The sequence below is a fragment of the Nonomuraea maritima genome (assembly GCF_900100395.1).
In the GTDB taxonomy this organism is placed as follows: domain Bacteria; phylum Actinomycetota; class Actinomycetes; order Streptosporangiales; family Streptosporangiaceae; genus Nonomuraea; species Nonomuraea maritima.
This window is the reverse complement of record NZ_FNFB01000002.1, coordinates 247,074-468,992: the sequence shown is the minus strand read 5'-3', so window position 1 is coordinate 468,992 and position 221,919 is coordinate 247,074. Positions and strand designations below refer to the sequence as shown.

The following is a 221,919-nucleotide window of genomic DNA, read 5'->3' as shown; positions in this document are numbered from 1 at the left end:
AGCGCAACGCCGAGCGCTACCGGTTCCTGCGCTGGGCGAAGTCGTCGTTGCGCAACGTCCACATCGTGCCGCCCGGCAAGGGGATCATGCACCAGGTCAACCTGGAGCACCTCGCGCGCGTGGTGGTGGCCGACGCCGGCTGGGCCTACCCCGACCTGTGCGTCGGCACCGACTCCCACACCACGATGATCAACGGCATCGGCGTCCTCGGCTGGGGCGTCGGCGGCATCGAGGCCGAGGCGGCGATGCTCGGTGAGTCGCTCAACATGCCGGTGCCGCCGGTGGTCGGCGTACGGCTCACCGGCGCGCTGCCCCGGACGGCCACCGCCACCGACCTGGTCCTCACGATCACCGAGGTGCTGCGCGCGCGCGGCGTCGTCGGGAAGTTCGTGGAGTTCCACGGTGAGGGGGTGCGGGCGCTGTCGCTGCCCGACCGGGCGACGATCGCGAACATGAGCCCCGAGTTCGGCTCCACGTGCGCGTACTTCCCGGTGGACGAAGAGACGATCCGCTACCTGCGCTTCACCGGGCGCACGCCCGAGCACGTGGCGCTCGTCGAGGCGTACGCCAAGGCCCAGCGGCTCTGGCACCGGCCGGACGACGTGGCCGACTACACCGAGACCGTCGAACTCAACCTCGGCGCCGTCGAGCCGTCGGTCGCCGGCCCGCACCGCCCCCAGGACCGGGTCCCGCTGTCGAAGGTCGGGCAGCGGTTCCGGGCGGAGGCGGGCGACAGCTCGCCGCCCGTCCCTGAGCAGCCCGTCCGTGAGCATTCCGTCCCTGAGCCGGCGGGCGGGTTGCGGCACGGGGTCGTGGGCATCGCTGCGATCACCTCCTGCACGAACACCTCCAACCCCACGGCGATGGTGACCGCCGCGCTGCTCGCCCGCAACGCGGCGCGGCGTGGGCTCCGGAGCAGGCCGTGGGTCAAGACCACCCTGTCGCCGGGCTCGCGGGTGGTGACGGCTTACCTGGAGGCCGCCGGGCTCACGCCGTACCTGGAGCAGTTGGGGTTCCATCTGGCCGGGTACGGCTGCATGACGTGCATAGGCGCGTCCGGCCCGCTGGTGCCGCAGGTGCAGGAGGCGGCCCGCGACGGGCTCACGGTCGCCGCCGTGCTCTCCGGCAACCGGAACTTCGCCGGACGCATCAACCCCGACGTACGGCAGAACTACCTGGCCTCCCCGCCGCTCGTCGTCGCGTACGCGCTGGCCGGCACCGTGGACACCGACCTGACGTCCGAGCCGCTCGGCCATGCGCCCGACGGGAGCCCCGTGCGGCTCGCCGACGTGTGGCCCTCGCCGGAGGAGGTCGCGCGGGTCGTGGAGACCGTGATCACGCCGCGCATGTTCGCCGAGGCGTACGAGGACGTCCTCGTGGGAGACGTCCGGTGGGAGAACCTCGAACAGCAGAGGGCCGACCGGTTCCGCTGGGACCCCGGCAGCGACTACCTGCGGCGCCCGACGTTCTTCGACGGGATGTCGCCGGAGCCGTGGCCCGTGGCCGACATCGAGGGCGCGCGCGTCCTCGTGATGCTGGGCGACACCACGACCACGGACCACATCTCGCCCGCCGGCGCGATCCCGGCCGACTCCCCGGCGGGCCGCTACCTGAGCGGACGCGGGGTGGCGCGGCGCGACTTCAACACCTACGCCTCGCGGCGGGGCAACCACGAGGTGATGGTCAGGGGCACCTTTGCCAACGTACGGCTGCGCAACCAGCTCGCGCCAGGGGTCGAGGGCGGGTGCACGGCGAGCTTCGCCGAGGGCGGCCGGCTGCGCACGGTGTACGACGCCGCCATGGCCTACCGCGAGGCGGGCACCCCGCTCGTCGTCCTCGGGGGCGCGCTCTACGGCTCCGGCTCGTCGCGCGACTGGGCCGCGAAGGGCCCGGCGCTGCTGGGCGTGCGGGCGGTCCTCGCGGAGTCGTACGAACGGATCCACCGCTCGAACCTGATCGGGATGGGCGTGCTGCCCCTGCAGTACCGGCCGGGCGAGAGCGCGCGGACCCTCGGGCTGAGCGGTCACGAGGTGTTCGACATCCGGGGGCTGACCGGCCTGGACGGCTCGGCGACGAGCGTGACGGTGAGCGCGGACGGCAAGGAGTTCGACGCGATCGTCCGGCTCGACACCGACAGGGAACGGGAGATCTACCGCCACGGCGGGATCATGCGACTGGTCCTCCGTACCTTGATGCCGTAGGTTATAGCCTGTATCGGCCCAGCCGCCGAGCGGATACCGGCGCCGCCTCGCCGGGTACGGCGTCGGCACCCGGTTCGACCGGCAGGCTCAGCGACGAACGGGACCCCTGACATGTACTCCACCAAGGGCGACTTCGCCTACGAAGCGCTGCGCAACCGCATCCTCTCCCACGAGTACGGCCCCGGCACGGTGCTCAACCAGGCGATGCTGGCCCGCGACCTCGGCATCAGCACCACCCCGCTGCGCGAGGCGCTGCGCCGGCTCAAGTCGGAGGGGCTCGTCGAGCTCGACGCCCACCGCGACGCGCGGGTGACGGACCTGTCGGCCGAGGAGGCCCGCGACCTGCTGGAGATGCGCCGCGCGCTCGACCCGATCGCCGCCTCGCTGGCCGCCGAGCGGCGCGCCACCGCCGACATCGCCGCCATGCGTGCCGCGTTCGCCGAACTGGAGCCGCTGTCCGACCGGCCCGAGGTGGTCGACCTGGTGACGCACCGCAGGTTCCATCGCGCGATCTACCTGGCCTCGCACAACGAGTTGCTGATCGGGACTCTCGACGGGCTCTGGGACAAGGCCGACCGCTACCGCCTGGTCGGCCTGAAGGAGCGGCGCGACCAGGCGCAGCGCGACGAGACGGCTGCCGAGCACGAGGCGATCCTGGACGCGGTCGTCGCCGGAGACGGCGCCTTGGCCGCCGAGGTCATGAGCCGGCACATCCGCAGCAGCCTCGGCGCGAAGGCGCTCACCCGCCTGTCGAACCGGCCGCGATAGTGCCGGCCCCCGCGCCCGCCACCGGCCCCGCTCTCGTGTCCGTCCCCATGCCCGGTGCTGCGCCTGTGGGCGACGTGATGCTGTTCGGCGACAGCATGCTGGCCAGGTTCACCAAGAACCGCATCCGGCAGCTGGAGAGCGAGCTGGGCCCGACGGCGACGGTGTACAACTGCGCGGCGGGCGGCTGGGACAGCTCCGACGGCGTGCGCCGGGCCCCGCTGCTGGCCCGAGCCGGCTGGGACACCGTCGTGCTGTCGTTCGGCGCCAACGACTGCGCGCCGTGGAAGCGCGTACCGATCGAGCAGTTCGCCGAGAACGTCGCCGCCGTCGCCAGGACCTTCAGCGGCGCCCGCCTGGCGGCGTTCCTCCCGCCCCGGATCGAGGAGACCGGCCCGCCCGGCCACCCGCCGCGCACCAACCGGGAACTCGACGCCTACCGTGAGGCGCTGCGGGCCGTCGTCGGCGCCGACGCCTGCCTCGACACCGCCCGCCTGCTCACCGGAGGGCTGGAGGCCGACGGGCTGCACCTCACCACGGGCTCCTACACTGCGCTGATACCGGAGCTCGCCCGCGTCATCGCGCACGGCACGCCGTCATAGAAAGGCCCGAGCATGACCCAGTTCGCCATCGCAAGCCCGCACCACCTGGCGACGCAGGCCGGGCAGGACGCGTTCCGCGCCGGAGGGACCGCGGTCGACGCCGCCATCGCTGCCGCCGCGGTGCTGACCGTCGTCTACCCGAACAACGTGGCGCTCGGCGGCGACCTGGTGGCGCTCGTCCGCACGCCCGACGGCGCCGTCCGCTGCGTCAACGCGACCGGCCCCGCACCGGCGCGGCAGTCGCTGGAGCGCCTGCGCCGCGTCCACGGGGAGGAACTGCCGCTGCGCCACATCGACACGGTGTCGGTGCCGGGCGGCGTACGCGGCTGGGCGTCGCTCAGGACGTTCGGCGCCCGCCTGGAATGGGCGGACCTCTTCACCGCCGCCGTCCGCCTCGCCGAAGAGGGCGTGCCGGTCGCCCGCTCCGTCGGGGCGTCGATCGCGGAGAAGCGCGACGTGCTGGCCGCCGACCCAGGCTGCGCGGAGGTGTTCCTGCCCGGCGGCACCCCGCTCGCCACCGGCGACCTCCTCGTGCAACCGGCGCTCGCCCGGTCGCTGGCCGAGCTCAGGGACGGAGGGCCCGACGCCTTCTACACCGGCCCCCTGGGACGGCGCCTGGTGGAAGGCCTCGCCAGGCTCGGCTCCCTCATGACCCCCGACGACCTCGCGACGTTCGAGCCCGAGATCACCGAGCCGCTCTCCGGCGCGTTCCGCGACCACACGGTGCTCACCAGCCCGCCCAACACGCAGGGTTTCTCCCTGCTGCGGGCGCTCGACCGGGTGCGGCGCCTCGGCGACCCCGGCGACATCCTCGCGGCGGGCGCGGGCCGGCTCGCCGCCGTCTTCGAGGAGTCGAACGCCGTACGCGACCTTTCGCTCGCCGACCCCAGGTTCGCCAAGGTGGACGCCGACGAGCTGATCAGCCGTGACCTCGACCCCGGGGAGCGCCCGCCGGGGCCCGCGCGGGCCGGCGGCGACACGGTGGGCATCTCCGCGATCGACTCCGACGGGTACGCGGTCTCCCTCATCCAGAGCGTCTTCAACTCCTTCGGCGCGGCCGTGCTGGAGCCCTCTACCGGGATCCTCATGCAGAACCGCGGACGGTCGTTCTCGCTCACCCCCGACGACCCGAACGTCTTCGAACCGGGCAAGCGCCCCCGCCACACGCTCATGCCGGTGCTCGTCACCAAGGACGGCGAGGTCGCGTGGGTGAGCTCGACGATGGGCGGGCACGGCCAGCCGCAGATCCACGCCCAGCTGCTGCTGCGCTCGATGGCCGGCGAGCCGCCCGCCCAGGCCGTCGACGCCCCGCGGTGGATCGTCGGCGTGCAGGAGAGCGGCGACACCGCCAGGACCGTCTACCTGGAGGGCGACGTGCCGGACGAGGCCGCCCGGTCGCTGGCGGAGCACGGGTTCGTCGCCAAGCCGGTGCCGCCGCACGACGAATGGCTGGGCCACGCGAACCTCATCGCCGTCGCCCCCGACGGCGCTTTCACCGCCGCCTCCGACCCCCGCGCGGACGGCTCAGCCGCGATCGGCCGCACCTGACCCGCCGGGCATTGCTCACACCAGGCGTTCGTCCACGCCGACGGCGCCGACGCCGCTGGTGAAGATGCCGCCGCAGTAGCCCTGCGACTCGCCGTACGCGCCGGGTTGCAGGGTCACCCACTCGCCGACCACGTCGGGCGCCAGCCCGCAGACGACCACCGCGCGGAACCTCCACGTCTGGCCGGTGGGGTTGGTGCATGAGGCGATGCCGAGATCGTTGTCCTGGGCGTGGACGAAGGTGTCGCACCGCAGGTGGGTGGCCGCCGCCGCGGGCTGCGCCGACAGCCCGGCCGACAGCAGCGCGAACGACCCGGCCGCGGCGGCGACGCGCATCGCCTTGAACATGAGCCCTCCAGGAGATCGTCATTCACTCTGCGTAGCCGATCGTACGCACAGTGCGACGACACGCCCAGTGCGGTGAGGGCTTCGTGGCCGCGCGGTCAGGGCTCCTGGAGGCGGCGGATCATCGCCTGCTTGGCCGCCGTGAACTCGTCGTCGGTCAGCACACCGGAACGGTGCAGCGCGCCCAGCTCGGCCAGGCGGCGCAGCACCGCGTCGTGCACGTCGTCGGAGACCGGCGGCGGCGCGGGCGGCAGCTCAGGAACCTCACGAGGCAGACGGGCGAGCACGGCGGCGGCCACCAGCGCGGTCGCGCCGCCGTACCGCTGGATGCCCCAGGAGACGCAGTGGACGTCCTTGTCCGGCGACAGCGCGGGGCCCTCGCCCTTGACCCGGAAGCGCAGGTTGCCGTACGCCATGCCGGACTGCGGCTTCCACTCGACGCCCACGAGGTCGCGCAGCGATAACTCCTGCGGCCCGGCCGTCTCCTTCACCGTGCTCGCGAACGCCGACCACTCCAGCCGGACGCGCTCGCCGTCGAAGAAGACCGTGCCGTCGCCCGCCGTGGCCGAGATCGGCACCTCGGGCGGGGGCACGAGGTAGTCCTCGCACGGCCCGCTCGGCGTCTGGTAGACGAGCAGCATGTCGCGAACCTCGTCGGCGAAGTACTCGGCGGCGCCCACCCGGGGCTTCGGCACCGCCAGCCGGTACGGGTCGGCGGGCGCGTGCAGGGCTCCCGCCACCACGTCGTGCAGCGCGTCGGCCCCCTTGCGCAGCCGCAGCCTCAGGTGGCCGCCCTTGCGCGAGGGTTCGAACGTGGCGCCCGCGATCGCCTCCAGCGGCACCCGCACCTCACCGAGCGTCTTCCGCAAATCGTGGACGTCCCGCCCGCTGCCGGGCACGATGTGCAGCACTTCCCCGGAGAACGTCCAGGACCCGTCCGGTACGGCGAGCTCGGCCATAGGCTCAGCCTAGGGGACGCCAGGGGACGATCACAGGTGCGAGCGACGACGAGGAGCGGAATGCGGACCTTCACGAGTTGGCCGTCCTGGGCGCACGCCGAGGAGCCTCTGGCGCGGGCGCTCCCGGCGTCCACCGTCGACGACCTGCGCCGGGCCGTCGCGTTCGCGGCGCGCCGGCACGGCGCGCAGCAGCGGCCCACCGGGCGCCCCTACCTGGAGCACCTGCTGGAGGCGCTGCAGGTGGCGGTGACGGGAGCGGAGCTGCGTGAGCGTGACGTCCTGGTCTCCATCGTGCTGCACGACGTCCTGGAGGACACCTCGTGCACGGAGGGCGAGGTGGCGCGGGCGTTCGGCGCCGAGGTGGCGGCGTTCGTCCGGTGGGTGACCAGGCCGGACGGCACCGCGAAGGCCGACCACCTGGCCGCGCTCGCCAGGGCGCCGCGGCCGGCCGTGCTGGTGAAGCTGGCCGACCGGGCGAGCAACGTGCAGGAGCTGGAGCGGATGCCGTGGCGGTTCCAGCGGCGCTACTACCTGGAGACCGTCGCGTACGTGCTGCCGCTCGCGGGCGTCCACCCGTGGTTCGCGGAGTGGTTCGCGCAGTGGCGGGAGCGCTGGCGCCGGGTGGAACGCTGGCCGGCATGACCCGCCCGTCCAGGAAGCGCCGTGCTGGGCGGGATCGCGCGTCCCATGGCGGAGGCGGCGGGTCGGGCCTACGCTGCTCTGCATGCGCAATCGGGTGATCGACGGCCGCTTCGAACTCCTGGAGCGGCTCGGCGGCGGGGGCATGGGCCTGGTGTGGCGGGCCCGTGATGTCGCCCTTGAGCGCGATGTCGCCCTGAAAGAGGTGCGTCCGCCCGACCCGTCCATGCACGAGCACAACCCAGCGGGCGCAGCCGAGCTGCGCGCCCGGGTGCTGCGCGAGGCCCGCGCGCTGGCCCGGCTGAACCACCCGCACGTGGCCACCATCCACCACATCGTCGACCCGGGCGAGCACGGCTACCCGTGGATCGTCATGGAGCTGGTGACCGGCGGCTCGCTGCAGGACCGCCTGGAACGCGGCCCGATGCCGCCCGCCGACGCCGCCCGCCTGGGCCGCGAGGTGCTGTCGGCCCTGCGGGCCGCCCACGCGGTCGGCATCCTCCACCGCGACATCAAGCCGGCGAACGTCCTGCTGCGCGAGGACGGCCGTTCGGTGCTGACCGACTTCGGCATCGCGGCCGTACGCGAGTCGACGAGCCTGACGGCCACGGGCGCGTTCATCGGCTCGCCCGAGTACATGGCGCCAGAGCGCATCAACGGCGTCGAGGGCGACCCGGCCTCCGACCTGTGGTCGCTCGGCATGATGCTGTACGTCGCCGTCGAGGGGCGGCACCCGCTGCGCCGGTCGAGCACGCTCGCGACGCTGGCGGCCGTGCTCAACCAGGACGTGCCGCCGCCGGAGCGCGCCGGGCCGCTCGGCCCGGTCCTGAAGGCGCTGTTGATCCGCGACACGGCGGCCAGGCCCGACATCGAGACCCTCGATCTCATGCTGGCCGCCGCGGCCGACCCCGGAGCGTCCGAGCCGCCGGGCCGGCAGCCGATCGGCGCGCCGCCCGCCTGGCAGCCGAACCCGTCGCAGGCCTCCTGGCGGCCGACCGGCCCTTCGCACCCGTCCTCGCCGCCCCCGATGGCGTCGCAGCCCGGCGGCGCGACGCCCGTGCCGGGGCAGCCCAACGGCTCGCGGCCTCCGGTCGGCCGGCCCCATGGGACCGTCCCGCCGGCCCAGCAGGGGCCGTGGGAGCCGACCAGGCCGCCCGCCCGGCGCCGTGGCGGCACGGGAGCGGCGGTGGCGGTGTCGCTGTCGGCGGTCGTGGTCGCCGGCGTGCTGGTCTGGCAGCTGATCCCCGCGCCCGACGTGGGCCGCACCCCGGCGGCCGCCCGGGTGACGCCGACCTCCGGTCCGGCCGCGTCGTCCTCGCCTCCGGCGTCCACTCCCGCTCCGGTCAACCTGCTGACCCCCGCGGGCATCCGCGACATGATCGCCAAGCTGAAGCCCGTCATCGGCGGCAGCAAGGTCGTCGAGATGGTGGTCTACCCGACGTACGCCTCCATCGACGTGCCGCTGAAGGACGACCCCGAACTGTACGACACGTACGTCTACCGCGACGGCGGGGTCGCCCGCGCGGGTCACGGCGGCAAGGTGGAAGCGCCGCTGGTCGACCTGGCGGGCTTCGACTGGGACACCGTCCCGCGCCTGCTCAAGCGAGCGGACAACGACCTGGGCGTGCCCAGGCCGACCAGGCGCTACCTCATCGTCGACCCCGACTACGCCTTCGCCTCGACGCGGCAGGTGCTGCTGGTGTACGTGTCCGACGACTACCGCTCGGGCTACCTCGTGGCCAACCCCAAGGGCAAGGTGCTGAAGCTCTACCCCGACGACTAGCAGATCTTGCGGTAGCCGCTCTCCGGGATCAGGCGGCTCCACTCGGCCTTGCTCAGCGGGCCGCCCGCGCGGGCGCACACCTCCTGCGCGGCCAGCGCCGGATCGACCGCGGTCTCGCGTACGGCGCCGTCGAGCGTCACGCCGCGCAGCCGCCTGCCGTCCTGGCTGAAGGCCAGGCCGCCCGCCCACGCGCCGACCTGTCCTGTCTCGCGCAGCGTGCGGGTGTCCCACAGCGACGTGCGCGTCGCGTCGACCGCGAGGAGGTCGCCCGCGGGGGAGAAGCGCAGCTCGTCGACCTGGGACGGGCCCGTCTCGATGGTGCCGAGCGACCGGCGGGTGCGGACGTCCCAGAGCAGCACCCGGCCGTTGCGCAGCCCGAACGCCAGCCGGCGGCCGTCGGACGAGAACGCGAGCGCGGTCGTCTCCCCTTGGGCGCCGGCCCTGGCGGCCCGTTCCAGCGGGGTGACCTGTCCCGTCCGCAGGTCGACCAGCCGCGCCCCGGCGGCCAGCGTCGTGCCGTCGGGGCTGAAGGCGAGGGCGGGATCGCCCGCCCCTTCGTACGCGGCGATCCGGTGTCCGGTGCGGACGTCCCAGGTCTCCAGGACGGAGCCGCGCGCGGTCGCGAGCGTGCGGCCGTCGGGGGAGAGCGCCACCGCGAGGACGGCGCCGCCCGCCGCGACGGAGGCCACCCGCCGGCCGTCGGCCACCTGCCACACGGTCACCGGGTCGCCCGCGACGGCCAGCAGCCGGCCCGTCGCGTCGAAGGCCAGGTCGCCGGAGGCGTCGATGCGGCCGAGCGCCCTTCGCGACACGGCGTCGGTGAGCTCGATCGCGTTGCCGACCTCCTGAGCCGCGACGCGGCCGTCGCCGGAGAACGCGGCCACGTGGTCGTCGCCGGAGGGCGACGGCAGGCCGGAGACGTCGAGGGAGACGACCGAGCCGGTGGCGGTGAGGTAGCGCAGCACGCGGCCGTCGGAGGAGAACGCGAGACCGCCGGCCTGGCCCCTGAGCGGGTACGCGCCGGTCAGGTGATGGTCGGCGACGTTCCATACCTGCACCTCGCCGTCGCCGGGCAGGGCGAGCAGGCGGCCGTCGGGGCTGAACGCGAGCCACCCGGCGGATGCGCCGGGCACGGTCTCGACGCCGTCCAGCATCTCGACGCCCCAGCCCGTGGCCTCCTGCTTCTGCACGACCGGTTCCCTGGGCGGGCTCTTCCCGGCGGCAGGGGCGGGGGTCAGCCGGGTGACGTGGAACTCGTGGAGCTCGTGCGGCTCGCCGTCCGCGGCCTTGGCATGCTGCACGCTCGCGGGCACCGCACCCGACGGCTCCATCGGCCTGGTCCTGACCGACGCGGGCTGGGGCGGCTGCGAGGACGCGGCCGGGCGCGGCGACGGCGTCTCCACGAGCGTGACGCCGTCGCGCCCGGCGACGGCGAGCGTGCCGCCGGACGGGCTGAAGGCCAGCGCGGGGGCCGCCGCGTCGGCCCCCGTGAGCGGCTCGACGCGGACGACGCCCGCCCGCGCCCGCTCGGGCGTGACCTCCCACAGCTCGACCTGGCCGTCCAGCGCGGACATGGCGACCGTGGACCCGCCGGGGGCGACCGCGACCCTGCGGTCGGTCACGTCGAACAGCACGCGCGTGCCGTCGTAGACGGTCGTCCTGTTGCCCTTGCTGATCGCGAAGACGGTCGCGCCGGGGGCCCGCCCGGTGGCCACCTCGAACGGCTTCCCGTCGGCCCCCTCGGCGAAGCGCCCGTCGTCGCTCACGGCCCTCGTCCCCGGCGGCAACGGGTACGACGCCGCCCGCCGCCCGCCCGCGACGTCCCACACGGTGACCGCGCCGGCGTCCCATCTGAGGAGGTCGTCGCCGTGCAGCCGATGGGTGCCGCCGGTGCCAGGGGCGGTGAAGACGGCGAGCTCCGGCTGCACCAGCGACGCCTGCAGCGCGACCCGCGCCTCCAGCTCGGGCGACAACCGCCACGCGGCCACGCTCAGCCGCATCGCGGTACGCGGGTCGGACGACCGCAGCGCCTCGGCCCGCGCCGCCACGGCCCGGGCGTCGGCCTCCAGGAGCCGGCCGCGCAGGTCGTTCTGCCCCTGCACCGACACCACGAACATGGTCACGGCCACCGCGAGCAGCGCCCCCATCGCCGCGAGCGACGGCGCGAGGAGCCTCCTGCGCTGCCTGGACATCGCCAGGCTGTCGGCGATGAAGTCGCGTTCGAGCTGGTTGAGCCGTACGTGGCGGCGCTTCGTCGCGGCCCAGCCGAGCGCGGCGTCGAGCTCACGGCCGCGCAGCAGCCGGCCGCGTCCGCGCCGGTGGTCGGACCAGCGGCGGGCGGCCTCGCGGATGCGGCGGTGCGCCGCCAGGCCGTCGCGTTCGTCGGCGACCCACCGGCGCAGCCGGGGCCAGGCCCGGTAGAGCGCGGCGCTGACGGGGGACACCCGGTCGTCGCTGACGGCGACCAGCTTGCCCACGGGCGTCTCTGCGGGCGGCACGCGGACGCTGCGGCGGACGACGAGGCCGCCCTCCATGAGGGGGCGCAGCACGTCGCCCTCGTCGTGCGGGCTGTCGCCGTCGAGCAGGCGCAGCAGCAGGCTCGGCACCTCCTGCTGCTGCGTGGGCGAGAGCGACAGGTAGACCAGCTCGGCCCGCTCGCCCAGTGACGGCGCCCGTACGTGACCGTCGGGCATGGACAGCTCGGTCGCGCTCTCGACGAGCAGTTCGGACGCCGCGGGCCGGTCGGCGGGGTCCTTGGCCAGCGCCCGTCCGACCAGCTCGCACAGGGACGCGGGCAGGCCGCTCGGGTCGGGATCGACGGCGAGCAGCTGGTGCATGACGCCGCCCAGACTGTCGCCGTGGAACGGGTCACGGCCCGTGGCCGCGAACATGACGACGGCGCCCCACGCGAACACGTCGGCCGCCGCGTCCGGCTCCTGCCCGGTCACGACCTCGGGAGCCAGGTACGTGTACGACCCGGCGAGGCTCGTCTCGGCCTCCAGCCCCAGCTCGATCAGCTTCGGACCGCCGGAGGCCAGCAGCACGCTGCACGGGTCGAGCCCTCGATGCGTCAGCCCTGCCTCGTGCAGCGCGCGCAGCGCCGAGGCTAGGGCGGCGGCCAGCGCCACCAGCTCGTCGCCCGTGTACGGGCCGTGCAGTTCGACGGCCCGCCGCAGATCGGGGCCGTCGACGAACTCGCTCACGAGGTAGGGGACGCCCGCGTCGGCGCCGGCGGCGACCACGCGCGCCAGGTGGCGGCAGGTCAGCTGGGCGAACCGGTGGGCCTCACGGGTAGGGGCGCGCGGGACGGTGACGGCGAACCGGCGGCCTTCGTCGTCGTAGGCGTCGTAGACGACGCCGCGCGCGCCGGCACCCAGCCTGGCGGCCAGCCAGAAGCCGCCAAGCCTTTCTGGATCACCGGGCACCAAGCGCATCGTCACTGCAGCTTAGATGCACGACACCACCCATTGGTTGGCAAAAACGACGTCACGGTGTCCCCCGCGCGCCTCGGGGGACCCGTGCGTCATGATCATTATGCCAGCACTCCCGATCTTGCCTGCCACTCGGGGCGGAGGATCGCCATGAGCACCGAGTCGTGCCAGGCGCCGTCCCACAGCAGGGAATCGCGTTCGACGCCCTCCACCACGAAGCCCGCCTTCTCGTAGACGTGCCGGGCCCGGTCGTTGAAGTCGAACACGTCGAGCCTGATGCGGTGCAGCGGCGTGGTGCCGAACGCGTGGTCGAGGACGAGGGAGATGGCCTCGCTGCCGTAGCCCTTGCCGAAGGCGCGCGGCCCGATCAGGGCGATGCGCAGGTTGCAGGACAGGTTGGCGGCGTCGAGCTCGTTGAGCACGACCTCGCCGACGTACTCGCCGCCGGCCATGATGGCGAGGTCGAGCCGGTCGCGCTGGTCGGCGCGGGTGGCGTACCACTGGCGGGCCGCCTCGTGGCTGATCTCGCCGTGCGAGCCGGTCAGCCGGGTGACCTCGGGGTCGGAGATGAGCTCGATCAGGCCGTCGACGTGCTCCGGGCCGGCCGGGACAAGGGTGACGCGCTCTCCGGTGAGCGTGGGTTTCGCAGCGAACACCCCCGTGGACTATCAGGTGTGCTCGCCTTCGGGCAAACCCATTTCGCGCAGCACGGCGTCGCGCACCTGCTCGGGGCGGAGCACACTGACGTCGCAGACCAGGTCCGCCACCTCGCGGAAGTACGGCTCGCGCCGGGCCCGCAGCTGCTTCGGGCGGAAGTGGGGACGGTGGTCGCCGGAGCGCATCCGCCTGGCCAGCACCTCGTCGGGGGCGTCGACCCAGACCACGAACGCCTTGCGCAGCGCCGCCCGCACATGAGGGTCCTCGACCGTGCCGGCCGCCGCCGCGATCACCTTCGGCTCGCCGTCCAGCGCGAGCAGGAGGTGCTCGGCCTCGTACCGGTGCAGCGCGTCGGCCCCTTCGCGGTCGGCGATCTGCGCGGCGGTGCCTTTGTGGGTGGATCTCAGGTACGGGTCGCTGTCGCTCAGCGGCAGCCCGAGCGCGTCCGCGATCAGGCGTCCGGCGGTCGTCTTCCCCGAACCCATCAGCCCGATTACCACGATTGGTTTGTTTTTCGTCATGGGGATAGAGGTTCCTTCGTGTCAAGGAGGTAAAGCTGATGACCATCGCCGGAGGCATCATCCTCATCATGCTCGGCGCGATTCTCACCTGGGCCGTCGAGTTCGACCTCGCCGGCCTCGACATCAACGTGGTCGGTGTCGTCCTCATGCTCGGCGGGCTGGTCGGACTCCTGTTCGGCCTCTACCGGATCAGCGTGGCGCGCAGGGCCGTCGGTCCCATCGACGAGCCCGTACGCCGCCACGAGATCCACGAGGAGCCCGAGGCCCGCCGGACGACCGTGTACGAGGAGCGGCGCCGCTACGACGAACCACCGCTGTAGGAGGTGAACCGGGATGCCAGGCGTCGAGGAACTGCCGTCGACGATCCGGCGTTCGCCGAAGAAGGCGCAACGGACGTGGATCAAGGCGCACGACTCCGCCGTGAAGGAGTACGGGGAGGGGCGGCGTGCCCACATGACGGCCTTCGCCGCGCTCAAGCACTCCTTCGAGAAGGTGGGCGACCACTGGGAGCCGAAGGGGAAGAAGGGGCCCTCGGACAAGGGCGCGACGGACCGGTCGGGGCGGACCGACGAGGGCGTCGACGCCAACGCCGGCAAGGGGCACCTGCGGAACCTGGCCGCCAGGCTGGGCATCAAGGGGCGGACGAAGATGAAGAAGCAGGAGCTGGTGGACGCCATCAAGAAGGCGAACCGCAGGCAGACCGCCAAGTCCCGCTGACCGCCCCGCCGGGCGGGCCCGTGTTTCCCCGAAGGCCCGACCGCCGACAGAGAGGGCGACGGCCCGAAGCCGTCGCCCTCTCTGCTGCCCGTAACGGGCCGGTGCCGGCACGGGCGCTCCTGCCTTGAGCGGTTTGCCGTGGGCGTGGTCCTCCACCTCGGTCGCGCCGGCGCCCTTGCGGGTCCTGGCCAGGATGACGGTCGGACGCCCGCGCGTGGCGCGGGCGTCGTCCAGCGCGTCGTCGATCCGGCGGAGGTCGTGCCCGTCCACCTCGATCGTGTGCCACCCGAACGCCCCGAACTTGCGCGCGTAGCAGTCCCTGGCCGAGCGAGCCGGTGGCGACGTCGACCCAGAGCAGCCGGGGCGTGGGGTGCCCCTCCAGGCGGCTGCCCCGGCGCCGGAACGTCAGCAGCTCCGCGTCGGAGATCGCTCCCGCCGCCTTTTCCGGCTCCGCCTGCCCGCGCCTGGTGCGCCTGACGTGACGCCGGGGGAGCGGGGGGAACCGGCTCAGGAGCGCCTGGCGCGCAGGGCGGCGAGGCCGGCCGCGGCCGCGCCGCCGGCGAGGGTGAGGAGCACCGGACGGCGGTGCCGGGAGAGCCAGAGCTGGGGGCTGCTCCCGTGCGAGCGGTGGTCGAACGTGCCGTGGGCGCCGTAGTCGGTGGACTCGTCGGCGGGCTCCCACAGGTTCGCCACCCCGGTCGGCTCCTTCTCGTCGGTCTGCTGGGACTTCGCGCCGGTCCTGGCCAGGTAGCGGTCCACCAGGGCCGGGACGGCCCGCTGGGCGAGGAGGGTGGCGACCGTGCTGGCGCCGACCCAGTACTCCTTGCGCTCGGGGTGCTCGGCCGCGTGCACGATCGCGCGCGCCGCGACCTCCGGCTGGTAGATCGGGGGTACGGGTTGCGGGTGGCCGCGGAGCTTGGACAGCACCCACTCGAACTGCGGCGTGTTGACCGCGGGGAGCTGCACGAGCGTGACGTGGATGCCGCTGTCGTCGGCCATCAGCTCGGTGCGGAGCGATTCGGTGAACCCCTTGATGGCGTGCTTGGCCCCGCAGTACGCCGACTGCAGGGGGATGCCGCGGTAGGACAGGGCCGACCCGGTCTGGACGATCGCGCCGGCGTTGCGCGGGCGCATCAGGTCGAGCGCGATCCTGGTGCCCCAGACGTAGCCGAGGTAGGTGACCGCGGTCGTACGTTCGTACTCCTCGGGCGTGATGTCCTGAAATTTGGCGAAAACCGAGGAGAAAGCGGTGTTGATCCATACGGAGATCGGTCCCATCTCCGCCTCGACGCTCTCGGCCGCGCTGCGCAGTTGCTCGTAGTCGGCGACGTCGGCCTCGTACACCCGTGCCGTGCCGCCCTGCACGCCGACGTCGACCGCCGCCGCGCCGAGGCCCGCCACCCCCCGGGCGATCAGGGCGACCCTGGCCCCCCGCGCGCCGAGTTCCCGCACGACGGCCCGCCCCACACCACCGCTCGCGCCCGTCACCACCACGACCCGCCCTCGAAGTGATGTCATGCCGCCGTCAGCCCGCCTCTCCGTCGCCGCGTCGCTTCTGCCGGCGTACCGCCAGCGCGATGTCGATGATCGTGACCACGGCCGCGGCGACCGCGATGCCGGCCATCACCGGCGCCCGCGCGATGATGCCCAGCACCGTGAACGCGAACAGGAAGACCAGCAGGAACGAACCCACCCTGATGTGCATCACGTCGCGGGGCGTCGCGGGCACCATGGCGTGGCCGCGCGCGTCCCGGTCCTCGTGCCACTTTCCGTTGTCATGCATGCGGCCCACCTGCCCGCGCCGTTTGCCGTTTAACGTCTCGGGTAGCCGCGCCAGGTGGCCGAACGAACTCCCCTTTACCCCGGCGACGACATCGACCTGCACGTCAGCGAGCAGAACGAGCCGGGCATCACCCGGCAGCGGCGTGGCCGCGGGTTCAGCTACGTCGGCCCGTTGGGGCAGCCGGTGCGCGACCGCGCGACGCTGGAGCGGATCAAGGCTCTGGCCATCCCGCCGGCCTGGAAGGACGTGTGGATCTGCGTGTCGCCCCACGGCCACCTCCAGGCGGTGGGGACCGACAGCGCCGGGCGGCGGCAGTACCGCTACCACGACGTCTGGCGCGAGCAGCAGGACAGGGCGAAGTTCGACCGGGTGCTGGAGGTGGCCGAGCGGCTGCCCGCGTTCCGCAAGGCCGTCGACGACCAGCTGAAGGGCCGCGGCCTGACCCGGCAGCGAGTCCTCGCCGCCGCGGCGCGGCTGCTCGACATCGGCTTCTTCCGCATCGGCGGCGAGAACTACGACACCTACGGCCTCGCCACGCTCAGGATGGAGCACGTCACGTGCTCGGGCGGCACCGCCGTCTGCGCCTACCAGGCCAAGGGGGACGCCCCGCGCGAGGTCGAGGTGTCCGACCCTGCCGTGTGCAAGGTGCTGCGCTCGCTGAAGGCGCTGCGCGTGGACGGCGAGCTGCTGCGCTACCGGTACGAGGGTGGCTGGCGGGACATCCGCAGCGAGGACATCAACGAGTACCTGCGCGACACCATCGGGTACGAGGTCACCGCCAAGGACTTCCGCACCTGGCACGCCACCGTGCTCGCGGCCGTGGGCCTCGCGGTGTCCAGGCCGGCGGGCCGGGCGGGGCAGGGCAGCAAGAAACGGGCGATCACCCGCGTGATGCGGGAGGTCTCCACGTACCTCGGCAACACGCCGACCGTGGCGCGGGCGTCGTACGTGGATCCGCGCGTGGTGGAGGCGTACGAGCGGGACAGGACGATCGCGCCCGCGCTCACCGAGCTCGGGGCGGACGTGGACGCCGGGCAGCTCGCCACGGCGGGCCCGGTCGAACGTGCGGTCATACAACTCATACGCGCTGTTTGAAGTCGTTTGATGTGCCCGCTCGGGGGCATGCGGCGACAGAAGAGGGAGGCGAGCGATGGAAGCTCCGCAGTACGTCGCGGCCCGCGTCCAGCAGGCGCTGGCCGAGGACGGACGCACGCACGAGCTCGGCATTCGCGTCGACATACGAGGCGACCAGCTGTTCCTGCGCGGCCAGGTCAGCGGGCCCGAGCAGCGCGAGCGGCTGGGGCTGGTGGCGCACGAGGCCGCGCCCGAGCTGCACGTGCACAACGAGATCAACGTCGTCGAAGCCACCGAGCCGGGGGAGGATGAGCATCTTGACTGACCTGCGCATAGCGGCTGTGGGCGACATCCACCTGGGAGAGGACGTCAGAGGGCACTACCGGAGAAGCCTGGCGGGCATCGAGGACCGCGCCGACGTGTTCCTGATCGCGGGCGACCTGACCCGGCACGGCACCCTCCAGGAGGGCAAGCTCGTGGCGGCCGAGCTGCGCGGACTGCCGATCCCCACCGTCGCGGTGCTCGGCAACCACGACTACCACTCCGACCTGGAGCAGGAGATCGCCGACGAGTTGCGGGACGCGGGCGTGATCGTCCTCGACGACGACGGCGTGGTGATCCAGGCCGGCGGGCGGAAGCTGGGCGTCGTCGGCGGCAAGGGCTTCGGCGGCGGGTTCGCGGGCAAGTGCGCCAGCGAGTTCGGCGAGCGGGAGATCAAGAACTTCGTCTCGCACACCAGGAGCATCGCCGAGGCGTGGCAGGCGGCGCTCAAGGAGATCGAGGCCGACCACCGCGTGGTGCTCTCCCACTACTCCCCGATCAAGGAGACGCTGGAGGGCGAGCCGCACGAGATCTATCCCTTCCTCGGCAGCTACCTGCTGGCCGAGGCGGTGGACACCGCCGGGGCCGACCTCATCCTGCACGGTCACGCGCACAAGGGCAGCGAGAAGGGCATGACGCCGGGCGGCATCCGGGTCCGCAACGTGGCGCTGCCGGTGCTCGGCAGGGCGTACGCGGTCTACTGCCTGACCTGCGCCGACGCCTAGGAGCTCACAGCACCCGTACGCACATCACGCAGACGTCGTCCTCGGCCGTCTCGGCCCCGAGCTTGCGCAGCAGGCAGTCGATCAGCTTCTCGAGGTTCTCGCATTCGTCGTGCTCGCAGAGGCCGGCCGCCTGGATGAGGGCGTCAAGGCCGGAGCCGAGGTCCCTGCCGCGCCGTTCGACGACCCCGTCGGTGTAGAACACCAGGAGGTCGTCGGGCTGCAGCTGGAGGCTGGACATGCCGTACTCGGTGGCGTCGAACGCGCCGAGCATGATGCCGGTCCTGCTCTCGACCAGCTCGGCCACGCCGTCCCTGACGAGGATGGGCGGGGGGTGCCCGGCGTTCGTCCAGGAGAATATCCGGTTGCCGGGGTCGAAGTGGCCGATGATGGCGGTGCTGGTGACCGTCACGCCCGATGAGTTGACGACGAGGTCGTTCAGCCAGGTGGCCAGCCGGCTGGGCGGCGCTCCCGTGTACGCCAGACCAGCGAGGCCCGCGCGCGTCTGGAGCATGACGCTCGCCGCGGTCAGCCCGTGTCCCATGGCGTCGCCGATGGCGATGAGCACCCTGCCGTCGGGGATGGTGCGGGCCTTGAACCAGTCGCCGCCCAGCCGCCACAGGTCCTCGCCCGGCAGGTAGCGCACCGCGACGGTGAGCCCCGGCAGGTCGGCGACGCCGCTGCGCACCGGCAGGATCGTGTTCTGCAGCTGGATGGTGATCCGGTGCTCCTCCTCGGCCCGCCGGCGCTGCCGCAGGGCCTGCTCGTGCGCCACGGCCAGGGCGCGTTCCCTGCGCCGGTTGTGCGTGACGTCCTGTGCCAGGCAGCGCACCTTGACCGGTACGCCGTTCGCGTCGAGGATCGGCTCGCTCAGCATGCTCAGGTGCCGTACGCCGTGGCGGTGCAGGATGCGGTACTCGGTCTCGACGGCCTCACGGAACTCCAGCAGCGAGCGCAGTTGCTCCTCGACGATCGGGAGGTCCTCCGGCACCACCGAGCAGGGCAGGTCCTCCAGCGGCATCGGGCCCTCGGAGCGGTCGCGGCCGAACATCTCGTACATCTGGGGGGTCCACAGCGCGCGGTCGGAGGCCAGGTTCCATTCGCCCCAGCCCAGCTCGGCCAGCCGCTGGGCGCGTTCCCATCCGGAGACGAGCAGCTCCTCCTCGTCCAGCAGCCGCCAGGCGGCGAGGACGCCGTCGTCGATCCGGGCCGCGCGTACGCTGAGCGTGGCGGGCCAGAGCACGTAGTCCCTGACCTCGACGTAGTCCATCGGCTCGCGCTGGAACGGCTCGCCGGTCTCGTAGACCGCGAAGTACTCCTCCAGCAGGCCCGAGCTCGCCGCGCCGGGGCTGATCGCGAGCAGGCGGCGTCCGACCAGGTCGGGTCCCATCCGGCCGGTCACCGTGGTGGCGCGGTCGTTGGCGGCGAAGACGCGGAAGTCCACGACGCGGCCGGACGCGCCGCGGATCGGCGTGAGGTAGACGACGGACGAGTGGACGACCTCCAGGGTGCCGCGCAGCCAGTTGGGCACCTCGGTCGGCTTCTTGACCTGGTCGGGCGGGCGCTCCACGCCCCGCGCGACCTCGACGAGTTCCATCCCGCTGTGCCGGGCCGACCGGGCGAGGTCCTCCGCGGCCTCGCTCGGACGGACGTTCAGCTTGATGGCCAGCCGGGCGGTCGCCTCGGCGAGGATCGCCTCGCTGCGCATGTGCTGCCGCAACCGTGCGAGCTGGTCGCGCACCCTTGCGGATGCGGCGCCGGTTTCGTAACGGATGAACGGCGCATATTCCGACACATGCGTCTATTGCCCTTGGCAGGGGAAATAAGAGGCTTACGTGCTGATATTTCAGTCAAAGGTGGTCAGCGTCGCTGGGCCGTTCTCGTGGACCGGCCCAGCGACGCCGGTCATGGGTGACGGAAAAACCGTGGCGACGTCCCTAGACATTGAAGATGCTGACACCACCGGGCCCGACGAGGAGCCCGAGGACGATCAGCACGATCCCCCAGAGGATGTCGCGCCTGGCCAGGATCACGTAGATCCCGGCGATGACGAGAATGACGGCGATGATCCAGAGCAAAGTAACCATGAGCTGCCACTGCCCTCAGCATCAGCGGCTTAACATGTTTCTCATCCCTTGCCAGGAACTGCCGCCTTTCTATGGCCTTCGGTTATTTCCTCGTCTCGGGCGTACAGGCGCTGTCGCGGACATCAGCAAGCCTTGAACTCGCCCTTGGTTAGTCGCCTCGGTGGCTGGACAGCGTATTCGTTGCATTCGCCCGCTGAAGGGATACCGGAATGAGGAAGCGCTGCACGCCCGCCACGTGCCTGCGGACCGCGGGGCTCTCGACGCTCCGCGCGGCACTCGCGCTCAACCTGGTGTGGATCGGACGGCTCAAGTTCGAGGACTACGAGGTCGAGAACATCCGCGCCCTGGTCACCTCGCATCCGATGTTCGCGCCACTCGTCACCAAGCTGGGCGAGCAGCGGCTCGCCAGGCTCATCGGCGTGGCCGAGATCGCGCTCGGCACGCTGATCGCGGCCAAGCCGCTCGCCCCTCGCGCCTCGGCGCTCGGCAGCCTCGGTGCCGCCGGGATGTTCGCCACCACGCTCAGCTTCCTGGCCACGACCCCCGGGGTCTGGCAGGAGAACCACAAGGCCCCGAAACTGTCCATCGTGGGGCAGTTCCTGATCAAGGACACCGTGCTGCTCGGCGCCGCTCTGGTGACTCTCGCCGACGCCCTGGAGGACGCCCGGTGCTGACGGCCGCCCGGGTTACCCGGAAGACCTCACGTTCAACGCCTACTTGACCATAGTTTGGGTAGCCCGACCGCATGAGCAGCCACGGGCACGCTGTCACCGATGCGATCTTGGACACGCTCAAGCGCGCCAGCTCCGGGCTGAAGGACCACGGAGTGAAGTTCGCGCTGGCGGGAGGCTGCGCCGCGTACGCCAGAGGCGCGGCGCCGTCGCTGCACGACGTCGACTTCGTCCTCACCGAGCACGACGTGCCCGCCGCCCTCGAAGCGTTGCGCGCCATCGGCTTCCAGACGGCCAAACCGCCCGAGGACTGGCTGGTCAAGGCGTACGACGAAGGCCGGCTGGTCGATCTGATCTACCGCGTGTCCGACCTGCCGATCACCGACGAGCTGCTCGACCGCGCCGAGCCGCTCAAGGCGTCGGCCGTGATCGTGCCCGTGCTGCAGGCCACCGACCTCGTCATCTCGTGGCTGCTGCCGCTGTCGGAGCACGCCTGCGACTACGGCGCGCTGCTGGCGCAGGTGCGCGCGCTGCGCGAGCAGGTCGACTGGCCGCGCGTGGCCGCGGTGACGGCCGACTCGCCGTACGCGACCACGTTCATCACCCTGCTGGAGCGGCTGGGCGTGCTCGACGGGCCCGTAAAGCCGTCGGGCGACCCCAAATGGCCGTGAGGCGGATCAGCCGCGCCTGGTCGCCGCCGACACCCGCTTCAGGATGCGGTCCCACTCGGTGCCGAACGGGTTGTCCTGCACCAGGTACGTCCACGTCGCCGTAGGCCGCCGCAGGTCGGGCTCGGCCGCCTCGAACGACTCGACGGAGCGCCGCTCGACCTCGGCCTGCAGCGACTTGTACTCGGCCACCGCCTCCCGCTGGAACTCGTCGACCGGGCTCATCCGGCCGAGAGCCCGCAGGTGGATGCCCTCGCGAAGGTCGGTCAGGAACGCCAGGTGGGCGGTCCAGCAGTTGTCGATGGCGTGCAGCACGATCTGGCGGGCGGTCTCGTCGCGGGTGTCCTCGGGCATGGACGCCCAGCGTTCTGGAGCGGCCGTCGCCAGTGCCCTGGAGGCGGCGTCGCCGTGCAGGACCTTGTCGCGCCACTCCAGGATCAGCTCCCGCTGCTGCTCCAGCAGCCGGGTGTAGCGCCAGGTGTTGCGGTGAATCTCCAGGTTGACGCCCTCGGCCACGCGCTGCGCGTGCCCGACGAGGTACGCGCCGCGCCGGTGGCGGACGACGCCGTCGGCGTCGGCGGCCGGCGGACGCTCGTCGGGGACGAACTGGATGATCAGGTCGTCCTGCATACTGACGAAGAACACCGAGCCGCCCGGGTCGCCCTGGCGGCCCGCGCGCCCGCGCAGCTGGTCGTCGAGGCGGCTGCTCGCGTGCCGGCCGGAACCGATCACGTACAGGCCGCCGAGTTCGGCCACGCCCTCGCCGAGGCGGATGTCGGTGCCGCGGCCGGCCATCTGCGTGGAGACCGTGATCGCGCCGCGCTCGCCCGCCCTGGCGATGATCGAGGCCTCCTCGGCGTCGTTCTTGGCGTTGAGCACGACCGGCTCCAGGCCGCGCCGCTGCAGCAGCCTCGCGAGGTTCTCCGACTCGGCCACGTCGAGCGTGCCGATGAGGATCGGCCGGCCCGTCTCGTGGACCTCCTGGATCTCCTCCACCAGGGCCGCGTCCTTGTCGGGCACGGTCGGGTAGATGCGGTCGGGCTCGTCGACCCGCACGCACGGCCGGTTGGGCGGGATCACCGCGACCTTGAGCCCGTAGAACTCGCCGAGCTGCTCGCTGACCGCCACCGCGGTGCCGGTCATGCCGCAGATCTGCGGGTAGCGGCGGATCAGGCCCTGGATGGTGATGGAGTCGAGGATCTCGCCCTTCTCGCTCGGCGGCAGCGCCTCCTTGGCCTCCACCGCCGCCTGCAGGCCGTCGGGCCAGCGCTGCAGCAGCGCCACCCGGCCGCGCGAGGCGTTGATGAGCTGCACCTTGCCGTCGCGGACGATGTAGTCGACGTCGCGGGCCAGCAGGGCGTGGGCGTGCAGGGCCAGGTTGAGCTCGATCAGGGTGCCGGGCTCGTTCTCGTCGTAGAGCTGGACGCCGAGGAGGTTCTCGACGCTGTCGGCGCCCTTCGTGGTGAGGTAGACGTTGCGGGACTGCTCGTCGATCTCGTAGTGGTAGCCGCGTACGAGCTGCCGGACGAGGGCCGCCATCTCGGGCACCGCGTTGCCCGGGTCGGTGGAGCCGGCCATGACGAGCGGCACGCGGGCCTCGTCGACGAGCACCGAGTCGGCCTCGTCGACCAGAGCGACCTCGGGCGCGGGGACGACGATCTGCTGCGCGTCGGTGTGCAGCCGGTCGCGCAGCACGTCGAACCCGATCTCGCTGACGGGCCCGTACGTCACGTCGCCGGCGTAGGCGGCGCGCCGCTCCTCCGGCGTGGAGTTCTGGTCGACCCAGCCCACGCTGACGCCGAGCGCCTCGTAGAACGGGGCCATCCATTCGGCGTCGCGGCGGGCCAGGTAGTCGTTGACCGAGATCACGTGCACCCGCTTGCCCTGCAGCGCGTACCCGGCCGCGGCCATGGCCCCGGAGAGGGTCTTGCCCTCGCCGGTGGCCATCTCGGCGACCTTGCCGTCGAGCAGGGCGAGCGTGCCCAGCAGCTGTACGTCGTAGGGGCGCAGCCCCAGGGTGCGGTCGGCCGCCTCACGGGCGACGGCGCAGAACTCCGCCAGGTCGGTCATGTCGGGAGCCGTCAGCTCGCCGAGCGCGCGGACGCGCTCGGCCCGGGCGTCCGCCGCCTTGACGATCTTCTGGTAGGGAGCCAGCGGGACGCCTCCCGGCCGGTCCAGGAGGTTCCGCACTATTCCCTTGAATGAGGCCACAGTTCCTCCAACGCACGCTTCGCCGACACCGTTCCCTCTGTTCCCTCGCCAAGGGTCTGCCGTCAAAGGAGCGGAGCGACGATACGGCCAGCGTCGCCGTACCGGACCTTAACCCATCCGCCGGCGCATCCGGTGGTGCCGGCCGTCACATCACGCCGCGTCGGACCGTACGGCGAGCACCGTGACCGCGGCGAGCAGCAGCGCGCATCCGGCCCAGGCCAGGGGCGTGAGCCGCTCGCCGAGCAGCGCGACGCCGAGCACCGCCGCGCCCACCGCCTCACCGAGCGAGATCACCGATGCCGTGGTGGCGGGCAGGACCCTCAGCGCGCGGAAGAACAGCGCGTACGCCAGGGCGGTCGGCACCGCCCCCAGGTAGACGAGCAGCGCCGCCGACGTCCACGAGACCTCGGGCACCACGCCTTCCAACAGCGCGAACGGCGCCAGGCAGAGCGCCCCGACGACGAACCCGCCGATGGCCGCGGCCTGCGGGTCGTCGTCCTTGTGGCGGCGGGAGTACAGGGTCACCCCGGCGTACCCGGCGGCCGAGGCCAGGGCGTACCCGATGCCGGTGACGGAGGACGTACGGGCCTGCAGGGCCTGCTCACCCGTGAGCAGGAGCAGCCCGGCGACGGCGGCGGCCATGGCGCCGAGCGCCACCCCGCCGAGCCGCTCGCGCAACAGGAACCGGCTGCCGAGCGCGGTGAGTACGGTGGTGGCGCCCATGGTCACCACCGTCGCGAGGGCGACCCCGGAGTGGGCGATCGAGGCGAAGTACGCCGCCTGGTAGACGGCCATCCCGAGCCCGACCAGCACCGTACGGGCCTCGATGCGTCCGGCCGGGAGGCGTGGGCGGGTGACGGCGAGGAGGAGGGCGGCGCCGACGAGGTAGCGCCAGAGGGAGACGGCGACCGGACCGAGGTGGGCGGTGTCGAGGAGCAGGGTGCCGGCGGCGCCGCCGGTGCCCCAGGCGGCCGCGGACACGGACATGTAGAGGGCGCCCCGCCGGGCGGAGACGTGGGTCATGACAGGAGTTCTCCGGAAGGAGTGGTGGAAAAGGGCCCGGTGTGCGGGCAGCAACCACTCCCGGATCGGTCAGACCCGGAACGTCAGCACAAGCCGCCCGCTAAAGGGCCGGCGGCGGGGAGCAGATGAGAAATCGCGCCATGTGCGCACCCTAGCGTGCCCGGCCGATGTGCTTGCGACCCGTTTACCGGAGCGCTCTCGGGTAGAGAGGGTTTTGCCCGAACAAGACGGAAGAGAGAGGGAGAGAGCCCGATGGAGCTCTGGAACTATCGTCCTGACGTCTACGACCGCGGTCAGGCGCTGGATCTCGTGGGGTACCACGTCCAGGCGACCGACGGCAGGATCGGGTCCGTCGACGAGGCGACGTACGAGGTCGGCGAGAGCTACGTGATCGTCGACACCGGCCCGTGGATCTTCGGCAAGAAGGTCCTGCTCCCGGCCCGGATGATCACGAACATCGATCCGCAGGAGCGGAACGTGTACGTGGCGCGTACCAAGGCCGAGATCAAGGCCGCGCCCGAGTTCGACGAGGGCACGTTCAAGGAGCCCGAGTACCGCGAGCGGTTGGGCGACTACTACAGCCGCTTTCCCGGGTGATCCGGTGCCGTGAGGGAAAGGGCCGCGTCTCTGGCGCGGCCCTTTCCGCGTTCCCCACGCACCTTCCGCGTACCTTCGGCGTACCTGACAGAAGATGGCAGGTATGGCTGCGAGCCTGGTCCGCATGACGACGAAAGCACGGCTTCTTGCCACCACCATCGACTGTGCCGACCCCAAGGCCCTGGCCGGCTTCTACCACGAGGTCACCGGAATGGAGATCACCTACGCCGACGAGAACTACGCCGCTCTCAGCGACGGCGTCACCAGCATCTACTTCGGCCGCGTCGCCGACCGCACGCCGGTCGAGTGGCCGAGCCCCGACAAGCAGTTCCACCTCGACTTCCGCGTCCCGGACGTGGAGCAGGCGGTGGAGGACTACCTGAAGCTGGGGGCCGTGAAGCCCGAGTTCCAGCCGGGGATCACCGAGGAGGGCGTGGGCTGGGTCGTCCTGCGCGACCCCGAGGGACACGTTTTCTGCGTCTGCCCCGAGAAGTCCTGACGGTCACCGGAAACCCCGAGGTTTCCGCAGGATCAGGGACCTTTCGTGAGGGACTTAACTCGGTTTATCGATCGAAAGGATGATTCTCGACCCCCGCCGACCTCATAAGCTGGGTCAATGCTCCTGGAAGGATCCCTGCTCCCACACGGGCCACGATGATCTGGGCCGGCATGCTGATCGCCCTGGTCGGGGCGCTCGGCTACGCGCTCGGCGCGGCGCTGCAGCAGTTCGAGGCCGTGGCCGAGGGCGCCTCGCTCAAGCTGGTCCGGCGCCCGCGCTGGTGGGTCGGCGGCATCATCAGCTTCACCGGCGCGTGCCTGCACGCCGTGGCGCTGAGCGTCGCCCCGCTGGTCGTCGTCCAGCCGATCAGTGTGGCCACGCTGGTGTTCGCCGTGCCGCTGGCCGCGTTCATGTACGGACGCAGGCCGTACCGAGCGGAGATCCTCGGCTCGCTCGCGGTCGCCGTGGGCCTGCTCTGGCTCATGCTGCTGGTGCCGGCGCACAACGTCACGCCGCGGCTCAGCGACGGCGCGGGGGTCACGTTCATCGGTGTGATCGCGGTGATCACGCTGGTGACGCAGGTGTTCGCGCGACGCGCCCGCGGCGCGAGCAAGGCGATCCTGCTGTCGGTGGGGGCCGGAGTGGCGACCGCGAGCGTGTCCACGTTCGTCCGCGTGGTCGGCGGCGGGCTGGAGGGAGATCTCGGGCGGCTGCTCCACTGGTTCACCCTGGCCATCCCGGTGCTGCTGGTCTGCGCGGTGGTGCTGTTGCAGCGCTCGTACGCCGTGGGCTACTTCGGCATCGCCTACGCCGGCGTCCAGGTCGTCGACCCCATCACCTCCGTGCTCGCCGGGGCGATCCTGCTCGGCGAGCCGCTGCCGACGAGCCCGTCGAGCGCCGTGCCCGCCGTGCTGGCCGGCGCGCTGACCATCGCCGGCACGATCACGCTGGGCCGGCTCGCCCCCGACCACCACGCGGAACCCGTCGCGCCCAAGGGAGAGCCCTCGGTGGTCACCGTGCGCGAGCCGGTGGACGCCGGCTCGGCGCCTCGGTCGTCGTCCACGGCGTCCGACCTGGCCTGAGCTCTACGCCAGGGTGACCTCGCCGTGCCGCCCGCGCAGCACGGCGGTCAGCCCAGGGTTGGGGCCCTCGTCCAGGTCGAGCCGCACGTCGAGGGCCGCCAGGTCGCGGCGCACCGCCTCGGGGTCGGGGTGGCTGCCCCGCAGCGACACCAGGTCGACCACCTCAGGCCCGCTCTCCGTGGGGTGCCGCATCCCGGCCCAGTCGATGAGGAACGGCACCAGCCCGTCGTGTCCCGCCCGCTGCGGCGGCGTCAGCCGCCAGCTGAGCAGCCCGCCGTCGGGCGTGCGGCGGGACATCTCCTCGGGGTCGCCCGGGTCGTAGCCGTGCTCGCGCGCGTGCGCCACCGCCGCGTCGATGTCGTCGACGGCCACCGCCCAGCCCACCAGCCGCGGCGACCCCAGCGTGTCGATCAGGAACGGCCGCGGCCCGGCCGGCGCCTCCTGCTCCGGGTCGGGCCCGATGATCTCCAGGTAGCTGCGCCCGCCCAGCCCGACGAGCCGGTTGCGGGTGCCGAAGCCGGGGTGCCGGCCGCCGGGCGCGGCACGCACGCCCAGCAGCTCTTCCAGCTCGGTCGTGGTCGTCTCCAGGTCGGGCGTGGCGTAGACGAGATGATCCAGGCTCATCCCCGCATTCTGCCGCGCGGTCAGTGGCCGTCGCCGGAGGCGACCGGCGGGCGTGCCCGCAGCCGGGCGCGGTGCTCGGGCCACTCGTCGTCGAGGATGCCGAAGCAGACGGTGTCGCGCCAGGTGCCGTCCGGCCGCCTGCGGTGGCGGCGCAGGGTGCCTTCGTGCACGCCGCCGATGCGCCTGATCGCGTTCTGCGAGCGGAGGTTGAGCACGTCCGTCTTCAGCAGGACGCGGTTGTGGTGGCCGGACGCGAAGGCGTGGTCGATGAGCAGCACCTTGCAGGCCGTGTTCACGGCCGTGCGCCAGACCGACCGGCCGTACCAGGTCCAGCCGATCTCGACGCTCGCGTCGAAGCCGGGCATGTCGGCGTAGGTGGTCCAGCCGACGGCCCGCCCGGTCTCCTTCGTGACGACGGCGAAGGGCACGTGCACGTCGTCGTCCATCAGGAGCCGGGCGATCTTGCCCAGTTCGGCCTCGGTGCGGGGCGTGGCGACCGGCATCCAGCGCCAGACCTCGTCGTCGCCGCCCCCGGCGGAGAACAGGTCGGGGACGTGGTCGGGGGAGAGCGGCTCCAGGCGCACGACGTCGTCCTGGAGCACCGCGGGCGCGGGCAGCTGCGTGGTCATGAGGCGACCCTAGGGAACGGGCCCCGGCGCAGGGATGGCCACCTGTGGTCATTTGCGGAGAACCACCTGTCGACATGCATACCGGCCGGTCGGTAGGCTCACCGCATGGACTTCGCCCTGGACAGCGTCACCGAGGCCCTGCGCGAGCGACTACTCCGCTTCATGGACGAATGCGTCTATCCCGCCGAGGCCGCGTTCGAGGAACAGGCGGCCACCAGCGGCTGGAGCCCGCCCCCGCTGCTCGACGACCTCAAGGACGAGGCGCGCAAGCGCGGCCTGTGGAACCTCTTCCTGCCCGGCGAGCACGGCGCCGGGCTCACCAACCTGCAGTACGCCCCGCTCGCCGAGATCATGGGCCGGAGCCCCTCCATCGCGCCCGCCGCCACCAACTGCGCCGCCCCCGACACGGGCAACATGGAGCTGCTGGCCGCGTTCGGCAGCGAATGGCAGCGCAAGGAGTGGCTGCAGCCGCTGCTCGACGGCGAGATCCGGTCGGCGTTCGCGATGACCGAGCCCGACGTGGCCTCCTCCGACGCCACCAACATCGCCACCTCCATCGTCCGTGACGGCGACGAGTACGTCATCAACGGCCGCAAGTGGTTCATCTCGGGCGCGATGAACCCCAACTGCAAGATCCTCATCGTCATGGGCAAGACCAACCCGGACGCGCCCAAGCACCGGCAGCAGAGCATGATCCTGGTGCCGCGTGACACGCCGGGCGTCCAGGTCAAGCGGGGCATGCACGTCTTCGGCTACACCGACGCCGACCACGGCGGCCACGCCGAGGTCGTCTTCGAGGACGTCCGCGTGCCGGCCGAGAACCTGATCGGCGAGGAGGGCGGCGGTTTCGCCATCGCCCAGGCCCGCCTCGGCCCCGGCCGCATCCACCACTGCATGCGCCTGATCGGCATGGCCGAGCGCGCGCTCGAACTCATGTGCCGGCGCGCCCTGGCCCGCACCACGTTCGGCAAGCCCGTCGCGCAGCAGGGCGTCGTCCAGGACTGGATCGCCGAGTCGCGCATCAGGATCGAGCAGTCCAGGCTGCTCGTGCTCAAGACCGCCTGGCTCATGGACACGGTCGGCAACCAGGGCGCCCATGCCGAGATCCAGGCCATCAAGATCTCCACGCCGATCACCGTCGAGTGGATCCTCGACAAGGCCGTCCAACTGCACGGCGCGGGCGGCGTCTCCCAGGACTTCCCCGTGGCCCGCCTGTGGGCGGCCGCCCGGTCCCTGCGCCTCGCCGACGGCCCGGACGAGGTGCACAAACGATCGCTGGCCTACCGCGAGATCAAGAGGTACGCGTGAACGAATCGGACATCAAACGGCGGGTGGCGGCGCTCCTGGCGGACCACGATCCGGCCGGAGACCAGCTCGAGTTCCTGCGGGCGAGGTTCGACGCCGGGCTGGCCTGGGTGTGGTTCCCCGAGGGGCAGGGCGGCCTCGGCGCGCCCCGCGAGCTCCAGCAGGTCGTGGAGCGCGAGCTGGCCGGCACCCCGCGCCAGCTCAACGCCGGGATGCTGGCGATCGGCCTCGGCATGGCGGCGCCCACGATCCTCACGTTCGGCACCGACGAGCAGAAGCGCAGGTTCCTTCGCCCGCTGTGGACCGGCGAGGAGGTCTGGTGCCAGCTCTTCAGCGAGCCCGGCGCCGGCTCCGACCTGGCCACCCTGGCGACCAGGGCCGTCCGCGACGGTGACGAGTGGATCGTCGACGGGCAGAAGGTGTGGACGTCCGGCGCCCACCACGCGCGGTGGGCCATCCTCGTCGCCCGTACCGACCCGGACGTGCCCAAGCACCGCGGCCTGTCGTACTTCGTCTGCGACATGCACGCACCCGGCGTCGAGGTGCGGCCGCTGCGGCAGATCACCGGCGAGGCCGAGTTCAACGAGGTGTTCCTGACCGGTGTACGGCTCCCCGACGACCTGCGGCTCGGCGCGGTCGGCGACGGCTGGCGGGTCGCGCAGACCACGCTGATGAACGAGCGCGTCGCCATCGGCGGCGCCCCGACCCGGCGCGGCGGCGGCATGATCGCCTCCGCCGTCGAGGCCTGGAGCGAGCAGCCCGAGCTGCGCACCCACGAGCTGCACCAGCGGCTGCTGGCCCTGTGGGTGGAGAACGAGGTCACCCGCCTGTCAGGGGCGCGCCTGCGCGAGCAGCTCGCGGCCGGGCAGCCGGGCCCCGAGGGTTCGGGCATGAAGCTGTCGTTCGCCAAGCTCAACCAGGCGCTGACCGGGTTCGAGCTGGAGTTCCGGCGCGACCTGGGCTACGACGACTGGTCGTTCCGCCGCTCCGAGAACGTCGACTTCTTCGGGCGCGGCCCCGGCTACCGCTACCTGCGGGCCAAGGGCAACTCCATCGAGGGCGGCACGTCGGAGATCCTGCGCAACATCGTCTCCGAGCGCGTCCTCGGCCTGCCCTCGGAGCCCCGCGTCGACAAGGACGTGCCCTGGAAGGACCTCCCGCGATGAGCGGCACGAGAAGTGGTGAAGAGCCGATGACGCTGCTGTACTCGGAGATCGAGGAGGAGCTCAGGTCCGCCGTGCGCGGCCTGCTCGCCGACCGCTGCCCGCCCGCCGTTGTGCTGCGGCGGATCGAGCCGGGGACGGACCCGGCGGACTCCGTCTACGACCTCGACCTGTGGAAGACGCTCGCCGGTGAGATCGGCGTGGCGGGGCTGCTCGTGCCCGAGGAGTTCGGCGGCGCCGGGGCCGGGGCGAGCGAGGTGGCCGTGGTGCTGGAGGAGCTGGGCAGGGGCGTGGCGCCGGTGCCGTTCTTCACCAGCTCGGTGCTGGCCACCCGGGCGCTGCTGCCGACCGGGGACGCCCTGCTCGGCGAGCTGGCGGAAGGGACTGAAACCGCCGCGCTGGCCGTGTCGTTCGCGGCCTCGCCGTACGCGCCCTCGCGCGGCGCGTCGGTGACCGTGGCGGACGGCCGGCTGTCGGGCACGGTCACCGGCGTGGCCGGAGCCGAGGTGGCCGACGTGCTGCTGGTGCCGGTGGCCGGCGAGCTGTACGCGGTCGACGGCGCACAGGTCACCGTGGCACCCTCGCTCGACCTGACCAGGCCGGTTGCCACCGTCACGCTCGACCGGGCCCCGGCGCGCCTGGTGGGCGCGTGCGACGTGGCGGAGGTGCTGCGGTTCGGGGCCGGGCTGCTCGCCTCCGAGCAGCTGGGGGTCGCCGAGTGGTGCCTCGACACGACGCTGGCCTACGTCAGGGAACGCCACCAGTTCGCCCGGCCGATCGGCTCGTTCCAGTCGATCAAGCACCGGCTGGCCGACCTGTGGCTCGACGTCGTACGGGCCAGGGCCGCGGCGCGGAACGCGGCGGGCGACCCGTCGCCGATCTCGGTGGCGGTGGCCCAGTCGTGGAACGCGGGTGTGGCGCTGCACGCTGCCGAGGAGGCGCTCCAGCTGCACGGCGGCATCGGGATGACGTGGGAGCATCCCGTCCACCTGTATCTCAAGCGGGCGAAGGCCACCGAGATCGCGCTGGGCACGCCAGGCGACCACCGGCAGGCGCTGGCCTCACTCGTCGGGGTCCCCGGCCCCGAGTGAGGTGAGGAGCAGGTCGGCGAAGTGCTGCCCCACCTGGGAGCCGGTCAGCGGGCCTTCGGCGTGGAACCAGGAGCCCAGGTGGTGCACCGAGCCGAAGAAGTAGTCGACGACGATCTCGGCCGGGACGCGGTCGCTGAAGACGCCGGTGCGCTGCCCCTCGGCCACGAGCGCGCGGAAGCGCTCGTGGTAGCGGCGGCGCTCGGCGCGCACGGTCTTCTGCGTCTCGGGGGCCAGCAGGTGGATCGACCGGAAGAAGATCTTGGAGTCGTCGAGGTTGGCGACCGTCGTCTCGACGACGTCGGCCGCCGCCCGGTGCAGGCGCTCCTTCAGCGTGCCCGGCCCGTCGGCGATGCGCGCCAGGCGGTCCATCTGCATGCGCAGGACCCGGGCGTAGATCTCGTGGAGCAGGTCGTCCTTGGAGTCGAAGTAGTGGTACATGGCGCCCTTGGTGACGCCCGCGGACGCCACGATCTCCTGCACCGACGTGCTCTCGAAACCACGCTGTGCGAACAGGCGGGTCGCCTCGGCGAGGATCCGCTGTCGTACCGGTTCGTCTTTCACATGCGCCCCCTCGGTCATCCGCCCTAGCATACCGACTAGTCGGTTGATGGCCTTGCGGGTACTAATTCACTCACCTTAGGCTCACCTTGGTTGGTGGTGGGTATCACATGACCGGCGAGGGATCTTCGGTGTGGCAGATCCTGCAACTTTCTAGTGCTTCGGGGAGTTTGCCGTGCCCGGTGGCTCGATCTACGTGCAGCCCAACGAGAAGTACACAGGATCGTCCCCGCAATGGTGGTACGAGAAGTTCTGGCGCGAGGACGCCCCCAACCGGCGTAAGGCCCGCTACGTCAAGGCGGCCGTCGGGCTCGTGCTCGGCGTCGCGCTCGGCCTCAGGTTCGGGCTCACGGCCGGCGCCGCGCTGACCGGCCTCCTCGGCGCGGGACTCGTGGCGTTAGGCGACTGGTACCTCGACTGGCGCGCCTTCCACGCCACAGCGGTGTGGCGCGGCGCGCGGCGCGGCGAGGTGATCACCGGACGCATCCTGCGCCGGTCGCTGCGCCGGCACGGCTACCACGTGCTCGACGGGCGCGCGATCCGCGGTCAGGCGTCCATCGACCACCTGGTGATCGGCCCAGGCGGGGTGTGGATCATCGACAACGAGTCGTGGAGCCCCGACACCGAGATCGCCTGCTACGTCGGGCGGCTGTTCCTCGGCGAGAAGTACGGCTCCAAGGTCGCCAAGCCCCTGGTCGACCAGGCCGACGCGTTCGCCGAGCTGCTGGCGAAGGAGACCGGCGTCCCGGTGTCGATCACCCCGATGCTGGCCGTCCACTGCGGCGTGCTGCCCCGGCACGGCGGCGGGGTGGTGCGGGCCGAGGGCCTCACGCTGCTGCGGCCCCGCACGGCCGCCCGGCTCATCAAGGCCTCCGGCCGCGACATGTTCACCACCGAGCAGATCGAGCTGATCGCCCGTACCGCCGCCCGCGAGCTGCAGCGCGTCTGAGGCTCACGCCAGCGTCTCGATGAACGCGGTCAGCTGGGCGACGTTGCGGCACTCGTGCATCGGCACCACCGTCGCGTAGTCGCTCGCGACCGAGTCGCCGGTGTCCCACTGCGCGCGCGGCTCCGGGTTCAGCCAGTACGCGTGCCTGCACCCCGACACCAGCGACTTGAGCACGTCGAGCGCGGGCGGCTGGTAGTTCGAGCGGGCGTCCCCGAGGATGAGCAGCGACGTCCTCGGGCCGAGGGCGTCGCCGTGGCGTTCGGCGAAGCGCTCCAGCGCGTGCCCGTAGTTGGTGCGCCCGAACCGCACCATGTCGGCCTCGTTCGCCAGCCGGGTCATGGCCTCCACGACGTCGGCCCCCGGCTGGAAGAACCGGGTGATCTCGTCCACCGTGTCGACGAACCCGAACGCCCTGACCTTCGTGAACTGCTCGCGCAGCGCGTACGTCAGCAGCAGCGTGAAGTGCGCGAACGACGAGACAGAGTCGCTGGTGTCGCACAGGATGACCAGCTCGGGCCGGTGCGGGCGCGGCGGACGGAAGTGGGTCGTCAGCGGCACGCCGCCGCTCTGCAGCGAGGCCCGCACCGTCTTGCGGAAGTCGAGCCGGCCGCGCCTGCCCTTGCGCTGCCGGATGGTCAGGCGGGCGGCCAGGCGCCGCGCCAGCGGATGCACCTCCCGGCGCAGCCGGGCCAGGTCGTCCCTGGTCACGCGGAGGAAGTCGATCTGGTCGAGCGGCGGGCGGACGGCCGAGCGGGCGATGCGTTCGATGCCGGAGTCCTCGGCGATGCGGCGCCGCACGTCGGTGGCGACGGCCTCCTCGAACCTGCGCGTGTTGTCCTGGACGCGCCGGCGCACCGTCTTCTCGGCCAGCCCGCCGCGTTCGCGGCCCTGGAGGACCTCGCGCAGGATGGTCGCCATGAGCGTCTCGGGCGACAGCGCCCGCATGACGCTGTAGGAGAACCAGTTCTGCCGTCCTGGCCCGGAGTCCTGGCGGCCGAAGCGCTCCACCATGGCCTGGGCGAACGCGCGCAGCTCCAGGTCGGTCGAGTCGGCCAGCAGCCTCGCCAGGTGGGCGCGCAGCTCGGCGACCGGAGCCGTACGCGGGTCGAGGTCCTCGGGTGCGCGCTCGGCTGCGAGCCCTGTCGTCGAGGACGGGAACCACAGGTCGAACAGGACGTCGAAGCCCGGCCGGTAGGCCGGCTTCTTGACCAGCGTGGCCGCGTAGGCGGCGCGCAGCGACTCGCGGTCGGACAGCTCGATCACGCGCAGGGCGTTCGCGGCGTCCAGCCCCTCGGCGAGCGACACCGGCACCCCGGCCTCGCGCAGCGCGTGCACGAAGCCGATGTGCCGGTCGACCAGCGAGCCCGGCTCACGCATGCGGGAGCCCCAGCTGCTTGATCGCCCGTTCGTGGTCGGAGGAGTGCTTCAGCACCACGCCGAGCGTGCCGGCGACGGTGGCCTCGTCGAGGTCGTCGCGCCCGAGGGCCAGCAGCGTGTTGGCCCAGTCGACGGTCTCCGCCACCGACGGGGCCTTCTTCAGCTCCAGCGCGCGCAGCGTCGCGACCGTACGGGCCAGCTGCTCGGCGAGGTCGGCGCGGATGGTCGGGACCTGGGCGAGCACGATGTCGCGCTCCCGCTCGGGCGTCGGGTACTCGATGTGCAGGTAGAGACAGCGCCGCTTGAGCGCCTCCGACAGCTCGCGGGTGGCGTTCGAGGTCAGCACCACGTACGGACGGCGGGTGGCGGCGATCGTTCCGAGCTCCGGGATCGTCACCTGGAAGTCGGACAGCAGCTCCAGCAGCAGGCCCTCGACCTCGACGTCGGCCTTGTCCATCTCGTCGATGAGCAGCACGGTCGGCTTGTCGGACCTGATCGCCTTGAGCAGCGGGCGCTCCAGCAGGAACTCCTCGGTGAAGATGTCGTCGTCGGCGCTGGTGGCCTGGATGCGCAGCAGCTGCTTCTTGTAGTTCCACTCGTACAGCGCCCTGGCCTCGTCGAGGCCTTCGTAGCACTGGAGCCGTACGAGGTCGGCGGCCGTGGCCTGGGCCACGGCCTTGGCGAGCTGCGTCTTGCCGACTCCCGCCGGGCCTTCGACCAGCAGCGGCTTGCCCAGCGCGGCGGCGAGGTACACGGAGGTGGAGATGGCGTCGTCGGAGAGATAGTCGACGGCGGCGAGCCGCTCCGTCACGTCGGAGGGGGAGTCGAACATCAACGCTCCTGTCGTTCGGGCCGAACTTTATTCTAGCGGGCATCGTCCCCCGGATTCCGATTCGACCAGGATGGGGATCACCGGTATATTTCTTCCTGCCGGCGCGCCGCTAGCTCAGTTGGTTAGAGCAGCTGACTCTTAATCAGCGGGTCCGGGGTTCGAGTCCCTGGCGGCGCACCTGAGAGAAGCCCCAGCTCGGATACATCCGAGCTGGGGCTTCTCTGTTATGTGACGCTGTTCGGCCGACCGGACGTCATGATCGCGTTGTGGTGTCATGGGCCTGAGACCCAGCCCGGGAAGCGCACTTTCGCACCACCGAGAAATCTGCGCGAAACGACAAGTTCGCTCTATGGCAGTTGGTAACTTCTGGTGACTGTCCAATGGCTCTTGGTGGAGATGGATGCGTGAGTTGTTCGCCTTCGAACTGGAGCCAGAAGTCCGCGAATGGCTCAACGCGCTCAGCGACAGCGACTACAAGCGTGTCGATGAGGTGGCAGGTCTGCTCGCCGGGAAAGGGCCCGAACTCGGTGGCCCGTGGTCGGACCATCTGGAGGGCCCGGTGTGGGAACTGCGAGTCCGGCTTGGTCATGTGGCGACACGGGTAACCTACTGGTGTCGGCCGGATCGGACTATCGTGATGCTCACGGTGTTCCGTAAGGTCAAGCAGCACGATCAGCGGCAGATCAACAGGGCGGTCTTGGCTCAGAAACTCTGCGACCGTGACCACCGTGACCTGGCGCATGACCTCTTTGAGAGGCAGGTGTGATGTCTGGTTACCACACCCGCTGGGTGCCTTCCCGCGTTCAGTCCGACGACCCAGAGCGGATCGCCATCCGCGAGGCCTTGGCCTTCGGCAAGGCCGTTCATGATCGGCGCACGGCGTTGGGGCTCACCCTCACGGAGTTGGCCGGGCGCCTGGGCATGACTGACGATGACATCGAATGCATCGAAGAGGGCGGCACCACACCCACCGTCACCCTGCTACGCCGGCTGGCCGCAGCTCTCGACGCCGACGTTCGACTAAGACCCGATGACGATCTCAACTCAGTCCGCTTCGAAACCCACGCGGCATGACTGTTGCTCCGTCATTATCGCCCCGGCTCGTCCAAGAATGTGGTTCGATGGCGAGTTTCCATCAGCGGGTCCGTGGTTCGAGTGCCTGGCGGCGCACATCTCGTCGGTGTCGACTCGCAATTTCACGGGACGGCTGCTGCGCGTCGGGCGCCGCACGGTCGCCTGGGCGGCTACGGGATCGACTTCTTCGGCGCTACCACGCTGAAAGGCGCTCTGCTCGACGCCGTCGCCAGTGAGGCGTCGATGCTGCGCAGGCAGTTCGGCGCGGGGAGCACCCTGCCGCCCGCGACACCGGAAGGAAGCTGACGTCATGGAGATCGTCAAGAGGCCGGAACCGCCGACCGGACTGCGCCGCAGACTGTGGCGTCTGCCCATCCCGCTCTACCGGATGGGCCTGGGCGCTCTACTGGGCCGCCGGGTCATGCTGCTCACCCACACCGGCCGGGTCTCCGGGCTGCCCCGCCAGGCCGTCATCGAGGTCGTCGATCACGACGGGCACGGCTACCTGGCCGCTTCCGGGTTCGGCGTCAGGGCCGACTGGTATCGGAACGTCGTGGCCTCGCCCGAGGTGACCGTCCAGGTCGGTGGGCACGTGCACCAGGTGACGGCTGTCCCGCTGCCCGCCGAGGCGGGGGCCGACCTCATGGCTCGGTACGCGTCCCGGCACCCGGCCGCTGCCCGGCGGTTGTGCCGGATCATGGGGTACGCGGTTGACGGAAGCCAGGAGGACTACCGCGAAGTGGGGAGGCATGTCCCGTTCGTCAGGTTTGTCCCGCGCGAAAGCCGGAGATGAGCGGTATGGCGGGACATGCCATGGGGTTCACTGTTCGCAGCGGCGGTCTTTGCCGGTCCGACCGGAGTCACCGGCCGTCGCCAGGGGCGCGACGGGTGACGGCCCCAGGGGAACTGGGCGTCGGCGCCGCTCCTCGGGCAGCGGCGCCGTACGTCGTCAGTGGCGGTGGTGGTTGTCGGGCTGGGTGGGGTCGCCGGGGTGTTCCAGGCCGGGTGACAGGCGGAGGCGGTGGGCGCGGGCGTGGTCGAGCCAGCGAACGAAGGCCACCCGGCGGGCGGCGGCCAGGAGCCGCTGGTCGTGGTGGTGTCCCTCCCGTGTGGGCTCTCGGGTGTCCAGCCAGGCGAACGTGCGGTCGTCCACGGTGACGGTCGCGCCCGGCCCTGCCTCCGTCAGCGCGTTCGACAGGCGTTCCGGCAGCGTGGCGGGGGCCGCCCAGAAGTCGCCGTCCGTGGTGGACAGCAGCCACTCCTCGATGGCGGGCGGGTCGCCGACCGCCTCCGCGTAGGCGGCCACCTCGTGCGGCGGTACGGTCACGTCGGCGGTGACCGCCTCGTACACCGCCCGTACGGCGGCGTTGCCCTCGAACGCGGCCGCCGTGATGGAGCCCAGTTCGACGGCGGCCCGCTGGTCGAGGTGGACCGGTGGCGTCGTGCCCGGGTCGAGGCCGCGGTCTGCCGCCTCCGCCTCGCACAGCAGCTCTGTCAGCATGACCTGGGCCACCCAGCGGGCGAGCTGCCGGTCCTCGGCGCTGCCCGGCTCCGGCAGCGCCGACGACCGCGGACCATGGCGGAGGGCGTCCAGCCGCGCGTCGAGGCCCGCCCGCGACAGCGGCCGCCCGTCCAGCCACCCGAGCACGGGCGCGTCGGCCGGCAGCACCGCCCCGTCGGGGGCGTGGTGATGGGCCGCCCCACCCCGCGCGTCGGGGTGGGCGTGGGATGGCCGGGTCATGGGGACACGACCAGTTCGACGGTGGGGGCGTACTGGCAGCGGCCGAACCACATGACCTTGGCGAGGGCCCAGTACGCGCCCGGGTCGGCGTCGCGGGGGGCGGTGATCTCGAAGGACACGGTGTCCTCCGTGCCTGCGGCGAGGGTGAAGCCGCGTACCGGGGTGGTGACCGCGTCCCATGTGCCCCAGGGGGAGACCAACTGGAGCTCGCCGCGGATCTCGCCGCGCGTACGGTTCGCGAGGGTGACGCCGAGGTCGGCCCGGCCGCCCGGGCGGACGTGGACGGACGTGGAGACGACCCCGACCGACAGGCCGGTGTCGCGGCCGGTGCCGGCGGTGGTGCCCTGCGCGGCCGCCCAGTCCTCCGGGATCTCGCCGGGCACCGGCAGCACGGAGGGCAGGTCGCCGACCGCGATCGTGGTGACGTCCTCGACGCTCTGGCCGTCGTGCTCGATCCTGGCCGCGAGGAAGTACAGGCCGGGCTCGGTTCCGGCGGGCGGGGTCACCGTCACCGGGAACCGTACGTGGCCGTCGGGCTCCAGCCGGTACGGGCGGCGGGCCGGGGTGACGCTCCAGCCGTCGGGCGCGATCAGCACGGCGTCGCCCTCGACGGCGGCGTCCCCGAGCTGGGAGCTGATCACCACGGACGCCTCCACCGGCTCGCCGCCGTCGGCACGCAGCAGCCCCGGGGTCACCGCCACCGAGACGGGCAGGTAGCCCATCGGGGCCGGGCCCCGGTTGTGCAGCCAGTAACGGGCGTGCACCGGCTGAGCGACCTCGGCCGAGGGCCCCAGCGGGGCATCGCCGCCGGACGCGCCGGCCGCGCTCCCGACGCGACCAGCGGCCACGGCGGCGGAAGAACCAGCGGCAGCGGAGGAACCCGGGGACACGGTGGCGATCACCGTGGCCACCTCGGCGCCGGTCAGCTCCACCGGGCTGTCGATCGGAGCGCCCCGGCGTTCCAGGAGGTCGGCGGCGTGCAGGGTGGTGAGGTCCAGGGCGCCGGTGACGCGGGCGGACCTGCCCAGGCCGGTGGCCTCCACGAGGCGCAGCGTGACGCCGCGCGCGGGGTCGAGGGGCTGCGCGGACCCGCGGGCGATCGGGTCGCCGGTCGGCTTCACCGTGCCGAGGAGCACCTCGCGGGCGGGCTCCACCCGTACGTACGACGCCGTCGCGGGCAGCGGACCCGGGTGCGAGCCCGGCAGTACCGCGTACAGCGGGTGGTTGAACTCCTGCCCGAGGGCGGGCAGCGTGAGCGCGCGCCAGTCGCCGTCGCCGGAGACGAGCGCGTACGCGAAGTCGTGCGTCCAGTGCTGCAGCTGGAAGGACGAGCCGTCGGGCGCGGTGCGCTTCGGCGGGTCGATCCACACCCCGGACGGCCAGCCGGTGCACGACCGCATGAGCGAGAGGTGCATCGCCCCCGTCGGGTCGACCGCGAAGCCCGGCAGTCCGTACGTGAGCAGCGCCACCGTGTGGTCGGTCAGGAGCTCCGAGGCTGGAAGGGGCTGCGGGCAGACCGCGGACACCCGCGCGTCGGCGAGGTCGGCGGCCAGAGCGGCGGGGTCGGTCACCACGAGCGCCGGCAGGGCGCGCAGGTCGCGCAGGTCGGCGTTGGGCTGCCACACCTCGGTCAGCGGCTTGCCCGCGGGCACCCACACCCGGCCGTGCTCGGCCAGCGTCGCGGCGTACTCGTCGCCCGCCGCCTCGAACAGGTCGCGCGTCGCCGCGTTGGTGTCGGGGCCGCCGATCAGGACGCGGAAGTCGGGCAGGTTGGAGTCGACGTCCAGCCAGCCGTAGCGGGACCAGTCGGCGCTCGCGGTGGTCGCGGTGACGCCGGCGCGGGCCAGGGCGACGACGAGGTCGCGGGCGCCGGCGGCGTCGTCCAGCGTCGGCACGACGACCTCGGCGACGCCGAGCGCCCGGTCGCCGAGCGGCTCGCCGCCGGGGCCGGTGAGCGAGACGCGGGCGGTCGAGCCGAGCCCGAACCAGGTGTTGGCGGGGTTGTCCAGGGTCCACGGTGACTCGGCGGCGTCGACGTCGGGCAGCGCGAAGCCGCGTCCGACGACGGCGCCGGCGACCTCGCTGACCGGCAGCGCGCCCGGCAGGTCGACGGGGAAGCGGACGCGCAGCAGCCGGTCGGCGCCCGCGTAGTCGACGACCTTGGTGCCGAATGCGACCCGGTCGACGCCGTGCCAGAGGGTGACGGTCTGGCGGTAGCGCAGGCCGTCGACGGTGCCGGCGATGACCAGGCGGGAGCCGAGCGGGCTCGTCTCGGCCAGCACCTCGGCCGGGGCGTCCGCCGAACCCACCACGGGGCCGCGCGGGACGAGGTGCCACGGGCCCTCGCCGAAGTCGGGGTGGGCCGGGTACTCCTCGTACACCCGCAGCTCGTTGCCGACGTGGCCGTCGCGGATCAGCTCGCGTCCGGTGACCTTGTCGAGGACGCTGCGCAGGCCGCCGCCCTTCGCCGGGTCGGCGGTGACGACGTAGCGCCCGTTCTCGATGACGACGCCGCCCGCGGGCGTCCAGGCCGGCTCGGCCGTGGACGTCCCTGGCAGCAGCCGCCAGGTGCGCCAGCCCATGGCGGGCACGTCCTGCGCGTGGAAGCGCAGCGTGCCCCGGTCGACGACGGACGCGACCTCGGCGCCCGTGTCGTCGACCACCCGCCCGCCGTCCGTGCCTTCAGGCAGCCGTACGGCGACCAGCCAGGAACGGTCGAACGAGAGCGTGTTGGCGACCAGCACCGCGACGCCGTCGCCGGTGGTGTCGACCTGGGCGGCGAGGGCGTCGAGGGCGGTGTCGCGCACGGCGGCGGCGAGGTCGTGGGCCTCCCGCCAGCCGGACAGCAGGTCGATGTACACCTGGTCGGACTCGGAGCCGGTGATCGCGTCGTGGTGCGCGCCGTAGGCGAGCTGCCGCCACACCTTGTCCAGCGCCGCGCCCGGATAGCCGCCGAGGCCGTGCAGCGCGGCCAGCGTGGCGAGCTTCTCGGCGTCCACGGCGGCGACCTCGCCCGCCCGCTGCGCCTGCTTCGTGTCGATGTACGACACGTCCTTGCCGGTATAGATCGGGTTCATGTCGCGCGTCTGGGGGCTCGGCCGGCGGCCCGTCGCCGCGAGCTCGGCCCGGACGGCGTCCAGGAAGTCGCGTGGGGTGCCGCAGACGAACCGGGGCCAGACGTACTTGGCGGCCCACGAGCGGTGGATCTCGGTGACCCACTTGTTCGGCGGGGTGTAGTCGGTGCCGACCGGCAGCAGCAGGTTCTTCGTCGCGCCCACCGGCTTGAGCCTCGCGTACAGCTCGTAGACGGCTTGCTCGGCGCTCTCGAGGTCGGGGGAGGAGTCCATCCACCAGCCCGCGGAGTAGTGGTGCGGCATGAAGTGGGTGAGGACGCCGCGGCCCGACGGCGAGATCCACTCGAACTCGCTCGGGAACTGCATGACCCGGGCGTCCGACTTGGCCTCCCTGAAGTTCTTCTGGATCGGCCCCCACTGGTGGAACGGCCCGCGCGCCCACGCCGAGCCGGTCAGGCCCGCCGCGTCGAGGTAGCCGGGGAACTGCGGGTCGTGCCCGAACACGTCGAGCTGCCAGGCCGTACGGGGGTCGCCGCCGAGGATGTCACGCTGGTAGCCGACGCCGTACACGATGTTGCGGATCGTGGTCTCGGCGCCGGTGAGGTTGGTGTTGGGCTCGTTGTACGTGCCGCCGACCAGCTCGACCTGGCCGCGCTCCATGAGCAGCCGCAGCTGCGCGCGGCGTTCGGGATGCAGGTCGAAGTACGGCTTCAGGTAGTCGATCTCGGCGAGCACGAACTTGTAGACCGGGTCGCGCAGCGCCAGGTCGAGGTGGGCGTCCACGAGCGCGAACCCGTTGCGCTCCCACAGGGGACGCGTGGTGGCGTCGCCGGACAGCAGCTCCCACGGCGAGGTGTAGGCCGCCTGGGTGTTCCACCAGACGGGGTCGTAGTGGAAGTGCGAGACGAGGAACATCGTCCAGCCGGGCTCGGCCACCGTGACCACGGCCTCGGCGCTCGCCTCCCCGGCCGTGACGGTCACCGGCAGTTCCGCGCCGGGCCTCGGATCGGCGATGTCGAGCGGCACTTCGACCACTCCCGTGCCGGTAGCCTCACCGGACACGCCGGGCCCGGACACGGTGACCCGTGTGGGCGGGCCGTCGAGGGTCACCCGCAGCACCTGTCGGGGCGCCTCCTCGGTGCCGACGAACAGGTCGGTGGGCTCAACGGTGGTGATGGTGACCGGCACGGGTCGGTTCCTTTCTGTCTGCGGGCCGCCGTCCCATGAAGAACGGGGACGGCGGCCCGCCCGGGCGGCGCGTCAGGCGCCCCAGACCTCGAATTCGTTGATCCGGGCGGCCGGATCGCTCGTCTGCGACGGGGTGGTGACGGTCAGGCGGACGTGGCGCCCGGTGAGCGTCACCGGGTGGGTGGTCGTCCCGGCCGTGTTGCCGGTGACCGTGACGGCCGTGGTCCACTCGTCCGACGCCGAGTCACGCACCTGGATGGTGAAGTCGCGGGTGTTGTACGTCGCGGGCTCACCGCCCGACTCGGCGTGCTTGACGACGAACCGGTTGATGGTCTTCACCGACCCGAGGTCGACTTCCATCCACTTGTCGGCGGTCAGGGCGCACCACTTGTCGGCGGTGCTGCCGTTGACGGCCTTGTCGGGGCCCTCGCTCGCGGCGCACTGGCTCGAGGCGGTGGCCGGCTGTTCGAACGCCAGGTTGATTTCCGAGGGTACCTCGTTCGACCAGGCCACGGACGTGCGGGCGGCGGGGGAGCGGCCGTACTCGGTGGAGACGGCCTCGACCTCGATCGTGGTGGACATCTCGGTGCTGACGCGCTCCAGGCGCGGCACGTAGTACACGGTGTTCGGGGTGGCGCCGAGGTAGGTGCGGGTGCCGTCGGGGTTGCGGCGGTACACGTCGTAGTGGTGCACCGCTCCATGCTTGGCCGCCGTCCACGACAGGCGCAGCGTCTTCCTGGTGGGGGTGACGTCGGTCGTGCCCTCGACGACCGGCTTGACCGGCGGGGCCGGGCGCTCCACGACGCCGTCGTAGACCGCGAGCTGGCCGATCCTGGCGTCGTACGACTCGACGGTGGCCGGGGCGGCGGCCCGCAGGCCGATCTGGGCGATCGTCCTGCCCTGGAAGCGGGACAGGTCGAGCGTCTTGCGCTCCCAGCCGGTGCCGCGGGTCTTGCCGAGGTCGAGCGTCGTCCACTTCGTGGGCGCGTCGGTGAACGCGACGGCCGCCTTGAGGTGCGTCGCCCCGGCCTTAGGGGTCTTCACCACGACGGACAGCTTCGTGTCCGCGGCCACGGGCAGCCGGCTCTCGTACAGCCGGACGGTGTTGGGCGCGTCGAGCGTGCCGGTGAGGCGCAGCGACGAGCCGCCCTCGTAGGCGTCGTCGAAGTCGAGCGACGGGGTCAGCTTGCTGCCGCTCGACGACACCAGCCACCGGTAGGTGGGCAGGACGTCCTGCAGCGACAGGTTGTTCCAGCCGCCGGTGCGCACGCGCGTGCCGGCCACGTTGTAGAAGTCGCCGTGCCCGGTGTTGAAGCCGGTCACGAACGGCTTCGTGGTCACCGGCGTCGACTCGGCGATGTAGCTGGACAGGCCCTTCCAGCTCGACGTGGTCGTCGTGTCGGAGGGGTCGCCGTTCGCGCCGATCCAGTAGCGCGCGTCCTTGGCGTAGAAGTCGTCGCGGCCGGTGGACGACTTCCAGGTCCACTCGGGCCGGTACAGGCCGAGGGAGGTGACGTGCGGCTGTCCCGGCGGGAACAGCGCGTCCCAGGAGACGTTGGTGTTGTAGCCGTTCGACTCGGTGTCGATGCCCGAGTACAGGTCGTACTCGCTGCGGCCGAGCGCCTTCGCGGCCGAGCGGGAGGCGTCGAGACCGGCGGCCGACCACCAGAAGTTGAGGAACATCGAGTTCGACACCGGGTCGGGGTCGCTCAGGAAGGCGTCGTTGGCCGGGGTGAGAGCGTTCTGCCAGGAGACCTGGCCGTTCTCCGTCATCGCGTCGTACCACATGAAGTCGACGTCGGGGCCCTTGGCGCGGGCGTACTTGACGAGGTCGCGCATGGACGTGGCCAGCGCCGCGTCACCGCCCTCGGTCTCCTGGTTGATGAACCAGCCGTCGAACCCGTAGTACTTCGCCACCTCGACGAGCTTGTCGGCGACGGGGAAGCTCTCGCCCGACTTCTGCACGAAGTCGTTCACCCACTTGAGCTCGCCCCCGTAGACGCCGGGCGGGAAGAAGACGGTGCCGTACACCTTGACGCCGTTGCGGTGCGCGGCGTCGATGACCGTGGCGTTGGGCGCGAGGATCAGCCCCTCGCCCGCCGAACCACCCCAGAACACCAGCTTGTCGACGTACTGCCAGTAGCCGAAGGCGTAGTAGTTGGGGTCGAGGGCGCCCTGCGAGGGGTTGCCGGACGTCGGGGCGAACGAGACGAGCGAGGCGACGCGGCCCTCACCGGCGCGGGCGCCGGCGTTGGCCTTGAGCGCCGGGTCGGAGACGCGCGGCTGCAGCGGCGTCGTGGACCGGTTGAACCGCGCGTCGGGGTCGGTGGCCGGATTCCAGTTCAGGATGGTGTCGGGATACCAGTACGACGCGTACGGCTGGCTCCCGGTCGCGGCGGCCTCGGCGCTCTTGCCCGGCAGGGCGTGGGCGGGCGGGGCGGTGAGCGCCGTGGCGGTGAGCGCTGTGGCCAGCGCTAAGAGCACGTTCCTTCGCATGTGGCTCCTTGACGTTGGGGGGTGGGACCGGCGCGGCGGCGCCGGTCAGGCGGGGTGGAGGACGGTGGTGATGCCGCGGGCGGCGAGATACGCGGAATCGGCGGCGCGGTCGGCGCTGACGATGGCGACCGGTCCCGACTCGCGCAGCCGCACCCACGCGCGGTGGAACGCGCTGCCGGGGGCCACCTCGGCCCGCCGTTCCGGCTGGGTCCGCGGGTCGACGTCGCAGACCAGCGCCGGACGCTCCGGCGCCGCCCGCCGGTCGGCGCGCAGCTCGACGATGATCTTCGCGAGCTCCTGCGTCTCCGGCTTGATCTCGTGGTCGACGGTGAACAGGCCGAGGTCGTACTCGCGTTCGGGGAAGTCGGCCAGAGCGCGGTCGAGGTCGTGCGAGCACCACCAGGTCACGCCCCACAGGGCCGGGTTGGCCGTCACCGCCTCCAGCATCCCGCGGACGAACGCGGGCGCGTCCTCCGCGCCGATGTCCGGCCGGGGCGCGCCGACCTCCTGCAGCCAGACCGGCCTGGCCGGGTCGGGCGAGGCGGCCGCGGCCAGCTCCACCAGGTAGTCGGCGTGCGTGACGGTGGCCGGGCCGAGCGGCCCGTCCAGCGCGGAGACGCCGTTGAACACCCAGGAGTGGACGGTGGTCAGCGAGCCGAGATCGGTGGCGTCGGCCGGCACGAACGGGTGGGCGGGGTCGTACCAGGTGGCGTCGTACAGGGAGTGCAGGGTGAGCAGGTGCGGCGCGGCGGAACGGGCGACCTCGACCAGTTCGGCGGCCCACCGCGTGGACGCCTCGGGGGTGGTGGGGTTGGCCGGCCACAGGTTGTTCACCTCGTTGCCGAGGGTCACCGCGAACACGTTCTCGCGGGTCGCCACCTCGCGGGTCAGCCGGTCGACGTACGCGGCGATGCCGTCGCGTACGGCCGCGTCCTCGAAGACGCTGCGCCGGTGCCAGGTGAGCACCCAGGAGGGCAGGAAGTCGAAGCTCGACAGGTGGCCCTGCAGCAGGTCGACCGAGACGGCGAGGTCGAACTCGGCGGCGACGTCGATGAGGCCGAGCAGGTCGTCGATGCCCTTCTGGCGGATCAGCGTCCGGTTGGGCTGGATCCACGGCCAGATCGGGAACACGCGGACGTGGTCGAGCCCGATGCCGGCGAGGTCGGCGAAGTCGCGGCGGACCGCGTCGGCGGAGTGGTCGAGCCAGCTGTAGAACCACCCGGCCGACGGCACGTAGTTCGCTCCGAAGCGGAGCCGGTCTCGGCTGGATGATGGCGGTGTCACGCGTCCTCCGGCGGCGAAAGGGCGCGGGGGACGTCCCCCGCGCGCTCGGGCCACCGAAGCCTAAACCGCTTTAGCTGGGTCTGCCAAGGGTCGGCGGCGAGGTGCTCTCGCGGACGGTGAGCCGCGGGGTCGGCGTCTTGCGGTTCAGCCGCAGGCCGGGCTCGGCGATCACGGCGAGCACGGCCTCGGCGACCTCGCAGCCCAGCGCGAAGGTGTCGCGCGACATCGCGGTGAGTGAGGGGTGCACGATGCGGGTGAGCACCGAGTCGTCGAAGGCCACGATGGACACCTCGCCAGGGACGGCCACCCCCATCTCGGCGGCCACCCCGAGGCCCGCGACGGCCATGAGGTCGTTGTCGTACACGATCGCGGTGGGCCGCTCGGGGCGCGACAGCAGCGTGCGGGTGACGGCGGCGCCCTCCGCGTCGCTGAAGTCGGTGGGCAGGGACGTGATGCCGGTCAGGCCGAGCCGGCGGGCCGCGTCGCGCAGGGCGCGTATCCGGCGCCGGGTGTGCTGGAACGCGGGCAGCCCTGCGACGTGCGCGATGCGCTGGTGGCCGAGCGCGGCGAGGTAGTCGGCGATGGCCAGCATCGCCTCGCGGTCGTCGGCCCAGACGCTGGACAGCTCGCCGTAGGAACCGGGCCCGCCGAGCACCACCGACGGGACGCCGAGGCCTGCGACGACCTCCATCCTGGGGTCTCTGACCTGCGGGTCGACCAGGATGAACCCGTCGACCCGGTGCTCGGACGCCCACCGCCGGTAGACCTCGATCTCGGCGGCGGTGTCCTCGACGACGAGCAGTTCGAGCGCCACCGACCGGCCCGACAGGGCGGCCTGCAGGCCCGACAGCAGCTGCGCGAAGAACGGCTCCACCCCGAGCGCGCGGGCCGGCCGCGCGATCACCAGGCCGACCGCTCCGGCGCGGGCGCCACCGAGGGCGCGGGCGGCGGTGTGCGGCCGCCAGTTCATCTCCTCGGCGACCTGCAGGATGCGGGCGCGGGTGGCCTCGCTCACGCCGGGCCTGCCGTTGAGCGCGAACGACACCGCGCCCTTCGAGACCCCGACGCGTCGGGCGATGTCCTCGATCGTGGGTCGCGTCACGCCTCACCTTTCTAGCCTTACGTAGCCGCTGCGGAAGCGCAGGTGAGCCGACCGCGGCGCGCGATCGGCCGCGCCTTCACCGGAGGTGCCAAGGGTGTGGCTCCGGTGTTCGGTGACCCGCCGCATCGAGGGTGCCTGGATCGCAGGTTCGTCTCAACCCTTGACATCAAAGTCTAGTGAGGGGGATAGTCCCGAGTCACTAGACCGGTTTAGTAATCACTGAAAAGAGTGCACGGCGTCACAGGGCCCGTACACACGGGGCTCGGCCACCGGCAACCGGCGGATCCGTCATGGCAGGAGAGGTCATGCGAAGGAACTGGGCAAGGCTGGCGACAGCGGCAGCGGCAGCGGTCGTACTCGCGGGATGCGGTCTGGGCGGCGCCGACACGTCGAGCGCGCCGACCCAGGACGCGTCCGGCGAGGTGAAGGGCAAGGTCAGCCTGCAGACCTGGGCGCTCAAGCCGAAGTTCACCGACTACGTGCAGGGCGTCATCGACGCGTTCGAGAAGAAGTACCCCGGCGTCGAGGTCGAGTGGCTGGACCAGCCCGGCGACGGGTACGCCGAGAAGGTCCTCACCCAGGCGTCGGGCGGCACCCTGCCCGACGTGACGAACCTCCCGCCCGACTTCGCGCTCCCGCTGGTCAAGAACGGGCTGCTGCTCGACGTCACCACCGCCGACTCGAAGCTCGCCGACGACTACGTGGCCGGCGGCATCGACGGCTACCGCTACGCCGGCTTCGACGGCGTGTACGGCTACCCGTGGTACCTGAACACGGACGTCAACTACTGGAACACCGACCTGCTCACCAAGAACGGCCTCGACCCGGAGAAGCTGCCGACCGATCTCGGCGGCCTCATCGAGCAGGCCAAGGTGATGAAGGAGAAGTCCGGCGGCAAGGTCTTCCTGATGAGCCGCAAGCCGACGCTCATCGACCTGACCAACGCCGGCGTGCAGACCATGGCCGCCGACGGCAAGAGCTTCACCTTCAACACCCCCGAGGCCGCGGCCGTCCTCGACGAGTACCGCGACGCCTTCAAGGAAGGCCTCATGCCGCGCGACGTGCTGACCACCAAGTACGCGGGCAACGCCGAGCTGTTCAACTCGCAGACGGTCGCCTGGACGACGGGTGGCGGCACGTACATCAGCAGCCTCGCCCAGGAGGGCAACCCGACGCTCGCCGAGAAGGTGATCCCCTCGGAGGCGTTCGGCACCCCGCCGCTGTACGTCCAGGGCCTGTCCATCCCGAAGAGCACCAAGAACCTGCCGGCCGCCATCGCGCTCGCCCGCTGGGTCACCAACGCCGAGAACCAGGCGGCCTTCGCCCACCTCGTCAACATCTTCCCGAGCACGAAGGCGTCGGCGAACGACCCGTTCTTCAGCAAGAGCGACGGCACGCCGTCAGGGAACGCGAAGGTCATCGCCTTCAACTCGCTGGCCAAGGCGAAGATCCTGCAGCCCGTCCAGGTGACGCAGGCGATGAGCGACATCATCGACCAGCAGTTCGCCCTGGCGATCAGTGGCGAGGTGCCGTCGCAGAAGGCGCTCGACGACGCCGTGGCCAAGTGCAACCAGCTCCTCAACGGCTGACGGACATCCGCACGGCGCGGGGCCCCGGCGGCCCCGCGCCTGTCGCGCGGGAGACGAAATGACGCACAAGCGCTGGTTCACCCCATGGTTGCTGGTCGCGCCCGCCGTCGTGTGGCTCGTGACCTTCTCGGCCGTCCCGGCGGTCAACACGCTGATCCTGTCGTTCACCAACGCCAAGCCCCTCGGCGGCGGGCAGTTCATCGGGCTGGACAACTACACCCGGATGCTGTCGGACGACCAGCTCATCGACGCGCTGACCAACAGCATCGTCTACATGGTGGTCTGCCTTCCGCTGCTCACCTTCCTGCCCCTGCTGCTCGCGGTGCTGGTCGAGAAGAAACTGCGGGGCATCACGTTCTTCCGCGTCGCGTTCTACACGCCGGTCATCGCCTCGGCCGTGGTCGTCGCGGTCATCTGGGGGTGGCTGCTCAACGACCGGGGCCTCATCAACGGCCTCGCCGAGCAGCTGGGGTTCCTGAAGGAGCCGCTGCCGTTCCTGACCGATCGCTGGTTGCTGCTGTTCAGCGCGATCAGCCTGACGATCTGGAAGGGGCTCGGCTACTACATGGTGATCTACATGTCGGCGCTCGGGAACGTCAACCGCGAGCTGCACGAGGCGGCCGCCGTCGACGGGGCCGGCCCCGTGCGCCGGTTCTTCTCCGTCACGGTGCCCGGCGTCCGCAACACGATGCTGCTCGTGTCGGTGCTGATCACGGTCTCGGCCCTGCGGGTCTTCTCCGAGCTGTACATCCTGTCCAACGGCACCGGCGGGGTCGGCGGCGCCGACATGTCGCTCGTGATGCTCATCCAGCTGTACGGACAGGGGCTCACCGGGCAGCTCGGCTACGCCTCTGCGCTCAGCGTGCTGCTGTTCGTCGTGACGGTCGGACCGATGCTCGTCCTGACGCGGCTCAACAGGAAGGGAGCGTGACCGTGGCCGGGAAAGCGCGCGGGTTCAACAGCGTCTCGCCCACCGAGAAGGTCATCCGGTACGTCCTTCTCGCGCTGGTGCTGGTCATCACGATCGGGCCGTTCCTCTGGCAGCTGTCGACGTCGCTCAAGAGCGTCACCGAGGACGTCTTCACCCGGACGCCCAGCTTCGTGCCGCAGGACCCGACGCTCGCCAACTACGCCGAGGTCACCGAGACGATCCCGGTCATCGGGTACGCCGCCAACTCGCTGTTCGTCGCGGTCCTCGTGGTCGCGGGGAACACGATCGGCGCGACGCTCGCCGGGTTCGCCCTCGCCAAGCTGGAGTTCCGCGGCTCGAAGCTGGTGCTCGGCCTGCTGCTCGCGACGCTGGTCCTGCCCGGCGAGGTCACGCTCATCTCCCAGTACGTCATCGTCCGCGGTCTCGGGTTCGCCGACTCGCTCGTCGGGGTCGCGCTGCCCGGGGCGATCCAGATGCTCAACGTGCTGCTGATGCGCACGGCGTTCCAGTCGATCCCGAAGGAGATCGACTCGGCGGCGATCATCGACGGCGCCACGGCGTGGCAGCGGCTGATCCACATCGGCCTGCCGAACGTGCGGGGCATGCTCAGCGTCATCGTGATCTTCTCGTTCATCTACGCGTGGGACGACTTCCTGTGGCCGCTCCTCGTCCTCACCGATCCTGACAAGTACACGCTGACCGTCGGCCTGCAGTACCTGAGCGGCACGTTCTCCAACAACCCGCGCCTCATCGCCGCAGGGACGATGCTCGCCTTCCTGCCGATCGTCGCGATGTTCGCCTTCTTCCAGCGGTTCTTCTTCCGCGGCGTCGAGGCGGGCGCGATCAAGGGCTGAAGTCCTGCCCCGCGTCGGGCGGCGCGCGGCCGGTTTTGTCGGGGGTGGCTGTTATCCATGGCTCATCACGTCGATCCGCACCGACAGGGAGCCCCGCGCGATGGCCACGGTCACCTTCAGAGACGAAACCGCCACCGGCAGACCGCTCGACGAATTCTCGTTACCCGGCTTGCCCGAGCGCATCTCGGCGCGCGAGCTCGTACGCCTGCGGGTGCGTGAGGAGGTCGCCCGCCACAACGCCGCTCCCGCGACCCGGTTCCACGGGCTGGTCCGGCCGGTGGACGCCGAGGTCGAGCTGAACGGCTACCGCATGGGCGCCGCGCGGCGCGTCGACTGGGAGCGCCAGGCCGACATCGCCGAGGCGGCGTTCCTGCGCAACGGCTTCCTGCTGCTGGTGGGCGACCGCCAGATCGACGATCTGTCGGAGACGATCGACCTCACCGCCGACTCGGTGGTGTCGTTCGTCAAACTGGTTCCCCTGGTCGGCGGCTGACGTGGGCGTCATCGACGACTTCCCGCGAGCGCGCGATTACATTACCGCTCAGATCGACCCCTCGACCCGCGAGCTGTTCGGCCGCTTCGACGCGGGGCATCGGCCGTCCGGTGACGCCGGGGAGCGGCGGATGTTCGGTCGCTGGGTGCAGCTGCGGCTCAGCCTGGGCCACGACGGGGGGCACGACTACGACGACGCCCTGCTCGCGACCGTCCGCGAGGTCGCCGAGGGAGACACGCCCTGGACGTCGCGCGACGTGCGCTTCCTGTGGCATGCCGCCGACGCCCTGATGACCTGGTCGCACACCAACTACCACGAGCTCTACCGCATCCCTCTGGCGGCGATCCAGCATGTCGACCACTCCGAGCGCCGCGAGATTCTCGGCGGTACGCAGCAGTGGTTCAAGTCCTACCACCGCCCCGTGTGGGACGCCCTGCATGACCAGCTCGACCAGGTGCTCACCGAGCCCCCGGCACACGGGCCGGCCGGGGTCGTCCGCAACGTGATCTGGGACGGCGACCCCGTGGCCCAGGCGATGGCCGGCGTCCACGCCTCCCGCCTGGCCGCGCCCGAGGTGCTGCCGCTGCTGCGCCACTGGTCCACCGCCCGCTCCAGCAAGCCCAGCGACAGGTGGCTGAAGACGGCTCGCGCGCTGCTCACCGGAGAGGCTGTCGCGCTGGTCCGCGAGCTGCTCACCATGGTGGCGGCCCACCGCGAGACCAGGATCGACAGAGTCGCCGACAATGGATACGAGTGGACCGAGACCGTCTTCCTGAAGTCGCGCACCGCGATCGCCGTGCGCGGTATGGTCTGGACCTGCGCGCTCATCGACGAGCCATGGGTGCTCGGGCTGCTCGGTGACGTGGCGGTGACCTGCGGTGTCGGCCTCGGCGGCACGGGTGCCAACTGCCGCAGCGAGCTGCTGGCCAACGCCGCCGTCAACGTCTGCGCCCGGCGTGCGGGGCTCGACACGGTGCCTGTCCTGGCCCGCGTCCAGGCCAAGGTGCGCAAGAAGTCGGTGCTGAACAACGTGGCGCGCACGCTCGACGTGGTGGCCGAGGCGGCGGGGCTCAGCCGCGAGCAGCTGCTCGACCGTACGGTGCCGACGTTCGGGCTCGGGCCCGACGGGGTGCGCGAGGAGCGTGTGGGCGACCACGTCCTGCGCCTGCACGCCGACGGCCCAGCGGTGACGTTCGTCAACCGGGCCGGTCGCACGCTCAAGTCGGCTCCTCAGGCGATCCGGCGCGATCCGGCGCTGGCCGAGGCCAGGGCCACGCTGAAGGAGCTGCGGCAGGCGCTGCCCGCCGAGCGGTTCCGGCTGGAACGGGCGCTCATCGAGGAACGCGTGTGGCGGTGGCGCGAGATCACGGAGTTCTTCCTCGATCACCCGGTGACGGGCCTTCATGCGCGCCATCTCATCTGGCAGATCCCGCAGGGCCCCGCCGGGCTGCCGGTCAGGACCGAGGCCGGCTGGGAGCTCAGCGACCCGCGCGGCGTACGTACCCGGCCCGACGCCGACATGTCCGTACACCTGTGGCATCCGATCAGGGAGACCGCCGACGACGTGCGGGCCTGGCGAGACTTCCTGCTGGAGCGGGGGGTGCGGCAACCGTACAAACAGGCCTTCCGCGAGATCTACCTGCTCACGCCGGCTGAGGAGCGCACGCGCACGCACTCCGACCGCTTCGCCGGCCACACGCTGCGCTACGGACAGGCCAAGGCGCTGCTCAACCAGCGCGGCTGGACCGACCTGTCGATCGGCCACTGGGACTACGAGTGCGGTGGCGACCAGGGCGAGGCGGTCAAGGTGCTGTCCGGTTGGCGGGCCCGCTGGGGCATGTACGTCGTGGGCGATCCGGACGAGGACGGATGGGGCACGGCTTCCTTCTGCGCCGCCGAGGACATTCGCTTATACCCGGCCGACGCGACCGGCGTCCGGGGATGGGGCGCGGGGGAGGGGGCGCCGCTGACCGAGGTGCCGCCGCTGGTGCTGTCGGAGGTGTTGCGCGACGCCGACCTCGCCGTGGGGGTGGCGTCGGTCGGACTCGACCAGGTGGCCGTCCGCGGGCACGAGGACTACTGGCACTCGTACGGGTTCGGCGACCTCTCCGAGACCGCGCGGACGCGGCGTGACGTGCTGGTCCGGCTGCTGCCCCGGCTCAAGATCACCGACCGGGTGGAGCTGACCGACCGGTTCCTGCGGGTCCGGGGGGAGCTGCGGACGTACAAGATCCATCTGGGGTCGGGCAACATCCTCATGGAGCCGAACGACGCCTACCTGTGCGTCGTGCCCGGACGCGACACGACGGCCGGGAAGGTGTTCCTGCCCTTCGAGGAGGACGGCGGCATGTTGTCGGTCATCCTGTCGAAGGCGTTCCTACTGGCCGACGACACCGCAATCACCGACCCCTCGATCACCCGCCAGCTCGGGCCCGCGTGACCGGTTCGACGCGGTCGACGTCCACGAGCAGGTGTTCCGGGCCGCGGAGGTTCGGCGGGTGCCGGTACGGCGGCGGGTCGGTGACGAGCCGCGGGTTGACCAGCCGCCCGACGAGCTCGGTGAGCGCGATCTGGGTCTCCGTCCTGGCCAGCGGGGCGCCGAAGCAGTAGTGGATGCCGCCGCCGAAGCCCAGGTGCTGGTTGTCGCGCCGGTCAGGGTCGAACCGGTCGGGGTCGGGGAACCGCTCGGGGTCGCGGCTGCCGGACGCGAGCACCAGGACGATGACGGAGCCCTTGGGGATGGTGGTGCCGCCGATGTCGATGTCGGCCAGCGCCGTCCGCCTGGGGCCCGGCATCTGGATCGGCGGCTCGTAGCGCAGCAGCTCCTCCACCGCGGTGACGACCAGCTCGGGCTCGTGGCGGAGCCGTTCCAGCACGTCGGGATGGCGCAGCAGGGTGAGCATCCCGTTCGTGACCAGGTTGACGGTGGTCTCGTGCCCGGCGACGAACAGCAGGCCGGCGGTGCTGAGCAGGTCGGGCCGCGCCATCTCCCCGTCGGTGGCGAGGGCCGACAGCAGGTCGTCGCCAGGGTCGCGCAGATGCGCCTCCACCAGGTCGTCGAAGTAGCGTCCCAGCTCGGCCATGGTCTCGAAGCGCCGCCGGTTGCGTTCGACGATGGTGCCGGTCGTCGGGTCGTTCGTGCCGACGAGCAGCTGCGACCAGGCGTGCAGGCGCTGCTCGTCCGCCTTGGGCACACCGAGCAGCTCGCAGATCACCGTGACCGGGAGCGGGTAGGCGAAGTCGTCCACGATGTCGATCCGGGTGCGGCCGGCGAGCCCGTCGATCAGGTCGGTGACGATCCGGTCGATGCGCGGCGTGAGGCGGCTGATGCGGTCGGGGGAGTGCGGCGGCCCGAAATACTTCATGGCGAGCGACCTGAGCCGGTCGTGGTCGGGCGGGTCGCGGCGGATGAACTCGGGCGGCAGCTGCGGCGCGTGCTCCGGCGGCAGGGCGATGGCCGCGATCTCGGGCACGTTGCGCAGGTCGGAGCTGACCCGCGGGTCGTGCAGCAGGGACACGATCTCGTCGTACGTGCTGACCACGTAACTGCCGTCCGGCTGCCGGGCCACCGGTGTCTTGCGCAGCTCGGGGAACAGCCGGTACGGGTTCGCGCGGTTCGCGTAGTCGAGGAACTGGTCGTACGCGTTGCCGTCGGGCATGGTGTCGTCCTTCCGTTCTCGCGTCAGTCCGCGCGCCCGGGGCCTGCGGTCACCAGCGTGGCCCGCCGCTCGGCCGGGTCGTGGCCGGTCACCACCACGGTGGCGTCATGGAGGGCGGAGATGCGCTGGGGAACCTCCGCCGGCACGGGCTGCACCTTGCCCGGCTTGCCCACCATGTCGAAGGTGGGCGGGAACGGCGCGGCCTGCTCGATCAGGTCGCGGTAGAAGTCCAGCCACATCGCCTGGTCGAAGGTGACGGCGGCGGTGATGCGGCCGTGGTAGCCGTAGACGGCCACGAACCTGCGGTCGGCGACCGAGCCCTGCGTGAAGACGACCTCGTCGGCGAACGTCGGCACCCCGACCGACTTGATGTTGAGGCCGAACTGGGCGGACCAGAAGACCGGCAGCGACAGGTGCGGCCACAGGTCCGAGGAGGCGGCGATCATGTTGTGCGCGGCCACCTGGGCCTGGGCCATCGCGTTCCCCCAGTGCTCCAGGGTGAGGAACTGGTAGCCGTAGACCGGGTGCGGGAACCGCGCCACGTCCCCGGCGACGAAGACGTCGTCGCAGACGATGCCGTTGACGTTGAACGCGCGGCATCCGGCGTCGCAGCCCACGCCCCACACACCGGCGGCCAGTCCCGAGCCCGCCAGCCAGCCGACGTTGCGTTCGGCACCGAGCGCCACCACCGCCACGTCCGCCTCGACCGTGCTCCCGTCGGACAGCCGCGCCCCGCGCAGCCGCCCGGCCCCGTCTCCTTCCAGCGCGGCCGCTGTGACGCCGCAGCGCAGGTCGACGCCGTGCTCGCGTTGGATGTCGGCGGCGATCGCGCCGACCACGCCGCCGAGCGCCCCGGTCAGCGGCGCCGGGCCCCGGTCGACGAGGGTCACCGCCAGGCCCATGTCCCGGCAGACGGAGGCGATCTCCGAGCCGTTGAAGCCGCCGCCGATCACCAGCACCCGGTTGACGCCCCCGGCCAGCCGGTCGTGGAGCAGGGCCGCGTCATGGCTGTCGCGCAGCACGAACACCCCGTCGAGGGCGGCCTCCGCCGGGTTCGGCCACGGCCGGGCGCGGACGCCGGTGGCGATCAGCAGCCGGTCGTACCCGACCCGTCTGCCGTCGGCGAGCAGGACCTGCTTGGCGGCCAGGTCGAGGCCGGTCGCCGGTGTGCCGAGCAGCCACTTCGCGTGCAGCTCGCCGCGGCGGGGGAGCAGCGTCTGCTGTGCGTTCACCTGACCGGTCAGCACCTGTTTGGACAGCGGAGGACGGTCGTACGGGCGGTCCGGTTCGTCGCCGATCAGGGTCAGCGACCCACGGAAGCCCTGCCTGCGCAGGGTCGCCGCGGCTCGCAGCCCGGCCAGCGAGGCGCCGACGATGACGACGCGTTCCGGCATCCGGCCATGACCGGACGCCTGTGCCGGGAGCGGGCCCAGCTCGTCCACCACCAGGGCCTGGACGGGGCAGGCCGCGGCGGCCCGCAGGACCTGCGCGCGGCGGGAGTCGTCCGGGTTGAGCTCGTACATCAGTGCTTCGTTGCGCGCCATCCGGAAGACGTCGGGCGCGGCGAAGGCGCACTGGCCGTACCCCTGGCAGCGGGTGAGATCGACGACGACCCTCACAGTGACCCCCTCCGAGCTGGAGATCACCGCGGAACGCGGTCGTGGCGAGACCTCTGGGCGCGATGATCCCTTTTGTCGCCTTTTTCATGCTAACCCTGCACGACCTGGGCAAACCTGGGCGCCGTCAGGGCAGCACGACGCCGGCGCCGCCGCGCGCCCCCGAAACGGCCCTGGCCAGCCCGGCGCCGGCCTCCTCCAGCGGGTACGACGCCCCGACGGACATGGTCAGGCGCCCTTCGCCGAGCAGCGCGGCCAGCGCGGCCAGCCGATCACCGTCCGGGTGCACGTACAGGTCCACCATCGTGATGTCGCGCTCGCGCGCGGGCAGGCCGGAAGTGATCGTCACCAGGCAGCCGCCGTCGGCCACGGCGTCCACCGCCTGGGCCGCGCCACCACGTACGGCGTTGGCCGCCGCCGCGACGCCGCCCCCGGAGAGCCGGCGGACCTCCTGCAACCAGGAGGCGTCGTGATAGTCGAGCACCTCCTGCGCGCCCGCGGCGAGGACGCGTTCCCGTCCGGACGGACCGGCCGTCGCCAGCACCCGCAGCCCGCGCAGCGCGGCGAGCTCCACCAGGAGGATCCCGGTGACGCCGCCCGCGCCGTGCACCAGCAGCGTCCCGCCCTCGGGGACGTGCTCCGACACGCACTCCAGCACCTGGTCGGCGGTCAGCGCGGGCACGGGGAACGCCCCCGCCACCTCCCACGACACGTTCGGGGGCCTGCGCGCGACCAGCGCGGCGGGCGCGATCAGCAGCTCGGCCCAGGCGCCCTGCCCGCGCAGCGGCAGGGGGTGCGTCATGACCTCGTCGCCCACGGCGACACCGGTCACCTCGTCGCCCACCGCGACGATCCGGCCGGCCGCCTCGACGCCGAGCGCCAGAGGCGGGCCGATCCCGACGTCCCAGCCGCCGGTGCGGACGATGTCGTCCCAGTTCCCGACACCGGCCGCCACCACCTCCACCAGCACTTCGTCCGCGATGAGCGGGCGCGGATCGGGAAGGTCAAGCACCTCCACCGCACCCCCGTCCGCCGGACCCCGGCACCGCGCATCGCAGCCCCCTCTCCCCGTTCCCGCCTACCCCACAGCAGCGACGTACGATCACGTCGCCCAGCATGGGCCGCCCGGTGCTGGGCGACACTTGGTGCGACGTCGTCAAGACCACCGTGTACGGCGCCTCCGCCCCGGCAGGCCGACCTGGTGGCCGCCTGGGAGGTCTACCGGGACCACATGGGCGCCCACGACGTCCCGAGCACGCTGCTCGGCGTCACCGTGCTCGGCTACGCCGACCAGCTCGTCGAGGTCGAGGCCGTCGCGGTCCTCCCCGCCGACCGCTGACCCCCGCCTGCCGTCCCCGGCCCGCAGACGCAGGACGGGGACGGCAGGGCCGGGGGTCGGTCAGACGGCGAACACCTGCGAGTCGTCCGCGAACGCCTTGAACTCCAGGGCGTTGCCCGCCGGGTCGAGCAGGAACATCGTCCACTGCTCACCTGGCTGCCCCTCGAACCGCAGGTACGGCTCGATCACGAAGGCCGTGCCGGCCGCACGGAAGCGGTCCGCCAGTTCATGAAATTCCGGAATCGTCAGGATCAGCCCGAAGTGCGGGACGGGCACGTCATGGCCGTCCACCGGGTTGTGCACCCGCTCGGTGCGGGTGGGTGCGAGATGGGTGACGAACTGGTGCCCGTGCAGGTTCCAGTCGACCCACTTGTCGGAGCTGCGGCCCTGGGCACAGCCGATCAACTCACCGTAGAAGTGACGGGCGGCGTCCAGGTCGTCGACGGGGACGGCGAGGTGGAAGCGGGGGAGGGGAGAGGTGGTCATCAAGAGGTCCTTTCCGGCGGGCTTCCGGAACCGGTCAACCGGTCCCAGTCCAGTGTGCGCGCCCCCTTCCCACCCTTCACCGCCACCCCTCCCATGATCGCGCGCCTTGGGCGACTCCCAAGGAGACATGAGGACGTCCGCCCCTCCGATGATCGCGCGCGCTGGGCGACTCCCAAGGACGCCGTCGACCCCGCCCGCATGGACGGAGGGCTACGCGACCTGCTGTCCAGGTGGGGTGAGTGACTGTTGGAGAGGGCGATCGGCGGGGTGGCCGGCCGGTGGGGTGTGGGGCGCTTGGGCGGCGGCGGGCACCGGTCAGGTTTCGGTGAAGGCGGTGGTGAGGTCGTCCGTGGTGGTGACGGTGTGAGCGAAGGTGGGGCCGTTCAGGTCGTGGGCTGCGTGCATCATTTCGGGGGTGTACGCGGCGGTCGCGTCGCGCACCAGCGTCACGTGGTAGCCGAGCTCCATGGCGAAGCGGCCGGTCGACTCGATGCAGGTGTTCGCCAGCAGGCCCACCAGCACGACATGGGTGATGCCGTGCTGCTTGAGCTGGAAGTCGAGGTCGGTGTTGGCGAACCCGCTCTGTGCCCAGTGCTCGCTGACCACCACGTCGCCGGGCTGCGGCTGGAAGTCGGGGTGGAACTCCCCGCCCCAGGTTCCGCGGGCGAAGCTGTGCCGGTCCATGATGGCGCGCTGGGTGGGGTTGGGGTGATCCCAGCTCTCGTAGTCGCCGGGCTCCCAGCGGCGGTGCGGGACGAACACCACCTGCACGCCGGCCTGCCGGGCGGATGCGATCACCGAGCGCAGGTGATCCAGCAGCCCCACCTGCCGCGCCACCGACTCCACGCGTGGCCAGACCTTGCCGCCCTCGGACAGGAAGTCGTTGTACGGGTCCACCAGCAGCACCGCCGTGCGCCGGGGATCATACGCCTGGGACATGGCTCCTGCTCCTCGTTCGGACGGCGAACGGTCGTCCCCAATGGGGGTCAGATGGGTGGGCTGATCGGTTGGGCTACCGCGGCCTTGGCCTGGCGGCTGCGGGCGTCGGCCAGGACCTCGTAGCGGTCGGCGAGCAGAGCGTCGATGGTCTGCTCGGCCACCGTGGCGGCGTCGATCTTCGGGGCGTCGGTCCAGGCGCTCATGTCCGTGTCGACGAAACCCGCATGCACCCCGACCACCAGGGTTCCCTGCCGGTGCAGCGCCTTGCGCAGGGCGTCCGTCAGCGACCACTGGGCGGCCTTCGACGCGGCATACCCGGGGTAGTCCGGCCGGCCGATCCACGACGCCGCCGACAGCATGTTGACCAGGGCCCCGCCACCGTTACGGGCCAGGACGGGAGCGAAGGCCCGGGACACCGCCCAGGTGCCGAAAAAGTTCACCTCCATCGCCTGGCGAGCGCCGTCGAAGGAGCCCTCCAGCAATCCGGTGCTCGTACCGCCGATCCCCGCGTTGTTGACCACGATGGAGACGTCACCGGCGGAGGCCGCGGCCGCCGCGACGCTCTCCTCGTCGGTGACGTCCAGGCGCAGGGCGACGACGTCGGCGTCCGGCACGCTCGCCGGGTCGCGGACGCCGACGTAGACCTTCGCCGCACCGTGGTCGACGAGCGCGCGGGCGAACGCGCGGCCGATACCGCGATTTCCGCCCGTCACCAGGGCGACTGCTCCCTTGACTCGCATGGGTCTTCCTTCTGGTGCCGAAGATGCCGGCTCAGATCAGCTCGGCGAGGTGACGGCCGAGGTCAGTTCGGCGACGTCCTCGTCCGTCAGGTGCAGGCCCGCGGCGGCCACGTTCTGTTCGAGATGCTCGACCGACGACGTACCGGGAATGGGCAGCATGACCGGTGAGCGGTGGAGCAGCCACGCGAGCGCGAGCTGCGACGGCGTGGCCGACAGCCGCGAGGCGACCGACTCGAGCGGCCCACCCGGCTTCGCCAGGCCGCCGGTGGCCAGCGGGAACCACGGGATGAAGGCGATGCCGTGAGCTTCGCAGTGGTCGAGGACGTTCTCGGCCGAGCGGTCGGCCAGGTTGTACAGGTTCTGCACGGAAGCGATCGGGGCGATGGCGCGGGCCTGTTCGATCTGGTCGACGCTCACCTCAGACAGGCCGATGTGCGCGATCTTCCCTTCGTCCTGCAGCGTCTTCAGCTCGCCGATCTGGTCCTCGAGGGGCACTTCCGTGTCGATCCGGTGCAGCTGGAACAGCGGTATCCGGTCGAGGGCGAGGATGCGCAGGCTCATCTCGCACTGCTGACGCAGGTAGGCCGGCTTGCCGAGGGCGGTCCACTTGTGAGGGCCCTGCCGGGTGAACCCAGCCTTCGTGGCGATGACGATGTCGTCGGCGTACGGGGCGAGCGCGCGCCGGAGCAGCGGCTCGGCGACCAACGGGCCGTAGGAGTCGGCGGTGTCGAAGAGATTCACCCCGAGCTCCGCCGCCCGGCGCAGCACCCGTAGGGCATGATCGGGGTCCGACGGAGGCCCCCACACGCCGGGGCCGGTCAGTTGCATGGTTCCGTAACCGAGGCGGTTGACGGGGAGAACGTCGCCGATCATGAACTGGCCGGACGCGTCGGCCCTCACTGCGGTCATCACGGCTTCCTTTCGCTGCCTGGGGTGACGCACTCTGCCTGGGATGACGCAGGAACGCGCCGCACGTAACGGCTCCCGTGCATCACCCCGCCGCCTGCCCGGTGACCCAGCGCCCTACCTCAACGTCCGGCAAAGCCGAGCGCTTGAGCGGCCGTCAGCGATCAGGGCGTTCGCGGAGAGGGAGCCGGGAGTTGAGGCGGGCGGCCTGGCGGGTCAGGTGGTCGCGTTCGGCGAGGGTGGGCGCCTTGTAGGCCGCCTCGGCGTACAGGCGTGCCGCCGTCGTCGCGTCGCCCGCGCGTTCGTGCAGGTACGCCGCCACCGCCGGGTGGCGGGGCAGCGAGTCGTCCAGGGTCGCGAGTTCGGCCAGCCCTGCGTGTGGCCCGTCGGCCTCGCCGACGGCCACCGCGCGGTTGAGCCGGACGATCGGGCTGCCGGTCAGCCGCAGGAGTTCGTCGTACCACTCGACGATCTGCACCCAGTCCGTCTCCTCGGCGGTGGGCGCGTCGGCGTGGAGCGCCGCGATGGCGGCCTGGGCCTGGTACTCGCCCAGCCGGTCGCGGGCGAGGGCCGCCTGCAGGATCGCGACGCCCTCGGCGATCAACATGGTGTCCCAGCGGCCGCGGTCCTGCTCGGCGAGCGGTACGAGACTGCCGTCGGGGGCGGTCCTGGAGGCGCGCCGGGCGTGGTGCAGCAGCATGAGGGCGAGCAGCCCCGCGACCTCCGGGTGATCGTACCCGGCCGCGAGATGCCGGACGAGCCGGATCGCCTCGGCGGCGAGGTCGACGTCGCCCGAGTAGCCCTCGTTGAAGACCAGGTAGAGGACGCGCAGCACGGTGGCGACGTCGCCGGGCCGGTCGAACCGCACGCCGGAGACCGTTCGCTTGGCCCGGCTGATGCGCTGCGCCATGGTGGCCTCGGGCACCAGGTAGGCCCGGGCGATCTGGCGGGTGGTCAGGCCGCCGACGGCGCGCAGGGTGAGCGCCACCGCGGACGACGGCGTCAGCGACGGGTGGGCGCACAGGAAGTAGAGCTGGAGCGTGTCGTCCACGGCGGGGGTGGGGCCGGGCGCGGGTTCCTCGTCGGTGGCGCTCTCCCGCCGGCGGCGGGAGAGCTCCGCCCGGGTCGTGTCGAGGAACCGGCGCCAGGCCACGGTGACCAGCCAGCCCTTGGGGTCGCGCGGCGGCTCGTCCGGCCAGACGCGGACCGCCTCCACCAGGGCGTCCTGCACGGCGTCCTCGGCCGCCGCGAAATCGGCTCCACGCCGGACGAGGATCGCGAGCACGCTCGGAGTGAGGCTCCTGAGCAGGGCTTCATCCATCAGATCCTCCCGAGGGGACCGTCGCCTTGAGGCGACGGGGGAATCGGGAGCGGGAGGGCCGTCAAGGCCCGAGCGTGCAGTGACAGAACCTCGGAAATTGTCGCACCTCCGGATACGATTGCTTTCGTGCTTTCGGGCATCGGTCAGGGCTTGGCCGTCGTCTCCCGCGCAAGCGGGGCGAGAAGCCGCTCTCTTCAGGGAGCGGAGGAGTCACCTGAGCAGGTCACTCCGTGAAAGTGGTCGGTACGGGCCGGGGGCGGGGCTCCCGGGAGCGGGCACTCCGCGCGGGCGGTGGCTGGGCTCCCGGGAGGGAGCCGGTCACTCCGTGATGGTGGGAGGGGCGTAGAGGAAGGGGCGGAGTTCGAGCCACTCGTGGATGGGCTCGCCGTCCTTGCCCGGGGCGGCCGAGAGCTCGCCGGCCAGTTCGACGGCGCGCTCGTAGCTGTCGACGTCGATCACCATCCAGCCCGCGATGAGGTCCTTGGTCTCGGCGAACGGGCCGTCGGTGACCGGCGGCCGCCCCTCGCCGTCGTACCGCACCCACGTACCCTCGGGCGCGAGCGCCTGACCGTCGACGAACTCGCCGCTCTTCTCCAGCCGGGCCGCGAAGTCGTTCATGTACTGGATGTGGGCCGAGATCTCCTCCGGCGTCCACCGGTCCATGGGGACGTTGTTGACCGCCTCCGGAGCGCCGCGGTAGTGCTTGAGCAGCAGGTACTTCGCCATGGTGTCTCTCCTCAGTGTCGGTGCGACCCCATTGTGGTCGCGCTTCACCACCAGGGACGGAGCCGGTCACAGGTTCTCGACATCACCCGCGAACTTTTTTTCCCCGAGTTCGCAGGGCAGCGAGACCACGACGACGAGACCGCCGCCCTCCCGGGGCCTGGCGCGTACGTCGCCGCCGTGCGCCACCGCCACCGACCGCACGATCGACAGGCCGAGCCCCGCGCTCGTCCCCGTCACGGGACGCTCAGGCGTGGCCCGGTGGAAGGGCTTGAACAGCAGCGGCACGTCGTACGGCGCCACGTCAGGCCCGGTGTTGCTCACCTCCACCTCGACCTTCCCACCAGAGACGGTACGGCTCGCCACCCGCACCCACCCGTCGCCGACGTTGTACCGCAGGCCGTTCTCCACGAGGTTGTGCACGAGCCGTTCGAGCAGCAGCGCGTCGCCGGCGGCGGGCGCGGGTTCGGCGACCTCGTGCACGGTCACCCCGGCCGCGGTGGCGTCCGCGGCCGTCTGGGCGACGACGTGCGTCACCACGTCGGCGAGGTCGACCGGCGAGCGGTCCGCGACCTCCTGCTCCGACCGGGCGAGCAGCAGCAGCCCGCTGATGAGCCCCTCGTGGCGGGCGTTGATCTGCAGCAGGCTCTCGCCCAGCTCCTTGACGTCGGCGGACGCCGTACGGCGGTGCATGGCCAGCTCGACCAGCGCCCGGTTGAGCGTCAGCGGGGTGCGCAACTCGTGGGAGGCGTTGGCGACGAACCGGCGCTGCCCGTCGAAGGAGTGGTCGAGCCGCTCCACCATGGTGTCGAACGCGTCGGCCAGGTCCTTGACCTCGTCAGGAGGGCCGCCCAGCGCGATGCGCTCGTGCAGGCCGCGTTCGGCCATGGGCGCCGCGGCGATCTTGCGGGCGGTCTCGGTGACGAGACGGAGCGGGGCCAGTACGCGTCCGGCCACCACCCAGCCGAGCCCCATGGCCACGCCGGCGACCATGACGAGTGCGATCAGCCCTTCGGTCAGGAGCGAGGTGACGGCGGCGCCGTGCAGCTCCAGCTCCTGCTGCCGCAGCCACTCGACCGCCGCGTCGCCGCTGAGCCGGACGCCGTCCTTCAACAGGAAGATCTGCTTGGAGTGGCCGGGCGCGGCGACGTAGCGGTTGTCGAACGACCGGTTGAGCTGCTGCTCGAACAGCACGTACGTGACCCCGAGCAGCAGCAGCCCGGCGGCGAGGAAGAGGGCGCCGTACACGAGGGTGAGCCGCAGCCGCAGGCTGCGCCGCCCGTGAGCGGCCCAGCGCCGCACCAGGGGCGCGCTCATGGAATCCGGTACCCCACGCCCGGCACGGTCTCCACGACCGGCGGGTCGGCGAGCTTGCGGCGCAGCTTGAGCACGGTGAGCCGGACGGCGCCGGTGAACGGGTCGGCGTGCTCGTCCCAGGCCTTCTCCAGGAGCTGCTCGGACGAGACCACGCCGCCGCCGGCCCGCATCAGCTCGGTCAGCACCGCGAACTCCTTCTTCGACAGCGGTACGAAACGCCCGTTCCTGAACACCTCCCGGCGGGACGGGTCGAGCGTGATCCCGGCCCGGCGCAGCACCGGCGGCGCCGCGGGCCGGGAGCGCCGCCCGAGCGCCAGCACCCGCGCGGCCAGCTCGGGGAACGCGAACGGCTTCGTCAGGTAGTCGTCGGCCCCCAGGGACAGCCCGCCCACCCGGTCGTCGAGCTGGGCGGCGGCCGTCAGCATGAGCACTCTCGCGTCCACCCCCGACGCGACCATCTCCCGGCAGACGTCGTCGCCGTGCACGCGCGGGAGGTCGCGGTCGAGCACGACCACGTCGTAGTCGTTGACCGCGATCCGCTCCAGCGCGGTCTCGCCGTCGTGGGCGAGGTCGACCGCGTGGGTGTCCTCGCGCAGCCATTCGGCGATCGCGTCGGCGAGCATCGGCTCGTCCTCCACCACCAGCACCCGCATCGGCGTTCAGATCCCTTTCCGTGCTCTCACCGAGCCGAGTGTGGCCGAGGCGACATGTGCTCGAGGTAAACGAGCGGCGGAAACGCTGAGGAAACAGGCTCGCCTCTTGCATCTCCTCTCGAAGGAGTTCCATCGACGAAGGAGAGTTCCATGCGAGGACGTGTCCTCGGCGCGCTGGCGCCGGTCGCGCTCGTTCTGTTCCTGGGCGGCTGCGGCGCGGACGGCGGGGGAGAGACCGGCGTGGCCACGCTGACCGGGGCGGGCGGCCAGGCGGCCGCGAGCGCGGCGCCCGGTGACGACCCGCACGACAAGGCGCTCAAGTTCGCCCAGTGCATGCGCGAGAACGGCGTGGACGTCCCGGACCCGGAGCCCGGCAAGGGCCTCATGATGCGGTTCGACAAGAACACGCCGCGCGAGAAGGTCGAGGCGGCCCAGCAGGCCTGCAAGGCGTACGCCCCGAGCGGCGACCGGGCGGGCGGCGGCGGCGAACGCGGCGAGGCGCTGCGCAAGCTCGCCCAGTGCATGCGTGACAACGGCGTCGAGAGCTACCCCGACCCCGAGGGCGGCATGATGCGCATCACCGGCAAGGTCGGCAGCGACCCCGACTTCGAGGCCGCCCGCGAGAAGTGTCAGAAGGAGTCGGCCGAGGCCGGTATGGGAGATGTCCGATGAGCTCGGTCACCTCCCTCGACGGGCGGCCGCCCACGGTCGAGCCGCCGTCCAGGCCGCGCCGCAGGGGCAGGGGCAGGCGGGTCGCCGTCGCCGTCGCCGTGGTGGTCGCGGCAGGTGCGGGCCTGGCAGCGGTGAACGGCGCCGGACTGCTCGACGGGCGCGCCGACCCGGCGGGCGCGTCCGCCGCCCTCCCGCCGGCCACGGCCACGGTCACCCGGGAGACGCTGAAGGACACCAAGGAGGCCGACGGCGAGCTCGGATACGGCCCGGTCACCACGGCCGTGAGCCGCAGACCCGGCACGATCACCTGGCTCCCCGCCGCCGGCGCCACGGTCTCGCGCGGCAGGTCGCTCTACCGCGTCGACGCCGAGCCCGTCCTGCTTCTGTACGGCGACACCCCCGCCTACCGTGACCTGAGGGTCGGCACGGAGGGCCCGGACGTCGAGAGCCTGGAACGCAACCTCGGCAAGCTCGGCTACGACGGGTTCACCGTGGACGACGAGTACACCTGGGACACCGCCGAGGCGGTCATGCGGTGGCAGGACGACCGCGGTCTCGATCAGACCGGCGTGGTCGAGCTGGGCCGCGTCGTCTTCGCACCGGGCCGCGTACGGGTGGAGAGCCTCGGCACCGAGGAAGGCCGGCCGGTCGCGCCCGGCCAGGAGGTGCTGACGTACACGGGCACGTCCAAGGTCGTCACCGTACGGATGGACGCCGAGGACCAGCGGCTGGCGAAGAAGGGCGCCGAAGTGGAGGTGACACTGCCGGACGGGAGGACCACTGACGGGAAGGTCACCGAGGTCGCCACGGTGGTCGTGCCGGGCGAGGGTCAGAACGCCGAGCCGGAGACCCGGGTGGAGGCGCTCGTCAGGATCGGTGACGCCGACGCCACCCGCGGGCTCGACCGGGCGGCGGTGGACGTGACGTTCACGGCGTCGCAGCGCGCGGACGTGCTGACGGTGCCGGTCGCGGCGCTGGTGGCGCTCCGGGAGGGCGGGTTCGGCGTGGAGGTCGTCGAGAACGGTTCGACCCGGTACGTCGGGGTCGAGACCGGGCTGTTCGCCGGAGGCCGCGTCGAGGTCAGCGGTGACGGGCTCACCGAGGGCATGACCGTGGGGATGCCGCGATGACGTACCCGATGATCGAACTGACGGACGTGTCGCGGACGTACCCGGGCGGGGTGGCCGCGCTTGCGTCGGTGTCGCTGCGGATCGGCCACGGTGAGCTGGTGGCGATCGTGGGGCCGTCCGGTTCGGGGAAGTCCACCATGCTGAACGTCGCCGGCACGCTCGACCGGCCCTCCTCGGGGACCGTCCGCATCGACGGGTACGACGTGTCGGAGCTGGACGACGACCAGTTGTCGGCGTTGCGGGCGACGGCGATCGGGTTCGTCTTCCAGTCGTTCCACCTCGCGGCGAGGGTCACGGCGCTGGACAACGTGGCCGAGGGCCTCATCTACACGGGGCTCGGCCGGGCCGAGCGGCGCGAGCGCGCGGCGCAGGCGCTGGAACGGGTGGGGCTCGGGCACCGCCTCGGCCACGAGCCGCACGAGCTGTCGGGCGGCGAGCGGCAGCGCGTGGCCATAGCCAGGGCCGTTTCCGGCGGGCCGCCGCTGCTGCTGGCCGACGAGCCCACGGGAGCCCTCGACTCGGTCGCGGGCGCAGGGGTGATGGACCTGCTGCACGAACTGAACGCGTCCGGCACGACGATCGTCATCATCACCCACGACCGCGAGATCGCCGCCGGCCTCCCTCGGCAGATAGCGATGCGCGACGGCACCATCGTGTCCGACTCCGCCGCCGAACCCGAGCTGGGAGCCGAGCCCGCCCCCGCAGCCGGGGGCCATGGCGAGTGGTCGGGGGTTCGGTGATGGGGGTCAGGCGGCCGGAGCCGGTGCCGGCTCGTCTGCGGGCGCGGGACGTGCTGCGCGTCGGCGCGGTCGGGCTGCGGACGCGGCCGTTGCGGGCGTTCCTGTCGGGGCTGGGCATCGCGATCGGCATCGCGGCCATGGTGGCCGTGGTCGGGATCTCGTCCTCGTCAGGGGCGGAGCTCGACCGCAGGCTGTCGGCGCTGGGCACCAATCTGCTCACGGTCTCGCCTGGCACGTCGCTGCTGGGCGAGCAGGCCCAGCTACCGGCGGACGCCGAGGCGATGATCGAACGGATCGGCCCCGTACGGCAGGTCTCCTCGGTCGGCGAGGTGTCCGGGGCCAAGGTCTACCGTTCGGAGCGCATCCCGGAGGCGCAGACCGGCGGCATCAGCACGTACGCCGCCCGTCTCGACCTGCCGGCCACGGTCGGCGCGACCCTGCGGCACGGCACCTGGCTGAACGCCGCCACGGAACGCTATCCGGCCGCCGTGCTGGGCGCGGACGCCGCGCGGCGGCTCGGCGTCGGCGCGGTGGGGCCGGAGACGCAGGTCGTGGTGGGCGGCGTCCGCTTCACGGTCGTCGGCGTCCTTGACCCCGTGGCGCTGGCCGCGGAACTGGACAGTGGGGTGTTCGTCGGCCGTCCCGTGGCCGAGGAGCGCCTCGGTTTCGACGGCCGTCCGACCACGCTCTACACCCGCTCGGACGAGTCCCGGCTGGAGGACGTACGCGCGGTGCTGGCCGCCACCGCGAACCCGCAGGCCCCGAACGAGGTGGACGTCTCGCGCCCGTCGGACGCCCTGGCCGCCAAGCAGGCGAGCAGCCAGGCGTTCGCGAACCTGCTGCTGGGCGTCGGCGCGGTGGCGCTGCTCGTCGGGGGAGTCGGGGTGGCGAACACGATGGTGATCTCGGTGCTGGAACGGCGGGCGGAGATCGGCCTGCGGCGTGCGCTCGGGGCGACCCGGGGGCAGGTCCGCACGCAGTTCCTGGCCGAGTCGCTGCTGCTGTCCGCGCTGGGCGGCGCCGGCGGAGTCCTGCTCGGGGCGGGCGTGACGACGGGGTACGCGCTGTCCAGCGGCTGGCCATCGGTGGTGCCGGCCTGGGCCACGGCGGGCGGCCTCGCCGCCACGCTCCTGGTCGGCGCGGTGGCCGGCCTCTACCCGGCCGTCCGCGCCTCCCACCTCTCCCCGACAGAGGCCCTCGCCGCCACCTGAGCCCGCCACCTGAGCCCGCCACCTGAGCCCGCCACCTGAGCCCGCCACCTGAGGACGCCCGCCGACGAGCTCAGCCACAAGAGGACGCGCTACCAAGATGCGGGCCAGTGCTCCGGCCTTCAGGCCGGGGGTGAAGGCCCGCGCGGGAGGGCCTCCAGGCCCGAGCGTGCTCTGAGTCGCACCGCTAGCCTACAGAAAGTTGATCATTTCAATTTCGCCGCCAGATCTGCGGATCAGCACTTCCCCGCCTTGGGCGCGTACCTCTTCGAGGTAGGCGTACACCTGGAGTGCGCGGTTCACGGTGTCGGTCTTGGTGTGGCCGGTCAGCTCGGATGCCTTGGCCAACGCTTCAGCGCCGCGTTGGACCAGGTTTACCGTCAGGCGTTCATAAGGGCTCATGCGCCTATCGTACATATGATGAGCGCACGCATGGGGTATGATCTACCTTGTGCAGCTTCGGTACAACTTCCGCCTCTACCCGACGCCGGGCCAGCGTCAAGCGCTGGCCAAGGCGTTCGGGTGTGCGCGGACGGTGTACAACGACGGGCTGCGCGCAAGGCAGGAAGCTCGCGAGAACGGTCTGCCGTACATCTCGGACGGGGACCTGTCCAAGCGGGTGATCACGCAGGCGAAGAAGACGCCGGAACGCGCCTGGCTTTCCGATGTGTCCGCAGTGGTGTTGCAGCAGGCGCTGGCCGACCTGAACACCGCCTACCGCAACTTCTTCGCCTCACTCACCGGCAAGCGCAAGGGGCCGAAGATCGCCCCGCCCCGCTTCCGGTCGCGCAAGGACAACCGGCAAGCGATCCGGTTCACCAAGAATGCTCGGTTCGCGATCACCCCTGGCGGGAAGCTGCGCTTGCCGAAGGTCGGCGACGTGCCGATTCGTTGGTCCCGAGACCTGCCCGCCGAGCCGTCATCAGTGACGGTGATCAAGGACGCCTCAGGGCGGTACTTCGCGAGCTTCGTGGTGGAGATGGCCGGCAGGCCGCTGCCAGAAGTGGCACCCGAGGTGGGCATCGACCTGGGTCTCACGCACTTCGCGGTCCTGTCGGACGGCCGGAAGGTGGACAACCCGCGCCTGCTGCGCCGCACGGAGCGGCGTCTGCACAAGGCGCAGCAAGCGCTGAGCAGGAAAGACAAGGGCTCGGCGAACCGGGCCAAGGCCAAACTGAAGGTCGCCAAGGCTCACGCCAGGGTGGCCGACGCGCGCCGCGACTTCGCACACAAGCTCTCCACGCAGATCATCCGCGACAACCAAGCGGTGTACGTGGAGAACCTGTCCGTGAGGGGTCTGGCCCGCACGAGGCTGGCCAGGTCGGTGCACGACGCGGGCTGGTCCCAGTTCGTGAACATGCTGGAGTACAAGGCGAAACGGTACGGTCGAACCTTCGCCAAGATCGACCGGTGGTTCCCGTCGTCGAAGCTGTGCTCGGCCTGCGGGATGGTCGCCGAGTCGATGCCACTGAACATCCGTTCGTGGACCTGCCCATGCGGCGCGGTCCACGACCGGGATGTCAACGCCGCGATCAACATCCTGGCCGCTGGACGGGCGGACAGGCTAAACGCCTGCGGAGGGACCGTAAGACCCGCCGCCTAGCGGAGGGCAGAACCCGGTGAAACAGGAAGCCGCAGAGGTGTCGCAGACGCGGCACAGGCTGAATCCCCGGCCTTCAGGCCGGGGAGCGCGTCAAGGTCGCCAGCGTCGCAGGTCGGTCTCCTTCTCGTACGGCTGTGGGTCCGGGTAGGTCAGGAGTTCGAGCGTCGAGCCCCATGGGGTGCGGCAGTAGACGTAGCGGTTGTGGGGGCCGGCCTCGGGGCCCGGCAACGGGACGGGCTCCGACAGCGCGGTCCCGCCCGCCGAGATGACCCGCCGCAGCGCCTCGTCGAGATCGTCCACGTACAGGGCGAGGTGTTGCCAGCCCAGGTCGCAGGGCAGGACGGGGTCGAGCCGGCGCGGCCCCGCGAACTCGAACAGCTCGATCCCGGGCCCGTTCGGCAGGCGGAGCATGCGCACGGCGAGCTCCTCCGTCCCCTGGGGGACGCCGAGCCGACGCTCGGTCGCCCACCCTCCCTTGGGGCCCTGCTCCCGGGGGAGGGTGTCGTGGAGCACCTCGGCCCCGAACGCGCGGGCGAAGAACGCGGTCGCCGCGTCCAGGTCGGGCACGGTCACCCCGATGTGGTCGATGCCGCGTACGGTCATGCCGCCTCCTGTCGCTCAGGTGAGCCTGCTGCGGAGCCTGCCGGTCAGGCCGAGGTGGTCGAGGCAGCGTCCGAGGCCCAGCGCCACGGACTCCAGCGGGCGTTCTGCCGGGCGCACCGGCATGCGCAGGTGCTCGCGCAGCCGCCGCCCGAGTCCGGGCAGCAGCGCCCCGCCGCCGACCAGGACGGCTCCGCGTTCGCCGAGGTCGGCGGCCAGTTCGGCGGGGCACCTCGCGACGGTCTCCTCCGCGATCCTGGCGATGGGACCGGCGGGTTGCGCGGCGACCTCGCAGAGCAGGCGTACGGGCAGGGCCAGCACGCGCTCGCGGCCGGTGTCCGGGTCGCGGGCGTGCACGGGGACGATCTCGCCGTCCGCCGGCCGCGGCGCGGCGCCGGCCCGCATCTTGGCGGCCTCGGCCTCGAACTCGTCGAGCGCGAGCCCGTGCTCGCGTTCGACGAGGCGGGCGATGGCCCGGTCCATGGCCCGCCCTCCGTAAGGGACGGAGCCGTGCGCCACCACCATGTCGCCGGAGAGCACGGCGACGCGCGTGGCGTGCCGTCCGATGTCGATGATCATTTGCCCGGAGCGGTCGCCGGAGGGCAGGCCCGCGCCGAGCGCCGCCGCGAGCGCCTGCGGCACGAGGACGATGTCCCTGGCCTGCGCCTCGTACGCCATGTCGTGCAGCGCGGCCCGCGCCATGGGCGTGGAGTCGCCGGGCAGCGCCATGACCAGCCGCGGCCGGGCGTACGGACGCCAGTGCACCTTGCGCGTGAAGTGCCGCACCAGGCGCTGGGCGAGTTCGGCGTCGGCGGGCAGGCCGCCGTTGACCGGCCAGTGCGTCTCGCCGCGGCCGTCGCCGACCGCCTCCGCGCCGAAGGCGATGACCTTGCCCGTACGGCGGTCGAGCAGGACGGCGGAGGGCTCGTCGAGCACGATGCCCTTGCGTTTGATGTAGATCCTTGTGCGCGCCGCCCCCAGGTCCACTGCCAGGTCGCGGCCGAGGATGCTCATTGTCCGAAATGGGGCTTGTGCGTCATACGACACTCTGTTTCCTGATATGTCCAAAAGCAACACCAGGAGCAGAACGCGACCTCTTTACCGGTGGCCCGAGCGGGCGAGCCCGGTTTCGCGTCGTACGCGGTGCCGTGCGAAGCTTTGAGGGTCCCCAACACCTTGGAGGTCCTCATGGCCGAGACACCGGAGCCGGAAGTCAGCGAGACTTCCGAGGACGAGATGAAGCGCAAGTTCCGCGAAGCGCTGGAGCGCAAGCGCAGCCAGCACGCCGGGTCGGGTGCGGGTGGCAGGGGCGGCGACTCGTCGAAGATCCACGGGGCGCATGGTCCTGCCACGGGTAAAAGATCGTTCAGGCGCAAGAGCGGCGGCTGAGGCCCTATTTCATAGGGGGTGCGGAGGTTCCGCACCCCCTTTCCTTTTGTCCCATTAGGTAGATCTTCTTCCGTTTCATGACGATTCGTTTGCCCGTGTCTAGATCCCTCGTTAAAGTAATCCGCACCACCAGCCGGGGGTCGGATCCTTACCCAGGAGGACGACCGGCTGGCGCCGAATCCCGGACGTTCCGGGAACCGGGGAACCACCACTTGGGGTGAGTCCGGCCGCGTGCCGGTAGGGCATCTCCACGCCCGAACCCGTCAGCTAACCCGGTAGGCGTGATGGAGAGGACACAGAAATTTCCATGCATCACCGCGTCGTACCCCCGGACAGCGGAGTGACGGCAGACCGCTGAGCGGTCCCCTTCTCCAGGCTCACACCTAGCGCTTCGCGCAGCATCCCCACATCAGGCGTTCCGCCCGTGCTGCGCGCTACCTCGCCAAGCGCTTACTCCCCCGTCTCCTCGTGAAGGGCTTCCCCTTTTCATGACTGCTCGATCCGGCATGCGCTCGTTCGCCCTGTTCACCGCTTCCAGCCTCTGCGCCGCACTCACCGTCGCGGGCGGCACCGCCGCCTGGGCCGACAGCGGCACCGACATCCCCGAGAAGGTCCTGCTCAAGGGCTCCACAACGGCCTCGTACTTCTGGGACGACGCCTCCGGCCGCGCCGGTGACACGGGTCTGCCCGCCAGTGGCAAGCCCATGCAGAAGGGCCTGGCCGCCAGCCCGAGCTGGCCGCTCATGACCGAGGGCTACGTCATCTACAAGGGCAAGAAGATGCCCTTCTTCGTCGGCGACCGCGGCCCGGGCGAGCCCTCCAACCGCGGCATCATGCTGGACCTCGACGCCAAGACCTTCGCCGACCTGACCGGGGGCACGTTCAACCCGAACACGCTGTACGTCGGCGGCAACGGCGGTCTCGGCCACATCGACGTCGACTACGTCATCACCAAGTGGGGCCCCGGCCCCGGCAAGAAGAACTACCCGGTGCCGTTCTCCACCGGCGCCTACGGCAAGCGCGACCACAACCCGGCCGAGCCGCCGGAGGCCGGCCAGAACTGAGGGCTTTGCGCGACGAGTACCAGAATGACATTCTGGTATTCGTGACCACCAGCGTAGCCGCGAACGGCATCGACATCACCTACGAGAGCTTCGGCTCTCCCGAAGGACGTCCCCTGCTCCTCATCATGGGGCTCGGCGCCCAGATGATCCAATGGGACGAGGAGTTCTGCGGTCTCCTCGCGGAGCAGGGACACCACGTCGTACGGTTCGACAACCGCGACGCCGGACTGTCCACGCACTTCCACGACGCGGGCGTCCCCGGCCGAGGCGGGCCCGCGCCGTACCTGCTGGAGGACATGGCCGACGACGCCGCCGGGCTCATGGACGCCCTCGGCTGGACGGCCGCCCACGTGGTGGGCGCGTCCATGGGCGGCATGATCGCCCAGGCGTTCGCCATCCGGCACCCCGACCGGGTGCTGAGCCTCACCTCGATCATGTCCACGCCCGGCCCGGCCGTCGCCCCGCCCTCGCAGGCCGCGATGGCGGCGCTGATGTCCCCGCCACCCGCCGACCGCGCCGCCGCGATGGAGCAGTCGGTACGCACCTGGTCGGTCATCGGGTCGCCCGGCTACGAGCTGGACGCCGAACTGATCAAGGAGCGGGCCGGCCGGGCGTACGACCGCTGCTTCGACCCGGCGGGCACCGCCCGCCAGCTGGCCGCCATCAACGGGTCGCCGGACCGCAGGGAGAAACTCGCGGGCCTGCACGTTCCCGCACTGGTGCTGCACGGCGAGGCCGACCCGCTCGTCCCGCCGGCCGGCGGGCAGGCCACGGCCGAGGCCATCCCCGGCGCGCGGCTCGTGACGTACCCGGGGATGGGGCACGACCTGCCCCGGGCGCTGTGGCCGGACTTCGTCGCCGAGATCACCAAGCTCACCAAGGGCTGACCGCCGCGCCGGTGGCCCGTCCCCCCAGGCGGGCCACCGGCCCGTGCTCAGACCTCCAGCTTCTCCTCGATGCCGCGCAGCTGGTGGCGGGCCATCGCCAGGTTGGAGCGGCCGCGGTCGAGGGCCAGGTACAGGAAGAGGCCCTTGCCGCCGCGTCCGGAGATGGGCCGGATGATGTGGTACTGGCTGCCCAGCGTGATGAGGATGTCCTCGATGCCGTCCTTGAGGCCGAGGGAGTCCATCGTGCGGAGCTTGGCCTTGACCACCTCCGTGTTGCCCGCGGCGGCGACCTGCAGGTCGAGGTCCTTCGACCCGCCGAGGGTGCCGAGCGCCATGCCGCTGCCGTAGTCGACGATCGCGGCCCCGATCGTGCCGTCGATCTGCATCATCTCCTTGAGGGAGATGTCCATCCCTGCCATGTTTCCTCCTCGATGGTTGCGGTGGTGGTGCTAGACCTTGTGTGCGGCGACGGCGGCCAGCGCGGCGGCCGTCTTCCTGCCCTCCAGCCGCAGCAGCCCGACGTTCGCGCCGGGGGCCGCGAGGACCGTGAGGACGATGGTGGGTCCGGCGGCGTAGAAGGACACGAAGCCCGCCGTGCCGGAGACGAGGGTCTCCTCGAACGTGCCGAGGCCGGTCATGGCCAGCATGCGCCGGCTCATCGCGAGCAGCGCCGACGACAGCGCCGCCGCCTTGTCGCCCGTGTCGTCGGGGAGGTCGCAGGCCAGCTGGATGCCGTCCACGGTGCAGGCGACGCTGCCGGTCACGTCCGGGGTGCGCTCGCGCAGGAGCGTCATCTCCGCCAAGATCTCTTGTCGTAGCTCCACAGGTGGCCTCCTCCTGAGTGAGCGGAACCTCACGACAGCTCCTCGAGCGCCTTCTTCAGTCGCATCAGCAGCGCCAGATCGGTGGGATCGCCGGTGGTCGCCGGTCCCAGGGACGAGGCCCCCGCGGTGTCGGCGCGGGGCGCGGGAGCCGGCCGGCGCGCCGCCCGCTTGGGCAGTTTCTGCTCGGCCTCGGGCGCGGTGGCCCTTCTTCCTGTACGGCGTTCGGGGGGCGGCTCCGGGAGTTCGAGCAGCCCCGCGGCCGCGAGCCGCCGCACGGCCAGCAGCACCGGGTAGCACGGCCGGCCGATCTGCCTGGCCAGCTCCACCGGCGTGGCCTTGCCGTCGGCCCGGACGAGCACCTCCCACTGGATCCGGTTCAGCGTCACGCCGTGCCCGGGCAGCCGCGTCACCGGCCGTACCGGGAGGGTGTCCATGTCGGCGGACGGCCAGGCCTCGGCGAGCTGCGCCCGCCGCCGCGCGCACTCGCGGACGAGGCCCGCCACGTCGAAGTACCACTGCCCGCCCAGCCAGTGCCGCTCGCCGGGGCGGAACTTCGGCCGCGACCCGGTGACCGGCAGCAGGAAGAAGGCCGCGTCGAGGACCACGCCCAGCACGGCGTACTGCAGCTCGCCCGGCGTGACGGCGCCCTCCGCGAGCAGCCGATCGCATCCGCCCTCCTCCGCCTGGAGGCTGCGCAGCTTCGTCTCGCTCAGCACGCCGCGCGCCGACAGCAGGCGTTCGACGCCGGGGGTCTGGGAGCATTCCATGTACGTCACGCGCCCGTCGGCCAGGAAGATCGTGCCGTTCCTGCCGATCCGCAGCGCACCCGTGGAGCGCTCGCGCGCGAGGGACGAGAGAAGAGCGTCGAGCTGGGTCATGGGTCACGTCGTCAGCCGGCTCGAGATGGACTGCAGCCGGTGCCGGGCCAGCGCGATGTTGGACCGCTCGAGATCGAGACGTACGTACAGGACGAGCGGTCCCTCGAAGACGGTCTCCAGCAGCCGCAGCAGATGGTGGCCCTTGTCCGTGGTGACCAGCATGTCGTCCACGCGTACGACGTCGCCGGGACAGGTGCGGGCCAGGCCGTCGGTCGTGGCGCGCAACGCCTCGGTCAGGGCGGCGGCGGACCGGTCGGCGTCGACCCCCGAGTCGTTGCTGAACGCCACGGCCATGCCGCTGGTGTGGTCCACCAGCATGGCGTCCAGCGCGCCCGGGATGGCCATGACCTCCGCCAGGCAGCTGTCGATTCCGAGCACCTCTCCTCCCTCTCCTGTCACGGTCTGAGACAGCGTAGAGGGAGGAAATCCGGTAACTGAGGCTGAAAAATCAGGCCGTTAAGCTTTTATACGGCTTAGGCGGAGAAAAGTACTCCCGTTATGGTTAAGAATTCCTTTTATATGAGTTCTTTTCACGATTGAATCGTGAAATTCGGGAGTTAACCGTCCGTATCGTGCACGGGGGAGGGGTCGTCCGGGAGGAGCGCGCTCTCGTCGGGCTTGTGCACCAGCACGTTCTCCACGTACGACGTCACCGCGGTCGGCAGGCCGACGTCCGCGCCGGCCTGCTCCGACAGGTACCACCGGTGGTCGAGGACCTCGTGGAACAGCTGGGCGGGGTCCAGCTTCCCGCGCAGCTCGGCCGGGATGGCCTCGACGGTCGGCTGGAACACCTCCGCCAGCCACCGGTGCGCCACGATGGCCTCGTCCTCGTGCCGCAGCCCCTTGGCCACCCGGAACCCGTCGAGGTCGTTGAGCATCCGCCGCGCCTGGTTCTCCTCCACGTCGAGGCCGGTCAGCCGGAGCAGCCGCCGCTGATGGTGCCCGGCGTCCACGACCTTGGGCCGGACGATGAGCCGCCCGGTGCCGACCTTGCGCCGCACCATCATCTCGGCCACGTCGAAGCCGAGCAGGTTGAGCCGCCTGATGCGCTGCTCGACCCGGTGCCAGTCGACGTCCTCGATGATCTCGCTCTCGTTGATCTCGTTCCACAGGCGGTGGTAGCGCGCGACCGCGTCCTCGGCGGTCTCCATGGGGTCGATGGACGGGTGCAGCAGGCCGCCGGCTTCCAGGTCGAGCATCTCGCCGAAGATGTTCGTGTGCGCGGCGTCGATGTCGGCCAGCCGCTGGCCCTCGCTGATCATCGGGTGCATCTCGCCGGTCTCGGCGTCCACCAGGTACGCCGCGAACGCCCCGGCGTCCCTGCGGAAGAGCGTGTTGGACAGCGAGCAGTCGCCCCAGAAGAAGCCGTTCAGGTGCAGCCGCACCAGCAGCACGGCGAGCGCGTCGAGCAGGCGGTTGAGGGTGTCGGGGCGCAGGGTGCCCGACATGACCGCGCGGTAGGGGAGCGAGAACTGCAGGTGCCGGGTGACGAGCGCGGCGTCCAGCTCGCCCGCGCGGCCGGAGACGTACGCGACCGGCTCCACGGCGGGTGCGTCCAGGCGGGCGAGGTCCCACAGGAGCTGGTACTCGCGTTTGGCGTACCGCTCGCTGATCTCCTTGATCGCGTAGACCTTGCCGGAGAGGCGGGCGAACCGTACGACGTGGCGGGAGATGCCGCGCGGGAGGTCGACGAGGTGGTGTTCCGGCCACTCCGCGAGAGGGACGTCCCAGGGGAGGCGGATCAGGTCGGGATCGCCGAGCGCGCCGGTAATCTGCAGGGGCATTTGCCCAGGATATGGTGCGATGGTGGACGAGTTTCTCAAGTGGTACTTCTCACGTAACCCTGTTGCCGCCAGCTCTCTCGGTGCCGAAGGCTACGATCACACGCTCGGCGATTTCTCCGCCTCCGCGTGGGCCGGCCGTGAACGTGAGCAGGCCGAATGGCTGGACCGGCTGTCCGCCCTCGACGCCCCGACCCTCGACGACGAGATCGACAGAGACCTCGTCCTGTCGCAGCTGCGCGGCTCGGTCGCGCTCGCCGCGTGGCCGGAGTGGCGGCGCGAGCCGGCCGTCTACCTCTCGCCCATCTTCGCCTCGATGTACGCGCCCTTCCAGCGCCGCCTCAAGCCCGAGCCCGAGCTGGTCGCCTCGGCCCTGCTCCGGCTGGCCGACGTGCCCGCCGTGCTCGCCGCGTGCCGCGCGAACCTCGACCCCGACCTCGCCGCGCCGCTGCTGGTCAAGCGCGGCCTCGGGCAGGCGCGCACCGGCCGCAACTTCCTGACGCGCACGATCCCGTCGATGGTCGAGGACGAGGTGCTGCGCGCCAAGCTCGCCGAGGCGGCGGAACCGGCCGCGCGGGCCTTCGACGAGCTGGTGACGTACCTCGAGGGCTTCGAGTGCGGCGGCACCTGGCGGATGGGCGAGCAGCTGTACTCCACGCTGCTGCGCGAGCGCGAGATGCTCGGCTACGGTGCCGCGGAGCTCCACGAGAAGGGCAAGGCCGCCTGGGCCGAGCTGGACGCGCGCATGCGCGAGGTCGCGCGGAAGGTCAACGGCAGCCAGGACTGGCGGGCCGCCATGGAGTTCCTCATGGACGACCACCCGGACACCCTGGAGGCCATGCGCGCCGAGTACGAGGCCGAGACCCTGCGCGCCCGCGAGTTCGTCCGCGACCGCGACCTGGTCACCTTCCCCGAGGGGGAGGAGTGCCTGGTGCTCCCGTCGGCCGAGTACACCCGCCCGGTGCTCTCGGTCGCCCACTACCTGTCACCGCCGCCGCTGACCAGCTCCCGTACGGGGATCTTCTTCGTCCCCTTCACGCCCGACGACTTCACCCCCGAGCAGGTGCGCCAGCGGCTGCGCACCAACTCGCGGGCGCAGATGCCGTCGATCAGCGTCCACGAGGCCTACCCGGGCCACCACTGGCACCTGTCGCACCTGGCGGGCAACCCCAGCACCGTGCGGAAGGTCTTCAGGACGCCGTACTTCTCCGAGGGCTGGGCGCTGTACGTGGAGCGCATGCTGCACGAGCAGGGCTACTTCGACACCCCGGCCACCGAGCTGGCCCACCTCGACTGCCGGATCTTCCGCGCCGCCCGGATCGTCGTCGACACCGCGCTGCACTGCGACGACATGCCGATCGAGGAGGCCGAGACGTTCATGGCCACCAAGGCGTCGCTGTCGCCCGGCACGGCGCAGGGCGAGGTCAACCGCTACTGCGCGTGGCCCACGCAGGCGCCGTCGTACCTCACGGGCGCCATCGAGATCGAGCGGATCAGGGAGTCGTACCAGGGGCCGCTGAAGGAGTTCCACGACCGGATCGCCGGGTCGGGCGCGCTGCCGCTCGGGCTGGCCGAGAAGGCCGTCCTGTCCTGACCTGTCACAGGCGGGGGAACTCGGGCGGGTTGAGCGCCCGCTCGACCACGGCGGTGAGCTGGTCGTCCGTCAGGACGGCCGGCCTGCCGACGCCGAGCGCCCTGACGTACACCTCGCACAGCCACTCCAGCAGGCGGGTGGCCTCGAACGCCTCTTCCAGGGTCGCGCCGACGGTCACCCCGCCGTGGTTGGCCATCAGCGCGGCCCGCCTGCCCGCCAGCGCGGCGCGGACGTTCGCGGCCAGCTCGGGCGTGCCGTACGTGGCGTACTCGGCGACCCTGACGGCCCCGCCCAGCAGCAGCGCGTTGTAGTGGATCGGCGGCAGCTCGGTCATGGTCGTGGCGACGACCGTCCCGAACACCGAGTGGGTGTGGACGACTGCGCGCGCGTCGGTCGTCTCGTAGATCGCCAGGTGCATGGGGGTCTCGCTGGACGGCTGCAGCTCGCCCTCCACGAGGTGGCCGGAGACGTCCACGACCGGGCACATCTCCGGGGTCAGCCGGTCGAGCGCGACTCCCGACGGCGTCACCGCGACCCGGTCTCCCTGCCGCACGCTGAGGTTGCCCGAGGTGCCGATGACCAGCCCGAGCTCGACGGCCCGCCGCCCGTACGCGCACAGTTGATCACGCAGGTCCATGCGGTGCACAGTAGTGCGGCTGTTGGAGGGGCGGCAACGGATCAGAGGCGGTCGAGGGCCCGCAGCATGATCCGCTCGGCGTCTGCCCTGGTCAGCCGGTCGGGGTAGAGGAGCAGGTGCAGGCTGAGGCCGTCGACCAGGGCCAGCAGGTGCTCGGCGAGGTCGTCGAGCTCTTCGTCCGCGCGTGGGTTGTCGCCCAGCTCGCCGTCCGCACGGGCCTGCCCGAGCAGTTCCCGTACGGCGGCGCGCAGCTCCTCCGCCTCCGCGCGCTGCACCTCGGCCAGCCGCTCCGAGGCGAGGCTCCGGCTCCAGAAGCTCACCTCCAGCCGCGACTCCTGGGCGCGCTCGGCGTCCAGGGGCAGGTTGTCCAGCAGCACCTCGCGCAGCGCCGCGAGCCCGGTCAGTCCCTCGGCCTTGCCGACGAGCCGTTCGCGGATGCGCTGGTGCGACTGCCGCAGCGCCGACAGCAGGATCTCGTCCTTGTCGGCGAAGTAGTGGGAGAGCACCCCGTTGGAGTAGCCCGCCTCCTTGGCGATGGCGCGGGTGGTGGCGGCGTCGATGCCGTCCCTGACGATCACCCGGCCGGCCGCCGACAGGACCTCGCGCCTGCGCTCGTCATGGTCGACGATCTTCGGCATCCCGCCTCCGTTGACTTTTTAGTCGGACGTCTGTCTATTTAGACTATGACCGTCGTCACAGTCGGCGTCCACATCGTCGACATTCTCGCGAGGCCCGTCTCCCACATCCCCGAGGGCCAGGACACCGTACTGGTGGACGAGATCCGCCTCACCGCCGCGGGCGCCGCCGCCGGCACCGCCGTCGATCTCGTCAAGCTCGGCAACGACGTGGTCACCATGGGGGCGGTCGGCGACGACGAGCTCGGCGACTTCCTGCTGGCCGTCCTCGCCAGGCGCGGCGTCGACGCCTCGCGCCTGGTCCGCAGGGCGGGGGAGCGCACCGCCGCCTCGATCCTGCCCATCCGTCCCGACGGCGGGCGGCCCAGCTTCCACGTGCCCGGCGCGAACCTCGGGGTGACGTACGCCGACCTCGACGCCGACGTGCTGCGCACCGCCCGCGCGGTGCACCTCGGCGGCGTGGACGTCACCTTCGGCCTCGGCGACCCCGCGTTCTTCGAGCTGCTCGACGCGTTACGGGCGTCCGGCACGATCGTCACGATGGACCTGCTGTCGGAAATGCCCGACCTGCTGGGCATGGCCCGCGCGTTCCTCCCGCACGTCGACTACGTGCTGCCCAACGAGACCCAGGCCGTCCTCATGACGGGCGCCGCCGACCCCGCGGAGGCTGCCCGCGCGCTGCTGGCCGAAGGGCCGCGCGGCGTGCTCGTCACCCTCGGCGAATCCGGCAGCCTCGTCGTCACCGCCGACGTGACCGAGCAGGTGCCCGCGCTCAAGACCGAGGTGGCCGACACGACCGGCTGCGGCGACGCGTACTGCGCCGGGTTCCTCACCGGGCTCCTGCACGGGCAGGACGTCATGACCGCCGCCCGCTGGGGCACGGCCGCCGCCGCCCGCGTCGCCACCGGCCTCGGCTCCGACGTCGGGCTCACCGACCTCGACTCGACCCTCGCCCTGCTCCAAGGACCCCCCATGATCGACGCAGATCTCCGCAGCCGCGCCGCCAAGGTCGTCCCCGGCGGCATGTACGGCCACCTCAACGCCGCCCTGTTCGCCCCCGGCTACCCGCAGTTCTTCGCCCGCGGCGAGGGCTGCCGGCAGTGGGACGTCGACGGCCGCGAGTACATCGACTTCATGTGCAGCTGGGGGCCGGTCGTGCTCGGGCACCGGCACCCGCGCGTCGAGGAGGCCGCCGCCCGCCAGGCCGCGCTCGGCGACTGTCTCAACGGCCCTGGAGCGATCATGGTGGAGCTGGCCGAGCTGCTGGTCGACACCGTGCCGAGCGCCGACTGGGCGATGTTCTCCAAGAACGGCACCGATGCCACCACCCAGGCGCTCATGGTCGCGCGGGCCGCGACGGGCCGTACCAAGGTGCTGATGGCGCACGGCGCCTACCACGGGGCCGACCCGTGGTGCACGCCGTCCCTGTCGGGCACGACGCCGAACGAGCGGGCCGACCTCGTGGAGTTCACCTACAACTCGCTGGAGTCGCTGGAGGCCGCGGCGGCGACCGTGGAGGGCGACGTCGCGGCGATCATCGTCACGCCGTTCAAGCACGACTCGTTCGAGGACCAGGAGCTCGTGGAGCCCGCGTTCGCGCGGGGCGCGCGGGCCCTCGCCGACCGGCTCGGGGCCGCCCTCGTGATCGACGACGTGCGCGCCGGGTTCCGCATCGACCTGCGCGGCTCGTGGGAGCCGTACGGTGTGCGGCCCGACCTGACGGCCTGGTCGAAGGCCATGGCGAACGGCTACCCGATCGCCGCCGTCACGGGCACCGACGCGCTGCGCGGGGCCGCGCAGACCCTGTACTCGACCGGCTCGTTCTGGTTCTCGGCGGTGGCGATGGCCGCGGCCAAGGCCACCATCGAGACGCTGCGCGACACCGACGGCATCGCCGCCATGAACAACGCCGGCGCCCAGCTCCGCGAGGGGCTGTACGAGCAGGCCAAGGCGCACGGGTTCGCCGTCAACCAGACGGGCCCGGTGACGATCCCGTGGCTCAGCTTCGCGGGCGACGCCGACCTGTCGGTGGCGATGTACTGGAGCGACGCCTGCCTGCGGCACGGTGTCTACGTCCACCCCTGGCACAACTGGTTCATGTCGGCCGCCCACACAGAAGCCGACGTGGCGAGGGCATTGGAAGGCACCGACCAGGCCTTCGCCGAGACCCGGGCACGCTTCGCCTGAGCAACGCCACCACGCGCCCCCGCCGACGCCCGGTCATGACCCGCATCCTCGGGTCAGCGTCCGAACTTGGCTCTTGCTTCCGAGGTCACCGGGGTGAAGAAGTTGACCAGATTGCCGTCAGGGTCGCGGAACAGCAGGGCCCGGTTGCCCCAGGGCATCGTGGTCGGCTCGGTGACGATGTCGGTGACGAAGCCCTTCAGGTTGCGGTGCACGAGGTCCACGTCGTCGACGAGGAACTCGGTGATCACGCTGTGGTTGTCCCCCGGGCGGGCGGAGCCCGGGGCGAACAGCGGGACGGTGCGGGTGCTCGCGATGGCGAGGGTCCCGCTCGCGGTCCTGAGTTCGGCGAAGTCCTCGTTCGCCCACACCGCCCGCATCCCTGTGGCCCGCTCGTAGAACGCGACGAGGCGCGCCACGTCGCCGGTGATGATGCGGATCGAGACGAAGTCCATGAAATCTCCTCAGCCGTGCTGAAAACGTGCACGTCGCAGGCTAGGAGAAATAGTGGACAGATTCGGTCCACTATTCGCCGTAGGCTGGGAAACATGTCCCGACCCACCGGCCGCGTGCTGACCCTCCTGGAGCTGCTGCAGTCGGGCGGAACCCGTACGGTGGCCGAACTCGCCGACCGGCTCGGCGTCGAAGGACGCACCGTGCGGCGGTACGTCGACCAGCTGATCGACCTCGACGTGCCCGTGGAGTCGGTACGCGGTCGCTACGGCGGCTACCGGCTCGCCCCCGGCTACCGCCTGCCACCGCTCATGCTCAGCGACGACGAGGCGCTGGCCGTGCTGCTCGGCCTGATCGCCGGCCGCCGGGCGGGGCTGCTGACGGCGCACACCGCGAGCGAGACGGCCTCGGCCAAGATCCGCCGGGTGCTGCCCATGCACGTCGCCCGCCGGCTCGACACACTCCTGGACTCCCTGGCCTTCACCGACCAGCCCGACGAGGCCGACACCCCGGACGCCGGAGTCCTGCTCACGATCGCCGACGCGGTACGCCACCGCCGGCCGGTCTCGATCAGGTACACCGACCGCGAGGGCCGGCGCAGCGAACGCACGCTGCACGCGTACGGGATCGTCGCCCACTCGGGCCGGTGGTACGTCACGGGCACCGACCCGGCGATCGGCGAGGACCGGACCTTCCGCCTCGACCGCATCGCGGACGCGCGCACCCTGCCCGGCTCGTTCGAGGAGCCCACGGGCCCCGACCCGGCGCAGCGCGTGCTGTCGGGATTCGCCACGGCCGACTACCGGCACAAGGTGAGCCTGCGCGTCCACGCGACCGTCGACCAGATCCGCGCCCACCTTCCCGCGGGCGTCGCGACCTTGGCGGAGGACACGCCCCCTGCAGACCCTGACCAGGCCCCGGCGGAGAACACGCCGTCGGCAGACCCTGACCAGGCCCAGGACCGGGCCCAGGACCGGGCCCAGGACCGGGCCCAGGACCGGGCCCAGGACCAGGCGGCCGAACGCTGGCGGCGCGTCGAACTACGGGTGGAGCGGCTCGACTGGTTGCCTCCGGTGCTCGCCGCCCTCGACCGACCGTTCGTCATCGAGCGCCCCGCAGAACTCCGCGACCGCGTCCACACCCTCGCCGAACGCCTCGCCTCCTACGCGTCCGCGACGCGGTAGGCCCCTCGCACTCGCCTGACGCCCGTGGTCCTACGCGTCCGCGACGCGGTAGTGGCCCCCGTCCTCACACACCTGCCCGGTGAGGATGCGGGCGGTGGCCGGGAACAGCGGCTCGGGCAGGGCGTCCGTCGGGAACCAGCGCCACGAGCGGAACACGTGCGGTTCCGTCACCACCGGGCCCGTCGCGCCCGCGGCCACGGTCACGGCCGCCGTCACCCGCACCGCGCCGCCGGGGTGGTCGAGCACCACGGCGGTCACCCGGGGCCGCCCGGCGTCACGGATGCCCGTCTCCTCGGCCAGCTCGCGCAGCGCCGCCGCCTCGAACGTCTCCCCGGGCTCCACCGCCCCGCCGGGCAGACACCACGACGGCGGCTCACCCGCTTTCACCCGCTCACCCAGCAGGATCCGCCCACCCGCCTCGACCACCACACCCACGCCGACGATCCGCTCGGCACCCACCGGCAACGCCCCCTAGCTCGATGCAACGCTCACGACATTACGGACATAGGTGGTATCGACGCACCATGACCGCCGCTGTCGGACTGGTGGGAGGACTGACTAGGAACGCTTGCGCGACTCGGCGGCGGCCCAGGTGAAGACGCCCTTCGCCATGAGGGACAGCTCTCCGGCCGCCCGCGCGGCGAACACCTCGGCGCGGACGCGGTGCACGCCAGGGTCGTCGGGGGCGGCCAGCGCGGCCATCTCCGCGAGGTGCCCGGCCAGCCGCTCGTCGCCCTCGGCCAGCGCCCTGAGCGCCGCGTCGGCGAGGGCCGCAGGGCCGCCCGCGAGGTCCGCCACCGACCGCGCGAGTGGAGGGGATTCACACGGTCTCCCGTGAGGTTTCCTGCTTCACTGCCGGTTGCCCGCCCGAGAGGACTCTCGTTGAGGTCTTACACCAGCTCCACAGGCGTTTCGGCTCTCCGCCGGCCCGGCGGCGAGGATCTTTGCGATCGTTCGTCCGGTGGCTTGGTTGTCGCCACCGTCGAACAGATTACCGAACCGTGCCGTGTCGCGCGGCGTTTCGACACCGGTTCGCCTGACGGCGAATCGGCTGCCCCTGTCCTGCTCCGCAGGGGTCCGATTCCTCCCCCGCCTGAAGGCGGGGGTCTCCTCGGAGGCATGTGATGAACAGGTCGCCGGTCAGCAGGTAGCGCTGGAAGCGGTCGACCACGGCGGCGTGGGCGTAGACGGTGGCCCGGGGCCCCGACTCCTCGAACGGGCCCGTCCCGAAGACGTGGTCGATGTGGCCGTGGGAGTAGAACGCGGTGGTCAGCGGGGCGCGGGTCCACTTGCGCACGTCCTCGTGCAGCTGCGCCGCCGACATGGGGCTGCTGGTGTCGAACAGCAGCAGCTCGCCCTCGGTCTCGAAGGTGATGACGTTCCCGAATCCGGGCCACCAGCCCACGCCGTCGGCGACGGTGTGGACGCCCTTGCCGCTCATCCCGGCGTCCACGATGCTGTCGTCCGACTCGCCACGCCACACGCGGTCCGCGTACTCGACGATCATGCCCATCACTCTCCTTCCGGGAGGCCTTCCGCGCAAGGGATCACGGCAAGGTCACGTCTCGATCGCGACCCCTTGACGGGTGTCGGCGTCGTCCGTACGTTCGGGCAAACGTTTAGGAAACTTTCCTAATTCGGGAGCCCTCATGACCCATCCGGGCGAGATCACCCGGCGCCAGCTGCTGCGCCGGATCGGCTTCACCGCGTTCGTCGCCGGGCCAGGAGCGGGCCTGTTGAGCGCCTGCGCCACCGCGGGCACCGGAGCGGCCCCCGCGCCCGCCCCCTCCACCTCGCTCGCCGCCTCGGCGGACCCGAAGAACCCCTTCGGGGTCGACGCGAAGAAGCCACTGGAAGTGGTCATCTTCAGCGGCGGCTACACCGACGCGTACGCCAAGGAGGTGCACGAGGAGCTCTACAAGAAGGCGTACGCCGGCGTCACCATCAAGCACAACGCGACCCAGCAGATCGGCACCCAGCTGCGCCCGCGCTTCGTCGCGGGCGACGTGCCCGACGTGCTCAACAACTCCGGGCCCGAGTCGATGGACCTCACCGCGCTCGCCGCCGAGGGCCACCTGGCCGACCTGACCCCGCTGTTCGACGCGCCCTCCATCGACGACCCGGCGGTGCGGGTGCGCGACACCCTCACGCCGGCGGTGCTGGAGAACGCCCGGGTCAACGGCATGAACCTCGTCCTGAACTACACGGTGTCGCACCGGGCGCTGTGGTACAACGCCAAGCTGTTCGCGTCGAAGGGCTGGACGGCGCCGAAGACGTGGGCGGAGTTCACGGCTCTCGGGGACGAGGCGAAGAAGGAGGGCATCGTGCTCTTCGCCTACCCGGGGCAGAAGGGCCCGTACTACCAGCTCTGGAACATCCTCTACACCGCCGCCAAGATCGGCGGGAACCAGGCCATCATCGACATCGACAACCTGGTCGACGGGGTCTGGACGGCCGACCCGATGCGGCAGGCGGTCACCGCCTGGGCCGAGATCCAGGCGAAATATGGCGACAAAGCGTACTTCGGCCTCGACCACACCCAGACCCAGGTCAAGCAGCTGCAGAACCAGGTGCTCTTCTACCCGGTCGGCTCGTGGATCGAGAACGAGATGGCCAAGGACATCCCCGACGACTTCGAGTACGCCATCGCCCCCATCCCCGACGTCACCGCGAACGACGCGATGCCGTACGGCGCCATCCAGGTGGGCGTCGGCGAGAACTTCGTGGTCGCCGCCAAGGGCAAGAACCCGCAGGGCGGCCTCGAGTACCTGCGGATCATGCTCTCCAAGGAGGGCGCCCGCGGCTTCACCGAGAAGACGAAGAACCTCACGGTCGTCAACGGCGCGGCCGAGGGCGTCGAGCTGCCCGCCGGCCTGGTGAGCGCGGCCAAGGCCCAGGACAGCGCCGGCCAGAACATCATCACCGAGGCCAGGTTCGAGGGCTGGTACAAGGAGCTGTTCGACTACGGCACCGAGCAGACCAACCGGGTCATGGCCGGGCGCATCACGCCGGAGCAGTTCTGCACCGCGATGCAGAAGAAGGCCGACGACATCAAGCAGGACGAGTCGATCGCCAAGCAGTCGCGGAGTTAGTGACCCATGCGGCGGTTGCGCACGTACGGGTTCGTGGCGGCGTTCCTGGCCGTCCCCTTCGTCCTGTACACGGTCTTCGTCATCAGCCCGTACATCCAGGCGTTCCAGATCTCCCTGACGAGCTGGAACGGCTACAGCTCCGTGGTGAGCTACGTCGGGCTGGACAACTTCGTCCGGCTGCTGCGGGACGAGGTGTTCTGGCGCGCGCTGCGCAACCACGGTGTGATGCTGGTGACGCTGCCGCTCGTCACCATCGCCATCGCGCTCTTCCTGTCCTTCCTGCTGAACCTCGGCGGCGGGCCGGGCGGCTCAGGAGTGCGCGGGCTCTGGGGCTCCCGGTTCTACCGGGTGGTGTTCTTCTTCCCCCAGGTCCTCGCCGTCGCCGTGGTCGGCGTCCTGTTCCAGGCCATCTACCGGCCGGACGAGGTCGGCGTCCTCAACGGCGTGCTGGCCAGGCTCGGCATCGAGCCGGTCGGCTGGCTCATCGAGCCGAGCCTCGCCCTGTGGTCGGTCATCGCGGTGATGGTCTGGCAGGGCGTCGGGTTCTACGTGGTGCTGTTCTCGGCCGGTATGGCGGCCATCCCGAAGGACTACTTCGAGGCGGCGGCGCTCGACGGCGCCGGCCGCTTGCGGTTGTTCTTCTCGATCACGCTGCCGCTGCTGCGCGACACCGTCCAGGTGGGCTGGATCTACCTCGGCATCGCCGCCCTCGACGGATTCGCGCTCATCCAGGTGCTGGTGGGCAATAAGGGCGAGCCGGACGGCGCCACGACCATCCTGCCCATCACCATCTACAACAACGCCTTCTCCTACGGGAAGGTCGGATACGCGTCCGCGATGGGCGTGGCGCTGTTCTTCCTCACCGTGACGTTCGCCGTGCTGACGCTGCGGACGACCCGCCGCGAGAGAGTCGAGCTGTAGACATGCGCGAACCGGCCCGGCCCCGATCCGGCGTGCTGAACGGGCTCTCCCACGTGGCGCTCGCCGTCTGGGCGCTGCTGATCATCCTGCCGCTGGTGTGGACGTTCCTCGCGTCCTTCAAGAACAACACCGAGATCTTCGGCGACCCCCTGCAACTGCCCGGCGAGCTGCGGCTGGACGCCTGGGGACGGGCCTGGGACAAGGCGCACATCGGCCGGTACATGTTCAACACCGTCATCGTGGTCTTCTTCGGGACGGCGGGCACGATGCTGTTCGGCGCGATGGCGGCGTACGTGCTGGCGCGCTTCTCGTTCGCCGGGAGCAAACTGATCTACTACTACTTCGTGGCGGGCCTGGCGTTCCCCGTGTTCCTGGCGCTCGGGCCGCTGTTCTTCGTGGTCCGCCAGTTCGGCCTGCTCAACTCGCACGTCGGTCTCGTGCTCGTCTACATCGCCTACTCGCTGCCGTTCACGGTGTTCTTCCTGGCGGCCTTCTTCCGTACGCTGCCGGAGGCCGTCGCCGAGGCGGCCATGATCGACGGCGCCTCGCACACCCGCACGTTCTTCCAGGTCATGGTCCCCATGGCCAGGCCCGGCCTGATCAGCATCACGATCTTCAACGTGCTGGGGCAGTGGAACCAGTACCTGCTGCCGCTGGTGCTGGTCGCCGGTGACCCCGACAAGTGGGTGCTCACCCAGGGCATCGCGAGCATCTCGACGCTGGCCGGGTACGAGGCGGACTGGCCGGCGCTGTTCGCCGCGCTGTCGCTCACGATCCTGCCCGTCATGGTGGTGTACGTCATCTTCCAGCGGCAGATCCAGTCCGGGCTGGGCGCGGGCGCGCTGAAGTAACGTGATCGGCATGGACGTCGCAAGCAAGCTGAAGGACCTGCCCGCCTGGCGCCGCGAGGGTGACGAGATCCGGCGCACGGTGGAGGCGCCCGACTTCCCCACCGCGATCCGCATCGTCGACGAGGTCGCGGTCAGGGCCGAGGAGCTCAACCACCACCCCGACATCGACATCCGCTGGCGGACGCTCCACCTGGCGCTCACCACCCACGACGCGGGCGGCCTGACCGACCTCGACTTCACGCTCGCCGCCGTCATCGACGGCATCGCGGCGAAACACGGAGCCTAGAACGCGATAGCGGTACGTGGTCGATCCGTCACTCGTTAGAGTGGTGGCCTCTCGGAGCCCTCGATCCGGAGGGCTCGGACCATGGGGGTCTTCGATGCGCGTACCCGCACTACTGCTCATTCTTCTGACCGCGGCCTGCGCGGCGCCGCCCGGCCCGGTGCAGGACGCCACGGGAGCGCAGGCCGGCGCGTCGCCCGGCGAGTCGATCAGGCTGTCAGGGGCGGGCGAGTTCGCCCCCGGCGACACCGCGGCGATTGTCTACGACCGCAAGCTCGCCCCCGAGGGCGCCCAGGCCAGCGCCACCGTCGAGTCATCGGGCGGCAAGACGCGCACCTCGCTGGTGGTGGAGGGGCTGCTGCCCGAACGCCGCTACGGCGCGCACCTGCACGCCAAGGCCTGTGGCAAGAAGCCCGACGAGGCGGGCCCGCACTACCAGCACCAGACAGGCCAGGTCAGCCCGGCCAGCGAGGTCTGGCTCGACTTCACCACCGACGCCGCGGGCGCGGGCCGGGCGAGCGCGCGCAACAACTGGGCGCTCAGCCGCGACAGCCTGCCCGGCTCCCTGGTGATCCACGCCGGGCCCACGGTGACCGAGGGTCCGCAGGTGGGCCAGGCCGGCGCCCGGGTCGCCTGCCTCACGCTGACGCCCTAGCCCCACCGGCCGTCCCCAGCGGCCGGGCGGGACGTCGTGGCGCTGCGGCCACGACGTCCCGCCCGGCGCTCGATCAGGCGCTCGATCAGGCGCTTGGTCAGGCGTGGTGGGCGGGGACGGTGCCGAGCCGGCCGGCCTTGAAGTCCTCGAACGCCTGCACCAGCTCGTTCTTCGTGTTCATGACGAACGGCCCGTAGTGCGCCACCGGCTCGCCGATGGGCTCGCCGCCCAGCACGATCACCTCGAGGGTGTCCTTCGCCGTGATCGTGATGCTCTCGCCCGCCGTGGTGCGGCCGGGCCGGTTCCCGAACCCGTCGAACACCGCGAGCTGCCCGCTGGTGATCGGCCGCCGCTCGGCCCCCACCGTGCCGCGCCCGGACAGTACGTACGCCAGGGCGTTGAAGTCCTTGCGCCACGGCATGACCAGCCGCGCGCCCGGCGAGACGGTGGCGTGCAGCAGCGTGATCGGCGTGTGGGTGCTGCCGGGCCCGACGTTGCCCGCCAGGTCACCCGCGATGAGCCTGACCAGCGCCCCGCCGTCGTGGCTGCTCAGCAGGACGACCTTCGTGCTGCCGATGTCCTGGTACTTCGGGGCGATCATCTTCTTGGCGCCCGGCAGGTTGACCCAGAGCTGGATGCCGTGGAAGAGGCCACCCTTCTCGACGAGCCACTCCGGCGGCGCCTCCTTGTGCAGGATGCCGGCGCCCGCCGTCATCCACTGCGTGTCGCCGTTCGTGATCGTGCCGCCGCCGCCGTTGGAGTCGAGGTGGTCCATCACTCCGTCGATCATGTACGTCACGGTCTCGAAGCCGCGGTGGGGGTGCCACGGCGTGCCCTTGGGCTCGCCGGCCGCGTAGTCGACCTCGCCCATCTGGTCCATCATCACGAACGGGTCGAGGTACTCAGGCTTGATCGCGGCGAGCGCCCGCCGTACCGGGAAGCCCTCTCCCTCGAAGCCGCTGGGCGCGGTCTCGACGGCGAGCACCTTGCGCTCGGGCGCGGTGGCGACCGGCTCGGGCAGGCGGGGAAGAGTGAGCGGGTTCTCGACGGTCACGGCAGGCATCTCGCGCTCCTTCTCAAGCGGTTTCTGTCCCCCTCAACACGGTTGATTTTTCAACTATTCCAGGCCCCCGTGTCAGCGCCGCGCGGCCAGCGTGAAGGCCCCCTTGGCCAGAGCCACCTGCTCCACGGTCACCCGCTGGGAAAGGGGCGCGCCAGTGTTCACCGCCATCATCGTCACCACGTACGACGTGCCGGTGGAGGTGCGGGCGAGGAAGCTCACGTCCGACAGGCCGACCTCCGAACCGCCCTTGAACCACACCCGCGGCCAGCTCGCCCGGTCCAGCCCCAGACCGGCGTCGTTGATCGACATGATCTCGTCGACGCGCCTGTCGCGCAGCTTGACCAGGCCCGCGTAGGCGCGGCAGATCTGGCTGGGGGAGGCGAAGTACTCGATCCGGTCCAGCTCGCGAGGGCTCGTCCACGGCGTGATCCGGGACAGCGGCGTCCTCGCCACCGTGCCCTTGAGGTAGGCGCGCTGCTTCGCGTCGCCCAGCGAGAGATAGTGCTCGGCTCGGCCGGGGTGGTCCACGCCCTTGAGCACGAACAGCTCCCTCGTCGTGAGCACGGGGACGTTGCGCTTGTCGTGCGCGCCCCACGCCCGCATCGTGCGCTCGACCGCTTTGCGGCCCACCTTGTGGATGAGCAGATCGGTGGCGGTGTTGTCGCTGATGGAGATCATCAACCTGGCCGCCTCCAGCACGGTCACCTCGCTCCCGTCGGGGCGGTCCGCCAGCCCGCCGACGCCCAGGCTGCGCAGCTCCGGCGTGACCGTGAGCTCGGTGTCCCAGCCGAACGCACCCTTCTCGACGGCCTGGGACACCGCCCCCAGCACATAGAGCTTGATCATCGATCCGAGGGGGAACGCCGTGCCGGCGGAGACGGCGTGCACCGGGCGACACGTGCCGTTCGAGGCCAGCTCGGCGGCCAGGAAACCGGTGCGTGGCGCGGTGCTCGCGAGCCTCTCGTCGAGCTCCGCCCAGCTGCGCGGGGCCGTGGGCGGAGGGGTGACCGGTTCGACGAGGAGGCCGATGATCAGTCCGTCGCCGTCCACGCCGAGCCGCACCGTGTACGGCTCTCCGAGCGTGGTGACCTCCGCGACCAGCGCGTTCTGCGACGACTGCGACAGCCGCTCCAGCCGCATGTCGGCGACCGACGCCAGGAACTGGTTGAGCTGCGCGGGCGGCACGCTCGCGAGGAAGTCCGCGGCGAAGTGTTCCCGCAGCTCGCTCTCCGGCACCGGCGCGCGGGTGACGGCGTCCAGCACCCAGGTCAGCTGCCTGCCCGCCGGCGTGTCGGGGATCTGCGGGCCGGCGACCGTCGCGTCGGCGGTGACGGGGGTCGCCTGGGCGGTGAAGGGGGCGCTCACGCAGGCCGACACGGTGATCGCCACGGAGGCTGCCGCGAGGAGCCGGATCGGCTTCGAGGGGGCGTACATGGGGGTCTCCTTCCGCATCGGCACGGGTGGCCGGTGCTGTTGGCGAACTCCAGCCAACCCCGCGACCGGTGACCGCGGACACCCGGTGGGCCGCCGGATCCGCGGCGAAGGCAGCCGTACGAAATATGCGGACAACCTCATGGACGCCACGGCGACAGCCAGCCACCATGGGGGGCTATGACCTCGAGGCCGCTGGCCGCGTCGCTCGCGTTGACAGCGGCCCTCGCCATAGTGACCAGCCTGCTTCTGATCGGCGAGATGTCGTTCACGCTCGACCGATGGCTGCTCGTGGTCGTGATGTGGGGCTTCTCGGCGCTCGGCTGGCTGCTCGCCGCCCGCCGCCCCGAGCTGCGGTACGGCTGGCTGCTCCTGGCCGCCGGGCTGTCCTTCGGCCTCGGCGTGCTCGGCGCGGGACTGGAGGCCGCCGGCGCCCCGCTGCTCCTCCACCGCCCGCTCTCCAGTATGTACGTCGTCTTCTACGGCCTCATCCTGATCTACGTGCCGCTGCTGTTCCCCGACGGGCGGCTGCCGGCCGGCCGCAGGTGGCGGGTCGTGGCATGGATCTCCGGCGCTGCCGTCGCGGCCCACCTCGCCGGCATCTCGATCGTGGGCTCCTCCCCGGCCGGGCCGGACCTCCACCTGGTGCCGATGCTCGCCGCGGGGCTCGGCCAGTTCGTCACCTGGATCATGGCGGTCGTCGTGTTCTGCGGGCTCGTGGCCCGCTGGCGGCGGGCGAAGGGCGAGCGCGGCCAGTACGCGATGATGGTCGCGGGCCACTGCGCGACCCTGGTGGGCGTGGGTGCCCTGGCGACCGCGATCGTCTCCGATCAGCTGATCTCCCCGGTCGCGGGGTCCCAGGGGGTCGGCGCGACCGGGATCCTGGGGGCCACGCTGCTGGCGGGATCACTGCCCGCCGCCCTCCTCGTGGCCGTCGTACGGCACCGGCTGCTCGACATCCGCGTCGGCGTCCGGGGATCGCGCCTGCACATGGTGTTCGACCTGCGCCCCACCGTGGACGAGGTGCTGTCCGACCTCGGCACGGCGCTGGAGGACGCCCCCGAGCCGGTCGAGCAGCTCGGCAGGCTGGCCGCCGCCGTGCGCTCCGGGCTGGAACTGTCGTGGGCGGCCGTGGTGCTGCCCGACGGCACGCGCGTCGTCGCGGGCCGCGAGGACGGCGAGCCGGTGCTGGTGGTGCCGGTCAACGGCGGCCCAGGCCGCATCGAGTGCGGACCGAAGATCACGGGCCCACTGACCCGCGTGGACCGGCGGCTCCTCGACTCCCTGGCGGTGCCCGCCGGGCTCGCCATCCAGAGCGCGGGCCTGGTCACCCGCCTGGTCAACGCCCAGGAGGTGGAGCGCAGGCGCATCGAGCGCAACATCCACGACGGCGTGCAGCAGCAGCTCGTCGCGCTCATCGCGGGGCTCGAACTGGCCAGGGCCGTCGGCGCCGCCGACCCCGGCATGCTGTCCGACCTGCGCGAACAGGCCCGCCAGACGCTCACCGACCTGCGCGAGCTGGCGGCCGGCATCCACCCGTCGTCCCTCAGCGAGGGCGGTCTGGTGGAGGCCGTGGAGGAACGCTGCTCCCGCCTGCCCGTGCGCACCACGGTCATCTCGTCGCCGTCGCTGCGCGCGAGACGCTTCGCCGACGAGGTCGAGGGCGCGATGTACTTCACCGTGAGCGAGAGCGTGGCCAACGCGCTCAAGCACGCCGAGGCGACCGAGATCGAGGTGCGCCTCACCCACGACGACGGCCGCCTGCGGGCCACGGTGACCGACGACGGCAAGGGCTTCGACACGGGCGCGACGGGCCGCAGAGGGCTCGCGACCCTCGCCGACCGGCTCGACGCGCTGGGCGGCGGGCTGACGGTGGACAGCGCACCGGGAGAGGGGACACGGGTGAACGCGTGGGTGCCGGCCGATGGCTGAGCGGATCCGCACGGTGGTGGCCGACGACCACTACCTCGTACGCGAGGGGACCCGGCGGCTGCTGGAGACGTCGGGGGAGGTGGCGGTCGTCGCGGCGGTGGGCGACGCCGACGACCTGCTCGACGCGGTCCGCCGGCTGCGGCCCGACGTGGTGGTGACCGACATCCGGATGCCCGGCGGGCAGTGGCGGCAGGGCTTCGAGGGCATCGACGCCGCCCACCGCGTCCGCGCCGACCACCCGGACGTCGGGGTGGTGGTGCTGTCGCAGTTCTCCGACGCGCTGTTCGCGTTCGAGCTGTTCAAGCACGGCACCGAGGGGTACGCGTACCTGCTCAAGGACCGGGTGGGCGACCTCGACGAGCTGCTGGGCGCGATCCGGGCGGTCGCCTCGGGCGGCTCGGTCATCGACCCGAAGGTCGTGGAGGGCCTGCTGGCCAGGCATGACGTACGGGGGCAGCGCGAGGCGCTGACGGCACGCGAGCGCGACGTGCTGCGCGAGATGGCCCACGGGCTGTCGAACTCGGCCATCGCCCGGGCCCTGCACCTGTCGATCTCGTCGGTCGAGAAGAACGTCAACGCCATCTTCACCAAGCTCGGGCTGGAGAACAGCGGCGACGTGCACCGGCGCGTCGCCGCCGTCCTCGCCTACCTCGGCCCCGACCCGTCCTGACGGGTCCGGTACGCCAGGCGGCGCAGCAGGATCTCGGCCGGGCCGCGGTGCCCGGAGCGCCGCATGAGGTCGGCGATCAGCAGCGAGGCCAGCCAGGTCGCCGCTCCCACGCCCATCGCGCCGGCGAGGCCCATGTCGTCCTCCAGCCAGAACCCGTACGGGTAGAAGACCAGGACGAATGCGACCGACTGGAACAGGTAGCCGCTCAGCGACCGCCGGCCGAGGGCCTCGACGGCGGTCGTGAACCGGCCGTGGCGGCGGGCGGCGGCGACGGCGGCCAGTGCGGTGAGTGCCGCCATGCCGATGCCGCCGGCGTAGCCGGTGAGCGGCTGCGCCACCACCGCCGTCCACAGCGCGGGCACGGACGGGTCGGTCCACACCCCCGCCTGGATGAGCGCCGCCGGGATGCCGCCCGCCAGCGACAGCGCCGTGGTGGTCAGCGCCACGCGGACGAGGAAGGACCGATGCCGCTCGGGCTCGTCGAGGTACCTGCGCCGGCCCGCCCACATGCCGATCAGCACGCCGGGCAGCACGATGAGCAGACCCACCAGCAGGCTGAGCGGCCAGGAGCCGAGGCGCCCGGCCAGCAGCGTCCAGAACCCTTCGCCGGCCGCGGCGACACTGGCCTTGGCGTACGTCGGGATGCCCTGCGAGAGCGGGTAGCCCATCCCCACGCCCACCATCGCCGTGGCGGGCACGAGCACGAGGCCCGCCGTCCACAGCAGCGCCCGGTCGGAGCGCCGCAGCAGGCCCACCAGCAGGACGGCCGCCAGCCCGTACGGGGCCAGGATGTCGATCGGGACGAGCAGCACGACGTGCGCCAGCCCGATGGCGACCAGCCACCAGCCGCGGCGGCGCAGCAGCTTGCGGGCGCTGACCCAGTCGTCGCCGCGCCGCAGCCGTCCGTTGAGCAGCTGGACCAGCGAGTAGCCGAACAGGAAGGCGAACAGCGGCCGGGCGTGGTTGGCGACGAACAGCGTGTCGAAGAAGCTCGCGATCGCGTTGGCCGGGCCGGACCCGCGGTCGAAGCGGGTGACGAACAGCGGCGCGTGCGCGAACGCGATGGCCAGCAGCATCACGCCGCGCGCCAGGTCGGGGGCGAGCGCACGCTGGTCGGGGAGGGTCGGTGCCGCGGGCGTCCGGCTCGGCGCCGGCGTGGGGGCGTTCACGGTGGTCTCCTCGCGTTACGGGGGTCAGCCCTCGCCGGTCGCGTGGGCCGCCCTGGCCGCCGCCACCACCTTGCGCAGCGCCGTGGCGATCGGCTCGACGGGCGTGGACAGGTGTGCGATCCGGTCCTTTCGCGGATGCGACCCCTGCCGCGCGGCGAGGACCGTTCTGAGCCGGGCCGACGCGGTCAGCGCCGCCAGCACGCGGACGTCCGCGTCGACCCGGGACACGGGCAGGCCGTCGTGCAGGGCCCGGCCCACCCGTTCGACGAGCCGGCGCGACACGTACGGTTTGCGCGGCGTGATCCGCTCGACCGGGAACAGCAGGACCCGGTGCCGCTCCACCCGGATCAGCCGGGCCGTCTCCAGCTCGTCGCGCACCAGGCGGAACGCGTCGGTGTGGTCCTTGCTGATCCATCGCCGCCACGTGCGCGGCGGTGAGGTGTCGATCTGCTCCCACACGGCCGCGTGCAGGGGGCCCGCCGCGGCCGGGGGAGGGGAGACGGCACGGACCTTGCCCGCCTCGTCGGCCAGGTGGCCGGCCAGCAGCAGCTCGGCCAGGGCCGTCGCGCGGAGCAGGTAACCGAGCAGGCCCCGGTCGACGAGCCGCTCCTTGCGCAGGTCGAAGGCCAGCAGGAACGCCGACCGCGTGAGCGGCTCACCCTGGTGCTTCTCCATGGTCCGCGCCTCCTTCGTGCTCGCCGTCTTCCTGGGTCTTGCGTGGGCGTCCTCTGGGGCGCATCCGCCCCACACCGTCGGGCAGGCGTCCGGCCTCGGACAGGGCCCTGCGCAACAGGAACTCGATCTGGGAGTTGGTGCTGCGCAGCTCGTCGGCCGCCCACCTCGCCAGCGCGTCGTGGACCGCGGGGTCGAGCCGCAGGAGGAGCTTCTTGCGTTCGCCGGTCACTGGTAGAGCGTTCCGGTGTTCACCACCGGCTGGGTGTCGCGGTCGCCGACCAGCACGACCAGGAGGTTGCTGACCATGGCGGCCTTGCGCTCCTCGTCGAGCTCCACCACGTCGTGCTCGGCGAGCTTGGCAAGGGCCATCTCGACCATGCCGACGGCGCCCTCGACGATCCGCTGCCGGGCCGCCACCACCGCGCCGGCCTGCTGACGGCGCAGCATCGCGTGCGCGATCTCCGGCGCGTACGCGAGGTGCACGATCCGCGACTCGATGATCTTCACGCCCGCCGAGGCGACCCTGACCGCGATCTCCGCCGACAGCTGCTCGTTGATCTCGTCGGCGTTGTCACGCAGCGACAGCCGGGACTCGCCGTGGGAGTCGTACGGGTAGCTGCCCGCGATGTGGCGCACCGCCGTCTCGGCCTGGATGGTGACGAACTCCACGAAGTCGTCGACCTCGAAGACCGCCTGCGCGGTGTCGCGCACCTGCCAGACCACCACGGACGCGATCTGGATCGGGTTGCCGTCGGCGTCGTTGACCTTCGTCACGTCGGTCTCGTGGTTGCGGATCCTCGTCGACACCCGGCGGCGGGCCGTGATCGGGTTGACCCACTGGAAACCGGGGGTGCGCAGGGTGCCCACGTACCGGCCGAGCAGCTGCACGACCCGCGCCTCGCCGGGGGCGACCGCGGTGAGCCCGAAGGCCAGGAACGCCCCGACGAGCACCACGAGCGAGGTCGCCAGGACCAGCCACACCGCTTCCTGCCCGGAGCCCGTGGCGAGCATGGAGATGCCGACGGCGAGCAGCGCGAGCCCGCCCAGCACCATCACCGCGGAGACACCCAGCATCACGAACCCGTTCGCCGCCCGCACCGGAACCTCGCTGATGCGCGGTGCGGGCATGTCGACGACCGCTCCTTCGACCGCCACCCCACTCGACGTCTCCGTCATGGCGCCGTCCTTTCTCCGATGACTTCACGTTGCTATCTAAGTGATATCACTTTTTCGGGCGCTCGGGAATCGGGGTAAGCCACTTGCTCCGCCGTGGGGAGGGGGCCCGAAAGAGAGAGCGGTGCTCTTGACTGCCGCCCAGTTTCGCGAGAGCATTGATCTTGAATGAGAGCACCGCTCTGGAAGGGGTGTCATGAAAGTTCTCTACGCCGGCCCGTCGATCGAGCGCCTGCACGAGGAGTACGCGAAGAAGGGGCGGCTGGACGAGAAGGCGCCGGTGCGGTCGTCGTCCTCGGTCGTCATCGACGCCCCCGTCGCCCGGGTGTGGCGGCTGCTCGCCGACATGCACGACTGGCCGCAGTGGCGCTCGGACGCGCACGTCGTCGAGCTGGGTGAGGTGCGGCCGGACGCCGCCTTCCGCTGGAAGATCCGGGGAATGGCGATCAAGTCGACGTTCGCGGTGGTGGCGCCGGAGCGGGAGCTCACCTGGACGGGCACCGCGATGGGCTTCGTCAAGGCCGTCGACCGCCTGCGCCTGGAGGAGACCGCCGACGGCCGCACGAGGGTCACCGTCGAGGAGTCGATGTCCGGCCCGTTCCTGACGCTCCTCTACAGCAACGCCAGGCTCCGCGAGGGCCACGACGACATGCTCCGCATGCTGAGGACCGCCGCCGAGAGCTGACCGGGAACCCTGAGGTCAGCCGGAAAGCCCCGGCGACGAGCGGGCGGTCAGCCGAAGACGGCCGGGGGCGGCACGGGGGCGATGACCGCGTCGCCGTCCCTGATCACGGCGGCCCCCGCGACGAACTGCGTCAGTGCCTCGCCGTGCACGCACCGCGCCTGGGTCAGCCCGCCCGCCGCGCGCCGCGTGAGCAGGTCGAGCGGCAGCCCGGTACGCGAGGCGGCCACGATGAGGTTGCCGAACCGCCGCCCCCGCATGATGCCCGGCTCTGCCAGCAGCGCCACGTGACCGAACGCGCTCGTCACCGTGGCCAGCAGCCGCTTGGCGAAGGCCAGCCCCTTGCCGTCGGCCACGTTGATCAGCAGTGTGCCGTCGGGACGCAGGACGCGGGCCAGGTCGCCCATGTACTCGGCCGTCGCCAGCTCCACCGGCATCGTGGCCCCGGTGAACGCGTCGAGCACCACGAGGTCGGCCGTTCCGTCCCACACCTTGGCCGTGCCCTCGCGCCCGCCCGCCACGATGACCTTCAGCTTGGGCACCGAGCGCAGGTCGAGCTGCTCGCGTACGAGGTTGACCAGGAGCCCGTCGGGCTCGATGACGATGTGGCGGGAGTCGCGGCGGGTGGCCGAGACGTAGCGGGGGATCGTGCAGGCACCGCCTCCGACGTGGACACAGCTCAGCGGACCCTCCGGGAGGAGGTCGATCACATCCGCCATGAGTCGTACATACTCAAATTCCAGATATGTCGGGTCTTGTAGGTCAACATACGACTGAGGTACGTCATCTTTGGACAGCATCCAGCCGTCCTGCCTGTCCAGGTCCCGGAGAAGTTCGACCTCGCCGAACGTCACCGGATACCGGCCGGGCTTCGGTTCCCGCTGTCCACGTGCCACGTCTGATCCCTCCCAGGGAGAACTTATGCGACGGCGAAGGCTGATTGTGCTCGTCATCGCGCTTGTCGCGACAGTCGGGGCCGCTGCTTTCGCCGTCCTGACCGCGAACCGGATCAAGGGCAGCCCCGAGGAGACCGCCGAGGCGTACTTCGACGCCTGGCGGAGGGGCGACGTGGCGGACATGGCCCGGCTGGTGTTCCAGCCGCCGCCCGACTTCGCCGAGCGCAACCGCGCCCTCGACGTCGACATCGGCGTGGCGTCCCTGGAGCTCACCCCGTCCGCGCTGCGCCGCACCGGGGACGAGAGCGCCGAGGTGCCGTTCACCGGGGTCCGGCAGCTCACCGACCTCGGACAATGGCCGTTCGACGGTGTCCTGCGGCTGGGCGTCCGCGGCCGGGCATGGAAGGTGCTGTGGACCCCCGAGACCCTGCACCCGCTGCTCAAGGACGGCGGCGACCTCCTGATCGAGAAGATCCTGACGCCGCCGGCGGAACTGGTCACCAGCGAGGGCGAGAAGATCCCCAACGACAGCTGGGCCGAGGCGTACCTGGAGCCGCTGCGGCCGGAGTTCGAGCAGGCCAACCACGGTCTGGCGCTCGTGTGGAAACCGTGGGGAAAGCCCGGCGAACAGCTGCTGACCCGGATGCCGGAGGCCGACGTCGAGCGCACCACCCTGTCGCGCCCGGTGCAGGCGGCGGCCGCGCGGGCGCTGGACGGCGTCGAAGACTCGGCGATCATCGTGATCAGGCCCAGCACGGGGGAGATCCTCGCGCTGGCCGACCGCCTCGGCGACAACTACAGCGCCGTGCGCGACGTCTTCCCGCCGGGCTCGGTGTTCAAGACGATCACCGCGGCGGCGTTGATCGAGGACGGTCTCGACCCGGCGGCGCAGGTGGGCTGCCCCGGCGCGTACACGATCCCGTTCCACCGGGCCTTCACCAACGACGGCGAGGTCGACCGCGGGGTCGTGACGTTCACCGACGCCTTCGCCCACTCGTGCAACACCACGTTCGTCGAGCAGGCCACGACCCGGCTGACCGGCGAGCAGCTGAGCCGGACGGCCGCCGCGTGGGGGTTCGGCCACCCGATCGCGACCGGCATCGGCGGCACCTGCGGCAACCTGCCGGCGACCGACGACCTCGACCTGCTCGGCGCCGACGCGATCGGCCAGGGCGAGGTCGTCGCCACCCCGCTGTGCATGGCCGCGCTGGCCGCCGCCGTGGAGAACGGCACCTGGCGCTCCCCGCGGCTGCTGTCGAAGGAGCAGGTACGCCGCATCGACGGCGAACCGGGCGAGGACGTGCCCATGGACGCGCGGATCGTCGGCGCGCTCAGGGACATGATGGCGGCCGTGGTGGACCACGGCACGGCCTCCGACGCGGGCCTGCCGGACGACGTGTCGGGCAAGACGGGGACGGCCGAGGTGGAGGGCCGGACCTCGCACGGGTGGTTCATCGGCTTCCGCGACGATCTGGCCTTCTGCGTGTTCGTCAGGAACGGCGGCTCGGGCCGCGCCGCGGCGGTGCCGATCGCCGTCCGCTTCCTCAAGGGCCTGTGATCCACGTCTCCGCGAAGCGGCTGAAAACGTAACCTACGGTACCGTAGGTTTCCATGACGACCATCACCGTGAAGCCGAGGCTGCGTGGCTGGTTGCACACCGGAGCGCTGCCCGTGACGCTGGTCGCGGGCTTCGTGCTCGTGGCACTCGGCCCGACCCTGCAGGCGCGGCTGGCCAGCGCCGTCTACGCCCTCACCTCCGCCCTGCTGTTCGGCATCTCCGCGACCTACCACCGCGGCACGCTCGGTCCCAGGCTGGCCGAGTTCCTGCGCCGGATCGACCACGCGAACATCTACCTGATCATCGCCGGCACCTACACCCCGTTCGCGCTGCTCGCGCTCGACGGCGTCGCCCGGGTGGCGGTGCTGTCGGTGATCTGGGGCGGCGCCCTGGCAGGGGTGCTGTTCCGGATGTTCTGGATGAGCGCGCCGCGCTGGCTCTACACCGTGCTCTACCTGGTGCTCGGCTGGGCGGCGATCTTCGTCGTGCCGCAGCTGCTGGAGGGCGCGGGCGCGGCCGCCGTGGTGCTCGTGGCCGTCGGCGGCGTGTTCTACTCGGCGGGCGCCGTCGTCTACGGCCTGCGCCGCCCCGACCCGTCGCCCCGGTGGTTCGGCTTCCACGAGGTGTTCCACGCCTTCACCCTCGTGGCCTACCTGGTGCAGTACATCGCGGTGTCGATCGTGGTCTACTCCCACGGGTGAGCCGCGTTAGGCGCTGACATTTGACCCCGTGCTGGTCTCTTCCCGGCTGTTCACCGGAAAACAGACTCATATGGGAGACGTTTCTCGTTCGTGGTGGCTGCTGCTGGTGCGCGGCATCGCCGCCATCATCTTCGGCCTGCTCGCCCTGCTCTGGCCGGGCATCACCGTTCTCGTCCTGGTCGCCTTCTTCGGCGCGTACGCGCTGGTCAGCGGGATCGCCGCGGTGATCGCCGGAGCCCGTCACGAGGGCGGCCACCGCGCGTGGCTCATCGTCACCGGCATCCTCGGCATCCTGGCCGGCATCATCGCGTTCGTCTGGCCGGGCATCACGTCGCTGGCCCTGCTCTACGTCGTGGCCGCCTGGGCGATCTTCGCCGGGGTGGCGGACGTCATGACCGGCATCAAGATGCGCGACGTCATCGACAACGAGTGGGAGCACATCGTCGCCGGCGCGCTGTCGGTGATCTTCGGTGTGCTGCTGCTCGTCTGGCCCGGCGCGGGCCTGCTCGCCCTGGCCTGGCTCGTCGGCGTCTTCGCGATCCTCTACGGCATCGCCATGATCGCACTGGCATTCCGCGTGAAGAACTTCAGAACACGGGTAGGAACGCCATAAATTTTTCGTAGGTACGGGTATTCCTCAAGAAGGAATATCAGCCCTATGCCGTGGAGGCGCCATGGACGTACACGCCCGCCTTGCCCGACACCTCCTCGTCGACGGCTACCGCCTCGTGCTCGATCTCGAACTGAGCCACGGCTCGTGGCTCGTCGACGCCCGGGACGGACGCCGCTACCTCGACTTCTACACGTTCTTCGCCTCCGCGCCGCTCGGCGTGAACCCGCCCTTCGACCCCGACTTCGTCCGCCTGCTCGGCCAGGTCGCGCGCAACAAGCCGGCCAACCCCGACATCTACACCGAGCACCTGGCCGACTTCGTCGACACGTTCGCCCGCGTCCTCGGCGACCCCGCCCTGCCCCACCTGTTCTTCGTCGAGGGCGGCGCCCTGGCCGTCGAGAACGCACTGAAGACCGCCTTCGACTGGAAGAGCCGCCGCAACGAGGCCGCCGGCCGGCCGCGCGAGCTGGGCACCAAGGTCATGCACCTGACCAAGGCGTTCCACGGCCGCAGCGGCTACACGCTCAGCCTGACCAACACCGAACCGGCCAAGACCGACCGCTTCCCCACGTTCGACTGGCCGCGCATCGACGTGCCCGCCGTCCACCTCGGCGACGTCGAGGCGGCTGAGGAGCGCGCGCTCGCCCAGGCCAGGCAGGCGTTCGAACGCCACCCGCACGACATCGCCTGCTTCATCGCCGAGCCCATCCAGGGTGAGGGCGGCGACAACCACATGCGGCCCGAGTTCCTGCGCGCCATGCAGGACATGTGCCACGAGTACGACGCCCTGTTCGTCCTCGACGAGGTGCAGACGGGCGGCGGCACGACCGGCACGCCGTGGGCGTACCAGCAGCTCGGCCTGTCGCCCGACGTGGTGGCGTTCGCCAAGAAGGTCCAGGTGGGCGGGATCATGGCGGGCCGCCGGGTGGACGAGGTGCCCGACAACGTGTTCCAGCAGAGCGGCCGCATCAACTCGACGTGGGGCGGTGGCCTGGTCGACATGGTGCGCAGCCGCGGCATCCTCGAGATCGTCGAGCGCGACCGGCTGATCGAGCGGGCCGGGAGGGTGGGCGCGACCCTGCTCGAACGTCTCACCAAGCTGGAGGCAGGACACCCCGGGGTCGTGGCGAACGTCAGGGGCCGCGGCCTGATGTGCGCGTTCGACCTGCCCGACCGGGCCGCCCGCGACGCGCTGGTGACCCGGCTCAGGGAGGAGCACGGCGTCCTCGTGCTGCCGTGCGGGCCGCGCTCCGTACGGCTGCGGCCCGCGCTGAACATCCCCGAGGACGACGTCGACCACGGCCTCGCCGCGCTGGACGCCGCCCTGTCTACTACTGGGTGACGCTGGCGGCGCTGCGTCGAGGACCGGCGTAGCGCCACCAGAAGTTCAGCAGCACGCTCGCCCGGTTGCGCCCGCCCAGCAGGTTGGCGACATGGACGAAGATCCACGCCAGCCAGGCGGGCGACCCGCGCATCGTCATCCCGTTGGGCATCTGCAGCACCGCCTCGGCCTTGCCCACGGTCGCCATGATCCCGGGGTCGCGGTACGAGAACGGCCGTACCGGAAGGCCCCGCGCGGCCGCGATGATCTGCCGTCCCACGTGCTTGCCCATCTGGAGCGCCGGCTGGGCGAGCTGCGGAGGCGCGTCGGGCGGTCCTGACAGGTCGCCCGCCACGAAGATCTCGGGATGGTCGGAGACGTTCAGCGCGGGCGTGAGGGTCACCCGGCCGCCCTTGCCCTGCGGCAGCGCCCAGGAACTCACCTCCGGGGGCGCGGTGACGCCGAGCGCCCAGACCGTCAGGTCGCTGGGCAACCGCGTGCCGTTCTGCAGGATCACCGCGTCCGGCTCGACGGAGGCGACCGTGCAGCCGAGCCGCAGCTTCACCCCGCGCCGGCGCAGCGCCTCGGCCGCCGCGTCACGCAGCCGCGGCTTGTACGGCGCCAGCACGTAGTCGAACCGCTCCACCAGCGTCACACTCGACTGCTCGGGACGGATCTCGGGATGGGTGAGCGGTAGCGTGCGGCGGCGCAGCTCCGCGAGCGTGCCCGCCATCTCGACGCCGGTCGCCCCTGCGCCCACCACCACGACGTGCAGGCTCTTGCGCCGGCCTGACGCGGTGTCCTCCAGCCGGTGCTGCAGCTTGGTCCGCATGCCCGCGGCATCGCCGAGCGAGTAGATCGGCAACGCGTTCTCGCGGGCGCCCGGCACGCCGAGCCAGTTGGTGGTGACGCCGGTGGCCAGCACCAGGTAGTCGTAGTCGAGGCCGCCGCCGTCGGCGAACTCCACCCGCCGCTCGTCGGGCAGCACCCTGCTCAGGGTGGCCCACCTGGCCCGTACGTTCGGCCACCTCGCGGCGAACGTCCTGACCGGGTACGAGACGTCGCTCGTACCCATCCCGGCCGTGGCCACCTGGTAGAGCAGGGGCTGGAAGGTCGCGTACGGATTGCGGTCGACCAGCGTCACCAGGGCTCCGCCCCTGGCCAGCTCCTGGGTGGCCGCCAGTCCGGCGAAACCCGCACCTACGACGACGACTCGCGGTCTTTGCACCATGCCAGGTCACTCCCCTTGAACGATGTCAAGGATGCCTATGGCTCCATCCGTAACCCTTAAACCTCAGTTGGGGCACCGACCGCTGGGTGGAACGCTCCTGAAGCGCCGCTCGCGAGGAGACCTCTCGGTCCAGCCCCGACCGGCCGCCCTGACCGACAGCTCAGCCCCACCGGCCCAGGGCAGCTCATCATGGCGCGAACACCAGGCCGACGGCGGTGACCTGCGGGACGAAACGGGGTGGCTCACCACCTTCGCCACTGACGCGCCACAGGCCGATGGCCGTGAGCCGCGAGTGACGCAGGGCCCTCAGCCCCGCCGCCTCCGGCAGGAGGCGAGCGTCACTTGTGGCGGGAGCGCCACAGACCGATGGCGGTGACCCGTGAATCGACGCCGAGTTTGGCGTAGATGCGGTTGACGTGGTTCTTGACGGTCTTCTCACTGAGGAACAACCGTTGCGCGATCTCGCCGTTGGACTGGCCTGTGGCGATCAGGTCCATGACCTCGGCCTCGCGCTTGCTCAGAGACGTGAACACGCTGTCGAACGCTGCGTCGTCGACTTTCATCCGGCCTCCGGGTGGCGCACAGACAGTCAGGTCGCCGATGCCCCCGTGCTTCCGGCGTTAGCGGATAGACAGTGAGCATAACCCGCAATGTCGCGATTTGGGGCGGTTGTCGGGAAAAACGGCAACGGCCGGTTCGGATGAACCGGCCGTTGCCTCGTGGGGTGAGTGAAGGGACTTGAACCCTCGACATCCAGGACCACAACCTGGCGCTCTGCCAACTGAGCTACACCCACCGCGGCCACCCCGTACGAGGTGGCACAGGAAAAGTGTAGCGGGGTTCGGGACCTTTTACGCCACACATTCAGCCGCTGACCCGCTCGGCGAGCGCTCGCGCGGTCGCCGAGTCGGGGCCGGGCTGGTCGACGAAGATGGCCTCACGGTAGTAGCGGAGCTCTCTGATCGACTCCGTGATGTCCGCCAAAGCCCTGTGCCCGCCCTGCTTCTCGGGCGCGGCGAAGTAGACCCGGGGGTACCAGCGGCGGACCAGTTCCTTGATCGACGAGACGTCGATCATCCGGTAGTGCAGATAGGAATCGACCCCGGGCATGTCGCGCGCGATGAACGTGCGGTCGGTGCCGATCGAGTTGCCGCACAGCGGAGCCTTCTTCGGCTCGGGTATGTGGCGGCGGATGTAGTCGAACACGAGCGACTCGGCCTCGGCCAGGGTCACCCCGCCCGCCAGCTCGGGCAGCAGCCCGGAGGCGGTGTGCATCTCGCGTACGACCTGGGACATCTGCTCCAGCGACTCGGGCGGCGGCTTGATGACCACGTCGACGCCTTCGTCGAGCCGGTTGAGCTCACTGTCGGTGATGATGCACGCCACCTCGACGAGCGCGTCGCGACTCAGGTCGAGCCCGGTCATCTCGCAGTCGATCCAGACCAGCACGTCACTCATTCGATCTCCTCGCCCAGCGGCTCGGAGCACTCCAACCCGCCCGCTTGTTCCTCCACCAGCCTAGTGCCAACATTCACGCGGGCTGGAGGGAGCCGAGAACCTTGCCGACCACATCGCCACCGAGATTGTCGGGGACGGTGACGTACAGGATCGCCGGCCGCCGGCCCTCGCCCCGGTCCATCAGCACAATCGCGCCGTTCTCCTTCTTCCACGGGTAGCCGTTCTCCTCGGAGATCTTGCTGAAATCGAGTTCGAACTGCAGCAGCCACGCGTCACGATCGCCGATCTTCATGGCCTTGTCCGCGACGATCCTGCTCTCGTGCGCGAGCGTGTAGTACTTCGTCGAGAAGTCCACGTACACCGCCTTGGCGGTGTCGCTCATGCTCTTGGCCCCCGTGTACGGGTACGCCGGGTTCAGCACGCCGCTGTAGACGCCGCCGACCCAGTGGTCCCGGCCGTCGTAGGCGTGCTGCGCGATCGTCTGCACCGCCGCGGTCCACGCCTGCTGGGCCGGATCGCCGCTGTTGACCTCGTCGTACGAGGGCACCGTCCAGCCGTCGGGCGCCTTGAACGACAGGCCGCTGCCCGGGTCGGTGATCCGGTCACCGGTCGTCCGGGGGAAGGTTCCCCGTCCGGGCGGCTGCCCGAAGGGCGGTTCCTGGAACGGCGGCTGCTGCTCCGGCGGCACGTACGTGTCGCCCGGCGACTGTCTCGTGGAGGAGGCGGCCGGCGTGGTTGCCCGGTTCACGAAGAAGATTGCCGCCGCCGCGATCAGCGCCAGCACCACCAGGGCCCCGACGCCGCCGAACACCCACGGCAGCGGGTCGCGCTGCTTGGGCGGCGCGGGCCGGCCCAGCTCGCCCCACTGCGGCTCGGACGGCGCCGGCTGGCCGTAGGCCGACTGGGCATGCCCTGGCGTGCCGTACCGGGCCGTGGGGTTGGCGGGCATCGCCGACCAGCCGGGTCCGGTGTCGGGTTGCGCCGGCGGGCGCTCGGCCTGCCCCTGCTCGTGAGCGTGGGTGGCGTCCGTCCACTGGCTGCCGTCCCACCAGCGGAGCCGGGGCTCTCCGTACGGGTCCGGATACCATCCCGCGGGAGTCTGCGTGGTCATATCCGCCAGATTAGTAAGAACTGTCGCCATGTGCATGGGCTGTCAGCACGTGTAGTCGAAGCTCGCCCGATATGAGCGGACCGGACCGGGTTCGATGATCCTCAGCGTGGCCGTGGCCGTGACGTCGCCCTCGCCGCGCAGGGTCCACCGCAGCGGAAGGGTGTACGACGTCCGGTCGGACCGCGTGCGCAGCTTCCCCTTGACGACGTCGTCGTCGAGGTTCTTGGTCCACTCGTAGACGATCTCGCCCGGCGCCCCGTTGGTGACGACGGTACCGGTGACGGCGGCGACGGTGTCGCAGCCCTGCGTCTCCTCCGGTGCCGCCACCTCGACCGAGGTCACCGCCAGCTCCGGTACGGCGCCGAGGCGCTGCCAGGCCACCGCCGCCCCCGTCAGGATCAGCGCGAGCACCACCGCGGAAAGGACCGTCCGCCGGCGCCGCGAACGCCGTCGTCTCGCGGTCGTGCTGTCGCGGCCCGAGCGCCAGATGCGTTCTGCCGGTGTCTCGCCGCGCTGCTCGCGCGTGGTGGTCTCGGGGGCTGACCTGGCGGGTCCCGTCGCGCCCGCCGGGACGTGCAGCAGCGTGACAATGTCTCCTTCGTCACGTTCGTGCCTGGCAGGTGCGTACGGGCTCGGCTGCGCGAACCCCGAACGGGCGCGAGCCGCCCGTGACAGGCTCCCCCTGTCGATCCGGCTCTCGCGTGGGTCGAGCAGCAGGTCGAGAGCGGCGGCCAGGCCGTACGTGCCGGCTGTCGCGGCGGCCCGCTCCAGCACCCCGGCGGCGGGCCGCAGGGGCGCGGCCAGCGCGCGGGCCAGCGCCGCCCAGCCCGCCACGTCGTCGTCAGGAGGCGAGACCCGGTCGCGTACGGCGTCGGTCAGGCCGCGCTCCGACAGCAGCGCGGCCCCGTCCGGCGTGATCACCACCGTGCGCGGCTGCACGGCTCCGTGCGTGACGCCGGCCGCGTGCAGGGCGAGCAGCGTCCGGGCCGTGTCCACGAGGACCGAGGCCGCGCCGCCCGGCTCCACCGGCGACCCCGCCTGGGCGGGGTCGAGGAGGTCGGCCACCGTGGGGCTCACCGCCTGCGCGGTGAGCAGCCACACCTGGTCGCCCGCGGCCACCACGTCGGCCACCGGGATGAGCCCGGTCACCCCGCCGTGGACCAGCCGCTGATCGGTGAGGACGGCGCGCACGACCCGGTCGCGCACCTCGGGCCGGCCGATGATCCGCGGGTCGAACAGCAGCGCGCCGGCGCGGCGCCCGTCGGGTGAGACCGCGTCGATCCAGTGACCGAGCTCGGTCATCCAGGTGTGCGTGGTGAGCCGGAATCCGGCGATCCCGGGGCCAGAGTCGTCCATCGCGGTTCCCCCCGGCGTGTCTAGCGCTTGCTACGACGATCGGCGACGCGGGGCCGCTTCGCAAGAGCGGCCGTCGCCCGCTGGGGCGCGGTCTGCGGCGGATCGATTTGGCCGCCGCCGCCCTCGGTGGGCCTGGGCGGGTCGGTGGTCTCGCCGCCGCCCGGCTCGCCGGTCGGATCGGGCGGCTGGGTGGTGGGCTGCTGGGTCGGCTGCTGCGTCGGGCGCGGCGGCCCGGGGAACGTGCGCGTCGGCGCGGGCGCGGAGGAGGGCGCCTGCGTGGGGCGGGCCGTCGCCTGCGGGGTCACGCCCTTGCGGTCCGGCACGTCCACGGTGATCCTAGGGCTGGCCTGCGGCGTCGGCGTCCGCGACGGAGCGGGCCTCCTGGTCTCTGCCGACGCCCGCGCGGGGGTGGGGGTCCGCGTGGCGGGCCGCTCGCTCGTGGCCGGGGACGCGGTGGGCTGACTCGTGACGGGCTGCGTCGCGGTGGGCTGGACGGACGGCGGCGTGTCGCTCGCGGACGGCTCGGGCGTCGTCTTCTCGGGGACGGGCGTCAGCTCCTCGTCGGTCTCGACCCCTTCCGGCGTGGCCGGCACCGCCGTGGTGGGCACCGCCGTGGTGGGCACCGCCGTGGTGGGCGCGATCTGGCTGGTCTCCGCCCGCAGCGCCGCCTCGTCGTGGGACATCGCGTTCACGGTGATCGTCACGGCGGCCACCAGCGCGCCGACGGCCGTGACACCGGCCGCGATCTTGGCGGGCAGCTTGCTCAGCAGCCGCGACGGCTCTCTGAGGCGGGTCTCGGTGAGCGCGGTCTCCGTCTCGGCGGGCTCGTCCAGGGGCGCAGGGAAGAGCGCCGCCAGCAGCGCGGCGAGGACGCCCAGGCGGCGGCGTCCGCGGTCCTCCCAGTCCTCCCCGTACGCGGCGACCGCCACTGCCTCCAGCTCGGTCAGGAACGCCTCCGCCGACGGGGGACGTTCGGCCGGGTTCTTGGCCAGGCCACGCTCGACCAGGCCGCGCAGCGGCGGCGGCACCTGCTCGACCGGTGGGGGAGCGGTCAGGTGCTGGTGCGCCATGGCCAGGATGTCGGCGGCGCGGAACGGCCGGGTGCCCGTCAGGCACTCGAAGAAGACGACGGTGGCCGCGTACACGTCGGTCGAGGGTCCGGCCCGCTCGCCCGACCACTGCTCGGGAGCCATGTACGGCGGTGTGCCCGTCGCGTCCGCGTCCTCGCCCGTGCGGACGGCGATGCCGAAGTCGACGAGCTTGCTGGCGCCGTCGCTCTCCACCATGACGTTCTCGGGCTTGTAGTCGCGGTGCACGACGCCGATCGCGTGGGCCGCGGCGAGGCCCTGGAGCGACCCCTTGAGCACGGTCAGCGCCGCCTCGGCGCCGGTCGGGCCCTCGGATTTGAGTATCTCGCGCAGCGACACCCCGTTGACCAGCTCCATGATGATCGCGGCGCCCTGGCCGGACTCGACGTAGTCGATCAGGCGGGCGTGGTGCGGGCTGCGGAGGGCGCCCAATAAGCGGGCCTCGTGCCGGAACCGGGCGACGAACCCGACGTCGGACCGCAGCCGCTCACCGAGGTACTTGATGGCCACCTCGACGCCGTCGTAGTCGCGCCTGGCGAGCACCACTCGCCCGGAGGCCCCCGCGCCGAGCGCGCGCACCTCGGTGTAGCCGGGGACCCCCCACGGCCCATCACCGTACATAAAGGTCTCCTCCGGAGTGCTGTGGGCCCCCGCCCGTATCAAAGGAGCCGTAGCTTAACCACAGCGCGGCGGTTTCCACTGCTCAAAATGCCGACATGACACAAATGTCACCTGATGGTGCCGGAAAGGGTGAGCTGCGACTCCATGTTTGACACTGCTGTCAAGAACTGGCTAGTCTCCATGTTGGACAGGATTGTCAAAGATGAACCCGTAGGGAGGTACACGATGGGCAGGGGCATCGACGTGGTGCACACGTTCTGGGAGCGGGTCTGGCAGGGGCTCGACTACGACGCCATCGACGAACTGGTGGCCGAGGACTTCGTCCTCATCACGGGCGGTCAGCGGATCGAGTCGCGTCCGGCCTTCAAGAAGTGGGCCGAGGGCTTCGGCAGCGGCTTCGACGACCTGACGTTCGAGGTGGTGGAGTCGTTCGAGAACCACGACGGCTCCCGCGTCTGCTCCCTGTGGCGGCTGACCGGCAGGAACAACGGCGCCTTCGGCACCGAGCCCGACGGGCAGCCCATCGAGATGAGCGGCACGGCCGTCTGGATCGTCGGCGAGGACGGCAAGCTGCGCTCCAACAAGGTCGAACGCAACGCCTTCGAGGTCTACCAGCAGCTCACCACCAGCAACTGACCCCACGCTCTCGAGCCGGCCGCGGCAGTTGCCGGAGTGGAACCTGCGCATCAGCACCGCACTCACCTACGACAGGGCCGGCCACTGCGTCGAAGGGCACGGCATACCGGTCGATGTGCCCGCCCCGGTGAACCGCCCGGTCCCGGAGGAACCGGGCGATCCGGCCGTGCGGGCGGTTATCAGATCCTCCCGAGGGGACCGTCGCCTTGAGGCGACGGGTGAATCGGGAGCGGGAGGGCCGTCAAGGCCCGAGCGTGCAGTGACAGAACCTCGGAAATTGTCGCCACCTCCGGATACGATTGCTTTCGTGCTTTCGGGCATCGGTCAGGGCTTGGCCGTCGTCTCCCGCGCAAGCGGGGCGAGAAGCCGCTCTCTTCAGGGAGCGGAGGAGTCACTACCGTCTGAGCCTGGAATGCTGTCCGGTTCGAGGGAAGGCGGAGCATCGTGCACGGGATGGGCGAGACGGTCACGGCCGAGCGGTACCGGGCGTTCGGGGAGATGGAGGCCCGGGGGCACTCGCCCAGCTACGAGCGGCTGTGCGTGGGCGTCGCGGCCGACGCGGAACTCCTGGCCGTGATCGACACGTTGCCCCCGGCCAAACGCCAACCCAACCTGCTGCTCGGCGCGGTCCGGTTCCTGGGCGGTCCCGCCCAGGACTATGGGGAATTTCGCGCCTGGACGCTGGAGCACTGGGCGCGGGTCAGTTCCGAGATGCTCGCCCGCCGTACCCAGACCAACGAGCCGGGACGGTGCGCCACGCTGCTGCCGCTGCTGGCGCGCCTGCCGCAGCCCCTGGCACTGATCGAGGTCGGAGCCTCGGCGGGGCTCTGCCTGTACCCAGACCGTTACCGCTATCGCTACGACGACGGGCCTGTGCTCGGTGCGCTCGGCCCGGTCACGCTGACCTGCCGGACCAGCGGGCCCGTACCGATCCCGGAGCGGCTGCCGTCGGTGGTGTGGCGGGCCGGGATCGACCTGCACCCCCTCGACGTCACCGACGCCGATCATCTGCGCTGGCTGGAGGCGCTGGTCTGGCCCGAACAGCACGATCGACTGGTACGGCTGCGCGCCGCGGCCCGGATCGCACGGGCCGAACCACCCCGTCTCGTCCAGGGCGATCTGAACGCCACCGTCGCCGACCTCGCCGGCCAGGCCCCGCCCGACGCCACGCTGGTCGTGTTCCACAGCGCCGTACTGCCTTATGTTCCGCAGCCCGAACGTGATCGCTTCGCCGAGACGATGCGCGCCCTCCCCGCCCGCTGGATCTCCAACGAGGCCCCCATCGTGCTCCCCGACGTGGCCGCCCGCCTGACCCGCGCCCCGTCGGCCGACGGCAGCGCCTTCGTCCTGGCCCTGGACGAAGAGCCGGTCGCCTACACCGGCCCGCACGGCCAGTTCCTGGACTGGCTGTCCTGAACACCGCCCCGACGCGGAAGCCCGCCCGCGCCCCTCGGGGCCGGCGCGTCGACCCTTCCCGCGGGCTGACCCGGCGCCGGGGTCAGGAGTCCTGAGGCGCTCGGCTCCCGGCCGGCTCGGGGCTCGTCCTCGTGGTGTCGGGGGACTTCTCGGGTGCTTCCTGGCTCTCGTCGGTGAACTTCTTCTGTGTGTCCTCCGTCTGCGGTGGGTCGTCGGCCGGTTTCTTCGTCGGGGGGTCGGTGGGTTTCTGCGGCGGGTCGTCGTGGCAGGCCGGGGTGGTGCCGGTACGGCTGTCGGCGCCGCCTGCCGCCGCCGGGGTCGTGGCCGCCGTCATCGACCACTTCGTGCCGCACGGGAGCCGCAGCGGCGCGGACAGGGTCGTCACGTACGACGTCTCGCCGGACAGGGTGACCGTACGCGTGTCGGCCAGGCGGCCGGAGGTGAACCTGACCGTGAGCCGTACCGGACGGGTGTCGGCGGCGGTCACCCTCACCTGGGCGGAAAGGCCGCGCACGACCCCCGCCCGGACGATCGACACCTGCCGCACCTGCGGCGGGCACGGCACCCGGGTCCGCGCGGTCGCCGTGCGGCCGCCCGCGCTCACCCGTACCGACAGCATCGCGCCGCACGCGCGGGCCAGGACGGGGAAGGCGAACCGCTCGGTGTACGACGTGCGTCCTGACAGGGTCGTGGCACGCGTCGCGGCCTCCTTGCCGTCGATCGCCAGCCCCGCCCGTACGGGGATCTCGCCGGGGCCGCTAGCGGTCACCCGGACCGTGGCGGTGGCCGTGGGCGCGGTCCTGACGGCGGCGGCCGCGGCCTGTCCGGGCGCGGTGAGACGGACGTCCAGGCCGGTCACCCTCGTCGGGCAGGGCGGTACAGGGGCGGAGGCGCGCGCCGGGCCTCCCGGGGCGGCGGGATCGGTGACGGCCGTCAACGTGACCGGACCGCGGCACACGCGGGCGCCCATGGGCCAGGTCAGCGTGCGGGTGTAGCCGGTGGCGCCTCTCAGCGGCAGGCGCCGGACGACCTCGTCCGTGCCGGGCGCTCGCCAGGTCGCGGTGACCGTCACAGGACCGGTGCCACTGGTCCGGAGCGTGACCCGGGCAGAGGCGACCCGGTCGGCGTTCACGGTGACGGGTCCGACCTGCGCCACAAGCACCGCAACACCTCCCGGCCCCTCCCCGGAAGGCTCGCCGGGGGCCGGATTGCCCGGTTCCCCCGTGTCGGGGTCGGGGTCGGGTGGTCCATCCGGCTCGCCGGAGCCGGGGTCGTCGGTGTCCGGAGTGCCCTGTCCGTCGGTGCCTGGGCGGCCCGGGCCCTGGTTGTCCGGGTCGCCCGGCTTCGGGGTGGAAGGGTGGTCGGTTCCCGAGCTGCCGGGGCCATCCTGTCCACCAGGGTTCGGGTTGCCGGTGTTCGAGCCGCCTGGGTCGGAGTTACCGGCGTCCGGGTTGCCAGGAGGTGGGCTGTCCGGGTCGCCGGGGTCGCTCGGGGCGGTGTTACCGGGGTCGGGGTCGTCGACGGCTGAGGGGTTGGGGTCGGGGGTGGTCGTGGACAGGGTGGCAGGGTCGGAGATCGGGACGGTGGGGCTCGGCGGGACGGCCGCTGCGGCTCCCAGCGGGTCCGGTGCCGGCTGGTTGGCGGCGAGCACCACCATCACCGCCGTCACCGCCGCCGCCGTGGCCAGCGCTCCGCCCATGACCACCCGCCGCGCGCCGGAGCGGGTCACGCGCCGGGCACCGGAGCGCGTCAGGCGTCGGGCGTGTGAGCCGATGTCGCGGAGGACTGTGCGGGCCAGTGACGTGGACGTCTCGGGCACGGGTGGGGTGGTGTCCGGGCGTAGGGGGAGGAGGAGCGGGGCCAGTAACGCGACCAGGGCGGCGAGGCGGCGTCTGCCTCGTTCCTCCCAATCCTCGCCGTACGCGGCCACCGCCGCCGACTCCAGCTCGGCGAGGAACGCCAGGGCGCTGCCTGGCCGCTGCGCCGGGTCCTTGGCCAGCCCGCTGCGGACCAGCTCGCGCAGCGGCTCGGGGGCGTCGCCGATCGGCACCGGCGCGTGCAGGTGCTGGTAGCCGAGCACGCTCGGCTCGCTCGAACGGTACGGACGATGCCCCGTCAGGCACTCGAAGAAGACGGCCGTGGCCGCGTACACGTCGGTCGAAGGGGTCGCGGGCTCCCGCGACCACAGCTCGGGCGCCATGTACGGCGGCGTCCCCGCGGGGGTGGCCGTCGTGCCCTGCCGCACCGCGATGCCGAAGTCGACGAGCTTGCTCACCCCGTCGTCACGGACGAGCACGTTCTCCGGCTTGTAGTCGCGGTGCACCAGCCCGAGCTCGTGCGCCTTGGCCAGGCCCAGCAGCGAGCCCTTCAGCACGGCGAGCGCCGCCTCCGGCTCCGCCGGGCCGTTCTCGCGCAGGAGGGCCCGTAACGAGACGCCGTTCACCAGCTCCATCACGATGCAGGCGCCGCCGGTGTCCTCGACGTACTCCCAGATCGTGGCGATGTTCGGGTCGCGCAGGGCGACCAGGAGCCGCGCCTCGGAGCGGAACCTCGCCAGCACGGCGCGGTCGTGCCGCAGCCGCTCGGACACATACTTGATCGCCACCCGGACGCCGGTCGCGTCGTGCACGGCGAGCACGACCCGCCCGCTGCCACCTCGTCCGAGCTGCCTCAGCTCCGTGTATCCCGGAGGGCTCCACTCCATCAACGTCTCCCATCAGGAGGCGACCCACTTGATGAGACGTACGATCATGAAGCAGGGTTTTCTTCTCTTGTAGAACTACTCCCGGCGAAGGATGTGAACCGGGGTCTCGACCCCTTCCGGCAGGGCCGCGTCGGGTTCTGGTTCGCCCCACGTCGTGATCAGCGGCAGCACGCCGGCCCAGATCGGCAGCGCGTGGTCCGCCTCCTCGTCATTCGGCCCGCCGCGCCGGATCTTGACCGACGCCTCCTCCAGCGACAGCGCCAGCACCGCCGTGGCGGCCAGCTCCTTGGCGCTGGGCTGCCGCGCGTACTCCCACTGGCCGGGGGCGAGCTGCTCGGACAGCGCGCGCAGCCCGTCCATGCGCTCGCCGGGGTCGGTGACCAGCCGCGCCCGGCCGTAGACCATCGCCGAGCGGTAGTTGACCGAGTGGTTGAAGACCGAGCGGGCCAGCACGACGCCGTCGAGGTGGGTGACGGTGACGCACACCTCCGCGCCGTCGGCCGCCCGCAGTGACCGGGCGCCGGTCGAGCCGTGCAGGTAGAGGATGTCGCCGATGCGGCCGTACCCGGTGGGCACGACGATCGGGCAGCCGTTCACGACCACGCCCAGGTGGCAGATCAGGCCGGTGTCGAGCACCTCGTAGAGATCGTTCATGTCGGTGCTGCCGCGATGCTTCTCACGGCCCAGCGTGGTACGGGGAGTGGTGGAGAGCATGGTTCGACCGTAACGACGAAGTGGACCTATCCTGTAGGGCCACTGTCAGTCCCTTCCTAGAGACCACTCCTGTGCGCACAGCTGTCGACCTGCCCGTGTCCCTGTCCCGCGACTCCGGTGAGCCGCTCACGGCGCAGCTCACGGAACGGCTGCGCCGCGCGATGCTCGACGGCACGCTCGCGCCCGGCGAGCGGTTGCCGTCCACCCGGGCGCTCGCGACCCAGCTCGGGGTGAGCCGCACCGTCGTGACGGAGGCCTACCAGCAGCTGTACGCCGAAGGTTGGCTCGAGGGGCGGCACGGCTCAGGCACGTTCGTGGCCGACATGGAGCAGGCGCCCCGCCCGCCGGGCCGCGGCGCGTACGTGCCGGTCACGCCACCCCGGCCCATCGCCGCGATCGACCTCACGCCGGGCCGGCCGTGGGTGCGCGACTACGACCGGGCGGCCTGGAAGCGCGCCTGGCGCCGGGCGGCCGACCTGCCGCCCGGCGACTCACCCGACCCGTACGGGCTGCCGCGCCTGCGTGAGCAGCTCGCCGAGCACCTGCGCCGGGCGCGGGGCATGGCCGTCGGCCCGGAGAACGTCCTCGTCACCCGGGGCACGGGCAACGGGCTCGATCTGTGCGCGCTCGCGCTGCTCGGCCCCGGCGCCCGCGCGGGGGTCGAGGAGCCCGGCTACCACGCGGCCCGCACGGTCTTCGCGGCCAGGGGCGCCGAGGTGGTGCCCTGCCCGGTGGACGAGTCCGGCGTGGTCGTCGACGCGCTCCCCGCCGACCTGCGGGTGCTCTACACCACGCCCGCCCACCAGTACCCGCTCGGCGGGCGGCTGCCGATCCCGCGCCGCGAGCGCCTGCTCGCCTGGGCGCGGAGCACCGGCGCCGTGATCGTCGAGGACGACTACGACGCCGAGTTCCGCTACGACGTGGCTCCGCTGCCCGCCCTCTACGGCCTCGACCCGTCGCGGGTGGTGCTGCTCGGCTCGCTGTCGAAGACCCTGGCGCCCGACGTCGGCGTGGGCTGGCTCGTCGGCGAGCCTGAGCTCCTCGGCCGGATCGCCGAATGGCGCGAGGCGGTGGCCGACCGTACGAGCGGCCCCGTCCAGCAGGCTGTGGCCACCCTGCTCGAGCACGGTGACATCGACCGTCACCTGCGCAGGATGCGCCTGGAGTACGCGCGCCGCCGCGCGGCCGTGGTCGAGATCCTCGGTCCCGTCTGCCGGCTGAGCGGCGACACGGCCGGGCTGCACGTGCTGGCCGAGCTGCACGCGTCGCTGGTGCCCGACGTCGCCGAGCGGGCTCGTGCGGCGGGGGTCCTGGTCGATTCGACGAGGCAGTACCACCACGGGCCCGCGCGCCTGCACGGCATCGTCATCGGGTACGGCTCCGCCTCGCTGCCCGACGTCCGCAGGGGCTGCCGCGTCCTGGCCGGGCTGATCAGGGACGCCGGGGCGGCGTAGCCTCCGGCGGTTGCAGGCCGCGCAGGATCGGCAACGCCCTGGAGGCGTACACCGGGTCGACCGGCAGCACGTGGCGGGCCCACCAGCGGGCGGGCTCAGGATCGGGGGACGGCTCGGTCAGGCCGGGGGCGTACTCGTCGTAGGGCGGGTCGTACAGGTAGCCGGTGGCCACTCCGTGGCGTTCGAGTGCGGTGATGGCCGCGTCGCGGTCGCGCACCAGCAGTGGCACGCGGAACAGCGGCTGTCCGAGGTCGTCGCGTACGGCCGGCGCGACGGTGGGCAGCTCGGCGAGGAGCCGCACGCCCGCGACCCGGCGGGCGCGTTCCTCGGGTACGCCGGCCATCCGCCTGTCCTGGTACCAGCGGGCGAGGCGGCCCCGGCGGGCGCGGTAGCGGTGCAGGTCGGCGTGGACCCAGCGGTCGAAGGGCGGCAGCGACGGGGCGTGGCCGAGCACCTGCTCCAGGCGTTCGGCGTCGAGCGCGATCCGGTAGCCCTGGCGCGGCTCCTGCAGCCCGAGCGCCCGCTGCAGCCACAGGGCGGGGCGTACGAGGTCGAGCCGGAGCGCGGCGCGGCGAGCCGTCGAGCCGGCCACGCTCCACAGGTCGGCCCACGCCGAGCCGGGGACCATCAGCTCGTCGCGCGCCGCGGTCAGGGCCTTCAGGTCGGCCTCGTCGTCGACGACCAGCACGCCGCCCGAGCCCGCGCCCGGATGCTTGGACAGGCTGAAGACCGCCGCCTGGCCGAACGTGCCCACCGGCCGACCGCCGACGGAGCTCCCCATGGCGTGCGCGGCGTCCTCGATGAGGATCTTGCCGGAGAGGGCGGGGGCGTCGTCGGGCAGGCCGTACAGGTTGGTGGTGAGGACCGCGTCCACGCCGGCGAGGTCGACGCGTGCGGCGTCGATGTTGCCGTCGCGCGGCGACAGCGGCGCGATCACCGGGCGCAGACCGGCCGCGAGCACCAGGAAGAGGATCTCGTCAGCCGAAAGGGGCGACATGAGCAGGCGCTGCCCGGGCGAGCACCAGTGGCGCAGCGCCAGGTAGAGGCCGAGCCGGTTCGACGGCAGCGACAGGCAGAGGCGTCCTGTCCGCTCAGCGAGGTATTTCACCCTTGCAGGACGGTCCGGAGTCTTCCGTACGTCTTCAGCGCCTTGTCGGCCGTCTTGTGCAGCAGGGGGTTGGCCAGGACGGTGGCGCGGGTCTTGCGCGCCGGCACCCGCATCAGCCAGTGGACGGCGGCGGCGGGGGCGCGCCGGGCGACCCTGCCCTCGGCCACCTGGAGCTCGCCGGTCTTCAGCTTGTCCTTGTACTCCTTCTCGCCCCGCCCGAGGTCGATCAGCTGGATGCCGGACTTGGCGGCCTGCTCGGCCATCGCCAGGTGCTGCACGAGGCCGGGGGAGTACTTCGCGAACCGGGTGTCGTAGGCGGGGAACCAGCCGACGAGCGTCGTACGGGTGCGCAGCCCGAAGTGGCCGGCCACCGGCTCGTCGCCGGCGTAGACCATGTCGAGCACCCCGGCGAAGCTGTCGGACCGGGTGGCGAGCAGCCGTTCGACCAGCTCGACGATCCACTGGTGGGCGAACCGGTCGGTGCGGCCGGTGCGGCGGTACTGGTCGGTCTTCCAGCCCAGCAGCGTGCGCAGCGGTGCGACGTCGGTGATGGCGTAGTCGTGGCGGACGGTGCCGACCTCGCGCTGCAGCTTGCGCTGCTTGGCCAGGGTGGACTTGTACGTCTTGCCGGAGTTGGCGCGCAGCGTCTCGGTGTAGTGGTCGAAGCCGTCGCTCAGGTCGATGATCGGCGACGGGTGCCGGTCGTGGTGCGCGTTCAGCAGGGGCTGCGCGGCGACGAGGTGGTCGAACTCGTACACGCTCAGGCCGCACGCCTTGATCAGCCGGAGGGGGTCGATGCGCACGTGCCTGTCGTAGACGAGGCCCTGGGCGTCGGTGAGTCCCGCGGCGACCGGCTTGCCGATGCCGAGCGGGTGGCGCTCGAAGGGGAAGAAGCCCACGATGTCGGGGCCGTCGTGGATGACGGCCACCCGGACGTCGTCTCGCAGTTCGCCTACCGTGAGGGTGAACTCTGGAGACAGGAAGGGGTTGTCGAAGGCGGGGTCGGCCTCTTGCAGCGACCGCCATCGGCTCACTTCTGCTTGGCCCAGTTCACGTGGTCGGGCAACGGTGACGCGCATTGGCTCCTACAGGTCGGCATGACACTCTCCGTCCAGGTTCAGACGGAGGAGTGCTTCCAGCGTAAAGGAACTGACCTGCGCGATCAGGTGCGGGGCGGGGTGGGGGCAGAACTCTCAGGGAGTATTAAGAATGCTCAGATGACGTTAAGAACCGAGCTTCGTTCTAGTGTGGGTGCATGACCGTACCTGGCATCGACCATCCCCGCCTGGTCGCCTGGATGGCCCGGAACGTCCCTGATGTGGGTGCGCCCCTGTCCGTCTCGCTGATCTCCGGCGGCCGGTCCAACCTGACGTATGTGGTCGAGACCCCCGAGCGCCGCCTTGTGCTGCGCAGGCCGCCGCTCGGCCACGTGCTGCCGACCGCCCACGACATGCGGCGGGAGTGGCGGGTCATCTCCGCGCTCGCGCCGACGCCCGTCCCGGTGCCCGAGCCGGTCGCCTTCTGCGCCGACGAGGACGTCATCGGAGCACCGTTCTACCTCATGGGGTACGTCCCGGGCGAGGCCGTCCGCACCCGTGAGGAGCTCGGCGATCCGGTGCCGGAGCAGACCCGCAGGCTGTCGGAGCGCCTGGCCGAGGTGCTGGCCGCCATCCACGCGGTCGACTACCGCGAGGTCGGGCTCGGCGACTTCGGACGGCCCGCCGGCTACCTGGCACGCCAGCTCGACCGCTGGTGCCAGCAGTGGGAGCGGTCGAAGACCGAGGACCGGCCCGACTACGACCGGCTGGTGGAACGCCTGCGGGCGCGGCTGCCCGCCGAGGTCCCCGGCACGCTGGTGCACGGCGACTACCGGCTGGACAACACGCTGGTCCGGCGCGCCGACCTGGAGATCATGGCCGTGGTCGACTGGGAGATGTCCACGCTCGGCGACCCGCTGGCCGACGTGGGGCTCACCCTGACGTACTGGGCCGATCAGGGCGACGAGGAGCGGGCGGGCATCCCGGTGTCGGGCGACGTGACGGTGGCCCCGGGGTTCATGAACGCCGCCGAGTTCGCGAGCCACTACGCAAAAGTTTCAGGTCGCGAAATTTCAGACCTTGGGTTCTATGTGGCGTTCGGCAACTTCAAGCTCGCCGTGATCGTCGAGGGTATCCACGCCCGATTCCGGCAAGGTAAGACCGTTGGAGAGGGATTCGACCGGATCGGCTCCGCCGTACCGACGCTGATCTCCCGCGCGCACCGCATGCTCGACCAGCACTGACCGTCTCGCACACCCCCCGACCCGGGGCCCGTGGCCCCGCAAGGAGCGCCATGAGCACTGTTGCACTGATCACCGGAGCTGCCAGCGGCATCGGGGCCGCCGTGGCGAGACGTCTGGCGGCGGGCGGCGCCAGGTGCGTCCTCGTCGACCTCGACGGAGAGGGCCTCGAACGCCTGGCCAAGGAGGTCGGCGGCGTGTGGCTGGCCGCCGACGTGAGCGACCCGGACGCCTCGCTGGAGGCGGTCGCGCTCGCCGAGCGGCACCACGGCCGTCTCGACCTGGTCCACCTCAACGCCGGGGTCACCGGCGGGGTCGACTTCGCGAACTTCAACCTGGAGCGCTATCGCAAGGTGGTCGGGGTCAACATCGACGGCGTCGTCTTCGGCGTGCGCGCCGCCGTCCCGCTGCTGCAGCGCTCGGGCGGCGGCGCCGTCGTGGCCACCGCCTCGCTGGCGGGGCTCGTCGGCTTCTCCGGCGACCCCGTCTACACCATGACCAAGCACGCCGTCGTGGGCCTCGTACGGGCGCTGGCCGAGCCGCTGGCCGCCCAGAACATCCGCATCAGCGCGGTCTGCCCCGGCTTCACGGACACCCCGCTGGTGGCCGCGGCGCGGGAGATGTTCGTCAGCGCGGGCTTCCCCCTGCTCGACGCCGAGGACGTGGCGGCGGCCGTCGAATCGGCCTTCTACGCCGAGACGTCGGGCACTCTTCTCGTCGTCCAGCCGGGAAGGCAGCCTGTGCCGTACCGTTATGCCGGAGTGCCCGGCCCCGCGGGCGGTCAGCGGCCGCCCCACGTCGGACACAGCGAGTAGCCTGCACGCGAGGCGTTCAACGTGACCAGGGCCGGGCCGTCGCCCGGCCCTGGTGGCGTTCGTGGACCTGCCGGATTCCTGACCTCGTGGCGCATGCACCCCCTCGCCGGTCGTATACAGATGGAATGCCGCCGTCTCGCCACGAGAGCAGGAAGTGACGAACGCCATGGACGCATCCCCTAGCGGGGCCAGCCCCGTACTCCGCGCCCGGAGACCGCAGTGATGCCGCAGGAAGGCCGGCACGCGCGCCGGCGATCGCCGTGGCCGATCGCCGTCGGCCTGGGCATCCTCGCGGTCGTCCTGGTGGTGGCCATCATGGTCTACGCCTCGGTACGCACCCAGGAGCGCCGTACGTTCGGCGGCGGGGACGCGGCCACCGCGATGCCGCAGAGCCCGGCGCCCACGCTCGACCAGCCGCCCGCGCTGGAGCGCTGGCCGCGCTGGGGCGTCACGCACACCCAGTTCAGCGCCGACAACGAACCGGATCAGGTGCAGGAGGAGGCGCGGGGCCTGCTCGGCCGGGTCCCGATGCTGCAGAACCAGCACATCATGGGCTGGGGCGTCGGCAACCCCGAGCCGAGCCCCGGACAGTTCAACTTCAGCGACCTAGACCGGCGGCTGACGTTCATGGCCTCCTCGCGGGCCACCCCCGTGATCACGCTGTGCTGCGCCCCCGACTGGATGAAGGGCGGCCAGGCCGGGCGTACCGACTGGAGCAAGAACCACACCGTCGCCCCCGAGCCAGAGCACTTCGACGACTTCGCCGCGCTCGCGGCACGGGTCGCCGAGCAGTACCCGACGGTCAAGCACTACCTGGTGTGGAACGAGTTCAAGGGCTTCTGGGACACCGCCAAGAACCGGTGGGACGCCGCGGGCTACACCGAGATGTACAACAAGGTCTACACGGCGCTGAAGAAGGTGAACCCCGACATCCAGGTCGGCGGGCCGTACATGTCGATCGAGAGCTACTCCTCCGGCCAGTCGTCCGAGGTGAGCGGCCCCTGGGGGACGGTCGACCAGCGGGCGCTGGACGCCATCAAGTACTGGATCCAGCACAAGAAGGGCGCCGACTTCGTCGTCGTCGACAGCGCCTCGATGACGAAGGACAAGGGCAACGTGCCCGGCGACTTCGAGGCCCAGGGCAAGTTCTCCGCCATCACCACGTGGTTGCGGCAACAGACCGACCTGCCGGTGTGGTGGGCGGAGTGGTACGTCGAGCCGGAGAACTCCGGGTGGAGCGAGGAGCGGCGCACGGCCGTGCAGGCCACCGCGATGATGGAGTTCGCGAGGAGCGGCGTCACCACCGCCCTCTACTGGAACCCCCAGGTCGAAGACGAGGGAGCCTGCCCCGGGTGCCTGTGGGCGGCCGAGGTGGGCGGCGAGCTGCCGATGGCGGGGCTGCTCAGCGGGTTCGCGAAGTGGTTCCCCGCCGGGGTGCGGGTGCAGGAGGTGCCCTCGTCCGACCAGAGGATCAGGACGCTCGGCCAGGAACGCCAGGTCGTCATGGTGAACACCGCAGACCAGGCCGTCACCGCGACCGTCGACGGCCGCCAGGTGAGCCTCGCCCCGTACGAGATCAGGTGGTCGGGCCGCGGCGGCACGTGACCCTCGCGCGCCTAGCGGGTCGGGGGCTTCATGGCCCGGCCGCCGCAGGCGCGCCAGCCGGCGGAGACGCACGCGTGGGGGCTGTAGGTGCCCGGCTCTGGCGCGTACCTGGCGTTCGACGGGCAGCGCCGCGAGCGCCGGCTCCACAGGCTCCGCAGGTGCTCGACGGCGGCGATGTCAGGCAGGTCCTTCGGCCGGCGCGCCGCCTCCTTCCAGGCCAGGACGTCACCCAGGCGCATGAACGGGACGCCGTCTATCACGTCGGCGTTGTCGATCAGGTCGTCGGTGGGCCAGCCGGGCGTCCACCGGTCGACGAACTCGATGGCCGCCGAGGGATGCACCACCCGCAGCCCGTGGCCCGACAGGGCCGGCTTCGGTACGCCTAAGGCCAGCGCCTTCTGCCAGGCCGCGCCACGGGCGAGGACGTCCAGGTCGTTGATCCTGGCCCGCATGCCGCGCACGTACAGGGCGGCCGAGCCGCACAGCACGTAGTCGCCGGGAGGCAGGTCGAGCCGGGCCAGTTCGGCGAACAACCCGGTCGGATCAGTCAGCAGGACGCTCGGCCCGGAAGGTCGGCGGGTGAGGCGGTTCGTCACAGACCCGACCGCGCTCTGGTGCATCATGTGGTTCCTTCAGGCTGCCATGGGGGGCGCCGGGGGGATGCGACCTTGACGCTCGATCCTATTCACCCCCCGCGCGTGGACCCCCGGCGGGGCCGCGGCTTCGCGTGTGGGGCGGCCGGGTGGGGGTCCTTCTGTGTGGTGTGGAGGAACCCCCGGCGGGGCCGCGGCTACAGGTTGTTCTGCGCGATGTAGACGAACCGCTCGACGATCACCGCGAACGCCACGACGAACGAGGGAACCGCTAGGTACAGCAGCCGCCTGCGCGCCTTGGGCGCCCGGTCGGGGCCGTTCAACCGGATGATCTCGTACGCGCCCAGCGACACCCAGGTGAGGATCAGCGCGCCGACGCCCACCGGCGTCCACGGCGTCGTGGGGTCGCCGCGACCCTCGTACGGGATCGGGTCGGGGATCTCGGTGCCACGGACGAAGGTCTTCCACGTGTAGAGCGCCGCGTCCTTGTTGGAGAAGACCTTCTGCAGGTCGGGCGAGGCGTCCAGCGCCGCACGGAACTTCTCGCCCCAGCCGCGCGGGAAGCCCTCGTTGAGCTGGAGGTAGCTCACCTGCCCGGTGCTCACCATCAGGTACGAGTTGCGGGGCTGCCCGCGCAGCGCCTTCACCGCGTCGTCGATCTGCGTCGGGTCCTTGTGCACGAGCGCCTGCACGTTGAAGCTGACGAGCTCGACGTCGCGCTCGCCCCACGGCAGGGTCGGCGTGACCTCCGGACCCTCCCTCGGCACCAGGTAGAGGACGCGCGCGCTCGGCTTGTCGTGGTCGTAGACGTAGTGCAGGGCCGCGACCTCGCCGGAGGTGACCCGTTCGAACTGCTCGTTGCCGTACCGGGCCAGCAGGAACGCCATCGCGAACAGCACCGCGAAGCACGCCGCCAGCACGAACGAGATCCGCTTCGTCAGCTCCGGGTTGAAGCGGATGTTCCGCTTGCGGATCGGTACGGTCTCCTCCCGCACGTCCGCGCTGTCGGAGGGCAGGTTGGGGAAGAACGCGTACGCGGCCAGCAGGCACGCGCCCGGCAGCGCGAACATGTAGATCCGCAGGCCGATCTCGCCGCCGTAGCTCTGCAGGGCCAGCGCCAGCACGGGCACGCACAGCAGGATCAGCGCCGAACGGTCGAACACCCCGCGCCGCAGCCGCCGGAGCAGGCCGGCCGCCGCGAGGCTGAGGATCACGACCAGGATGCCGAGCCGGGCCTGCAGCACCATCGCGTGCGCCGGGTCGGTGCCCTCGATGCGGTCGCCCGTGTTGCTGCGCAGGTTGGCGAGGATGTCGCCGAACCCGCCGAAGATCGTGTCGATCTGGCCGGCCCAGAACCCGACCGTCATGTAGCTGATCCAGGCCAGCACCACCATCCCGAGCACGAACGGCAGCGCCCACGTCAGCGACGTCCGCTTGAACAGCAGGAACGCCGTCACCACGCCGAGCATCATGAACGGCGTGATCTGGTGCGAGGCCACCGACGCCAGGAACAGCGCCACCAGCATCAGCAGCATGAGCAGCTTGTCGGCCCGGAACGTGCCGGTGTTGGCGAGCTCGCCCGGGATCATCGCGTCGAGCCGGCCGATGAGCTTGCGCAGGCCCTTCGGCGGGATCGGCTTCGTCCGCGGCTCGACCCGGCCGAACCATCTCAGCAGGATCGCCACGAACGCCAGGTAGAGCGCGAACGTGAAGCCCTGCGGGGAGAAGTAGTCCTGGCCGATCCACTGCACCAGCACGAACAGCAGCGCCGCGAACCACCGCGCCCGCGTGGTCGCCACCACCTGTCGCAGGATCAGGACGAACGGCAGCAGATACAGCAGATTGGACAGGAGTGGCGTCCACTGCAGGATCGGCGTCAGGTCGGTGATGCCGGCGGCCTTCGTGACGAACGCGAAGAGCGCGAAGAAACCCGGCCAGCCCATGCGGGCGTCGATGTTGATCGCCGTCTCGCCGGTCCTGGCGATGAACTCCACGAAACCGGCGTGGATGTAGGCCGTCGGGAACCGCGGCTCCTGCGCCACGAGCGCGCCCGCGCCGTGCAGCGCGAACGTGATCGCGGCGATCTGGAACAGCAGCAGGAACTTGCGGTCGGTGCGCTGGGTGACCGTGACGAAGAACGACACGAGCATGATCAGGAGGGCGGCGAACGCCGTCACAGGAAGCGCCGAGATCAGGCCCAGCCCGTCGATGTCGGCCGGGTTGACGCCGCGCATCGGGCCCACGGGGGCCTTGAGCGCGAGCACGTACATGACCAGACCCTCGACGGCGAGCAACGCGGGCAACCACGTGGGCGCACTGCCGACCAGCCGCCCGACCCAGCCCCGCAGCCCACCTTCCCGCCGAGCCCGCTGGGGCTCGCCCAGGGCGTCCGAAGCCTCGCTCCGCACCTCCCGCAACTCGCTGGGAGCCTCCTGCGGCCCGCTCGGGGCCTGCGTCGCCCCGCTGAGGGCGTGCTGCGGCTCGCTCCGTGCCTCCTGCGGTTTCTCTGCAGGTTGCTGCGGCGAGCCCGCGCTCGCGGGCGGGGGCGTGCCGGCCTTCTGGGGGCCGCTGCCGGGGCGGGCGGTGGCCGCCGGTGTCTCGGGCTCGGTCGGGACGGTGTCGTCGTCCTGCTGCGTACGGGGGCCAGGCGTGGAAGGAGCCGTGGACGACGGGGAAGTCACCCTCGGCGCCGACCCCGTCCGGACGTCCGCGGTGGTCTCGGCGGCGGTGGCTGCGGCAGCGGAACCTTCGGGGGTCCTGGTGGTGGGGTCGGCGGTCGGGGGGCGGCCTATGTGGGCCGGGAGGGGCAGGCGGATCTCCGCGGTCGTCTCGGAGTCCGCGCTGTCAACCTCGTCGTCACCGCCCAGCACCGGCTTGCCCGCACTGGCGGGGCTCTTGGCGGCCGGACGCGGCGTCGCCGGGGTCACGGCGGGCGGCTTCGCCGGCGTTGCGGCGGGCTGCTTCGCAGGGGTTGCGGCGGGCTGCTTCGCGGGGGTTGCGGCAGGCTGTTCGGCCGGGGTCGCGGTGGGTTCTTCGGGGGTGGCGGGCTTCGCCGGCGTGCCCTTCGCCGGGGTGGCGCCGTCAGGTGGGGAGTCGAACGTCAGCTTCGGGATGACTCCCGTCGCGTCCGGATCGAAGGGCACCTCTGGCTCCTCCTTGCGGTCGTTCGAGGAGCCGGTGATCCCCGTTGCCTTGCCATCGCCGTCCCGTTGTGTCACGTTGACCATCATGCGGCCCCGGACGACCCCTGGGTGACAGGCGACCTCTCGGTTTCGTCGTACTTGAGAATCTTGCGCAGCTTCCCGAAGATCAACAGTGCCATGAGAAGTTCGCTAGAGAGTAGTCCGTATCCCACCGCGTTGACGCCGAAATGCGGGAACAGGACGACGGTGGACACCAGCACGAGCGCGGCCAGCCCGATCTGCACCGTCGCGAGCGCCCGCGCCCGGCTCTGCGCCCGCAGCGCACTCAGGTAGACCTCGATCAGCACCCGCGGCAGCACCGCCAGCGACATCAGCCGCAGCAGCGTCGTACCCTCCTCGGCGAACTCGGCGCCGAAGATCCGCAGGATCAGCGGCGCGCCGAGGAGCGCCACCGCGATGATCGGCGTGACGATCAGGAACGCCCGTTGCAGCGCCCGCCGGCAGTTCTCGGCCAGGCGGGCACGCTCGAACGAGCCCTCGACGGTCAGCGACACCGCCATGTTCATGGCCAGCAGCTCGATCATGCTCGCCAGCGTGTGCGCCATCGCGAAGCGCCCGAACGTGGCCTCGCCCACCTGCGTGGCGACCACCACGGGCACGAGGTACACGATCGCCAGGATGGACAGCGCGCCGGGGAAGTCGCCGGCCAGGAACCTGCCCATCTCACGCAGCCGCGGCGGCTCCTGCGCGGCGTCGGCCTGCCGGACGTGCCGGGGCACGACCACGCCGAAGATCAGCCATTGGATCGGGATGAGGGCGAGCGCGGTCGGGATGACCCAGGAGACGAAGACGCCCCCCTCGGGCAGCGCGCCGGCCAGCGCGACGAGCAGCCCCATCTTCACCAGGCCGAAGATCAGGTTGTTCAGCGGCACGAACGTGGCCCGGCGCAAACCGGTCAGCACCACGTCCTGCAGCGTGAAGACGGCCCACACCACCACCGAGCCCAGGAAGAACAGGCCAGGTCCGAACCCGGCCAGCACGGAGTAGGTCTCGCCCCACAGCGGCAGCGTCAGCAGGAAGCCGACCGCCGCGACGCCGCCGGTGGCGGCGGCCAGGCCGTACCCGCGCAGGATGACCTCCGGCGTACGGCGGCCCGACACCGGCAGGAAGCGCGCCAGCGCCCCCACGAACCCGAGCGCGGTCAGCGACGCGAACAGCCGCATCGCCGTGATCACCGCCTGCCCGCGGCCGAACTCCTCGGAGGTGTAGAAGTGGGCGGCCAGCAGCCAGTAGCCCATGCCGAGCACACCGGTGATCACCGTGTTGGCCATGAGCGCGTAGCCCTGGCGGAACAGCGGGTTGCGCAGATCGCCGAGGATCTTCTTCCGGAGCTCAGACATCTCCGCGCACCCGTCGCACTCCGTACCTCGTCCTGCGGACGACGGCGTATCCCTTGGTGAGGATGCGTTCGCGCAGGTAGATGAGCGGCACGGCGCTGCCTTCGACGGCGCGCTTGAACATGGTGATGGTCGTGCCCTTGCCGACCGTCAGCCGGGGGACGGCGAGCAGGTCGTGCCGGTCGGCGGCGATCGCGTTGTTCACGGCGCAGGCGGCGGAGTAACCGGCCTTGCGTACTTCCTGGCGGACGCGGGCGCTGGAGTAGCCGTAGGGGTAGGCCATGGTGGCGACCGGCGTGCCGATCCGCTCCTCCAGCAGCCCCTTGTTCCTGCGCAGCTCGTCGCGCAACTCGTCGGTGCGGAGCTGGTCGAGCTGGGGGTGGCTGTGGCTGTGGCCGCCGATCTCGACACCGGTCTGGGCGGCCTCGCGCGCCTGACCCCACGACAGCATGGCGTCGAGCGGCCGGCCCGCGGCGTCGGCGCCGGCGTCGGACACCCAGCCGCTGGTCAGGAAGACCGTGGCCGGGAAGTTGTGACGTTCCAGTAACGGCAGCGCGTGGCTGTGGAAGTCGGCGTAGCCGTCGTCGAACGTGAGCACGACCGGCTTGGCCGGCAGCGCGCGCTCGCCGTCACGAAACGAGTCCGCGAGGTCGCCCAGCGTGAGCGGCGTGAAGCCGCTCACGGCCAGGTGGTCGAGCTGCTCCTCGAGGTCGGACGGCCGCACGGCGTGCGGCCGCGTCTCGTCGTTGGGGCTGTCGCTGACCGAGTGGTACATCAGGATCGGTACGCGGATCATGACCGTGCCGCCTTCAGCCGTGCGGAACCGACGACGTAGCCCCAGGTCGTCCAGGCCAGCCCGATCACGATCGCGGCCGCCCGGCCGAGCCCGCCGACATCGCCCCGCAGTGTCTCGCCGACGCCGCGCAGCGCTCCGAGCGGCAGCGTCTTCATCGCGTGCGCGCGCTCGCTGGAGAGCCCGTCCTGGGTGCCCACCTCCCGTGTCACCAGAGCCTTCGACAACCCTTCCGCGTAGCACCTGGACCTGAAGTAGGCGAACCGCTCGCGCTGGCGGGACACCTTGTGCCCGATCAGCGCCCGCGGCTCGAAGAGCATGACGGAGCCCGGCTTGCGCTGCGTGAGACGGATGCAGAACTCGGTCTCCTCGCAGCCGAGCGGCCGCGACTTGCGCCCCTGCACGCTGCGTCCGATGCCGCTGTGGAAGCCGCCCACCTCGGACACGACGTCACGCAGGAACGCGGCGTTGCCGCCCATCACGTTGCGGATGGGCGCGCGTACCGACGGCATGCCGCGGTAGGTGCACCCGACCGTCCAGTCGAACTCGTACGGGAACCACCGCGGCCGCCGTGCCGACGCCCACAAGGGCTCGGTACGGCCGCCGACGCCGACGACCCCCGGCTCCTGGAAGCCCTCCTCCAAAGCCTCCAGCCAGCCGGGGTCGGCGACCGCGTCGTCGTCGAGGAAGGCGACGATCTCGCCGTTCGCCGTGGCGACGCCGGTGTTCTTGCCCCCGGACAGCCCCTGCTCGTGCGTGTTCTCCACCACGATGGCCTGTGGATACGCGAGCTTCAGTCGCAGGTGCAGGTCGGGGTTGTGGTCGACGACCAGGATCAGCTCGTGTGCCGGGCGTGTCTGGTTCTCGACCGACTCGACTGCCTGCCTGATGTCCTCCCACCGTTCGTCGGTGTAGACGCAGATGACAACAGACGTGTTCACAGAAAGTCCTTCTTATGCCACGCCTCGGTCGGCGGCAGGAGTGGTGGTGGGCTCGGCTCGCGGGGGAGCGGGCTGGCGCCGCCACTCCTTCAGGATGGTCTTCAGCACGCGGAAACCGTCACGCACGACGTGCAGGTTGCTCTCGCCGTGGATGCGGTTGCGCTCGTGGCTCGGCACCTCGTGCACCTTCAGCCCGGCCTTGGCGGCACGGACGTTCATCAGCGTCTCGACCTCGAATCCGTCGCAGTCGAGGTCGAGCACGTCGAGGTGGCGGGCCCAGAAGGCGTTGTAGCCGTAGCACAGGTCGGTGTACTTGGTGTTGTACATCACGTTGACGATGCCGGTCAGGACCTTGTTGCCGAGGCGCCGGTTGAGCGTCAGGTCGTCGCTGCCGCCACCCGAGGCGTAGCGCGAGCCCTTGACGAAGTCGGCGCCGGTCACGAGCGCGCCCACGAAGTTGACGATCTCGCGGCCGTCGGTCGAGCCGTCGGCGTCGATCATCACGATGATGTCGCTCGTGCACGCGGCGAACCCGGCGGCCAGGGCGTCGCCCTTGCCCTTCCCGGTCTGCGTCACCACCTTGACGTGGGGGCGCAGGCGCTTGGCCACGGCCACCGTGTCGTCCACGGAGTTGCCGTCGACGAGCACGATCTCGTCGATCCACTGCGGGATCGTGGCGAACACATGCGGCAGGTTCTCGGCCTCGTTCATGGCCGGTACGACCACGCTGACCGTCGGGGAGATGGCCAGGTGAGGGGTCACAGGCGTGAAGCTGGACGGCGGCGGCATCGACCGCAGAGACGAGGTCGGCACCTTCCCGTTGTGCTTGGTGATCTCGGGACTCATGGCGAGAACAATCCTTCCGGGCCCCGCGCCGCGTACCGGTGTGGACCGCTCCCGGGTGCTGTGGGAACGGTGCCGCCGGCGGACCACGCGTGGAGAGGCCCTTGGTGACGTAAAGGGTGTATGTACTGTGCCGGGGGGTGAGTGAGGGGTCAGCTCGCTCCGGTCGGTTCCTTCATCACTCCGTTGGGTGACTCCTGCTGATGCATCGAGGTGCGCACCCGACCGAAGCCCTTGAGGACACGGTCGGCCGCCCTATAAAGAGACGGCCGGTCCATGACAATTGTTCGGGCTTTGTTGAAAGGAGTTCGGCCCATCCAGTGGACCGCCGCGGTGGGCGACGGTCGGGAGATGCGGCCTTCGGCGACGTACAGGACCCCGCTCTTGAGCCAGTCTTTGTACTCCTTGCCGCCCTTGCCCATGTCGACCATGTGCAGCCCGGCCTCGGCGGCCGCCTCGGCCATCTGCATGTGGTGGACGATTCCGGGCGAGTAGCGGCCGAACTCTGTGTCGTAGGCGGGGAACCACCCGACGAGCGTGGTGGCCGTCCGGAGGCCGAAATGACCGGCCACCGGCTCGTCACCGGCGTACAGCATCGTGAGGACGCCCCCGAAGTCGGGGGAGTTCTCGGCGTGCATGAGGTCGGTCAGCTCGACGATCCACGGCTGGGCGAACCTGTCCACCCGGCCGGTCCGCCGATACTGGTCGGATTTCCAGGCCAGCAGGGTGCGCAACACCTCGGGGTCGGCCGAGGCCCACTCGAAACGCAGCCCGCCGTGCTCGCGGCCGAGCTTGCGTTCCTTGTAGCGCACCGTCTTGAGGTTCTTCGGCGAGTTGGCTTTGACCTGCTCCAGCCAGGCGTCGAACCCGGCGGTGAAGTCCATGACGGGAGCGGGCCGGACATCCGCCTCGTACGGGGCGAACGTCGGCTGCCCCGCCACGAGATGGTCGAAGTCGAACACCGACAGCTTGCACGCGCGCAGCAGCGCCTTGGCGTCGAGCCTGAGCTCGGGGACCGAGATCAGGCCATGACACGTGGTGAGGAAGCCGCCGAGCGGTTTGCCGATGCCGAAGCTGTGCCGTTCGTAGGGGAAGAACCCCTGGACGGCGCCTCCGTCGGAGATGACGGCCACCCGCACGTAGTCGCGCAGGCGGTCCATCGCCAGGGCGAACTCGACCGACAGGAACGGGTTGTCCAGAGTCGGGTCGGCCTTCTGCAACGCACGCCAGCGCGCCCGCTCGGAGTCGCCGAGCTCTCCAGGCCGGACTACCTCGATCTTCACCTTGCCCTGGCCCCCTGTTCGGTCTGCATGCTCTTCCCCCGGTACAACAGCCGAAGCACGTACATGAACCCTCCGAGCACGGCGACCGTCGCGACGCCCGCCCGCGGTGACCACGCGTTGAAGAGCAGCATGGCCTCCGCGAGGAGCACGTTGAGAACGAGGCTGGCCGCCGCGCCCACGGACAGTGCGGCCAGGGGGTCGCGATCACGCAGCAGCCCGACCACCGCGGCCCCCGGGACGACCAGAAGGAAGAGCGAGATCAGGAGGGGGCGCAACGGTGTCTGGATATCGAACAGCGCGATGACCGCCCCCGCGATGCAGGCGAGCCCCACCAGCCAGGCGAGCGCTCTGCGGTGCTGTTTGAGCATCTCCTGTCTCTCTCTTCCTGCCTCTTCCGGTAGAAACGCAAGGCTGATCGCCAGCTCATGGGACCAATCCGCGCCTGGACGCGTCAATGCCGACGCTTGGCGACCCGCTCCGGTTTACCGGCAGGCTGAGATTTCTCGTGTGATGTTAAACACACGGTCAAGCGGACCCGGCCCCGACGCGATCCCCAAGCACACCAGAATGCCCTATGTAGCCGGGCATGTTCGCGTCAGGGTCCGATATATCCGTATTTGTCCTGTAAAAGATGGGGGTTACTTGTAGTTGGGGCTCCGTTTACGAAGGCCCTCAGCCGTCCAGGCGCGCCGCCCCCGCGCCCTCGCGCTCCTGGCTCGCGCCGGGCACGTCAGGACCCTTGCTGGGACCGTCCGCACGGGACGCCGACGGCTGGTGCGTGGACGGCGGGTCGTCCGTCGGCAGCTCGGGCAGGTGGACGCCGGAGCCCTCCCAGGACACGGTGCACGTCGCGGTGCCGCCGTTCGAGGTGAACGTGATCCGGCCGGTGCCCGGCTCCGTCGGGTCGACGACCGCCACCCAGACCACCGCCGAGCCGCCCGCCTTCACCGAACCGCTCGCCGGCTGGACGTCCAGGCCCTGCGCGGCCGTCGCCACCCAGGACACGGCGGCGTTGCGGGCGCTCAGCCCGATCTGCGCGGCGTCGTCGACCGTCCGCGGGCACGCGACGCCGAGCCGGGCGCCGGCCGAGGACCCGCGGCGGGTGGTCGTGGGCGCGGCGGAGGGCCGGGGGCGCGGTCGCGAGACCACCGGCCGCGCGCTCGGCGCCGACACCTCCGGCACGCCGGACCCGCCAGGCTCGTCCCGCCTGGTCGCCGGCGTCCGTCGCGGGGACGGCGTCGGGTCGTCCGCTTCGGTCTCGGACGGGGCCTCCGGCGTGATCTCGTCCTCCACGACGACCTCCGCCTCCGGTGGGAGGCTGGGGGAGGGGGCGAGCGTCAGCGCGGCCGGGTCGGACGCGCCGCCGCCGTTGACCGCGATCACGGCTCCCGTCGCCGCCGTCAGGCACGCACCCACGAGCAGCGCCGGCGCCAGGCGGCGCGGCCTGCGCCGTGAGCGGCGCTCGGCCACCACAGGGAACCCCGTGCGGTCGAAGCTGTCCCCGCGATCGGTGATCAACGTACGGGTCCGGTCCAGCTCGGGGCGGACGCACGTGTCGATCACCCGGCGGCGCAGCGAGAGCCCCGGGTACGCGACCGGCACGAGGTCCAGCAGCCGCGCGACCGAGACCTGGCGGTGCCGTCCCTCGGTGCAGACCTCGCAGCCGCCGATGTGCCCCGACAGCCGGCGGCGCAGGAGCGGGGTGAGCGGGCCCTCCCAGGAGTCCACCATCGCCGACAGGTCGGGACAGTGCGCCCGGCCGGTCTTCGCCAGCACCACCGCCGCGGCGGCGTTCTCCAGCAGGTCGCGGGTCCTGCCGAGCCGGGTGGACGCCTGCCGCGAGGTCAGCCCGAGCACCGCGCCGACCTCCGCCGGGGTCAGGCCGTGGCGTACCGACAGTTCGAGCACCTCGCGCTCGCCCCGGCTCAGCTCGGCCAGCGTCTCGTGGACGAGGGCGGTCAGCTCGGCGTCGGCCGGCTCGACGTCGTCGTGCGCGACCTGGCCTGGCAGCGGCGTGCCGCCGGCGGGCGTGCCGGAGCGGTGCGCGAGACGGGCCCGTACCTGGAACCTGGTCAGCGCGTACAGCCAGGCGCGCAGCCGGGCCGGCTCCCGCAGCCGGTCCACGCAGCCCTGCGCGGTGACCAGCGCGTCGTGCACGGAGTCGGCGGCGAGGTCACGGTCGGGGCCGGCCCCTGCGGAGCGGGAGAGGGAGAAGGCGTAGTCGTACAGCCGCTCGGCGTAGGCGTCGTAGAGCCTGGCGGGAGCATCGCTGTCCGCACGCCGCAGCGCCTCCACCAGCTCCTGGTCGTCGGCACGGTCGACGGTCGGCCATCCGGGCAACGGATTCCCTCCCCGCGGGTTGGACGGGCACTCAGGCCCCACGCGGAGAGGACGCGCCCTCCATCACCCCGGTTCGCGCCCCATGCCCAACAAGCATGATTTGTCGCCCATATGGTGACTCTCAGCCGTCGCAGTTCGGCATGCAGAGGCGGCGTTCCATGCCCCGCAGGAAGAAGTCGCGGACCTGGAGGATGTCGTCGGCGATGTACGCCTCGCCGCCCGCCGCCTTGGCCAGGGCGTCCATCTGCCGCTTGCCGGCGCGGGCCTCGGGGCCGAAGGCGATGAGCAGGATGCTGACCGGCTTCTTCGGGTTGTAGGTCTTCTTCAGGAACTGCAGCAGCTGGCTGTCGGTGACGCCGCCGTCGGGGTCGTCGTTGCCGGCGCCGTCCGTGAGGATCAGCAGCGTGTTGATCTTGTCGGCCTTGTACGTCTTGGTCAGCTCGGTGTACGCGGCCTTGACGGTGTCGTTCAGCCCGGTGTCGCCGGTGGGCTTCGCCTGCAGCGTGGCGAGCGTCCGCACCATCTGGTCCTTGCGCAGCGTCCCGTTGACCGTCTCGGCGAGCGGCCCGACGTGGATGAGCTCCTTGTAGTCCTTGCCCTGCCCGTCGAGGTGCGTGGAGTACGCCCACAGGCCGATGTCGGAGTCGGGCGGGAAGAGCGCCAGCCCCTCGGTGGCGATCTTGTTGATGGCCTGCATACGGGTCATGCCCGTGCCCGGCACCGGCAGCGCCATCGTGCCGGAGACGTCGAGCAGGGCGAGCAGGCGGCTGCCCAGGTTGAGCCGCGACCAGGTCTGCACCATCCGGGTGACGGTGGCGCTGTCGGGCGGGTCGAGGGCCGTCGGGGCCTCGGGGTCGAAGCCCTTGGCCTTCGACAGCACGCTGCCCGCCTTGCCGTCCTCGCTGCGGAAGCCGGCGTCGCGCAGGGTCTTCTTGGCGGACTCGGTGGCGAGGGCCTGCTTGAAGTCGGCGGCGGCCTTCAGCGCGCCCGCGTCCTTGGTGAGGATCGTGACCGGGTAGTCGAGGCTGAGCGTGCCCTCCTTGGGATAGAGGGCCACCACAGGAGCCTTGGGCTTGGCGGCGTTGTGCGCGTAGATGGCCTGCTCGGTGGTGACGCCGACCGGCACCCGGCTGCCCGACTTGACGGTGAGGCTGGCCAGCAGCGCCGTGGAGTCGGTGGCGAGCTGGTCGGCCAGCTCCTTCAGCGCGCCCACCAGCTCCTTGTCCTTGCCCGACTCCTTCGCGATGCCGGCCGCGGCGAGCAGCGCGGCGAGGCCGGCGGAGTTCTTCTGCGGGTCGAGGGCGAGCACCCGCACCTTGCGGCCGGGACCGTCCACGTTGGCGACGTTCGCCGCCGAGATCATGGACGCCCAGCTCGGCTGCAGGGCGCCGCCCAGCTTGGACGCGGCCGACTTCGCCGCGGCGAGCACGATGGGCGACGTCGCGATCGAGCCCTCCACCTGCGGCAGCGCCTCGCCCGCCGGGGTCGCGCGCATGCTCTCCATGAGCAGGCTGGAGTCGGCCACCCAGAAGTCGGCCTTGGCCTTGCCCGCGGCCACGGCGGCGGCGGTCTTGGCGGACGCCTCCTTCGCCACGGCGACCTCGACGCACCTGCCGTCGACCGAGTGCATGGCCTTGTTGTAGCTCGCGGCGATCTTGCTCAGCGGGGGCTCGATCTCGGGGGTGGCGACGACGCGCAGCGCCAGCTTGCCGCCGGAGCAGTCGTGGTCGCGGTTGAAGATGACGAACGCGGCGACACCCAGGAGGACGGCCATGGCGACGGCGCCCGCGAGGGGCACGATGACCCGGCCACGGCTGTTCCTCGGCCGTCTGCGAGGCGGCGGCTCGCTGGCTCGATATCCGCCATCGAGATCGTCTGTGCGGTGTCGCCCCACGATGTCCTCTTAGGTGTGCTCGAGACCTTCTGGAGACCCTAGCGGTAGATACACCGCAATATCCCCGGAACACTACTGGTTGCGGTCTCCGTGGCAAAACCGCCCTTTTGGTGCGTTGATTACGTACTGTGGCGTCAATGGCAGCATGCGTGACCGCGCCACACGCGCGTTCCCTCACGGGCCGCGATGCCGGCCAGCACCACCGCGACCAGCGGATCCACCCACCACCAGCCCAGCGTGTTGAGCCAGAGCCCGGCCAGCACGCCCGCCGCCATGACCGCGCAGAGCAGGTTCTGCGTGCCCTCGCCTGCCGTGGCCGCGGAGGCGAGCCGCGCGCCGAGCCGGCGCTTGGCCAGGCCCAGCGCGGGCATGCCGACGAGGCTCAGCGACGTCACGACGATCCCGAGCACGCTCGGCGCGGCGCGGTGGCCCGCGTCCAGATCGTGGGCCACGTGCAGGACGAGGTAGGGCGCGAGCAGCCAGAAGCTCACCGCGACCGCGCGCCGGGCGGTGGCCTCGGCGCTCGGCGACAGGGTGCGGGCGCCGGTGAAGCGCCACACCACGATCAGGCTGGCCGCCGCCTCCACGAGCGCCGCGAGCCCCCACCCGATCAGCGCCACCGAGTGCGCGGCGAACCCGGCCGCGAGGCCGAGCGTGCTCTCCGCGCCCAGCCACACCAGCGTGACCACGGAGAGCGTACGGGCGGCCCGCGCGGCGCGCAGCCATTCCGCGGACGCGACCGGACGCTCCTGAGCCATCTGGGCAAACACCATGAACCCCCGAACTCCGGCCGACAGCGTCTCGTACCGTACCCGCTACTCTCCGTGACGGCGTACGGCGGCGGCAAAGCCTGGACAAGATTGGTCCGCATAATGGGGCTTGATCACGCGGATTGCCAGGATCGATGGGGATCGCCGGATTCACGGTGGTCCCCGGGGACGGGGGAAGGCACGTGCCGTTCACACCGAGTCACATCGCCGCGATTCTGCCGCTGGCGTCGTCGCGACGGATGCGCAGGCTCGCCGACCCGTGGGCGCTGGCAGCCGGCGCGATGGCGCCCGACCTGCCGATGTTCCTGCCGTTCCTGCCCGACTACACCGACTGGCACTCCTGGCTCGGGGTCGTCACCATCTGCCCGCTCGCCGTGCTGATCGTGCTGCCGCTCTTCCACGCCGTCCTGCGCGACCCGCTGATCTCGCTGCTGCCGCCCGCCTTCGCGGGCCGCGCCGCACGGCTCGTGCCCGTACGGTCACGTCCGCTCCCGCTGGTCGTCGGGGCGGTGGCCGGCGCGGCGACGCACGTTCTGTGGGACTCCTTCACCCATCACACCGGCGTGGTCGAGTGGGGCGCGTGGCTGTCCGTCCCCGTCCTCGGCGGTGTCAGCCTCTTCCGCCTGTTGCAGTACGTCTCGTCCGCGATCGGGCTGGCCGTCGTGGTCTGGTGGGCCTGGCGCGGCCTGTCGGCGATGGCGACGACACCCGTGCCGGAGCGGCTGCGCATCTCGCCGCGCACGCGCGCGCTGGCCCTGGCCGCGGGCGCCGCAGGCGTCGTCGCGGGCGCGCTGCTCTGGCCGCTCGTGGACGAGCCGACCCCCGCGCTCGGCCTGCCCAGCGTGCTCACCAAGACGGGCGCGGGCACGCTGATCGGGCTCGTCCTGGTGCTGCTCGGGTACGCGACGGTCTGGCACGTCAGGCGGCGCATGGCAGTATCGGATGGTGCTTGAGTACGTCACCGACCCGTCCGACCCCCGGCTGACCGACTACACCCGGATGCGCGACGTCGAACTCCGCAAGAGCCTCGAAGCCGAGCGCGGCCTGTTCCTGGCCGAGGGCGAGAAGGTGATCAGGCGGGCGATCGGCGCCGGCCACCCGATCCGCTCCGTCCTCACCACCGACCGCTGGCTGGCCTCGCTGCGCGACGTGCTCGGCGACGCGACGGTGTACGTCGTGAGCGACGAGGTCATGGCCGGCGTCGCCGGTTTCCCGGTCCACCGCGGTGCCCTCGCCTCGATGGAACGCCTGCCGCTGCCGTCGGTCGAGACGCTGCTCAAGAGCCTGGCGGGCGGCCCGCGCCGGCTCCTCGTCCTCGAGGACCTGGCCGACCACTCCAACGTCGGCGCGATCTTCCGCTCGGCCGCCGCGCTCGGGGTCGACGCCGTCGTCCTGTCGCCGCGCTGCGCCGACCCGCTCTACCGCAGGGCGGTGAAGGTCTCGATGGGCGCGGTCTTCTCCATCCGGTACGCGCGGATGGACGACTGGTTCCGTGGCCTCGCCCAGCTGCGCGAGGCGGGGTTCCGCACGCTCGCCCTGACCCCCGACCAGACCGCCACGCCGCTCGACGCCGTGGCCCTGACCGAACGGGTGGCGCTGCTGCTGGGCGCCGAGGGCGACGGGCTGTCGTCCCACTGGCTGGAGGAGGCCGACGAGGCGGTGTGCATCCGGATGAGCGCCGCCGCGATGGCGTCCGGCGTCGACTCGCTCAACGTGGTGGCCGCCGCGGCGATCGCCTGCCACGACCTCATGCGCTCCGCGGGCTAGCGGTCGGCGGGGGCGTCGCAGGTGACGATGGTCGCGCCGAGCCCGGCCTGGCGCAGGCGCTCCTCCACGAGGGGCGCCTGCGGGGCCGGCGTGACGAGCGTGAGCTCCCAGGCAGGCTCGTCCTGGTGCGGCGCGGGCACCTCGGCGATGTCGATCGAGGAGGCGAGACCCGCGCTCAGGATGGCGTGGGCCAGTTCGGCAGCGTTCTCGTGACCGAAGATCGTGGCGCGGACCTCGGTGAATTCCCCCATGGGGTGTGTCCTTCGAACAGAGGGGTACGGCCCTCGCCAAGCATACGGACTCGGGCGAGGAGGTCGAATTCCCAGGGGAAGCGTACAGAGTACGTGACATGGGTGCGTCCGTCCGTCCCCCCGGCGGCCACGCGGGCAGGACGCCGTCCCGGATCTCCAGATACCCTCAGCACTACCTGTGGGACAGCTGGAGAAGTGGCCGCTGAATCGAGGTTGGACACCCAGCTGTGCTAGGAATTTGACCATAAGTCATGTTGCCAGCGCACACGTCAAACCTCGGTACAGTCCAGGACATTCACGTAGTGTCGGCGGTTCCTCGAAGTGAAAGAGAGATCAGTTTTATGCGGGTGTTGGTCCTGGGTGGCGACGGGTATCTTGGTTGGCCCACTGCGCTTTATCTGTCGCAGGCCGGTCACGACGTCGCGGTAGCCGACAACTTCGTGCGTCGCCAGTACGACTTCGAACTGGGCGCGGACAGCTTGGTGCCGATCGAGTCGCTGCAGACGCGCGTCGAGGCCTGGCGTCAGGTCACGGGCAAGACGATTGACATGTTCATCGGCGACCTGTGCGACGCCGATTTCACGTACCAGATGATCAAGGACTTCGCTCCTGACGCGGTGGTCCACTTCGCCGAGCAGCGGGCTGCGCCGTACTCGATGATCGACCGCAAGCACGCGGTGTACACGCAGGTCAACAACGTGGTCGGCACGCTCAACCTGCTGTACGCGATCAAGGAGATCAACCCGGACATCCACTTGGTCAAGCTCGGCACGATGGGCGAGTACGGCACGCCCAACATCGACATCGAGGAAGGCTGGCTCGACCTCGAGTACAAGGGCCGCACCGACCGCGTGCTCTACCCCAAGCGGCCCGGCTCGTTCTACCACCTGTCCAAGGTGCACGACAGCCACAACATGGAGTTCGCCTGCCGCATCTGGGGGCTCCGCGCCACCGACCTCAACCAGGGCGTCGTCTACGGTCAGCAGACCGCAGAGACCGCGCTCGACGACCGGCTCGCGACCCGGTTCGACTACGACGCCGTCTTCGGCACCGTGCTCAACCGGTTCGTCATCCAGGCGGTGCTCGGCCACCCGCTGACCGTCTACGGCAGCGGCGGCCAGACCCGCGGCATCATCGACATCCGTGACACCGTCCGCTGCATCGAGCTGGCGTGCGAGAACCCCGCCGAGCCCGGTGAGTTCCGCGTGTTCAACCAGATGACCGAGTCGATGTCGGTGCTGCAGATCGCGCAGACGGTCGCCGAGGCCTTCCCCGGCGCCGCCACCATCGACCACCTCGACAACCCCCGGGTCGAGAAGGAAGAGCACTACTACAAGGTCACCCACACGGCCCTGGTGGAGCTCGGCCTCGAGCCGCACCTGCTGTCCGACACGCTGATCTCCTCGCTGTTCGACATCGCCAAGCGCTACGGCGACCGCGCGAACCTCGACGTGATGCGGCCCGGGGTGGACTGGCGCGGCGCCGGTGGCGGCCGGTGACCGACGGCGGTGAGGGCGCCTTCGCCCGCGCCACCGGCCGCAGCGCCGAGTCGGAGGACGGCGGGGCCGACAAGCCCAACTACCGGCGCTACCAGTACGAGCTGATCGCCCCGCACTGCGGGCCGAGCATGCTGGAGGTCGGCGCCGGGCTGGGCGAGTTCGCGTCGCAGTTCACCGACCGGCGGCGGCTGGTGGTCAGCGACGTCGACCCCGACGCCGTCGAGGTGATGAAGGAGCGCTTCGCGGCGCACCCCAACGTGCAGGCCCTGCAGTTCGACCTCGGCGGCGGGGCCAGCCTCGACGACCCGGTCGACACCGTGGTGGCCATGAACGTCCTCGAGCACTTCGAGGACGACGCCGCGATCCTCACCCTGCTGTCGCGCTCGGTCCGCCCCGGCGGCACCATCGTGCTGTGGGTGCCCGCGTACATGGCGCTGTACGGCGACTTCGACCGCCGGGTCGGCCACTACCGCCGCTACACGCCCGCCACCCTGCGCGAGGCCGCCCAGCGGGCCGGCCTCGGCGTGGAGGTCTCCCGCCCCGTCAACCTGCTCGGCGGGGTGGCGTGGTGGGCCGCGGTGCGGCTCGGGGGCGCCGGTACGCCGAAGTCGGGTGTGGTGGGCGTCTACGACCGGGTGATCGTCCCGGTCACGAAGGTCCTTGACCGCGTGCTGCCGATCCCGTTCGGGCAGTCGGTGCTGGGGGTCCTGCGGGTGCCGCAGGACGGTTCCGGACATGCGCGGCGTGACTGACCTGATCCGCCGTCTGCTGGGCCGGCTGCCACGGGTGTTCACGCGGTACACCGCCGCGTCCGTGGCGGCCGGCGTGGCCAGCGAGGCCGTGCTGCTGACGGCGTACGGGACTCATCTGCTCACCCCCGGACAGGCGTCGGCGGCGGGGTGGGCGAGCGGCGCCCTGGTGAACTACGGGCTCAACCGGTGGTGGGTCTTCCGCCACCGGGAGCAGTCGAGGCCCGTGCGCGAGACGCTCGGGTTCTGGCTCACCTCGCTGGCCGCCCTGGGCCTGTCGACCTGGGCGACCGGGCTCGCCGGACGGCTGGCCGCGCCGCTCGACCACGGCCTGCGGGTGGCCGTGGTGGGCGCGGTGTTCCTCGGCGTCTACGCGTCACTGTTCGTGGCGAAGTTCGCCTTCTTCAACTACTTCGTCTTCGCCGGGAACTCCGGCTCGGGCAGCGGGCTGCGCCGGCGGCGCTCGCGCCACCAGGTGCCCACCACCACGCGCGAGTAGCGGTAACCGTAGACCAGGTTGCCGCCCTTCTTGGTGCTCCCGGCGGTGCGCAGCCGCATCGTCGCGGGCACCTCGGCGACCCGGTAGCCGCGCGCGATCACGCCGATCAGCAGCTCGGACGACTGGTACTGCGGCTGGCGCAGCTCGACGGCCCCGGTGACCGGCGCGCGCATCGCCCGCAGCCCGAACGACGTGTCGGTGACGCGCTGGCTGGTCAGCAGGCTGATCAGCCGCGCGAACACGTGGACCCCGGCGCGACGCACCTTGTCGTACGTCTCCTGGCGGCCCAGCACCCGCGAGCCCGTCGCGAAGTCGGCCTCGCCCCGCAGCACCGGCGCGAGGACGCGCGGGATGTCGGCCGCGTCGTACTGGCCGTCGGCGTCGGTCGTCACGATGTAGTCGGCACCGCCCTCGCGGGCGATGCGGTAGCCGAGCCGCAGCGCCGCGCCCTGCCCGCGGTTGACCGGGACGTCGCACACCAGCGCGCCGGCCTTGCGGGCCACCGCCGCGGTGTCGTCGCTGGAGCCGTCGACCACCACGATCGTCGCGCACTCGCGCCCGTCGATCTCGGACGGGAGGGTCGCGACGACGTCGCCGATCCCGTCGGCCTCGTTGTAGGCGGCGATCACGATCGCGATCGGCGGCAGGTCACGGCCGTACTCGGCGGTGAACGCCGCCAGCGCGTCGGCGTCGATGTTGCGGGGCGTCGCATCAGGAGGGGTCATGCCGGATCCTCGTCGTCACGCTGCTCGCCGGAGAAGTCGGGCCACACTCCGGCCATTCCAGTGGTCAGGTCGTGGCTCGGCTCGTACCCGAGCGCCCTGGCACGCGAGATGTCCAGGACGACCGCCGGCATCTCGCCCTGCTTGGCGGGCACGTGCTCGACGGGGATGGGCTTGCCGGTGACCTGTCGGGCCGCGTCGATGAGCTCGTTGACGCTCACCGAACGCCCGGACCCTACCACCAGCGGCCCGTTGTGACGTACCCGCCAGGCGAGCAGCACGGCCTGGACCACGTCGTCGACGTGCACGTAGTCGCGCAGCTGCAGGCCGTCGCCGTACACCTGGACGCCCGCGCCCGCGGCGGCCGCGCGCATCAGGCGGGGCACGAAGCTGTCCTTGTGGCGCATCCCAGGGCCGTACACGTTCGCGAAGCGCAGCGAGGCGGTCTGCATCCCGTACGACTGCGCGTAGGCGTTCAGCAGCATCTCGCCGGCCGCCTTGGTGGCGCCGTACGGGGTGAGGGGGCGGGGCGCGAGGCCCTCGCTGATCGCCTGCGTGCCCACGTCGCCGGTGACCGCGTTGGTGGACGCGAGCAGGAAGGCGGGGACGCCGCGCTCGCGGGAGAGCTCGAGCAGGCCGGCGGTGGCCTCGACGTTCAGCTGGTACGTGCCGGCGGGATCCTTCACCGACTGCAGCACCGACGTCACCGCGGCCAGGTGGATCACCGCGTCGAGACCGGGGGTGACGACCTTCTGCCTGACCTGGGGGTCGCACAGGTCGCCGACGATGCATTCGACCGCTTTGTCAGGGTGTTCGACCAGGTCGGCCACCACGACCTCGGCCCCGCGGTCGAGCAGGGCGGCCACGAGACGCCGGCCGATGAACCCCGACCCTCCGGTGACGAGTACTCGGGTTCCGTCAAGCTCCGGCATTCGGCCTTTCCTTTCACTTGGGTCGCATTCGACCTTACCGGGCTACGGCACGGCGTCCGTACGCGATGGCCGACCGGGACGAAAGCCGTGACGGACCGCTTTGGCTGATCACGTAGGCTACCTACCTCCGACGATTGACCTACGGCGCGAACGCGCGCGACGAGGAGAGAGTTGTGAGCCTGGCAGTGGTGACGGGTCCTCCGCTGGTGGGCGGTCTGGTGCTGGCGTTGGTCGCAGGTCGCCGCGGGTGGGCTCCGCCGCTGTGGGTGGCGCTCGCGGTCGGCGCGGCGCTGCGTCTCCTCGTGATGGTGGCCGGCGCGAACGACTCGGTGGTGCCGTACGACTTCGGCCACGACTTCGTCGACGCGGGCAACGCCGTGCTGAACGGCCAGAACCCCACGATGCATCTGCGCGAGGGCGGCTGGCACTTCCTGCCCTTCCTCGCGTACGTGCTCGCCGGGCAGCTGAAGCTCGGCGACCTGCTGGGCCTGTCGTGGGGCATCGCGGGCCGCATCGTGCCCGTCGTCTCCGACCTGGTGCTCATCCCGCTGATCGGCAGGCTCGCGGGCGCCGGGCAGGACCGGCTGCGCGCCTTCCAGTACGCCTGCGTCCCCCTCGGTGTCCTGGTGAGCGCCCTGCACGGCCAGTTCCCCCCGATCACGCTGGTGTTCGCGGTGGCCGCGCTGGTGTGCGCCCGCGCCGGTCGCGTGCACGCCGCGGGGCTGTTCATCGGGCTGTCGATCGCGTGCACCCACTGGTCGCTCCTCATCGTGCCGGGCGTGGTGCTGGCCGTGGCGGGCGCGCGTAACCGGCTGACGGTGCTGGGCTGGACCGCGGGTGTGCCCGCCGTCTTCCTGCTGTCCGGCTGGTTCGTGCTGGACACTCCGCTGACCCAGCTCCCGCTCCTCGCGCAGCGCATCATGTCGACCAGGGCGGTGGTGGGCGACTGGGGCTGGACGTCGCTGGTCACGGGGGGCGCCCAGATGGAGGCGCCCGTCCTCGGTCGCATCGGCATGGTGGTTCTCGTCGCGGGGCTGGCCGCGGCGGCGTGGTGGTGGCGCCGGGCCGACCCGGTCGACCTGACGCTCGTCCTGCTGCTCGTCTTCCTCATCGTGACTCACCGGCTCGGCGCCCAATACCTGCTGTGGCCGGTCCCCTTCCTGCTCGCCCGGCCGACCCGCGGAGCCTGGCTCGCGATCACCCTGTCGAGCCTGTGGGCCGCGTTCGGCTACCTGCGCCTGTACCAGCTCATGGGCGTGGGTTACTCGGCTGCCCACGAGTGGTGGGCCTATTCGTCCTTCATCGTCATCGCCGCCCTGATCCGTGCGCTGCCGTGGGACCGGCGGAGCGCCGCCGGCCAGGTTTCCGGACCGGCCGACGCGAGGACCACCGTTCCCGCCGCCGACTGATTGCTGCACAATGTGAGCGTCCTGTTACGTTGAGCGCTGCCCCGGGAGGCGTCCGTGTGCGTGGCCTGGCTGCTCGCCACCCTCACCGCAGCCGCCCCCCTCGGCCCCGTGGCACCGGTGGGGCCGCCTGTCGCGGGCGGCCTGTTCGGTCCTGTGCTGCCGGCTGAGCCGGCCGTCGCGCTGGCGTGCGAGGTCACCACGCCCTCGACGCGGCCGCTGCGTTTCAGGCCCCAGGTGAAGCTCGCGTCGGCCAGGGTCTCCGTCCGCGGCAACCTCGAACTCACCCGCTGCGTCTCGCCCGACCGCTCCGCGCGGACGCTGCGCTCCGGGTGGGCCACGATGCGGGCCACGGCGGTGGCGTCCTGCACCGGCGCCCGGCAGGTGCGGGGCAGCGCCCTGATCACCTGGTTCGACGTGACCGGCCGCCCGGCCGGCACCTCGCGGCTGCACCTCGGCGCCGACCGCCCGGTGGCCCGCCATCCGGCCGACGCGCTGCTCGACGGTACGGTCACGGAGGGGTTCCTGGCGGGTGAACGCGTCCGCGGCGACCTCGTCACGACCAGCACGCTCCTCGACTGCGCCACGCGAGGCGTGCCCGCGTGGCCCGGGAAAGGACGCGTCACCTTCGGCTGATCAGCGGGCGATGCGTTCGCCGGCGTGGTGGAGGAGGCGTTCCGCCGTGGCGAAGCGGCGTTCGTTCTGGTCGTGCAGGAGCACGCCCACGACCTCCACGCCCTGACGCTCGCCGGCGAACAGCAGGCAGTAGCCGGCCGCGTTCGTGTAGCCGGTCTTCACGCCCAGCACGTCGTCGGCCCGGGTGAGCAGCTTGTTGGTGTTGCGCCACGTGTGCGCCCGATGGACGGCCGTCTTCGGCGTCTTGTGCACGGTCTTGCCGACGACCGTCCTGAACGTGCTGTTGCCGAGTGCGAGCTGGGCCAGCCTGACCTGGTCGACGGCGGTGGAGTAGCCGCCGTTCGCGGGCGTCGGCATGCCGTCGGCGTTGGTGTAACGGGTGTCGGCGAGCCCCAGCGCGCGGGCCGTCCGGTTCATCTTGGCGACGAACGCCGTCTTGCCAGGGCCGTAGTGCCGGGCCAGGACGTTGGCGGCGTCGGCGCCCGAGGGCAGCATCATGGCGTACAGCAGGTCGCGGACCGTGAAACGCTCGCCCGCCCGTAGCCCCGCCGTGGCGGCGCCACCTCGGGCGGCGTACTTGACGTCGGTGGCTTCGACCCGCAGGACGTCGTCCAGCCGGGCCTCGCTCAGGACGACGTACGAGGTCATGACCTTGACGAGGCTGGCGACCGGCATGCGTTTCGTCTGGCGTCTGCTGTAGTGGACCGTTCCCGAGGAGTCGACGACGTAGGCGGACGTGGCTCCGACGCTCGGGGCGTGGGCGGCGACGGCGGGAGTGGAGAACCCCACAAGCACGGCGACTATGACGGAGCTGATGAAACCCCCAATACGCATGACAAACATGGTGACAGGAGATCAACGTCCCGTTTGCTGAACGCGGCAATGGGTCCATATCAGATAGGGGTAAATCATTCCTGCATCCGATATGGCGGGGGAGACCATGGCAGGAAAATTCATCATTAGCGAGGACGAACAGGGCAGATACCGCTTCTCCCTGGTCGCCAACAACGGTCAGACGCTCGCCGTCGGCACCGGCTTCCTCACGAGGATGGCCTGCATCAACGGCATCGAAACCGTCCGCAGGAACGCTCCGGAAGCCCCCATCGAAGACCTGCCCCCTCGCAACCACGAGTGAGGGGCCCGCAGCCGCACCCGCGACAGCGCTCATGGTGAGTGGCGACGTTCTGATGGGCCGGCGGTCGCGGGTGGTGCCGGGAGCGGTGGTGGCGGTGGTGGTGGGTTGGGGCTATTGGGCTGGAGCCTGTTGCTCCGGGGTGCGGTTCCTGCGTCGGCGGTGGACGGTGAACCATGCCACGGCGGCGATGGCGAGCAAGGCTACGGATGCGGCTGCCACGGGGGAGCGGGCGGCCAGCTGCAGCCAGCCCCAGACGACCGCTGACAGGCCGAACCACCACATGGGGGCCCAGGTCAGGCAGCCGAGGGCACTCGTCACGACGTACCAGGGGTACGAGACGCGTAGCGCCCCGGCGACCCACGGGAGCGTGTGGCGCAGGACGGGCACCCAGAAGCAGCCGTAGACGGCCAGCGCCCCCCACTTCTCGACGACCTGCTCGACCTTGGCGATGCGCTCGCGGCCCACCTTGACGCCGATGCGCGACTCGTACAGTCGCTCGCCCAGCCTGCGGCCGACCCAGTAGTAGACCTGGAACGCCGCGAAGAGGGCCAGGATCAGGATGGCCCCCACCAGCCAGTAGGGCAACGCCAGCCAGTACGGCGCAGTGGGCTCGGGGACGGCCGACGTCGCAAGCAGCATGTGCCACCCCTTCCTAATGATTAGGCGAGCCTTACCTTAGTTCAAGGTTGGACGTTTCGGCTACAACCACCTGCAACCGGCCGACAAGCTGGAGTCAACCCCTCTGCCTCACTCTAGGTGCGAGGACGAAGAGGTGGTGACCCATGGCGAGCAGAAGCGCGGCCGTCCTGGCAGGTGGGAAGAACGTCGTCAGGCTGTTCGTGGCTGCCCTGGCGTTCACCGGCGCGTACGCGGGCCTGTCCGCCTCCGGCGACGCGGGCTACGGGGCCGAGCCCGCCGGCTCCTCCGCCTACGGCGCCCGCCCCGCCCGGCTCCCGGCCTCCGGCGACACCGGCCCCGGCGCTCAGGTCTCGGCCTCCGGCGAAGCGGGCCCCGGCGCCAGGCCCGTCGGGCAGGTCGAGCTCTCGGTCCGCGCGACCCCCGCCGCCTCCGCCGCGACCCCCGCCGCCTCCGGGCGGCCGGGCACGGTCACCGTCGACATCGGGGGACGCGGCGGCTGCACCGGCTCGTACGTGGCCCGCAGCCTCCTGGTCAACCCCGCCCCCGGCACCGGCCTGCGCTACCACTGGCGGCTCGCCCGCTGGAGCCCCACCACCGGGACGTGGCGGACGTACCAGCGCGGCTACGACGGCTTCACCGGCGCCGACCGCGCCGTGGAGTGGCGGCCGGAGATCGCGGCCAACCCGGGAACGTACCGCGTCGAGCTCACGGCGGGCCGGTCCGCGACCGTCACGAGCGAGCGTTTCCAGGTGAGCTGCTGACGGCCTGCCGCGCCGCCTCCACCCAGCGCGGCACGCCGACCCGCTCGGCGACCTCCAGAGCCTTGACGTAGTGCTCGCGCGCCGCCTCCGGCTGCCCCAGCCGGATCGCCAGGTCGCCGAGGGTCAGCGCCACCGGCCACAGCGCCACCACGCCCGTGCCGGCGCCCGCCACCCGGTCGGCGAACGGCTTCAGCTTGTCGTAGCAGTCGACCATCCGCTCGCGGTCGTCGAGCAGCATGCCGGTCAGCGCCCGCCAGGTCATCGCCAGCTCGTACAGGAAGTCGGGCCGCACCGGCGGACGGGTCGCGGCCACCGCCTTGGCGTCGTCGACGTGACCCGCCGAGGCCAGCGCCAGCGCGTAGGCGTCGAGCGTCCACTTCGCGCCGCGCTGGTGGGCCTCGGCCAGCAGGTCGACCGTCTCGGCCGCGCGTCCGGCCACCAGGTTGAGGCAGAACGTCGTGATCAGCGGAAGGTCCTGGCGGCCCTCCAGCATGCCGGCCCGCGCCGAGACGCGCGCCGCCTCGCGGTAGGCCCGCTCGGCCCCCGCGTAGTCGCCCGCGATCATGAGCCGCTGTCCGGAGTACCAGACCACGACGGCGGCGGGCGCCGACAGGTCGTACTGCTTGGCCAGCCGGTCGGCCGCCGTGGCGTGCTCGTCGGCCACGGCGAAGTCACCGCGCGCCGCCGCGCACTCGAGCAGCACGAGGTGGGCCAGCGCCTGCGTGGCCATCTGGCCGGAGCGCTGGGCGACCTCCAGCAGCTCGCGTCCGATGCTCTCGCGCGAGTCGACGGCCGGGATGTCGTACGACTGCCGCAGCCGTCCGCTGAGCGCCGCCGCGATCACCGCCGGGTCGCCGCTCTGCCGGGCCAGCTCCAGCGCCTCCAGCGACGCCTGCCGCCCGCGCTCGGGCGCTGAGGAGCCCTCCAGCTCCAGGGCGAGCGTGGTGAGCAGGCTCGCCCGCAGCCGCTGCTCGCCCTGCGGCAGCTCCATGAGCGCCTTCTCGGTGACGTCGACGATCTCCCACGCCGTACGGGTGAAGTCGCGCGCCATGCCCTTGTGCGGCACCGCGAGCGACGCCGCCACCTTCGCCGTCATCTCGAGGTCGCCGAGCGGCAACGCGGCGTCCATGGCCTGGCGGCGCAGCAGCCGGGCCGCCTGCATGTCGCCGCACAGTGCGAGCGCCCTGATCTGGCGCAGCATCAGCAGCAGCCGCTCCTTGACCCGCTCGGGCTCCTGCCGGTCGGGCTGCTCGTCGGTGCGGGACCGGTCGAACGCGGCGATCGCCTGCTCCCACAGCGTGACCGCCTCGCGGTGCGCGAAGCGCCGCTCGGCCTGCTCGGCGGCGAGGCCCGCGTAACGGACCGCCTTGCCCGCCGCGTCGGCCAGGGAGTAGTGGTGGGCGAGTGCCGCCACGTCGGAGGGCGCGTGCTGCTCGATGGCCGCCGCCACGGCGGCGTGCAGCCGGGTACGGCGCAGCCGGGAGGCGTCGGAGTAGATCGTGTCGCGCACCAGGTCGTGGTCGAACCTGAGCAGCCCGGGCCCCGGCTCGGTGACGAGCCCGGCCAGCAGGGCCGCCTCGACGGCCTCGATCACCGCGTCCTCGTCGCCGGCGACCGCGATCAGCACGTCGAGGTCGACGTCGCGGCCGATGACGGCGGCCTGCAGCAGGATCTGCTGGGCGCCCGCCGGCAGCCGCGAGATGCGCCGCCGCAGCACGTCGCGCACACCGGACGGCACCTGCGACAGCACCTCGGTGGCGCTGGCCCGGTCGGCCGCCCCCTCGGAGTCGAGCAGGCGCACGGTCTCGCGGACGAAGAACGGGTTGCCGCCGGTGCGCTCGACGATCGACTCGACGGCGTCGTCGTCGATCTCGCGGACACAGGTGGCCTTGACCAGCTCGGCCACCGCCTTGGGATCGAGCCCTGACAGGCCCACGCGAACGGGGCCGAGGCGCGCGAGGGCGGCAAGCACGTCGGACTGGCGGTCGTCGAGCTCGCTCTCGCGGCACGTCACCACGAGCAGCACGCGGCTGGTCGCGAGGAGGCTCGGCAGCGCCCGCAGCAGGGCCAGCGTCTGGTCGTCGGCCCAGTGGAGGTCTTCGAGCGTCAGCAGGACGGGGCCGCGCCGCGCGACCCCGGCGAGGTAGCCGCCGACCGCGCGGTGCAGGCGGAAGCCGCCGGAGACCTCGTCCTCGTCGGGGTCGGGGGCGGCGTCGTCGAGCAGCGGCGCGAGCAGCTGGGCGTACTCGCCCGCGCCGGTCATGCCGATGAGGGCGCGCAGGATCTCGACCCACGCCCAGCCGGGCGGGGTGGCGCTGGAGTCGGGGCAGGCGCCGGAGGCGGCGGTCCAGCCGTCGGCGGCGAGCCGGCTCTCCAGCTGGCGCAGCAGCGTGGTCTTGCCCGCGCCGGCCACCCCGGTCACGACCGCGACCTGGAAGCGGCCCGTACGGGAGGCGGCCGTCGTCAGCCGGGCGAGCTCGGCGTCGCGGCCGACGAACGGCTCGGGCTCGAGCGGCGGCGGCTCGACCGGCTGGGCCGGGCGGGGCGGCCAGGTGTCGGTGACCTGCGGCGCGACCCTCGGGGCCCGTGCGGGCGGCGTCAGCTCCAGCTCGGGCGACTGGGACAGGATGTCGGACTCGAGCTTGCGCAGCGCGGGACCGGGATCGATGCCGAGCTCGTCGGCGAGCGTCGCGCGGGCCCGGCGCAGCGCCGCGAGGGCGTCGCCCTGCCGGCCGCAGCGGTAGAGGCCGAGCGCGAGCAGCCGCCAGCCCTCCTCGCGCAGCGGGTGCTCGGTGGTGAGCGCTTCGAGGTCGGGGACGGTCTCGGCGTGCAGGCCGAGCCGCAGCCCGGTGTCGGCGTGGCGTTCGCGGGCCACGAGGCGCAGCTCGGTGAGGCGGTGCACCTCGGCCTCGGCCCACGCCTGGTCGGCGAAGTCGGCGTAGGGGGTGCCGCGCCACAGCCCGAGCGCCTTCTCCAGGCGGGCGCGCGCCGACTGCGGGTCGGCCTCCTCGAGGTGCTCGCCGGCCGAACGGACGTACTGCTCGAACCGCAGGGCGTCGACCTGTTCGGGTGCCACGCGCAGCGCGTAGCCGGAGGCGACGGTCACCAGCAGCCGGTTGGGGCCGCCGCGCGGGCGGCCCGGCTCGAGCACCCTGCGCAGGCGGGAGATGTAGACCTGCAGACCCGACTGCGCGCCCTTGGCGGCGTCGTCGGTCCACAGATCGTAAAGAATCGTGTCAACGGGCACGACCTGCCCCCTGGCCACGAGAAGTCGGGCGAGGACGGCCCGCTGTCGCAGACCGCCGAGGTCGAGTTGGTCGTCGTGTTCGTACGCCTCGACCGGCCCCAGAACCCGGAACGCCACCATGTCAGCCGCCACGCTATGCGCGCCCCGGAATCACGCACAAGGCCCGTGCTCGATTAACCCGCGATCGGTCCGGGATTGTCACTGCGGCCTCACGAGGCAGCCCGGCGGCGACCGTGGCCTCGAGGCGAGCCGGCGGCAGCGCGGCATCCATGACGTTCGTCACTTCCTGGTTTCGGGGGCGGGACATCGGCTTCAGCAAGTGGTCAACGGGGGGTCTTCGAGATCGCGGACGGGGGCTGCGCGCCGGCGTTCCTGCCGTCGCGCCGGCGCAGCAGCGCCCAGGCGCCGAGTGCCAGACCGCCGAACGGGATCTCGACAGTGTAGGTCCAGAAGCCGAAAAGCAGCGCGGTCGCCGTCGCCGGGGCGACCGGCACGCCGAACGCCGTGGTGAGCAGCAGCACCACCCCGCCCTCCATGATCCCCGCCCCGCTGGGGGTGATCAGCGCGCTCGTGAGCACCCGCGACAGCGCGAAGACGGCGATCGACTGCGCGAGCCCGGGCCAGGCGCCGGTGGCCTGCATGCAGACCGCCATGATCGCCCACTGGAAGCCGAGGAAGAACACCATGCCGAGCGACAGCCCAGGCCACCGGGTGTGGACGACGTCGGCCGTGTCGGCGCGCAGCCGCTGGAACTGCTCGGAGGCGTGGAACCGCAGCCGCAGCAGCCGCGTGAGGCCGTCGAGCGCACGGCCGAGCAGGGCGGCGGCGCGGTCCCAGTAGAGGGCGGCCGCCACGACGGCGCACAGCGCGAGGATGGAGACGGCGCCCGTCCAGCCCGCTCTCGCCACGGTGGCGTTGGGCGCCTCGCCCGCGATGAGCAGCGCGATGATGCCGACGGCCGGCAGGATGAATCGGAACAACGTGTTCCAGATGCCGCTCACCAGCGTCATGACGACGATCGCCCGGTTGGCGAAGCCCCAGCCGCGCGTCATCGCGAACGACAGCGCCACGCCGACCGCGCCGCCGAACGGCAGCAGGTTGCTCACCGCGCTACCCGCCGCGTTGAGCGCGAGCCCCTGCAGATTGTTCAGCCCGGGCAGCGAGTTGGTCAGCACGAACGTGTACGCGAGCAGGCTCAGCAGCCACAGCGCGGTCATGAGCGCGATCTGGCCCGCGCCGAGCGAGCTGAACACCGCGCCGATCTCGCTCCAGGAGACCGGCTTGCCGGTGAGGGCGTGCACGATCTGCGGGAGGTAGACCACGAGCAGCACGGCCAGCCCGAGCGACAGCACGGACAGGACGATCTGGAGCCACTTGTTCTTCATCGAGGTCCAGTCTGCCGGTTTTCTGCGGCCCGCCTCGCCGTCCGGAGGAGTTACTTGGGCCACCGCTGGAAGGGATGCGTGAGGCGGGTGCCCGGCGGCACGTCGCGGCGGACGTACCACTCGGTTCCGAAGACGAAGCGGTAGATCGGGCCAGGGACCTTCAGCATGACGGCGAGCGTGCGGTCGCTGTCGCCGCCGCTCGCCTGGGAGGCGTGCGCGGCCATGGCGGCGCGCTTCTGCCGCGCGTACCGCCGCACGTTGACCCGGTGGGTGATCACCTCGCCCGGCGCGTACGCGCTCTCGAACGTCCGCGGGTCGAACTCCGGCGGGAACCGGTAGAAGCGGCCCGCCACCTTCAGCAGCCACAGCAGCGGGTCGCGGTTGACCGTGGCCTCCAGCACGACCGGGGTGCCCGCGATCTGCGCGGCGCGCCGGCCCACGCGGTGGACCTGCACGTGGTCGGGGTGCCCGTAGCCGCCCGCCGGGTCGTAGATGGTCAGCAGGCCGGCCTTCTCCTCCTGCAGGATCGCCGCGAGCTTCTTGGCGGCCTCCTCGGTGTCGGCGTCGATGAAGGCGTTGTCGGGCCGCTCGTCGGCGACGCCGCCCTCGGGACGCAGCCCCGAGTCGCCGTAGCCGAGGCACTCGACCCGGGCGCAGCCGAGCAGCGCGGCCGACGTGTAGAGCTCCTTGAGGCGGGTCTCGCCCAGCTGCTCACCCGGCTCCATCTCGGCGAGGCCGCGCTCGCCCGCGGTGGCGACCACGAGGACCACGCGGTGTCCCTCGGCCGCGAGTTTCGCCATGGTGCCCGCCGTCAGCAGGGCCTCGTCGTCAGGGTGAGCATGGAAGAACACAGCGGTACGTGGAGGCACACGCCCAGATTAGTCTGGGAGGGGTGCGGATCTTTCACGTGAGTGACTGTTACCTGCCGCGACTCGGGGGGATCGAGGTCCAGGTGGCCGATCTCGTGCGCATGCAGCGCGCGGCCGGCCACGAGGTGTCCGTCGCCACCGCCACCCGCGGCGAGCCGCTCGACGGTGTGCGGCGCATCGTCGCCCGGATGCCTTTCGACCTGCCGGTTCACCCGTTCGGCGTGGGCCGGCTGACGCGGTGGATCGTCTCGGGGCGGCCCGACGTGGTGCACGTGCACGCGGGGGCGGTCTCGCCGTTCGCGTGGATGGGCGTGCGTGCCGCGTACCGGGCGGGAGTGCCGTGCGTGGTGACGGTGCACAGCATGTGGGATCCGGGCACGCGGGCGCTCTACCGGCTGCTGAGGCTGGCGTTCGGCTGGCAGCGCTGGCGGCTGGTCGCGACCACGGTGAGCAACGCCGCCGCGGCGCCGATCCGCGCCGTCGCGGGGTCCGGGGTGCCCGTGCGGGTCGTCTCCAACGGGCTCGACCTGTCGGGCTGGGCGCCGCCGCCAGGGGCGCCCGTCCGGCGCGACGAGGTGCACGTCGTCGCGGTGGGACGGCTCGCGCCGCGCAAGCAGCCCGTCCGCCTGCTGCGGCTCCTGCTGGCGGCGCGGGCCCGGGTGCCGTCGGAGATCCCGATGCGGGCCACGATCGTCGGCGACGGCCCGGCTCGCGGGCAGATGGCACGTTTTCTGGACAGGAACGGTATGACGGGCTGGGTGTCGTTGCCCGGCCGCTACACCCGCGAGCAGATCGCCAAGGTGCTGGAGTCGGCCGACGTGTTCGTGGCGCCCGCGCCGCGCGAGTCGTTCGGGATCGCGGCGCTGGAGGCGCGCGCGGCGGGCCTGCCCGTGGTGGCCCGGGCGCAGAGCGGGGTCGCCGACTTCGTCAGCGACGGCACCGAAGGGCTGCTCGGGCGCACGCTCGGCGACCTCGCGCGGGCGGTGGCGCGGCTGTGCCGCGACGCCGATCTGCGCACGTCGATCGCCGCGCACAACCGCGCGACGCCGCCCGCCGCCGGGGCGTGGCCCGCGGTGCTCGACGGCTTCGAGGCGGCGTACGCACAGGCACGCGAGCGCAGGCACGGCGGACGGGCTCCCCGCGACCCCGCCTGATCACGGCAGGGTCGGCGACGGGCTTCGCGCGGCCACGCCTGTGTGCCGGGCGGGCTTCCCGCGCCCTGACTGTGCCGGGCGGGGTCGCGGGAAGCCGTCGTGTGCTCCGGTCAGGAGCAGGCCGACTGCACCTTGGTCGTGTAGTCGTTCATCTTGCCGGCGAGCGCCGCGACGCCGGACTGGTCGCCGTTCTCCATGCCCGCGAAGCCGTCGGCGAGGTCGTTCAGCGCCGAGGCCAGGTCGCCGTCGTACTTGCCCGCCAGGTCCTTCATCTTGGTGGCGGCGCTCTTCGAGGCCTCCTGCAAGGCCGCGGTGTCGGTCACGTTCTTCGTGACCGCGGTGCTCCACTCCGTCGCGATCTCGCTGGCTTCGGTGGCGGCGGTGCCGCAGTCCATGGCCTGCCCGACCGCTCCGCAGGAGGTGACGGCGAGAGCGGCGAAAGTCAGCGTCGCGGCCGAGACGGCCAGGCGGCGACGGCGGGGGGTGGTCATTTCCGTGCCCTTCGTTGGTTGACGAACGACGAGCAGCCTAGGGCAGCGGCTTGATCATCACTTGCACCTCACTAACACCAATGGCATCAAGTTTGTGTAAATCCGTGCAGAAGTGCACGTACGACATCATCTGGTTCGGGCAGCGGCAGGTCGAGAAGCCCCCGGTACGAGACGAGGCCCGCGAACAGGTCGGTGAGCAGCCACAGGTCCGCGTCGGGGCGGAGCTCGCCGCGGGAGATCGCGCGCTCGTACACGACCCACGAGCGTTCCATGCGGGTGCGCATGCCGGTGCGGACGATCTCGGCGACGGCGGGGTCGCGGCCCGCCTCGCCGTACACCTGCTTGGCCAGGTGCGCCATTCCGGGGAGTCGCCAGAGGGCGAGGGTGTCGGCGACCACCGCACGCAGGTCGCCGGCGAGTGATCCGGTGTCGGGGACGGCGACGTGGGCATCCATGAAGCCGGAGAGAGTTTCGAGCAGAATGTCGCGTTTTGTGCCATAGCGCCGGAAGACGCTCGCCCTGCCGACACCCGCCGTGGCGGCGACGTCGTCGACGGTGAAGTCCAGGCCGCGGGAGAGCAGCAAGTCGGCCGCGGCCTGCCGGATGCGGTCGTCGACCGTGGGGTCGGGCTTGCGCCCACGAGCGGACATTGTGATACTCCCAGTATCTGATACTTGCGGTCTCAACTTCCAGGGACGGTTATGAGAGTAGTGGTGATCGGAGCCGGGGTAGCGGGGCTCGCCCTCGCGCGCGGCCTTCTGCTCGCGGGCCACGACGCCGAGGTGTACGAGGAGGCCACCGAGCCGCGCACGGCCGGGGGCTCCGTCACGCTCTGGCCAGGCAGTACCGCCATCCTCAAGGAGCTCAAGGTCGACCTCGCCGGCATCGGCAGGCGCCTGGAGACCATGGAGTCGTGGGACGGCGCAGGTCGCCCTCTGTTCACCGTCGACCTGACGGCCGCCGAGCGCCGCTTCGGCCATCCCACCGTCCACATCGCCCGCCGCGAGCTCGTCGAACTGCTCGCCGACGGGGTGCCCGTGGCGTACGGCGCACGGGCCGAGCACGTCGTCCCGGAGCGGGCGGAGGTGCGGCTGGCCGATGGTGACACCGTCCGCGGCGACGTGCTCGTGGGGGCCGACGGCCGCCGTTCCACGGTGCGGGCCGCGCTGTGGGGCGACGACCCGGCCGGACTGAGCGGCTGGGTCACCTGGCAGGGTTTCGCCACCCGGCCCACCGCGCTGACCGAGCAACGGCGGGCGATCATGATCCCCGGCGCGCGCGGCCTGTGCGGGCTGATCCCGGCGGGCAGGGGACGGTTGCTGTGGTGGTTCGACGTCAGGTCGGCTACCGGCCGGCCCTTCTGGGCGGACGACCCCCATGTCGTGGCCCGGCTTCGCGAGCGGTTCGCCGGCTGGCCCGACCCGGTGCCGGCCGTCCTGGAGGGCCTCGCGGACGCCGACTTCTTCCCCCACCACCGGCACCGCGTCCCCTCGGCGTGGGGCAGGGGGCCGGTGACGCTGGCGGGCGACTCGGCGCACACCATGCCGCCGACCATGGCCCAGGGCGCCAACCAGGCCCTGGAGGACGCCTGGCTGCTCACCCGCTCGATCGGCGACCTGCGCGGCTACGAGCGGGCCAGGTCGAAGGTGGTGCGCAGGCCCGCCCGGCTGGCCGCGACGGAGGTCACCAACGTGCAGCGGATCTTCGCGGGGCTGATCCCCGACCGGCTCGCGACCAGGATGTACGCCGCATGGCTGCGCGGCGCCAGCAACTACCTCTTGACAGCGTCGTGATCGCCCGCCGACGATGTCGCATATAGAGCAACTCATCGCGTAATGCGCAACAAGGCGGTGTTGGTTGAGCAGCACGTCCAGCCTGGTACCGACCCTTCCCGGTCGTTCGTACACCGATCCCGAGATCTTCGAGGACGAGCAGGCCAAGATCTTCGAACGTCTCTGGTTCTGTGCGGTCCGGGCCGAGGACCTGCCGAAACCCGGTGCGTTCCGTACCGTTCAGGTGGGCAGGGAGAACGTCATCGTCGTCCGCGGTCGCGACGACCGGCTGCGGGCCTTCCTCAACGTCTGCCGCCACCGCGGCGCCCGCCTGTGCCTGGAGCAGGCGGGCGAGGTCAAGAGGACGATCAGGTGCGCCTACCACGCGTGGTCCTACGACCTCGACGGACGGCTGGCCGCCGCGCCCAACCTGGTCAAGATGCCCGACATCGACCGCGTCGCGTACGGACTCGTGCCCGTCGAGCTGCGCGAATGGCTCGGGTACGCCTGGGTCTGCCTGGCCGACGACCCGCCCTCGTTCGAGGAGAACGTCATGGGCGCGGCCACCGAACGGCTCGGCGACCTCGCGTCCATCGACCGCTACCACGTCGACAAGCTCGCACTCGGCCGCCGCATCACCTACACGGTCAAGGCCAACTGGAAGCTCCTGGTCGAGAACTTCATGGAGTGCTACCACTGCGCGACCATCCACCCCGAGCTGACCGCCGTGCTCCCCGAGTTCGCGGGCGGCTACGCGGCCCAGTACTACGTGGGCCACGGCGCCGCGTTCGCCGACCGGGCGCAGGGGTTCACCGTCGACGGCAGCGCCGGTTTCGGCAAGCTGCCCGACGTGGCCCGGGAGCAGGACCGCCGCTACTACGCGATCACCGTCAAGCCGCAGGTGTTCGTCAACCTGGTGCCCGACCACGTGATCCTGCACCGGATGTTCCCGATCGCGGTCGACCGCACGGTCGTCGAGTGCGACTGGCTCTACCACCCCGACGTCGTGGCGTCGGGAGCCGACCTGTCGCACTCGGTCGAGCTGTTCCACCGGGTCAACGAGCAGGACTTCGACGCCTGCGAGCGGACCCAGCCCGGCATGGCGTCACGCGCGTACCGCGAGGGCGGGGTGCTCGTGCCCAGCGAGCACCACATCGCCCAGTTCCATCAGTGGGTGGACCGCCGCCTGCGCGGATAGCGCACGGTCAGCTTCCCGTACGTCGCCCGGCCGGTGATCACCACGTACAGCGCCTCCGGGCGGCGGCGGCCGGGCACGTCGCAGGCCACCCGCCCCCAGTCGGTACGGAAGCCGTCCACGTTCGCCGTGGCTCCCTCCGGCAGGGTGATCCAGGCTGAACCGAAGGGGAGGTCGAGCTCGATCTCGACGACCGGATGCTCGATGACGGCGCCGGACAGGTCGAGCTTGACGCTGCCGAACCTGGAGGACGCCCGCAGCCGGCGCGGCACCGCCCAGTCGCCCGAACGCTTGAGTGTGCCGGACGCGGATTCGAGCTCGACCACCTCGTCGGCGCGCGGCTCGTCGGACGGCAGGTCGGAGACGAGGCCGATCAGGTCGGCGTACGTCTTGGCGGTCAGGGCGAGCTCAAGCCGGTCCTCGAGTTCCACCTCGTCGAGGCGGCCCTCCGAGAACGCGCGCTGCAGCTGCCGCGCGGCGCGCTCCCGGTCGGAGTCCGACACTCGCATCTGTAATTCCGACATGTTTTGAGCATAGGTTCGCGACACTCAGAACGGGAGGCGCCGGCCCGAGGGGGTGCGCAGATCGAGGGGGACGTCCTTGCGGTCGGGACGGGGGCGGTGAATCACTTGAACTCTCTTCACAAGGTATGACGTACCCCGTGGGGATCTCTTGAAGTCATCAAGTTTGGGTAGCGTGATGGTGATGCCGGCTGAGACCTTCCACCATCCGGCCCTCTTCTACCGAGGCGACCGGGAGTACGTGGCTGCCACCACGTCCTTCGTCCGCGACGGGCTGGCGGCGGGCGAGCCCGTCGCGGTGGCCGTCCCGTCCGACCGGCTGCGGCTCATCAGCTCCGCGCTCGGCGCGCAAGCAGGCCTGGTGCGCCTGCTCGACATGCGCGAGGCCGGGCGCAACCCGGGCCGCATCATCCCCGCCGTGTTGCGCGACTTCGCCGACCGGCATCCCGGCCGGCGCGTGCGCATCATCGGCGAGCCGATCTGGCCCGGCCGCACCGCCCTCGAACGTCCTGCCTGTGCCCAGCACGAGGCGCTGATCAACGTCGCGTTCGCGGGGCGCGAGGTCACCATCCTGTGCCCGTACGACGCCGCCCGGCTCGCGCCAGAGGTGCTGGACGAGGCCGCGCGCACCCACCCCGTGCTGCGCGATCACGCGGGGGAGCGGCCCAGCGGCGAGTACGCGCCCGAGCTGGTGCTCGACGCCTGCAACCGGCCCTTCGACGAGCCAGGCAGCTGCGTGTCGCTGCCGTTCGACCGCACCGACCTGTCGGCGGCGCGCGCACTCGCCGTACGCGAGGCCGCCCGCCTCGGCATCGACGGCGACCGGCTCGACGACATCCGGCTCGCGGTGACCGAACTCGGCGCCAACAGCCTCGACCACGGCGGCGGCTCGGGAACGATCCGGGTGTGGGACGACGACGGCCTGCTCGTGTGCGAGGTCGCCGACCGTGGGCACATCACCGACCCGCTGGCGGGCCGCCGTCCGGTCGACGCGCACAGCCCAGGCTCACGCGGCCTGCTCATCGTCAACCTGGTGAGCGACCTCGTCCGCGTCCACACCGCGCCCGGCACGACCGTGGTCCGCGCCTACTTCGCATCCCACCGCCCCTGAGGGGGCAGGCCCTACCGAGGGTCGCGTACGCGCAGGTCGCCGGCCTGTCTCCGGGCCGTCCCCCACCCGGGTGCCAAGGGGTCGCTCAGGGCCGTTTCCGGCCGATCTCCGATGGTCGGCTGGCGCGCGTTCCACGAGCTTGGAGGCATGAGGGGATTACTCGTCAGCGCGATCGCGACCATCGGCGCGGGCAGCGCCGCCATGACGGTCCTGCACGCCGACGCGGGCCTCGACCCGCTGCACAGCGTGATCAGTGAGTACGCCTTCCAGCCCGCAGGCTGGCTGCTGCCCACGTCGCTGACGGCGTTCGCCGTGGGCGCGGTCCTGGTCGCCGAGGCGCTGCGCCGGGCCGGGGCCGGACGCTGGACCGTCGCGCTGCTGCTCGCGTGGGCGGCGAGCATGGTGCTGATCGGGGCCTTCCCCACCGACCGGCCCGGCGTCCCGCTGTCGCTGTCGGGCGGCATCCACCGCTACGCGGCCTTCGTGGCGTTCCTCGTCATGCCGGTGGCCGGCCTGCTGCTGGCCCGCGCGCGGCTGCGCTACGCCGCCGCGCTGCGCGTCCTCAGCGCCGTCGCGATCGGCGCTCTCGTGCTGGTCGTCGTCCCGTACGTGGTGCGCGTGTTCGGCATCCCGCTGACGAACGACGACATCCCCGCCGGGCTCACGCAGCGGGTGGTGGTCGTCACCGAGGTGGGCGTTCTGGCGCTCGCCGCGCTGTCGATGCTCGGGGCGCCGGCCCGCCGCGTGTACGGCCTGGCCCGGGCGTGAGACAGGCGTGAAAACCGCCACCCGGGTAGAGGCCCGACCATGACGATACTGATCGCGTACGACGGATCCGAGGACGCCAAGGCGGCGGTGGCCTGCGCGGGGCGGCTCTTTCCCGGCAGGACGGCGGTGGTGCTGACCGTGTGGGAGCCGGTGGCGATGACCGCCGCCATGGCCCCTGCCGGGATCATGATGCCGATCGCCCAGGCCGGCGTCGAGGACGAGGCCATCCGGCAGGCGATGACCGACCTGTCCCAGCAGGGCGCGGATCTGGCCCGCGAGGTCGGCCTGGACGCGCACCCGCGCTGCGACGTCGACACCGCGGCCATCTGGGGCACGATCGTGGACGTGGCCGCCGAACTGGACGTCGAGGTGATCGTGACCGGCTCCCGGGGGCTGGGCGGCGTGCGCTCCCTGCTGCTCGGCAGCACGTCGACCCGGGTGCTCCACCACGCGAAACGCCCCGTCCTCGTGGTCCCCGGCCCCGACAAGGACACCTGACGACCCTGAGCTCGCGCGCCCGTTCCGGGCGAGCAAGCATGAGCGCGCCTCCGCCCATGTTCGGGCGAAGGCGCGCTGAGCGTTCACCGGGCCGTCGCCGCGTGCTCATGGTGGATGGGGCAAAGTGGGTCCTCTTGGTAGGAAAGAGGAGGCTTGTCCTATGGCAGGGGGCTCACCGGAAGGACTGGCGCGGCGGCTCGGCACCACGGACGCCGTGGTGGTGGGGCTGAGCGCGATGATCGGCGCGGGCGTGTTCGCCGCGTTCGCGCCCGCCGCCGCGGCGGCGCACGGGTGGCTGCCCCTCTCGCTCGCCCTCGCCGCCGTCGTCGCGTACTGCAACGCCACGTCCTCGGCCCGCCTGGCCGCCGTCCACCCCGAGTCGGGCGGCACGTACGTCTACGGCCGCCGCCGCCTCGGCCCGCTCTGGGGATACCTGGCGGGCTGGGGCTTCACCGTCGGCAAGACCGCCTCCTGCGCGGCCATGGCGCTCACGTTCGCCTCCTACGTCGCCCCCGGGTACGAGCGGCCGGTGGCCGTCGCGGCCGTGGCCGCGCTCACCGCGCTCAACCTGTTCGGCGTGCAGCGCTCGGCCGGGGTGGCGAAGGCGATCGTGGCGTTCGTGCTGGCCATGCTCGCGGCGGTCGTCGTCGCCGGGCTGCTCGGGCCCGAGGGCGACGGTCCCGGCTGGTTCACGGCCGCGCCGGGCGAGCAGGTGACCGCGTGGGGTGTGCTGCAGGCGAGCGGCCTGCTCTTCTTCGCCTTCGCCGGGTACGCCAGGATCGCCACGCTCGGCGAGGAGGTCCGCGACCCCGCGCGCGTCATCCCCCGAGCCGTCGGCATCGCGCTCGGCGTCACGCTCGTCGTCTACACGCTGGTCGCGTCGGCCGCGCTGCGCACGCTCGGGCCCGGCCCGCTGGCCCGCTCCACCGCGCCGCTGGCCGACGTCGTACGCGAGGCAGGGGCCGGCGGGCTCGCCCCCGCGGTGCAGGCAGGCGCGGCGGTGGCGGCGCTCGGGGCGCTGCTCGCGCTGCTGCTCGGCGTGTCCCGTACGGTGCTCGCGATGGCGCGTGAGCGCGACCTGCCCGGGGCGCTCGCGGCGGTGGACCCGGTGCGGCAGACGCCGCGCCGGGCCGAGGCGACGGTCGGCGTCGCGGTGATCGTGCTCCTGCTGGTGGCCGACCTGCGCGGGGCGATCGGGTTCTCGTCGTTCGGCGTGCTGGTCTACTACGCCATCGCCAACGCCTCGGCGCTCAGGCTGAGCCGCGACGAGGGCGCGCCGCCGCGCGTCGTCCCGGTGGCCGGGCTGGTGCTCTGCCTGGTGCTGGCGGCCACGCTGCCGGCCGGCTCGGTGCTGGCCGGACTCGCCGTCTTCGCCGCCGGGCTCGCCGTTTATCTGCTACGCCGCCGCCCCCTCCAGCGGCTAGGGTGAACGTCATGACGACGTACGCGGTGATGATGACCCCCTAGGGGGTTCTTCGCCGCGTCGAGGCCCTGCTGTCAGGGGCCTCGCGTCACGTGGTCAGGGGCCCCTCGGGAGGCACCCGGTGTACATCACGACGACCATTCCCTACGTCAACGCCCGCCCGCATCTCGGGCACGCGCTCGAACTCGTCCAGGCCGACGTGCTCGCCCGGCACCACCGGCGGCGCGGCGAGCCCGTACGGTTCCAGACCGGCACCGACGACAACTCACTGAAGAACGTGCTGGCCGCCGAGGCGGCGGGCGTCGGGGTGCGGGAGCTGGTCGACCGCAACGCCGCCGCCTTCGAGGGGCTGCGCGGCGCGCTCGACCTGTCGTTCGACTCCTTCATCAGGACGAGCACGCACCCCGGACACCGCGCCGGTGTCGAGCGCATCTGGCGGGCCACCGCGCACGACCTCTACACCCGCCACTACGAGGGCCTCTACTGCGTGGGCTGCGAGCAGTTCTACCCCGAGGGGCCCTGTCCCGACGGGCACGAGGCGCCTCTGCAGCAGGTGTCGGAGACCAACTGGTTCTTCCGGCTCTCCCGTTACCAGGACGAACTGCTCGACCTCATCAGGAGCGGGCGGCTGCGCGTCGAGCCCGCCGCGCGCCGCAACGAGGTGCTCGCGTTCGTCGCGGCCGGGCTCGACGACATCAGCGTCTCCCGGTCCGCCGCGCGGGCGCGCGGCTGGGGCATCCCCGTGCCGGGTGACCCCGCCCAGGTCGTCTACGTCTGGTGGGACGCGCTGGCCAACTACGTCACCGCGCTCGACGACGCCGGCTACGAGCGCTGGTGGGTGCGCGAGCCGCGCAAGGTCCACCTCGTCGGCAAGGGCGTGATCCGCTTCCACGCGGTGTACTGGCCGGCGATGCTGCTGTCGGCGGGGCTGCCCCTGCCTACGGCGATCTTCGTGCACGACTACCTCACCGCCGGCGGCCGCAAGATCAGCAAGTCGTCGGGCAACGCCGCCGACCCGGCCGCGCTCGTGCACGCGTACGGGGTGGACGCCGTGCGGTGGTGGCTGCTGCGCGAGGTGCCGCGCGTGGGCGACGCCGACTTCACCGACGCCCGCCTGGTCGCGCGGGCCGACGAGGACCTGGCCAACGGTCTCGGCAACCTGGTCAGCCGGGTGGCCGTCATGGTCTGCCGCTTCCTGGACGGCCACGTCCCCCCGGCGGGGGAGCCGCTCGCCGAGGTGTCGCGGGAGGTGCACGAGGCGTTGGAGGACGTCGACTTCCGGCGCGCGGCCCGCGCCGTGTGGCAGCTCGTGGAGGGGGCCAACGCCTACGTCGAGCGCACCCGGCCGTGGCAGCAGGACACCGCCGGGCGTGAGAAGTCGCTCGGCACGCTGGTGGGCGCCTGCCGGGAGCTGGCCGTACAGCTGGAGCCCTTCCTGCCGGGTGCGGCGGCGCGGGTGGCGGCGGCGGTGGGCGGCGACCGGCTGTCCAGGCCCGAGCCGCTCTTCCCGCGGCTGTCCCGCCCGTAGCCGATGTGGTTGACGGCGATCTGTGCGGCACCTAGGTTGGCCGACAGACCGGCTGGTATGGAGGTGCGGAATGCCCACCGTCGAGACCCTTCGCGGCCCAGTGGACGTGGCCGAGCTCGGCCAGACTCTCATGCACGAGCACGTCTTCGTCGTCGCCACCGAGCACATCGACAACTACGGCAAGGGCGCCTGGTGGGACGAGGAGTTCCGCGTCGCCGACGCCGTCGCCAAGCTCAGCGCGGTGGCGGCGAAGGGCGTGCGGACGATCGCCGACCCGACGGTGTGGGGGCTCGGCCGCTACATCCCGCGCGTCCTGCGGATCGCGGAGCAGGTGCCCGAGCTCAACATCATCCCCGCCACGGGCATCTACTCCTTCGACGAGCTGCCCCACCAGTACACCTTCCGGCCTCCGGTCGACGGCGCCGACCCGATGGTCGACGACTTCGTCCGCGACCTGACCGTGGGCATCGCCGACACCGGGGTGAAGGCGGCCTTCCTCAAGTGCGTGGTCGAGGCCAAGGGCCTCACGCCCGGCGTCGAGCGCATCTGCCGGGCCGTGGCGCAGGCGCACGTACGCACCGGGGCGCCGATCACCGTCCACACGAGCTCCGTCACCGGGAGCGGCGAGCTCGCGCTCGACCTGTTCGCCAAGGAGGGGGTCGACCTGACGAAGGTGGTCGTCGGGCACGCGGGCGACAGCAACGACCTCGACTACCTCATGCGCCTTGCCGACACCGGCGCGATCCTCGGCATGGACCGCTTCGGCCTCGACGTCTACAACACGACCGAGCGGCGGGTGGCCACGGTCGCCGAGCTGTGCCGGCGCGGCTACGCCGACCGCATGGTCCTCAGCCACGACGCCGCCTGCTTCATGGACTACTTCGGCGGGGCGTGGGACGAGTCCGTCGGGACGCTCGCGCCGAACTGGCGCTACGATCACATCCACGACGACGTCCTGACCGCGCTGCGAGCGTCCGGGGTGACCGAGGCGCAGATCAACCAGATGCTGGTGTACAACCCTGCGCGTTACTTCTCGTAGAGTGAGTGGATCAGAACGGCGACACGGGTAGGTGGAACTGGGTGACTTCCGAGCAGGCCCTGGCGATCAGCCTCGGACTCCAGGGCCCCTGCGTGATAGCACGGTTGGCCGGCGACTTCGACTTCGGCTCCGCGGCGGAAGTGCGTGACCGCGTCACGAAAGCCCTCGATCTCACCCAGCCCCCGATGCTCGTCATCGACATGCAGGCCGTGAGCGTCTGCGACTCCTCCGGCCTGTCCGTGCTCGTCTACCTGCACAAGGCCGTCACCGCCTCCGGGGGGCGGTTGCTGCTGTCGGGGCTCAACGGCAGGTGCAAGCACCTGTTCGCGATCACGGCGCTCGACAAGTTCTTCGACATCCGCACCACGGCCGAGCTGGCCATCGCCGAGCTGAGCGAGGCCGGTGGCTCGCCGCCCTTCACGAGCTGAAGCGCGTCGCGGCTAGAAGTACCTAACCCCACAAAACATTCGACGTACGGAAATATCGCTCTCTTCGAACTTTTGTTAGAAGTCGAGGTACCGGTCGCCGCCGACCGGGGGAAGCGACCGCGTCGAACTGGGGGAAGCATGGTGAGGAAACTGGCCGGAACGGTGTTAGCCGCGGCCGCCGTGACCGCGCTGACAGTGGGGCCCGCAGCCGCGTCCTCGGGGGCGTCCGGCGCGACCGCGGCGTCGGCGCAGCTCATCCGTACCAAGGTGTATTTCGGCGACTGCGAGAACACCTGTCAGATCAAGGTCCGGATCAGCAACATCTCGCGGACCAAGATCTTCGACATCAGGCTCAAGGCCCGGCTCAAGATCAACGGCAGGAACGTGGGCAGCTGCACCGACCACGCCGGCAGCCTCGGGGCCAAGCGGACGAAGTGGGCCTCGTGCACCGTGCGCGGCAAGAGCCTCGCCCGCGCCTACGACCGGTATCTCGAGGGGTTTGCCGACTTCGACCAGCAGGCCAACACCACGGTGTACTACCGGTATTACCGCTGAGCAGTCGAAACCGGTCGCGGTCGCCGCGACCGGTTCCGCCACGAACGGTGCCGTGCTCGGACGGCGTTCGAGGGGTCAGCTCAATGGGTGACGAGCAGCGCGACCCCGATCAGCACGACGACCGGGACGAGCCACATCACGACCTCGGCAGCGAACTCCTTGTACATCGCGTCAAGTCTCCTCAGGAACGCCCAAGCGGGCACCGCAAACGTCATGGGCAGCATAGCCGCCCTTACCGGCTGCTTCCGTCCCGGCGTCAGACGGTGATCGCCCCGTCGGAGGCGGAGCCGACCGTGACGACGTACTTGGCCAGCACGCCGCGCTCGACCACCCGGTCAGGACGGCGCCACGCCGCCCGGCGCGCGGCCAGCTCGTCCTCAGGCACCAGCAGGTCGAGCGTCCCGGCCGCGCTGTCGATCACCACCGTGTCGCCGTCGTGCACCAGAGCGATCGGGCCTCCGTGGTACGCCTCGGGCGCCACGTGCCCGATCACCAGCCCGTGCGAGACGCCGCTGAAGCGGCCGTCCGTGACCAACGCCACGGACGTGCCGAGCCCTCGGCCCACCAGCGGGCCGGTGATCGACAGCATCTCGCGCATGCCGGGACCGCCCGCCGGGCCCTCGTACCGGACGACGATGACGTCGCCCGGCTCGATGCGGCCGTCCATGATGGCCGCGTAGCAGTCGTTCTCCGAGTCGAAGACCTTGGCGGGGCCCTCGTGGCGGAAGTCGTTCTTGCCGCCCAGCTTGAGCACGCAGCCGTCGGGAGCCAGCGAGCCGCGCAGGATCGCCAGCGCGCCGCGCTGCTTGAACGGCTTGTCGGCGCTCGCCACGACCTGCTGGCCGTCCGTCTCCCGCGCGTCGGCGGCGACCTCGGCGAGGGTGCGGCCGTCGACCAGCGTCACGTTCTCGCGCAGCAGCCCGGCCTCCAGCAGCCGGCGCACCACCAGCGACGTGCCGCCGGCCCGCCACAGGTCGAGGGCCGTGGCGTCGCCGCCGCTCGGCTTCAGGCCCGTGACGATCGGGACCTCGCGGCAGACCTCGCCGATCCGGTCGATCTCCAGCGGCAGCCCGGCCTCGCGGGCGATGGCGAGCAGGTGCAGCACCGCGTTCGTCGAGCCGCCCATCGCCGCCACCGACACGATCGCGTTGTGCAGCGCGTCCTCGGTGAGCACGCGCGACGGGCGGGCGTCGCGGGCGAGCGCCTCCATGGCGATCTCGCCCACCCGCCGCGCCGCGGCGTTCTTCTCCGCCGCCACCGCAGGGATGTCACCGACGCCGAACGGCGCGAGGCCGAGGAAGTCGGCGACCGTCCCCATGGTGTTGGCGGTGTACTGGGCGGCGCACGTGCCGGCTCCCGGGCAGGCGTGCTTGGCCAGGTCGTCGAGGTCGGCCTGGTCCATCCGGCCGACCTCGCGCTCGCCGAGCGCCTCCCACATGTCCTGGATCGTGACGTCACGCCCGCGCCAGCGGCCCGGCATCATGCTGCCGCTGTAGAGGACGACGGACGGCACGTCCAGCCGCGCCAGAGCCATGATCGCGGCCGGCACGGTCTTGTCGCACCCGACGATGGCCACGATCGCGTCGAAACCGTGCGCGCGGCCCATCAGCTCGATCGAGTCGGCGATCACCTCGCGGCTGATCAGCGACGTACGCATACCGGGGGTGTGCATGGTGAGGTTGTCGGAGACGGCGATGGTGTTGAACTCCATCGGCGTGCCGCCCGCCGCGCGGACGCCTTCGGCCACGTGGACGGCGAGGTCACGATGGGTCAGGTTGCACGGCATGGTGCCGGTCCAGGTGGTGGCGATGCCCACCACGGGGCGGCGCATGTCGTCCTCCGACATGCCCATGGCGTACAGGTGGGAGCGGGCCGGTGCGCGGTCGGGGTCGTCGGCGATGCTCAAGGTGTGCTCCTCCGGGGTACGGGGTGCGGTCACCTCAATGATCCATCAGCCGAATTCGCGACGGCTCAGTGGTCCCGCATACCCCATGGGGAGCCGTACTCGACCAGCAGGTCGAGGAAGGGGCGCGGCTCGAAGGCTTCTGGGCCGAGCACGCCGGTGCCCTTCCAGGCGCCGTCGGCCAGCAGTTCCAGGGCGACCACGGGGTTGACGGCGGTCTGCCACACCACGGCCTGGGAGCCGTACTCGCGCATCGACCACTGGTTGTCGACGACGTGGTAGAGGTACACCTCGCGCGGGCGGCCGTCCTTGACGCCCTTGACCCAGGTGCCGGCGCAGGTCTTGCCGCGCATGCGCTCGCCGAGCTCGGCCGGGTCGGGCAGCACCGCGGCGACCACGTCGCGCGGCGACACCCGGGCGGTGCCCTCATCGGTGCGGACGGCCACCGGCTCGGTGCGGTCGACGCCGAGGGCGTGCAGCGTCTTGAGTGTGCCGATGAACTCCTGGCCGAGGCCGTACTTGAAGGTGACGCGCTGCGCCGGGATCCACCGCGGCACCAGCACGACCTCCTCGTGCTCGACGTTCACGCACTCGACAGGGCCGATCCCGTCGGGGAAGTCGAACACCTCAGGCTCGCTGAACGGTTCGGTGGTGTACCAGCCGCGGTCCTTCTCGTAGATGAGCGGCGGGTTGAGGCACTCCTCGATGGTGGTCCAGATGGAGAACGACGGCGCGAAGTCGTAGCCGTCCACGGTGAGGTTGGCGCCGTCCCTGATGCCGACCTCCTCGATCTCGTCGAAGAGCTCGTCGGCGGCGTAGCGGGCGAAGACGTCGGCGAGGCCGGGCTCGACGCCCATGCCGACCAGCGCCAGCCGGCCGCCTTCCCGCCATGCGGGGTCGCGGGCGAACTGCTCGTCGCCGAGCTTGACGCCGACCTTCTCGTACGGACGGTCGGGGTGGGGCTTCGACATGGACATCGCCATGTCGAGGTAGTCGACGCCCGCTGCCAGCGCCGCGTCGAACAGCGGCATCACGAAGCGCGGGTCGGTGGCGTTGAGCAGGACGTCGCAGCGGTGCTCGCGGAGCAGCGCGGTGACGGCGGCCGCGTCGGCGGCGTCGATCCTGACGGGGGTGAACCGGTGGGCCTGGTCGCCGAGGGCTGCGACGGCGGATTTCGCGCGGGGCAGGTCGTAGTCGGCGACCACCATATGGTCGAAGAACGAGCGGCGGGCGGCGATGCGGGTGATGGCGGTGCCGACGCCGCCGGCACCCACCAGAAGAATGCGCATGGTGAAATATCCCCTTTACGTGGGTTTTGGGGGGGTTCTATAGTCCATCAAATGCCAGTAGGCTCATCAACGTCAATGCTGTTGGCATAAGGAGTCGCGGGTCATGGCCAAACGGGTGGTTCCGGAAGGCGACCGGAGGCGGCGGCGTCCCACCAAACAGGGACAGGTCCTCACGCACGAGATCATCGTCGAGACCGCGCTGCGCATGCTGCGCGAGCACGGCGCCGACGGGCTGACCGCGCGCCGGCTCGGCCTCGCGCTCGGCGCCGACGCCAGCACCGTCTACCGCTACTTCCGCGGCATGGACGACCTCGTCCTGGCCATCGCCGACGACCTGTTCGGGCAGGCGATGGCCGACTGGCGGCCCACCGGCGACTGGCGGGCCGACCTGCGCGACCTCGGGCACCGCATCCACCACGCCTACCTGGCCCACCCGCAGGCCGCCGTCCTCACCGCGAGCCGGGTCACCGGACGGCCCAACGAGGTGGCGAGCGACGAGACGATCCTCGGCATCCTGCGCGGGGCCGGGTTCCCCGACGCCGACGCGGTGCGCATCTACCACGCGTTCATCGACCTGAGCCTGGCGTTCGCCATCCTCGACGCCGCTACCCTGGCGCTGCCGAAGGCGGCGCGGGAGGCCGACGAGGAGGTGTGGCGCGACACGTACGCGCGGCTGCCGCGCGAGACCCACCCCAACATCGCCGCCACCGCGCCGCTGCTGGTGGCCCGGATGAACGACAGCGCGTACCCGACAGCTCTCGACATGCTCCTGAGCAGCGCCGCAGCCCAACTCGCCGCCGCGGCCGAGGCTGGTTCCGCGGTCAGAGGCGCCGGGGCCGGGGTCAGGGGTGGCGGCGGGAGAGGCGTTTGATGAGGCCGGCCAGTGACTCGTCGGCCATGCGGGCGGGCAGGCCGGGCGCGTCCCGCTCGATACGGCGCAGCACCTCGGGCTGGTCGCCGCAGAACCGCGTCCAGGCCCGCAGCACCTCGGGCATCGCCTCGATCGCGGCGTCCGACAGGTCGGCCTCGCGCGGCAGCCACGAGGTCAGGAACCGCGAGACCCGCTCTGGGCTCCACCACAGCGGCCGGTCACCGAGGAACTCCGCCAGCGCGCCGAACGCCTCCCGCGCCCCCGGCAGATCGGGGACGTCGCCGAACCCGGCCACCGTGTCGTCGGCGGCCCCCCGCACGACGCCCGGCACGGCCGACGCCCGGCGCAGGGCCAGCGGACGCACCCCGGGCAGCGTGTCGGCGACCGCCGCCCCCATGAGCTGGTCGCCCAGCGCGAACGCGTCGAGCACGCGCCCCGCGACCACACCCGGCTCGGCCGCGCGCAACCCGAGGCCCTCGAGGAACGACTCCTCCTCCACCAGCGCGTCCACCGCCACCCCGCCCTGGGGCTGGTCGATGCCGACGACGAGGACGTGCGGCTCCTTGCCGTTCTCGTAACGGAAGGCCAGGACGCCGAGCACCTGCTCGCCGTAGGGGTCGGCCTTGCCGTACCAGCCGCCGTCGCAGGTCACCCGGCCCATCCGGCGTGCCCACCCGGGCACGGGCTCCACCACCTCAACCGAGGCGTCGCCGACCGCGGCCAGCGCGGCCAGGACGAGGCGGGCCTCAGCGCGGCCGTCCTCGCGCAGCCGCCGCACGAACGCCTCCGTCTGCCCGCTCTCCTCCAGCTCGGCCGTGAGGCGGGACGCCCACAGCTCGGTGCGCAGCGGCGAGCACCACCTGAGCAGGTCGCGGGCCTGGCTGACAGCAGTGTCGAACGTGGTCACCGTCAGACCGTATCGCCCCTGCCGCGCCGCAGGAGCAGCCGGTCGACGGCGTCGGCGAGCCAGTCGGCGTACTCGTCGGCGCTCCAGCCGCGGCCGAGCATGAGCGCGTCGGCCGTCTGCCCGCCGAACAGCGCCCAGCAGGCGTCGGCGGCCCGCTCGACGGACACGTCAGGACGCAGCAGGTGGCCGAACGAGCGGACGAGCGTGCGGACGCCGGCGAGCCGGCGGCTCTCGTACGCGTCCCAGGCCTCGACGAGGCCGGGGTCGCCCGCGGACGCCTCCCTGAACAGCCGGGTCATCGCGTGGGCCATCGGCAGCCACTCGCGGGTGACGTCGCGCAGCAGGCGCAGCTTCTTGTCGCGTTCACGCTCGTCCCGCAGCGCCCGCAACCGCGCGGGGTCGCCAGCGAGCGCCTGGTCGGCGACGGTCACGAGCAGCGCCGCCTTGCCGCCGACGGTGTAGGCGGCCTGCGGGGAGACGCCGGCCAGGCCAGCGATGTCCTTCATGGTGGTCGCGGCGTACCCGCGGGTCAGGAAGCACTCCTGGGCGGCGGCGACCACGGCCGCCCGCGTGCGTTCCGCCTGCTCACCAGCCACTCCGGTCATGCGGACGGCCTACCCCGCCCGCTTCCCGCCAAGTCCCAAAGGCCCGTCATGTCATGGTTCGAGGCGGCGCAGCAGGTACGTGTCCATGATCCAGCCCTTGCGGGCGCGGGCCTCGGCGCGCACCTCGCGGATGCGCTCACCGACCTCCGACACCGGGCCCGAGACGAGGATCTCGTCGGGCGTGCCCAGGTAGGCGCCCCAGTGGATGTGGTGGTCGTCGAGCCCGGCGAACGAGGTGTGGGCGTCCAGCATGACGACCACGTCGTCGGCGGTCGGGCCCTGCTCGGCCAGGCGGCGGCCGGTGGTGAGGTGCACGGGCCGGCCCACCTGGGTGAGGCTCGTGCGGTGCCGGGCGGTCAGCGCGGCCACGCTGCTGATGCCGGGGATGACCTCGTAGTCGAAGGTGACGTTCCCGCGGGCGAGGATGTCCTCCACGATGGCCAGCGTGCTGTCGTACACGCCGGGGTCGCCCCACACCAGGAACGCGCCGGTCTGGCCGTCCTCCAGCTCGTCGCGGACGAGCGCCTCGCACGCGAGCGCGCGGCGGGCGCGCCAGTCCTCCACGGCGGCGGCGTACGCGGGCGGCGCGGCGGCGCGGTCGCGTTCGGGGTCGCGGGCCTCGGCGATCCGGTACGGCGGCCTGCCGTGCTCGGCGATGAGGTCCAGCCGCAGCTGGACCAGCTCGTGCTTGACCTCGCCCTTGTCCACGACGAAGAACACGTCCGTGGCCGCGATGGCCTTGACGGCCTGGAGGGTGACATGGTCGGGGTCGCCGGCGCCGATGCCGATGATGAGGAGACGCTTCACCTGTAAGAGTGTAGGGACGCACAAATCGCGAAATAGCGGCAGATATACGATGTGCGGCGCGCTTTCCCCTAAGGAGGACTGTGAACCTGGCCGAGCAGGGCGACGCCTTCGCCGCGTTCTGGCAGGAGCGGCACCTGTGCACGCTCTCCACCGCGCGACCGGACGGCCCGCCGCACGCGGTGCCGGTGGGCGCCACGCTGGACCTCGCGACCGGGATCGCCCGGGTGATCACCTCAGGCACCTCCGTCAAGGCCCGGCTCGTCGGCGCGTCCGGTGCGCTGGTCGCGCTCACCCAGGTGGACGGCCGCCGCTGGTCGACGCTGGAGGGCCGGGCGGTGGTGCGCACCGAGCCCGAGCAGGTCGCCGACGCAGAACGCCGCTACGCCGCCCGCTACAAGCCGCCCCGCCCCAACCCGAACCGGGTGGTGCTGGAGATCCAGGTGACGCGCGTGCTGGGAAACGTATGATCACCGTCGTCGGGATCGGCGCGGACGGGTGGGACGGGCTGGCGCCTGCCGCGAAGCGGGCGTTGGAGGGGGCGGAGGTGCTCATGGGCGCGTCCCGGCAGCTCGAGCTCGTGCCTGACTCCGCCGCCGAGCGGGTGACCTGGCCGTCGCCGCTGCTGCCCGCACTGCCCGCCCTCATGGACACGTACGCGGGGCGCGAGATCTGCGTCCTGGCCAGCGGCGACCCGATGTTCCACGGCATCGGCTCGACGCTCGTCCGGCTTCTCGGCCCGGACGCCGTCCGGGTGCTGCCGCACGTGTCGTCGCTCTCGCTCGCCTGCGCCCGCCTCGGCTGGCCGGTCGAGCAGGTGGACGTGGTCAGCCTCGTCGGCCGCCCGGCGGCCGCGCTGAACGCCGCGCTCCTGCCGGGCCGCCGGGTCGTCGTGCTCGGCTCGGGCGCCGACTCCCCGTCCCTGGTCGCCGGGCTGCTCGCCGGGCTCGGGTACGGCCCCAGCCCGATGACCGTGCTGTGCGACCTCGGGGCGGCGTCGGAGGCCGTCGTACGGGCGACCGCCGACACCTGGAAGGGAACCGCGCCGTCGGCGCTGAACGTGATCGCCGTCGAGTGCGTCCCCGGGCCGGACGCCGAGCCGCTCGCCCGCGTACCCGGGCTGCCCGACAGCGCGTACGAGCACGACGGGCAGCTCACCAAGCGCGAGGTACGCGCCGTCAGCCTGTCCCGGCTCGCGCCGCTGCCCGGCGAGCTGCTGTGGGATGTGGGTGCAGGCGCGGGCAGCATCGCCGTCGAGTGGATGCGCAGCCACCCGTCGTGCCGGGCCGTGGCGGTCGAGAGCCGGGCCGACCGGGCCGCCGGCGTCGCCCGCAACGCCGACCGGCTCGGCGTGCCCGCGCTGCGGGTCGTGACCGGCCGCGCCCCCGGAGCGCTTGCCGGCCTGCCCACGCCGGACGCCGTCTTCGTCGGCGGCGGCGCGACCGTGCCGGGGCTGCTGGACGCCTGCTGGCAGGCGCTGCGGCCGGGCGGCAGGCTCGTCGTGAACGCCGTCACGCTGGAGTCGGAGGCCGTCGTGGCGGCCTGGTACGCCAGGCTCGGCGGCGACCTCGTGCGCCTCGCCGTCCAGCGGGCCTCGCCCGTCGGCTCGTTCACGGGCTGGCGGGCCGCGATGCCGGTGACCGTCTGGTCGGTCACCAGGAAGGACACGCCTTGACCGTCTACTTCATCGGGGCGGGCCCAGGAGCCGCCGACCTCATCACGCTGCGCGGGCTGCGCCGGCTCGAGTCGTCGCCGGTCTGCCTGTACGCGGGGTCGCTGGTGCCGCGCGAGCTGCTCGACTCCTGCCCGCCGGGCGCGCGGCTGGTGGACACCGCCGACCTGACGCTGGACGAGATCGTCGCCGAACTGACCGCCGCCCACGCGGCGGGGCTGGACGTGGCGCGGCTGCACTCGGGTGACCCGTCGGTGTTCAGCGCGGTGGCCGAGCAGATGCGCCGCCTGGACGCGATCGGGGTGCCGTACGAGGTCGTGCCGGGGGTGCCGGCCTTCGCGGCGGCGGCCGCGTCGCTCGGCAGGGAGCTGACCGTGCCGGGCGTGGGGCAGACGGTCGTCCTGACGCGTACGTCGGCGCGGGCCACGCCGATGCCGCCCGGCGAGGACCTGGGGACGCTGTCCGCGAGCAAGGCCACGATGGTGCTGCATCTCGCCGTGCAGCGGATCGACGCGGTGGTGGCGGAGCTGCTGCCGTCGTACGGGGCGGACTGCCCGGTGGCCGTGGTGGCGCGGGCGAGCCGCGCGGACGAGGTGGTGCTGCGCGGGACGCTGGCGGACATCGCCGGGCAGGTGCACGCGGCCGGGATCCGGCGTACGGCGGTCATCGTGGTCGGCCGGGTGCTGTCGGCGACCCAGTTCCCCGACAGCCACCTCTACAGCGCCGCCCGCGACCGCACCTGCGGAACCGTGCATGACAGCCCCGACCAGGACAGCGCTGCGCGGGGCCGTTCTTGAGGCGGGTGTTGATCCTCGGTGGCACGGCCGAGGCCCGTGCTCTGGCCGCCGAGCTGACCGTACGCGGGTTGCACGTGGTGTCGTCGCTGGCCGGGCGCGTGACCAACCCGCGGTTGCCGGTGGGCGAGGTGCGTGAGGGCGGCTTCGGCGGGCCTGAAGGGCTCGCCCGCTACCTGGCCGACGAGCGGATCGACGCACTGGTGGACGCCACCCACCCGTTCGCCGCCCGGATGACGGCCTCGGCCGCGTCCGCCGCGCGGGCGACCGGCGTGCCGCTGCTCGTGCTGCGCCGTCCGGGCTGGCGGGAGGGCCAGGACGACCGCTGGCTGCGGGTGCCGTCCCTGGAGGAGGCCGCCGCCCGCCTGCCGCGTCCGTCGCGGGTGTTCCTCACCACCGGGCGGCGCAGCCTGCCCGTCTTCACCGGGCTGGACGGGGTGTGGCTGCTCGCCAGGTCCGTCGACCCGCCGGAGCCGCCCGTGCCGGACAACGCGTACGTGCTGCTCGACCGCGGGCCGTACACCGTGGCGGGGGAGCGGGCGCTCATCCGCGAGCACCGCCTCGACGTGCTGGTCACCAAGGACAGCGGCGGCGCGATGACCACGGCCAAGCTCGTCGCGGCGCGCGAGCTCGGCCTGCCCGTCATCATGGTCGACCGGCCGCCGACGCCCCCCGGCGTCCTCCTGGTGGACTCCGTCGCCGACGCGGCGGCCTGGGCTCAGGGATAACGGCGCGGGGTGTAGACGACGCCCCGGTCCGTCACCTGGGTCGTCGACGATCCGATGATCAGCAGGCAGCGCATGTCGACCTGGCCAGGGTCGAGCTCGCCGAGCGTGGTGACGGTCAGGTTCTCCTGCGGGCCGCCGACGTCGCGTCCGATCACCACGGGGGTGGCGGGGTCGCGGTGCCGCAGCAGGATGTCGCGGGCGGCGGGCACCTGCCACGTACGGCTCCGCGAGGCCGGGTTGTAGATCGCCAGCACCAGGTCCGCGCGGGCGGCCGCCTCCAGCCGGTCGGCCACCACCTCCCACGGCTTGAGCAGGTCGGACAGGGACAGCACGCAGTAGTCGTGCCCCAGCGGCGCGCCCACCCGGCTCGCCACCGCCTGCGCCGCTGTCAGCCCTGGGACGACCCGCACCGGCACGTCGGGGAAATCGGCCGCGACCTCCAGCACGGCGCTGGCCATGGCGAACACGCCCGGGTCGCCGGACGACACCACCGCGACCCGCGCGCCCTCCCGGGCCAGCTCCAGCGCGTGCCTGGCCCGCTCGGCCTCCACCCGGTTGTCGGTACGGTGGCGGCGCTGGCGCGGGTTCGGCGCCACCCGGTCCACGTACGGGCCGTACCCGACGAGGTCGGTGGCCGCCGCCAGCGCCTCCTGCGCCTCGGGCGTCAGCCACGGGCGCCCCGCCGGTCCCAGCCCGACCACCACGACCTCACCGCCGGTGGCGGTGGCCGACGCGGGGGCCGGGACGAACGTCTGCTCGGCCGGGCTCGTGAGCAGCGCCATCGAGAAGTAAGGCACGCCGTCGGCGTCCACGTCCTTGAGCGGCGCGACGCGCTGGGCGTCCATGGTGGCGCGCTCCACGTACCAGGCGTCGTCCAGCCGGCCTGCGGCGGCCAGGGCGTCGCGGACCTTGCCGAACGTCCGGCCGAGCTTCAGCACCGCCGCCGAGTCCGTGCCGGCCAGCTTCTCGGCCAGCACCTCGGCGGGCAGCGTGCCGGGCAGCACGGTGAGCACCTCGTCCCGTTCGACCAGCGGCCGGCCGAGGACGGCGGAGGCGCCGGCGACCGACGTGACGCCGGGCACCACCTCGGCGGGGTAGCGGCTCGCGAGCCGCTTGTGCAGGTGCATGTACGAGCCGTAGAAGAGCGGGTCGCCCTCGGCCAGCACGACCACGGTGCGGCCGGCGTCCAGGTGGGCGGCCAGCCGCTCGGCGCAGTCGGCGTAGAAGTCGTCGAGCGCGCCCTGGTAGCCGCCGGGATGGTCGGTGGTCTCCGTGGTCAGCGGGTAGAGCAGCAGCTCCTCGACCTGCCCCTCCCGCAGGTACGGCGCCGCGATCGAGCGGGCGATGCTGCGCCCGTGCCGGGCCGAGTGGTAGGCGATCACGTCGGCCTCGCCGATCAGCCGTGCCGCCTTGACCGTGACCAGTTCCGGATCGCCAGGACCGAGGCCGACCCCGTACAGCCGTCCCGTCACATTCACTCCGTCTCGTTCGCGATGGCGTTGACCGCCGCCGCCGTCATCGCACTGCCGCCGCGACGGCCGTGCACCACCAGGTACTCAAGGGCGCTGTCGGCCAGCGCCCGCTTCGACTCGGCCGCCCCGATGAAACCGACGGGGATGCCGAGCACCGCTGCCGGCCGTCCCGCGCCCTCCTCGACCAGCTCCAGCAGGCGGAACAGGGCGGTCGGCGCGTTGCCCACCGCGACGACCGCGCCCTCGAGCCGGTCGCGCCACAGTTCGAGCGCGGCGGCGCTGCGGGTGGTGCCGAGGCGTTCGGCGAGGTCCGGCACGCGCGGGTCGTCCAGCGTGCACAGCACCTCGTTGGCGGCGGGCAGGCGGCGGCGGGTGACGCCGGAGGCGACCATGTACGCGTCGCACAGCACGGGCGCGCCGCCGCGCAGCGCCTCCCGCGCGCGGGCCACCACGTCCGGCGACCAGCCGAGGTCCTTGACGAGGTCGGTCATGCCGCAGGCGTGGATCATGCGCACCGCCACCTGCGCCACGTCGGGCGGCAACCCGTCGAGGTCCGCCTCGGCGCGGATCGTCACGAACGACCGCCGATAGATCTCGGCCCCGTCGCGGATGTAGTCGGTCACGAGTGCCTCTCCTGATGCCCGCCGCTCGTGGCGGCGGCGCGTTCGTCGCTGGTGGCGAGGGTGTGTGGGTCGCCAGGGGCGGGGGGTTGTGGGTGTGCGGCGGTGGTGGTGTGGCGCTCGCCGGTGACCGTGTAGCCGTCGCGGGTGGCGACGATCTGCGTGACCTGGCCGCGGGGGAGGCCGCAGCGGCGTTCGCAGCCCGACCAGTGCACGGGCGTGGGTGGGGGAGCGTCGAGGGTGGCCACCCAGCGGCGGGCGTCCTCCCGTACGTCGGCGAGCGACTTCGCGCAGCCAGGACGGCCGGTGCAGGCGCTCACCCCGGCCCAGGGCGAGGCCGGGTCGGTCACCAGCCCGGCCTCGCCGAGCGCCCTGGCGGCGTCCTCGGCCGCGCCGGGGTCGAGGTCAAGCAGCACCACACTGCGCCAGGGCGTCAACCGTACGAGGGCGCCGGTGTCGGCGACGTCGGCGATCGCGAGGGCCTGGGCGCCGTCGAGCCGTCCGAGCGGCACGAGCACCTCCAACGCCACCCGCTTATCCCCCTGCCGCACCACTCCACCCCGCCGCACACCGGTTCCCGAGCCTGGGGGCGGCTGGTCCGTCAGGGGCAGGCCGAGGCGGGCGGCGAGCCGGGTGGCGCCGTCCGGGAGTTCCGCGAGGCGCCAGGCTGCCCGTCCGTCCTGCGTGCGTTCGGTGAGGAAGGCTGCGGCAGCGGCGGTCATGAGGGTGGGGGCGGTTCGGGCGTCGGCGGGGAGTGTGCCGTCGGCGCCGGCCAGCAGCAAGCCGTGGCCGGGAACGTACGTGACGTCGGCGCCGAGGCCGGACACGTCGCCCGTGCCGTCATCCACCGCGAACAGGAAGCGGCCCGGCAGGGCGGCCAGATGGGGGTCGGCGCACAGGGCCCGGTCCAGAGCGTCCACGAGGGGCTGCGGGTCGAGCACGCCGCCGGGGCCGCGCCCGCCGAACGGCGAGGCGACGATGTTGCGGACGCGTTCATGGGCGGCCGAGGGCAGCAGCCCGGCGGCGGCGATCCGCGCCGCGAAGGCGTCGGGGGAGCGCAACCCGCGCACCTGGACGTTCGCCCGCGAGGTGAGCTCGATGACGCCCGAGCCCAGCTCCGTCGCGCACGCCGCCAGCTCGCGCAGCTGCGCGGCCGAGATCGCGCCGCCCGGTACCCGCACCCGCGCGAGCGCCCCGTCGGCGGCCTCGTGCACCTGCAACGCCCCCGGGCATGCGTCAGCTCGCGTTCGGGGGCCATGACGCGGGTCCGGGTAGGCGGCAGGTTCCGCCGCTGATCGCGGGGGTTGCGGTGGGTCGGGGAGGGGCTGCGTGGGGGGTGGGGGCGAGGGCGTGTGCGTCCGAGGTGCTTCCGGGCGGATGGAAGGCTCCTGCCCGGAAAAGTCAGCTATGGGCACGATCAGGATCGTAACGCCACTTCTGCGAATGCACGCTCCTGTCGTAGGCTCCGGGTAGGCGATGGCAAAGGGAGGAAGCCGGTGCGAATCCGGCGCGGTCCCGCCACTGTGACCGGGGAGCGAACCCCACCACGAGGCCACTGCCCGGCAACGGGCGGGAAGGCCGGGGTGAGCGCTGATCCGGGAGCCAGGAGACTCCGGCCGTCGCGACACCCACGACCGGGGCGAGGACCCCGAGGGAGGAACGCCCCGTGCCTGGCGACAGCCGTACCGTTCTGCTGCTCTCGACCTCTGACACCGACCTGCTGAGCGCCCGCGCCAGCGGCGCCGCCTACCGCCTGGGCAACCCCGCCAGGCTCTCCCCTGACGACCTGCCAGGCCTGCTGGAGGACGTCGACCTGGTCGTCGTACGGCTCCTCGGCGGCAGGCGCGCCTGGGAGGAAGGGCTCGACGCGCTGCTCGCCGGGCCGCGTCCGGTCGCGGTGCTGGGCGGCGAGCAGGCCCCGGACGCCGAGCTGATGGAGCTGTCCACGACCCCCGCCGGGGTGTGCGCCGAGGCGCACGCCTACCTGGCGCACGGCGGCCCGGCCAACCTGGCCGAGCTGCACGCGTTCCTGTCGGACACCGTGCTGCTGACCGGCCACGGATTCGCGCCGCCCACGGCCGCGCCGTCGTGGGGCGTGCTGGAGCGCGAGCCGCGCGCCGAGCGGGGGCCGGTGATCGGCGTGCTCTACTACCGGGCGCACCACATGGCCGGCAACACCGCGTTCGTCGAGACGCTGTGCGCGGCCGTCGAGGACGCCGGGGGCCAGGCGCTGCCGGTGTTCTGCTCGTCGCTGCGCACCGCGGAGCCCGAGCTGATCGACACCCTGCGTACGGCCGACGCCCTGGTCGTGACCGTGCTGGCGGCGGGCGGGTCGCGTCCGGCCACCGCGGGCGCCGGCGGCGACGACGAGGCGTGGGACGTCGGCGCCCTGGCCGACCTGGACGTGCCCATCCTCCAGGGGCTCTGCCTGACCTCCTCCCGGCAGGAGTGGGAGGACAACGACGACGGCCTGTCCCCGCTGGACGCCGCCTCGCAGGTCGCGATCCCCGAGTTCGACGGCCGGATCGTCACCGTGCCGTTCTCGTTCAAGGAGATCGACCGCGACGGGCTCACCGTCTACGTCGCCGACCAGGAACGGGCCGCCCGGGTGGCGGGCATCGCGGTGCGCCACGGCCTGCTGCGGCACACGCCGCCCGCCGAGCGGCGGCTGGTCGTGATGCTGTCGGCGTACCCGACCAAGCACGCGAGGATCGGCAACGCGGTCGGCCTGGACACCCCGGCGAGCGTCGTCCGGCTGCTGGCCCGCCTCGCCGAGGCGGGCCACGACCTGGGCGATGGCTTCCCCGGGGTGGCCGAGCAGGACGGCGACGCGCTCGTCCACGCGCTGATCGCCGCGGGCGGTCAGGACCCCGACTGGCTCACCGAGGAGGCCCTCGCGGCCAACCCGGTACGGATCTCCGCCGCGTCGTACGAGAGCTGGTACCGGACGCTGCCCGGCGAGCTGCGCGAGGCGATGGAGCGGCACTGGGGGCCGCCGCCCGGCGAGCTGTTCGTGCACGAGGGCGACATCGTGCTCGCGGCGATGCGGTCCGGCAACGTGGTGGTGATGGTGCAGCCGCCGCGCGGCTTCGGCGAGAACCCGATCGCGATCTACCACGACCCCGACCTGCCGCCCAGCCACCACTACCTGGCCGCCTACCGCTGGCTGTCGGCCGAGTTCGGCGCGCACGCGATGGTGCACGTCGGCAAGCACGGCAACCTGGAGTGGCTGCCGGGCAAGTCGGCGGGCATGTCGGCCGCGTGCGCCCCCGACGCCGCGATCGGCGACCTGCCGCTCGTCTACCCGTTCCTGGTGAACGACCCGGGCGAGGGCACGCAGGCCAAGCGGAGGGCGCACGCCGTCCTCGTCGACCACCTCGTGCCGCCGATGGCGCGCGCGGAGACGTACGGCGACATCGCCCGGCTGGAGCAGCTCCTCGACGAGCACGCCACCATCGCCGCCATGGACCCGGCCAAGCTGCCCGCGATCAGGGCGCAGATCTGGACGCTCATCCAGGCGGCCCGCCTCGACCACGACCTCGGCCTCGCCGACCGGCCGCACGACAGCGAGTTCGACGACTTCCTGCTGCACGTGGACGGGTGGCTGTGCGAGGTGAAGGACGCGCAGATCCGCGACGGCCTGCACGTACTCGGGCAGGCGCCGTCCGGGGCGGCGCGGGTGGACCTGGTGCTCGCGATGCTGCGGGCCAGGCAGATGTGGTCCGGCCGCGAGACGCTGCCCGGCCTGCGCGAGGCGCTCGGCCTGGCCGAGGACGGCAGCGCGGCGCTGAACGACGTCGACCGGGCGGAGGCGACCGCCCGCGCCCTGGTCGAGGCCATGGAGGAACGCTCCTGGTCGCCGGACGCGGCCCCCGAGGTCGCTCACACCGTCCTGCCTGCCGGGTCGGAGCGGGTCGAGCAGGTGGCGCGCATCCTGACGTTCGCCGCCACCGAGGTGGTGCCGAGGCTCGCGCGCACCACCGACGAGATCGACCACGTCCTGCACGCGCTCGACGGCGGCTACGTCCCGGCCGGGCCGAGCGGCTCGCCTCTGCGCGGCCTCGTCAACGTGCTGCCGACCGGGCGGAACTTCTACTCCGTCGACCCCCGCGCGGTGCCCAGCAGGCTCGCCTGGGAGACCGGTCAGGCCATGGCGGATTCGCTGCTGGAGCGCTTCCGCGCCGACACCGGCGAGTGGCCGCGCTCCGTCGGCCTGTCCGTCTGGGGCACCAGCGCCATGCGGACGGCGGGCGACGACGTGGCCGAGGTGCTGGCCCTGCTCGGCGTCCGTCCGGTATGGGATGAGGCGTCCCGCAGGGTCACCGCGCTGGAGCCGATCCCGCTCGCCGAGCTGGGCCGCCCCAGGATCGACGTGACCGTCCGCATCAGCGGCTTCTTCCGCGACGCCTTCCCGCACGTGGTGGCCATGCTCGACGACGCCGTACGGCTCGTCGCCGGCCTGGACGAGCCCGACGCCGACAACTACATCCGCGCCCACGTCAAGGCCACGGGCGGCGACGAGCGCCAGGCGACGATGCGGATCTTCGGCTCCGCGCCGGGCGCGTACGGGGCAGGGCTGCTGCCGCTGATCGACAGCCGCAACTGGCGCGACGACGCGGACCTGGCCGAGGTGTACGCGGTGTGGGGCGGCTACGCCTACGGCCGCGACCTGGAGGGGGTCGCCGCCCGCCCGCAGATGGAGGACGCCTACCGCCGGATCGCCGTCGCCGCCAAGAACGTCGACACCCGCGAGCACGACATCGCCGACTCCGACGACTACTTCCAGTACCACGGCGGCATGATCGCCACCGTGCGGGCGCTCACCGGCCGCGCCCCGGCCGCGTACGTCGGCGACAGCACCCGCCCCGACGCGGTGCGCACCCGCACGCTGTCGGAGGAGACCTCGCGGATCTTCCGCGCCCGGGTGGTGAACCCGCGCTGGCTGGCCGCGATGCGCAGGCACGGCTACAAGGGCGCGTTCGAGCTGGCCGCCACCGTCGACTACCTGTTCGGCTACGACGCCACCACGGGGGTGGTCGCCGACTGGATGTACGACAAGCTCGCCGAGACGTACGCGCTGGACCCGGAGAACCGGGAGTTCATGGCGCAGTCGAACCCGTGGGCGCTGCACGGCATCGCAGAACGCCTTCTGGAGGCCGCCGAACGCGGCATGTGGGAGCACCCCGACCCCGACGTCCTGCGCGGGCTGCAGGAGGTCTACCTCAAGACCGAGGGCGACCTCGAGGACGACACCAGCCGCTGAGCCAGCTCGGGCCGTCCCGCCCAGTGCAGGTGCAGGTAGGACGCCGTGACGCGGGCGTCGCCGAAGCCGTCGGCGCCGCCCTCCCAGCGGAACAGCGGCCCGCCCGTGTACCGGACGGCGGTGCGGTGGAACTCGTGTCCCCGGTATCGTTCGCCCGCCCTGGTCAGCGGCGAGTCGGCGAGGGCGACCGCGTCCCGGTAGCCGAGCGTCAGCCGGTCGGTCATGCGGGCGACGCCGGGCACCCGGCCGCACATGCGCCGGCCGTCCAGTTCCTCGCACAGGTAGAGCAGCCCGGCGCACTCGGCGGCGATCGGCCCGCCGAACGCCGCCACCCGGGCGCGCAACGGCTCGTTGGCGGCCAGCTCGGCCGTGTACACCTCGGGGAAGCCGCCGCCGATCACCAGGGCGGCGGTCCCGTCGGGCAGCCGTTCGTCGCGGAGCGGGTCGAACACCGCGACGTCCGCGCCCGCGGCGCGCAGCAACTCGGCGTGCTCGGCGTACTCGAAGGTGAACGCAGGGCCGCCCGCGACCGCCACCACGGGCCGGTCCGTACGGCGGTCGGGCGTGGGCGGCGGGCTCCATGGCCGCGCGGGCAGCGGTGGCGCGGAACGGGCGAGGCGCAGCAGCGCGTCCAGGTCGCACGAACGGGCCACCAGCGCGGCCAGGCGGTCCACCGCGGCGACCGCCTCGGACTCGCGTTCGGCCACCGGCACCAGCCCCAGGTGCCGCGACGGCGCCGAGACCGCGTCGTCGCGGCCGATCGCGCCCAGCACCGGCACCCCGGCCCAGGCCAGCGCGGCACGGCAGAGCTCCTCGTGCCGGGCCGAGCCGACCCGGTTCAGCACCACGCCGCCCACCCGTACGCGCGGGTCGAACGTGACGAACCCGTGCACCAGCGCCGCCACCGAGCGGCTCTGCCTGGCGGCGTCCACCACGAGCACCACCGGGGCGTCCAGCAGCCTGGCCACGTGCGCGGTCGAGGCGAAGTCCGTGTCGCCCCGGCCGTCGAACATCCCCATCACGCCCTCGACCACGGCCACGTCGCACCCGGCGGCGCCGTGCAGGAACAGCGGCGCCACCAGGTCCTCGCCGGTCAGCCACGGGTCGAGGTTGCGACCGGGACGCCCGGCGGCCAGCGCGTGGTAGCCGGGGTCGATGTAGTCGGGCCCCACCTTGTGCGGCGAGACCCGCAGCCCCCGTCCGCGCAGCGCCGCGATCAGCCCGGTCGCCACCGTCGTCTTGCCGCTGCCCGACGACGGCGCGGCGACGACGATCCGGGGAACTACCACTCGATGCCCTTCTGGCCCTTCTGCCCGGCGTCCATCGGGTGGCGGACCTTCGCCATCTCCGTCACGAGGTCAGCGACCTCGATCAGCCGCTCGGGCGCGTCCCTGCCGGTGATCACCACGTGCTGGGCGCCCGGCCGCGACGTCAGCGTCTCCAGCACGTCGTCCAGGTCGAGCCACCCCCACTTCAGCGGGTACGTGAACTCGTCCAGCACGTAGAACCGGTACGTCTCGGCCGCCAGGTCGCGTTTGATCTGCTCCCAGCCCTCGCGGGCGTCGGCCGCGTGGTCCTGCTCGGTGCCGGGACGCCGGATCCACGACCAGCCCTCGCCCATCTTGTGCCAGGTCACCGGGCCGCCCTCGCCCGTCTCGCCGAGCACCTTCAGCGCGCGCTCCTCGCCGATGCGCCACTTGGCCGACTTGACGAACTGGAACACCCCGATCGGCCACCCCTGGTTCCAGGCCCGGAGCGCCATGCCGAACGCGGCCGTCGACTTGCCCTTGCCCGGGCCGGTGTGGACCATCAGCAGCGGCCTCGTCCGGCGCTGGCGGGTGGTGAGGCCGTCGTCGGGCACGACGTCGGGCTTGCCCTGCGGCATGATCAGACCGCCTTCCTGTGGTCACGGACGACCGAACCGAGATCGGCCATCGCGTCGAGGGGCACGAGCCGCGCCCGCAGCCGGCTCGCCAGGCGCACCGCGAGGCCCAGCCGCACCGGGCCGCTCTCGCAGTCGACCACCACGCTCGCCGTGCCCGCGAGCAGGGCGGCGGCCCGGTCGACGTCGCCGCCCGCCGTGGCGCGGCCGTCCGTCACGAGCACCAGCAGCGGACGCCGGGCGGGGTCGCGCAGCCGCTCCACGCGCAGCACCTCCGCCGCTCGTACGAGCCCGGCCGCCAGCGGGGTGCGCCCGCCGGTCGGCAGTGAGCGCAGCCGCGCCGCGCCCGCCTCCACCGACGAGGTCGGCGGCAGCGCCGTCTCCGCGCCCGCGCCGCGGAACGTCACCAGCCCGACCTTGTCGCGCCGCTGGTAGGCGTCGAGCAGGAGGCTGAGCACCGCCGTCTTGACCGCGGTCATCCGCTTGCGGGCCGCCATCGAGCCGCTCGCGTCCACCACGAACAGCACGAGGTTGCCCTCCCTGCCCTCGCGTACGACCTCGCGCAGGTCGTCGTCGCGCAGCACCAGGCCGGGGCCCGTGCGTCCGCGCGCCGCCTGGTGCGGGGCCGCCGCCAGCACGGTCGCCGTGAGGTGCAGGTCGCGTACGCGTCCTGAGGGGCGGCGGGAGCCGGTCGCGCGGCCGTGCGCGGTGCGTGAGCGGGACCGTCGCCCGGCGACGCCCTCACCGATGCCGGGCACCTCCAGCAGCGGCACCCGGTACGGCGCCGCCACCACAGCCACCTCACCGCCACTTTCGCCCGCCTTGTCTTGGCGGGGGCTGTCCTGGTGGGTGCCGTCGTGGTGGGCCCTGTCCTGGTGGGTCCCGTCCTGGGTGTTGTCGCGGGAGTCGCCGGTCGGGGGTTGCGCGGTGTCGCTCTCCGCGCGGCCGGGGCCGGGTTCGCCCGCCGGGCCGGGGCCGTCCTGCGGTGGGCCGCTCGGCGGGAGGCCGGGGCCGTCGTCGGTGGGGTCGTCCGTGGGGTCGTCGGGGGTGTCGTCGGGGGGGACGTCGTCCGTCTGGTCCAGCAGCTCGTCCAGCAGGGACTCGTCCAGGCCGGGCGCGTCGAACGGGTCGCGGCGGCGGCGGTGCGGCAGCGACAGCCGGGCCGCGGCGCGCACGTCCTCGGTCGTCACCTCGTCCCTGCCGTGCCAGGCCGCGTGGGCGATGGCGGCGTTGGCCGTGACGAGGTCGGCGCGCAGGCCGTCCACCTCGAAGGCGGCGCACACGGCGGCGATCTGCCGCAGCCGCGCGTCCGGCAGCCGGACGCCGGGCACCCGCGCCCTGGCCCGCGCGATCCGCTCGGCCAGCGCCGCCTCCTCGGCGGCCCACCGCGCGGCGAACTCCTCGGGGGCGGCGTCGAAGGCGAGCCGCCGCCGTACGACCTCGGCGCGCTCGTCGGGGTCGCGGGACGCCCGCACCTCCACCGTGAGCCCGAACCGGTCGAGCAGCTGCGGGCGCAGCTCGCCCTCCTCCGGGTTCATGGTTCCGACGAGGAGGAAGCGGGCCGCGTGCCGTACCGACACCGACTCGCGCTCCACGTAGCAGGTGCCGAGGGCGGCGGCGTCGAGCAGCAGGTCGACGAGGTGGTCGTGGAGGAGGTTCACCTCGTCCACGTACAGCACGCCGCGGTGGGCCGCCGCCAGCAGGCCGGGCTCGAACGCCTTGACGCCCTCGGTGAGCGCGCGTTCCATGTCGAGCGAGCCCACCAGGCGGTCCTCCGACGCGCCCACCGGCAACTCGACCAGCGCCGCCGGACGCCGCGCGCCCGCCGGGCCCGCCTCGTGCGGACCGTCGGGGCAGCCCGGATCGGGCGCCGCCGGGTCGCAGGCGAAGCGGCACCCGGCCACCACGTCCACGGACGGCAGCTGGGCCGCCAGCGCCCGCACGATGGTGGACTTGGCGGTGCCCTTCTCGCCGCGGACGAGCACGCCGCCCACCCGTGGCGAGACGGCGTTGAGCGCCAGCGCCAGTTTCAGGTCGTCGAGCCCGACGACGGCGCTGAACGGATACGTGACGATCAAGACGTGACCTTCCGGTTGACGTGGGCCACCCGCCAGCCGTCCCGGGTGGCGGTCAGTTCGGTGCTGGACAGCGGCGCGAGGTCGAAGCGGGCGGCGGCGAGCGGGGGCAGGGCGAGCGCGTGGCCGAGTGCGGCGCGGATCACCCCCGCGTCGCACACGACCACGCCGGAGGGCTGGGCGCGCGCCTGCTCCAGCCAGCCGGCGACGCGCCCCGCCAGCGCGGCCAGGCTCTCGCCGCCGTGCGGCGCGGCGTGCGGGTCCGACAGCCAGCTCGCCAGCGCCTCGGGTTCGCGCTGCGCGACCTGCGCGTACGGCAGGCCGCGCCACCGTCCTGGGTCGGCCTCGGCGAGCGCGGCCACCGGCACGGGGTTCAGCCCCATGGCGGCGGCGGTGCGCAGTGCGGCGGTGCTGGGCGCGGCCCAGGCGCGGTCCGTCCTGAGCCGCGCGAGCCACTGTTCGGCCCGTGCCAGGCCGGACGGATCGGGCTCGTCGTCGTCGGGGAAGCAGGCGGACCGCATCCCGGGCGTGCCCGCGTGCCGTACGAACAGCACCTGCTCAGCCCGGGACGGCGGCGGGCCGGCGCGCGGCCCGTTCGCACAGCTGGGCGAACAGCACGCCGAACGCCGCCCAGAAGACGAGCTGCGTGCCGAGGGAGGTCACCCTGAACTCCCACAGCAGCGTGGCGGGGAAGCCCTGCGGCACCTCGTCGACGGCGGGCAGCAGCAACCACGCCGCGGCCACCGGCACGAGGAACACGCCGGCCGCCCAGCTCCACCGCGCCCACGGGCCGGTGGTGACGCGGCGCGCGGTCGCGACCGCGGCGGCGGTGGCGGCCAGGCCGACGAGGACCATCACCACGTACAGCAGCGTGCGCTGGTTGATCGTGGCGGGATCGCCCACGGCCGGCGGGCTGGCGGGATATTTCACGAACGGTACGAGGATGACCGCTCCGAACGCCGTCCCGGCGGCGGCGAGCGCCAGGCCCACGTCCGAGCGGGGCCCGACCCGGCCGCGCAGTCCCGCGAACACGAGGGCGAACACGCCGCCCACAGCGACTCCGTACAGACCGGTGGCGAGGAACAGCCCCGCCTTCTGCACCGGTCTGCTGACGGCGGCCTCGTCGCCGTGGTCGTGCGCGGGCGCCTCGGCGTGTTCCGTGCTATCCGCGTGGGCGGCGGCCGCCTGTTCCTCCAGGGCGATCGCCGCGTCCACATGGGGCTCGCCGAGGACGAACGCGAACCCGCCCGCGACCAATCCGGCCAGCAGGCCCGCGAGCAGGCCCCTGACCAGCAGGGTGCGTACCATCGTGCGACTTTCTAGTGGCACGGTACGCCGAGCAGATGACGCCCGTCGTGCATCAGTTCGTGCAGGAAGGTCCCGGTCTGGGAGAGGGCGCCGTTGTCCATGAGCACCAGGTAGCCGACGATCAGCAGCAGCGGCACGACCGCCAGCCAGGGGCGCAGGCGCGGAAAGGGAATCGTGGACGGAGTGGTCAGGTCACTCATGTGTGCCTCCTCAGGGATGACGCGTCCCGAACTGTTGAGGTCACAGGGCCCGAGCGACCTGGCTCCCGGGATCTACGTCCCGGATACAGTGGCGCGACCGCACCGGCATCTCACCGGATTTCCCTCGGGCAACCGTGAAATCTACCGGAACGTATCTCTTCCTCCCCTCGCCGTCAATATCACCCGGATTGTCACGGTCAGTAGTCCAACGCCCGGGTGACCGCTTTCTGGCTCGCAGGCGTCTGGCCCGAAACAGGAACCGGCTGATATCGTCACTCCCTATCACCTAACGGTATGAAAGCCTCCGCGAATCACCAGATCCCCGCAGCTCGCGACACCCCCTGCATCGCACGCGCCCACGTCGCCGCCCTACGCCGGCACGGTCCACGGGCGCCGTCAGCAAGGGGACAGAACGTCGCACATGGGGGATGTACCCAAGCCCGGTGGGCCGGCCCTGGAAGTCTTCGACGGCGCGCCGGTCGGCGTGGTCGTCACCAGCGGCCCCGACCACCGTCTCGTCTACCTGAACCTCGCCCTCGAACAGTTGGTCGGCCGACGGCCGCTGGAGGTTCCGGCCCGCGAGGCGCTGCGCGGCATCTTCCGAGGAGAGCACTTCTTCGACTCGCTCGACCAGGTGATCGAGACCGGTAGGGCGGTCACCCTCGACGAGATCCCGGCGCACGGCGAGCGGTACGTGTCGTCCGGCATCGCCAGGATGTCGCTCGCCGACGGCGCGGACGGCCTGCTGATCACGCTGGTGGAGACCACCGCTCCGGCGCGCGACGCCGTCGCCGACGAACGACACCGCCTCCTGCAGCGTTACCGGAGCCTCGTCCTCGCCCTGCACGAGACACAGGTGGTGTGGGTGGGCGACCCCATGGGCCGGATCGTCGAGCCGAGCCCCGGCTGGGAGCGGCTGAGCGGGCAGACCTGGGAGCAGTACCGCGGGGACGGCTGGCAGCAGGCCATCCACCCCGACGACCGCGAACCCGCCGCGGACGCCTGCCGTCAGGCGAACCTGCAGAAGAGCCACCTGGAGCAGATCTACCGGCTGCGGCAGGGCGACGGCACCTACCGCCACATCCGCTCCCGCGCCGTGCCCGTGGTCGAGAACGGCGAGGTGGTCGAGCTCATCGGCACCTGCATGGACATCGAGCAGGAGTGGCAGGAGCAGCGCCGCCGCAGGCTGCTCGACGCAGCGGCGGAGGCCACCGCCGGCCTCGCCGATCTCGAAGAGGTGCTGGCCGCCCTCGCGGGCGTGATCGTCCCGGAGCTGGCCGACGCGTGCGGCGTGTACGTCCTGCCCGAGTTGGAGGACGACTCGGTCTCCTCGGCCTTCTTCGCCGAGCGGGTCGTGAGCATCGGACGTGACGGCCTGCCGTCGTCGCCGACACGTACCGAGCGGATCTCCCCGGACAGCGACTTCGCCAGGGTGGTCAGGACCCGCGAGCCGGTCCGCCGCTTCTTCCCCCTGGGCGCCGCCGCCCAGGTCAACAGCATGGCTCTGGTGCCCGTCGTCGTGGACGGCACGGTGGTGGTGATGGTCGACGTCGTGGTCTGCGGCGACCGCGACCCGATCGGCCCGGCCGACGTCGCCCTGCTGCGCCGGACACTGAACCACGCGCACACCCACATGAGCAACGCGATGCGGTTCCAGCGCACCCAGCGGATCGCGCTGGCGCTGCAGAACTACCTGCTGCCTGACCCGCCCCGGGTCCCCGGGCTGGAGATCACCGCCCGCTACCGGGCGAGCGCCACCGCGGTCGAGATCGGCGGCGACTGGTACGACTCGTTCCGGCCGCGCGACGGCTCGACGGTGCTGACCGTCGGCGACGTCGCCGGGCACGACCTGGCCGCCGCCGTGACCATGAGCCAGCTGCGCAACATGCTGAGAGGGCTCGCCATGGACCGCCGCGAGCCGCCCGGTGACATCCTGCGCCGCCTGGACGTCGCCGTCCAGTCGCTCCACGACGACGGCCTCGCGAGCTGCATCCTCGCCCGGCTGGAACGCAAGGACGACGCGGGCTGGTGGCTCACCTACTCGGTGGCGGGCCACCCGCCGCCGCTCCTCGTCACCCACGACGGCGCCGCCCGTTTCCTCGACTGCGAGGTCGACCCGCTCCTCGGCGCGGCCTGGGACCTGCCGCGCAGCAGCGCGGTCGCGGCCCTGCCGCCGCGCGCCACCCTGCTCCTCTACACCGACGGCCTGGTCGAGGTGCCGGGCGAGCACCTCGACCAGGGCCTCGAACGGCTGCGCCGCGACTGCGCCGCCCTGGCCCGCGAACCCGTCGACACGTTCTGCGACACCCTGCTCACCCAGCTGCCCACCGCCATCAAGGACGACATCGCCATGATCGCCGTCCGCCTCCCCGACCCGCAGGTGTAGGGCCACCCCGGCCGCCATCAGACTCTCCCGAGGGGACCGTCGCCTTTAGGCGACGGGGGAATTGGGAGCGGGAGGGCCGTCAAGGCCCGAGCGTGCAGTGACCTGTCAGGTCCGCGCATCAGAGATCTCCGTTCATCGCTCGTTAGATATGTGTCGCTGTTATAAAGACCGTGTGACTCGCCAGGTGCGCACTTCCCCAGGCGCGGCGTACGACCTCGGATACCACGTGGTGTGGTGCCCGAAGTACCGCCGTCCGGTCCTCGGCGGACGGGTGAAAGAACGCCTGGAGGAGCTGATCCGCGCCAAAGCCGACGAGCACGGCTGGGAGATCGTGGCGCTTGAGGTGATGCCCGACCACGTGCACCTGTTCGTCAAGACCCACCCGAAGAACTCGCCGTCGTACGTGGCCAACCAGTTCAAGGGGTTCACCTCCCACTACCTGCGCGCCGAGTTTCCGCACCTGCGTTCCCAGTTGCCCACGCTGTGGTCGCGGTCCTATTTCGTGGCCACGGTCGGCGCTGTGTCGGCCGATACGGTGCGGCACTACATCGAGACGCAGTATGAGCGGGCACCCAAGGCGGGTGGCCGTGCGTAGGTCTTACAAGTTCCTGATGCGTCCGACCGCGCACCAGCAGGCCGCGCTCACCGCGTGCCTGGATGGCCACCGCGCCCTGTACAACGCGGCGCTTGAGGAGCGGCGCGAGGCGTACAGACGGTCCAAGGTGTCGATCCGGTACGGCGACCAGTCCGCCCAGCTCAAGGAGATCCGCGCCGACGACCCCGATCAGGCGCGCTGATCGTTCTCCTCCCAGCAGGCCACCCTGCGCCGCCTGGACAAGGCGTTCCGTGCGTTCTTCGACCGCGTCAAGGCCGGTCGTACTCCAGGCTTTCCGCGTTTCAAAGGCCGGGGCTGGTTCGACACGGTTGAGTGGCCCAAGGACGGCGACGGCTGCCGGTGGGACTCCCAGCCTGAGCACCCGTACGCCACGTTCGTCCGCCTTCAAGGTGTCGGGCATGTCCGTGTCCACCAGCACCGCCCGGTGCGGGGCCGGGTGAAGACGATCAGCGTGAAGCGGGAAGGCTCCCGCTGGTTCGTCGTCCTGTCGTGCGACGACGTGCCCGCCGAGATCCTGCCCGCCACGTGGTGCGGTCGTCGGCGTAGACATGGGCGTGGCGTCGTTCCTGACCACCTCGGACGGCGAGCAGGTCGGCAACCCGCGGCACCTCGCGGCGTCCGCCGGGAAGCTGGCAACCGCTCAGCGGGACCTCGCCCGTAAGAAGCGCGGATCCAAGCGCCGCCGTAAGGCGATCGCCCGCGTCGCAGCCCTGCACAGCAAGGTCCGGCGTCAACGACTCGACGGCGCGCACAAGGCCGCGAATGCCCTGATCCGCGGCTACGACATGATCGTGCACGAGGATCTGCGGATCGCGAACATGACCAAGAGACCAGCCCAGAAACCGGATGGCGAGGGCGGGTTCCTGCCCAACCGCGCGGCGGCCAAGGCTGGACTGAACAAGAGCATCCTGGACGCGAGTTGGGGGGTGTTCCTGACGGTCCTCGCGCACAAGGCTGAAAGCGCCGGTCGAGAGCTGATCGCGGTGAACCCCGCCCACACCTCCCGCACGTGTGCCCGTTGTGGGCATTGCGCGAAGGAGAACCGCCTCACCCAGGCCGAGTTCGCCTGTACGGCGTGCGGGCATGCCGCGCACGCCGACGTGAACGCGGCCAAGAACATTCTCAGGGCAGGGCTTGCCCTTCGCCGGGCTGCGGAAGCGGCTTAGCGAGAAGCCGCTCCCTTCAGGGAGCGGAGGAGTCACGAGGCGGGCCTGTCCCTCAGACCGTGTAGTGCCATCCCGGCTGCCAGGGGGGCGGGTCGGCCAGCAGCGCGGGCAACGTCTTCCCGGTCAGCAGATGCTCCAGGGCCCAGCGGTTGGCCGAGTGCGCGATCACCAGGACGCTCGCGCCGTCCCACTCCGCGACCAGATCACGGAGGAACGCGCTGGTGGCCGCCACGACCTGGCGATAACTCTGACCACCGGGAAAGGGCTCGTCGATGTGCCGCGTCCGCCGGGCCGCGACGAGCGCGGCGCTGCTCCCGTTGAGCACGCCGTAGTCGCACTCCCGCAGGCGGACGTCCTGACGAATCGGCGGCACCCCGCCGGGGAACGCGAGCCTGGCCGTCTCGACGGCCCGATGCAGATCGGAGACGAACACCGTGTCCAGCCCGTCCTCCCGCCGCCTTTCCCCCAGTTCGAGAGCCTGCCGCCGCCCCAGATCCGACAACCGGCCGGGCAGCCACCCGGTCGCGATGCCATCCTCGTTGTCCGTGGTGGTGGCATGCGTCTCATAGACCAACCGCACTGTCATACGGCCCCTCGGGAAATCGGTTGTCGGACGGGCGTCCGGGTTGGTGTCATGCTCCCGAGCGGACGAACGGAGCGCACACCTTGCTGACCGGAGACCTCGTACGGCTACGCCCCCTGGAGCCCTCCGACGCGGAGGCCCACTACCGCTGGAACCACGATCCCGACGTGGGGCAGTGGCTCGCGCACAGCTACCCGGTCAGCCGGGAGGTGTTCGTCGCCGAGTACGCCGACCGCGCGAAGAACTCCTACGAGCGGACCGTGCTCGGCGTGGAGACCCTCGCCGGCAACCGGCTGATCGGCCTGGTGGTTCTCAGCGGCGCCGAGCCGGAGACCGGCGGGGCCGAGCTCGACATCTACATCGGCGAGAAAGACTGCTGGGGCAAGGGCTACGGCACCGAGGCCACCCGCCTGATCTGCCGTTACGGGTTCGACGCGATGCGCCTGCACCGCATCGAGCTGTGGGTGGCGGACGAGAACGCGGCGGCCATCCGCGTCTACCGGAAGGTGGGCTTCGTGGAGGAGGGCCGCGCCCGCGACACCCTCCGCAGACACGGCCGATGGCACGACATGATCCTGATGAGCCTGCTGGAAGGCGAGCTCAAGGGCTGAGCCGCGAGCGGAGTGCCGCCCCCGGCCTCGGCCCGACCGGGAGCCTCGGTCGGCTCGTGGGCGCCTGACCGGCGGGTGTGAGGTCAGGCGCCCACGAGCGACTGTCAGTCGACGGCGATGGCGCCCGGGGGCAGGGGTTTGGCGCCGTTCGTGTCGTTGAGCTGCACCGTGAACTTCTTCGGCTTGCTGATGTTGCCCGCGGCGTCGATGGCCCGGTACTCGATCACGTGCTTGCCGTAGCCGGGCTCGAAGTCCGGGTACGCCTGCTCGAACGGCGCCTTGGTCAGACCGCCTGAGCCGAGGCTGCCGTACGCGATCTCCTTGATGACCGTGCCCGCCGGGGTGAACCGGTACGGCGTGCCCTCCGGCGCGTCCGGCCAGCCGTGGTAGTTGAACCAGCCGTCACCGTCGACCTGGAACTCGATGACGACGTAGCCCTCATGGTCGTCGGTCGCCTTCAGCCCCATCTCGAACCACTCGTCGAACGCGTAGCGGGGGTTGTTCCCGCGCTCGCCCTTCGCCGAGACCGGCTGGGACAGCTCGTACGTCACCTCGGGAGCGACGTTGTCGACGGTCCAGGTCCGTGTGTCGGTCGGGGAGCCCGGCGTCGCCGGGTCGGACACCGTGGCCGTCAGCTGGTGCGTGCCCGGCTTCAGGCGCAGCGCGCCGAGGTCGAGGTTGCGGCTGTTGTCGCGGTTGCGCAGCTTCTTGCCGTCGAGGGTCCAGGTCACGTCGAGGACGCGGTCGCGCGGGTGGGTGGTCTCGACGTACACGACGTCCTGGCCGCCGACGGGAGCGTCGGTCGCCGTGGACGAGGTGAACGTGACAGGGACGGACGCCACGGGAGGAGCCGTGGCCGGGGGTGCGGCGATCGTCCACTCGCGGGTCTGCGTGAGCGCGGGGCCGTCGGCCACGGCCGGGTCGCGTACGTCCGCGGTGTCGTCGGAGACCGTGACGGTCACCGTGTCGCCGGGCCGTACGCGGTGCGCCTCAAGGTCGAAGTTCCGGTTGCCGGCGGCCTTCTTGACGGTCTTGCCGTTGACCGCCCAGGTGACGGTGAGCTCGTGGTAGAGCGGGTGCATCGTCTCGATCCAGAGCACGTCCCCCGGGTACACCGGCTGGTCGGCGGGCGTGGAGTGCAGGGCCAGCTGCTCGACGTCGCGCCGCCCGGAGATCTTCTCGATCATGCGTTCGCGGCCGACCTGGTCGAAGTGGTAGCCGATCCAGCGCATGATCGAGTGCTCGCTCGGCCGCCACACGTTGGCCGAGCGCGTCATGCCGCTCTCGTACCGGTCGATGATCCCGCCGGACAGGCTCTTCTCGCCCAGCCAGCGGTACCACTTGGCCTGCTGCTGCCGCATCTCGTCCGTGGTGAGGCGGGTGTGGTGGATCGACGTCGGCTCGGTGTCGGGGTGCCGGCCGCCGGGGACGTTGCGGGAGCTGTACGGGTACTCGTCCTGCAGCTGGCCCAGCGAGTGGCCCAGCTCGTGCGGGCTGACCAGCGGTCCCTGCGGCGCCTGCCCGGTCGTCGTGGCGTTGCGGCCGCCGATGCCGCCGTACGTGCTGGTGTTGGCGATGGTCAGGGTCTGCCGGTTCTGCGGCGTCACGCCCGGGATCATCGACACGTACTGCTCCAGCGCGTCCTGACCGCCGGGGCCGAACGTGACGCCGCGGGCGTTCGCGCCCGCCGGGCAGGTCGAGGCGTACTGGAGCTTCAGCGGGGTGTCACGGCGGACGTTGCCGTCGTCGGGGTCGCAGCTGATGCCGGACACCCCCGACACGACCTCGATCATGTACACGTTGAAGTAGTCGCGGTAGCTGCGGAACGGCTCGATGCTCCACTGCACGTTGAGATGCCGGTCGACGTCGTCACGGAACTGCTGCATCTCCTCGGCGGTGTAGCCGTCGCCCAAGATGATCAGGTTCAGCCGTTCCTCGGGCGGGCCGGTCACCTGCACCGGCACCACCGTTGCCGACCCGACGTCCGCCGACGCGGCGACGGCCGGCGCGGCTCCCGTCAGCAGCGTGCCCACCAGACCGGCCGCGCCCACGGCGGCCGTGATCTTCCGCTTGGCCATGGTCACCTCACCCTCGTGCGCGGGAGACGGCCAGCCGCGCGTGGTGCGGGCCTCGGCCTCCCAGAGGGACGCTAGCCACGACACCTCATCGCGGCACCGGACAGCTGACGGATCTTCGGGGGCCCGTTTCCGTCGTCTGCAGGAACGGGCGCCCGGAATCAGTGCTGCCGCGCCGGTGACGACTCCTCCGCCGCCGGCACGTGCTCGCGTCCGAGGCGGCTCGGCCACCACGCGCGCCCGCCGAGGTCGCGTACGAGCGCAGGCACCAGCAGCGAGCGCACCACCAGAGTGTCGAGCAGCACGCCGAAGGCGACGATGAAGGCGATCTGCACGAGGAAGGCCAGCGGGATGACGACCAGCGCGGCGAACGTGGCGGCGAGCACGACCCCCGCCGACGTGATCACCCCGCCCGTGGTGACCAGCCCCCGCAGCACGCCCTCGCGCGCCCCGTGCCGGGCGGTCTCCTCGCGTACGCGCGACATCAGGAAGATGTTGTAGTCGACGCCCAGCGCCACGAGGAAGACGAAGCCGTACAGCGGCACCGACGCGTCGCTGCCGGTGAAGCCGAACAGGTGGGGGAAGAGCAGCGTCGAGACGCCGAGGACGGCCAGGAAGTTGAGCGCCACGGTGGCCACCAGCAGCACGGGCATGGTCAGCGAGCGCAGCAGGACGATCAGGATGAGCAGGATGATCCCCAGCACGACCGGGACGATGACCAGCGTGTCCTGCCGCGCGGTCTCGGTCGTGTCGTAGCGCTGGGCGCTGTAGCCGCCGACCAGCACGCCGTCCTCGCCGTGCAGCGCGGAGCGCAGCCGCCTGACGGTGTCCTGGGCGGCGTCGCTGTCGGGGGCGTCGCGCAGCGTGGCCTCCACCAGCACGCGTCCGTCGACCACCTTGGGGTCGTCGCCAGGCCGGCCGCTCGCGGACACCGCGGCCGCGCCGGAGACGCCCTCGACGGCGCCGGCCTTCTCCACGATCGCCGTGGCCCGCGCGGCGGGGGCGACGATGACCGCGGGCTGCCCCGAGCCGCCCGGGAAGTGCTCGCTCAGCGCCGCCTGCGCGGCCACGGACGGCGCGTCGCCCACGAACGTCTCGTCCAGCGGAACGCCCCTGGCGTTGAGCTGGGGCGCGAAGAAGGCGAGGGCGACGAGCGGCAGGACGGAGGCCACCCACACGAGGCGGGGGCGCCGGTCGACCAGCGCGGCCACCCGGTTCCACAGCCCCTGCGCACCGGTGTCGGACGGACGGGGACGCGCGGGCCACAGCGCGGCCCGGCCCAGCAGCACCAGCGCCGCGGGCAGGAAGGTCAGCGCGCTGAGCGCCGCGCACGCGATGCCGATGGCGCCCACGGGGCCGAGCGCGCGGTTGTTGGTCAGGTTGCTGAGCAGCAGCGCGAGCAGGCCCAGCGCGACGGTGGCGGCGCTGGCCACGATCGGCTCGACCGACTGCCGCAGCGCGATGCGGCCGGCCGTGAACCGGTCGGCGCCGGTGGCCAGCTCCTCGCGGAAGCGGGCGGTCAGCAGCAGCGCGTAGTCGGTGGCCGCGCCGATGACCAGGATGAACAGGATGCCCTGCACCTGGCCGTCCACCCGGACGATGTCGCGGTCGGCGAGGAAGTAGACCACGGCGCACGCCAGCCCGAGCGCGAAGACCGCGCCGAGGATGATGACCAGCGGTAGCAGCACGCTGCGGTACACCGCCAGCAGGATGATCAGCACGGTGACCAGCGCCACGCCGAGCAGCACGCCGTCGATGCCGGCGAAGGCGTCGCCCAGGTCGGCCCGGGTGGCCGCGGGGCCGGCGAGCTGTGTCGTCAGGCCGTCGACCGCCACGCTCGCGCGGATCCTGTCGAGGGCGTCGCCGAGGTCGCCGGGGCCGAGGTCGGGGCTGAGCTGCAGCACGCCCTGCAGCGCCCGTCCGTCGTCGGAGGGGAAGGCGGGTGTGGGCGTGCCGACGACGCCGGGCGCGCCGCGCAGGGCGGCCAGCGCGCGGGTGGCCGCCGTCGTCTGCTCAGGGGTGACGCTCGCGCCGGACGTCCACACGACGATCACCGGCTGGCCGTCGCCCTGGCGGAACGTCTCCTGCGCCTTGAGCACGTGCGTGGACTCCGCGCTCTGGGGCAGGAAGGCCGCCTGGTCGTTGGTGGAGACCTCGGTGAGCTTGCCGGCGAACGGCCCCAGCCCCCCGCCGACGGCGAGCCAGGCCAGCACCAGCAGCGCCGGGACCAGCCAGCGGGTCGATCGCCGCGCCATGATCCGTCACCCTTCCCTCACGTCAGATAGCTCAACGATCAAGATACTTGACCATTGAGGTAATGTAGCATGGGTCACCATGAGCGACGGCGAGGTACGGGTCGACCTGCGATCCATCGCGGTCCGCCTGCGCAGGATGACCGCCGAGTTCAATCGCGTCGCCCACGAGTTCGCCAACCAGCAGGGCCTGCACACCACCGACGTCCAGGCACTGATCATGATCTTGGACGCGCCGTCGCCGATCACGCCGGGCAGGCTTCGTGAGGAGCTCAACCTCACCTCCGGCGCCGTCACCGCCTGTCTCGACCGGCTGGAGCGGGCGGGGCACATCCGCCGGGTTCGCGACGCGCACGACCGGCGGGTGGTCCACCTCCACTATCACGAGGCGGCCAAGGAGCTGGCCGCCGCCTTCTTCCGCCCCCTGGCCGGCAGCACCGACAGCGCCCTGCGCCGCTTCACCGCCGACGAGCTGCGCACCGTGGCCACCTTCCTCGACGCCATGAACGAAGAACTCGCCCTCCTCCGCTCCACCCCCGCCCCCTGACCAGCCCCACTCCCGACATCTGCCGACCTTGGGCCCGACGGGCGTTATGCGATCGGTTGCCGCCCTCGGCCTCGGGCCCCGCGTGGGCGCGATGTGATCCTCTGCCGCCTCCGGCCCTCGGCCCTGCGCGGGCGTTATGTGATGTTTTGCCGCCAAGGGTTGAAATAGTGGGCGTATGCAACGGTTTGGCTGTGTGATCGGCGTGCGTCCCGAGCGCCGTGAGGAGTATCTGGCCCTGCACCGGGAGGTCTGGCCTCAAGTGGAGCAACGGCTGCGCGACAGCCACTTCACCAACTACACGATCTTCATCCATGGGGATCTGCTGTTCGCCTACTACGAGTACACGGGCACCGACTACACCGCCGACAGCGCGGCCATCGCCGCGGACCCGGTCACCCAGGAATGGTGGAAACTCACGGACCCGTGTCAGGAGCGGCTGCCCGGAACCCCCGACGGAGAACAGTGGGCCACCATGACCGAGGCCTGGCACCTCGACTGACGCCCACCCACCTTGGTACCCGCGCCAGAACCCGCGCCTGCCACCGGCCCGCCGCGAACGACGGGCCGGCAGACGCCTCTTGGCCAGGTCTCCGACGACGTGGTGGAACAGGCCGAGCAGTGCCTGCGGAGCATCGAGGCCGCCCTGACCGAGGCCGGATGCACGCCGGCCGACGTGGTGCGTGCTGCCCGACCGCGCCGACTTCGAGCCCTGCCGGCCGACGCTCAAGCGCGCCGTCGGCCAGGTCGACGAGGCGGCCGATGGCTCATGGGCGCCCGCGCTCGTCGGTGGAGCGATGCGCGTCACGTCGTGCCATGTCACGTCTCCGCGATGAGCGGTGTCCTCAGGGCATGATCGGACACAACACACCCCACAAGATCGTCATCATCGGCGGCGGTTACGCCGGAACGCTCGCGGCCAACCGTCTGCGGAAGCGCGACGACGTCGAGATCACGCTGGTCAATCCCCGCCCGGAGTTCGTCGAACGCGTCCGGCTGCACCAGTTCGTGGCCGGCACCGGCGAGGCGACGGCCGACTTCGGCACCCTGCTCGGCGAAGGCGTCCAGTTGGTCGTCGACAGCGTCACGCACATCGACACCGCAGCCCGCACGGTCCGGCTGGCGTCGGGCCGCGCACTGGACTACGACTACGTCCTCTACGCGATCGGCAGCACCGGAGCAGTACCCGCATCGGTGCCCGGCGCGGCCGAATGCGCCTTCGACATCGCCGAACTCGAGCCCGCACAGCGGCTGCGCGCCAGGCTGAACGAGCTGCCTTCCGACGCTGCGGTCACTGTGGTCGGAGGTGGGTTGACCGGCATCGAGACGGCCGCCGAGCTGGCCGAACAAGGGCGCAGGGTCATGCTGGTGTGCGGCCGGACCCTGGCGCCGTCGTTCAGCGCACCGGCTCGCCGGTCCATGGCCAAGTGGCTGTCCCGGCACGGTGTCGCGGTGCTCGAGGACGCCGTGGCGAGCGAGGTCCGGCCGGACGCGGTCGTCCTCGCCGACGGTGCGGTGCGTGCGAGCGCGCTGACCATCTGGGCGGGCGGTTTCGGTGTGCCGCAGCTGGCGGCGGCGAGCGGGCTGCGCACCGACGAGCTCGGCAGGCTGCTCACCGACGAGACGCTGACCAGCGTCGACGACGACCGCATCGTCGCGGCGGGCGACGCCGCCGCACCGTCGGGCCGGCCGCTGCGGATGAGCTGCTACGCCGCAGGGCCGCTCGGGGCGCAGGCAGCCGACACCGTGCTGAGCCGCATCGCGGGAACCGAACCGGCCGTGATCAATCTGGCCTTCTCCGGGGCGTGCGTCAGCCTCGGTCGGCACGTCGCCGTACGACAGGTCGCCGGCAAAGACGACACCGCGGTGAACGTCTACGTCGGCGGTCGTACGGGAGCGGTGATCAAGGAGGTGACCTGCAGGTTCGCAGTGTCGAGAATTCGCCGTGAGGCCCGCAGGCCCGGTTCCGCCGCCTGGTTGAAGGGCGGCCCGCGTCCCGAGCAACCGACCTCAGCTGCGCGGCCGGCCACCTCCCCGTGAGCACCGCCGAGCGGCCGGCTGTCAGACGCAGGCAGGCCGTGCGTGAGCAGGGATGGAGAGGAGGATCGGCCGAGCGTTGGGGCTCTGCACCGGGTCGGCCCCGAGCGGGTCAAGGGCAGGGGCAAGTGGATCGCCGAGGTCTGGCTGGACACGGAGCTCGTCGACCTCGCCACGCCTCAGAAGACAGTCTGTGACGGTTCCCAGACCGAGCAGTCGTGGGCGAAGAGGACGCGTCGCGGATCGAACTCGGCAAGCCGCTCGATCCAGGGCTGGTAGGTGGGAAGCGGCTGATCCACCCCGTCGAGTAGTGCCTGGCGAGCCAGTTGATCGGATGCGAAGTGGGATGCGAAGTCGTGTGCCTGGCCGGCGAGGACCACGGTGCCGTCACCCTGCCGGAGAACGAGCGACTGGTGTCCGGCGGTGTGGCCGGGGGTCGGAATGATCCAGACGCCCGGCCAGACCTCGGCTTCGCCGGTGAGCTCCTGGTAGGTCGCGCCGGGGAAGTCGACGAGCTCGTCGAAGGTGTGGTTGCCCTGGCGGACGGTGGCCAGTTCGACGTCCTGGACCAGGATGGGCTTGCCGGCCATGAGGGGATTGCCGCCGCAGTGGTCGAAATGAAGGCGACAGTTCACCACGAGCGAGATGTCGCTGGGAGCGACGCCAGCCGCTGACAGAGCCTCCTGCAGCGCACGCCGTCGAGGCCGGTAGTGGGCCTCGGTCTCAGGGTTCGCGGCGCCGATGCCGGTATCGAAGAGGATCAGCCCCTGAGCGTGCTTCACCAGATAAGCGAGCACAGGCTCAACCCGAGGCTCCGGCCCACCCGTCTCTGAAGCGGGCCGAACAAAGTATCCCAAGTCCAGCCGACGCACTGCCACGCTTGTCCCCATACGCCCATCGTGACAGCCCGCAACCCGCCGCCCACCCAGCTCCGCCAACAGCGGACACGCCGCCACTCCGTGCGATGAGAGCCATAGGGGGCATCGGATACCGGCGCGTGACCCCCGGGCCGTGAGCCGAGGACGAGGCCACCAGGCAGCATTGCCACATGATCGTCGGTGGCCTCGCTCACCGGCGGTGTTGCCACATGATCGTCGGTGGCCTCGTTCACCGGCGGTGTTGCCACATGATCGTCGGTGGCTTCGTTCACTGGCGGTGTTGCCACATGATCGTCGGTGGCTTCGTTCACTGGCGGTGTTGCCGTGTGGGTGGTGATGATCTCGTTCACCGGCTGTGTTGCCACGTGAGTGGTGGTGGCCTCGCTCGTCAACGGTGTTGCCACCTGAGTGTTGGTGGGCGAGGCCGCCGGTCGAGTTGCCTCTGGTAGGGGCGGCCACCGGGGAGCCCTGCCCGGTGGCCGCTGGTTGGTGGGGTGGCGGTGTGGGTCAGCGGTCGCCGGTGAGGCCCGCCTTGCGGAGGGCTTCGGCCATGGCACCGCTCGGTGCCGGACGGTCCTGGCGGCGGCCGCCGCGGCCGTCACCGCGGCCATCACCGCGGCCGTCACCGCGCCCGTCGGCGCCGCGTCCGCGTTGGCCCGCGTCCGCGCCGTTGCCGCGGGAGCCGCCCGAACGGCCGCGACCGCCGTCGCCCCGCCCGCCGTCGCCCCGGCTGCCATCTCCGCGACCGCCGTCGCCGCGGCCCCGCCCGCCGTCTCCGCGACCGCCGCCGCCGTTCGGGCCGGACGGTTGCCCGCTCCGGCCGCCCCTGCGGGGGCCGTCGGTGGACGCGTCCTGCGTCGTGTCGTCCTCCAGGCGCAGCGTCAGGGAGATGCGCTTGCGCGGGATGTCGACGTCGAGGACCTTGACCCGGACGATGTCGCCCGGCTTGACCACGTCGCGCGGGTCTTTCACGAACGTGCGGGACATGGCCGACACGTGCACCAGACCGTCCTGGTGCACGCCGATGTCGACGAACGCGCCGAACGCGGCCACGTTGGTGACCACGCCCTCGAGGATCATCCCGGGCTCGAGGTCGGAGAGCTTCTCGACCCCCTCCTTGAAGGTGGCGGTCTTGAACGCGGGCCGCGGGTCACGCCCGGGCTTCTCCAGCTCGCGCAGGATGTCGGTGACCGTCGGCAGGCCGAAGGTGTCGTCGGTGAAGTCGCCCGGCCTGAGCGCGCGCAGCGCCGCCGTGTTGCCGATCAGCGACTTGAGGTCGGTCTTCACCGAACCGAGGATGCGCCGTACGACGGGATAGGCCTCGGGGTGGACGCTCGACACGTCGAGCGGGTCGTCGCCGCCCCGGATGCGTAGGAAGCCCGCGCACTGCTCGAACGCCTTGGGCCCGAGCCGCGGCACGCTCTTCAGCGAGGCGCGCGTGCGGAACGGGCCGTTGGCGTCGCGGTGGCGGACGATGCTCTCGGCGAGCGTGGAGCCGATGCCCGACACCCGCGTGAGCAGCGGCGCCGAGGCCGTGTTGACGTCGACGCCGACCGCGTTCACGCAGTCTTCGACGACGGCGTCGAGCGACCGGGAGAGCTTGGACTCGGCCAGGTCGTGCTGGTACTGGCCGACCCCGATCGACTTGGGGTCGATCTTGACGAGCTCGGCGAGCGGGTCTTGCAGGCGGCGGGCGATGGACACGGCGCCGCGCAGCGACACGTCGAGGTCGGGCAGCTCCTGGGAGGCGTAGGCCGAGGCGGAGTAGACCGAGGCGCCCGCCTCGGAAACGACGATCTTGGTGAGCCCCGGCATGAGCTTGAGCAGGTCGCCGGCCAGCTTGTCGGTCTCGCGTGAGGCCGTGCCGTTGCCGATCGCGATCAGGTCGACGCCGTGCCGCTGCGCGAGCGCGCCGAGCACGGCCAGCGACTCGTCCCACTGCCGCTTGGGCTCGTGGGGGTAGATGGTCGTGGTCTCGACGACCTTGCCGGTGGCGTCGACCACGGCGACCTTCACGCCGGTGCGCAGCCCGGGGTCGAGACCCATCGTGGTGCGGGTGCCGGCGGGCGCGGCGAGCAGCAGGTCGCGCAGGTTGGCCGCGAACACCCGCACCGCCTCTTCCTCGGCCGCCTGCCACAGCCGCATCCGCAGGTCGATGCCGAGGTGGACGAGGATGCGGGTGCGCCAGGCCCACCGCACGGTCTCGCCCAGCCACTTGTCGGCCGGCCGCCCCTGGTCGGAGACGCCGAACCGGGAGGCGATGCGCAGCTCGTAGTCGGGGCTGTCGTCGGGCTCGAGGGTGACGGAGAGCGTCTCCTCCTTCTCGCCCCTGAAGATGGCGAGGATGCGGTGGGAGGGCAGCTTCGTGAACGGCTCGCCGAACTCGAAGTAGTCGGAGAACTTGGCCCCGGCCTCCTCCTTGCCCTCGCGCACCTTGGACACGAGGCGCCCGCGGGTCCAGAACTGCTCGCGCAGCGCGCCGATCAGGTCGGCGTCCTCGGCGAAGCGCTCGATCAGGATGGCCCTGGCGCCTTCGAGCGCCGCGCCCGCGTCGGCCACGCCCTCGGTGACGAAGCCCTCGGCCGTGGCCGCCGGGTCGAGCGTGGGGTCGCCGAGCAGTTGGTCGGCGAGCGGCTCGAGGCCCAGCTCGCGCGCGATCTGCGCCTTGGTGCGCCGCTTGGGCTTGTAGGGCAGGTAGATGTCCTCGAGCCGGGCCTTGGTCTCGGCCGCCATGATCTGCTCGCGCAGCGCGTCGTCGAGCTTGCCCTGGGACTCGATGGACTCCAGGATCGCCGAACGGCGCTCCTCCAGCTCGCGCAGGTAGCGCAGCCGCTCCTCGAGCGTGCGCAGCTGCGCGTCGTCGAGGGCGCCGGTCGCCTCCTTGCGATAGCGCGCGATGAACGGCACGGTCGCGCCGCCGTCGAGCAGGTCGACGGCAGCCTGCACCTGCCCGTCGCGAACCCCGAGCTCCGCGGCGATCCGCTGGTGAATAGAGAGCACTTGCCTGCCTTTCGATGGTCCCGCCGGTCAATTGTGCAGGACGACGCCGTCTTTCATGACCACTGTGGGCGGAGGGGCGTGCCGGTCATGCCCAGCACTGTAAAGGCCGCCACCGACGCTTTCCGCGCCCTTGTGGTGACGGCCGCGTGACCCGGCGGCTCAGATCTCGTCGAGATGGGTGACATTGGCCAGGTCGGCGGGGTCGGCGCTGGGCCGTCCCGCCAGCCAGGCGTCGAGGATCTCCGCCAGCACCACGTCGGACGTGAGCCGCAGGCTGAGCGCCAGCACGTTGGCGTCGTTCCACTTGCGCGCGCCGTCGGCGGTGTAGGCGTCGACGCACAGCGCCGCCCGCACACCGGGCACCTTGTTGGCCGCGATCGCCGCGCCCGTGCCCGTCCAGCAGCACACCACCGCCTGGTCGGCGTGGCCCTCGCTGACGTCGCGGGCGGCGCGCTCCGACGCCCACGCCCAGTCGTCGCGCTCGCCGTCGTTCAGCGCGCCGTGAGTCACGACCTCGTGCCCGCGCCCGCGCAGCTCGGCCACGACGCGCTCGGCCACGCCGTCCCTGCTGTCGGCCGCCACAGAAAACCGCATGCGCCCTCCCTGTCGCTCGCTCCAGGTCTACCAGCCCACGCGTCACAGCGCCTTCAGGCCGCTGATCACCTCCAGCAGGACCTTCGCGTCAGGGGCGGGCGGCGGCAGCTCGACCTGTACGAGCTTCTGGGCGTGCAGGTCGCCGACGAGGACCCGGACCACGCCGATGGGCAGGTTCAGCTCGGCGGCGACGTCCACCAGCCGGGTCGGCTGGGTGCACTTCTGCAGGATGATCAGGTGCTCGGGGTCGAGCCCGCGCGGCGGCGTGAGCCCCCCGGCCGTGATGATGACCGCGATGAGGTCGATGGCCTCGCTCGCGGGCACCGTCCGGCCCCTGGTCAGCAGGTAGGCGGGGACGATCGGACCGGCGTCCTCGTCCAGCCAGCGTTCCTCAGTCATTGCGCACCACCCGCATGGGCCGGATGGAGTCCTGCTGGGGAGTCTCGGCCTCGGGTTCGGCCACGTGCTCTTCCGGGATCAACACGATCGCGGTGGTCCCTCCATATGGTGAACCGCGTAGTGTCACGCGGATGTCATGCCTGGCGGCCAGGCGGGAAACGACGAAAAGGCCCAGCCGGTCGCTGTCGGCCAGGTCGAACTCCGGCGGGCTGGCCAGCCGCTCGTTGTACTCGGCCAGCTCCTCGGCGCTCATGGCGAAACCGCGGTCCTCCACCTCCAGGGCGAAGCCGCGGGCCCCCGCCTCACCGCGCACGATGACCGGGGTGTGGGCGGGGGAGTAGACGGTCGCGTTCTCGATGAGCTCGGCGACCAGGTGGATGACGTCGCCGACCACCGGCCCCGCCAGCCGGTGTCCTGGCATCGGCTCGACGACCACCCGCTGGTAGTCCTCCACCTCGGCGGTCGCGCCGCGCGCCACGTCCAGCATCGGCACTGGACGGCTCCAGCCGCGTCCCGGCGTCGCCCCCGACAGGATGATCAGGCCCTCGGCGTGGCGGCGCATCCGGGTGGTGAGGTGGTCGAGCTTGAACAGGTCCTCCAGCGCCTCCGGGTCGGTGGCGCGGTGCTGCATGTCCTGCAGCTGGATGCGCTGGCGGTGCAGCAGCGTCTGGCTGCGCCGGGCGAGGTTGCGGAAGACGTGCCCGACGCCCTCGCTGAGCTGGGCCTGGCCGACCGCGGCCTCGACGGCGGTCTGCTGGACGGTCGAGAACGCCTGCCCGACGTCGCCGATCTCGGTGGTGGTGCTGGCCACCCGCAGCTCAGGCATCTCGACGGTCTCGCCCCTGCGCAGCTTGGCCACCACGTCAGGCAGCCGCTCCTCGGCCACCTCCAGCGCGGCCTGCCGGAGCGCGGCGAGCTCCTTCGACAGCCGTCCGCCCATGCGCAGCGAGAACACGATGGACACGACCACGAGCGCGAGTGCGGTGCCCGCGAGCAGGAACGCCCGCGACAGCACCTGGTCGGCGATCGGGTCGGCCCGCTCGTTCAGCGTTGTGCTGGCCCGGAGCTGGGCGGTGTCCAGCGCCTTGACCAGCGCGTCCGTGGTGGTGACCCAGTTCTGCGGCGTGCGGCCCGCGATGATCTGGTCCTCCATCGTGCGCATCCGCTGGTAGGCGGGGGAGGCGACGATGGAGACCTGGGGGTCGCGCAGCGCCGGGTCGAGGTCGTCCAGCGCCTGGTCGAGCAGGAAGCGGCGGTTGCCGGCGAGCTGGCTGAACAGCCTGCGCTCCGCCGGGACGACCTGTCCGATGACGAGGGCCTGCTCCCGCGTCAGCAGCTCCGTGGCGTACCCCATGTCGATGACGAGGCGGGACTGCTCGTAGATCGGGATGTCGTCGATCAGCGCGACCCGCCGGTGCAGGCCGAAGAGGGTGTCGACGACCCGGTTGTACGCCTCCACGGTGCGCAGACGGTCGGACAGGCCCGCGTCGATCTCGCCTCGGATCGCGTCGAGCCTGTCGAGTTGCGTGTACACCGCGTCCACTTGCGTGCGGATCTCTTCCGATCTGTCTTGGGGGGTCGCCGAGCGCTTCCTGAACGCTTCGCCGGCGGCGTCGGTGCGCGACCGCTGAGTGTTGACCACGGACCTGTGGACCGTGCGGCTCAGGAGCTGCGCGGTCACGAGGCGTTCGCGCTGGATCTCGGTGATCAGTTCGTACGCGGGAAGACGGAGGTTCGTCCAGACTGTCTTGTACTGACGCAGCTCCAGGCTCTCGGTGGCGGTGACGGCGGTGATGACCCCCCACAACACCACCATGGAGGTCAGCGGCACCAGGAGAAGCCCGATGATCTTCATCCGGATCGTTCGGCTGCGACCCATGGCACCTCACTCCGGTCGGTCCCTTACTGGCAACCCCGGACGGGACAAGCCATGAGGATAGCAATTCGATCACCAGATTGCCCAATTTTTCTGGACTTTTAGCTGTGTGTCCCCCCTTTGGAGCGATCTTGGAGTAAGTTGCCCCGCGTACATCGGCGAGTCAAGGGAGATGCGTTGCGCCGTCGATTCGCCGCGGCCGCCGTACTGACCCTTCTGGCTCTCCTGGCCGCCTGTTCGACGCCACCCGAACCGCAACGGGCGCCCGCGGGAGAGTCGCCCTTCGTGTACGTGCGCACCGCCGACGTCGTCACCGAGTGGGACCCTGGCCGTTCCTACTCCAACGAGATCGTCGCCTTCCAGAACGTCTACGAGACCCTCACGTACTGGAACCCCGTCACCAGGAGGACCGCGCCGCGGCTGGCCACGTCGTGGCGCTCGTCCGCCGACGGCCGCACCTGGACGTTCACCCTCCGCCCCGGCGTCACCTTCCACACCGGCAGGCCACTCGACGCGGCCGCGGTCAAGGCGTCCGTCGAGCGCACCATGCGGACCGGGACCGGGGCCTCCTACATCTGGAGCGCCGTCGCCTCCATCCGCGCCGACGACCCGCTCACGGTGACGTTCGCGCTGAAGTACCCCGTCCCCCTGGACGTCGTGGCCTCCGCCGGCTACGCCGCCTACGTCTACGACACCAAGGCGGCGCCCGACCTCACGGCGTGGTTCCGGCAGGGCAGGGACGCGGGCTCGGGCCCGTACACCGTGACCGCCTGGAAGAAGGGCGCCGAGGACGAGCTCACCCTCAAGGCGTACGCCGGCTACTGGGGCGGGTGGCGCCGGCCGCACTACGACACGGTGAAGTTCAAGGTCGTCGCCACCCCGGAACGGGCCTACGAGCTGCTCCAGCGGGGCGAGGCCACCTTCGCCGGCCGCCTCGGCCCACGCCTGTACGCGCGCGCCGCGGTCGAGCCCGGGTTGCGCACCTCGGAACGGCCGTCCTTCACGACCGCGATGCTGCTGTTCAACACCGCCGCCGGACCCATGCGCGACGTGCGGGTGCGCCGCGCGGTGCAGCAGGCCATCGACTACCGCGGGCTGGTCAAGGCGCTCAACGGCTCGGTCGCACCGGCCAGCGGCATCGTCCCTGAAGGGCTGCTCGGCCACGTGCCAGGACGCGCGCCCCGCCAGGACCTCGCCGCCGCCAGGCGCCTGCTCACGCAGTCGGGCCACGGCCCCGGCGGGCGCCCGCTGCGGCTCCGGCTCACCTACAGCGAGGGCGACCCCGACCAGCAAATTCTCGTACGGCGGCTGAGCGCGACCCTCCGGCGGCTCAACGTCACCGTCCAGGCCACGGCGATGCCATGGAACGAGCAGTGGGAGCTGGCGAAGAAGCGCGGCCAGGACGTCGTCGTCATGTACTGGTGGCCCGACTACGCCGACGCCTACTCCTACTTCGGCACCGTCTTCCACGGCGCCGAGCCGCCCGTGCTCAACCTGTCGTACCTGTCGGACCAGGGGCTGGACGCGCTGCTCGACACACTGCCGGAGCTGACCGTCACCGACAGGACCGCGGCGCAGCAGGCGTACGAGAAGGCCACGCGACGAGTGCTGGACCAGCGGGCCGCGGCGGCGGTGCCGTGGGTGGTGACGGCGCGCCGCGCGTACTACGCGGGCGTGCAGGGGTACGACGACAACCCGGCCTACCCCGACGTCGTCTTCGCCTACCTGCTGCGTCCGTCCGCCTGAGCGACGCGGTCGCGCAGGCGGGCCCTGACCTCGTCGGGGGTGTACGCGCGGCGGCGGCGTTCGGCGCGCGCGATCACCACTCCCGTGGCGGCGACCCCCATGATTCCGGCCAGACCCAGCATTTTCCACCAGCGCATCTGCTTAGGCTAGCTCCGTGCTGACTCTCGACGAGGCCGTACACGTGACCCGTACCGGCGACCTGTGGATCTTCCGCGGGCGCTCCGCCCCCGACCGCGCCATCCAGACGGTGACCAACAGCCCGGTCAACCACGTGGGCATGGCCGTCGTGATCGACGACCTGCCTCCCATGATGTGGCACGCCGAGCTCGGCAGGTCGCTGCCCGACCTGTGGTCCGGCACCCACCACCGTGGCGTCCAGCTGCACGACCTGCGCGACGCCGTGACGGTGTGGGTCTCGAAGTACGGCCAGCGCCCCTGGCTGCGCCAGCTCGACCCCGAGGTGACCCGCGAGATGGAGGACGCCGCGCTGCGCACGGTCGCCCGGCTCGACGGCACGCCCTTTCCCTCCACCGCCAGGCTCGCGGCCCGCTGGGCGCGGGGCCGCGTCCCGCGCAGGAGCCGCGCGGAGCAGACCATGGAGAGTGCCTACTGCGCCGAGGTGGTGGCCGTCACGTACGAAGCAATGGGCCTGCTGCCGACCGGCCGCCGGCCCAGCTGGTACGACCCAGGCCGCTTCTGGAGCGGCGACCACCTCGAACTGCTCACCGGCCGCCGGCTCGGCGACGAGATCACGGTGGCCGTCGAACGAGTGGCACGCTAGAGGGATGCGCCTGACTACCTGGAACGTCAACTCGGTCAAGGCACGGCTGCCGCGCCTGCTCGACTGGCTGGCCGAGGTCCGGCCCGACGTCGTGTGCCTGCAGGAGACGAAGTGCCCGACGGAGGCGTTCCCCGTCGGGGAGGTGGGCGTGCTCGGCTACGCCGTAGCGGCCCACGGCGACGGGCGCTGGAACGGCGTCGCCCTGCTGTCCAGGGTCGGGCTCGACGACGTGACCCGGGGCTTTCCCGGCGAGCCGGGCTTCGCCGAGGACGGCGTCCCCCGCCCTGAGGCCCGCGCGATCGGCGCGACGTGCGGCGGCCTGCGCGTGTGGTCCGTGTACGCCCCCAACGGCCGCGCGGTCGACTCGCCCCACTACGCGTACAAACTCGACTGGTTCGCCGCGTTGCGGGACGCCCTCGCGTCCGAGATCGCGGCCGGGCCGCTCGTCGTGTGCGGCGACTACAACGTGGCCCCGACCGACGCCGACGTGTGGGACCCGGCCCTCTTCGTCGGCTCCACCCACGTCACGCCCGCCGAACGTCAGGCCCTCGCCGACCTGCGCGACCTCGGGCTGCTTGACGTGGTGCCGACGCCGATGAAGGGGCCGCACCCGTACACGTACTGGGACTACCGGGCCGGGATGTTCCACAAGAACATGGGCATGCGCATCGATCTCGTCTACGCGGCCGCCGACGTGGCCGCCCGCGTCCGCTCGGCGTACGTCGACCGCGAGGCCCGCAAGGGCAAGGCCCCCTCCGACCACGCCCCCATCGTGATCGACCTGGAGCCGTAGCGCCCGCCCGCGATCGGGCGGGCGTCGTCCCGACCGGCGGTGGGGGCGGGGTCAGGTGTGGAAAGCGCTGTGGTCGAGGCGCCGTCAGCGGCGGAAGGCGCGGCGCAGGCACCAGGCGGTGACGACGGCCGCGCCCGCCGCAGCCAGGCTGACCGCGCGGGTCAGATCGACCGCGCGGCGGATGTCCTGGACGTCCGGTTTCGGCCCGTCGCCCATCGTCGGCCGGCTCTCCGTACGTCCGCCGTAGACGTTCTCGCCTCCCAACGTCACCCCGAGCCCCCCGGCGAACGCGGACTCGCACTGCCCCGCGTTCGGGCTGGGGTGCCGGTGCCCGTCGCGCCGCAGCACGGCCCGCGCCCCCGCCGGGTCGGGCGCCGTCAGCACCGTGAGGACCCCGGTCACCCGCGCGGGCACGTAGTTCGCGACGTCGTCCAGCCGTGCCGCCGCCCACCCGAACCGCTCGTACCGGGGCGAACGATGACCGATCATCGCGTCCAGCGTGTTGATCGCCCGGTACGCCAGCAACCCCGGCACCCCCGCCACCGCACCCCAGAACAGCGGGGCCACCACGGCGTCGGAGGTGTTCTCCGCCAGCGACTCGACCGTCGCGCGGGCGAGCTCCTTGGCGTCGAGGCCGGAGGGGTCACGTCCGCACAGGTGGGGGAGCCGGTCCCTGGCGCGTTCCAGGTCGCCGGCCTCGAGCGCGTCGCTCATGTGCGCGCCCTCGCGGGCGAGCGTCGTCCCGCCCAGCACGGCCCAGGTGGCCAGGGCCGTCAGCGTCGTGCGCGCCGGACGTCCCGGCACCTTCATCGCCAGCACCCCGAGCCCGGCCGCGCCACCGACGCAGACCGCCACGTGCAGGACGCCGCGCGCGCGGTCGTCGCCGTACAGGGACTTCTCCAGCCGGGCCGCGGCCCGCCCGAACACGGCGACCGGGTGGGCGGGACTCTGGGGGTCGGCCACGAGCCGGTCGAGGGCCACGCCGAGGGCGAGGCCCAGAGGATCACACCAATTGGGCATGAAGCTCATCTTCGTGCACATCCAGCCATGCGCTGGCCCGGCGGATGCGCTCGCCCGCTCCACCCGCCCACATCTTCGCCCAGCTCCCGCCGACGTCCGCGCGGGCCCGCATGTGGGCGTACGAGCGGTGAAAGCGCAGGCGGGCGACGTCGAGCAGTCGGCGGCGGTCGCGCGGCGGGACACCGTACGCGTCGCAGAACAGCCGGATCCGGGCGCCGGCGTCGGCGGTGCGCAGGAGCAGCGGGCGGTCGACGGGGTCGGAGATGGGTGCCCAGTGCCGCAACGTGGTGACGACGTCGAAGATCCGGCTGGTGGGACGGGCGAGGTCGAAGTCGATCAACGCGACAGGGCGTCCATTGCGAAAAATCACATTTTCCGGCGTCACGTCGCAGTGTCCGATGACTTCCGGCGCTTTGTCGTCATTCGACCCGCCGGCCCATCCGTCCGGCGACAGCGGCAGCCCGGCGGTCGCGTCGTGGAACTCGCGCAGCAACATCGCCAGCGCCGCCAGCGCCTCGTCGGAGGCGCTCTCCGCCCGCAACCCGCACGTGCCGGGGACGAACGTGAGGACCTCCCGCCCGAACCCGTCCAACCCCAGCACCCGGGGAGCGCCGTCGAACCCGACGGTCTCCAGGTGTCTCAGCAGGGCGTGCACGGCGGGCGTCGATGCGCTGACCGGTCTGCGCACGGTGTCTCCGACGCGCACCACTCCGTCCGTCACATCCCCGCCCTGCAGCGGTATTTCATGCAGGAGCGACGCGACCATGCCAAGGAAGCTTAGACCTGTTTGCCCCGTCCTCGCCGGACTTTACGCAGGCTCGAAGATCTGGCCCCGTACGCCGCTAGCCTGCAGCTTCATGCCCATCGTGCTCTCGCTGGCGGCGTTCCTCATGACCGTCGTGGGCGGTATGGTCGCCGACCGCATCGGCCGGCGCCGCCACCTCGTCCTCGGCTTCGCGGCCGGCGCGATGCTCGGCGTCGTGGCCTTCGACCTCCTGCCGGAGGCCCTCGCCCTCGATCCGGTACACGTCCACGGCGTGCCCCTGCCGCTGCTCACCCTCGCCCTGGGCTTCCTCGCCATCCACGTGGTCGAACGCTCGGTCGGCATGCACGCCGGACACGAGGACGCCTACGCCGCCCACCGCCACACCCGCTCCGGCCTCGGCCTCTTCGCGGGCTCGGCCCTCGTCGTCCACAGCGTCCTGGACGGGCTCGCCATCGGCGCCGCGTACCAGACGTCGGCATCCCTGGCCGTGACCGTCGCGCTGGGCGTCGTCGCCCACGACTTCACGGACGGCTTCAACACGTACACCATCACCTCCCTCTACGGGAACGTCCGCCGCCGCGCCCTCACCCTGCTCGCCCTCGACGCCCTCGCCCCCGTCGCGGGTGCCACCGTCACCCTCCTCGTCACCATCCCGCACCAGCTCCTCGCCGCGTACCTGGGGATGTTCGCCGGTTTCCTCCTCTACCTGGCGACCGCCGACATCCTCCCCGAGGCCCACACCGCCCGCCACGCCCCGGCCCCGACGTTGACCGCCACTATTCTGGGCACGCTGTTCATGTGGGCTGTGATCGGCCTGACAGACTGACACGAGGAAACGTGTGCGTGACATGTCGCCGGATCATGCACAATAAGGCGGGAGCGCCCTTAGCTCAGCTGGATAGAGCATCGGACTTCTAATCCGACGGTCGCAGGTTCGAATCCTGCAGGGCGCGCAACCAAGACCAGGCAATCCATGGGTTGACCTGGTCTTTTGCATGATCGGCCCGTTCGCTCGGTAGGCAGCGGGAGGCCCCCGAAAGCAGCCCTGTGCCACTGCTCGCGGAACATACGCGGAATGCTCGCGACTCCGTTTCCCCAGGTCGGCGCGGAGGTTGCGGAGTCCGGAACGGCGAAAGGACCCCGGGATCTCCCGAGGTCCTGCCGTTGGGCTGTGAGCGTCACAGCGCGAGCGCATCCAAGATGCGCCGGTTGGCGACCTCTCGTTGGCCGTCGATGCACTTGGCGGAAACCCCGGGGCGCTCTTCCTCACCACGTTGTGGGAGCATGAGCGCGCCGGAGGTAACGGAGATCCCTCAACTGCGCCCGCGGATGCGCTTCCCGAGGTCGGAATCCGAGTTCAGCACCGCATCGCAGACGCGGTGTCCGGAGTCTTTGGCGCCTCCAGCGAATGACAGGGCACCCGTCGGGGTGCGCTTCGCGGCTACGCCTTCCCAGTACTGCGGCGCGCGATCCCACTTGACCTGCCGCAGCATCTCCAGGAGCTGGTCCACAGAAAGTCGGGGGTGCTCCTTGGTCCACGGCATGGTTCTGTGGGCAGCGGCTCCCACCCCCGCGAGAACCGCGGGGGTCGTCAGCGCAGAGCGCCGGCTGAACTCGTCGGTGAACTCGCGGATGATGGCCGACACGGTTTCGGAAACTCCACGGACAGCTTCCTTGGGATCCACCCCCTCCGGCAGGTCGTCCGTCGTGATCGTGCCAGACGTGCTCTCGATGCCCGGTTTCCCCAGAAGGGTCGTGACGGTAAGGGAACGAAGAGCGGACAAGGTGATCCACTCGGTGTCGTTCTGCGAAAGCTGGCGCTTTCGCTGGTTGACGTACTTGGAGAAGGGGGCGTCGATCCCATCGATCAGGAGCTGAGTGTTGTCCAGCACATGGCGTGCAACTGTCGTGCCGAAGTCGCGCTCGTCCATGGAGAGGGCGAGGGTCTTTGCGACCGGGACACCCAGAAGGTTCCGGTCGTGGAAGATCTGACGGGCCTCACTAATGGTGATGTCCCAGTAGATCTCGAACGGCATGGCGACTTTGCGCAGCTCTTCCTCGTCAAGATCGAACTCACTCGGATCGTTCCACAGCCTATGGATCGCCGCGACCTGTGTTTCAGCGTCGATGGCGATCACCGGACTGCCGAGGGGGAGGTAGGCGGTTCCGTTGGTGTCCAAGGTCAGCGGGCGAACCGACCAAAGACAGAGAGGGGGCGTTGACCAAGCGCGACCGTGGTCGCCGCGCAGGCCCGCCGCGATGTAGTCCGCATAGGGCTCGACATTCCGGCCTTTGGCGGTGCCCTTCAGGAGTCTCTGAACCGCGGCGCGAACCTCGGCGTGCTGACGAAGCTGGCGGTCGTGGCGCAGCGCGCCCGGCGTCTCCTCCCGGGCCGGGTCGGGCACGACGGACACCAGCGTGCCCATGCTCATGACACCGATTCCCGCGTGATCGCGGAACTGCATGAGGCGGATCGGGACGCCTTCGGACATGGGAATCGTCATGGGGTTTCCTTCCCGTTGCTTTGCCTGACGTTGAAGGAAACGGTACCCCCCGCAGACTTGCTATTCAAGCCCGCAGATAGAAAAACACGAGCCGCGGGTAAGGATGGCAAGGTTCTTGCGAACTCGTCAGGCGTTCTGCGCTCCCCGTAGGTCGAAGTACGGGGCTCAAGGGCAATCTCCGACTGTCTGCGGGGAAACTGTATGAGGCGGACCACTCGCGATGGCAACGGCGAAAGGGCTCCGGGATCTCCCGAGGTCCCGCCGTTGGGTGTGAACGTCACAGCGCGAGCGCTTCCAAGATGCGCCGGTTGGCGACCTCTCGTTGGCCGTCGATGCACTTGGCATAGACGCGGAGCATCACGTCGACACCGTGCCCGGCCCGTTCGGCGGCTTCCGGAGCGTGTACGCCAGCGTTGATCCAGAGCGAGACGGCCGAGTGCCGGAGGTCGTACGGCCTCCCCGCCAGGGGAGAGGCGACCTGGTCGGGGGTGAGCGCGTACGTGCGGGCTTCCTGCCAGATCTTCGCGTACGCCGACCCGGAGATCACCCCGCCCGTACGAGTCCGGAACAGTCGGCCATCCTCGGCGACGCCGAAGGTGTCGATGTGCTCGCGAAGGATAGTCACCAGTTCCGGCGGGATGGGAACGATGCGCGTCTGCTTGACGTCCCGGTGCTTCAGACCTCGCTCGTCATGGGCATGCCCGGAGTCGGTGAACCGGCTGTTGCTCTGCGGCCTGGTCTTCTCCAGCGTCAGCAGACCCCAGCCGTGCGCCGGAAGATGGCAGTCCTTCTGCCGCAGTCCCGCCGCCTCTGCCGGACGGAGGCCACCAAAGTACATGCACGCGAACATCGCCGCCAGCATCGGCCCGCGCGACCGTCCCACGTACGTCACTGCCGTGAGCAGCTCACGCGCCTGCCGAGGGTTGACCACCGAGCGCCGGTCGATCTCTCCGCTCACCTTGGCCTTGCGGAACTTGACCTTGTGCAGCGGATTTGCCGAAAGCTCTTCCAGCTCCACGGCGTACTCAAGAGCGTGATGGAAGACGGCCCGCTTGCGGCGGTACGTCGACGTCGCCGCGGCCTTGCCGTCGAGGCAGAGCGCCAGGGCTTCCAAGGCGGCACGCGCGTGCTTGGTCTCTTCCAGAGCGCTCAGGGGGAGCGACGCAGACTCAAGCCAGCGCACAGCTTTCGCGATCTCCGGTGTCGGAGTTGGCCGGCGATCCTCAGGCAGGAACGAGTACTCCCGGAGTGCTCTCCGGATCATCTGGTCTGACGGTCGGCCGGGCACCTCGTTGACCAGGACGCGGGTGACGGTGGCGAGGGCGTCGGTCATGCCCTCGCGGGACTTGGCCGCCGCGTGTGGCCACCAGGCTTGTACGTACGCGACCGCGAAGGCGTACCAGGTGCGGGCATCCTTGGCCTTGACCATCGAGGCCGGGAGCCCGGTCTCGACGTCGAACGCCTCCCCCTTCTTGGCCGCCTGCCGCAGGTCGGACAGGAAGCTCTCGGCCAGGCCCTTGGTCTTAAAGGTCTGCGACTTCTCGCGGTTGCCGACCGTCCACCGCACAGTGTGGGAGACGATCCGAGGCTTCTTGCCGGGCTTGTCGGCTCGGGTGTTGGTACGGATGTCCCAGAACTTGACCTTGTAGGAGGTAGTCATGCTGCGCTCCTGAGGGATTCGAGCCAGGCGTCAAGGTCGCTGCGGTAAATGCGGAGTTCACCGTTCGGCAGGCGAATGCCCTGGGGTGCCTTGCCGATCTCGCGCCAGCGGTAGAAGGTGCGGCGGGAGACTCCGCCGAGTTCGTCGAGGACCTGGGCGACGGTGAGGAGTTCGTCCCGCCTGCTCATGCCGCCCTCCCGGTGGGCTCAGTTGCCGAAAGATCTTGACCGGCGGCTCTGGCCTCCAGCTCTCTGAGGTGGGCTCGCCAGCGCTGCCGTTCGGCGACGGTGCGCAGGAGGCGTACGGCGAGGGGAGGAACGTTGGCGTCTCCGGCCGGAACGGGGCGCCAGATGTAGCGGTGCGGGTCGGTGGATTCGTCGGCCTGGCCGAGGGCTTCCAGGACCCAGGTACGGCGGTCCTGCTTGTGTTCGGCGAGGGTCTTGTTGGACCACTTGCGGGAGACCAGAACGCGGCGGCCCGCGTAGCCGAGGTATTCAGGCTTGTGCGCCTTGGAACGGCACCGGCCTGGAGCCATCCCCGCCTTGGCGTTCTTGGGCTGGACGCCGTAACGCAGCCAGTTCGGGCAGGCCGGCGAGCACGGTTCGTAACGCAGGGCATCGACCATGCGGGCGGCGTGGTCGCGCTGGGCCTGGCCGCCGTCGAGGGCGTCGCCGAGGGACTTGGTCAGGTACTTCGACAGGTAGCGGATGCACTGGTCGGCGTGCGGCGTACCGGCGAGGACGCCTTGCACGTCCACCTGTTCGCCGAAGCGCAGCACGTGGAGGGGTTCGGCGTCCTCGTCCAGGGCGTCGAGGGCTTCGTCCCAGGTGGGCAGGACCTCGCCGGTGGCCGGGTCGAGGTAGCCGGCCTGCTCGTCCCAGACGGGCAGGTGGTCACCGTCGAAGCGCACCTCGTCAGCCTGCGGCCACCAGACCTGATGGTAGGTGGCGGCGGCTATCTGCTTGATCTCCGCACGCGGGAGGGTGCCCCGGATGGCCATGTGCAGATGCGGGGCCAGCCGCTTCTGAGGCTCCACCGAAGCGAAGTACTGCACGTCATAGCCCGCAACGCGGCGCAGGTTCTGCACGAACCGGTCCACCAGCTTGGAGAAGTGCAGCGCGTCCCGAGCCGCGCGCCGGTAGTCGTAGGCGTCCGGGTCGATCGGGGCGCCGTTACGGACCTTGCCGTAGCTGGGCAGGGTGAGCGTGACGAACAGCGACGGCCGGTAGACCTTGCCATCGGCCGCGTGGAAGGTGCGTCCCAGGGTGGTGGAATCCATCTTGCGCTTGGGCAGGTCGGGTGCGTCCTGCCGCCGCCGGGTCGATCGGGAGCGTTTGGGCACCGCGGATCCGGTGACGCTTCCCCTCATCCCGGCGGCGTTGATCTCCTCGTCCAGGCCTGCGAGGACGGCGTCCAGGTCGGTCGTGTCGTCGCCGGCCTGTGCGGCAGCGTCGCGCTTGGCCTGCATGTCGGCGCGGAACTCGACCAGCCAGCGCTGTTCCTCGTTCGGCTCGTCGGATGTGATGGCCGGTTCGGTGTCGAGGTGCCAGCCCTCGCGGCATTGGGCCATGCGGAGCTGGCGGTTGCGCTTGGCACAGGGCGGGCACTTGCTGTCCAGGGTGGAGCCGCACGGCACGTCGATGATCTCGGCCTTGCCGGTGACGATGTCCAGCCGTCGCAGCGCGAGGGGCCGGATACAGACGCCGTGCTGCTTGGCGACCTCCACGAGCACATCCCGGGCCATCGGCATGGCCTGACGGAGGGCCCGGGGGAGAGCGCGGTCGTGCGGATGGGTCATAGGTTCCTGCCTTCGTCGGTGGTCTCGGTCATCGCGGCGCAGAGCCGGTAGCGCTTGTGCGAGGGGTGGGCGTGGATGCGGGAGTGGTGGAGCTCGAAGACGCGCATGCGGGGTAGATCACGGGCGGTCAGCAGGACCAGCAGGGGACGGCCGGCGACCCGGCTGATCTCGTCGGCGGTGCCGTGGAAGCAGATCTTCATGCCGCACTGCCGTGCGGCGCGTAGGTGTCGGCCATGGCGCGGATGTCGGTGTCGGAGACGTAGGCGGCGCGGACCCGGACGGGTTCGGGGCTGGTTTCCAGCCGGACGTAGCCGACGCCCGCGCCCAGTTCCGGAACGGGTGAGATGTGATCGGCGAGCGCGCCCCGGTCGCGTGCGCCGTCGCCGAGGACCATGTCCACCTGTTCGGACTCGTCGAGCCGGAGGGCGATCTTGTCGGGGAACAGGTTGCGGATGTTCATGACCTCTTTGCGCGGGTCCTGGAGCGCGGCCAGGACGCCGACGCCGACCGCGCGGCCTTGGGTGGTGAGGGTGGCCAGCGCGGCGGAGATGCGTTGCCGGAGTTGCCGGTCGGACTGGTAGGCGGTCAGGAACGCCACCTCGTCCACTACGACCAGGACGAACGGGTCATCGACGGTGGGGGTGTGGGAGCGCTGGAGGCCTGCGAATCGGGCGGCCCGCTTCTGCATGACGCTCACGGCGTCGTCCAGCAGGTCGGCGCACTCTTCCGGTGTGGCCGCGTAGCGCGGGCCGAATAGGTCGCGTCCGTAGGACAGTTCCATCAGTTTGGGGTCCAGCGCCCACAGCTCGACCAGGCCCGCACGGGCGGCGGGGAGCAGGGAGCGGATGACGGACCAGATGATCGATCCCTTGCCGGCCCCGGTCGCGCCCGCGACGAGGACATGGGTGCCGTGCACCTTGAGCCGCCATGGCCGGCCGTCCTCTTGCTTGCCGATCTCGACCGGCCCCACCGTCGGCTCCTGCGGCATGGGCAGCGCCGGGAGGGGCGAGGCGAGGGGGTCGCTGCGCGGAAAGGTCAGGGTGAGCCGACCGGCCGCGGACGGCGCCACCCGGCAGGACTTCGCGCCGAAGCCTTGTGCCAGGTGGTCGGTTCGGTCGGACCAGTCCTTGACCGCTTGGCCCTTGAGCATGCGTACGGTGACCAGGTCGGCCCACGAGGTGCAGGTGACCTTGCCCAGCCGTGGGAGGTAGTCACGGCCCCGGAGGTGACGGCCGAGGCCGGAGACGACCATGACGGGTTGCCAGTGACGGCGGTAGACCCAGACGAGCCGCCACCAGGCCAGCAGCCGGAAGCCGACGAGACGGGCGAACGACGGCCGGTCTATGAACGCCCACGAGGCCAGGGCCAGGACGACCGCGCCGAGCAGGCACGCTGCCGAGGGCCAGCCGTAGAAGTACCAGGCAGCGGCGAGGGCCACCGGGACGATGGCCGCGATGGGGTGACGCCAGATCGTACGGACGAGTCCGGCGAGCATGCGCCAGGCGAGGATGACGAGGGTGAGGATGGCGGGAGTGGTGACGACGGCCGGGCGGAGGGTCTGTACGGTCTTCGGTGTAACTCCTATTAAAGGAGATGCACCCGATGGTTACTGTGGTCCAGGCATCGACGGAGATCGACCTGGAGGACGCCGAGGTGACGCGCAAGCAGACCAAGGACACCGATCGAGAGCTCGTCAACGAGCTGGTCGAGCAGGCCCGCGCCGAGGGCATCGAGCTGGTCGGCGAGAACGGGTTGCTGGGCCGGCTGACCAAGCTGGTGCTGGAGTCCGCGCTCGAGGGCGAAATGACCGACCATCTCGGCTATGACAAGCACGAACGCTCCGAAAGCAACGACAACGGCAACGCCCGTAACGGCACCGGTCCAAGACGGTCATCACCGACGTCGGCCCGGTCCAGATCAGCGTGCCACGCGATCGGGACGGCAGCTTCGACCCGAAGATCGTGCGTAAGCGACAGCGGCGCCTGTCCGGCGTGGACGAGATGGTGATCTCGCTGGCGGCCAAAGGCTTGACGACTGGGGAGATCTCGGCGCATCTGGCCGAGGTCTACGGCGCGCAGGTGTCCAAGCAGACCATCTCCACCATCACCGACAAGGTGCTGGAGGGCATGACCGAGTGGCAGAACCGGCCGCTCGATCCTGTCTATCCGGTGCTGTTCATCGACGCGATCCACGTCAAGCTACGCGATGGGCAGGTCGCCAACCGTCCGATCTACGTGGCGCTGGCGGTCACCGTCGACGGTGAGCGCGACATTCTCGGGTTGTGGGCCGGCGACGGGGGCGAGGGCGCGAAGTTCTGGCTGCACGTGCTGACCGAGATCAAGAATCGCGGCGCCGGCGACGTGCTGATGCTGGTCTGCGACGGGTTGAAAGGCCTGCCGCAAGCCGTCGAGCAGACCTGGCCGCGCACGATCGTGCAGACCTGCGTGGTGCGTCTGCTGCGTGCCTCGTTCCGGTATGCCGCCCGCCAGCACTGGGACGCCATCGCCAAAGCGCTCAAGCCGGTCTACACCGCCCCGACCGAAGCCGCCGCACTTGAACGGTTCATGGAGTTCGCCGAGGTCTGGGGCGGCCGGTATCCGGCGATCGTGAAGCTGTGGGAGGACTCCTGGGCGGAGTTCGTGCCCTTCCTCGGCTTCGACACCGAGATCCGCCGGGTGATCTGCTCGACCAACGCGATCGAGTCGGTCAACGCCCGGATCCGGCGGGCGGTCAAGGCCCGCGGGCACTTCCCCAACGAGCAGGC

General features: G+C 71.7%; 211 protein-coding genes, 3 tRNA genes, 4 pseudogenes and 2 riboswitches (1 of these 220 cut by a window edge). Of the genes and pseudogenes, 99 read left to right on the top strand and 119 right to left on the bottom strand.

All coding sequences use genetic code 11. From position 1 onward, the window contains the following. The 4 genes from acnA to BLR04_RS05800 form a co-directional block, all read left to right on the top strand. Positions 1-2,201, top strand: partial view of an aconitate hydratase AcnA gene (gene acnA, locus BLR04_RS05815; RefSeq protein WP_425413428.1) — the 3' portion only. 463 nt of this gene lie to the left of the window's left edge; only the last 2,201 of its 2,664 coding nucleotides appear in the window; its start codon lies beyond the left edge, outside the window; the stop codon is at positions 2,199-2,201. Between the two features lie 111 nt (positions 2,202-2,312). Continuing rightward, a complete protein-coding gene (locus BLR04_RS05810; RefSeq protein WP_090760326.1) occupies positions 2,313-2,969 on the top strand; it encodes a GntR family transcriptional regulator in 657 nt (218 codons plus the stop codon). A gap of 47 nt (positions 2,970-3,016) precedes the next feature. Next, complete coding sequence (locus tag BLR04_RS05805) at positions 3,017-3,568, top strand: GDSL-type esterase/lipase family protein (RefSeq protein ID WP_143021968.1); 552 nt, start codon at positions 3,017-3,019, stop codon at positions 3,566-3,568. A gap of 12 nt (positions 3,569-3,580) precedes the next feature. After that, positions 3,581-5,116: a gamma-glutamyltransferase family protein gene (locus tag BLR04_RS05800; RefSeq protein ID WP_090760322.1), complete on the top strand. Its 1,536-nt coding sequence runs from the start codon at positions 3,581-3,583 to the stop codon at positions 5,114-5,116. A gap of 15 nt (positions 5,117-5,131) precedes the next feature. On the opposite strand, the gene BLR04_RS05795 is transcribed toward BLR04_RS05800, so the two are convergent. Both BLR04_RS05795 and BLR04_RS05790 read right to left on the bottom strand, forming a co-directional pair. Further along, positions 5,132-5,461, bottom strand: a complete 330-nt coding sequence (locus BLR04_RS05795; protein WP_090760320.1) for a hypothetical protein — start codon at positions 5,459-5,461, stop codon at positions 5,132-5,134. Between the two features lie 95 nt (positions 5,462-5,556). Further along, a complete protein-coding gene (locus BLR04_RS05790; protein ID WP_090760318.1) occupies positions 5,557-6,417 on the bottom strand; it encodes a DUF4429 domain-containing protein in 861 nt (286 codons plus the stop codon). Positions 6,418-6,477: 60 nt separating this feature from the next. Between BLR04_RS05790 and BLR04_RS05785 the strand changes: the two genes are divergently transcribed. Continuing rightward, positions 6,478-7,059, top strand: a complete 582-nt coding sequence (locus BLR04_RS05785) for an HD domain-containing protein (protein WP_090760316.1) — start codon at positions 6,478-6,480, stop codon at positions 7,057-7,059. An 82-nt stretch (positions 7,060-7,141) separates the two neighbouring features. Continuing rightward, positions 7,142-8,839, top strand: a complete 1,698-nt coding sequence (locus BLR04_RS05780; RefSeq protein ID WP_176902955.1) for a serine/threonine-protein kinase — start codon at positions 7,142-7,144, stop codon at positions 8,837-8,839. Here the strand turns inward: BLR04_RS05780 and BLR04_RS05775 are convergent. The 3 genes from BLR04_RS05775 to BLR04_RS05765 form a co-directional block, all read right to left on the bottom strand. Continuing rightward, positions 8,836-12,273 carry a WD40 repeat domain-containing serine/threonine protein kinase gene (locus tag BLR04_RS05775; RefSeq protein WP_090760314.1) on the bottom strand — a complete coding sequence of 1,146 codons (3,438 nt, stop codon included), beginning with the start codon at positions 12,271-12,273 and terminating at the stop codon, positions 8,836-8,838. The genes BLR04_RS05780 and BLR04_RS05775 overlap by 4 nt on opposite strands. A 98-nt stretch (positions 12,274-12,371) precedes the next feature. Then, positions 12,372-12,926: a GNAT family N-acetyltransferase gene (locus BLR04_RS05770; protein ID WP_090760312.1), complete on the bottom strand. Its 555-nt coding sequence runs from the start codon at positions 12,924-12,926 to the stop codon at positions 12,372-12,374. Positions 12,927-12,938: 12 nt separating this feature from the next. Next, the gene (locus tag BLR04_RS05765; protein ID WP_245740041.1) at positions 12,939-13,412 is read right to left on the bottom strand and encodes a shikimate kinase; all 474 of its coding nucleotides are present in this window, start codon (positions 13,410-13,412) and stop codon (positions 12,939-12,941) included. Between the two features lie 74 nt (positions 13,413-13,486). Between BLR04_RS05765 and BLR04_RS05760 the strand changes: the two genes are divergently transcribed. Together BLR04_RS05760 and BLR04_RS05755 are read left to right on the top strand one after the other, a co-directional pair. After that, positions 13,487-13,768, top strand: coding sequence for a hypothetical protein (locus BLR04_RS05760; protein ID WP_090760308.1), 282 nt, complete (start codon positions 13,487-13,489; stop codon positions 13,766-13,768). A 13-nt stretch (positions 13,769-13,781) separates the two neighbouring features. Next, positions 13,782-14,165, top strand: a complete 384-nt coding sequence (locus BLR04_RS05755) for a ChaB family protein (RefSeq protein WP_090760306.1) — start codon at positions 13,782-13,784, stop codon at positions 14,163-14,165. Positions 14,166-14,342: 177 nt separating this feature from the next. On the opposite strand, the pseudogene BLR04_RS41630 reads toward BLR04_RS05755, so the two are convergent. From BLR04_RS41630 to BLR04_RS05740, 3 genes and pseudogenes are all read right to left on the bottom strand, one after another. Continuing rightward, positions 14,343-14,435 (bottom strand): annotated as a pseudogene (locus tag BLR04_RS41630) (hypothetical protein); the annotation flags it as partial. A 237-nt stretch (positions 14,436-14,672) separates the two neighbouring features. Next, positions 14,673-15,683: an SDR family oxidoreductase gene (locus BLR04_RS05745; RefSeq protein WP_090760305.1), complete on the bottom strand. Its 1,011-nt coding sequence runs from the start codon at positions 15,681-15,683 to the stop codon at positions 14,673-14,675. A 7-nt stretch (positions 15,684-15,690) separates the two neighbouring features. Beyond that, complete coding sequence (locus BLR04_RS05740; protein ID WP_143021967.1) at positions 15,691-15,948, bottom strand: hypothetical protein; 258 nt, start codon at positions 15,946-15,948, stop codon at positions 15,691-15,693. A 54-nt stretch (positions 15,949-16,002) separates the two neighbouring features. On the opposite strand from BLR04_RS05740, the gene BLR04_RS05735 reads away from it, so the two are divergent. From BLR04_RS05735 to BLR04_RS05725, 3 genes are read left to right on the top strand one after another with little or no spacing between them, the layout of a single operon-like run. Further along, complete coding sequence (locus tag BLR04_RS05735; RefSeq protein ID WP_245740040.1) at positions 16,003-17,043, top strand: DNA topoisomerase IB; 1,041 nt, start codon at positions 16,003-16,005, stop codon at positions 17,041-17,043. A 55-nt stretch (positions 17,044-17,098) separates the two neighbouring features. Continuing rightward, positions 17,099-17,347 (top strand): BON domain-containing protein, encoded by a 249-nt coding sequence (locus BLR04_RS05730; RefSeq protein ID WP_090760301.1) that lies wholly within the window; start codon positions 17,099-17,101, stop codon positions 17,345-17,347. Next, positions 17,340-18,068: a metallophosphoesterase family protein gene (locus BLR04_RS05725; RefSeq protein ID WP_218128727.1), complete on the top strand. Its 729-nt coding sequence runs from the start codon at positions 17,340-17,342 to the stop codon at positions 18,066-18,068. The genes BLR04_RS05730 and BLR04_RS05725 overlap by 8 nt, the downstream gene beginning before the upstream one ends. Positions 18,069-18,072: 4 nt before the next feature. On the opposite strand, the gene BLR04_RS05720 is transcribed toward BLR04_RS05725, so the two are convergent. Continuing rightward, positions 18,073-19,806, bottom strand: a complete 1,734-nt coding sequence (locus BLR04_RS05720) for a PP2C family protein-serine/threonine phosphatase (protein ID WP_090760299.1) — start codon at positions 19,804-19,806, stop codon at positions 18,073-18,075. 196 nt (positions 19,807-20,002) lie between these two features. Continuing rightward, the gene (locus tag BLR04_RS40460; protein WP_176902953.1) at positions 20,003-20,152 is read right to left on the bottom strand and encodes a GPGG-motif small membrane protein; all 150 of its coding nucleotides are present in this window, start codon (positions 20,150-20,152) and stop codon (positions 20,003-20,005) included. A gap of 209 nt (positions 20,153-20,361) precedes the next feature. On the opposite strand from BLR04_RS40460, the gene BLR04_RS05715 reads away from it, so the two are divergent. Both BLR04_RS05715 and BLR04_RS05710 read left to right on the top strand, forming a co-directional pair. Beyond that, positions 20,362-20,826: a YkgB family protein gene (locus BLR04_RS05715; RefSeq protein ID WP_090760297.1), complete on the top strand. Its 465-nt coding sequence runs from the start codon at positions 20,362-20,364 to the stop codon at positions 20,824-20,826. A 71-nt stretch (positions 20,827-20,897) separates the two neighbouring features. Then, on the top strand, positions 20,898-21,494 hold the full coding sequence (locus tag BLR04_RS05710; RefSeq protein ID WP_090760295.1) for a nucleotidyltransferase: 597 nt from the start codon (positions 20,898-20,900) through the stop codon (positions 21,492-21,494). 6 nt (positions 21,495-21,500) lie between these two features. On the opposite strand, the gene secA2 is transcribed toward BLR04_RS05710, so the two are convergent. Then, positions 21,501-23,681, bottom strand: a complete 2,181-nt coding sequence (gene secA2, locus BLR04_RS05705) for an accessory Sec system translocase SecA2 (protein WP_090760290.1) — start codon at positions 23,679-23,681, stop codon at positions 21,501-21,503. A gap of 171 nt (positions 23,682-23,852) precedes the next feature. Further along, positions 23,853-24,725 (bottom strand): DMT family transporter, encoded by an 873-nt coding sequence (locus BLR04_RS05700; protein ID WP_090760288.1) that lies wholly within the window; start codon positions 24,723-24,725, stop codon positions 23,853-23,855. 252 nt (positions 24,726-24,977) lie between these two features. Here BLR04_RS05700 and BLR04_RS05695 point away from each other — a divergent pair, with 252 nt between their 5' ends. The 3 genes from BLR04_RS05695 to BLR04_RS05685 all read left to right on the top strand — a co-directional run bounded on the left by BLR04_RS05695 (position 24,978) and on the right by BLR04_RS05685 (position 26,903). Further along, positions 24,978-25,322, top strand: a complete 345-nt coding sequence (locus BLR04_RS05695; RefSeq protein ID WP_090760285.1) for a PRC-barrel domain-containing protein — start codon at positions 24,978-24,980, stop codon at positions 25,320-25,322. Between the two features lie 124 nt (positions 25,323-25,446). Next, the gene (locus tag BLR04_RS05690; protein ID WP_090760778.1) at positions 25,447-25,821 is read left to right on the top strand and encodes a VOC family protein; all 375 of its coding nucleotides are present in this window, start codon (positions 25,447-25,449) and stop codon (positions 25,819-25,821) included. 155 nt (positions 25,822-25,976) lie between these two features. Then, positions 25,977-26,903 carry a DMT family transporter gene (locus BLR04_RS05685; RefSeq protein WP_176902951.1) on the top strand — a complete coding sequence of 309 codons (927 nt, stop codon included), beginning with the start codon at positions 25,977-25,979 and terminating at the stop codon, positions 26,901-26,903. 3 nt (positions 26,904-26,906) lie between these two features. Here the strand turns inward: BLR04_RS05685 and BLR04_RS05680 are convergent, their stop codons facing one another. After that, positions 26,907-27,527 (bottom strand): VOC family protein, encoded by a 621-nt coding sequence (locus BLR04_RS05680; protein ID WP_090760283.1) that lies wholly within the window; start codon positions 27,525-27,527, stop codon positions 26,907-26,909. A gap of 20 nt (positions 27,528-27,547) precedes the next feature. Next, positions 27,548-28,156 (bottom strand): GNAT family N-acetyltransferase, encoded by a 609-nt coding sequence (locus BLR04_RS05675; protein WP_090760282.1) that lies wholly within the window; start codon positions 28,154-28,156, stop codon positions 27,548-27,550. Between the two features lie 105 nt (positions 28,157-28,261). Between BLR04_RS05675 and BLR04_RS05670 the strand changes: the two genes are divergently transcribed. The 3 genes from BLR04_RS05670 to BLR04_RS05660 are packed head-to-tail and all read left to right on the top strand — an operon-like array spanning position 28,262 to position 31,715. After that, positions 28,262-29,464 (top strand): acyl-CoA dehydrogenase family protein, encoded by a 1,203-nt coding sequence (locus BLR04_RS05670; RefSeq protein ID WP_090760280.1) that lies wholly within the window; start codon positions 28,262-28,264, stop codon positions 29,462-29,464. Then, complete coding sequence (locus tag BLR04_RS05665; RefSeq protein ID WP_090760278.1) at positions 29,461-30,627, top strand: acyl-CoA dehydrogenase family protein; 1,167 nt, start codon at positions 29,461-29,463, stop codon at positions 30,625-30,627. The genes BLR04_RS05670 and BLR04_RS05665 overlap by 4 nt, the downstream gene beginning before the upstream one ends. Beyond that, positions 30,624-31,715 carry an acyl-CoA dehydrogenase family protein gene (locus BLR04_RS05660; RefSeq protein WP_245740039.1) on the top strand — a complete coding sequence of 364 codons (1,092 nt, stop codon included), beginning with the start codon at positions 30,624-30,626 and terminating at the stop codon, positions 31,713-31,715. The genes BLR04_RS05665 and BLR04_RS05660 overlap by 4 nt, the downstream gene beginning before the upstream one ends. Here the strand turns inward: BLR04_RS05660 and BLR04_RS05655 are convergent. Next, positions 31,686-32,306 (bottom strand): TetR/AcrR family transcriptional regulator, encoded by a 621-nt coding sequence (locus tag BLR04_RS05655; RefSeq protein ID WP_425413427.1) that lies wholly within the window; start codon positions 32,304-32,306, stop codon positions 31,686-31,688. The genes BLR04_RS05660 and BLR04_RS05655 overlap by 30 nt on opposite strands. A 142-nt stretch (positions 32,307-32,448) precedes the next feature. Between BLR04_RS05655 and BLR04_RS05650 the strand changes: the two genes are divergently transcribed. After that, positions 32,449-33,222, top strand: a complete 774-nt coding sequence (locus BLR04_RS05650) for a nuclease-related domain-containing protein (protein WP_090760272.1) — start codon at positions 32,449-32,451, stop codon at positions 33,220-33,222. A 3-nt stretch (positions 33,223-33,225) separates the two neighbouring features. Here the strand turns inward: BLR04_RS05650 and BLR04_RS05645 are convergent, their stop codons facing one another. Further along, positions 33,226-34,599 carry a vWA domain-containing protein gene (locus tag BLR04_RS05645; protein ID WP_090760270.1) on the bottom strand — a complete coding sequence of 458 codons (1,374 nt, stop codon included), beginning with the start codon at positions 34,597-34,599 and terminating at the stop codon, positions 33,226-33,228. Continuing rightward, positions 34,592-35,431 carry an AAA family ATPase gene (locus BLR04_RS05640; protein ID WP_090760268.1) on the bottom strand — a complete coding sequence of 280 codons (840 nt, stop codon included), beginning with the start codon at positions 35,429-35,431 and terminating at the stop codon, positions 34,592-34,594. Before BLR04_RS05640 ends, BLR04_RS05645 begins: the two co-directional genes overlap by 8 nt. A 103-nt stretch (positions 35,432-35,534) precedes the next feature. Between BLR04_RS05640 and BLR04_RS05635 the strand changes: the two genes are divergently transcribed. The 4 genes from BLR04_RS05635 to BLR04_RS05620 all read left to right on the top strand — a co-directional run bounded on the left by BLR04_RS05635 (position 35,535) and on the right by BLR04_RS05620 (position 37,298). Continuing rightward, a tRNA-Lys gene (locus BLR04_RS05635) sits at positions 35,535-35,608 on the top strand. A 223-nt stretch (positions 35,609-35,831) separates the two neighbouring features. After that, complete coding sequence (locus tag BLR04_RS05630) at positions 35,832-36,197, top strand: type II toxin-antitoxin system RelE/ParE family toxin (RefSeq protein ID WP_090760266.1); 366 nt, start codon at positions 35,832-35,834, stop codon at positions 36,195-36,197. Next, positions 36,197-36,505: a helix-turn-helix domain-containing protein gene (locus BLR04_RS05625; RefSeq protein ID WP_090760776.1), complete on the top strand. Its 309-nt coding sequence runs from the start codon at positions 36,197-36,199 to the stop codon at positions 36,503-36,505. The genes BLR04_RS05630 and BLR04_RS05625 overlap by 1 nt, the downstream gene beginning before the upstream one ends. Before the next feature lie 310 nt (positions 36,506-36,815). Next, positions 36,816-37,298: a nitroreductase family deazaflavin-dependent oxidoreductase gene (locus BLR04_RS05620; RefSeq protein WP_090760264.1), complete on the top strand. Its 483-nt coding sequence runs from the start codon at positions 36,816-36,818 to the stop codon at positions 37,296-37,298. 156 nt (positions 37,299-37,454) lie between these two features. Here the strand turns inward: BLR04_RS05620 and BLR04_RS05615 are convergent, their stop codons facing one another. From BLR04_RS05615 to BLR04_RS05595, 5 genes are all read right to left on the bottom strand, one after another. Continuing rightward, positions 37,455-38,246 carry a DUF7158 domain-containing protein gene (locus tag BLR04_RS05615; RefSeq protein ID WP_218128726.1) on the bottom strand — a complete coding sequence of 264 codons (792 nt, stop codon included), beginning with the start codon at positions 38,244-38,246 and terminating at the stop codon, positions 37,455-37,457. Beyond that, a complete protein-coding gene (locus tag BLR04_RS05610; protein ID WP_090760260.1) occupies positions 38,243-42,508 on the bottom strand; it encodes a glycoside hydrolase family 38 N-terminal domain-containing protein in 4,266 nt (1,421 codons plus the stop codon). The genes BLR04_RS05615 and BLR04_RS05610 overlap by 4 nt, the downstream gene beginning before the upstream one ends. Positions 42,509-42,580: 72 nt before the next feature. After that, positions 42,581-45,004: an endo-beta-N-acetylglucosaminidase gene (locus BLR04_RS05605; protein WP_090760259.1), complete on the bottom strand. Its 2,424-nt coding sequence runs from the start codon at positions 45,002-45,004 to the stop codon at positions 42,581-42,583. Between the two features lie 45 nt (positions 45,005-45,049). Next, the gene (locus tag BLR04_RS05600) at positions 45,050-46,288 is read right to left on the bottom strand and encodes a glycoside hydrolase 5 family protein (RefSeq protein WP_090760257.1); all 1,239 of its coding nucleotides are present in this window, start codon (positions 46,286-46,288) and stop codon (positions 45,050-45,052) included. 70 nt (positions 46,289-46,358) lie between these two features. Further along, positions 46,359-47,390, bottom strand: a complete 1,032-nt coding sequence (locus tag BLR04_RS05595) for a LacI family DNA-binding transcriptional regulator (RefSeq protein ID WP_090760255.1) — start codon at positions 47,388-47,390, stop codon at positions 46,359-46,361. A 305-nt stretch (positions 47,391-47,695) separates the two neighbouring features. Between BLR04_RS05595 and BLR04_RS05590 the strand changes: the two genes are divergently transcribed. The 5 genes from BLR04_RS05590 (at position 47,696) to BLR04_RS05570 (ending at position 53,697) form a co-directional block, all read left to right on the top strand. Then, a complete protein-coding gene (locus BLR04_RS05590) occupies positions 47,696-48,979 on the top strand; it encodes an ABC transporter substrate-binding protein (RefSeq protein WP_090760253.1) in 1,284 nt (427 codons plus the stop codon). 58 nt (positions 48,980-49,037) lie between these two features. Next, positions 49,038-49,910, top strand: a complete 873-nt coding sequence (locus BLR04_RS05585; protein WP_090760251.1) for a carbohydrate ABC transporter permease — start codon at positions 49,038-49,040, stop codon at positions 49,908-49,910. A 2-nt stretch (positions 49,911-49,912) separates the two neighbouring features. Then, a complete protein-coding gene (locus tag BLR04_RS05580) occupies positions 49,913-50,764 on the top strand; it encodes a carbohydrate ABC transporter permease (RefSeq protein WP_245740038.1) in 852 nt (283 codons plus the stop codon). Between the two features lie 100 nt (positions 50,765-50,864). Next, a complete protein-coding gene (locus BLR04_RS05575) occupies positions 50,865-51,257 on the top strand; it encodes a hypothetical protein (protein ID WP_090760247.1) in 393 nt (130 codons plus the stop codon). A gap of 1 nt (position 51,258) precedes the next feature. Further along, on the top strand, positions 51,259-53,697 hold the full coding sequence (locus BLR04_RS05570) for a DUF4132 domain-containing protein (RefSeq protein WP_090760245.1): 2,439 nt from the start codon (positions 51,259-51,261) through the stop codon (positions 53,695-53,697). Here BLR04_RS05570 and BLR04_RS05565 read toward each other — a convergent pair. The 3 genes from BLR04_RS05565 to BLR04_RS05555 all read right to left on the bottom strand — a co-directional run bounded on the left by BLR04_RS05565 (position 53,672) and on the right by BLR04_RS05555 (position 57,544). After that, positions 53,672-54,916 carry a cytochrome P450 gene (locus BLR04_RS05565; protein WP_090760243.1) on the bottom strand — a complete coding sequence of 415 codons (1,245 nt, stop codon included), beginning with the start codon at positions 54,914-54,916 and terminating at the stop codon, positions 53,672-53,674. The genes BLR04_RS05570 and BLR04_RS05565 overlap by 26 nt on opposite strands. Before the next feature lie 23 nt (positions 54,917-54,939). After that, on the bottom strand, positions 54,940-56,535 hold the full coding sequence (locus tag BLR04_RS05560) for an FAD-dependent oxidoreductase (protein ID WP_090760774.1): 1,596 nt from the start codon (positions 56,533-56,535) through the stop codon (positions 54,940-54,942). Between the two features lie 124 nt (positions 56,536-56,659). Beyond that, positions 56,660-57,544 carry an NADP-dependent oxidoreductase gene (locus tag BLR04_RS05555; protein ID WP_176902950.1) on the bottom strand — a complete coding sequence of 295 codons (885 nt, stop codon included), beginning with the start codon at positions 57,542-57,544 and terminating at the stop codon, positions 56,660-56,662. A 131-nt stretch (positions 57,545-57,675) separates the two neighbouring features. Between BLR04_RS05555 and BLR04_RS05550 the strand changes: the two are divergent. Further along, positions 57,676-57,871: pseudogene (locus BLR04_RS05550) on the top strand (RidA family protein); the annotation flags it as partial. A 60-nt stretch (positions 57,872-57,931) separates the two neighbouring features. Here the strand turns inward: BLR04_RS05550 and BLR04_RS05545 are convergent. The 8 genes from BLR04_RS05545 to BLR04_RS05510 form a co-directional block, all read right to left on the bottom strand. Beyond that, entirely contained in the window at positions 57,932-58,357 is a 426-nt protein-coding gene (locus BLR04_RS05545; protein ID WP_090760239.1) for a VOC family protein, read from the bottom strand. A 315-nt stretch (positions 58,358-58,672) separates the two neighbouring features. Beyond that, on the bottom strand, positions 58,673-59,296 hold the full coding sequence (locus tag BLR04_RS05540; RefSeq protein WP_090760237.1) for a cysteine hydrolase family protein: 624 nt from the start codon (positions 59,294-59,296) through the stop codon (positions 58,673-58,675). A gap of 47 nt (positions 59,297-59,343) precedes the next feature. Next, entirely contained in the window at positions 59,344-60,036 is a 693-nt protein-coding gene (locus BLR04_RS05535; RefSeq protein ID WP_090760235.1) for an SDR family oxidoreductase, read from the bottom strand. Between the two features lie 36 nt (positions 60,037-60,072). Beyond that, positions 60,073-60,945 carry an aldo/keto reductase gene (locus BLR04_RS05530; RefSeq protein WP_090760233.1) on the bottom strand — a complete coding sequence of 291 codons (873 nt, stop codon included), beginning with the start codon at positions 60,943-60,945 and terminating at the stop codon, positions 60,073-60,075. Between the two features lie 154 nt (positions 60,946-61,099). Then, positions 61,100-62,263, bottom strand: a complete 1,164-nt coding sequence (locus BLR04_RS05525; RefSeq protein ID WP_090760231.1) for an RNA polymerase sigma factor — start codon at positions 62,261-62,263, stop codon at positions 61,100-61,102. 318 nt (positions 62,264-62,581) lie between these two features. Further along, on the bottom strand, positions 62,582-62,989 hold the full coding sequence (locus BLR04_RS05520; RefSeq protein ID WP_090760229.1) for a YciI family protein: 408 nt from the start codon (positions 62,987-62,989) through the stop codon (positions 62,582-62,584). Positions 62,990-63,055: 66 nt separating this feature from the next. Beyond that, positions 63,056-64,303 carry a sensor histidine kinase gene (locus tag BLR04_RS05515; protein ID WP_090760227.1) on the bottom strand — a complete coding sequence of 416 codons (1,248 nt, stop codon included), beginning with the start codon at positions 64,301-64,303 and terminating at the stop codon, positions 63,056-63,058. Next, on the bottom strand, positions 64,300-64,956 hold the full coding sequence (locus BLR04_RS05510) for a response regulator transcription factor (protein ID WP_090760225.1): 657 nt from the start codon (positions 64,954-64,956) through the stop codon (positions 64,300-64,302). Before BLR04_RS05510 ends, BLR04_RS05515 begins: the two co-directional genes overlap by 4 nt. 150 nt (positions 64,957-65,106) lie before the next feature. Between BLR04_RS05510 and BLR04_RS05505 the strand changes: the two genes are divergently transcribed. From BLR04_RS05505 to BLR04_RS05490, 4 genes are read left to right on the top strand one after another with little or no spacing between them, the layout of a single operon-like run. Further along, the gene (locus BLR04_RS05505; RefSeq protein WP_090760223.1) at positions 65,107-65,628 is read left to right on the top strand and encodes a hypothetical protein; all 522 of its coding nucleotides are present in this window, start codon (positions 65,107-65,109) and stop codon (positions 65,626-65,628) included. Further along, entirely contained in the window at positions 65,625-66,758 is a 1,134-nt protein-coding gene (locus BLR04_RS05500; protein ID WP_090760221.1) for a peptidoglycan-binding protein, read from the top strand. The genes BLR04_RS05505 and BLR04_RS05500 overlap by 4 nt, the downstream gene beginning before the upstream one ends. Further along, positions 66,755-67,498 carry an ABC transporter ATP-binding protein gene (locus BLR04_RS05495; protein ID WP_281191303.1) on the top strand — a complete coding sequence of 248 codons (744 nt, stop codon included), beginning with the start codon at positions 66,755-66,757 and terminating at the stop codon, positions 67,496-67,498. The genes BLR04_RS05500 and BLR04_RS05495 overlap by 4 nt, the downstream gene beginning before the upstream one ends. Continuing rightward, positions 67,498-68,709: an ABC transporter permease gene (locus tag BLR04_RS05490; protein WP_090760770.1), complete on the top strand. Its 1,212-nt coding sequence runs from the start codon at positions 67,498-67,500 to the stop codon at positions 68,707-68,709. Before BLR04_RS05495 ends, BLR04_RS05490 begins: the two co-directional genes overlap by 1 nt. Before the next feature lie 189 nt (positions 68,710-68,898). Here the strand turns inward: BLR04_RS05490 and BLR04_RS05485 are convergent, their stop codons facing one another. Next, a complete protein-coding gene (locus tag BLR04_RS05485; RefSeq protein ID WP_218128725.1) occupies positions 68,899-69,108 on the bottom strand; it encodes a hypothetical protein in 210 nt (69 codons plus the stop codon). A 49-nt stretch (positions 69,109-69,157) separates the two neighbouring features. Between BLR04_RS05485 and BLR04_RS05480 the strand changes: the two genes are divergently transcribed. Next, entirely contained in the window at positions 69,158-70,309 is a 1,152-nt protein-coding gene (locus BLR04_RS05480) for an RNA-guided endonuclease InsQ/TnpB family protein (protein ID WP_143021966.1), read from the top strand. Between the two features lie 90 nt (positions 70,310-70,399). Here the strand turns inward: BLR04_RS05480 and BLR04_RS05475 are convergent, their stop codons facing one another. Continuing rightward, the gene (locus tag BLR04_RS05475; RefSeq protein ID WP_090760216.1) at positions 70,400-70,912 is read right to left on the bottom strand and encodes a VOC family protein; all 513 of its coding nucleotides are present in this window, start codon (positions 70,910-70,912) and stop codon (positions 70,400-70,402) included. A 15-nt stretch (positions 70,913-70,927) separates the two neighbouring features. Then, complete coding sequence (locus BLR04_RS05470; protein ID WP_090760214.1) at positions 70,928-71,923, bottom strand: rod shape-determining protein; 996 nt, start codon at positions 71,921-71,923, stop codon at positions 70,928-70,930. Positions 71,924-72,097: 174 nt separating this feature from the next. Between BLR04_RS05470 and BLR04_RS05465 the strand changes: the two genes are divergently transcribed. The 3 genes from BLR04_RS05465 (at position 72,098) to BLR04_RS05455 (ending at position 74,249) form a co-directional block, all read left to right on the top strand. Next, positions 72,098-72,298: a DUF5302 domain-containing protein gene (locus tag BLR04_RS05465; protein ID WP_143021965.1), complete on the top strand. Its 201-nt coding sequence runs from the start codon at positions 72,098-72,100 to the stop codon at positions 72,296-72,298. 162 nt (positions 72,299-72,460) lie between these two features. Beyond that, a riboswitch (cyclic di-AMP (ydaO/yuaA leader) is annotated at positions 72,461-72,595 on the top strand. 191 nt (positions 72,596-72,786) lie between these two features. Continuing rightward, positions 72,787-73,362: a hypothetical protein gene (locus BLR04_RS05460; protein ID WP_090760209.1), complete on the top strand. Its 576-nt coding sequence runs from the start codon at positions 72,787-72,789 to the stop codon at positions 73,360-73,362. 41 nt (positions 73,363-73,403) lie between these two features. Then, positions 73,404-74,249 (top strand): alpha/beta fold hydrolase, encoded by an 846-nt coding sequence (locus tag BLR04_RS05455; protein WP_218128724.1) that lies wholly within the window; start codon positions 73,404-73,406, stop codon positions 74,247-74,249. 47 nt (positions 74,250-74,296) lie between these two features. Here BLR04_RS05455 and BLR04_RS05450 read toward each other — a convergent pair whose 3' ends face one another. The 5 genes from BLR04_RS05450 to BLR04_RS05430 all read right to left on the bottom strand — a co-directional run bounded on the left by BLR04_RS05450 (position 74,297) and on the right by BLR04_RS05430 (position 77,735). Next, the gene (locus BLR04_RS05450) at positions 74,297-74,668 is read right to left on the bottom strand and encodes a hypothetical protein (protein ID WP_090760207.1); all 372 of its coding nucleotides are present in this window, start codon (positions 74,666-74,668) and stop codon (positions 74,297-74,299) included. A 30-nt stretch (positions 74,669-74,698) separates the two neighbouring features. Beyond that, complete coding sequence (locus tag BLR04_RS05445) at positions 74,699-75,073, bottom strand: roadblock/LC7 domain-containing protein (RefSeq protein ID WP_090760205.1); 375 nt, start codon at positions 75,071-75,073, stop codon at positions 74,699-74,701. A 29-nt stretch (positions 75,074-75,102) separates the two neighbouring features. Further along, positions 75,103-75,951: a DUF4388 domain-containing protein gene (locus tag BLR04_RS05440; RefSeq protein WP_090760203.1), complete on the bottom strand. Its 849-nt coding sequence runs from the start codon at positions 75,949-75,951 to the stop codon at positions 75,103-75,105. Positions 75,952-75,954: 3 nt separating this feature from the next. Continuing rightward, the gene (locus BLR04_RS05435; protein ID WP_090760201.1) at positions 75,955-76,329 is read right to left on the bottom strand and encodes a roadblock/LC7 domain-containing protein; all 375 of its coding nucleotides are present in this window, start codon (positions 76,327-76,329) and stop codon (positions 75,955-75,957) included. A gap of 179 nt (positions 76,330-76,508) precedes the next feature. Beyond that, positions 76,509-77,735, bottom strand: a complete 1,227-nt coding sequence (locus tag BLR04_RS05430) for a DUF4032 domain-containing protein (protein WP_176902949.1) — start codon at positions 77,733-77,735, stop codon at positions 76,509-76,511. Positions 77,736-77,754: 19 nt separating this feature from the next. Here BLR04_RS05430 and BLR04_RS05425 point away from each other — a divergent pair, with 19 nt between their 5' ends. Then, the gene (locus tag BLR04_RS05425) at positions 77,755-79,326 is read left to right on the top strand and encodes a DUF885 domain-containing protein (protein ID WP_176902948.1); all 1,572 of its coding nucleotides are present in this window, start codon (positions 77,755-77,757) and stop codon (positions 79,324-79,326) included. 4 nt (positions 79,327-79,330) lie between these two features. On the opposite strand, the gene BLR04_RS05420 is transcribed toward BLR04_RS05425, so the two are convergent. Together BLR04_RS05420 and BLR04_RS05415 are read right to left on the bottom strand one after the other, a co-directional pair. Then, positions 79,331-79,963 (bottom strand): class II aldolase/adducin family protein, encoded by a 633-nt coding sequence (locus BLR04_RS05420; RefSeq protein ID WP_090760761.1) that lies wholly within the window; start codon positions 79,961-79,963, stop codon positions 79,331-79,333. A gap of 41 nt (positions 79,964-80,004) precedes the next feature. After that, positions 80,005-80,601, bottom strand: coding sequence for a TetR/AcrR family transcriptional regulator (locus tag BLR04_RS05415; RefSeq protein WP_090760199.1), 597 nt, complete (start codon positions 80,599-80,601; stop codon positions 80,005-80,007). A gap of 45 nt (positions 80,602-80,646) precedes the next feature. Between BLR04_RS05415 and BLR04_RS41625 the strand changes: the two genes are divergently transcribed. Next, positions 80,647-82,785: a PfkB family carbohydrate kinase gene (locus tag BLR04_RS41625; protein ID WP_245740037.1), complete on the top strand. Its 2,139-nt coding sequence runs from the start codon at positions 80,647-80,649 to the stop codon at positions 82,783-82,785. Between the two features lie 53 nt (positions 82,786-82,838). On the opposite strand, the gene BLR04_RS05400 is transcribed toward BLR04_RS41625, so the two are convergent. Then, the gene (locus tag BLR04_RS05400) at positions 82,839-83,237 is read right to left on the bottom strand and encodes a VOC family protein (protein WP_090760197.1); all 399 of its coding nucleotides are present in this window, start codon (positions 83,235-83,237) and stop codon (positions 82,839-82,841) included. A 93-nt stretch (positions 83,238-83,330) separates the two neighbouring features. On the opposite strand from BLR04_RS05400, the gene BLR04_RS05395 reads away from it, so the two are divergent. Continuing rightward, positions 83,331-84,419, top strand: a complete 1,089-nt coding sequence (locus BLR04_RS05395; protein ID WP_090760195.1) for a helix-turn-helix transcriptional regulator — start codon at positions 83,331-83,333, stop codon at positions 84,417-84,419. Between the two features lie 30 nt (positions 84,420-84,449). On the opposite strand, the gene BLR04_RS05390 is transcribed toward BLR04_RS05395, so the two are convergent. The 3 genes and pseudogenes from BLR04_RS05390 to BLR04_RS05380 form a co-directional block, all read right to left on the bottom strand. After that, positions 84,450-84,878 carry an NUDIX domain-containing protein gene (locus BLR04_RS05390; RefSeq protein WP_176902947.1) on the bottom strand — a complete coding sequence of 143 codons (429 nt, stop codon included), beginning with the start codon at positions 84,876-84,878 and terminating at the stop codon, positions 84,450-84,452. 99 nt (positions 84,879-84,977) lie between these two features. After that, positions 84,978-85,223: pseudogene (locus BLR04_RS05385) on the bottom strand (alkyl sulfatase dimerization domain-containing protein); the annotation flags it as partial. Positions 85,224-85,410: 187 nt separating this feature from the next. Then, positions 85,411-85,932: an MBL fold metallo-hydrolase gene (locus BLR04_RS05380; protein WP_090760189.1), complete on the bottom strand. Its 522-nt coding sequence runs from the start codon at positions 85,930-85,932 to the stop codon at positions 85,411-85,413. Between the two features lie 136 nt (positions 85,933-86,068). On the opposite strand from BLR04_RS05380, the gene ngcE reads away from it, so the two are divergent. The 5 genes from ngcE to BLR04_RS05355 all read left to right on the top strand — a co-directional run bounded on the left by ngcE (position 86,069) and on the right by BLR04_RS05355 (position 90,221). After that, entirely contained in the window at positions 86,069-87,511 is a 1,443-nt protein-coding gene (gene ngcE, locus BLR04_RS05375; RefSeq protein WP_090760187.1) for an N-acetylglucosamine/diacetylchitobiose ABC transporter substrate-binding protein, read from the top strand. Between the two features lie 6 nt (positions 87,512-87,517). Continuing rightward, positions 87,518-88,432 (top strand): carbohydrate ABC transporter permease, encoded by a 915-nt coding sequence (locus tag BLR04_RS05370; protein WP_090760185.1) that lies wholly within the window; start codon positions 87,518-87,520, stop codon positions 88,430-88,432. Between the two features lie 2 nt (positions 88,433-88,434). Continuing rightward, positions 88,435-89,283, top strand: coding sequence for a carbohydrate ABC transporter permease (locus BLR04_RS05365; protein ID WP_090760184.1), 849 nt, complete (start codon positions 88,435-88,437; stop codon positions 89,281-89,283). Positions 89,284-89,293: 10 nt separating this feature from the next. Next, positions 89,294-89,569, top strand: coding sequence for a 4a-hydroxytetrahydrobiopterin dehydratase (locus BLR04_RS05360; protein ID WP_090760757.1), 276 nt, complete (start codon positions 89,294-89,296; stop codon positions 89,567-89,569). A gap of 94 nt (positions 89,570-89,663) precedes the next feature. After that, positions 89,664-90,221: a superoxide dismutase family protein gene (locus BLR04_RS05355; RefSeq protein ID WP_090760182.1), complete on the top strand. Its 558-nt coding sequence runs from the start codon at positions 89,664-89,666 to the stop codon at positions 90,219-90,221. A gap of 97 nt (positions 90,222-90,318) precedes the next feature. On the opposite strand, the gene BLR04_RS05350 is transcribed toward BLR04_RS05355, so the two are convergent. Then, positions 90,319-91,284, bottom strand: a complete 966-nt coding sequence (locus BLR04_RS05350) for a pirin family protein (RefSeq protein WP_090760180.1) — start codon at positions 91,282-91,284, stop codon at positions 90,319-90,321. A 72-nt stretch (positions 91,285-91,356) separates the two neighbouring features. After that, positions 91,357-92,718 (bottom strand): serine hydrolase, encoded by a 1,362-nt coding sequence (locus BLR04_RS05345; protein ID WP_176902946.1) that lies wholly within the window; start codon positions 92,716-92,718, stop codon positions 91,357-91,359. A 177-nt stretch (positions 92,719-92,895) separates the two neighbouring features. Between BLR04_RS05345 and BLR04_RS05340 the strand changes: the two genes are divergently transcribed. Both BLR04_RS05340 and BLR04_RS05335 read left to right on the top strand, forming a co-directional pair. Beyond that, positions 92,896-94,647, top strand: a complete 1,752-nt coding sequence (locus BLR04_RS05340; protein ID WP_090760176.1) for a sensor histidine kinase — start codon at positions 92,896-92,898, stop codon at positions 94,645-94,647. Continuing rightward, complete coding sequence (locus BLR04_RS05335; RefSeq protein WP_090760174.1) at positions 94,640-95,317, top strand: response regulator transcription factor; 678 nt, start codon at positions 94,640-94,642, stop codon at positions 95,315-95,317. Before BLR04_RS05340 ends, BLR04_RS05335 begins: the two co-directional genes overlap by 8 nt. Here BLR04_RS05335 and BLR04_RS05330 read toward each other — a convergent pair. From BLR04_RS05330 to BLR04_RS05315, 4 genes are read right to left on the bottom strand one after another with little or no spacing between them, the layout of a single operon-like run. Then, positions 95,293-96,486: a DUF418 domain-containing protein gene (locus BLR04_RS05330; protein WP_245740036.1), complete on the bottom strand. Its 1,194-nt coding sequence runs from the start codon at positions 96,484-96,486 to the stop codon at positions 95,293-95,295. The two genes, BLR04_RS05335 and BLR04_RS05330, sit on opposite strands and share 25 nt — an antisense overlap. A gap of 24 nt (positions 96,487-96,510) precedes the next feature. Continuing rightward, the gene (locus BLR04_RS05325; protein WP_090760172.1) at positions 96,511-97,161 is read right to left on the bottom strand and encodes a GOLPH3/VPS74 family protein; all 651 of its coding nucleotides are present in this window, start codon (positions 97,159-97,161) and stop codon (positions 96,511-96,513) included. Beyond that, positions 97,142-97,390, bottom strand: coding sequence for a type II toxin-antitoxin system antitoxin (locus BLR04_RS05320; RefSeq protein ID WP_090760170.1), 249 nt, complete (start codon positions 97,388-97,390; stop codon positions 97,142-97,144). The genes BLR04_RS05325 and BLR04_RS05320 overlap by 20 nt, the downstream gene beginning before the upstream one ends. After that, complete coding sequence (locus tag BLR04_RS05315) at positions 97,387-98,337, bottom strand: SPFH domain-containing protein (RefSeq protein ID WP_090760168.1); 951 nt, start codon at positions 98,335-98,337, stop codon at positions 97,387-97,389. The genes BLR04_RS05320 and BLR04_RS05315 overlap by 4 nt, the downstream gene beginning before the upstream one ends. Positions 98,338-98,530: 193 nt before the next feature. Between BLR04_RS05315 and BLR04_RS05310 the strand changes: the two genes are divergently transcribed. Continuing rightward, on the top strand, positions 98,531-99,019 hold the full coding sequence (locus tag BLR04_RS05310) for an SRPBCC family protein (protein ID WP_090760166.1): 489 nt from the start codon (positions 98,531-98,533) through the stop codon (positions 99,017-99,019). A gap of 47 nt (positions 99,020-99,066) precedes the next feature. On the opposite strand, the gene BLR04_RS05305 is transcribed toward BLR04_RS05310, so the two are convergent. Further along, positions 99,067-99,816: a spermidine synthase gene (locus tag BLR04_RS05305; protein ID WP_245740065.1), complete on the bottom strand. Its 750-nt coding sequence runs from the start codon at positions 99,814-99,816 to the stop codon at positions 99,067-99,069. Positions 99,817-99,937: 121 nt separating this feature from the next. Here BLR04_RS05305 and BLR04_RS05300 point away from each other — a divergent pair, with 121 nt between their 5' ends. The 4 genes from BLR04_RS05300 to lat all read left to right on the top strand — a co-directional run bounded on the left by BLR04_RS05300 (position 99,938) and on the right by lat (position 104,126). After that, positions 99,938-101,470 (top strand): penicillin-binding transpeptidase domain-containing protein, encoded by a 1,533-nt coding sequence (locus BLR04_RS05300; protein WP_090760162.1) that lies wholly within the window; start codon positions 99,938-99,940, stop codon positions 101,468-101,470. A 53-nt stretch (positions 101,471-101,523) separates the two neighbouring features. After that, on the top strand, positions 101,524-102,171 hold the full coding sequence (gene trhA / locus BLR04_RS05295; protein ID WP_090760160.1) for a PAQR family membrane homeostasis protein TrhA: 648 nt from the start codon (positions 101,524-101,526) through the stop codon (positions 102,169-102,171). 70 nt (positions 102,172-102,241) lie between these two features. After that, positions 102,242-102,784 (top strand): HdeD family acid-resistance protein, encoded by a 543-nt coding sequence (locus BLR04_RS05290; RefSeq protein WP_090760158.1) that lies wholly within the window; start codon positions 102,242-102,244, stop codon positions 102,782-102,784. Between the two features lie 61 nt (positions 102,785-102,845). Next, positions 102,846-104,126 (top strand): L-lysine 6-transaminase, encoded by a 1,281-nt coding sequence (gene lat / locus BLR04_RS05285; protein ID WP_090760156.1) that lies wholly within the window; start codon positions 102,846-102,848, stop codon positions 104,124-104,126. On the opposite strand, the gene BLR04_RS05280 is transcribed toward lat, so the two are convergent. The 7 genes from BLR04_RS05280 to BLR04_RS05250 form a co-directional block, all read right to left on the bottom strand. Then, on the bottom strand, positions 104,116-105,336 hold the full coding sequence (locus BLR04_RS05280) for an NAD(P)/FAD-dependent oxidoreductase (protein ID WP_090760154.1): 1,221 nt from the start codon (positions 105,334-105,336) through the stop codon (positions 104,116-104,118). The genes lat and BLR04_RS05280 overlap by 11 nt on opposite strands. A gap of 338 nt (positions 105,337-105,674) precedes the next feature. After that, positions 105,675-105,899: a helix-turn-helix domain-containing protein gene (locus BLR04_RS05275; protein ID WP_090760151.1), complete on the bottom strand. Its 225-nt coding sequence runs from the start codon at positions 105,897-105,899 to the stop codon at positions 105,675-105,677. 157 nt (positions 105,900-106,056) lie between these two features. Further along, positions 106,057-106,132, bottom strand: a tRNA-His gene (locus BLR04_RS05270). A 68-nt stretch (positions 106,133-106,200) separates the two neighbouring features. After that, positions 106,201-106,794 carry an oligoribonuclease gene (orn, locus tag BLR04_RS05265; protein WP_090760149.1) on the bottom strand — a complete coding sequence of 198 codons (594 nt, stop codon included), beginning with the start codon at positions 106,792-106,794 and terminating at the stop codon, positions 106,201-106,203. Between the two features lie 73 nt (positions 106,795-106,867). Then, positions 106,868-107,905, bottom strand: a complete 1,038-nt coding sequence (locus tag BLR04_RS05260) for a DUF2510 domain-containing protein (protein ID WP_218128723.1) — start codon at positions 107,903-107,905, stop codon at positions 106,868-106,870. A gap of 42 nt (positions 107,906-107,947) precedes the next feature. Continuing rightward, entirely contained in the window at positions 107,948-109,261 is a 1,314-nt protein-coding gene (locus BLR04_RS05255) for a protein kinase family protein (RefSeq protein WP_090760145.1), read from the bottom strand. Positions 109,262-109,281: 20 nt separating this feature from the next. Next, positions 109,282-110,970: a serine/threonine protein kinase gene (locus tag BLR04_RS05250; RefSeq protein ID WP_090760143.1), complete on the bottom strand. Its 1,689-nt coding sequence runs from the start codon at positions 110,968-110,970 to the stop codon at positions 109,282-109,284. A 225-nt stretch (positions 110,971-111,195) separates the two neighbouring features. Here BLR04_RS05250 and BLR04_RS05245 point away from each other — a divergent pair, with 225 nt between their 5' ends. Next, the gene (locus BLR04_RS05245; protein WP_090760141.1) at positions 111,196-111,606 is read left to right on the top strand and encodes an ester cyclase; all 411 of its coding nucleotides are present in this window, start codon (positions 111,196-111,198) and stop codon (positions 111,604-111,606) included. A gap of 453 nt (positions 111,607-112,059) precedes the next feature. Continuing rightward, complete coding sequence (locus BLR04_RS05240; RefSeq protein ID WP_090760139.1) at positions 112,060-113,022, top strand: DUF2332 domain-containing protein; 963 nt, start codon at positions 112,060-112,062, stop codon at positions 113,020-113,022. Between the two features lie 82 nt (positions 113,023-113,104). Here the strand turns inward: BLR04_RS05240 and BLR04_RS41225 are convergent, their stop codons facing one another. Together BLR04_RS41225 and BLR04_RS05230 are read right to left on the bottom strand one after the other, a co-directional pair. After that, the gene (locus tag BLR04_RS41225) at positions 113,105-115,726 is read right to left on the bottom strand and encodes a serine/threonine-protein kinase (protein WP_218128722.1); all 2,622 of its coding nucleotides are present in this window, start codon (positions 115,724-115,726) and stop codon (positions 113,105-113,107) included. A gap of 75 nt (positions 115,727-115,801) precedes the next feature. Continuing rightward, positions 115,802-116,440 (bottom strand): pyridoxamine 5'-phosphate oxidase family protein, encoded by a 639-nt coding sequence (locus tag BLR04_RS05230; RefSeq protein WP_090760137.1) that lies wholly within the window; start codon positions 116,438-116,440, stop codon positions 115,802-115,804. Between the two features lie 71 nt (positions 116,441-116,511). Between BLR04_RS05230 and pdxR the strand changes: the two genes are divergently transcribed. Continuing rightward, positions 116,512-117,894 (top strand): MocR-like pyridoxine biosynthesis transcription factor PdxR, encoded by a 1,383-nt coding sequence (pdxR, locus tag BLR04_RS05225; RefSeq protein WP_090760135.1) that lies wholly within the window; start codon positions 116,512-116,514, stop codon positions 117,892-117,894. Here pdxR and BLR04_RS05220 read toward each other — a convergent pair. Together BLR04_RS05220 and BLR04_RS05215 are read right to left on the bottom strand one after the other, a co-directional pair. Further along, positions 117,872-119,002 carry a DegT/DnrJ/EryC1/StrS family aminotransferase gene (locus BLR04_RS05220; protein WP_090760133.1) on the bottom strand — a complete coding sequence of 377 codons (1,131 nt, stop codon included), beginning with the start codon at positions 119,000-119,002 and terminating at the stop codon, positions 117,872-117,874. The two genes, pdxR and BLR04_RS05220, sit on opposite strands and share 23 nt — an antisense overlap. Further along, entirely contained in the window at positions 118,999-120,036 is a 1,038-nt protein-coding gene (locus tag BLR04_RS05215; RefSeq protein WP_090760131.1) for a GNAT family N-acetyltransferase, read from the bottom strand. The genes BLR04_RS05220 and BLR04_RS05215 overlap by 4 nt, the downstream gene beginning before the upstream one ends. 221 nt (positions 120,037-120,257) lie before the next feature. Here BLR04_RS05215 and BLR04_RS05210 point away from each other — a divergent pair, with 221 nt between their 5' ends. The 3 genes from BLR04_RS05210 to BLR04_RS05200 all read left to right on the top strand — a co-directional run bounded on the left by BLR04_RS05210 (position 120,258) and on the right by BLR04_RS05200 (position 123,700). Beyond that, positions 120,258-121,283, top strand: a complete 1,026-nt coding sequence (locus tag BLR04_RS05210; protein ID WP_090760129.1) for a phosphotransferase family protein — start codon at positions 120,258-120,260, stop codon at positions 121,281-121,283. 50 nt (positions 121,284-121,333) lie between these two features. Then, on the top strand, positions 121,334-122,095 hold the full coding sequence (locus tag BLR04_RS05205; protein WP_090760127.1) for an SDR family oxidoreductase: 762 nt from the start codon (positions 121,334-121,336) through the stop codon (positions 122,093-122,095). Positions 122,096-122,317: 222 nt separating this feature from the next. Next, positions 122,318-123,700, top strand: coding sequence for a GH39 family glycosyl hydrolase (locus BLR04_RS05200; protein WP_090760125.1), 1,383 nt, complete (start codon positions 122,318-122,320; stop codon positions 123,698-123,700). Positions 123,701-123,711: 11 nt separating this feature from the next. Here BLR04_RS05200 and BLR04_RS05195 read toward each other — a convergent pair whose 3' ends face one another. The 11 genes from BLR04_RS05195 to BLR04_RS05140 form a co-directional block, all read right to left on the bottom strand. Beyond that, on the bottom strand, positions 123,712-124,323 hold the full coding sequence (locus tag BLR04_RS05195) for a hypothetical protein (protein ID WP_090760123.1): 612 nt from the start codon (positions 124,321-124,323) through the stop codon (positions 123,712-123,714). 167 nt (positions 124,324-124,490) lie between these two features. Beyond that, positions 124,491-127,511, bottom strand: a complete 3,021-nt coding sequence (locus tag BLR04_RS05190) for a hypothetical protein (RefSeq protein ID WP_143021963.1) — start codon at positions 127,509-127,511, stop codon at positions 124,491-124,493. Between the two features lie 8 nt (positions 127,512-127,519). Next, a complete protein-coding gene (locus BLR04_RS05180) occupies positions 127,520-128,836 on the bottom strand; it encodes a lipopolysaccharide biosynthesis protein (protein ID WP_090760117.1) in 1,317 nt (438 codons plus the stop codon). After that, the gene (locus tag BLR04_RS05175; protein WP_090760115.1) at positions 128,829-129,629 is read right to left on the bottom strand and encodes a polysaccharide deacetylase family protein; all 801 of its coding nucleotides are present in this window, start codon (positions 129,627-129,629) and stop codon (positions 128,829-128,831) included. Before BLR04_RS05175 ends, BLR04_RS05180 begins: the two co-directional genes overlap by 8 nt. Then, positions 129,626-130,567: a glycosyltransferase family 2 protein gene (locus BLR04_RS05170; protein ID WP_090760113.1), complete on the bottom strand. Its 942-nt coding sequence runs from the start codon at positions 130,565-130,567 to the stop codon at positions 129,626-129,628. The genes BLR04_RS05175 and BLR04_RS05170 overlap by 4 nt, the downstream gene beginning before the upstream one ends. Positions 130,568-130,579: 12 nt before the next feature. Further along, positions 130,580-131,413 (bottom strand): glycosyltransferase family 2 protein, encoded by an 834-nt coding sequence (locus tag BLR04_RS05165; RefSeq protein WP_090760111.1) that lies wholly within the window; start codon positions 131,411-131,413, stop codon positions 130,580-130,582. 149 nt (positions 131,414-131,562) lie between these two features. Next, positions 131,563-132,693 carry a GNAT family N-acetyltransferase gene (locus BLR04_RS05160; protein WP_090760109.1) on the bottom strand — a complete coding sequence of 377 codons (1,131 nt, stop codon included), beginning with the start codon at positions 132,691-132,693 and terminating at the stop codon, positions 131,563-131,565. Beyond that, on the bottom strand, positions 132,690-133,061 hold the full coding sequence (locus BLR04_RS05155) for a hypothetical protein (RefSeq protein ID WP_090760107.1): 372 nt from the start codon (positions 133,059-133,061) through the stop codon (positions 132,690-132,692). Before BLR04_RS05155 ends, BLR04_RS05160 begins: the two co-directional genes overlap by 4 nt. A gap of 304 nt (positions 133,062-133,365) precedes the next feature. Next, positions 133,366-135,033 carry a sigma-70 family RNA polymerase sigma factor gene (locus BLR04_RS05150; protein WP_090760105.1) on the bottom strand — a complete coding sequence of 556 codons (1,668 nt, stop codon included), beginning with the start codon at positions 135,031-135,033 and terminating at the stop codon, positions 133,366-133,368. A 121-nt stretch (positions 135,034-135,154) separates the two neighbouring features. After that, positions 135,155-136,807 carry a substrate-binding domain-containing protein gene (locus tag BLR04_RS05145; RefSeq protein WP_090760753.1) on the bottom strand — a complete coding sequence of 551 codons (1,653 nt, stop codon included), beginning with the start codon at positions 136,805-136,807 and terminating at the stop codon, positions 135,155-135,157. A 254-nt stretch (positions 136,808-137,061) separates the two neighbouring features. After that, positions 137,062-137,685, bottom strand: coding sequence for a cation diffusion facilitator family transporter (locus tag BLR04_RS05140; RefSeq protein WP_090760751.1), 624 nt, complete (start codon positions 137,683-137,685; stop codon positions 137,062-137,064). 194 nt (positions 137,686-137,879) lie between these two features. Between BLR04_RS05140 and BLR04_RS05135 the strand changes: the two genes are divergently transcribed. Continuing rightward, positions 137,880-138,650 (top strand): DUF4184 family protein, encoded by a 771-nt coding sequence (locus BLR04_RS05135; RefSeq protein ID WP_090760749.1) that lies wholly within the window; start codon positions 137,880-137,882, stop codon positions 138,648-138,650. Then, a complete protein-coding gene (locus tag BLR04_RS05130) occupies positions 138,640-139,464 on the top strand; it encodes a TrmH family RNA methyltransferase (protein WP_090760102.1) in 825 nt (274 codons plus the stop codon). The genes BLR04_RS05135 and BLR04_RS05130 overlap by 11 nt, the downstream gene beginning before the upstream one ends. Here BLR04_RS05130 and BLR04_RS05125 read toward each other — a convergent pair. Continuing rightward, positions 139,461-139,715 (bottom strand): hypothetical protein, encoded by a 255-nt coding sequence (locus tag BLR04_RS05125; protein WP_090760100.1) that lies wholly within the window; start codon positions 139,713-139,715, stop codon positions 139,461-139,463. The two genes, BLR04_RS05130 and BLR04_RS05125, sit on opposite strands and share 4 nt — an antisense overlap. A 341-nt stretch (positions 139,716-140,056) precedes the next feature. On the opposite strand from BLR04_RS05125, the gene BLR04_RS05120 reads away from it, so the two are divergent. The 3 genes from BLR04_RS05120 to BLR04_RS05110 are packed head-to-tail and all read left to right on the top strand — an operon-like array spanning position 140,057 to position 142,462. Further along, positions 140,057-141,214: an NAD-dependent epimerase/dehydratase family protein gene (locus BLR04_RS05120; protein ID WP_090760098.1), complete on the top strand. Its 1,158-nt coding sequence runs from the start codon at positions 140,057-140,059 to the stop codon at positions 141,212-141,214. Next, complete coding sequence (locus tag BLR04_RS05115) at positions 141,211-141,966, top strand: class I SAM-dependent methyltransferase (protein ID WP_090760097.1); 756 nt, start codon at positions 141,211-141,213, stop codon at positions 141,964-141,966. The genes BLR04_RS05120 and BLR04_RS05115 overlap by 4 nt, the downstream gene beginning before the upstream one ends. Beyond that, entirely contained in the window at positions 141,950-142,462 is a 513-nt protein-coding gene (locus BLR04_RS05110; protein WP_090760095.1) for a GtrA family protein, read from the top strand. Before BLR04_RS05115 ends, BLR04_RS05110 begins: the two co-directional genes overlap by 17 nt. Here BLR04_RS05110 and BLR04_RS05105 read toward each other — a convergent pair. Together BLR04_RS05105 and BLR04_RS05100 are read right to left on the bottom strand one after the other, a co-directional pair. Further along, on the bottom strand, positions 142,372-143,187 hold the full coding sequence (locus BLR04_RS05105; RefSeq protein ID WP_090760093.1) for a glycosyltransferase family 2 protein: 816 nt from the start codon (positions 143,185-143,187) through the stop codon (positions 142,372-142,374). The genes BLR04_RS05110 and BLR04_RS05105 overlap by 91 nt on opposite strands. Further along, entirely contained in the window at positions 143,184-144,116 is a 933-nt protein-coding gene (locus BLR04_RS05100; RefSeq protein WP_090760091.1) for an NAD-dependent epimerase/dehydratase family protein, read from the bottom strand. Before BLR04_RS05100 ends, BLR04_RS05105 begins: the two co-directional genes overlap by 4 nt. A 173-nt stretch (positions 144,117-144,289) precedes the next feature. Between BLR04_RS05100 and BLR04_RS05095 the strand changes: the two genes are divergently transcribed. Together BLR04_RS05095 and BLR04_RS05090 are read left to right on the top strand one after the other, a co-directional pair. Then, positions 144,290-145,525, top strand: coding sequence for a DUF2029 domain-containing protein (locus BLR04_RS05095; RefSeq protein ID WP_143021961.1), 1,236 nt, complete (start codon positions 144,290-144,292; stop codon positions 145,523-145,525). A 54-nt stretch (positions 145,526-145,579) separates the two neighbouring features. Then, the gene (locus BLR04_RS05090; protein WP_143021960.1) at positions 145,580-146,158 is read left to right on the top strand and encodes a hypothetical protein; all 579 of its coding nucleotides are present in this window, start codon (positions 145,580-145,582) and stop codon (positions 146,156-146,158) included. Here BLR04_RS05090 and BLR04_RS05085 read toward each other — a convergent pair whose 3' ends face one another. Next, entirely contained in the window at positions 146,159-146,992 is an 834-nt protein-coding gene (locus BLR04_RS05085; protein WP_245740035.1) for a D-alanyl-D-alanine carboxypeptidase family protein, read from the bottom strand. Positions 146,993-147,098: 106 nt separating this feature from the next. Between BLR04_RS05085 and BLR04_RS05080 the strand changes: the two genes are divergently transcribed. Beyond that, positions 147,099-147,293: a YegP family protein gene (locus BLR04_RS05080; protein WP_090760086.1), complete on the top strand. Its 195-nt coding sequence runs from the start codon at positions 147,099-147,101 to the stop codon at positions 147,291-147,293. 111 nt (positions 147,294-147,404) lie between these two features. On the opposite strand, the gene BLR04_RS05075 is transcribed toward BLR04_RS05080, so the two are convergent. Further along, complete coding sequence (locus BLR04_RS05075) at positions 147,405-147,932, bottom strand: DedA family protein (protein WP_090760084.1); 528 nt, start codon at positions 147,930-147,932, stop codon at positions 147,405-147,407. Between the two features lie 143 nt (positions 147,933-148,075). Here BLR04_RS05075 and BLR04_RS05070 point away from each other — a divergent pair, with 143 nt between their 5' ends. Next, entirely contained in the window at positions 148,076-148,693 is a 618-nt protein-coding gene (locus tag BLR04_RS05070) for a hypothetical protein (protein ID WP_090760082.1), read from the top strand. Here BLR04_RS05070 and BLR04_RS05065 read toward each other — a convergent pair. From BLR04_RS05065 to BLR04_RS05055, 3 genes are all read right to left on the bottom strand, one after another. Then, complete coding sequence (locus BLR04_RS05065) at positions 148,662-152,060, bottom strand: ATP-binding protein (protein ID WP_090760079.1); 3,399 nt, start codon at positions 152,058-152,060, stop codon at positions 148,662-148,664. The genes BLR04_RS05070 and BLR04_RS05065 overlap by 32 nt on opposite strands. Positions 152,061-152,263: 203 nt before the next feature. Continuing rightward, complete coding sequence (locus BLR04_RS05060; RefSeq protein ID WP_090760077.1) at positions 152,264-153,325, bottom strand: lysylphosphatidylglycerol synthase domain-containing protein; 1,062 nt, start codon at positions 153,323-153,325, stop codon at positions 152,264-152,266. A 50-nt stretch (positions 153,326-153,375) separates the two neighbouring features. Further along, positions 153,376-154,194, bottom strand: coding sequence for a PIG-L deacetylase family protein (locus tag BLR04_RS05055; RefSeq protein ID WP_245740034.1), 819 nt, complete (start codon positions 154,192-154,194; stop codon positions 153,376-153,378). 38 nt (positions 154,195-154,232) lie between these two features. On the opposite strand from BLR04_RS05055, the gene BLR04_RS05050 reads away from it, so the two are divergent. Further along, entirely contained in the window at positions 154,233-155,348 is a 1,116-nt protein-coding gene (locus BLR04_RS05050; RefSeq protein ID WP_090760073.1) for a glycosyltransferase, read from the top strand. A gap of 110 nt (positions 155,349-155,458) precedes the next feature. Here BLR04_RS05050 and BLR04_RS05045 read toward each other — a convergent pair whose 3' ends face one another. Together BLR04_RS05045 and BLR04_RS05040 are read right to left on the bottom strand one after the other, a co-directional pair. Next, complete coding sequence (locus BLR04_RS05045; RefSeq protein ID WP_090760071.1) at positions 155,459-155,839, bottom strand: hypothetical protein; 381 nt, start codon at positions 155,837-155,839, stop codon at positions 155,459-155,461. Positions 155,840-155,925: 86 nt separating this feature from the next. Beyond that, complete coding sequence (locus tag BLR04_RS05040) at positions 155,926-156,489, bottom strand: TetR/AcrR family transcriptional regulator (protein ID WP_090760069.1); 564 nt, start codon at positions 156,487-156,489, stop codon at positions 155,926-155,928. Positions 156,490-156,540: 51 nt separating this feature from the next. Between BLR04_RS05040 and BLR04_RS05035 the strand changes: the two genes are divergently transcribed. Next, entirely contained in the window at positions 156,541-157,632 is a 1,092-nt protein-coding gene (locus BLR04_RS05035) for an FAD-dependent oxidoreductase (protein WP_090760067.1), read from the top strand. Between the two features lie 64 nt (positions 157,633-157,696). Continuing rightward, positions 157,697-158,809: an aromatic ring-hydroxylating oxygenase subunit alpha gene (locus BLR04_RS05030; protein ID WP_090760065.1), complete on the top strand. Its 1,113-nt coding sequence runs from the start codon at positions 157,697-157,699 to the stop codon at positions 158,807-158,809. On the opposite strand, the gene BLR04_RS05025 is transcribed toward BLR04_RS05030, so the two are convergent. Then, on the bottom strand, positions 158,779-159,330 hold the full coding sequence (locus BLR04_RS05025; protein ID WP_245740033.1) for a DUF1707 SHOCT-like domain-containing protein: 552 nt from the start codon (positions 159,328-159,330) through the stop codon (positions 158,779-158,781). The two genes, BLR04_RS05030 and BLR04_RS05025, sit on opposite strands and share 31 nt — an antisense overlap. A 181-nt stretch (positions 159,331-159,511) precedes the next feature. Between BLR04_RS05025 and BLR04_RS05020 the strand changes: the two genes are divergently transcribed. From BLR04_RS05020 to BLR04_RS04985, 8 genes are all read left to right on the top strand, one after another. Next, positions 159,512-160,438, top strand: coding sequence for a sensor histidine kinase (locus BLR04_RS05020; RefSeq protein WP_090760745.1), 927 nt, complete (start codon positions 159,512-159,514; stop codon positions 160,436-160,438). Between the two features lie 147 nt (positions 160,439-160,585). Further along, positions 160,586-161,206, top strand: a complete 621-nt coding sequence (locus BLR04_RS05015; RefSeq protein WP_176902941.1) for a DUF998 domain-containing protein — start codon at positions 160,586-160,588, stop codon at positions 161,204-161,206. Positions 161,207-161,245: 39 nt separating this feature from the next. Next, the gene (locus tag BLR04_RS05010; RefSeq protein WP_090760059.1) at positions 161,246-161,704 is read left to right on the top strand and encodes a universal stress protein; all 459 of its coding nucleotides are present in this window, start codon (positions 161,246-161,248) and stop codon (positions 161,702-161,704) included. Positions 161,705-161,864: 160 nt separating this feature from the next. After that, positions 161,865-163,133: an APC family permease gene (locus BLR04_RS05005; protein ID WP_090760058.1), complete on the top strand. Its 1,269-nt coding sequence runs from the start codon at positions 161,865-161,867 to the stop codon at positions 163,131-163,133. Between the two features lie 115 nt (positions 163,134-163,248). After that, positions 163,249-164,655, top strand: coding sequence for a methionine--tRNA ligase (locus BLR04_RS05000; protein ID WP_090760056.1), 1,407 nt, complete (start codon positions 163,249-163,251; stop codon positions 164,653-164,655). Positions 164,656-164,725: 70 nt separating this feature from the next. Then, a complete protein-coding gene (locus BLR04_RS04995; protein WP_090760054.1) occupies positions 164,726-165,694 on the top strand; it encodes a phosphotriesterase family protein in 969 nt (322 codons plus the stop codon). Positions 165,695-165,735: 41 nt separating this feature from the next. Beyond that, a complete protein-coding gene (locus BLR04_RS04990) occupies positions 165,736-166,122 on the top strand; it encodes an STAS domain-containing protein (RefSeq protein WP_176902940.1) in 387 nt (128 codons plus the stop codon). A 138-nt stretch (positions 166,123-166,260) separates the two neighbouring features. Continuing rightward, positions 166,261-166,677 (top strand): hypothetical protein, encoded by a 417-nt coding sequence (locus BLR04_RS04985; RefSeq protein ID WP_143021959.1) that lies wholly within the window; start codon positions 166,261-166,263, stop codon positions 166,675-166,677. An 80-nt stretch (positions 166,678-166,757) separates the two neighbouring features. On the opposite strand, the gene BLR04_RS42245 is transcribed toward BLR04_RS04985, so the two are convergent. From BLR04_RS42245 to BLR04_RS04975, 3 genes are read right to left on the bottom strand one after another with little or no spacing between them, the layout of a single operon-like run. After that, a complete protein-coding gene (locus BLR04_RS42245; protein ID WP_281191302.1) occupies positions 166,758-166,892 on the bottom strand; it encodes a hypothetical protein in 135 nt (44 codons plus the stop codon). A 41-nt stretch (positions 166,893-166,933) separates the two neighbouring features. Next, positions 166,934-168,616, bottom strand: coding sequence for a dihydroxy-acid dehydratase (ilvD, locus tag BLR04_RS04980; RefSeq protein ID WP_245740032.1), 1,683 nt, complete (start codon positions 168,614-168,616; stop codon positions 166,934-166,936). 32 nt (positions 168,617-168,648) lie between these two features. Next, on the bottom strand, positions 168,649-169,869 hold the full coding sequence (locus tag BLR04_RS04975) for a saccharopine dehydrogenase family protein (protein WP_090760043.1): 1,221 nt from the start codon (positions 169,867-169,869) through the stop codon (positions 168,649-168,651). 103 nt (positions 169,870-169,972) lie between these two features. Here BLR04_RS04975 and BLR04_RS04970 point away from each other — a divergent pair, with 103 nt between their 5' ends. Next, complete coding sequence (locus BLR04_RS04970; RefSeq protein WP_090760041.1) at positions 169,973-170,740, top strand: TetR/AcrR family transcriptional regulator; 768 nt, start codon at positions 169,973-169,975, stop codon at positions 170,738-170,740. On the opposite strand, the gene BLR04_RS04965 is transcribed toward BLR04_RS04970, so the two are convergent. The 3 genes from BLR04_RS04965 to cobF are packed head-to-tail and all read right to left on the bottom strand — an operon-like array spanning position 170,712 to position 173,059. Beyond that, positions 170,712-171,647, bottom strand: coding sequence for a hypothetical protein (locus BLR04_RS04965; protein ID WP_090760039.1), 936 nt, complete (start codon positions 171,645-171,647; stop codon positions 170,712-170,714). The two genes, BLR04_RS04970 and BLR04_RS04965, sit on opposite strands and share 29 nt — an antisense overlap. A gap of 2 nt (positions 171,648-171,649) precedes the next feature. Then, positions 171,650-172,252 (bottom strand): TetR/AcrR family transcriptional regulator, encoded by a 603-nt coding sequence (locus BLR04_RS04960; protein WP_090760037.1) that lies wholly within the window; start codon positions 172,250-172,252, stop codon positions 171,650-171,652. 51 nt (positions 172,253-172,303) lie between these two features. Beyond that, positions 172,304-173,059 (bottom strand): precorrin-6A synthase (deacetylating), encoded by a 756-nt coding sequence (gene cobF / locus BLR04_RS04955; RefSeq protein WP_090760035.1) that lies wholly within the window; start codon positions 173,057-173,059, stop codon positions 172,304-172,306. Between the two features lie 80 nt (positions 173,060-173,139). Between cobF and BLR04_RS04950 the strand changes: the two genes are divergently transcribed. From BLR04_RS04950 to BLR04_RS04935, 4 genes are read left to right on the top strand one after another with little or no spacing between them, the layout of a single operon-like run. After that, positions 173,140-173,526, top strand: a complete 387-nt coding sequence (locus tag BLR04_RS04950; protein WP_090760033.1) for a pyridoxamine 5'-phosphate oxidase family protein — start codon at positions 173,140-173,142, stop codon at positions 173,524-173,526. Continuing rightward, on the top strand, positions 173,523-174,731 hold the full coding sequence (gene cbiE, locus BLR04_RS04945) for a precorrin-6y C5,15-methyltransferase (decarboxylating) subunit CbiE (protein ID WP_090760031.1): 1,209 nt from the start codon (positions 173,523-173,525) through the stop codon (positions 174,729-174,731). The genes BLR04_RS04950 and cbiE overlap by 4 nt, the downstream gene beginning before the upstream one ends. After that, positions 174,728-175,525 carry a precorrin-4 C(11)-methyltransferase gene (gene cobM / locus BLR04_RS04940; RefSeq protein ID WP_090760029.1) on the top strand — a complete coding sequence of 266 codons (798 nt, stop codon included), beginning with the start codon at positions 174,728-174,730 and terminating at the stop codon, positions 175,523-175,525. The genes cbiE and cobM overlap by 4 nt, the downstream gene beginning before the upstream one ends. Next, a complete protein-coding gene (locus tag BLR04_RS04935; protein ID WP_090760027.1) occupies positions 175,522-176,250 on the top strand; it encodes a cobalt-precorrin-6A reductase in 729 nt (242 codons plus the stop codon). Before cobM ends, BLR04_RS04935 begins: the two co-directional genes overlap by 4 nt. On the opposite strand, the gene BLR04_RS04930 is transcribed toward BLR04_RS04935, so the two are convergent. Genes BLR04_RS04930 through cobG form a run of 3 tightly spaced genes read right to left on the bottom strand, consistent with a single transcriptional unit; the run spans position 176,241 to position 179,757 of the window. After that, positions 176,241-177,722 carry a precorrin-2 C(20)-methyltransferase gene (locus tag BLR04_RS04930; protein WP_090760025.1) on the bottom strand — a complete coding sequence of 494 codons (1,482 nt, stop codon included), beginning with the start codon at positions 177,720-177,722 and terminating at the stop codon, positions 176,241-176,243. The genes BLR04_RS04935 and BLR04_RS04930 overlap by 10 nt on opposite strands. A gap of 2 nt (positions 177,723-177,724) precedes the next feature. Further along, a complete protein-coding gene (locus BLR04_RS04925) occupies positions 177,725-178,345 on the bottom strand; it encodes a precorrin-8X methylmutase (RefSeq protein WP_090760023.1) in 621 nt (206 codons plus the stop codon). Further along, the gene (gene cobG, locus BLR04_RS04920) at positions 178,342-179,757 is read right to left on the bottom strand and encodes a precorrin-3B synthase (protein WP_281191301.1); all 1,416 of its coding nucleotides are present in this window, start codon (positions 179,755-179,757) and stop codon (positions 178,342-178,344) included. The genes BLR04_RS04925 and cobG overlap by 4 nt, the downstream gene beginning before the upstream one ends. Before the next feature lie 25 nt (positions 179,758-179,782). Next, positions 179,783-179,973: riboswitch (cobalamin riboswitch) on the top strand. A 35-nt stretch (positions 179,974-180,008) separates the two neighbouring features. Between cobG and cobN the strand changes: the two genes are divergently transcribed. Then, positions 180,009-183,605: a cobaltochelatase subunit CobN gene (gene cobN / locus BLR04_RS04915; RefSeq protein ID WP_090760021.1), complete on the top strand. Its 3,597-nt coding sequence runs from the start codon at positions 180,009-180,011 to the stop codon at positions 183,603-183,605. Here the strand turns inward: cobN and BLR04_RS04910 are convergent. From BLR04_RS04910 to BLR04_RS04885, 6 genes are read right to left on the bottom strand one after another with little or no spacing between them, the layout of a single operon-like run. Next, positions 183,560-184,879, bottom strand: a complete 1,320-nt coding sequence (locus tag BLR04_RS04910; RefSeq protein ID WP_218128742.1) for a cobyrinic acid a,c-diamide synthase CobB — start codon at positions 184,877-184,879, stop codon at positions 183,560-183,562. The two genes, cobN and BLR04_RS04910, sit on opposite strands and share 46 nt — an antisense overlap. Positions 184,880-184,887: 8 nt before the next feature. Next, the gene (gene cobO, locus BLR04_RS04905) at positions 184,888-185,490 is read right to left on the bottom strand and encodes a cob(I)yrinic acid a,c-diamide adenosyltransferase (protein WP_090760017.1); all 603 of its coding nucleotides are present in this window, start codon (positions 185,488-185,490) and stop codon (positions 184,888-184,890) included. A gap of 2 nt (positions 185,491-185,492) precedes the next feature. Further along, on the bottom strand, positions 185,493-187,565 hold the full coding sequence (locus tag BLR04_RS04900; protein ID WP_090760015.1) for a putative cobaltochelatase: 2,073 nt from the start codon (positions 187,563-187,565) through the stop codon (positions 185,493-185,495). Then, complete coding sequence (locus BLR04_RS04895; protein WP_218128721.1) at positions 187,562-188,116, bottom strand: histidine phosphatase family protein; 555 nt, start codon at positions 188,114-188,116, stop codon at positions 187,562-187,564. Before BLR04_RS04895 ends, BLR04_RS04900 begins: the two co-directional genes overlap by 4 nt. 4 nt (positions 188,117-188,120) lie before the next feature. Further along, on the bottom strand, positions 188,121-188,870 hold the full coding sequence (locus BLR04_RS04890) for a CbtA family protein (protein ID WP_090760014.1): 750 nt from the start codon (positions 188,868-188,870) through the stop codon (positions 188,121-188,123). Between the two features lie 11 nt (positions 188,871-188,881). Continuing rightward, positions 188,882-189,070 carry a CbtB domain-containing protein gene (locus BLR04_RS04885; RefSeq protein ID WP_090760013.1) on the bottom strand — a complete coding sequence of 63 codons (189 nt, stop codon included), beginning with the start codon at positions 189,068-189,070 and terminating at the stop codon, positions 188,882-188,884. A 421-nt stretch (positions 189,071-189,491) separates the two neighbouring features. On the opposite strand from BLR04_RS04885, the gene BLR04_RS04880 reads away from it, so the two are divergent. The 4 genes from BLR04_RS04880 (at position 189,492) to BLR04_RS41615 (ending at position 193,238) form a co-directional block, all read left to right on the top strand. After that, the gene (locus tag BLR04_RS04880; protein WP_090760011.1) at positions 189,492-191,456 is read left to right on the top strand and encodes a SpoIIE family protein phosphatase; all 1,965 of its coding nucleotides are present in this window, start codon (positions 189,492-189,494) and stop codon (positions 191,454-191,456) included. Between the two features lie 172 nt (positions 191,457-191,628). After that, positions 191,629-192,051: an IS200/IS605 family transposase gene (gene tnpA, locus BLR04_RS04875; protein ID WP_425413426.1), complete on the top strand. Its 423-nt coding sequence runs from the start codon at positions 191,629-191,631 to the stop codon at positions 192,049-192,051. Next, complete coding sequence (locus BLR04_RS41620) at positions 192,044-192,253, top strand: helix-turn-helix domain-containing protein (RefSeq protein ID WP_245740031.1); 210 nt, start codon at positions 192,044-192,046, stop codon at positions 192,251-192,253. Before tnpA ends, BLR04_RS41620 begins: the two co-directional genes overlap by 8 nt. A gap of 373 nt (positions 192,254-192,626) precedes the next feature. Further along, on the top strand, positions 192,627-193,238 hold the full coding sequence (locus tag BLR04_RS41615; protein ID WP_245740030.1) for an RNA-guided endonuclease InsQ/TnpB family protein: 612 nt from the start codon (positions 192,627-192,629) through the stop codon (positions 193,236-193,238). Between the two features lie 52 nt (positions 193,239-193,290). Here the strand turns inward: BLR04_RS41615 and BLR04_RS04865 are convergent, their stop codons facing one another. Next, the gene (locus tag BLR04_RS04865) at positions 193,291-193,824 is read right to left on the bottom strand and encodes a histidine phosphatase family protein (protein ID WP_090760005.1); all 534 of its coding nucleotides are present in this window, start codon (positions 193,822-193,824) and stop codon (positions 193,291-193,293) included. An 80-nt stretch (positions 193,825-193,904) separates the two neighbouring features. On the opposite strand from BLR04_RS04865, the gene BLR04_RS04860 reads away from it, so the two are divergent. Then, complete coding sequence (locus tag BLR04_RS04860) at positions 193,905-194,432, top strand: GNAT family N-acetyltransferase (RefSeq protein ID WP_090760003.1); 528 nt, start codon at positions 193,905-193,907, stop codon at positions 194,430-194,432. A 104-nt stretch (positions 194,433-194,536) separates the two neighbouring features. Here the strand turns inward: BLR04_RS04860 and BLR04_RS04855 are convergent, their stop codons facing one another. Further along, positions 194,537-196,510: a M64 family metallopeptidase gene (locus BLR04_RS04855; RefSeq protein WP_143021957.1), complete on the bottom strand. Its 1,974-nt coding sequence runs from the start codon at positions 196,508-196,510 to the stop codon at positions 194,537-194,539. A gap of 158 nt (positions 196,511-196,668) precedes the next feature. Continuing rightward, positions 196,669-198,762 carry an MMPL family transporter gene (locus tag BLR04_RS04850; RefSeq protein WP_090759999.1) on the bottom strand — a complete coding sequence of 698 codons (2,094 nt, stop codon included), beginning with the start codon at positions 198,760-198,762 and terminating at the stop codon, positions 196,669-196,671. A 79-nt stretch (positions 198,763-198,841) separates the two neighbouring features. On the opposite strand from BLR04_RS04850, the gene BLR04_RS04845 reads away from it, so the two are divergent. From BLR04_RS04845 to BLR04_RS04830, 3 genes are all read left to right on the top strand, one after another. Beyond that, positions 198,842-199,306, top strand: coding sequence for a MarR family winged helix-turn-helix transcriptional regulator (locus BLR04_RS04845; protein ID WP_090759997.1), 465 nt, complete (start codon positions 198,842-198,844; stop codon positions 199,304-199,306). Between the two features lie 193 nt (positions 199,307-199,499). Further along, positions 199,500-199,805, top strand: coding sequence for an L-rhamnose mutarotase (locus BLR04_RS04840; protein ID WP_218128720.1), 306 nt, complete (start codon positions 199,500-199,502; stop codon positions 199,803-199,805). Between the two features lie 350 nt (positions 199,806-200,155). Next, positions 200,156-201,343 carry an NAD(P)/FAD-dependent oxidoreductase gene (locus BLR04_RS04830; protein ID WP_176902939.1) on the top strand — a complete coding sequence of 396 codons (1,188 nt, stop codon included), beginning with the start codon at positions 200,156-200,158 and terminating at the stop codon, positions 201,341-201,343. A 176-nt stretch (positions 201,344-201,519) separates the two neighbouring features. On the opposite strand, the gene BLR04_RS04825 is transcribed toward BLR04_RS04830, so the two are convergent. The 5 genes from BLR04_RS04825 to BLR04_RS04805 form a co-directional block, all read right to left on the bottom strand. Further along, positions 201,520-202,137: an N-acyl homoserine lactonase family protein gene (locus BLR04_RS04825; RefSeq protein ID WP_218128719.1), complete on the bottom strand. Its 618-nt coding sequence runs from the start codon at positions 202,135-202,137 to the stop codon at positions 201,520-201,522. A 588-nt stretch (positions 202,138-202,725) separates the two neighbouring features. Next, positions 202,726-205,218 (bottom strand): Tex family protein, encoded by a 2,493-nt coding sequence (locus tag BLR04_RS04820; protein WP_090759991.1) that lies wholly within the window; start codon positions 205,216-205,218, stop codon positions 202,726-202,728. A gap of 159 nt (positions 205,219-205,377) precedes the next feature. Continuing rightward, positions 205,378-205,812, bottom strand: coding sequence for an RpiB/LacA/LacB family sugar-phosphate isomerase (locus BLR04_RS04815; protein WP_090759990.1), 435 nt, complete (start codon positions 205,810-205,812; stop codon positions 205,378-205,380). A gap of 42 nt (positions 205,813-205,854) precedes the next feature. Further along, the gene (locus tag BLR04_RS04810; protein ID WP_090759987.1) at positions 205,855-206,211 is read right to left on the bottom strand and encodes a DUF742 domain-containing protein; all 357 of its coding nucleotides are present in this window, start codon (positions 206,209-206,211) and stop codon (positions 205,855-205,857) included. Beyond that, a complete protein-coding gene (locus tag BLR04_RS04805; protein WP_245740029.1) occupies positions 206,204-208,090 on the bottom strand; it encodes a sensor histidine kinase in 1,887 nt (628 codons plus the stop codon). Before BLR04_RS04805 ends, BLR04_RS04810 begins: the two co-directional genes overlap by 8 nt. Positions 208,091-208,264: 174 nt before the next feature. Here BLR04_RS04805 and BLR04_RS04800 point away from each other — a divergent pair, with 174 nt between their 5' ends. Further along, positions 208,265-209,833: an ABC transporter substrate-binding protein gene (locus tag BLR04_RS04800; protein WP_090759983.1), complete on the top strand. Its 1,569-nt coding sequence runs from the start codon at positions 208,265-208,267 to the stop codon at positions 209,831-209,833. Here the strand turns inward: BLR04_RS04800 and BLR04_RS40455 are convergent. Further along, complete coding sequence (locus BLR04_RS40455; RefSeq protein WP_176902938.1) at positions 209,809-209,970, bottom strand: hypothetical protein; 162 nt, start codon at positions 209,968-209,970, stop codon at positions 209,809-209,811. The two genes, BLR04_RS04800 and BLR04_RS40455, sit on opposite strands and share 25 nt — an antisense overlap. Before the next feature lie 20 nt (positions 209,971-209,990). Between BLR04_RS40455 and BLR04_RS04795 the strand changes: the two genes are divergently transcribed. Both BLR04_RS04795 and BLR04_RS04790 read left to right on the top strand, forming a co-directional pair. Beyond that, positions 209,991-210,614: a hypothetical protein gene (locus BLR04_RS04795; protein WP_218128740.1), complete on the top strand. Its 624-nt coding sequence runs from the start codon at positions 209,991-209,993 to the stop codon at positions 210,612-210,614. Positions 210,615-210,618: 4 nt separating this feature from the next. Beyond that, positions 210,619-211,407, top strand: coding sequence for an exodeoxyribonuclease III (locus BLR04_RS04790; protein ID WP_090759979.1), 789 nt, complete (start codon positions 210,619-210,621; stop codon positions 211,405-211,407). A gap of 84 nt (positions 211,408-211,491) precedes the next feature. On the opposite strand, the gene BLR04_RS04785 is transcribed toward BLR04_RS04790, so the two are convergent. Together BLR04_RS04785 and BLR04_RS04780 are read right to left on the bottom strand one after the other, a co-directional pair. Beyond that, positions 211,492-212,427 (bottom strand): cobalamin biosynthesis protein, encoded by a 936-nt coding sequence (locus BLR04_RS04785; protein WP_090759977.1) that lies wholly within the window; start codon positions 212,425-212,427, stop codon positions 211,492-211,494. Further along, positions 212,411-213,193, bottom strand: a complete 783-nt coding sequence (locus BLR04_RS04780; protein ID WP_090759975.1) for a phosphotransferase — start codon at positions 213,191-213,193, stop codon at positions 212,411-212,413. Before BLR04_RS04780 ends, BLR04_RS04785 begins: the two co-directional genes overlap by 17 nt. 91 nt (positions 213,194-213,284) lie before the next feature. Between BLR04_RS04780 and BLR04_RS04775 the strand changes: the two genes are divergently transcribed. After that, positions 213,285-214,019, top strand: coding sequence for a ZIP family metal transporter (locus BLR04_RS04775; RefSeq protein WP_090759973.1), 735 nt, complete (start codon positions 213,285-213,287; stop codon positions 214,017-214,019). Positions 214,020-214,072: 53 nt separating this feature from the next. Then, positions 214,073-214,146 (top strand) — tRNA-Arg (locus tag BLR04_RS04770). Positions 214,147-214,506: 360 nt separating this feature from the next. Here BLR04_RS04770 and BLR04_RS04765 read toward each other — a convergent pair. From BLR04_RS04765 to BLR04_RS04740, 6 genes are all read right to left on the bottom strand, one after another. Then, positions 214,507-215,697, bottom strand: coding sequence for a DNA sulfur modification protein DndB (locus tag BLR04_RS04765; RefSeq protein ID WP_090759971.1), 1,191 nt, complete (start codon positions 215,695-215,697; stop codon positions 214,507-214,509). A 277-nt stretch (positions 215,698-215,974) separates the two neighbouring features. Continuing rightward, positions 215,975-217,357 (bottom strand): tyrosine-type recombinase/integrase, encoded by a 1,383-nt coding sequence (locus tag BLR04_RS04760; RefSeq protein ID WP_176902937.1) that lies wholly within the window; start codon positions 217,355-217,357, stop codon positions 215,975-215,977. Continuing rightward, on the bottom strand, positions 217,354-217,545 hold the full coding sequence (locus BLR04_RS04755; protein ID WP_090759970.1) for a helix-turn-helix transcriptional regulator: 192 nt from the start codon (positions 217,543-217,545) through the stop codon (positions 217,354-217,356). The genes BLR04_RS04760 and BLR04_RS04755 overlap by 4 nt, the downstream gene beginning before the upstream one ends. Then, positions 217,542-219,155, bottom strand: coding sequence for a replication initiator (locus BLR04_RS04750; RefSeq protein ID WP_090759968.1), 1,614 nt, complete (start codon positions 219,153-219,155; stop codon positions 217,542-217,544). Before BLR04_RS04750 ends, BLR04_RS04755 begins: the two co-directional genes overlap by 4 nt. Then, positions 219,152-219,355, bottom strand: coding sequence for a hypothetical protein (locus BLR04_RS04745; RefSeq protein WP_090759966.1), 204 nt, complete (start codon positions 219,353-219,355; stop codon positions 219,152-219,154). Before BLR04_RS04745 ends, BLR04_RS04750 begins: the two co-directional genes overlap by 4 nt. Continuing rightward, entirely contained in the window at positions 219,352-220,650 is a 1,299-nt protein-coding gene (locus BLR04_RS04740) for an FtsK/SpoIIIE domain-containing protein (protein ID WP_090759964.1), read from the bottom strand. The genes BLR04_RS04745 and BLR04_RS04740 overlap by 4 nt, the downstream gene beginning before the upstream one ends. Positions 220,651-220,757: 107 nt before the next feature. Between BLR04_RS04740 and BLR04_RS04735 the strand changes: the two are divergent. Next, positions 220,758-221,919, top strand: a pseudogene (locus tag BLR04_RS04735) (IS256 family transposase); the annotation flags it as partial.

What these genes read in the sequence shown, in the direction of transcription:
- BLR04_RS05130 (WP_090760102.1), top strand. Translation starts at nt 138,640, where the DNA reads ATGGTGCTTGAGTACGTCACCGACCCGTCCGACCCCCGGCTGACCGAC.
- BLR04_RS05645 (WP_090760270.1), bottom strand. Translation starts at nt 34,599, where the DNA reads ATGCGTGAGCCGGGCTCGCTGGTCGACCGGCACATCGGCTTCGTGCAC.
- BLR04_RS05545 (WP_090760239.1), bottom strand. Translation starts at nt 58,357, where the DNA reads ATGACCACCTCTCCCCTCCCCCGCTTCCACCTCGCCGTCCCCGTCGAC.
- BLR04_RS05575 (WP_090760247.1), top strand. Translation starts at nt 50,865, where the DNA reads ATGGCCACGGTCACCTTCAGAGACGAAACCGCCACCGGCAGACCGCTC.
- BLR04_RS05590 (WP_090760253.1), top strand. Translation starts at nt 47,696, where the DNA reads ATGCGAAGGAACTGGGCAAGGCTGGCGACAGCGGCAGCGGCAGCGGTC.
- BLR04_RS05080 (WP_090760086.1), top strand. Translation starts at nt 147,099, where the DNA reads ATGGCAGGAAAATTCATCATTAGCGAGGACGAACAGGGCAGATACCGC.
- BLR04_RS05250 (WP_090760143.1), bottom strand. Translation starts at nt 110,970, where the DNA reads ATGTACGGTGATGGGCCGTGGGGGGTCCCCGGCTACACCGAGGTGCGC.
- BLR04_RS05065 (WP_090760079.1), bottom strand. Translation starts at nt 152,060, where the DNA reads ATGGTGGCGTTCCGGGTTCTGGGGCCGGTCGAGGCGTACGAACACGAC.
- BLR04_RS04785 (WP_090759977.1), bottom strand. Translation starts at nt 212,427, where the DNA reads ATGCCCAATTGGTGTGATCCTCTGGGCCTCGCCCTCGGCGTGGCCCTC.
- BLR04_RS05380 (WP_090760189.1), bottom strand. Translation starts at nt 85,932, where the DNA reads ATGGGCATGATCGTCGAGTACGCGGACCGCGTGTGGCGTGGCGAGTCG.
- BLR04_RS05335 (WP_090760174.1), top strand. Translation starts at nt 94,640, where the DNA reads ATGGCTGAGCGGATCCGCACGGTGGTGGCCGACGACCACTACCTCGTA.
- BLR04_RS05175 (WP_090760115.1), bottom strand. Translation starts at nt 129,629, where the DNA reads ATGATCCGCGTACCGATCCTGATGTACCACTCGGTCAGCGACAGCCCC.
- BLR04_RS05500 (WP_090760221.1), top strand. Translation starts at nt 65,625, where the DNA reads ATGAGCTCGGTCACCTCCCTCGACGGGCGGCCGCCCACGGTCGAGCCG.
- BLR04_RS04960 (WP_090760037.1), bottom strand. Translation starts at nt 172,252, where the DNA reads ATGACCGGAGTGGCTGGTGAGCAGGCGGAACGCACGCGGGCGGCCGTG.
- BLR04_RS05780 (WP_176902955.1), top strand. Translation starts at nt 7,142, where the DNA reads ATGCGCAATCGGGTGATCGACGGCCGCTTCGAACTCCTGGAGCGGCTC.
- BLR04_RS05165 (WP_090760111.1), bottom strand. Translation starts at nt 131,413, where the DNA reads ATGAGTCCCGAGATCACCAAGCACAACGGGAAGGTGCCGACCTCGTCT.
- BLR04_RS05370 (WP_090760185.1), top strand. Translation starts at nt 87,518, where the DNA reads ATGCGGCGGTTGCGCACGTACGGGTTCGTGGCGGCGTTCCTGGCCGTC.
- BLR04_RS05145 (WP_090760753.1), bottom strand. Translation starts at nt 136,807, where the DNA reads ATGGCCGTCCTCCTGGGTGTCGCCGCGTTCGTCATCTTCAACCGCGAC.
- BLR04_RS05685 (WP_176902951.1), top strand. Translation starts at nt 25,977, where the DNA reads ATGATCTGGGCCGGCATGCTGATCGCCCTGGTCGGGGCGCTCGGCTAC.
- BLR04_RS41225 (WP_218128722.1), bottom strand. Translation starts at nt 115,726, where the DNA reads ATGGAGTGGAGCCCTCCGGGATACACGGAGCTGAGGCAGCTCGGACGA.
- BLR04_RS05200 (WP_090760125.1), top strand. Translation starts at nt 122,318, where the DNA reads ATGCCGCAGGAAGGCCGGCACGCGCGCCGGCGATCGCCGTGGCCGATC.
- BLR04_RS05155 (WP_090760107.1), bottom strand. Translation starts at nt 133,061, where the DNA reads ATGCTCAAACAGCACCGCAGAGCGCTCGCCTGGCTGGTGGGGCTCGCC.
- BLR04_RS05640 (WP_090760268.1), bottom strand. Translation starts at nt 35,431, where the DNA reads ATGTTCGACTCCCCCTCCGACGTGACGGAGCGGCTCGCCGCCGTCGAC.
- BLR04_RS04760 (WP_176902937.1), bottom strand. Translation starts at nt 217,357, where the DNA reads ATGACTACCTCCTACAAGGTCAAGTTCTGGGACATCCGTACCAACACC.
- BLR04_RS05125 (WP_090760100.1), bottom strand. Translation starts at nt 139,715, where the DNA reads ATGGGGGAATTCACCGAGGTCCGCGCCACGATCTTCGGTCACGAGAAC.
- BLR04_RS05035 (WP_090760067.1), top strand. Translation starts at nt 156,541, where the DNA reads ATGAGAGTAGTGGTGATCGGAGCCGGGGTAGCGGGGCTCGCCCTCGCG.
- BLR04_RS04805 (WP_245740029.1), bottom strand. Translation starts at nt 208,090, where the DNA reads ATGGGTCGCAGCCGAACGATCCGGATGAAGATCATCGGGCTTCTCCTG.
- BLR04_RS05775 (WP_090760314.1), bottom strand. Translation starts at nt 12,273, where the DNA reads ATGCGCTTGGTGCCCGGTGATCCAGAAAGGCTTGGCGGCTTCTGGCTG.
- BLR04_RS05465 (WP_143021965.1), top strand. Translation starts at nt 72,098, where the DNA reads ATGGCCGAGACACCGGAGCCGGAAGTCAGCGAGACTTCCGAGGACGAG.
- BLR04_RS05425 (WP_176902948.1), top strand. Translation starts at nt 77,755, where the DNA reads ATGGTGGACGAGTTTCTCAAGTGGTACTTCTCACGTAACCCTGTTGCC.
- BLR04_RS05565 (WP_090760243.1), bottom strand. Translation starts at nt 54,916, where the DNA reads ATGCCCGACGGCAACGCGTACGACCAGTTCCTCGACTACGCGAACCGC.
- BLR04_RS05015 (WP_176902941.1), top strand. Translation starts at nt 160,586, where the DNA reads ATGAGGGGATTACTCGTCAGCGCGATCGCGACCATCGGCGCGGGCAGC.
- BLR04_RS04880 (WP_090760011.1), top strand. Translation starts at nt 189,492, where the DNA reads ATGGGGGATGTACCCAAGCCCGGTGGGCCGGCCCTGGAAGTCTTCGAC.
- BLR04_RS05485 (WP_218128725.1), bottom strand. Translation starts at nt 69,108, where the DNA reads ATGAGCCCTTATGAACGCCTGACGGTAAACCTGGTCCAACGCGGCGCT.
- BLR04_RS05025 (WP_245740033.1), bottom strand. Translation starts at nt 159,330, where the DNA reads ATGTCGGAATTACAGATGCGAGTGTCGGACTCCGACCGGGAGCGCGCC.
- BLR04_RS05625 (WP_090760776.1), top strand. Translation starts at nt 36,197, where the DNA reads ATGTCTGGTTACCACACCCGCTGGGTGCCTTCCCGCGTTCAGTCCGAC.
- BLR04_RS05655 (WP_425413427.1), bottom strand. Translation starts at nt 32,306, where the DNA reads ATGCTAGGGCGGATGACCGAGGGGGCGCATGTGAAAGACGAACCGGTA.
- BLR04_RS04885 (WP_090760013.1), bottom strand. Translation starts at nt 189,070, where the DNA reads ATGAGTGACCTGACCACTCCGTCCACGATTCCCTTTCCGCGCCTGCGC.
- BLR04_RS05260 (WP_218128723.1), bottom strand. Translation starts at nt 107,905, where the DNA reads ATGACCACGCAGACTCCCGCGGGATGGTATCCGGACCCGTACGGAGAG.
- BLR04_RS05020 (WP_090760745.1), top strand. Translation starts at nt 159,512, where the DNA reads ATGCCGGCTGAGACCTTCCACCATCCGGCCCTCTTCTACCGAGGCGAC.
- BLR04_RS05515 (WP_090760227.1), bottom strand. Translation starts at nt 64,303, where the DNA reads ATGAGCGCGCCCCTGGTGCGGCGCTGGGCCGCTCACGGGCGGCGCAGC.
- BLR04_RS05430 (WP_176902949.1), bottom strand. Translation starts at nt 77,735, where the DNA reads ATGCCCCTGCAGATTACCGGCGCGCTCGGCGATCCCGACCTGATCCGC.
- BLR04_RS05495 (WP_281191303.1), top strand. Translation starts at nt 66,755, where the DNA reads ATGACGTACCCGATGATCGAACTGACGGACGTGTCGCGGACGTACCCG.
- BLR04_RS05105 (WP_090760093.1), bottom strand. Translation starts at nt 143,187, where the DNA reads ATGACCCCTCCTGATGCGACGCCCCGCAACATCGACGCCGACGCGCTG.
- cbiE (WP_090760031.1), top strand. Translation starts at nt 173,523, where the DNA reads ATGATCACCGTCGTCGGGATCGGCGCGGACGGGTGGGACGGGCTGGCG.
- BLR04_RS05100 (WP_090760091.1), bottom strand. Translation starts at nt 144,116, where the DNA reads ATGCCGGAGCTTGACGGAACCCGAGTACTCGTCACCGGAGGGTCGGGG.
- BLR04_RS05805 (WP_143021968.1), top strand. Translation starts at nt 3,017, where the DNA reads ATGCCCGGTGCTGCGCCTGTGGGCGACGTGATGCTGTTCGGCGACAGC.
- BLR04_RS05690 (WP_090760778.1), top strand. Translation starts at nt 25,447, where the DNA reads ATGACGACGAAAGCACGGCTTCTTGCCACCACCATCGACTGTGCCGAC.
- BLR04_RS05540 (WP_090760237.1), bottom strand. Translation starts at nt 59,296, where the DNA reads ATGTCCCAGGCGTATGATCCCCGGCGCACGGCGGTGCTGCTGGTGGAC.
- BLR04_RS05315 (WP_090760168.1), bottom strand. Translation starts at nt 98,337, where the DNA reads ATGACGGAGACGTCGAGTGGGGTGGCGGTCGAAGGAGCGGTCGTCGAC.
- BLR04_RS05255 (WP_090760145.1), bottom strand. Translation starts at nt 109,261, where the DNA reads ATGGACGACTCTGGCCCCGGGATCGCCGGATTCCGGCTCACCACGCAC.
- BLR04_RS05765 (WP_245740041.1), bottom strand. Translation starts at nt 13,412, where the DNA reads ATGGGTTCGGGGAAGACGACCGCCGGACGCCTGATCGCGGACGCGCTC.
- BLR04_RS04865 (WP_090760005.1), bottom strand. Translation starts at nt 193,824, where the DNA reads ATGACAGTGCGGTTGGTCTATGAGACGCATGCCACCACCACGGACAAC.
- BLR04_RS05745 (WP_090760305.1), bottom strand. Translation starts at nt 15,683, where the DNA reads ATGACATCACTTCGAGGGCGGGTCGTGGTGGTGACGGGCGCGAGCGGT.
- ngcE (WP_090760187.1), top strand. Translation starts at nt 86,069, where the DNA reads ATGACCCATCCGGGCGAGATCACCCGGCGCCAGCTGCTGCGCCGGATC.
- BLR04_RS05505 (WP_090760223.1), top strand. Translation starts at nt 65,107, where the DNA reads ATGCGAGGACGTGTCCTCGGCGCGCTGGCGCCGGTCGCGCTCGTTCTG.
- BLR04_RS05345 (WP_176902946.1), bottom strand. Translation starts at nt 92,718, where the DNA reads ATGTACGCCCCCTCGAAGCCGATCCGGCTCCTCGCGGCAGCCTCCGTG.
- BLR04_RS05460 (WP_090760209.1), top strand. Translation starts at nt 72,787, where the DNA reads ATGACTGCTCGATCCGGCATGCGCTCGTTCGCCCTGTTCACCGCTTCC.
- BLR04_RS05520 (WP_090760229.1), bottom strand. Translation starts at nt 62,989, where the DNA reads ATGGCGAAGTACCTGCTGCTCAAGCACTACCGCGGCGCTCCGGAGGCG.
- BLR04_RS04845 (WP_090759997.1), top strand. Translation starts at nt 198,842, where the DNA reads ATGAGCGACGGCGAGGTACGGGTCGACCTGCGATCCATCGCGGTCCGC.
- BLR04_RS05730 (WP_090760301.1), top strand. Translation starts at nt 17,099, where the DNA reads ATGGAAGCTCCGCAGTACGTCGCGGCCCGCGTCCAGCAGGCGCTGGCC.
- BLR04_RS05800 (WP_090760322.1), top strand. Translation starts at nt 3,581, where the DNA reads ATGACCCAGTTCGCCATCGCAAGCCCGCACCACCTGGCGACGCAGGCC.
- BLR04_RS05715 (WP_090760297.1), top strand. Translation starts at nt 20,362, where the DNA reads ATGAGGAAGCGCTGCACGCCCGCCACGTGCCTGCGGACCGCGGGGCTC.
- BLR04_RS05470 (WP_090760214.1), bottom strand. Translation starts at nt 71,923, where the DNA reads ATGAGCATCCTCGGCCGCGACCTGGCAGTGGACCTGGGGGCGGCGCGC.
- BLR04_RS05040 (WP_090760069.1), bottom strand. Translation starts at nt 156,489, where the DNA reads ATGTCCGCTCGTGGGCGCAAGCCCGACCCCACGGTCGACGACCGCATC.
- BLR04_RS05195 (WP_090760123.1), bottom strand. Translation starts at nt 124,323, where the DNA reads ATGATGCACCAGAGCGCGGTCGGGTCTGTGACGAACCGCCTCACCCGC.
- BLR04_RS05070 (WP_090760082.1), top strand. Translation starts at nt 148,076, where the DNA reads ATGGCGAGCAGAAGCGCGGCCGTCCTGGCAGGTGGGAAGAACGTCGTC.
- BLR04_RS04740 (WP_090759964.1), bottom strand. Translation starts at nt 220,650, where the DNA reads ATGCTCGCCGGACTCGTCCGTACGATCTGGCGTCACCCCATCGCGGCC.
- BLR04_RS05340 (WP_090760176.1), top strand. Translation starts at nt 92,896, where the DNA reads ATGACCTCGAGGCCGCTGGCCGCGTCGCTCGCGTTGACAGCGGCCCTC.
- BLR04_RS05810 (WP_090760326.1), top strand. Translation starts at nt 2,313, where the DNA reads ATGTACTCCACCAAGGGCGACTTCGCCTACGAAGCGCTGCGCAACCGC.
- BLR04_RS05350 (WP_090760180.1), bottom strand. Translation starts at nt 91,284, where the DNA reads ATGCCTGCCGTGACCGTCGAGAACCCGCTCACTCTTCCCCGCCTGCCC.
- BLR04_RS05180 (WP_090760117.1), bottom strand. Translation starts at nt 128,836, where the DNA reads ATGTCTGAGCTCCGGAAGAAGATCCTCGGCGATCTGCGCAACCCGCTG.
- BLR04_RS05710 (WP_090760295.1), top strand. Translation starts at nt 20,898, where the DNA reads ATGAGCAGCCACGGGCACGCTGTCACCGATGCGATCTTGGACACGCTC.
- orn (WP_090760149.1), bottom strand. Translation starts at nt 106,794, where the DNA reads ATGAGTGACGTGCTGGTCTGGATCGACTGCGAGATGACCGGGCTCGAC.
- cobO (WP_090760017.1), bottom strand. Translation starts at nt 185,490, where the DNA reads ATGCCGCAGGGCAAGCCCGACGTCGTGCCCGACGACGGCCTCACCACC.
- BLR04_RS05365 (WP_090760184.1), top strand. Translation starts at nt 88,435, where the DNA reads ATGCGCGAACCGGCCCGGCCCCGATCCGGCGTGCTGAACGGGCTCTCC.
- BLR04_RS05005 (WP_090760058.1), top strand. Translation starts at nt 161,865, where the DNA reads ATGGCAGGGGGCTCACCGGAAGGACTGGCGCGGCGGCTCGGCACCACG.
- BLR04_RS05510 (WP_090760225.1), bottom strand. Translation starts at nt 64,956, where the DNA reads ATGCGGGTGCTGGTGGTGGAGGACGAGCCGATGCTCGCCGACGCGATC.
- BLR04_RS04775 (WP_090759973.1), top strand. Translation starts at nt 213,285, where the DNA reads ATGCCCATCGTGCTCTCGCTGGCGGCGTTCCTCATGACCGTCGTGGGC.
- BLR04_RS05785 (WP_090760316.1), top strand. Translation starts at nt 6,478, where the DNA reads ATGCGGACCTTCACGAGTTGGCCGTCCTGGGCGCACGCCGAGGAGCCT.
- BLR04_RS05110 (WP_090760095.1), top strand. Translation starts at nt 141,950, where the DNA reads ATGCGCGGCGTGACTGACCTGATCCGCCGTCTGCTGGGCCGGCTGCCA.
- BLR04_RS05240 (WP_090760139.1), top strand. Translation starts at nt 112,060, where the DNA reads ATGGGCGAGACGGTCACGGCCGAGCGGTACCGGGCGTTCGGGGAGATG.
- BLR04_RS05790 (WP_090760318.1), bottom strand. Translation starts at nt 6,417, where the DNA reads ATGGCCGAGCTCGCCGTACCGGACGGGTCCTGGACGTTCTCCGGGGAA.
- BLR04_RS05010 (WP_090760059.1), top strand. Translation starts at nt 161,246, where the DNA reads ATGACGATACTGATCGCGTACGACGGATCCGAGGACGCCAAGGCGGCG.
- BLR04_RS40460 (WP_176902953.1), bottom strand. Translation starts at nt 20,152, where the DNA reads ATGGTTACTTTGCTCTGGATCATCGCCGTCATTCTCGTCATCGCCGGG.
- BLR04_RS05280 (WP_090760154.1), bottom strand. Translation starts at nt 105,336, where the DNA reads ATGGTGCAAAGACCGCGAGTCGTCGTCGTAGGTGCGGGTTTCGCCGGA.
- BLR04_RS04975 (WP_090760043.1), bottom strand. Translation starts at nt 169,869, where the DNA reads ATGCGCATTCTTCTGGTGGGTGCCGGCGGCGTCGGCACCGCCATCACC.
- BLR04_RS05605 (WP_090760259.1), bottom strand. Translation starts at nt 45,004, where the DNA reads ATGCGAAGGAACGTGCTCTTAGCGCTGGCCACAGCGCTCACCGCCACG.
- BLR04_RS05415 (WP_090760199.1), bottom strand. Translation starts at nt 80,601, where the DNA reads ATGCCGAAGATCGTCGACCATGACGAGCGCAGGCGCGAGGTCCTGTCG.
- BLR04_RS05045 (WP_090760071.1), bottom strand. Translation starts at nt 155,839, where the DNA reads ATGACCACCCCCCGCCGTCGCCGCCTGGCCGTCTCGGCCGCGACGCTG.
- BLR04_RS04890 (WP_090760014.1), bottom strand. Translation starts at nt 188,870, where the DNA reads ATGGTACGCACCCTGCTGGTCAGGGGCCTGCTCGCGGGCCTGCTGGCC.
- BLR04_RS04755 (WP_090759970.1), bottom strand. Translation starts at nt 217,545, where the DNA reads ATGAGCAGGCGGGACGAACTCCTCACCGTCGCCCAGGTCCTCGACGAA.
- BLR04_RS05420 (WP_090760761.1), bottom strand. Translation starts at nt 79,963, where the DNA reads ATGGACCTGCGTGATCAACTGTGCGCGTACGGGCGGCGGGCCGTCGAG.
- BLR04_RS05205 (WP_090760127.1), top strand. Translation starts at nt 121,334, where the DNA reads ATGAGCACTGTTGCACTGATCACCGGAGCTGCCAGCGGCATCGGGGCC.
- BLR04_RS05310 (WP_090760166.1), top strand. Translation starts at nt 98,531, where the DNA reads ATGAAAGTTCTCTACGCCGGCCCGTCGATCGAGCGCCTGCACGAGGAG.
- BLR04_RS05355 (WP_090760182.1), top strand. Translation starts at nt 89,664, where the DNA reads ATGCGCGTACCCGCACTACTGCTCATTCTTCTGACCGCGGCCTGCGCG.
- BLR04_RS04790 (WP_090759979.1), top strand. Translation starts at nt 210,619, where the DNA reads ATGCGCCTGACTACCTGGAACGTCAACTCGGTCAAGGCACGGCTGCCG.
- BLR04_RS04765 (WP_090759971.1), bottom strand. Translation starts at nt 215,697, where the DNA reads ATGACGATTCCCATGTCCGAAGGCGTCCCGATCCGCCTCATGCAGTTC.
- BLR04_RS05440 (WP_090760203.1), bottom strand. Translation starts at nt 75,951, where the DNA reads ATGACCCAGCTCGACGCTCTTCTCTCGTCCCTCGCGCGCGAGCGCTCC.
- BLR04_RS40455 (WP_176902938.1), bottom strand. Translation starts at nt 209,970, where the DNA reads ATGCGCTGGTGGAAAATGCTGGGTCTGGCCGGAATCATGGGGGTCGCC.
- BLR04_RS05670 (WP_090760280.1), top strand. Translation starts at nt 28,262, where the DNA reads ATGGACTTCGCCCTGGACAGCGTCACCGAGGCCCTGCGCGAGCGACTA.
- BLR04_RS04995 (WP_090760054.1), top strand. Translation starts at nt 164,726, where the DNA reads ATGCCCACCGTCGAGACCCTTCGCGGCCCAGTGGACGTGGCCGAGCTC.
- BLR04_RS05740 (WP_143021967.1), bottom strand. Translation starts at nt 15,948, where the DNA reads ATGCATGACAACGGAAAGTGGCACGAGGACCGGGACGCGCGCGGCCAC.
- lat (WP_090760156.1), top strand. Translation starts at nt 102,846, where the DNA reads ATGGACGTACACGCCCGCCTTGCCCGACACCTCCTCGTCGACGGCTAC.
- BLR04_RS05755 (WP_090760306.1), top strand. Translation starts at nt 13,782, where the DNA reads ATGCCAGGCGTCGAGGAACTGCCGTCGACGATCCGGCGTTCGCCGAAG.
- BLR04_RS42245 (WP_281191302.1), bottom strand. Translation starts at nt 166,892, where the DNA reads ATGACGTTTGCGGTGCCCGCTTGGGCGTTCCTGAGGAGACTTGACGCG.
- BLR04_RS05535 (WP_090760235.1), bottom strand. Translation starts at nt 60,036, where the DNA reads ATGCGAGTCAAGGGAGCAGTCGCCCTGGTGACGGGCGGAAATCGCGGT.
- BLR04_RS04780 (WP_090759975.1), bottom strand. Translation starts at nt 213,193, where the DNA reads ATGGTCGCGTCGCTCCTGCATGAAATACCGCTGCAGGGCGGGGATGTG.
- BLR04_RS04985 (WP_143021959.1), top strand. Translation starts at nt 166,261, where the DNA reads ATGGTGAGGAAACTGGCCGGAACGGTGTTAGCCGCGGCCGCCGTGACC.
- BLR04_RS05490 (WP_090760770.1), top strand. Translation starts at nt 67,498, where the DNA reads ATGGGGGTCAGGCGGCCGGAGCCGGTGCCGGCTCGTCTGCGGGCGCGG.
- BLR04_RS05475 (WP_090760216.1), bottom strand. Translation starts at nt 70,912, where the DNA reads ATGACCGTACGCGGCATCGACCACATCGGGGTGACCGTGCCCGACCTG.
- BLR04_RS04750 (WP_090759968.1), bottom strand. Translation starts at nt 219,155, where the DNA reads ATGACCCATCCGCACGACCGCGCTCTCCCCCGGGCCCTCCGTCAGGCC.
- BLR04_RS05525 (WP_090760231.1), bottom strand. Translation starts at nt 62,263, where the DNA reads ATGGATGAAGCCCTGCTCAGGAGCCTCACTCCGAGCGTGCTCGCGATC.
- BLR04_RS05085 (WP_245740035.1), bottom strand. Translation starts at nt 146,992, where the DNA reads ATGCGTATTGGGGGTTTCATCAGCTCCGTCATAGTCGCCGTGCTTGTG.
- BLR04_RS41625 (WP_245740037.1), top strand. Translation starts at nt 80,647, where the DNA reads ATGACCGTCGTCACAGTCGGCGTCCACATCGTCGACATTCTCGCGAGG.
- BLR04_RS04855 (WP_143021957.1), bottom strand. Translation starts at nt 196,510, where the DNA reads ATGGCCAAGCGGAAGATCACGGCCGCCGTGGGCGCGGCCGGTCTGGTG.
- BLR04_RS04810 (WP_090759987.1), bottom strand. Translation starts at nt 206,211, where the DNA reads ATGACTGAGGAACGCTGGCTGGACGAGGACGCCGGTCCGATCGTCCCC.
- BLR04_RS05620 (WP_090760264.1), top strand. Translation starts at nt 36,816, where the DNA reads ATGGAGATCGTCAAGAGGCCGGAACCGCCGACCGGACTGCGCCGCAGA.
- BLR04_RS05300 (WP_090760162.1), top strand. Translation starts at nt 99,938, where the DNA reads ATGCGACGGCGAAGGCTGATTGTGCTCGTCATCGCGCTTGTCGCGACA.
- BLR04_RS05660 (WP_245740039.1), top strand. Translation starts at nt 30,624, where the DNA reads ATGAGCGGCACGAGAAGTGGTGAAGAGCCGATGACGCTGCTGTACTCG.
- BLR04_RS05140 (WP_090760751.1), bottom strand. Translation starts at nt 137,685, where the DNA reads ATGGCTCAGGAGCGTCCGGTCGCGTCCGCGGAATGGCTGCGCGCCGCG.
- BLR04_RS05075 (WP_090760084.1), bottom strand. Translation starts at nt 147,932, where the DNA reads ATGCTGCTTGCGACGTCGGCCGTCCCCGAGCCCACTGCGCCGTACTGG.
- BLR04_RS05360 (WP_090760757.1), top strand. Translation starts at nt 89,294, where the DNA reads ATGGACGTCGCAAGCAAGCTGAAGGACCTGCCCGCCTGGCGCCGCGAG.
- BLR04_RS05275 (WP_090760151.1), bottom strand. Translation starts at nt 105,899, where the DNA reads ATGAAAGTCGACGACGCAGCGTTCGACAGCGTGTTCACGTCTCTGAGC.
- BLR04_RS05395 (WP_090760195.1), top strand. Translation starts at nt 83,331, where the DNA reads ATGTCCCGACCCACCGGCCGCGTGCTGACCCTCCTGGAGCTGCTGCAG.
- BLR04_RS05795 (WP_090760320.1), bottom strand. Translation starts at nt 5,461, where the DNA reads ATGTTCAAGGCGATGCGCGTCGCCGCCGCGGCCGGGTCGTTCGCGCTG.
- BLR04_RS05400 (WP_090760197.1), bottom strand. Translation starts at nt 83,237, where the DNA reads ATGGACTTCGTCTCGATCCGCATCATCACCGGCGACGTGGCGCGCCTC.
- BLR04_RS05060 (WP_090760077.1), bottom strand. Translation starts at nt 153,325, where the DNA reads ATGAAGAACAAGTGGCTCCAGATCGTCCTGTCCGTGCTGTCGCTCGGG.
- trhA (WP_090760160.1), top strand. Translation starts at nt 101,524, where the DNA reads ATGACGACCATCACCGTGAAGCCGAGGCTGCGTGGCTGGTTGCACACC.
- BLR04_RS05615 (WP_218128726.1), bottom strand. Translation starts at nt 38,246, where the DNA reads ATGACCCGGCCATCCCACGCCCACCCCGACGCGCGGGGTGGGGCGGCC.
- BLR04_RS04745 (WP_090759966.1), bottom strand. Translation starts at nt 219,355, where the DNA reads ATGAAGATCTGCTTCCACGGCACCGCCGACGAGATCAGCCGGGTCGCC.
- BLR04_RS05210 (WP_090760129.1), top strand. Translation starts at nt 120,258, where the DNA reads ATGACCGTACCTGGCATCGACCATCCCCGCCTGGTCGCCTGGATGGCC.
- BLR04_RS05675 (WP_090760282.1), bottom strand. Translation starts at nt 28,156, where the DNA reads ATGACCACGCAGCTGCCCGCGCCCGCGGTGCTCCAGGACGACGTCGTG.
- BLR04_RS05450 (WP_090760207.1), bottom strand. Translation starts at nt 74,668, where the DNA reads ATGGCAGGGATGGACATCTCCCTCAAGGAGATGATGCAGATCGACGGC.
- BLR04_RS05290 (WP_090760158.1), top strand. Translation starts at nt 102,242, where the DNA reads ATGGGAGACGTTTCTCGTTCGTGGTGGCTGCTGCTGGTGCGCGGCATC.
- BLR04_RS05230 (WP_090760137.1), bottom strand. Translation starts at nt 116,440, where the DNA reads ATGCTCTCCACCACTCCCCGTACCACGCTGGGCCGTGAGAAGCATCGC.
- BLR04_RS05325 (WP_090760172.1), bottom strand. Translation starts at nt 97,161, where the DNA reads ATGGAGAAGCACCAGGGTGAGCCGCTCACGCGGTCGGCGTTCCTGCTG.
- BLR04_RS05680 (WP_090760283.1), bottom strand. Translation starts at nt 27,527, where the DNA reads ATGAGCCTGGATCATCTCGTCTACGCCACGCCCGACCTGGAGACGACC.
- BLR04_RS05630 (WP_090760266.1), top strand. Translation starts at nt 35,832, where the DNA reads ATGCGTGAGTTGTTCGCCTTCGAACTGGAGCCAGAAGTCCGCGAATGG.
- BLR04_RS05760 (WP_090760308.1), top strand. Translation starts at nt 13,487, where the DNA reads ATGACCATCGCCGGAGGCATCATCCTCATCATGCTCGGCGCGATTCTC.
- BLR04_RS05530 (WP_090760233.1), bottom strand. Translation starts at nt 60,945, where the DNA reads ATGACCGCAGTGAGGGCCGACGCGTCCGGCCAGTTCATGATCGGCGAC.
- BLR04_RS05695 (WP_090760285.1), top strand. Translation starts at nt 24,978, where the DNA reads ATGGAGCTCTGGAACTATCGTCCTGACGTCTACGACCGCGGTCAGGCG.
- BLR04_RS04850 (WP_090759999.1), bottom strand. Translation starts at nt 198,762, where the DNA reads ATGGCGCGGCGATCGACCCGCTGGCTGGTCCCGGCGCTGCTGGTGCTG.
- BLR04_RS04970 (WP_090760041.1), top strand. Translation starts at nt 169,973, where the DNA reads ATGGCCAAACGGGTGGTTCCGGAAGGCGACCGGAGGCGGCGGCGTCCC.
- BLR04_RS05305 (WP_245740065.1), bottom strand. Translation starts at nt 99,816, where the DNA reads ATGCTGTCCAAAGATGACGTACCTCAGTCGTATGTTGACCTACAAGAC.
- BLR04_RS04830 (WP_176902939.1), top strand. Translation starts at nt 200,156, where the DNA reads ATGATCGGACACAACACACCCCACAAGATCGTCATCATCGGCGGCGGT.
- BLR04_RS05245 (WP_090760141.1), top strand. Translation starts at nt 111,196, where the DNA reads ATGGGCAGGGGCATCGACGTGGTGCACACGTTCTGGGAGCGGGTCTGG.
- BLR04_RS04815 (WP_090759990.1), bottom strand. Translation starts at nt 205,812, where the DNA reads ATGCGGTTTTCTGTGGCGGCCGACAGCAGGGACGGCGTGGCCGAGCGC.
- BLR04_RS05120 (WP_090760098.1), top strand. Translation starts at nt 140,057, where the DNA reads ATGCGGGTGTTGGTCCTGGGTGGCGACGGGTATCTTGGTTGGCCCACT.
- BLR04_RS05700 (WP_090760288.1), bottom strand. Translation starts at nt 24,725, where the DNA reads ATGACCCACGTCTCCGCCCGGCGGGGCGCCCTCTACATGTCCGTGTCC.
- BLR04_RS05585 (WP_090760251.1), top strand. Translation starts at nt 49,038, where the DNA reads ATGACGCACAAGCGCTGGTTCACCCCATGGTTGCTGGTCGCGCCCGCC.